Origin of the sequence: Pseudomonas hamedanensis, from assembly GCF_014268595.2 — a bacterium.
Taxonomy (GTDB): Bacteria; Pseudomonadota; Gammaproteobacteria; order Pseudomonadales; family Pseudomonadaceae; genus Aquipseudomonas; species Aquipseudomonas hamedanensis.
Genome location: NZ_CP077091.1, coordinates 1,404,305 through 1,634,990, shown reverse-complemented (window position 1 = coordinate 1,634,990; position 230,686 = coordinate 1,404,305). Strand labels below are relative to the sequence as shown.

201 protein-coding genes (2 of these 201 cut by a window edge) are annotated in these 230,686 nt (G+C 61.0%); 92 read left to right on the top strand and 109 right to left on the bottom strand.

All coding sequences use genetic code 11. The annotated features are described in order from the left end of the window. The 4 genes from HU739_RS06975 to HU739_RS06960 all read right to left on the bottom strand — a co-directional run. Window positions 1–525, bottom strand: partial view of an ABC transporter permease subunit gene (locus HU739_RS06975; protein WP_186551614.1) — the 5' portion only. Its footprint begins 348 nt before the window's first position; the window shows 525 of its 873 coding nt (coding positions 1–525); its start codon is at window positions 523–525; its stop codon lies off the left edge, out of view. Further along, complete coding sequence (locus HU739_RS06970; protein ID WP_186551613.1) at window positions 522–1,436, bottom strand: ABC transporter permease subunit; 915 nt, start codon at window positions 1,434–1,436, stop codon at window positions 522–524. The genes HU739_RS06975 and HU739_RS06970 overlap by 4 nt, the downstream gene beginning before the upstream one ends. Next, window positions 1,433–2,575, bottom strand: coding sequence for an ABC transporter ATP-binding protein (locus HU739_RS06965; protein ID WP_186551612.1), 1,143 nt, complete (start codon window positions 2,573–2,575; stop codon window positions 1,433–1,435). Before HU739_RS06965 ends, HU739_RS06970 begins: the two co-directional genes overlap by 4 nt. 364 nt (window positions 2,576–2,939) lie before the next feature. Beyond that, a complete protein-coding gene (locus HU739_RS06960; protein WP_186551611.1) occupies window positions 2,940–3,701 on the bottom strand; it encodes a gamma-glutamyl-gamma-aminobutyrate hydrolase family protein in 762 nt (253 codons plus the stop codon). 282 nt (window positions 3,702–3,983) lie between these two features. On the opposite strand from HU739_RS06960, the gene HU739_RS06955 reads away from it, so the two are divergent. The 4 genes from HU739_RS06955 to HU739_RS06940 all read left to right on the top strand — a co-directional run bounded on the left by HU739_RS06955 (window position 3,984) and on the right by HU739_RS06940 (window position 9,332). Then, entirely contained in the window at window positions 3,984–5,360 is a 1,377-nt protein-coding gene (locus tag HU739_RS06955) for a glutamine synthetase family protein (protein WP_007918694.1), read from the top strand. A gap of 181 nt (window positions 5,361–5,541) precedes the next feature. Further along, complete coding sequence (locus HU739_RS06950) at window positions 5,542–7,032, top strand: aldehyde dehydrogenase (RefSeq protein WP_186551610.1); 1,491 nt, start codon at window positions 5,542–5,544, stop codon at window positions 7,030–7,032. A 49-nt stretch (window positions 7,033–7,081) separates the two neighbouring features. Continuing rightward, window positions 7,082–8,365, top strand: coding sequence for an NAD(P)/FAD-dependent oxidoreductase (locus HU739_RS06945; protein ID WP_186551609.1), 1,284 nt, complete (start codon window positions 7,082–7,084; stop codon window positions 8,363–8,365). A 418-nt stretch (window positions 8,366–8,783) separates the two neighbouring features. Continuing rightward, the gene (locus HU739_RS06940) at window positions 8,784–9,332 is read left to right on the top strand and encodes a cupin domain-containing protein (protein ID WP_003226097.1); all 549 of its coding nucleotides are present in this window, start codon (window positions 8,784–8,786) and stop codon (window positions 9,330–9,332) included. 87 nt (window positions 9,333–9,419) lie between these two features. Here the strand turns inward: HU739_RS06940 and HU739_RS06935 are convergent, their stop codons facing one another. After that, the gene (locus HU739_RS06935; RefSeq protein WP_186552616.1) at window positions 9,420–9,701 is read right to left on the bottom strand and encodes a fructose-bisphosphate aldolase; all 282 of its coding nucleotides are present in this window, start codon (window positions 9,699–9,701) and stop codon (window positions 9,420–9,422) included. Window positions 9,702–10,046: 345 nt separating this feature from the next. After that, entirely contained in the window at window positions 10,047–10,478 is a 432-nt protein-coding gene (locus HU739_RS06930) for a hypothetical protein (RefSeq protein WP_186552615.1), read from the bottom strand. Window positions 10,479–10,645: 167 nt separating this feature from the next. Between HU739_RS06930 and HU739_RS06925 the strand changes: the two genes are divergently transcribed. From HU739_RS06925 to HU739_RS06915, 3 genes are all read left to right on the top strand, one after another. Beyond that, the gene (locus HU739_RS06925) at window positions 10,646–11,035 is read left to right on the top strand and encodes a hypothetical protein (protein ID WP_186552614.1); all 390 of its coding nucleotides are present in this window, start codon (window positions 10,646–10,648) and stop codon (window positions 11,033–11,035) included. A gap of 16 nt (window positions 11,036–11,051) precedes the next feature. Further along, window positions 11,052–11,474: an HD domain-containing protein gene (locus HU739_RS06920; protein WP_186552613.1), complete on the top strand. Its 423-nt coding sequence runs from the start codon at window positions 11,052–11,054 to the stop codon at window positions 11,472–11,474. Between the two features lie 145 nt (window positions 11,475–11,619). After that, window positions 11,620–12,639 carry an AbrB family transcriptional regulator gene (locus HU739_RS06915; RefSeq protein ID WP_186552612.1) on the top strand — a complete coding sequence of 340 codons (1,020 nt, stop codon included), beginning with the start codon at window positions 11,620–11,622 and terminating at the stop codon, window positions 12,637–12,639. Window positions 12,640–12,817: 178 nt separating this feature from the next. Here HU739_RS06915 and HU739_RS06910 read toward each other — a convergent pair whose 3' ends face one another. Next, a complete protein-coding gene (locus HU739_RS06910; protein WP_186552611.1) occupies window positions 12,818–13,594 on the bottom strand; it encodes an NAD(P)H-dependent oxidoreductase in 777 nt (258 codons plus the stop codon). Between the two features lie 86 nt (window positions 13,595–13,680). Between HU739_RS06910 and HU739_RS06905 the strand changes: the two genes are divergently transcribed. Together HU739_RS06905 and HU739_RS06900 are read left to right on the top strand one after the other, a co-directional pair. Next, a complete protein-coding gene (locus tag HU739_RS06905; protein ID WP_202884252.1) occupies window positions 13,681–14,574 on the top strand; it encodes a LysR family transcriptional regulator in 894 nt (297 codons plus the stop codon). Window positions 14,575–14,829: 255 nt separating this feature from the next. After that, window positions 14,830–15,615, top strand: a complete 786-nt coding sequence (locus HU739_RS06900; protein ID WP_186552609.1) for a DeoR/GlpR family DNA-binding transcription regulator — start codon at window positions 14,830–14,832, stop codon at window positions 15,613–15,615. A 114-nt stretch (window positions 15,616–15,729) separates the two neighbouring features. On the opposite strand, the gene HU739_RS06895 is transcribed toward HU739_RS06900, so the two are convergent. From HU739_RS06895 to HU739_RS06875, 5 genes are all read right to left on the bottom strand, one after another. After that, entirely contained in the window at window positions 15,730–17,013 is a 1,284-nt protein-coding gene (locus HU739_RS06895) for an NAD(P)/FAD-dependent oxidoreductase (protein WP_186552608.1), read from the bottom strand. 141 nt (window positions 17,014–17,154) lie between these two features. Next, on the bottom strand, window positions 17,155–18,519 hold the full coding sequence (locus tag HU739_RS06890; protein WP_186552623.1) for a glutamine synthetase family protein: 1,365 nt from the start codon (window positions 18,517–18,519) through the stop codon (window positions 17,155–17,157). A gap of 716 nt (window positions 18,520–19,235) precedes the next feature. After that, entirely contained in the window at window positions 19,236–20,135 is a 900-nt protein-coding gene (locus tag HU739_RS06885) for a bestrophin family protein (protein ID WP_186552622.1), read from the bottom strand. Between the two features lie 25 nt (window positions 20,136–20,160). After that, window positions 20,161–21,159 (bottom strand): GTP 3',8-cyclase MoaA, encoded by a 999-nt coding sequence (gene moaA, locus HU739_RS06880; RefSeq protein WP_186552621.1) that lies wholly within the window; start codon window positions 21,157–21,159, stop codon window positions 20,161–20,163. Window positions 21,160–21,279: 120 nt separating this feature from the next. Next, on the bottom strand, window positions 21,280–22,131 hold the full coding sequence (locus HU739_RS06875; RefSeq protein ID WP_186552620.1) for a CAP domain-containing protein: 852 nt from the start codon (window positions 22,129–22,131) through the stop codon (window positions 21,280–21,282). 198 nt (window positions 22,132–22,329) lie between these two features. Here HU739_RS06875 and HU739_RS06870 point away from each other — a divergent pair, with 198 nt between their 5' ends. After that, window positions 22,330–22,947 (top strand): cell wall hydrolase, encoded by a 618-nt coding sequence (locus HU739_RS06870; protein ID WP_186552619.1) that lies wholly within the window; start codon window positions 22,330–22,332, stop codon window positions 22,945–22,947. Here HU739_RS06870 and HU739_RS06865 read toward each other — a convergent pair. Then, window positions 22,944–23,657, bottom strand: coding sequence for a murein L,D-transpeptidase catalytic domain family protein (locus HU739_RS06865; RefSeq protein WP_186552618.1), 714 nt, complete (start codon window positions 23,655–23,657; stop codon window positions 22,944–22,946). The two genes, HU739_RS06870 and HU739_RS06865, sit on opposite strands and share 4 nt — an antisense overlap. Window positions 23,658–23,809: 152 nt before the next feature. Here HU739_RS06865 and HU739_RS06860 point away from each other — a divergent pair, with 152 nt between their 5' ends. Next, window positions 23,810–25,423, top strand: coding sequence for a L,D-transpeptidase family protein (locus tag HU739_RS06860; protein ID WP_186552617.1), 1,614 nt, complete (start codon window positions 23,810–23,812; stop codon window positions 25,421–25,423). A 657-nt stretch (window positions 25,424–26,080) separates the two neighbouring features. On the opposite strand, the gene HU739_RS06855 is transcribed toward HU739_RS06860, so the two are convergent. From HU739_RS06855 to HU739_RS06845, 3 genes are all read right to left on the bottom strand, one after another. Further along, window positions 26,081–26,563: an REP-associated tyrosine transposase gene (locus tag HU739_RS06855; RefSeq protein ID WP_186548074.1), complete on the bottom strand. Its 483-nt coding sequence runs from the start codon at window positions 26,561–26,563 to the stop codon at window positions 26,081–26,083. 249 nt (window positions 26,564–26,812) lie between these two features. Further along, on the bottom strand, window positions 26,813–27,430 hold the full coding sequence (locus HU739_RS06850) for a DNA-3-methyladenine glycosylase family protein (RefSeq protein ID WP_186548072.1): 618 nt from the start codon (window positions 27,428–27,430) through the stop codon (window positions 26,813–26,815). A 92-nt stretch (window positions 27,431–27,522) separates the two neighbouring features. Further along, the gene (locus HU739_RS06845; protein WP_186548069.1) at window positions 27,523–28,605 is read right to left on the bottom strand and encodes a bifunctional transcriptional activator/DNA repair enzyme AdaA; all 1,083 of its coding nucleotides are present in this window, start codon (window positions 28,603–28,605) and stop codon (window positions 27,523–27,525) included. Between the two features lie 163 nt (window positions 28,606–28,768). Between HU739_RS06845 and HU739_RS06840 the strand changes: the two genes are divergently transcribed. From HU739_RS06840 to HU739_RS06815, 6 genes are all read left to right on the top strand, one after another. Continuing rightward, on the top strand, window positions 28,769–29,188 hold the full coding sequence (locus HU739_RS06840) for a VOC family protein (RefSeq protein ID WP_186548067.1): 420 nt from the start codon (window positions 28,769–28,771) through the stop codon (window positions 29,186–29,188). A gap of 105 nt (window positions 29,189–29,293) precedes the next feature. Beyond that, window positions 29,294–29,569: a hypothetical protein gene (locus HU739_RS06835; protein WP_186548065.1), complete on the top strand. Its 276-nt coding sequence runs from the start codon at window positions 29,294–29,296 to the stop codon at window positions 29,567–29,569. A gap of 49 nt (window positions 29,570–29,618) precedes the next feature. After that, on the top strand, window positions 29,619–31,256 hold the full coding sequence (gene mqo, locus HU739_RS06830; RefSeq protein WP_407681956.1) for a malate dehydrogenase (quinone): 1,638 nt from the start codon (window positions 29,619–29,621) through the stop codon (window positions 31,254–31,256). A gap of 173 nt (window positions 31,257–31,429) precedes the next feature. Then, window positions 31,430–32,035: a biliverdin-producing heme oxygenase gene (locus HU739_RS06825; RefSeq protein WP_186548061.1), complete on the top strand. Its 606-nt coding sequence runs from the start codon at window positions 31,430–31,432 to the stop codon at window positions 32,033–32,035. After that, complete coding sequence (locus tag HU739_RS06820) at window positions 32,032–34,269, top strand: ATP-binding protein (RefSeq protein ID WP_186548059.1); 2,238 nt, start codon at window positions 32,032–32,034, stop codon at window positions 34,267–34,269. Before HU739_RS06825 ends, HU739_RS06820 begins: the two co-directional genes overlap by 4 nt. A gap of 301 nt (window positions 34,270–34,570) precedes the next feature. Further along, on the top strand, window positions 34,571–35,158 hold the full coding sequence (locus tag HU739_RS06815; protein WP_186548057.1) for a LysE family translocator: 588 nt from the start codon (window positions 34,571–34,573) through the stop codon (window positions 35,156–35,158). Window positions 35,159–35,213: 55 nt separating this feature from the next. Here the strand turns inward: HU739_RS06815 and HU739_RS06810 are convergent, their stop codons facing one another. From HU739_RS06810 to HU739_RS06800, 3 genes are all read right to left on the bottom strand, one after another. Then, the gene (locus tag HU739_RS06810; protein ID WP_186548054.1) at window positions 35,214–36,047 is read right to left on the bottom strand and encodes a helix-turn-helix transcriptional regulator; all 834 of its coding nucleotides are present in this window, start codon (window positions 36,045–36,047) and stop codon (window positions 35,214–35,216) included. Window positions 36,048–36,081: 34 nt separating this feature from the next. Next, complete coding sequence (locus HU739_RS06805; protein WP_186548052.1) at window positions 36,082–36,585, bottom strand: VOC family protein; 504 nt, start codon at window positions 36,583–36,585, stop codon at window positions 36,082–36,084. Between the two features lie 127 nt (window positions 36,586–36,712). After that, window positions 36,713–37,066, bottom strand: a complete 354-nt coding sequence (locus HU739_RS06800; RefSeq protein WP_186548050.1) for a DUF6124 family protein — start codon at window positions 37,064–37,066, stop codon at window positions 36,713–36,715. Window positions 37,067–37,456: 390 nt separating this feature from the next. On the opposite strand from HU739_RS06800, the gene HU739_RS06795 reads away from it, so the two are divergent. Then, window positions 37,457–37,849: a GFA family protein gene (locus tag HU739_RS06795; RefSeq protein WP_186548048.1), complete on the top strand. Its 393-nt coding sequence runs from the start codon at window positions 37,457–37,459 to the stop codon at window positions 37,847–37,849. A gap of 5 nt (window positions 37,850–37,854) precedes the next feature. On the opposite strand, the gene HU739_RS06790 is transcribed toward HU739_RS06795, so the two are convergent. Next, on the bottom strand, window positions 37,855–41,289 hold the full coding sequence (locus tag HU739_RS06790; protein WP_186548046.1) for a hypothetical protein: 3,435 nt from the start codon (window positions 41,287–41,289) through the stop codon (window positions 37,855–37,857). A 190-nt stretch (window positions 41,290–41,479) separates the two neighbouring features. Here HU739_RS06790 and HU739_RS06785 point away from each other — a divergent pair, with 190 nt between their 5' ends. Continuing rightward, window positions 41,480–42,445, top strand: a complete 966-nt coding sequence (locus HU739_RS06785; RefSeq protein WP_186548044.1) for a GGDEF domain-containing protein — start codon at window positions 41,480–41,482, stop codon at window positions 42,443–42,445. 186 nt (window positions 42,446–42,631) lie between these two features. Here HU739_RS06785 and fabI read toward each other — a convergent pair whose 3' ends face one another. The 8 genes from fabI to gloB form a co-directional block, all read right to left on the bottom strand. Beyond that, on the bottom strand, window positions 42,632–43,426 hold the full coding sequence (gene fabI / locus HU739_RS06780) for an enoyl-ACP reductase FabI (RefSeq protein ID WP_007906751.1): 795 nt from the start codon (window positions 43,424–43,426) through the stop codon (window positions 42,632–42,634). Window positions 43,427–43,445: 19 nt separating this feature from the next. Then, on the bottom strand, window positions 43,446–45,056 hold the full coding sequence (locus tag HU739_RS06775) for an ABC transporter ATP-binding protein (RefSeq protein ID WP_186548042.1): 1,611 nt from the start codon (window positions 45,054–45,056) through the stop codon (window positions 43,446–43,448). Between the two features lies 1 nt (window position 45,057). Then, entirely contained in the window at window positions 45,058–46,077 is a 1,020-nt protein-coding gene (locus HU739_RS06770) for an ABC transporter permease (protein WP_007910587.1), read from the bottom strand. A 1-nt stretch (window position 46,078) separates the two neighbouring features. Then, the gene (locus HU739_RS06765) at window positions 46,079–47,152 is read right to left on the bottom strand and encodes a microcin C ABC transporter permease YejB (protein ID WP_186548040.1); all 1,074 of its coding nucleotides are present in this window, start codon (window positions 47,150–47,152) and stop codon (window positions 46,079–46,081) included. Between the two features lie 4 nt (window positions 47,153–47,156). Further along, on the bottom strand, window positions 47,157–48,998 hold the full coding sequence (locus tag HU739_RS06760) for an extracellular solute-binding protein (RefSeq protein ID WP_186548038.1): 1,842 nt from the start codon (window positions 48,996–48,998) through the stop codon (window positions 47,157–47,159). Beyond that, a complete protein-coding gene (locus HU739_RS06755) occupies window positions 48,995–50,827 on the bottom strand; it encodes an extracellular solute-binding protein (protein WP_186548035.1) in 1,833 nt (610 codons plus the stop codon). The genes HU739_RS06760 and HU739_RS06755 overlap by 4 nt, the downstream gene beginning before the upstream one ends. Window positions 50,828–51,135: 308 nt before the next feature. Then, window positions 51,136–52,599, bottom strand: coding sequence for a transglycosylase SLT domain-containing protein (locus tag HU739_RS06750; RefSeq protein WP_186548033.1), 1,464 nt, complete (start codon window positions 52,597–52,599; stop codon window positions 51,136–51,138). 99 nt (window positions 52,600–52,698) lie between these two features. Next, the gene (gloB, locus tag HU739_RS06745) at window positions 52,699–53,466 is read right to left on the bottom strand and encodes a hydroxyacylglutathione hydrolase (protein ID WP_186548031.1); all 768 of its coding nucleotides are present in this window, start codon (window positions 53,464–53,466) and stop codon (window positions 52,699–52,701) included. Window positions 53,467–53,532: 66 nt separating this feature from the next. On the opposite strand from gloB, the gene HU739_RS06740 reads away from it, so the two are divergent. The 4 genes from HU739_RS06740 to HU739_RS06725 all read left to right on the top strand — a co-directional run bounded on the left by HU739_RS06740 (window position 53,533) and on the right by HU739_RS06725 (window position 56,809). After that, entirely contained in the window at window positions 53,533–54,291 is a 759-nt protein-coding gene (locus HU739_RS06740) for a class I SAM-dependent methyltransferase (RefSeq protein ID WP_186548029.1), read from the top strand. A gap of 90 nt (window positions 54,292–54,381) precedes the next feature. Then, complete coding sequence (gene rnhA / locus HU739_RS06735) at window positions 54,382–54,852, top strand: ribonuclease HI (RefSeq protein ID WP_007910572.1); 471 nt, start codon at window positions 54,382–54,384, stop codon at window positions 54,850–54,852. 220 nt (window positions 54,853–55,072) lie between these two features. Continuing rightward, the gene (dnaQ, locus tag HU739_RS06730) at window positions 55,073–55,831 is read left to right on the top strand and encodes a DNA polymerase III subunit epsilon (RefSeq protein ID WP_186548027.1); all 759 of its coding nucleotides are present in this window, start codon (window positions 55,073–55,075) and stop codon (window positions 55,829–55,831) included. 363 nt (window positions 55,832–56,194) lie between these two features. After that, a complete protein-coding gene (locus tag HU739_RS06725) occupies window positions 56,195–56,809 on the top strand; it encodes a GNAT family N-acetyltransferase (RefSeq protein ID WP_186548025.1) in 615 nt (204 codons plus the stop codon). Here HU739_RS06725 and HU739_RS06720 read toward each other — a convergent pair. Continuing rightward, window positions 56,775–57,668 (bottom strand): LysR family transcriptional regulator, encoded by an 894-nt coding sequence (locus tag HU739_RS06720; RefSeq protein ID WP_186548022.1) that lies wholly within the window; start codon window positions 57,666–57,668, stop codon window positions 56,775–56,777. The genes HU739_RS06725 and HU739_RS06720 overlap by 35 nt on opposite strands. A gap of 85 nt (window positions 57,669–57,753) precedes the next feature. Continuing rightward, window positions 57,754–57,990, bottom strand: a complete 237-nt coding sequence (locus HU739_RS06715; RefSeq protein ID WP_186548020.1) for a hypothetical protein — start codon at window positions 57,988–57,990, stop codon at window positions 57,754–57,756. Window positions 57,991–58,173: 183 nt separating this feature from the next. Between HU739_RS06715 and HU739_RS06710 the strand changes: the two genes are divergently transcribed. Next, the gene (locus HU739_RS06710; RefSeq protein ID WP_186548018.1) at window positions 58,174–58,731 is read left to right on the top strand and encodes an NADPH-dependent FMN reductase; all 558 of its coding nucleotides are present in this window, start codon (window positions 58,174–58,176) and stop codon (window positions 58,729–58,731) included. A gap of 184 nt (window positions 58,732–58,915) precedes the next feature. Further along, window positions 58,916–60,199, top strand: a complete 1,284-nt coding sequence (locus tag HU739_RS06705) for an arsenic transporter (RefSeq protein WP_186548016.1) — start codon at window positions 58,916–58,918, stop codon at window positions 60,197–60,199. Window positions 60,200–60,303: 104 nt separating this feature from the next. On the opposite strand, the gene HU739_RS06700 is transcribed toward HU739_RS06705, so the two are convergent. Next, on the bottom strand, window positions 60,304–61,254 hold the full coding sequence (locus HU739_RS06700; RefSeq protein ID WP_186548014.1) for a DUF1853 family protein: 951 nt from the start codon (window positions 61,252–61,254) through the stop codon (window positions 60,304–60,306). A 115-nt stretch (window positions 61,255–61,369) separates the two neighbouring features. On the opposite strand from HU739_RS06700, the gene HU739_RS06695 reads away from it, so the two are divergent. From HU739_RS06695 to pepN, 6 genes are read left to right on the top strand one after another with little or no spacing between them, the layout of a single operon-like run. Beyond that, window positions 61,370–62,260, top strand: coding sequence for an NAD(+) kinase (locus HU739_RS06695; RefSeq protein ID WP_003224174.1), 891 nt, complete (start codon window positions 61,370–61,372; stop codon window positions 62,258–62,260). Further along, a complete protein-coding gene (locus HU739_RS06690; RefSeq protein ID WP_407681955.1) occupies window positions 62,257–63,231 on the top strand; it encodes a metallophosphoesterase in 975 nt (324 codons plus the stop codon). Before HU739_RS06695 ends, HU739_RS06690 begins: the two co-directional genes overlap by 4 nt. After that, entirely contained in the window at window positions 63,228–64,097 is an 870-nt protein-coding gene (locus HU739_RS06685; protein WP_186548010.1) for a rhomboid family intramembrane serine protease, read from the top strand. Before HU739_RS06690 ends, HU739_RS06685 begins: the two co-directional genes overlap by 4 nt. A 35-nt stretch (window positions 64,098–64,132) precedes the next feature. Continuing rightward, window positions 64,133–64,393 (top strand): YeaC family protein, encoded by a 261-nt coding sequence (locus HU739_RS06680; protein WP_016774215.1) that lies wholly within the window; start codon window positions 64,133–64,135, stop codon window positions 64,391–64,393. Next, window positions 64,390–65,220 (top strand): DUF2797 domain-containing protein, encoded by an 831-nt coding sequence (locus tag HU739_RS06675; protein ID WP_186548007.1) that lies wholly within the window; start codon window positions 64,390–64,392, stop codon window positions 65,218–65,220. Before HU739_RS06680 ends, HU739_RS06675 begins: the two co-directional genes overlap by 4 nt. A 10-nt stretch (window positions 65,221–65,230) precedes the next feature. Then, a complete protein-coding gene (gene pepN / locus HU739_RS06670; protein ID WP_186548005.1) occupies window positions 65,231–67,888 on the top strand; it encodes an aminopeptidase N in 2,658 nt (885 codons plus the stop codon). A gap of 278 nt (window positions 67,889–68,166) precedes the next feature. Here pepN and katG read toward each other — a convergent pair whose 3' ends face one another. Beyond that, window positions 68,167–70,440: a catalase/peroxidase HPI gene (katG, locus tag HU739_RS06665; protein WP_186548003.1), complete on the bottom strand. Its 2,274-nt coding sequence runs from the start codon at window positions 70,438–70,440 to the stop codon at window positions 68,167–68,169. A 307-nt stretch (window positions 70,441–70,747) separates the two neighbouring features. Here katG and HU739_RS06660 point away from each other — a divergent pair, with 307 nt between their 5' ends. Continuing rightward, window positions 70,748–71,131, top strand: coding sequence for a hypothetical protein (locus tag HU739_RS06660; RefSeq protein ID WP_186548001.1), 384 nt, complete (start codon window positions 70,748–70,750; stop codon window positions 71,129–71,131). A gap of 63 nt (window positions 71,132–71,194) precedes the next feature. On the opposite strand, the gene HU739_RS06655 is transcribed toward HU739_RS06660, so the two are convergent. Next, window positions 71,195–73,405: an LTA synthase family protein gene (locus tag HU739_RS06655; RefSeq protein WP_186547999.1), complete on the bottom strand. Its 2,211-nt coding sequence runs from the start codon at window positions 73,403–73,405 to the stop codon at window positions 71,195–71,197. A gap of 36 nt (window positions 73,406–73,441) precedes the next feature. On the opposite strand from HU739_RS06655, the gene HU739_RS06650 reads away from it, so the two are divergent. Together HU739_RS06650 and HU739_RS06645 are read left to right on the top strand one after the other, a co-directional pair. Then, on the top strand, window positions 73,442–73,636 hold the full coding sequence (locus HU739_RS06650) for a hypothetical protein (RefSeq protein ID WP_186547997.1): 195 nt from the start codon (window positions 73,442–73,444) through the stop codon (window positions 73,634–73,636). Window positions 73,637–73,733: 97 nt separating this feature from the next. Further along, window positions 73,734–74,750, top strand: a complete 1,017-nt coding sequence (locus tag HU739_RS06645; protein ID WP_186547994.1) for an ABC transporter substrate-binding protein — start codon at window positions 73,734–73,736, stop codon at window positions 74,748–74,750. 466 nt (window positions 74,751–75,216) lie between these two features. Here HU739_RS06645 and HU739_RS06640 read toward each other — a convergent pair whose 3' ends face one another. The 4 genes from HU739_RS06640 to HU739_RS06625 form a co-directional block, all read right to left on the bottom strand. Continuing rightward, the gene (locus HU739_RS06640) at window positions 75,217–75,696 is read right to left on the bottom strand and encodes a copper chaperone PCu(A)C (RefSeq protein ID WP_186547992.1); all 480 of its coding nucleotides are present in this window, start codon (window positions 75,694–75,696) and stop codon (window positions 75,217–75,219) included. Then, window positions 75,696–76,301, bottom strand: coding sequence for an SCO family protein (locus tag HU739_RS06635; protein WP_186547990.1), 606 nt, complete (start codon window positions 76,299–76,301; stop codon window positions 75,696–75,698). Before HU739_RS06635 ends, HU739_RS06640 begins: the two co-directional genes overlap by 1 nt. Window positions 76,302–76,457: 156 nt before the next feature. After that, on the bottom strand, window positions 76,458–77,810 hold the full coding sequence (locus HU739_RS06630) for an efflux transporter outer membrane subunit (protein WP_225922813.1): 1,353 nt from the start codon (window positions 77,808–77,810) through the stop codon (window positions 76,458–76,460). Window positions 77,811–77,884: 74 nt separating this feature from the next. Further along, window positions 77,885–78,679, bottom strand: a complete 795-nt coding sequence (locus HU739_RS06625; RefSeq protein WP_186547985.1) for a helix-turn-helix transcriptional regulator — start codon at window positions 78,677–78,679, stop codon at window positions 77,885–77,887. A gap of 480 nt (window positions 78,680–79,159) precedes the next feature. On the opposite strand from HU739_RS06625, the gene HU739_RS06620 reads away from it, so the two are divergent. From HU739_RS06620 to HU739_RS06600, 5 genes are all read left to right on the top strand, one after another. Beyond that, entirely contained in the window at window positions 79,160–85,570 is a 6,411-nt protein-coding gene (locus HU739_RS06620; protein WP_186547983.1) for a non-ribosomal peptide synthetase, read from the top strand. A 192-nt stretch (window positions 85,571–85,762) separates the two neighbouring features. Beyond that, window positions 85,763–98,725, top strand: coding sequence for a non-ribosomal peptide synthetase (locus HU739_RS06615; RefSeq protein ID WP_186547981.1), 12,963 nt, complete (start codon window positions 85,763–85,765; stop codon window positions 98,723–98,725). After that, window positions 98,722–107,028 (top strand): non-ribosomal peptide synthetase, encoded by an 8,307-nt coding sequence (locus HU739_RS06610; RefSeq protein ID WP_186547978.1) that lies wholly within the window; start codon window positions 98,722–98,724, stop codon window positions 107,026–107,028. The genes HU739_RS06615 and HU739_RS06610 overlap by 4 nt, the downstream gene beginning before the upstream one ends. 66 nt (window positions 107,029–107,094) lie before the next feature. Then, window positions 107,095–108,243, top strand: a complete 1,149-nt coding sequence (gene macA / locus HU739_RS06605; protein WP_186547976.1) for a macrolide transporter subunit MacA — start codon at window positions 107,095–107,097, stop codon at window positions 108,241–108,243. Between the two features lie 2 nt (window positions 108,244–108,245). Continuing rightward, on the top strand, window positions 108,246–110,204 hold the full coding sequence (locus HU739_RS06600; RefSeq protein ID WP_186547974.1) for a MacB family efflux pump subunit: 1,959 nt from the start codon (window positions 108,246–108,248) through the stop codon (window positions 110,202–110,204). A gap of 26 nt (window positions 110,205–110,230) precedes the next feature. Here HU739_RS06600 and HU739_RS06595 read toward each other — a convergent pair whose 3' ends face one another. After that, complete coding sequence (locus tag HU739_RS06595; RefSeq protein ID WP_186547972.1) at window positions 110,231–110,959, bottom strand: helix-turn-helix transcriptional regulator; 729 nt, start codon at window positions 110,957–110,959, stop codon at window positions 110,231–110,233. Between the two features lie 256 nt (window positions 110,960–111,215). Between HU739_RS06595 and HU739_RS06590 the strand changes: the two genes are divergently transcribed. Further along, window positions 111,216–111,443 (top strand): PLD nuclease N-terminal domain-containing protein, encoded by a 228-nt coding sequence (locus tag HU739_RS06590; RefSeq protein WP_186547970.1) that lies wholly within the window; start codon window positions 111,216–111,218, stop codon window positions 111,441–111,443. A 33-nt stretch (window positions 111,444–111,476) separates the two neighbouring features. Further along, window positions 111,477–112,406: a ZIP family metal transporter gene (locus HU739_RS06585; protein WP_186547968.1), complete on the top strand. Its 930-nt coding sequence runs from the start codon at window positions 111,477–111,479 to the stop codon at window positions 112,404–112,406. On the opposite strand, the gene HU739_RS06580 is transcribed toward HU739_RS06585, so the two are convergent. The 5 genes from HU739_RS06580 to HU739_RS06560 all read right to left on the bottom strand — a co-directional run bounded on the left by HU739_RS06580 (window position 112,403) and on the right by HU739_RS06560 (window position 115,597). Next, window positions 112,403–112,642 carry a hypothetical protein gene (locus HU739_RS06580; protein ID WP_186547966.1) on the bottom strand — a complete coding sequence of 80 codons (240 nt, stop codon included), beginning with the start codon at window positions 112,640–112,642 and terminating at the stop codon, window positions 112,403–112,405. The two genes, HU739_RS06585 and HU739_RS06580, sit on opposite strands and share 4 nt — an antisense overlap. Then, window positions 112,639–112,893, bottom strand: coding sequence for a DUF6555 family protein (locus HU739_RS06575; RefSeq protein ID WP_186547964.1), 255 nt, complete (start codon window positions 112,891–112,893; stop codon window positions 112,639–112,641). The genes HU739_RS06580 and HU739_RS06575 overlap by 4 nt, the downstream gene beginning before the upstream one ends. Before the next feature lie 182 nt (window positions 112,894–113,075). Further along, window positions 113,076–113,627: an ATP-dependent Clp protease proteolytic subunit gene (locus HU739_RS06570; protein ID WP_186547962.1), complete on the bottom strand. Its 552-nt coding sequence runs from the start codon at window positions 113,625–113,627 to the stop codon at window positions 113,076–113,078. A gap of 89 nt (window positions 113,628–113,716) precedes the next feature. Further along, a complete protein-coding gene (locus HU739_RS06565; RefSeq protein WP_186547959.1) occupies window positions 113,717–113,980 on the bottom strand; it encodes a hypothetical protein in 264 nt (87 codons plus the stop codon). Window positions 113,981–114,184: 204 nt separating this feature from the next. Beyond that, the gene (locus tag HU739_RS06560) at window positions 114,185–115,597 is read right to left on the bottom strand and encodes a homospermidine synthase (RefSeq protein ID WP_186547957.1); all 1,413 of its coding nucleotides are present in this window, start codon (window positions 115,595–115,597) and stop codon (window positions 114,185–114,187) included. Window positions 115,598–115,786: 189 nt separating this feature from the next. Between HU739_RS06560 and HU739_RS06555 the strand changes: the two genes are divergently transcribed. Further along, entirely contained in the window at window positions 115,787–116,017 is a 231-nt protein-coding gene (locus HU739_RS06555) for a hypothetical protein (RefSeq protein ID WP_186547955.1), read from the top strand. Window positions 116,018–116,072: 55 nt separating this feature from the next. On the opposite strand, the gene HU739_RS06550 is transcribed toward HU739_RS06555, so the two are convergent. Next, entirely contained in the window at window positions 116,073–116,603 is a 531-nt protein-coding gene (locus HU739_RS06550; protein WP_186547953.1) for a DUF4142 domain-containing protein, read from the bottom strand. Window positions 116,604–116,804: 201 nt separating this feature from the next. Between HU739_RS06550 and HU739_RS06545 the strand changes: the two genes are divergently transcribed. Further along, window positions 116,805–118,175: an iron-containing redox enzyme family protein gene (locus HU739_RS06545; RefSeq protein ID WP_186547951.1), complete on the top strand. Its 1,371-nt coding sequence runs from the start codon at window positions 116,805–116,807 to the stop codon at window positions 118,173–118,175. 13 nt (window positions 118,176–118,188) lie between these two features. Beyond that, window positions 118,189–119,133 carry a methyltransferase gene (locus HU739_RS06540; RefSeq protein WP_186547949.1) on the top strand — a complete coding sequence of 315 codons (945 nt, stop codon included), beginning with the start codon at window positions 118,189–118,191 and terminating at the stop codon, window positions 119,131–119,133. 464 nt (window positions 119,134–119,597) lie between these two features. On the opposite strand, the gene HU739_RS06535 is transcribed toward HU739_RS06540, so the two are convergent. The 4 genes from HU739_RS06535 to HU739_RS06520 all read right to left on the bottom strand — a co-directional run bounded on the left by HU739_RS06535 (window position 119,598) and on the right by HU739_RS06520 (window position 122,209). After that, the gene (locus tag HU739_RS06535; protein WP_186547947.1) at window positions 119,598–120,917 is read right to left on the bottom strand and encodes an SDR family oxidoreductase; all 1,320 of its coding nucleotides are present in this window, start codon (window positions 120,915–120,917) and stop codon (window positions 119,598–119,600) included. 102 nt (window positions 120,918–121,019) lie between these two features. Beyond that, the gene (locus HU739_RS06530; RefSeq protein ID WP_186547945.1) at window positions 121,020–121,280 is read right to left on the bottom strand and encodes a metallothionein; all 261 of its coding nucleotides are present in this window, start codon (window positions 121,278–121,280) and stop codon (window positions 121,020–121,022) included. 75 nt (window positions 121,281–121,355) lie between these two features. Continuing rightward, the gene (locus HU739_RS06525) at window positions 121,356–121,709 is read right to left on the bottom strand and encodes a con-10 family general stress protein (protein WP_186547943.1); all 354 of its coding nucleotides are present in this window, start codon (window positions 121,707–121,709) and stop codon (window positions 121,356–121,358) included. A 323-nt stretch (window positions 121,710–122,032) separates the two neighbouring features. After that, window positions 122,033–122,209: a con-10 family general stress protein gene (locus tag HU739_RS06520; RefSeq protein WP_039764047.1), complete on the bottom strand. Its 177-nt coding sequence runs from the start codon at window positions 122,207–122,209 to the stop codon at window positions 122,033–122,035. 349 nt (window positions 122,210–122,558) lie between these two features. On the opposite strand from HU739_RS06520, the gene HU739_RS06515 reads away from it, so the two are divergent. Then, on the top strand, window positions 122,559–122,729 hold the full coding sequence (locus HU739_RS06515; protein ID WP_186547941.1) for a general stress protein: 171 nt from the start codon (window positions 122,559–122,561) through the stop codon (window positions 122,727–122,729). 21 nt (window positions 122,730–122,750) lie between these two features. Here the strand turns inward: HU739_RS06515 and HU739_RS06510 are convergent, their stop codons facing one another. Beyond that, window positions 122,751–123,869, bottom strand: a complete 1,119-nt coding sequence (locus tag HU739_RS06510; RefSeq protein ID WP_186547939.1) for a carboxylate-amine ligase — start codon at window positions 123,867–123,869, stop codon at window positions 122,751–122,753. Window positions 123,870–123,907: 38 nt separating this feature from the next. After that, entirely contained in the window at window positions 123,908–124,156 is a 249-nt protein-coding gene (locus HU739_RS06505) for a hypothetical protein (RefSeq protein ID WP_186547937.1), read from the bottom strand. A gap of 231 nt (window positions 124,157–124,387) precedes the next feature. Between HU739_RS06505 and HU739_RS06500 the strand changes: the two genes are divergently transcribed. Beyond that, entirely contained in the window at window positions 124,388–125,272 is an 885-nt protein-coding gene (locus HU739_RS06500; protein WP_186547935.1) for a manganese catalase family protein, read from the top strand. A gap of 101 nt (window positions 125,273–125,373) precedes the next feature. After that, window positions 125,374–125,883, top strand: a complete 510-nt coding sequence (locus tag HU739_RS06495) for a ferritin-like domain-containing protein (protein ID WP_186547933.1) — start codon at window positions 125,374–125,376, stop codon at window positions 125,881–125,883. A 49-nt stretch (window positions 125,884–125,932) separates the two neighbouring features. Here HU739_RS06495 and HU739_RS06490 read toward each other — a convergent pair whose 3' ends face one another. Beyond that, window positions 125,933–126,919: a ribonuclease Z gene (locus HU739_RS06490; protein ID WP_186547931.1), complete on the bottom strand. Its 987-nt coding sequence runs from the start codon at window positions 126,917–126,919 to the stop codon at window positions 125,933–125,935. Window positions 126,920–127,161: 242 nt separating this feature from the next. Here HU739_RS06490 and HU739_RS06485 point away from each other — a divergent pair, with 242 nt between their 5' ends. The 4 genes from HU739_RS06485 (at window position 127,162) to HU739_RS26860 (ending at window position 131,374) form a co-directional block, all read left to right on the top strand. Then, window positions 127,162–128,760 (top strand): histidine kinase famiy protein, encoded by a 1,599-nt coding sequence (locus tag HU739_RS06485; RefSeq protein ID WP_186547929.1) that lies wholly within the window; start codon window positions 127,162–127,164, stop codon window positions 128,758–128,760. A gap of 74 nt (window positions 128,761–128,834) precedes the next feature. Further along, window positions 128,835–129,956 carry a M20/M25/M40 family metallo-hydrolase gene (locus HU739_RS06480; protein ID WP_186547926.1) on the top strand — a complete coding sequence of 374 codons (1,122 nt, stop codon included), beginning with the start codon at window positions 128,835–128,837 and terminating at the stop codon, window positions 129,954–129,956. A gap of 172 nt (window positions 129,957–130,128) precedes the next feature. Beyond that, window positions 130,129–131,055: a Gfo/Idh/MocA family protein gene (locus HU739_RS06475; RefSeq protein ID WP_186547924.1), complete on the top strand. Its 927-nt coding sequence runs from the start codon at window positions 130,129–130,131 to the stop codon at window positions 131,053–131,055. A 190-nt stretch (window positions 131,056–131,245) separates the two neighbouring features. Beyond that, window positions 131,246–131,374: a hypothetical protein gene (locus tag HU739_RS26860; protein WP_264082156.1), complete on the top strand. Its 129-nt coding sequence runs from the start codon at window positions 131,246–131,248 to the stop codon at window positions 131,372–131,374. A 160-nt stretch (window positions 131,375–131,534) separates the two neighbouring features. Here the strand turns inward: HU739_RS26860 and HU739_RS06470 are convergent, their stop codons facing one another. Further along, entirely contained in the window at window positions 131,535–132,161 is a 627-nt protein-coding gene (locus HU739_RS06470; RefSeq protein ID WP_186547922.1) for a helix-turn-helix domain-containing protein, read from the bottom strand. A gap of 46 nt (window positions 132,162–132,207) precedes the next feature. Between HU739_RS06470 and HU739_RS06465 the strand changes: the two genes are divergently transcribed. Beyond that, entirely contained in the window at window positions 132,208–132,903 is a 696-nt protein-coding gene (locus tag HU739_RS06465; protein WP_186547921.1) for a B3/B4 domain-containing protein, read from the top strand. Window positions 132,904–133,579: 676 nt separating this feature from the next. Here the strand turns inward: HU739_RS06465 and HU739_RS06460 are convergent. Together HU739_RS06460 and HU739_RS06455 are read right to left on the bottom strand one after the other, a co-directional pair. After that, the gene (locus tag HU739_RS06460; RefSeq protein WP_186547918.1) at window positions 133,580–134,317 is read right to left on the bottom strand and encodes an SDR family oxidoreductase; all 738 of its coding nucleotides are present in this window, start codon (window positions 134,315–134,317) and stop codon (window positions 133,580–133,582) included. Window positions 134,318–134,432: 115 nt separating this feature from the next. Continuing rightward, window positions 134,433–135,314 (bottom strand): helix-turn-helix domain-containing protein, encoded by an 882-nt coding sequence (locus HU739_RS06455; RefSeq protein ID WP_186548080.1) that lies wholly within the window; start codon window positions 135,312–135,314, stop codon window positions 134,433–134,435. A 259-nt stretch (window positions 135,315–135,573) separates the two neighbouring features. Between HU739_RS06455 and HU739_RS06450 the strand changes: the two genes are divergently transcribed. Continuing rightward, the gene (locus HU739_RS06450) at window positions 135,574–136,338 is read left to right on the top strand and encodes an SDR family NAD(P)-dependent oxidoreductase (protein ID WP_186547916.1); all 765 of its coding nucleotides are present in this window, start codon (window positions 135,574–135,576) and stop codon (window positions 136,336–136,338) included. A 162-nt stretch (window positions 136,339–136,500) separates the two neighbouring features. Further along, complete coding sequence (locus HU739_RS06445; protein WP_186547914.1) at window positions 136,501–137,418, top strand: AraC family transcriptional regulator; 918 nt, start codon at window positions 136,501–136,503, stop codon at window positions 137,416–137,418. Between the two features lie 24 nt (window positions 137,419–137,442). Here the strand turns inward: HU739_RS06445 and HU739_RS06440 are convergent, their stop codons facing one another. From HU739_RS06440 to HU739_RS06415, 6 genes are all read right to left on the bottom strand, one after another. Beyond that, entirely contained in the window at window positions 137,443–139,878 is a 2,436-nt protein-coding gene (locus HU739_RS06440; protein ID WP_186547912.1) for a TonB-dependent siderophore receptor, read from the bottom strand. Window positions 139,879–139,978: 100 nt separating this feature from the next. Next, window positions 139,979–140,947 (bottom strand): FecR domain-containing protein, encoded by a 969-nt coding sequence (locus tag HU739_RS06435; RefSeq protein ID WP_186547910.1) that lies wholly within the window; start codon window positions 140,945–140,947, stop codon window positions 139,979–139,981. After that, the gene (locus tag HU739_RS06430) at window positions 140,944–141,450 is read right to left on the bottom strand and encodes a sigma-70 family RNA polymerase sigma factor (protein ID WP_186547908.1); all 507 of its coding nucleotides are present in this window, start codon (window positions 141,448–141,450) and stop codon (window positions 140,944–140,946) included. Before HU739_RS06430 ends, HU739_RS06435 begins: the two co-directional genes overlap by 4 nt. A gap of 90 nt (window positions 141,451–141,540) precedes the next feature. Continuing rightward, on the bottom strand, window positions 141,541–142,470 hold the full coding sequence (locus HU739_RS06425; RefSeq protein ID WP_186547906.1) for a LysR family transcriptional regulator: 930 nt from the start codon (window positions 142,468–142,470) through the stop codon (window positions 141,541–141,543). 94 nt (window positions 142,471–142,564) lie between these two features. After that, on the bottom strand, window positions 142,565–143,275 hold the full coding sequence (locus tag HU739_RS06420) for an SDR family NAD(P)-dependent oxidoreductase (RefSeq protein WP_186547904.1): 711 nt from the start codon (window positions 143,273–143,275) through the stop codon (window positions 142,565–142,567). A 26-nt stretch (window positions 143,276–143,301) separates the two neighbouring features. Next, the gene (locus HU739_RS06415; protein ID WP_186547901.1) at window positions 143,302–143,511 is read right to left on the bottom strand and encodes a tautomerase family protein; all 210 of its coding nucleotides are present in this window, start codon (window positions 143,509–143,511) and stop codon (window positions 143,302–143,304) included. A 779-nt stretch (window positions 143,512–144,290) separates the two neighbouring features. On the opposite strand from HU739_RS06415, the gene ycaC reads away from it, so the two are divergent. Next, a complete protein-coding gene (gene ycaC, locus HU739_RS06410) occupies window positions 144,291–144,920 on the top strand; it encodes an isochorismate family cysteine hydrolase YcaC (RefSeq protein WP_016774235.1) in 630 nt (209 codons plus the stop codon). Between the two features lie 50 nt (window positions 144,921–144,970). Here ycaC and HU739_RS06405 read toward each other — a convergent pair whose 3' ends face one another. The 9 genes from HU739_RS06405 to HU739_RS06365 all read right to left on the bottom strand — a co-directional run bounded on the left by HU739_RS06405 (window position 144,971) and on the right by HU739_RS06365 (window position 154,759). Then, a complete protein-coding gene (locus HU739_RS06405) occupies window positions 144,971–145,708 on the bottom strand; it encodes a Fic/DOC family protein (RefSeq protein WP_186547899.1) in 738 nt (245 codons plus the stop codon). Then, a complete protein-coding gene (locus HU739_RS06400) occupies window positions 145,705–145,968 on the bottom strand; it encodes a hypothetical protein (RefSeq protein WP_186547897.1) in 264 nt (87 codons plus the stop codon). Before HU739_RS06400 ends, HU739_RS06405 begins: the two co-directional genes overlap by 4 nt. A gap of 327 nt (window positions 145,969–146,295) precedes the next feature. Continuing rightward, window positions 146,296–146,994 (bottom strand): tRNA (adenine(22)-N(1))-methyltransferase, encoded by a 699-nt coding sequence (locus HU739_RS06395; RefSeq protein ID WP_302467756.1) that lies wholly within the window; start codon window positions 146,992–146,994, stop codon window positions 146,296–146,298. A gap of 126 nt (window positions 146,995–147,120) precedes the next feature. After that, window positions 147,121–148,170: an NAD(P)-dependent alcohol dehydrogenase gene (locus tag HU739_RS06390; RefSeq protein ID WP_186547893.1), complete on the bottom strand. Its 1,050-nt coding sequence runs from the start codon at window positions 148,168–148,170 to the stop codon at window positions 147,121–147,123. Window positions 148,171–148,275: 105 nt separating this feature from the next. Then, window positions 148,276–149,541, bottom strand: a complete 1,266-nt coding sequence (locus tag HU739_RS06385) for an NAD(P)/FAD-dependent oxidoreductase (protein WP_186547891.1) — start codon at window positions 149,539–149,541, stop codon at window positions 148,276–148,278. Next, window positions 149,531–151,123, bottom strand: a complete 1,593-nt coding sequence (locus HU739_RS06380) for an aldehyde dehydrogenase (NADP(+)) (RefSeq protein ID WP_186547889.1) — start codon at window positions 151,121–151,123, stop codon at window positions 149,531–149,533. Before HU739_RS06380 ends, HU739_RS06385 begins: the two co-directional genes overlap by 11 nt. Before the next feature lie 62 nt (window positions 151,124–151,185). Further along, on the bottom strand, window positions 151,186–152,133 hold the full coding sequence (locus tag HU739_RS06375; protein ID WP_186547887.1) for a dihydrodipicolinate synthase family protein: 948 nt from the start codon (window positions 152,131–152,133) through the stop codon (window positions 151,186–151,188). Between the two features lie 54 nt (window positions 152,134–152,187). Continuing rightward, a complete protein-coding gene (locus HU739_RS06370) occupies window positions 152,188–153,114 on the bottom strand; it encodes a 4-hydroxyproline epimerase (RefSeq protein ID WP_186547885.1) in 927 nt (308 codons plus the stop codon). Window positions 153,115–153,136: 22 nt separating this feature from the next. Beyond that, the gene (locus HU739_RS06365) at window positions 153,137–154,759 is read right to left on the bottom strand and encodes an APC family permease (RefSeq protein ID WP_186547883.1); all 1,623 of its coding nucleotides are present in this window, start codon (window positions 154,757–154,759) and stop codon (window positions 153,137–153,139) included. Between the two features lie 220 nt (window positions 154,760–154,979). Here HU739_RS06365 and HU739_RS06360 point away from each other — a divergent pair, with 220 nt between their 5' ends. Continuing rightward, window positions 154,980–155,750, top strand: coding sequence for an AraC family transcriptional regulator (locus tag HU739_RS06360; RefSeq protein WP_186547881.1), 771 nt, complete (start codon window positions 154,980–154,982; stop codon window positions 155,748–155,750). Here HU739_RS06360 and HU739_RS06355 read toward each other — a convergent pair. Beyond that, window positions 155,747–156,343: a LysE family translocator gene (locus HU739_RS06355; protein ID WP_186547879.1), complete on the bottom strand. Its 597-nt coding sequence runs from the start codon at window positions 156,341–156,343 to the stop codon at window positions 155,747–155,749. The two genes, HU739_RS06360 and HU739_RS06355, sit on opposite strands and share 4 nt — an antisense overlap. A gap of 54 nt (window positions 156,344–156,397) precedes the next feature. Next, on the bottom strand, window positions 156,398–157,234 hold the full coding sequence (locus HU739_RS06350) for an AraC family transcriptional regulator (RefSeq protein WP_186547877.1): 837 nt from the start codon (window positions 157,232–157,234) through the stop codon (window positions 156,398–156,400). Between the two features lie 1,029 nt (window positions 157,235–158,263). Between HU739_RS06350 and HU739_RS06345 the strand changes: the two genes are divergently transcribed. Further along, a complete protein-coding gene (locus tag HU739_RS06345; RefSeq protein ID WP_186547875.1) occupies window positions 158,264–158,560 on the top strand; it encodes a hypothetical protein in 297 nt (98 codons plus the stop codon). A gap of 79 nt (window positions 158,561–158,639) precedes the next feature. Here HU739_RS06345 and HU739_RS06340 read toward each other — a convergent pair whose 3' ends face one another. From HU739_RS06340 to HU739_RS06330, 3 genes are read right to left on the bottom strand one after another with little or no spacing between them, the layout of a single operon-like run. Beyond that, window positions 158,640–159,878: a nucleoside permease gene (locus HU739_RS06340; RefSeq protein WP_186547873.1), complete on the bottom strand. Its 1,239-nt coding sequence runs from the start codon at window positions 159,876–159,878 to the stop codon at window positions 158,640–158,642. A 42-nt stretch (window positions 159,879–159,920) separates the two neighbouring features. Continuing rightward, on the bottom strand, window positions 159,921–161,003 hold the full coding sequence (locus tag HU739_RS06335; RefSeq protein ID WP_186547872.1) for a sugar phosphate isomerase/epimerase family protein: 1,083 nt from the start codon (window positions 161,001–161,003) through the stop codon (window positions 159,921–159,923). Further along, window positions 160,990–162,183 carry a Gfo/Idh/MocA family protein gene (locus HU739_RS06330; protein ID WP_186547870.1) on the bottom strand — a complete coding sequence of 398 codons (1,194 nt, stop codon included), beginning with the start codon at window positions 162,181–162,183 and terminating at the stop codon, window positions 160,990–160,992. Before HU739_RS06330 ends, HU739_RS06335 begins: the two co-directional genes overlap by 14 nt. 179 nt (window positions 162,184–162,362) lie before the next feature. Here HU739_RS06330 and HU739_RS06325 point away from each other — a divergent pair, with 179 nt between their 5' ends. Further along, a complete protein-coding gene (locus HU739_RS06325; RefSeq protein ID WP_186547868.1) occupies window positions 162,363–163,373 on the top strand; it encodes a LacI family DNA-binding transcriptional regulator in 1,011 nt (336 codons plus the stop codon). A gap of 54 nt (window positions 163,374–163,427) precedes the next feature. Here HU739_RS06325 and HU739_RS06320 read toward each other — a convergent pair whose 3' ends face one another. From HU739_RS06320 to HU739_RS06305, 4 genes are all read right to left on the bottom strand, one after another. Continuing rightward, window positions 163,428–165,812, bottom strand: a complete 2,385-nt coding sequence (locus tag HU739_RS06320) for a DUF3772 domain-containing protein (RefSeq protein WP_186547866.1) — start codon at window positions 165,810–165,812, stop codon at window positions 163,428–163,430. Window positions 165,813–166,484: 672 nt separating this feature from the next. Then, the gene (gene msrA, locus HU739_RS06315) at window positions 166,485–166,991 is read right to left on the bottom strand and encodes a peptide-methionine (S)-S-oxide reductase MsrA (RefSeq protein WP_186547864.1); all 507 of its coding nucleotides are present in this window, start codon (window positions 166,989–166,991) and stop codon (window positions 166,485–166,487) included. Between the two features lie 90 nt (window positions 166,992–167,081). Next, window positions 167,082–168,134 carry an alpha/beta hydrolase family protein gene (locus tag HU739_RS06310; protein ID WP_186547862.1) on the bottom strand — a complete coding sequence of 351 codons (1,053 nt, stop codon included), beginning with the start codon at window positions 168,132–168,134 and terminating at the stop codon, window positions 167,082–167,084. A 69-nt stretch (window positions 168,135–168,203) separates the two neighbouring features. Then, entirely contained in the window at window positions 168,204–170,330 is a 2,127-nt protein-coding gene (locus HU739_RS06305) for a TonB-dependent receptor family protein (RefSeq protein WP_186547860.1), read from the bottom strand. Window positions 170,331–170,518: 188 nt separating this feature from the next. On the opposite strand from HU739_RS06305, the gene ppk2 reads away from it, so the two are divergent. From ppk2 to HU739_RS06290, 3 genes are all read left to right on the top strand, one after another. Continuing rightward, window positions 170,519–171,334, top strand: a complete 816-nt coding sequence (gene ppk2, locus HU739_RS06300) for a polyphosphate kinase 2 (protein WP_186547858.1) — start codon at window positions 170,519–170,521, stop codon at window positions 171,332–171,334. A gap of 159 nt (window positions 171,335–171,493) precedes the next feature. Then, a complete protein-coding gene (gene glsB / locus HU739_RS06295; RefSeq protein ID WP_186547856.1) occupies window positions 171,494–172,402 on the top strand; it encodes a glutaminase B in 909 nt (302 codons plus the stop codon). 177 nt (window positions 172,403–172,579) lie between these two features. Continuing rightward, entirely contained in the window at window positions 172,580–174,082 is a 1,503-nt protein-coding gene (locus HU739_RS06290) for an aldehyde dehydrogenase family protein (protein WP_186547854.1), read from the top strand. 127 nt (window positions 174,083–174,209) lie between these two features. On the opposite strand, the gene HU739_RS06285 is transcribed toward HU739_RS06290, so the two are convergent. After that, entirely contained in the window at window positions 174,210–174,869 is a 660-nt protein-coding gene (locus HU739_RS06285; protein WP_186547852.1) for a carbonic anhydrase, read from the bottom strand. 64 nt (window positions 174,870–174,933) lie between these two features. Further along, window positions 174,934–175,401, bottom strand: a complete 468-nt coding sequence (gene cynS, locus HU739_RS06280; RefSeq protein ID WP_186547849.1) for a cyanase — start codon at window positions 175,399–175,401, stop codon at window positions 174,934–174,936. Window positions 175,402–175,521: 120 nt separating this feature from the next. Between cynS and cynR the strand changes: the two genes are divergently transcribed. After that, on the top strand, window positions 175,522–176,394 hold the full coding sequence (gene cynR, locus HU739_RS06275; RefSeq protein WP_186547847.1) for a transcriptional regulator CynR: 873 nt from the start codon (window positions 175,522–175,524) through the stop codon (window positions 176,392–176,394). Window positions 176,395–176,585: 191 nt separating this feature from the next. Here cynR and HU739_RS06270 read toward each other — a convergent pair whose 3' ends face one another. Together HU739_RS06270 and HU739_RS06265 are read right to left on the bottom strand one after the other, a co-directional pair. Then, window positions 176,586–176,915, bottom strand: coding sequence for a hypothetical protein (locus HU739_RS06270; RefSeq protein WP_186547845.1), 330 nt, complete (start codon window positions 176,913–176,915; stop codon window positions 176,586–176,588). Between the two features lie 542 nt (window positions 176,916–177,457). Further along, the gene (locus HU739_RS06265; RefSeq protein WP_186547843.1) at window positions 177,458–179,401 is read right to left on the bottom strand and encodes a DNA topoisomerase III; all 1,944 of its coding nucleotides are present in this window, start codon (window positions 179,399–179,401) and stop codon (window positions 177,458–177,460) included. A gap of 186 nt (window positions 179,402–179,587) precedes the next feature. On the opposite strand from HU739_RS06265, the gene HU739_RS06260 reads away from it, so the two are divergent. Further along, a complete protein-coding gene (locus HU739_RS06260) occupies window positions 179,588–179,956 on the top strand; it encodes a DUF427 domain-containing protein (protein ID WP_186547841.1) in 369 nt (122 codons plus the stop codon). A gap of 61 nt (window positions 179,957–180,017) precedes the next feature. On the opposite strand, the gene HU739_RS06255 is transcribed toward HU739_RS06260, so the two are convergent. The 4 genes from HU739_RS06255 to HU739_RS06240 form a co-directional block, all read right to left on the bottom strand. Next, window positions 180,018–181,001 (bottom strand): hypothetical protein, encoded by a 984-nt coding sequence (locus HU739_RS06255; RefSeq protein ID WP_186547839.1) that lies wholly within the window; start codon window positions 180,999–181,001, stop codon window positions 180,018–180,020. A gap of 109 nt (window positions 181,002–181,110) precedes the next feature. Further along, complete coding sequence (locus HU739_RS06250; protein WP_186547837.1) at window positions 181,111–181,794, bottom strand: hypothetical protein; 684 nt, start codon at window positions 181,792–181,794, stop codon at window positions 181,111–181,113. Window positions 181,795–181,941: 147 nt separating this feature from the next. Continuing rightward, window positions 181,942–183,564: an MFS transporter gene (locus HU739_RS06245; RefSeq protein ID WP_186547835.1), complete on the bottom strand. Its 1,623-nt coding sequence runs from the start codon at window positions 183,562–183,564 to the stop codon at window positions 181,942–181,944. A 132-nt stretch (window positions 183,565–183,696) separates the two neighbouring features. Further along, complete coding sequence (locus tag HU739_RS06240) at window positions 183,697–185,361, bottom strand: GMC family oxidoreductase (RefSeq protein WP_186547832.1); 1,665 nt, start codon at window positions 185,359–185,361, stop codon at window positions 183,697–183,699. Window positions 185,362–185,494: 133 nt separating this feature from the next. On the opposite strand from HU739_RS06240, the gene HU739_RS06235 reads away from it, so the two are divergent. The 7 genes from HU739_RS06235 (at window position 185,495) to HU739_RS06205 (ending at window position 191,294) form a co-directional block, all read left to right on the top strand. Beyond that, window positions 185,495–186,379 carry a LysR family transcriptional regulator gene (locus HU739_RS06235; protein ID WP_186547830.1) on the top strand — a complete coding sequence of 295 codons (885 nt, stop codon included), beginning with the start codon at window positions 185,495–185,497 and terminating at the stop codon, window positions 186,377–186,379. Window positions 186,380–186,563: 184 nt separating this feature from the next. After that, window positions 186,564–186,911, top strand: a complete 348-nt coding sequence (locus HU739_RS06230) for a metalloregulator ArsR/SmtB family transcription factor (RefSeq protein WP_186547828.1) — start codon at window positions 186,564–186,566, stop codon at window positions 186,909–186,911. A gap of 26 nt (window positions 186,912–186,937) precedes the next feature. Beyond that, window positions 186,938–187,408 carry an arsenate reductase ArsC gene (locus tag HU739_RS06225; protein WP_186547826.1) on the top strand — a complete coding sequence of 157 codons (471 nt, stop codon included), beginning with the start codon at window positions 186,938–186,940 and terminating at the stop codon, window positions 187,406–187,408. Between the two features lie 9 nt (window positions 187,409–187,417). Further along, window positions 187,418–188,116: an arsenical resistance protein ArsH gene (arsH, locus tag HU739_RS06220; RefSeq protein ID WP_186547824.1), complete on the top strand. Its 699-nt coding sequence runs from the start codon at window positions 187,418–187,420 to the stop codon at window positions 188,114–188,116. A 485-nt stretch (window positions 188,117–188,601) separates the two neighbouring features. Further along, window positions 188,602–188,961, top strand: coding sequence for a DUF6124 family protein (locus tag HU739_RS06215; RefSeq protein WP_186547822.1), 360 nt, complete (start codon window positions 188,602–188,604; stop codon window positions 188,959–188,961). Between the two features lie 138 nt (window positions 188,962–189,099). Beyond that, window positions 189,100–190,641, top strand: a complete 1,542-nt coding sequence (locus HU739_RS06210) for a T6SS phospholipase effector Tle1-like catalytic domain-containing protein (protein ID WP_186547820.1) — start codon at window positions 189,100–189,102, stop codon at window positions 190,639–190,641. Next, entirely contained in the window at window positions 190,641–191,294 is a 654-nt protein-coding gene (locus tag HU739_RS06205; RefSeq protein ID WP_186547817.1) for a DUF2931 family protein, read from the top strand. Before HU739_RS06210 ends, HU739_RS06205 begins: the two co-directional genes overlap by 1 nt. 65 nt (window positions 191,295–191,359) lie before the next feature. Here HU739_RS06205 and HU739_RS06200 read toward each other — a convergent pair whose 3' ends face one another. Then, the gene (locus HU739_RS06200) at window positions 191,360–191,773 is read right to left on the bottom strand and encodes a PaaI family thioesterase (RefSeq protein ID WP_186547815.1); all 414 of its coding nucleotides are present in this window, start codon (window positions 191,771–191,773) and stop codon (window positions 191,360–191,362) included. Window positions 191,774–191,939: 166 nt separating this feature from the next. Between HU739_RS06200 and HU739_RS06195 the strand changes: the two genes are divergently transcribed. Continuing rightward, a complete protein-coding gene (locus HU739_RS06195; protein ID WP_186547813.1) occupies window positions 191,940–192,407 on the top strand; it encodes a GNAT family N-acetyltransferase in 468 nt (155 codons plus the stop codon). Between the two features lie 53 nt (window positions 192,408–192,460). Here the strand turns inward: HU739_RS06195 and HU739_RS06190 are convergent, their stop codons facing one another. Continuing rightward, window positions 192,461–193,354 (bottom strand): LysR family transcriptional regulator, encoded by an 894-nt coding sequence (locus tag HU739_RS06190; protein WP_186547811.1) that lies wholly within the window; start codon window positions 193,352–193,354, stop codon window positions 192,461–192,463. A 94-nt stretch (window positions 193,355–193,448) separates the two neighbouring features. Between HU739_RS06190 and HU739_RS06185 the strand changes: the two genes are divergently transcribed. Further along, window positions 193,449–194,615 (top strand): MFS transporter, encoded by a 1,167-nt coding sequence (locus HU739_RS06185; protein ID WP_186547809.1) that lies wholly within the window; start codon window positions 193,449–193,451, stop codon window positions 194,613–194,615. Between the two features lie 44 nt (window positions 194,616–194,659). Here HU739_RS06185 and HU739_RS06180 read toward each other — a convergent pair whose 3' ends face one another. Genes HU739_RS06180 through HU739_RS06170 form a run of 3 tightly spaced genes read right to left on the bottom strand, consistent with a single transcriptional unit; the run spans window position 194,660 to window position 197,340 of the window. Next, window positions 194,660–195,763, bottom strand: a complete 1,104-nt coding sequence (locus HU739_RS06180; protein WP_186547807.1) for a DNA alkylation repair protein — start codon at window positions 195,761–195,763, stop codon at window positions 194,660–194,662. A 2-nt stretch (window positions 195,764–195,765) separates the two neighbouring features. Further along, window positions 195,766–196,371 (bottom strand): glutathione S-transferase, encoded by a 606-nt coding sequence (locus tag HU739_RS06175; protein ID WP_186547805.1) that lies wholly within the window; start codon window positions 196,369–196,371, stop codon window positions 195,766–195,768. Window positions 196,372–196,431: 60 nt separating this feature from the next. Beyond that, on the bottom strand, window positions 196,432–197,340 hold the full coding sequence (locus HU739_RS06170; protein WP_186547803.1) for a MurR/RpiR family transcriptional regulator: 909 nt from the start codon (window positions 197,338–197,340) through the stop codon (window positions 196,432–196,434). Window positions 197,341–197,743: 403 nt separating this feature from the next. On the opposite strand from HU739_RS06170, the gene HU739_RS06165 reads away from it, so the two are divergent. The 3 genes from HU739_RS06165 to HU739_RS06155 all read left to right on the top strand — a co-directional run bounded on the left by HU739_RS06165 (window position 197,744) and on the right by HU739_RS06155 (window position 200,296). Next, window positions 197,744–198,148, top strand: coding sequence for a TraR/DksA family transcriptional regulator (locus HU739_RS06165; protein ID WP_016775095.1), 405 nt, complete (start codon window positions 197,744–197,746; stop codon window positions 198,146–198,148). A gap of 219 nt (window positions 198,149–198,367) precedes the next feature. Next, a complete protein-coding gene (locus HU739_RS06160; protein WP_407681946.1) occupies window positions 198,368–199,978 on the top strand; it encodes a methyl-accepting chemotaxis protein in 1,611 nt (536 codons plus the stop codon). A 114-nt stretch (window positions 199,979–200,092) separates the two neighbouring features. Beyond that, entirely contained in the window at window positions 200,093–200,296 is a 204-nt protein-coding gene (locus HU739_RS06155) for a hypothetical protein (protein ID WP_186547799.1), read from the top strand. Between the two features lie 5 nt (window positions 200,297–200,301). Here HU739_RS06155 and HU739_RS06150 read toward each other — a convergent pair whose 3' ends face one another. Then, the gene (locus HU739_RS06150) at window positions 200,302–200,541 is read right to left on the bottom strand and encodes a DUF2789 family protein (RefSeq protein WP_186547797.1); all 240 of its coding nucleotides are present in this window, start codon (window positions 200,539–200,541) and stop codon (window positions 200,302–200,304) included. Between the two features lie 44 nt (window positions 200,542–200,585). Beyond that, window positions 200,586–200,807, bottom strand: coding sequence for a hypothetical protein (locus HU739_RS06145; protein WP_225922839.1), 222 nt, complete (start codon window positions 200,805–200,807; stop codon window positions 200,586–200,588). A 475-nt stretch (window positions 200,808–201,282) separates the two neighbouring features. Between HU739_RS06145 and HU739_RS06140 the strand changes: the two genes are divergently transcribed. The 4 genes from HU739_RS06140 to HU739_RS06125 all read left to right on the top strand — a co-directional run bounded on the left by HU739_RS06140 (window position 201,283) and on the right by HU739_RS06125 (window position 203,652). Next, window positions 201,283–201,732 carry a hypothetical protein gene (locus HU739_RS06140; protein WP_186548078.1) on the top strand — a complete coding sequence of 150 codons (450 nt, stop codon included), beginning with the start codon at window positions 201,283–201,285 and terminating at the stop codon, window positions 201,730–201,732. Then, the gene (locus HU739_RS06135; protein ID WP_186547793.1) at window positions 201,729–201,926 is read left to right on the top strand and encodes a hypothetical protein; all 198 of its coding nucleotides are present in this window, start codon (window positions 201,729–201,731) and stop codon (window positions 201,924–201,926) included. Before HU739_RS06140 ends, HU739_RS06135 begins: the two co-directional genes overlap by 4 nt. A 124-nt stretch (window positions 201,927–202,050) precedes the next feature. Further along, the gene (locus tag HU739_RS06130) at window positions 202,051–203,067 is read left to right on the top strand and encodes an ABC transporter substrate-binding protein (RefSeq protein ID WP_186547791.1); all 1,017 of its coding nucleotides are present in this window, start codon (window positions 202,051–202,053) and stop codon (window positions 203,065–203,067) included. A 144-nt stretch (window positions 203,068–203,211) separates the two neighbouring features. Beyond that, window positions 203,212–203,652, top strand: coding sequence for a DUF3995 domain-containing protein (locus tag HU739_RS06125; RefSeq protein WP_186547788.1), 441 nt, complete (start codon window positions 203,212–203,214; stop codon window positions 203,650–203,652). A 159-nt stretch (window positions 203,653–203,811) separates the two neighbouring features. On the opposite strand, the gene HU739_RS06120 is transcribed toward HU739_RS06125, so the two are convergent. The 7 genes from HU739_RS06120 to HU739_RS06090 form a co-directional block, all read right to left on the bottom strand. After that, complete coding sequence (locus HU739_RS06120) at window positions 203,812–204,174, bottom strand: Na+/H+ antiporter subunit G (protein WP_186547785.1); 363 nt, start codon at window positions 204,172–204,174, stop codon at window positions 203,812–203,814. Then, a complete protein-coding gene (locus tag HU739_RS06115) occupies window positions 204,171–204,449 on the bottom strand; it encodes a K+/H+ antiporter subunit F (RefSeq protein WP_003225959.1) in 279 nt (92 codons plus the stop codon). Before HU739_RS06115 ends, HU739_RS06120 begins: the two co-directional genes overlap by 4 nt. Continuing rightward, window positions 204,446–204,934, bottom strand: a complete 489-nt coding sequence (locus HU739_RS06110) for a Na+/H+ antiporter subunit E (RefSeq protein ID WP_186547783.1) — start codon at window positions 204,932–204,934, stop codon at window positions 204,446–204,448. The genes HU739_RS06115 and HU739_RS06110 overlap by 4 nt, the downstream gene beginning before the upstream one ends. Further along, window positions 204,931–206,610, bottom strand: coding sequence for a monovalent cation/H+ antiporter subunit D (locus HU739_RS06105; protein ID WP_186547781.1), 1,680 nt, complete (start codon window positions 206,608–206,610; stop codon window positions 204,931–204,933). Before HU739_RS06105 ends, HU739_RS06110 begins: the two co-directional genes overlap by 4 nt. Further along, a complete protein-coding gene (locus HU739_RS06100; protein ID WP_150647313.1) occupies window positions 206,607–206,951 on the bottom strand; it encodes a Na+/H+ antiporter subunit C in 345 nt (114 codons plus the stop codon). Before HU739_RS06100 ends, HU739_RS06105 begins: the two co-directional genes overlap by 4 nt. Further along, window positions 206,951–209,869, bottom strand: coding sequence for a monovalent cation/H+ antiporter subunit A (locus HU739_RS06095; RefSeq protein WP_186547779.1), 2,919 nt, complete (start codon window positions 209,867–209,869; stop codon window positions 206,951–206,953). Before HU739_RS06095 ends, HU739_RS06100 begins: the two co-directional genes overlap by 1 nt. Before the next feature lie 236 nt (window positions 209,870–210,105). Beyond that, a complete protein-coding gene (locus HU739_RS06090) occupies window positions 210,106–211,041 on the bottom strand; it encodes a DMT family transporter (protein WP_186547777.1) in 936 nt (311 codons plus the stop codon). Window positions 211,042–211,126: 85 nt separating this feature from the next. Between HU739_RS06090 and HU739_RS06085 the strand changes: the two genes are divergently transcribed. Together HU739_RS06085 and HU739_RS06080 are read left to right on the top strand one after the other, a co-directional pair. Further along, window positions 211,127–211,690, top strand: a complete 564-nt coding sequence (locus HU739_RS06085) for a helix-turn-helix domain-containing protein (protein ID WP_186547775.1) — start codon at window positions 211,127–211,129, stop codon at window positions 211,688–211,690. After that, entirely contained in the window at window positions 211,691–213,091 is a 1,401-nt protein-coding gene (locus HU739_RS06080; protein WP_186547774.1) for an FAD/NAD(P)-binding protein, read from the top strand. A gap of 198 nt (window positions 213,092–213,289) precedes the next feature. Here the strand turns inward: HU739_RS06080 and ppnN are convergent, their stop codons facing one another. Next, entirely contained in the window at window positions 213,290–214,663 is a 1,374-nt protein-coding gene (gene ppnN / locus HU739_RS06075; protein ID WP_186547772.1) for a nucleotide 5'-monophosphate nucleosidase PpnN, read from the bottom strand. A gap of 223 nt (window positions 214,664–214,886) precedes the next feature. On the opposite strand from ppnN, the gene HU739_RS06070 reads away from it, so the two are divergent. After that, window positions 214,887–215,414 carry a DUF3087 family protein gene (locus tag HU739_RS06070; protein ID WP_186547770.1) on the top strand — a complete coding sequence of 176 codons (528 nt, stop codon included), beginning with the start codon at window positions 214,887–214,889 and terminating at the stop codon, window positions 215,412–215,414. Here HU739_RS06070 and HU739_RS06065 read toward each other — a convergent pair. Then, on the bottom strand, window positions 215,411–215,797 hold the full coding sequence (locus HU739_RS06065) for a DUF2784 domain-containing protein (RefSeq protein ID WP_186547768.1): 387 nt from the start codon (window positions 215,795–215,797) through the stop codon (window positions 215,411–215,413). The genes HU739_RS06070 and HU739_RS06065 overlap by 4 nt on opposite strands. Window positions 215,798–215,906: 109 nt before the next feature. Between HU739_RS06065 and HU739_RS06060 the strand changes: the two genes are divergently transcribed. Further along, window positions 215,907–216,053 carry a hypothetical protein gene (locus HU739_RS06060; RefSeq protein ID WP_186547766.1) on the top strand — a complete coding sequence of 49 codons (147 nt, stop codon included), beginning with the start codon at window positions 215,907–215,909 and terminating at the stop codon, window positions 216,051–216,053. Between the two features lie 44 nt (window positions 216,054–216,097). Here the strand turns inward: HU739_RS06060 and HU739_RS06055 are convergent, their stop codons facing one another. Continuing rightward, window positions 216,098–216,370, bottom strand: a complete 273-nt coding sequence (locus HU739_RS06055; protein ID WP_186547764.1) for a hypothetical protein — start codon at window positions 216,368–216,370, stop codon at window positions 216,098–216,100. A gap of 381 nt (window positions 216,371–216,751) precedes the next feature. On the opposite strand from HU739_RS06055, the gene HU739_RS06050 reads away from it, so the two are divergent. The 3 genes from HU739_RS06050 (at window position 216,752) to HU739_RS06040 (ending at window position 219,076) form a co-directional block, all read left to right on the top strand. Then, window positions 216,752–217,699 carry an ABC transporter substrate-binding protein gene (locus tag HU739_RS06050; RefSeq protein ID WP_186547762.1) on the top strand — a complete coding sequence of 316 codons (948 nt, stop codon included), beginning with the start codon at window positions 216,752–216,754 and terminating at the stop codon, window positions 217,697–217,699. Window positions 217,700–217,829: 130 nt separating this feature from the next. Then, window positions 217,830–218,729 carry a polysaccharide deacetylase family protein gene (locus tag HU739_RS06045; RefSeq protein ID WP_186547760.1) on the top strand — a complete coding sequence of 300 codons (900 nt, stop codon included), beginning with the start codon at window positions 217,830–217,832 and terminating at the stop codon, window positions 218,727–218,729. A 104-nt stretch (window positions 218,730–218,833) separates the two neighbouring features. Continuing rightward, window positions 218,834–219,076 carry a DUF1652 domain-containing protein gene (locus HU739_RS06040; protein ID WP_186547758.1) on the top strand — a complete coding sequence of 81 codons (243 nt, stop codon included), beginning with the start codon at window positions 218,834–218,836 and terminating at the stop codon, window positions 219,074–219,076. A 4-nt stretch (window positions 219,077–219,080) separates the two neighbouring features. On the opposite strand, the gene HU739_RS06035 is transcribed toward HU739_RS06040, so the two are convergent. Further along, window positions 219,081–219,443, bottom strand: coding sequence for an NUDIX hydrolase (locus HU739_RS06035; RefSeq protein WP_186547756.1), 363 nt, complete (start codon window positions 219,441–219,443; stop codon window positions 219,081–219,083). A gap of 222 nt (window positions 219,444–219,665) precedes the next feature. On the opposite strand from HU739_RS06035, the gene HU739_RS06030 reads away from it, so the two are divergent. Next, the gene (locus tag HU739_RS06030; RefSeq protein WP_186547754.1) at window positions 219,666–219,863 is read left to right on the top strand and encodes a DUF2188 domain-containing protein; all 198 of its coding nucleotides are present in this window, start codon (window positions 219,666–219,668) and stop codon (window positions 219,861–219,863) included. Window positions 219,864–219,925: 62 nt separating this feature from the next. Here HU739_RS06030 and HU739_RS06025 read toward each other — a convergent pair whose 3' ends face one another. Next, window positions 219,926–220,165: a hypothetical protein gene (locus HU739_RS06025; protein WP_186547752.1), complete on the bottom strand. Its 240-nt coding sequence runs from the start codon at window positions 220,163–220,165 to the stop codon at window positions 219,926–219,928. 184 nt (window positions 220,166–220,349) lie between these two features. On the opposite strand from HU739_RS06025, the gene HU739_RS06020 reads away from it, so the two are divergent. Further along, entirely contained in the window at window positions 220,350–220,685 is a 336-nt protein-coding gene (locus HU739_RS06020) for a hypothetical protein (RefSeq protein WP_186547750.1), read from the top strand. A 327-nt stretch (window positions 220,686–221,012) separates the two neighbouring features. Then, window positions 221,013–221,618 carry a DUF6338 family protein gene (locus HU739_RS06015; RefSeq protein ID WP_186547748.1) on the top strand — a complete coding sequence of 202 codons (606 nt, stop codon included), beginning with the start codon at window positions 221,013–221,015 and terminating at the stop codon, window positions 221,616–221,618. A 124-nt stretch (window positions 221,619–221,742) separates the two neighbouring features. Here HU739_RS06015 and HU739_RS06010 read toward each other — a convergent pair whose 3' ends face one another. Then, the gene (locus tag HU739_RS06010; protein WP_186547746.1) at window positions 221,743–222,642 is read right to left on the bottom strand and encodes a LysR family transcriptional regulator; all 900 of its coding nucleotides are present in this window, start codon (window positions 222,640–222,642) and stop codon (window positions 221,743–221,745) included. A 119-nt stretch (window positions 222,643–222,761) separates the two neighbouring features. Between HU739_RS06010 and HU739_RS06005 the strand changes: the two genes are divergently transcribed. Beyond that, window positions 222,762–224,129 carry an MFS transporter gene (locus tag HU739_RS06005; RefSeq protein ID WP_186547744.1) on the top strand — a complete coding sequence of 456 codons (1,368 nt, stop codon included), beginning with the start codon at window positions 222,762–222,764 and terminating at the stop codon, window positions 224,127–224,129. A gap of 30 nt (window positions 224,130–224,159) precedes the next feature. Then, on the top strand, window positions 224,160–225,434 hold the full coding sequence (locus HU739_RS06000) for a glucarate dehydratase family protein (RefSeq protein WP_186547742.1): 1,275 nt from the start codon (window positions 224,160–224,162) through the stop codon (window positions 225,432–225,434). A gap of 97 nt (window positions 225,435–225,531) precedes the next feature. Here the strand turns inward: HU739_RS06000 and HU739_RS05995 are convergent, their stop codons facing one another. Further along, window positions 225,532–226,416: a LysR substrate-binding domain-containing protein gene (locus HU739_RS05995; RefSeq protein ID WP_186547740.1), complete on the bottom strand. Its 885-nt coding sequence runs from the start codon at window positions 226,414–226,416 to the stop codon at window positions 225,532–225,534. 157 nt (window positions 226,417–226,573) lie between these two features. Between HU739_RS05995 and ydiJ the strand changes: the two genes are divergently transcribed. Continuing rightward, window positions 226,574–229,600, top strand: coding sequence for a D-2-hydroxyglutarate dehydrogenase YdiJ (gene ydiJ, locus HU739_RS05990; protein WP_186547737.1), 3,027 nt, complete (start codon window positions 226,574–226,576; stop codon window positions 229,598–229,600). On the opposite strand, the gene HU739_RS05985 is transcribed toward ydiJ, so the two are convergent. Both HU739_RS05985 and HU739_RS05980 read right to left on the bottom strand, forming a co-directional pair. After that, complete coding sequence (locus HU739_RS05985; protein ID WP_186547735.1) at window positions 229,533–230,219, bottom strand: paraquat-inducible protein A; 687 nt, start codon at window positions 230,217–230,219, stop codon at window positions 229,533–229,535. The two genes, ydiJ and HU739_RS05985, sit on opposite strands and share 68 nt — an antisense overlap. Then, window positions 230,216–230,686, bottom strand: the 3' portion of a protein-coding gene (locus HU739_RS05980) for a paraquat-inducible protein A (RefSeq protein WP_186547733.1). It continues 126 nt past the right edge of the window; only the last 471 of its 597 coding nucleotides appear in the window; its start codon lies beyond the right edge, outside the window — the gene reads right to left on this strand; its stop codon occupies window positions 230,216–230,218. The genes HU739_RS05985 and HU739_RS05980 overlap by 4 nt, the downstream gene beginning before the upstream one ends.

The window sequence follows — 230,686 nt, the reverse complement described above, 5'->3', positions numbered from 1 at the left end:
TTTGGCGCCGAGATCCATCGCCGCTTCTTCGATCGACAGGTCCAGCTCCCGCAGACGGGCGGAGACCACCACTGCTACATAAGCGGCACAAAACGTGGTGTGTGCGATCCAGATCGTCACGATGCCACGTTCCTGCGGCCAGCCGATCAACTGCGCCATCGCCACGAACAGCAGCAACAACGACAGACCGGTAATCACCTCAGGCATCACCAACGGCGCCGTCACCAGCCCCCCGAACAGCGTGCGGCCCTTGAAGCGCGTCACGCGGGTCAGCACGAACGCCGCCAGCGTACCCAGCGCCACCGCCGCAATCGCGGTGTAGCAGGCGATCTCCAGTGAGCGCACCACCGAACCCATCAGTTGCGTGTTGTCGAGCAGGCCGACATACCACTTCACCGACCAGCCGCCCCAGACCGTCACCAGCTTTGAGGCGTTGAACGAGTAAATGACCAGGATCAGCATCGGCAGATAGATGAACATCAAGCCGAAGATCAGCATGAATTTCGAAAAATTGAAGCGTTTCATCCCCGTGCCTCCATCTCTTTGGCCTGGCTGCGGTTGAACAGCAGAATCGGCACAATCAGGATCAACAGCATCACCACCGCCAGGGCGGATGCCACCGGCCAGTCGCGGTTATTGAAGAACTCCTGCCACAGCACGCGACCGATCATCAGGGTCTCCGGGCCGCCGAGCAATTCCGGAATCACGAACTCACCGACCACCGGAATGAACACCAGCATTGCGCCTGCAATGATGCCGTTTTTGGCCAACGGCACGGTGATTTTCCAGAAGTTGTTGAAGTTGCTCGACCCCAGATCCTGCGCGGCTTCCAGCAGGCTGTTGTCGTGCTTGACCAGATTGGCGTAGAGCGGCAGAACCATGAACGGCAGATACGCGTACACGACCCCTATATAGACGGCGGTGTTGGTGTTGAGGATCTCGATCGGGTGATCGGTCAGCCCGGTCCACATCAGAAAACCGTTGAGCAGGCCATTGTTGCTGAGGATGCCCATCCACGCATACACGCGGATCAGAATCGCCGTCCACGTCGGCATCATGATCAACAGCAGCAGGACGTTTTGCGTTTCCTTGCCGGTCCTGGTGATCGCATAGGCCATCGGGAAACCGATCACCAGACACATCAGCGTGCTCAGCGCCGCGACCTTCAGCGAACCGAGGTACGCCGAGAGGTACAGCTCGTCTTCACCCAGCAGGGTGTAATTGCCGATGTTCAGCAGCAGCTGGAATTTCTGCTCGGCGAAGGTGTAGATCTCCGAGTACGGCGGGATCGACAGTGCCGCTTCCGAGAAGCTGATCTTCATCACCAGAAAAAACGGCAGCATGAAGAACAGGAACAGCCAGATGAACGGAATGCCGATCACCAGTTTTCGTCCGCTGGGCACCAGGCGCAGGAATTGCTGATTGAAGGTTCTCATGAGCGCAGTACCACGCCGCTGTCGTCTTCCCACCAGACGTAGACCTTGTCGTCCCAGGTCGGCCGCGCGCCACGGCGTTCGGCGTTGGCCATGAACGACTGAACGACCTTGCCGCCGGGCAGCTCGACGTAGAACACCGAGTGGCCACCGAGGTAGGCGATGTCATGCACCTTGCCTTCGGACCAGTTGTAGCGGCCCTGGGGCTGGGTGGTGCTGACAAGCATTTTTTCCGGGCGGATCGCGTAGGTGACCGACTTGTCCTGCACCGAGGTGCTGACGCCGTGGCCGACGTAGATCTTCTGCTGCAAATCCGGGCTGTGAATGATCGCGTGGCCTTCGAGGTCTTCCACCACGGTGCCGTCAAAGGCGTTCACGTTGCCGATGAACTCGCAGACCATGCGGCTGACCGGCGCTTCATAAATGTCGACCGGGCTGCCGATCTGCGCGATCCAGCCCAGGTGCATGATCGCGATGCGCTCGGCCATGGTCATGGCTTCTTCCTGGTCATGGGTGACCATCACGCAAGTCACGCCGACGCGCTCGATGATCTCGACCAGCTCCAGCTGCATCTGCGAACGCAGCTTTTTATCCAGCGCCCCCATCGGCTCGTCGAGCAGCAGCAGTTTCGGCCGTTTGGCCAGTGAACGGGCGAGGGCGACGCGCTGGCGCTGACCGCCGGACAACTGATGCGGGCGGCGTTTGGCGTACTGGGTCATGTGCACCAGGCGCAGCATTTCTTCGACGCGGGCATCGATTTCGCTGGCGGGCAAACGGTCCTGCTTGAGGCCGAAGGCGATGTTCTGCGCCACCGTCATATGCGGGAACAGCGCGTAGGACTGGAACATCATGTTGATCGGCCGTTCGTACGGCGGCATGTCGGTGATGTCGACGCCATCAAGCAGAATCCGCCCCTCGGTCGGCCGCTCGAAACCGGCGAGCATGCGCAGCAGGGTCGATTTGCCTGAACCGGAGCCGCCGAGCAAGGCGAAAATCTCGCCCTGATGGATCTCCAGGGACACATCGTCCACGGCGACGGTTTCGTCGAACTTCTTGGTGACACGATCGACCTTCACCAGCACCTTTTTCGGTTGCTGATGACCTTCAAGTGCCTTCCTGTAAGTGCTGGAGGCGTTTGCCATTTGAAACTCCCAACAGGTTTCAGTTGCCTGGCCAATGTGGCCGGGCTTAAGTGGATTGCAAGCCTGTAAGTGCAATTTCAGTCTTTACGCATCCCCTGTAGGAGTGAGCCTGCTCGCGATGAGGCCATGTCAGTCGACATCTCTGTTGACTGGTCTATTGCTATCGCGAGCAGGCTCACTCCTACAGGGGGATTGCGCATGCCTGACTGAACGTGCGCTGCGAGGGCTTGTTCGGCGCCGCCGTCCTGGCTGCCTGGGTCGTACTTGTTGTTATTACAGGTGTTGTTGCTCACAACTGACGGGTGCGCGCAGGCACGCCCGACCGCTGTGGGGGCAGTCAATCGTTACGTATTCGTTGCTGGTGTCAGCGCTGACTGCGCCGCGCCGCCCGTTGCCGGCACGCGGCGCCGAACGCCTGGAAAATCTTCAGGTAGTTGGGGTTGTCCAGCACCTGCCATTCCGGGTGCCATTGCACGCCGAGGGCGAAGGTCGGGCTGTGCTCGACCGAGATCGCCTCGATCAAACCGTCCGGCGCCACGGCTTCGGCGCGCAGGCCGGGCGCGAGGCGGTCGATGCCCTGGCTGTGAATCGAGTTGACCTGAAACTCATCCGGCAACTGCAGTGCTTCAAACACACCGCCGGCGAGCACGCTGACCACATGGGCCGGTGCGTATTGCACGGCGACGTCGGGGCTGTCGGCTTCGCGGTGATCGAGCATGCCCGGCAACTCGTGCACCTTCTGGTGCAGGCTGCCGCCGAAGGCGACGTTCATTTCCTGGAAGCCCCGGCAGATGCCAAGCACCGGAACGCCCGCCGCGATGGCTGCACGCAATAAAGGAAGGGTGGTGGCGTCGCGCGCCGGATCGTGATCCGTGCCCGGGGCGCTGGCGGCGCCTTGATAGTGGAACGGTTCCACGTTGGAGGGCGAGCCGGTCAGCAACAGGCCGTCGAGCTGGCCGAGCAGGTCGTCGATTTCCGTCAGGTTGCCAAGGGATGGAATGACCACTGGCAACCCATCAGCGCCAACGCTGACAGCGCGAACGTACTTGTCGCCGCTGATGTGATAGGGGTGCAGGCCAATCTGTTTGACGCACGCAGTAACGCCGATCAATGGCTTGAATGCCATTTTTATTCACCTCGAAGTCTGTCACTTGAACGAGCTTTTCCGGAGCTTATCCGCGTTTATTTTAATTAACAACTGTCCTGTAAAAAATTCTAAACGCCGCCAGTCAAATCGCTCAGGCTTTACGGCGTTTGGCGGTCGATAAGGCACGCAAGTGTTAATAAAAGCCCGAAAAATAAAGGCTGAAGGCCCAGCTGTTCGCTATTGACTTCACTTTGCCTTTCGGATTGACTGGCTGCGCAACACGGCAGTGAACATAATAATTAACAGCTAAATAGGTGCATCATGTCGGTCCCTCTGCGTACCGTTCAACTCAACGAAGCCAACGCATTCCTTAAGAAATATCCTGAGGTTTTGTACGTCGACCTTCTGATTGCGGACATGAACGGTGTGGTGCGCGGCAAGCGCATCGAACGCACCAGTCTTCATAAGGTGTACGAGAAAGGCATCAACCTGCCGGCCTCGCTTTTCGCGCTCGACATCAACGGCTCGACGGTGGAAAGCACCGGCCTGGGCCTGGACATCGGCGACGCGGACCGCATCTGCTACCCGATCCCCGGCACCCTGAGCATCGAGCCGTGGCAAAAGCGCCCGACGGCACAGTTGCTGATGACCATGCACGAGATCGAAGGTCAGCCGTTCTTTGCCGATCCGCGTGAAGTGCTGGCCAACGTCGTGCGCAAATTCGACGACCTCGGCCTGACTATCTGCGCCGCGTTCGAACTCGAGTTCTATCTGATCGACCAGGACAACGTGAACGGCCGTCCGCAATCGCCACGCTCGCCCGTATCGGGCAAGCGCCCGGTGTCGACGCAGGTCTACTTGATCGACGACCTCGACGAGTACGTCGATTGCCTGCAGGACATCCTCGAAGGCGCGAAAGAGCAGGGCATCCCGGCTGACGCCATCGTCAAGGAAAGCGCCCCGGCGCAGTTCGAAGTCAACCTGCATCACGTTTCCGACCCGATCAAGGCCTGCGATTACGCCGTCCTGCTCAAGCGTCTGGTGAAGAACATCGCCTACGACCACGAGATGGACACGACCTTTATGGCCAAGCCGTATCCGGGTCAGGCGGGCAACGGTTTGCATGTGCACATTTCGATTCTGGACAAAGAAGGCAACAACATCTTTGCCAGCGAGGATCCCGAGCAGAACGCCGCGCTGCGACACGCCATCGGCGGTGTGCTGGAGACCCTGCCGGCGCAAATGGCCTTCCTCTGCCCGAACGTCAACTCGTACCGCCGCTTCGGCGCGCAATTCTACGTGCCGAATTCGCCGAGCTGGGGCATCGACAACCGCACCGTTGCCGTGCGCGTGCCGACCGGTTCGGCGGACGCCGTGCGCATCGAACACCGCGTCGCCGGTGCCGACGCCAACCCGTATTTGCTGATGGCCTCAGTGTTGGCCGGTATTCACCACGGCCTGACCAATCAGATTGAACCGGGCGCCCCGGTCGAAGGCAACAGCTACGAGCAGAACGAACAGAGTCTGCCGAACAACCTGCGTGACGCCCTGCGTGAACTCGACGACAGCGAAGTCATGGCGCGCTACATCGACCCGATGTACATCGACGTGTTTGTTGCGTGCAAGGAGAGCGAGCTGGCCGAGTTCGAGAACTCGATCTCTGACCTTGAGTACAACTGGTATCTGCATACCGTCTGATTACAGGCTCACATAGATCCAATGTGGGAGCGGGCTTGCTCGCGAATGCGGTGTGTCATTCACCAGTGTGTTGTCTGCCACGACGCTTTCGCGAGCAAGCCCGCTCCCACATGGATCGGGTTACCAGATTTCGTTAGGCGTGCGTTCGCCCCTCCCCAATCCTTTTGTCGAGCCCAAAACAATGACCAAAACCCGCAACGACTGGGAACAACGCTTCCAGTCTCTGTCCATCGAATCCCGCGCCTTCATCAACGGCGAATACCGCCCCGCAATCAGCGGTGAGACCTTCGAATGCCTGAGCCCGGTCGACGGCCGTTTCCTCGCCGCCGTGGCCAGCACCGATGAAGCCGACGCCAACCTCGCCGTCGAAGCCGCACGCCAATCCTTCAACTCCGGCATCTGGGCGAAAAAAGCCCCGGCCGAGCGCAAGCGTATCCTGATCCGCTTCGCCGATCTGATCCTGCAACACCAGGAAGAGCTGGCGCTGCTGGAAACCCTCGACATGGGCAAACCGATCAGCGATTCGATGAGCATCGACATCCCGGCGACCGCCAATGCGATCCGCTGGAGCGCCGAAGCCATCGACAAGATCTACGACGAAGTTGCCGCCACGCCGCACGATCAACTCGGCCTCGTTACCCGCGAGCCATCCGGGGTGGTCGCGGCGATTGTGCCGTGGAATTTCCCGCTGATCATGGCCAGTTGGAAATTCGCTCCGGCATTGGCGGCGGGCAACTCGTTCATTTTGAAACCTTCGGAAAAGTCGCCGCTGACGGCCATCCGCATCGCGCAGTTGGCGCTGGATGCTGGCATCCCGAAAGGCGTGTTCAACGTGCTGCCGGGCTTCGGCCACACCGTGGGCAAGGCGCTGGCGCTGCACATGGATGTCGATGTACTGGCTTTTACCGGCTCCACGGCGATTGCCAAGCAACTGATGATTTATGCCGGCCAGAGCAATATGAAACGCGTCTGGCTCGAAGCCGGCGGCAAGAGCCCCAATGTGGTGTTTGCCGACGCGCCGGACCTGCGCGCCGCAGCCCAGGCGGCGGCCAGTGCCATCGCTTTCAACCAGGGCGAAGTCTGCACCGCCGGTTCGCGATTGCTGGTCGAGCGTTCGATTCGTGAGCAGTTCATTCCGTTGCTGGTCGAGGCGATGCAAGCGTGGCAACCGGGGCATGCCCTCGATCCGGCGACCACCGTCGGCGCCGTGGTCGATCAGCGTCAGCTCGACAACGTCCTGCGCTATATCAGCATCGGGCGTGAGCAGGGCGCCGAGCTGATTGCCGGCGGCCAGCGCAGCCTCGAAGAAACCGGCGGGCTCTACGTGCAGCCGGCGATTTTCGATAGCGTGACCAACGCGATGACCATCGCTCAGGAAGAGATTTTCGGCCCGGTGCTGTCGCTGATCACCTTCGACACCGCCGAAGAAGCGCTGCAGATTGCCAACGACAGCATTTTCGGCCTCGCCGCCGGCGTCTGGACCAGCAACCTCAGCAAGGCGCACACCTTTGCCCGCGGCCTGCGTGCCGGCAGCGTCTGGGTCAACCAGTACGACGGCGGCGACATGACCGCGCCGTTCGGTGGTTTCAAACAGTCGGGCAACGGTCGCGACAAATCGCTGCACGCGTTCGACAAGTACACCGAGCTGAAAGCGACCTGGATCAAGCTCTAATTCTTTAACAGCGGCGGTCGCCAGCGTCTGGCGGCCATCGGAGAATCGTATGAAACAACAACACGTCAACAGCTACTACGCCGCCACCCGCAACGAAGTCATCGACTTCCCGGTGCTTGAAGAGGCGGTGGACTGCGATGTCTGCATCATCGGCGCGGGCTATACCGGTCTGTCCTCGGCGCTGTTCCTCAGCGAGGCCGGCTACAAAGTCACGGTGCTCGAAGCGGCGAAAGTCGGCTACGGCGCCAGCGGTCGCAACGGCGGCCAACTGGTCAACTCCTACAGCCGTGACGTCGATGTGATTGAAGAGCGTTACGGTGACAAGACCGCAGAAATCCTCGGCAGCATGATTTTCGAAGGCGCCGACATCATCCGTTCGCGTATCAAGGATTACGACATCAAGTGCGACTACCGCCCGGGCGGTATTTTCGCGGCGATGAACAAGAAACAGCTCAACGGCCTCGCTGAGCAGAAGCGCAACTGGGAGCGCTACGGCAACCGCAATCTGAAGATGCTCGACGCAGCCGACATTCGTCGCGAAGTCGGCTCCGATGCTTACGTGGGTGGGCTGCTGGATATGCAGGGCGGCCATATTCATCCACTGAACCTGGCGCTCGGTGAAGCGGCTGCGATCGTGCGCCTGGGCGGCAAGATCTACGAGCAATCGGCGGCGGTGGAAATCACCTACGGCGAGCCGATCACCGTGCGCACCGGCAAAGGTCTGGTGCGCGCCAAATACCTGCTGATCGCCGGCAATGCGTATCTGCCGCAAGGTCTGGATAACCGTGTCACCGCGAAAAGCATGCCGTGCGGCTCGCAGATTGTCGTCACCGAACCGCTGACCGAGCAGCAGGCGCGCGGCCTGATCACCAACAATTATTGCGTGGAAGACTGCAATTATCTGCTCGATTACTACCGCCTCACCGCCGATAACCGCTTGCTCTACGGCGGCGGCGTGGTCTACGGCGCACGGGAACCGGACGACATCGAGCAACTGATTCGCCCGAAGATCCTCAAGACCTTCCCGCAACTCAAGGACGTGAAAATCGACTACCGCTGGACCGGCAACTTCCTGCTGACCATGTCACGCATGCCGCAATTTGGCCGCATCGAGAAAAACGCCTATTACATGCAGGGCTACAGCGGTCACGGCGTCACCTGCTCGCACCTGGCCGGCAAACTGATCTCGGAAATGATTCGCGGCGACGCCGAACGCTTCAACGCCTTCGCCTCCCTGCCGCACATGCCGATGCTCGGCGGCCGCACCTTCTCCGCACCGCTGACCGCCCTTGGCGCCGTCTATTACTCCCTGCGCGACCGTTTCGGCGTCTAAGTTACCTCCCCGGCGGCGGCCCAAAAGCCCCGCCGGTTTTTCACTTTGGCAAGCGCACTGATATCCATAGTGGGAGCGAGCCTGCTCGCGAAGAGGCCAGTCCAGCCACCGAAATACTTCCTGCCACACCAAAATCCCACTGTAGGAGTGAGCCTGCTCGCGATAGCGGTATGTCTGTGACATCTTCTCGTCTGACACACCGCCATCGCGAGCAGGCTCACTCCTACAGGTCCGGATTACCAAGGCAAAAATGACTTTTGCCCAACCATCCATCGAACCTGCTGAGCAACACCTGCAAACGTGATTTAATAGCCGCCTTTCACGGTTCCGGGACACGGGAGCAACGTGATCCGCGCGACCTGCGCGGCACCCGCCACCCACCCCCATCGCCCTTAAGTCGTTCTTACATAAGGCTGTCATGGATACGGGTTCTCGACTCAAACTAGTACGCGAAAGCTACAAACTCTCCCAGCGCGAGCTCGCCCGGCGTAGCGGCGTGACCAACGCCACCATCTCGCTGATCGAACAGAACCGCGTCAGCCCCTCGGTCAGCTCGCTGAAAAAGCTGCTCGAAGGCATACCGATGTCCCTGGCCGACTTTTTCACCTTCGACCAGCCCCCGCGCGAGCACCAATACGTCTTCCGCGCCAACGAACAACCCGACCTCGGCCGCCACGGCCTGCGCCTGCTGCTGATCGGCGCCTCCGTCCCCAGCCGGCAGATGCGCCTGCTGCGCGAGCAATACGCACCGGGCGCAAGCTCCGGCGAAGAGCCGATCGTGCATGCTGAAGGCGAAGAGTGCGGACTGGTCACCCGTGGCACCGTGGAGCTGACAGTAGACGGGCAGGTGAGTGTGTTGAATGCCGGGGATGGCTATTACTTCCCGACGACGCTGCCGCACAAGTTTCGCAATATTGGCGCGGATGAGGCTGAGATTATCAGCGCGAATACGCCGGCGAACTTTTAAAGCGAAGCTGTTGGATTCCTTCCGCCGTTTTCGCAAATTGGCGAACCCTAAGAAACCGCGTAATCGCGGTTTCTTCGTTTTGACTCACTAATCGGCAAGCCCCCGCCGCTCAATCACCCGAAACACATCACTGACGTCCTGCACCATGATCCGGGCGATATTGGTCACGGTATTAATGTCGTTTTCGGCATAGTCTGGCAGGCTGGTGCAGGCGATCAGGTCGAGGTATTTGAGGACGGCGTTGAGGCGCTCGGCAAGGCAGGCGTGGAGATCGCGCAACGGGGCGTCGGCGTCGATGAGCAGCACGGGGCGTTCGGTGGCGGGGTGGGACATGTGGGCGTAATGGTGAAGCGGTTTATGTACGGCCATTAGCGGGTCCTTTCATCGGTAAGCAACACCTTCCGTTTGCTGCGATCCATAGGGTGACAGCGGTCAGCGGCGGCTCACTGTAGGTCGCGTTTTCGCTTGTCGCAACCGGCCTGTAGGACGTAAAACCCGCCGCGCAGACGAAAAATACCGCCCCGTTTGGCGACGCAGGCGGCGTAATCCGACAATCGCACGCTCGCTGATGAAAGGGATTAGCCCACTCCGGGACTGCTTCGTAGCCCAGTGGGAGCAAGCTCCCTCGACACTCAGTGTGTTTTCCTACGAATCTTTCAGAATCCCAACGCGGTCAGCCGGGGTTTCAGTCCTGCGCAAACATCCACTCGGCGATCACTTCGCCTTCCACTGTCCGCCACCGTTTTCACAATCAATCCTGGCCTGAGCCAAATGTTCGGCGTCGTAGTAGTACGTGGTCACATGCGCGTTGTCAGGCAGGTTCAGCGGTTTGGCGCTTTTGTCTTTGCTGGTCGAGTGCGGGTTGGCCAGGGATTCCTGGGTGAGGCGGGCAGTGCAGGTGGCCTGGTAGTGATCGTCGCAGCGTTCGACTTTTTTCTTGGTCGCATTGAGGGTGTCTTTGGTTTCGTTGCTGCACGACCAGTTGATCGAGTCTACGGGCACGCCTTCGTACTCGTAGCAACTGTGGGTTTCCACAGCCGGCACCGAGGCGCTGGAGGAGCGGGTCTGGACGTCGCAGCCTTCGGCCATGACGCAGGTGGGAATAACGCAAAACGCGGCGATCAGGAGCAGCAGTCGGGTGTTCATCGGCAGTTTCCTCTCCAATGGCGCCGCGTCTGATCGGTGACTGGGCGCTTGTCTGCTTTCGAGATCGCGGTGGCGCGCCAGGTTCAATCGGGTTTCCAGGCGGCGCCGTTCGCGTACACTGCAAAACAATCGGACACCTTCAGCGCCCCACGGATTGGAACATCGTCATGATCGAAATCGGCCGCCGCAACAATGCGCCCAGCTCACAACAGCCCTTCCACGATATCTACCTGTTCCATATCGATCCAGGCCAGCCGGACACGCCGTTTTGCTTTGAGCAGTCCATGGGCGGCGGGCACATGGAGCACGGCGGTGCGCGGTTTTTGGCGCGCGATGAACTCGACGCCTGGCCCGGCGAATGGCGCGAACACTTGAAGAAGGCCGATTGCGCCTGGGTGGCCGAGTTGATCGATGCCCATCCGCAGGCCGATCAGGCCACGCTGGTGGCTTTGATCCTCCAGCGCCATCAGCAACCAAACAAGCCCGTTGGACGCCTGAAAGCCATCGGCCACTGGTTCAAGCGCAACATCCGCGTCGGCGGCCGCTACGGCATCTAAACCCCGGAGAATTCCCATGGTTCAAACCCTCGAACGCGCCATCGCCATTGCCGCCACGGCCCATGCCGGGCAAGTGGACAAGGGCGGCGCGCCGTACATTCTGCATCCGCTGAAAGTCATGATGCGCATGGCCACGCTGGAAGAACGCATCGTCGCCGTGCTGCACGATGTGGTCGAGGATTGCGGCGTCAATCTCGATGACTTGCGCCGGGAAGGTTTCAGCGAAGAGGTGCTGACGGCCATCGCATCGGTGACCAAGGCGCCCGGCGAGTCTTACGACGATTTTGTCGACCGCGCCGCGCAGAACGCGATCGGGCGGGTGGTGAAGCTGGCGGATCTGGAAGAGAACAGCGATCTCTCGCGGATCGCCTCGCCGAGCTGGGAGGATCTGGAGCGGGTCGAGAAATATCGGCGGGCGATGGCGCGGTTGCGTATGTAAGGCGTGCGGGGTTCCCTGTGGGAGCGAGCCTGCTCGCGAATGCGGCAGATCAGTTATTCATCAGTGACTGGTGAGACGCTTTCGCGAGCAGGCTCGCTCCCACAATGGATAGGGGTGTGTCAGTTGAATAGCTAGGAAGGCGACTATGAAATCCGTTTTGTGTTTGTTGATTGCTGCCGCTTTCGGCGCGTTGTTGCAGTTCGAAGGCGTACCCCACGGCCTGCTGTTGGGCTCGATTGTCGTTACCGCGTTGTTCGCCAGTAAGACCGGCATCGCCCCGGCAACCCCTTATGGGCTGGGCTACATTCAGGTCACACTGGGCATCGCCACCGGGCTGATGTTCGGCGCCTGGCACAGCGAAACGGCCTCAACGATGTTGCCCAGCCTTGGCGTGCTGCTGATCTGCCTGACTGTACAGATCGCGTTGGCCGGATGGTGGCTCACACGTGGCGCCGGCTGGAATCGCACCGACGCACTGCTGGCGGTTTATCCCGGCGCATTGGCCGCAGTGTTCGATTTGCTTGAGTCGGAAAAGGCCTCAAGCAAAGTCATCATCGTGCACCTGATGCGGCTGCTGTTGATCACCGTGCTGGTGAGTTTGCTGATCCCCGGACACACAGCGGCGGCCGAGGTCGCCAACGACCCACTGACCACAGGCATGGCGCTGACCGCGTTCTCGGTCATTGCTTTGAGCGTATTGCTCGGACGCCTGCTGCTGGCAATCGGCGTCCCGGCGCCGTTCATGCTCACCGCAATTCTCGTCACCGCTGTGTTTGTGAAGTCGGGATGGCTGCATGGCTTTCACATGCCGGAGTGGAGCCTGAATCTGGCCGCACTGATTCTCGGCGTGCGCATAGGCGCACGGTTTCAGGGACTCGGCATCGCGGAACTGGCGCGACATGGCCGCACAGCTTTCGTCTCGGTAGGTTTGATGATTGTCGTCGCAGCGGTATTTGCCGAAGTCGCAGCGCGCTGGCTGGGCAGTGATCCGCTGTCGCTGTGGCTGGCGTACATGCCGGGCGCGATCGAGACGATTGCGATTGTCGCGTTTGGGGGTGGGCTGAACGTGGTGTTTATCCTGACGCATCATCTGAGCCGGATGGTGTTGCTGCATTTTGCCCCGGCGTTGTGGGTACAGATGCGGCGGGTGCGCGAAGAAGTCTGATTTGTGGCGAGGGAGCTTGCTCCCGCTGGGCTGCGAAGCGGCCCCAAATCCTGATACGTCGATACTCGGTGGCAGGATTTGCGACGACTGCGTCGCCGAGCGGGAGCAAGCTCCCTCGCCACAGAAGCGGTGTTCGCTTCAGCGGGAGCAAGCTCCCTTGCCACAGAAGTGGTGTTCTTCAGCGGATGTGCGCTGAAAAGCCTTCCAGGTCCGGTGCTATGTCATCCTTCAACGTCAACGCCGGAATCTCATACTCCCCGCCATTCTGTTGCCGAAACCCGATCGGCCGGGCACTCCACAATTCGTCCAGGCGCAGCCCCAGTTCAGCGGTGGTCTCGGCATAGCGTGCTTCGTCCATGCGACTGGTGCGATACACCACGAACGGCGGCACCACTTCAAACCCCGGGTAATACAGAATCCCGTGCTGGATCGGAAACAGCAGATCATCCATCGGCCCGTTAATCCCGCGTGGGCTGTAATGCGATTCCCAGCCGCCGGTCGTGACGAGCAGCATCGCCCGTTTGCCCTTCATTTTGCCTTCGCCGTAACGCTCGCCCCAGCGGCTGTCGGAGTGTTCGCCGACGCCGTAGGCAAAGCCGTAAGCGTAGACGCGGTCAAACCAGCCTTTGAGAATCGCCGGCATGCTGAACCACCACATCGGGAATTGCAGAATCAGCGCGTCTGCCCACAGCAGTTTGTCTTGCTCGCGGGCGATGTCGGCGGCCTGGGTGCCGTCGGCGTAGGCGCGTTTGGAATCGAGCGAGGCGTGGAAGGGTTGCGATGGGTCGCGCTGCGGTGCGTCGTCGGCGTCGAGCACCGGTTTCCACTTCATCGCGTAGAGGTCGGAGACCTGCACGGTGTGGCCGGCGGCTTGCAGGCGCTGGACGGTGAAGTCGCGCAGTGAGCCGTTGAGCGAAGTCGATTCAGGGTGGGCGTAGACCAGTAATACGTTCATGTCGCGTGCTCCTTGAGTTGGATGACTGCAGGATCGGCGCTCGCCCGGTATATTTGAAATGAATGTCTGATATGTCTGGTATAGCCATGAATAATTTGAGACGCCTGGATATCAATCTGCTGCTGACGCTCGATGTGCTGCTGGTCGAGCACAACGTCACACGCGCGGCGCAGCGCCTGCACTTGTCGCAGCCGTCGGTGAGCGTGCATTTGGCGCGGTTGCGCGAGATCTTCAATGATCCGCTGTTATTGCCCGGCCCCAGAGGCATGCGCCCGACAGCCCGCGCCGATGAATTGCGCGAGCCGCTGCGTGAAGCGTTGGAGGCGTTGGAGAGGGCGGTGGCGCCGGCCAGTGCGTTTGACCCAGCGCAGGCGACGCACAGTTGGAAAATCGCCGCGACCGACTACGGCGAGTCCACCGTCGTGCTGCCGGCGCTCAGCCATTTGCGCGAACAGGCGCCGGGCACACGGCTGGCGATCATAGATCTGACGCCGGCGCAGATGGTCAAGCAGGCCGAGCAGGGCGTGTTCGATCTGGCCCTGCACATCAGCGAAGATGCGCCGCCGGAGCTGCATCGGCGGCCGCTGTTCACCGAACACTATGTGCTGGCCGGGCGCATCGGCCATCCGGGATTGACCCAAGCGCCCAGCCGCGAGCAGTTCTGCGCGCTGGAACATGTGCTGGTGTCGCGCGAGGGCGGGGGCTTTTTCGGCGTGACCGACAAGGCGCTGGCCGAGGTCGGACTGGCGCGCAAAGTGGTGCTGTCGGTACCGCACTTTCTGATGGCGATGTCGGTGCTGGCCAGCACCGATCTGGTGGCGATGCTGCCGTCACGCCTGGTGCGCGGCAATCCGGCGCTGCAAGTAGTCGATGCGCCGTTGTCAGTACCAGGCTATGAAATGGCGATGTTTTGGGCTGAACGTGTGCACCGCGATCCGGCGCACAAATGGTTGCGTGAGCAATTGCTGGCCTCGGTCTGACGCGCTGTCAGGCGTGGCCGAGGGCAATCGCGAACGACACGACGATCATGCACGCGAAGGCGAAATTGAGATTCATCAGTTGTTCATCCTGAGGCTTTAAGAGTGAGGCCATTGTGAACAGGCGAAGCGCAAAGAAAAAATTCGCCTTGTCGATTCCAATGATCAAAATCATTGATAGCCGCTGCGTTTGTATTTACCTGAGGCTTTCGCTAGTCTCAGCGAAACCTGCAACTACAAGCACAAACAGGCATAACCATGCACGATCATTCCATCGCCGAATTGCCTTCCCTGCGTCGGCAGAAAATCCTTTTGCTGCTTGAGCGCGACGGCAAGGTCATGGCCTCCGAGCTGAGCCAGCATTTTGCGGTGTCCGAAGACACCATCCGCCGCGACCTTGCCGAACTGGACAACGCCGGACTGGTGCAGCGCGTGCATGGCGGGGCGTTGCCGCGACCCAAGGACTCCGGCAAGGATTACTTCACCCGCCTGGATGAGACCGACGAGGTCAAAGTGCGCCTGGCGCAACTGGCGGCGCAGCACATCAAGGACGGGCAGATTGTGCTGTTCGATTCCGGTTCGACCACCTTGCAGGTGGCGCGCTCGTTACCCGCTGAAATCCGCATCACGGCCGTGACCGCTTCACCGTTGACGGCGATTGCGCTGTCCGAATACAAAGGCGTGAAAGTGATTCTGGCCGGCGGGGAATTGAATCCACACTCGATGTCGGCGAGCGGTCAGGAGGCGCTGCGATTGCTGGCGGGCATCAAGGCTGATCTGGCTATTACCGGGGTTTGTGCGATCCATCCTGAAGTGGGGATCACCTCGCTGCATTTCGATGAAGTGCCGATAAAACAGGCGATGCTCAACGGCGCGACGCAGGTGATTGCAGTGACCACGGCGGACAAGCTGGGCGCAGTGGAACCGTTTGTGGTGGCGCCGTGTACGCGTCTGCACAGGCTGATTACAGAGCTGCATCTGGGGTCGGGGAGTGTGGAGGATTATCGGCGGTTGGGGATTGTGGTGGAGCAGTTGCCGGATTGAGATTTCGTGTTGAGTTTGAGGGCCTCTTCGCGAGCAAGCCCGCTCCCACAGGGGGGTTGTGTCGTTCACAAACCCAATGTAGGAGTGAGCCTGCTCGCGATGAGGCCAGTGAATTCAGCGTAACCGCTCAAGCATCTGGTAATACCACATCCCCGCCGCCAGCAACGGGTTGCCAAGCAGATCGCCCATCGGCACGCGAATATGCTGGCACGCGGCGAACGTGTCGAACTGCTCCATCTGCCCGGTAATCGCCCGGCTCATGATTTCACCCATGATGTGCGTCGTGGCGATGCCGTGCCCCGAGTAGCCCTGGCAATACCAGACGTTATCCGACAGCTTGCCCAGTTGCGCAATACGGTTGATCACAATGCCCATGGCGCAGCTCCATTGATAATCGATCTGCACGCCCTTGAGCGCCGGGAAGGTGCGCTCGATGCACGGGCGCAATTCGGCAGCGATGTCCCGTGAATCCTTGCCGCTGTAGTTGGCGCCGCCACCGAACAGCAGACGACCATCGGCGGTGAGCCGGTAATAGTCGAGGACGAAGCGGCAGTCGTACACCGCGAGGTCTTCGGGGTTGATCTGCCGGGCCAGCTCGCCGAGCGGCGCGGTGGTGACGATGCCACCCATGGCCGGGAAAATCTTGCCCTTGAGCTGGGCGGGTTCGAGCTTGTGATAGACGTCGCCGGCGAGCATCACCTGATTGGCGTCGATCCGGCCGTGGGCCGTTCTCACCCCGGGTTTATCGCCGTGAATGATCTCCAGCACTTCGCTGTTTTCAAAGATCAGCGCGCCGAGACTGTGCGCCGCCCGGGCTTCACCGATGCACAGGTTAAGCGGGTGCAGATGCAGGTTGCGGGTGTTCTTGATTGCGCCGTGATACAGGTCGCTTTGCAGCAGGTCGCGGACCTGACTGCGGTCAAGCAGGCTGACTTCGTCACCCAGACCGCGACGCACTGCTTCTGCGTAATCCTTGCGCAGGTCGCTCATGTGGCTCGGCTTGTACGCCGCGTGCAGATGGCCGTGTTTGAGGTCGCACTGGATCGCGTATTTTTCCACGCGCTGACGAATGATTTCATGCCCGCGCCAGCGCAGGTGCCAAATGAAATCATCGACGTCATCACCGAGTGTCGCGCGCATCTGTTTGCGCATCGCGCCGTCGCCGGACAGGCTGCCGGTGACTTGCCCGCCATTGCGCCCGGTGGCGCCCCAGCCGATTTTATGGCTTTCGACGATGGCGACTTTCAGGCCTTTTTCGGCCAGTTCCACGGCCGTGGCGACACCGGTGAAACCGCCGCCGATGATCACCACATCAACTTTGTGCCGACCTTGCAGGGTCGGGTAGTCGGTGTCCTGGTTGAGGGTGGCGGTGTAGTAGGAATTGCAGCGAATAGTCATGTTGGGTCCACATAAATTCAGGGTGTACACGGTCCCTTGTAGGAGTGAGCCTGCTCGCGATGGCGGTGTCAGTCAAAAAATCAGCTATCTGACACACCGCCATCGCGAGCAGGCTCACTCCTACAGGGGGCTGGTGAATACTCAGGCCTCGGTCAGATACCAGCGCCAATCCTGCTCACCCACCTCAGCCATGAACTGCCGATACTCGGCACGCTTCACCGCCAGATACACCCCAAGAAATTCCTGCCCCAACGCCTCCCGCGCCCACGCGGAATTTTCCAGCGCCTGCAACGACGTCAGCCAATCGGTCGGCAGCAGCTCTTTCGCCTGCGCATATCCATTGCCCTCGACCGGTGCACCCGGATCCAGCTCCTCACGAATGCCCCGATGAATGCCGGCAAGAATCGCCGCTGCCGCCAGATACGGGTTGGCATCGGCGCCGCAGATGCGGTGTTCGATGTGTCGCGTGGGGGCCGGGCCACCCGGCACGCGCAGGCTCACGGTGCGGTTGTCGACGCCCCAGGTCGGTGCCAGTGGTGCGTAGCTGTTGGCTTGAAAACGCCGGTAGGAATTGGCGTTCGGACAGAACAGCAGCAGCGAATCAAGCAGTGAGGCGAGCATGCCGCCAATTGCTGTGCGCAGCAGCGGGGTGCCGGCCGGGTCTTCGGACGCAAACAGATTTCGGCCCTCGCCGTCGGCAAGGCTGACGTGCATGTGCATGCCGGTGCCGGCCAGATCATCGAACGGCTTGGCCATGAACGTCGCTTGCATGCCGTGCTTGTGCGCCACGGCTTTGACCAGACGTTTGTAGCGCACCGCCTGATCCATTGCTGCCAGTGCCTCGCCATGTTCGAGGGTGATTTCCACTTGGCCCGGTGCGTATTCGGAAATCGCCGTGCGCGCCGGAATGCCGTGCAGTTTGCAGGCGCTGTAGAGGTCGGCGAGGAACGGCTCGATCTGCTCCAGTTCGCGCAGACCGTAGACTTGCGTGTGTCGCGGGCGGCCACCGTCAGCATCGAGCGCCGGTTGCGGTCGGCCGTTGTGATCGCGTTTCGCATCGAGCAGATAAAACTCCAGTTCGCAGGCCATCACCGGGTGATAGCCCTCGGCCCTGAGCGCGTCGATCACTTTGATCAGCAGATGGCGAGGGTCGGCGATGCTCGCTGGCAGGCCCTCGGTCGGGTGCATGCTGACCTGCACCGCCGCGGTCGGAATCCGCCGCCATGGCAGGCGCACCAGACTGCCTTCCAGCGGATAGGCGCGGCAGTCGATATCGCCAACGTCCCAGACCAGCCCGGAGTTTTCCACGTCTTCACCCTGAACGGTCAGGCCAAGGATGGTGCTCGGCAACGGCCGACCGCTTTCATAGACCGCGAGCAGTTCTTCGCGGTGCAACAGCTTGCCGCGCGGCACGCCGTTGGCATCGAGGATAAACAGCTCGATCATGTCGATGTCGGGGTTCTGCTCAAGAAACTGACGTGCGTCTTCAATGGCTGCGAATTTCATAATGTTCACTCACGATGGCGCCGCACAGGCGCGCAGATTCGGGCCGGACTCATTGGAAGGCGTCCCGGCAGGTATTTCGAGTGGATATCAGTCAGGGGTGACACAGAACCTGTGGCGAGGGCGCTTGTTTGCGCTGAGGCGCGAAGCGGCTCTCGCTTTATGATTCAAGGGCTGGGGACTGCTGTGCAGTCCGGCGGGAGCAAGCTCCCTCGCCACAATGGATCTTTACTGACTGACAGAAATCAGCAGGCGATATCCGGCGGGCGTGCGGAGTGACGCAGTTTGGAGCGGCGCAGGGCCATGGGCAGATTGACGATGCGGTTCATACGCGGCCCCTGTTGCAGTGGGCGCGTATGGCAGAGACGTTCAACCTTTGGGGTTGTTGTGGTGACGTACTCATAACGCGTATTTCCGTTGGCGGAAAGCGTCGGCAGCAGGGCGAACCCGGCGACCGGTGTGCCCGGATAGTAAGGGGGAATTTGCCGGCGTGTAAACGGGAGATTTGCCGATGGCGCTTGCTGCATTTGGTCTGATTGACCGAGTTGCCTTTTTCGCGAGCAGGCTCGCTCCCACATTGAATGCATTTGAACTGTGGGAGCAGGCTAGCTCCCATATTGGAATGCATTTCTACTGTGGGAGCGAGCCTGCTCGCGAATGGCCGCACCTCGGCCCAGAGTGAACACGCCGGGCCCTATCGTTTCTTGCCGCTGTGTCATTCAACGCAGCACGTAGTCGTCCGGTTGCGGCGCGGGCGGCAGCGGCGACACGCCAAGTTCGTACAGCACGTCGCGCTCCAGCGTCCGCACCAATGCGTCGGTCGGCAGGTCGTTTTCATCGCGGCCGAACGGGTCTTCCAGTTCGTCGGCAATTGCGTCGAAGCCGAAGAAGGTGTAGCTGACAATCGCCGTGAACAGCGGCGTCAGCCAACCGAGGGATTCTGCCATGGCGAAGGGCAGCAGAAGGCAGAACAGGTAAATCGTGCGGTGCAGCAGCAGGGTGTAAGGGAAGGGCAGTGGCGTGCTCTTGATCCGGTCGCACACGGCCTGGGCCTGGGTCAGGCTGGTGAGGTGATTGGCCAGCAACTGATAGCGCCATGGCGACAGTACGCCAGCCGATTCCAGCGCTGAACACTGGCGCCCGACCTGATGGATGATCTGCCCGCAGTGATCCGGCGCAGCCCCATCGATTGGCGGACTGACCCAGTCGGCACTGGCCCGCGCCTCGCTTTCGCCGCGCAGTCGTGCGTTCAGCGCATGGGCGAAACCGCACAGGTTGCGCAACAGCGGCGCGCGCAGGCTGGCGTCTTCGATGCCTTGGGTCTCGCGCATCACCGAGCGCACGCGCAACAGCACCTCGCCCCAGGCTTTGCGCCCCTCGTACCAACGGTCATAACAGGCGTTGTTGCGAAAACTCAGGAAAATCGACAGCGACAGGCCGAGCAGAGTGAACGGTGTCGCGTTGATCTTGGCGAAATAGCTCGGCACAAGAAGTTCGATCAGCACGATCGCCGCCGCCAGCAGCGTCAGCATCAGGGTGCGCATGGCGATGCGTTTGGCGATCGAGCCTTTGAGGGTGAACAGTACGGCGAACTGATTGGGTCTCGGTCTTACGATCATCTCGCGGTCCCGGTTACGTGGCGGGTCAGCCGCCGGTCATGTTCATGAACCGCACCACCTGCACGTCGTCGTTGACTTCGAAGTTGTGCCGATACGGCTTGAGTTTCATCGCCTCGATGATCGCGTTTTCCAGGCGCTCCGGATGGCCGGGATGGGCGCGTAACACTGCTTTGAGGTCCATCGAATGCTCGTTGCCCAGGCACAGCAGCAGGCGACCTTCGACGGTCAGGCGCACGCGGTTGCAGGTGCCGCAGAAGTTGTGGCTGTGTGGCGAGATAAAGCCCAGGCGAATGTTCGGTGCTTCGGCAACTCGCCAATAGCGCGAAGGCCCTTGGGTCGATTCGGCCGAATCGATCAGGGTAAACCGCTCGGCGATACGCTCGCGAACCTGCGCGCTGGAATAGAACGACTCGGCACGGCTGTGCTCGGCAATCGCCCCGAGCGGCATCTCTTCGATAAAGGAGATATCCAGGTCGCGGTCGATGGCAAAACTCACCAGATCGTTGATCTCATGGTCGTTGCGTCCCTGCATCACCACGCAGTTGAGCTTGGTGCGGGTGAAGCCGGCAGCGCGCGCGGCATCAATGCCTTCGATGACCTGCGCCAGGTCGCCGGTGCGGGTCAGTTCCTTGAAACGCTGCGGGTCGAGGCTGTCGAGACTGATGTTGAGGCGCTTGACCCCGGCTTCGAACAACGGCTTGGCCAGCCGACCCAACTGCGAACCGTTGGTGGTCAGGCACAATTCACGCAGGCCGGGCAGGGCGGCGATCTGTTCACACAGTTGCACGACGCCGGGTCGAATCAGCGGTTCGCCGCCGGTCAGGCGGATTTTGCGCGTGCCCAAGGCGACGAAGCTTTGCGCGACCTGGAACAGCTCTTCCAGCGTGAGGATTTGCTGGCGCGGCAGAAATTGCATGTCCTCGGCCATGCAATAGACGCAGCGAAAATCACAGCGGTCGGTGACCGACAGGCGCAAATAGTCGACGCGGCGGTTGTAACCATCGATCAATGCACGCTCTGTCATAGGCCGCCTCGTGGGTGTTGGACGCCGGTATCGGGCGCAGACTGCGCAGGGTAAGGGGCGCTCGTCGTGCCGTCCAATCACTCTGGCTGACCGAGTGATTGACGGCGTCGATGAGGGTGGTCACTGCGCGCCGAACATTGCCGTCCAGTAAATGCCGGCATTGCTCTTCGGGTCGGTCGCATACGCCGCGCCGAGTTCTTTGTACTGCGGGTTCATCAGGTTCGCACAGTGGCCGGGGCTGGCGAGCCAGCCTTCGACGACCTTGTTGGCGCTGTCTTGCCCAGCGGCGATGTTCTCGCCGACCAGCTGCCCGCTGTAGCCGGCGAGTTCGGCGCGGTCGCCCGGAGTGCGGCCGTCGCCGTCCTTGTGGTCGAGGTAATTTTTATTGGCCATGTCGCGGCTGTGATCCTGGGCGACGGTGGCCAATGTCGCGTTCCAGGCCAGCGGGGCCGCCGCGGCAAACGCCTGAGCGCCGCATTGGCGCGGCTGGCTGCGGGCGGTGTTGAGTTGCGCCAGCAGTTTTTGCCCTTCACTTTGCGCATCGCCCAGCTGCGCCGAGAGCAACGGCCGCGCCAGCACGATGCGCCAGTCGCGATCGACGCGGCTGACGCCGACATCGACGAACTGCGGATCAAGCACGACCTGACAGAAGCTTTCCTTGATCGCCTGCATCGCCGACGCCGCATCGCGCGGGCCGTTGAGGGTGATCGCCTGGACGTTGACCATCGGGTAACGGGCGCTGGCCATGGCTTGCTGGAGGTCGACCGCACCGCTCGCCGGCAGGCGCAGGCGTGGGTCGGCCGCCAGCGGTGGCAGTTCGTTCGACGCCTGGCTGCCGCAACGCTGCGGCTGGCTGCGATAGCTGTTGATCGACTCAATCAATTGCAGTTCATCGGCAGCCAGCGCCGAGGCGGCAAAGACCACGCCCAGCGACAACGCGGCACAACGCAAAACCGATGGCATGAAACGCATGGAAATCCCCCTTGAGCGCAATGCGCCCATGATGCGCGAAAGGCCCCCGGTGAGCGCAATGTCTTTTTCTTTTCCAATGGTTTTTTTCTACGCCACGATGCCCGCCAATTGTCCGGCTACAATCTGCGCAGGCCCCCGAAATCCGGGCGTCTCACCGACGTAACACTTGGCCCGCTGCGGGCGTTGAGGGAATCCACAATGCGATTAAAAAGCCTGACCGGCTGTTTCGTATTAACCCTGTTGATCCACACAAGCTCGGCGAACGCGCAGGCGCCGATCGAGGCCAAGGCTGAACAAAAAGCCGAGGTGCTGGAGGAGAAAGCGGCGGACAACGTCAGTGCTCCTGCGCCGAAGTCCGAAGCGATCACGCCGACCGAGGCGCAAGCGGTAGACCCGGCCGGCGCCGCGCCGCTGGACGATCCGCTGACCTGTCTGGCGCGCAGCATCTATTGGGAAGCCAAGGGCAAGGACACCCCGGAAATGGAAGCTGTGGCCAGCGTGGTGATGAATCGCCTCGGCCACGAAGGCTTTCCCGACACGGTGTGCGCGGTGGTCAAGCAAGGCTCGGAGAGCGGCAACTGCCAGTTTTCCTGGTGGTGCGATGGCAAGCCTGATCAGGTCAAGGAAGATGCCGAATACGCGCTGGCCAAGGAAATCGCCGGCAAGGCGTTGAACCGCCAGCTCAAGGACCGCACCCGCGGTGCCCTGTATTTTCATGATCGCGGCGTGCACCCGAGCTGGGCGAAGGCGTACCGCAACACGGCGCAGACCGGCAGGTTTCTGTTCTACAAACCTGCCGGCGGCGACGCGCGCTAACTGGCGTGGGTGCTGAGAATGCTCGCCACTTGCTGCGGCTGGCAGTTCAGGTAGGGCGACTTTTGCAGCCAGCGCTGGTCGGGATACCACGAAAACATGAACTGGCCATTCTTCAGGCGGTCGATCACTTGTCTGGCAATCTGCGGCCGCACGGCCGGGCAGCCCTGGCTACGGCCGATGCGCCCTTGGCGCTTGCTCCATAACGGGTTCACGTAACTGGCGGCGTGGATGACGATGGCGCGGTCCCGGGCCAGGTCATTGAAGCCCGGCTCAAGGCCGTCCATGCGCAGCGAATAGCCGTGGGTGCCTTCGTAGCTTTCCTGGGTGCGGAACAGGCCAAGGCTGGACTGATAACTGCCTTCACGATTGGAAAATTGCGTGGCGAAGTTTTCCCCGGAGTTGGAGCCGTGGGCAACCAGGTCGCGCAGCACCAGCTTCTTTTTGCTCAGGTCGAAAATCCACAGGCGGCGCTCGGTGGACGGTCGCGAGTAGTCGATGATCGCCAGATGACGCGAGGGCCGGGCGCCGTTGTTGACTGCGCATTGCATGGCGCTCAATGCACCTTTGAGCGCATGGGGATTGAGTTCCGGCGCGGCTTGGGCGAGGCTGGTGTAGAGAACCGGCGATGGCTTGCCGGCGGCAAATACTGGACTGGTCACGGCGACAAGGGTCGCGGTGGTCAGCAGGAGTCGGCGCAAAAACGTCAACATTTTATAAAGTGTCCTCACTGGCGACATAAACGGCACTTTTGGTTCCTGACTCCCAGTCGTTACCCGCAGGCCCGAAGATCGAGCCTGACTGTTCAGCGCAGCTAATGTAAGGTTGACCGTCATCGAGACGGCCATGGATTGGAGTAAAGCAGTTGTTCAAAAAGTACGCATGCTACTTGAGCATTTGTTTGCTCGCTGCGCCGTTTGTCGCTTGCGCTGAGGAGCCGCTGCCACCCTTGCCGACGCTGGCGACGCCGCCTGCGCCAATTCCGGTCGAGCCACGCAGCCCGTTACACGCGGTCATGATCAGCTTGCCGCAGTCGTGTCCGGCCATCGCCGCGCAGCTCAACGGCCCGGCACTGGCACAATTGCAGGCGTTCTATGAACAACAGGACTGGATGCCGGTCTGGGCGCAGGACTCTGCACGATTGCCGACGTTGCGCACGCAATTGCAACTGTTGGTTGACGATGGCCTGAATCCGAACCGCTATGCCGTCGCGACCACCGCACCGCAGGATGGCGAGTTATGCGCCGACATCGATATCAGCCGCCAGTACCTTCAGGCGTTGCAGGACCTGCATTACGGGCGCCTGCTGCAAGCGCATTTCGAGCCGCTGTGGCGCGTCGACGGCCCGCCGCACGATCGTCAGGCGCAACTGCTGAGTATTGCCGTGCCCGGACTGCAGGACATTGCGGCGGCGTTCGAGCTGGCCCGTCCGCATCTGGTTCAGTACCGCAACCTGCGCCACCTTTATGCGGCGCAACGACTCCAGGCCTTGCCGCAGTGGCAGTCCATCGGCAGCGGGCCACTGCTGCGCCCGGCAATGGAAGACCAACGCGTGCCGGAACTGGCCAGGCGTCTGCACAGCGAAGGCTATCTGCCTGAGCCGGTCGCGTCCGGCAACGCCTACGAAGGCGAACTGGTGGACGCGGTGAAAAGTTTTCAGGCCAACCACTCGCTGCAGGCTGACGGCGTGGTCGGCCCGGGGACAATTGCCGAACTGAATATCAGCCCGCTGACCCGCCGCGATCAGTTGCGCATCAATCTTGAGCGGTTCCGCTGGCTGGCGCAGGACATGGAAGCCGACGGCCTGCTGGTCAACGTCGCCGCCGCAGAACTCACGCTTTATCACGGCGGCCAGCCGGTCTGGCAAACCCGCACTCAGGTGGGCCGGGCGGAGCGCCAGACGCCGCTGCTCAAATCCCGCGTCACGCGGCTGACCCTCAATCCGACATGGACGGTGCCACCGACCATTTGGAAAGAGGACAAACTGCCGGAAATCCGCAAGGACCAGACCTTTCTCAGCCGCCATAACCTGCAAGTGCTCGATGCCAACGGCCAACCGTTGGCGGCGGCGGACATCGATTGGGACAATCCCGGCAATGTCCTTTTGCGACAGGACGCCGGCCCGCGCAATCCGCTGGGGCAAATGGTCATTCGCTTCCCCAACCCGTTCTCGGTCTACCTGCACGACACACCGAGCAAGGCGCTGTTCGACAAGGGACCGCGGGCGTTCAGTTCCGGATGCGTACGGGTCGAACACCCGATGCAATTGCGCGATCTGCTACTTACCCCGGCGGAAAAGGCCCGTACCGAAACCCTGCTCGCCAGCGGCAGCACCCACGAGTTCCGCCTGTCGACCCCGGTGCCCATCCTGATGACCTACTGGACCGCACAGGTCGATAGCGCAGGCCAGGTGCGTTATGCGCCGGACATCTACAGCCACGACAGCGCGCTGTTGGTAGGGCTTGATCGGGCACATTGAGGGTGGGATCGGTGGCGTTCAGAAATTGTGTGGCTGGCCCCGGACCCTTGTGGGAGTGAGCTTGCTTACGAAGAGGCCGGAACATTCAGCATCGAGGTTGCCTGACCTGACGCTTTCGTCGGAACGCCGCCCGGAGCAAGCTCGCTCCCACAAGGAATTGGGGGGCGCGGCGGGGTTGTGGCTGGCATCGGGCCAGTGTGGGAGTGAGCTTGCTCACGAAGAGGCCGGAACATTCAGCATCGAGGTTGCCTGACCTGACGCTTTCGTCGGAACGCCGCCCGGAGCAAGCTCGCTCCCACAAGGGATTGGGGGGCGCGGCGGGGTTGTGGCTGGCATCGGGCCAGTGTGGGAGTGAGCTTGCTCACGAAGAGGCCGGAACATTCAGCATCGAGGTTGCCTGACCTGACGCTTTCGTCGGAACGCCGCCCGGAGCAAGCTCGCTCCCACAAGGGATTGGGGGGCGCGGCGGGGTTGTGGCTGGCATCGGGCCAGTGTGGGAGTGAGCTTGCTCACGAAGAGGCCGGAACATTCAGCATCGAGGTTGCCTGACCTGACGCTTTCGTCGGAACGCCGCCCGGAGCAAGCTCGCTCCCACAAGGGATTGTGGGGCGCGGCGGGGTTGTGGTTGGCATCGGGCCAGTGTGGGAGTGAGCTTGCTCACGAAGAGGGGCATGAGGTTCTGGTGGCCCAAATCGCATCCCACAGTGGATAGTCGTCAAGCTTTTGCACCAAGCCTGCCCGCAGGGGGTTGGCCACCACATATCGAGCCATTTGTACCAGATCGTCGTCCCGCCTCAGTGCACGATCATGAAAGCCCGGTTGCCAGAGACTTCCCTCTCGACCCGCAGCCATATTCACCACCCGCGCGCTCAGGGATTTTGTTCTCTGCATCAATTCACTCAGTGACCCACGCTTCAAATCGATTAACCAGTGAAAGTGGTCCGGCATGACAACCCAGGCCAGCGAATCAGCGAAGCCCAGCTCCTGAGCTTTGCGGAATTGCTCTGCGACCAATCTACCCAATGCAACTTGTCTGAAAACAGGCGCGCGGAATAGCGTATTTGCGGTTAATAAATATATACGGTTGGGTTCGTCATAACGGCCGAGACGCAAACGATGTGAGGCTGATAGTTTTGGCATTCCCTTGCCCTTTCAAGAAGAACTGAAAGGTTAGATCTGTAGATAGAGAGGTACGGGAAGGATTGTTGGCAGGATGTGTCTGTTGAAAACCTTTCAGACTGATCGAAGAGACCGTCTGATCAGATGCCTTCGTCGGAACGCCGCCCGGAGCAAGCTCGCTCCCACATGAGATCGGCGGTATCGAGATATTTTGTGTCAGGCCGAAAAACCTGCGGGAGTGGGCTTGCTCACGAAGAACGATGACACGGTCTACCCCTTCGCCACCCGCCACAAATACCAAGCCGCGACCGTGCGGTACGGCCGCCACGCCTGGCCGATGTCGATCATTTGCTTGCGCGTCGGCTGCACCTCCAGGCCTTTCAAGCGCCGATAGCCTTCGCGCACGCCGAAGTCATCTGCCGGCAGGATATCCAGGCGTTCCAGGCTGTAGATCAGCAGCATTTCCACGGTCCAGCGGCCGACGCCGCGCAGGCTGATCAGGCGCTCGATCAGCGCTTCGTCGGCCATCGCCAGGGCGGTGGCGTAATCCGGGACCACGCCGTCCAGTGTCGCCTGGGCTATTCCCTGGATCGTCGCGATCTTGCTCGCGGAAAATCCGCAACTGCGCAGCCGCGCGACATCGCAGGCGAGGATTTGCTCCGGACGCGGAAAGGGTTGTTCGGGGAACAACCCCACCAGTCGCCCGATAATCGCATCACCGGCCTTGGCATGCAGTTGCTGATAGGCAATCGCCCGCACCAGCGACTCATAAGGATCGCGCGCCGGATGGGGCTGATGCCGGCACGGGCCGACGGCGCTGATGTGGCGCTGCCAGTCGGCATCCAGCGCGGCGAGAAAGGCGCTGGCGGCTTGGTAGGCCTCAGGCATGCTCGTTCAGCAAGCCGTCGGCTGTACCGCTGAGGTGATGAATGTCGAGCGTACTCATCGAAAATCCCTTTTTATTGACTGAAAGGAGTGCATCAGAAAGCCAGTTGTTGCGTCAGTTGCAGCGCCGCGTTTTCCAGCCTGAGCAGAAAGGCCTTGCGCGGCTGTCCTCCACCATAGCCGGTCAGGGAGCCATCCGCGCCGATCACCCGATGACACGGCACCACGATCGACAGCCGATTATGTCCGTTGGCCAGACCCACCGCACGGCTGGCACCGGGTTTGCCGAGTTGCGCGGCAATGGCGCCGTAGGTGCTGGTCTGTCCATAGGGAATTTGCAGTAACGCTGCCCAGACCTCGCGGGCGAACGCGCTGCCTGGCAAGTGCAGCGGCACGCTGAACTCGCTGAGTTTGCCCGCAAAATAATCCGCCAGTTGCGCCTCGATCTGCTGTAAATGCGCGTTATGCCCCGGTGCCACGGCGTAGCCATAACGGTTTTGCAGGGCTTCAACTTCGCGGGTCAATGCCGGCCGGTCAAGAAACTCCAGCAGCACCAGGCCACGCCGTTCGGCCATGGCAATCATTGGCCCCAGCGGCGTGGTCAGCCGCGTGAACAGCAACGGCTCGCTGTTGGCGGCGCGTCCTGGGGTGATGTGAAAGGATTTCTGAAAGGCGTCGCGAAAACCGCTGAGCGACTCGTAGCCAGAGTCGAACGCGGCGTGGTCAATCGAGGTGCCTTGTTTGATGCCACCCAGAGCCATGCCCAGTCGGCGCGTGCGCAGCCAGGCGTGGAAGGTCATGCTGAAATGCTGTTTGAACCAGCGCCTCAAGTTCAGCGGTTCGATGCCTTCGGCCAGCAACTGCGCGTCGCTCCAGCGGCGCTCGGGGTCGGCATCCACGGCGCTGAGCAGGCGCTGCACCCAGTCCGGGGCGACGGCCGCCGCGTCCAGCGGTTTGCAGCGCAGACAGGCGCGATACCCGGCGCACAGGCACTCGTCGGCGTGGGCGAAGAATTCGACGTTTTCCGGTTTCGGCTTGCGCGCCGTGCAACTGGGGCGGCAGAAGATACCGGTGGTTTTCACCGCCGTGAAGAACACGCCTTCATAGGCAGTGTCGCGTTCAAGCATGGCGCGAACCATTTCGGCGTGGGGCGGCAGGACAGCGGTCTGTATGTTCATGGCTTGAGAGTAAATCCGCTTTGTCGATGGCTCCACCGGAAAATCGACAGTGAATTCCCGCAAGCCCTGAACTACTGTAGAGGCGGGTGCAGGCTGCGATCTTTTCAGGTGTAAAGCAACCGATTGCAACCTGCGCCAACCCCATCGGAGTGAGGCATCGACTATGCACCCGTTTACCCTGCGCCACATCGACCATATCGTGCTGCGCGTCGCCGACTTGCAGCGCAGCATCGACTTTTACTGCCAGGTCTTGGGCGCCGAGGTGGTCAGGCACAACGAGCCGCTGGGGCTGGTGCATCTGCGCGCCGGGACTTCGATGATCGATCTGGTCGACCTTGAGGGCGAACTCGGCCGCAAGGGCGGCGGTGCGGCGCAGGCGCAGCGGCGCAACGTCGACCACTTCTGCTTGCGCATCGAGCCATTCGACGAAGCAGCGCTCACTGCGCACCTGCAATCGTTCGGGCTGGTCGTGGAGAAAGCGGCCAGGCGTTTCGGCGCCGAGGGTTACGGGTTGTCGCTGTACTGTTTCGATCCGGATGGCAATCAGGTCGAACTCAAAGGCGCCAGCGAAGCGCCGGATTGATGCCGGCGCGCTTCAGGAGGCATGCACCGTTGGTCTCTTGCATTGCACTCGACGCTTGCGCGGCATTCCAAACAAGTCCGATCCACACTTTTTTGGAGGCAGCCAATGAGCAACCCATCCAGCAGCGACAAACCGCTCGATGACACGGTCAATCCGAATGACGACGGTTTCGTTCTCGGTACCGCCGGGCGCGATGAAGACCCGAACGCCACCACCGACTGGGACGACGCCGGTGCCGGCGGCGATGTGATGACCCCGGCCGATAGTCGCGGTCTGCCCGGTTACCCCGGGGCTGAAAAAAACGACCCGACGCGGCCCGCGCCTGACACCCGTGTGCCGGCCAACGGCGATCCATCTGTGCAGAACGACACTGCCGATTGAGCCGGTTCGCGGACCGGTACACCCCAGGAGGCTTCCCATGAAAAATTCGATGCGCCCCTGTGCGCTGCTCGCGTTGACCCTCGCAATCGGCAGCGCCCAGACGTACGCCGCAGAAACCAAACGAGTCGATGTCATGCTGGTGGGCGGCGGCATCATGAGTTCGACACTGGCGGTCTGGCTCAGCGAACTGGAGCCGGGTTGGTCGATGGAAATGGTCGAGCGCCTGGACAAGGTCGCCGAGGAAAGCTCTAACGGCTGGAATAACGCGGGCACCGGCCATTCGGCGCTGGCCGAGTTGAACTACACCCCGGAAAAAGACGGCAAGATCGACATCACCAAGGCCGTGGAAATCAACGAGGCGTTTCAGATCACCCGGCAGTTCCTGGCCTGGCAGGTCAAAACCGGGGTGTTGAAAAACCCGCGCTCCTTCATCAATTCGACGCCGCATATGAGCTTTGTCTGGGGCGACGACAACATTCGCTTCCTGAAAAAACGCTATGAGGCCTTGCAAGCCAGCCCGTTGTTCCGCCCGATGCAGTATTCCGAAGACCCGCAACAGATCCGGCAGTGGGTGCCGCTGATGATGGAAGGGCGCGATCCGGCGCAGAAAATCGCGGCGACCTGGACGCCGATCGGCACGGACGTCAATTTTGGCGAGATCACCCGGCAGTTCGTTGGGCACCTGCAAAGCCGCGACAATTTCTCGCTCAAACTATCGACGGAAGTGCGCGACATCACCCGCAACGACGACGGTTCATGGCACGTCGAGTACAAGAACCTCAAGGACGGCACGACAGCGGCCACCGACGCTAAATTCCTGTTCATCGGCGCCGGCGGTGCGGCATTGCCGCTGCTGCAGAAATCCGGCATCGAGGAAGCGAAAGACTACGCGGGGTTTCCGGTCGGTGGCTCGTTCCTCGTAACCGACAACCCGCAAGTGGCGCAGCAACACATGGCCAAGGCCTATGGCATTGCCTCGACCGGGGCGCCGCCGATGTCGGTGCCGCATCTGGACACGCGGGTGCTCGATGGCAAACGGGTGATTCTGTTCGGCCCGTTCGCGACGTTCTCCACCAAGTTTCTCAAGGAGGGCTCGTATTTCGATCTACCGGCCAGTACCACCCTGCATAACCTCTGGCCGATGGTGCGCGTCGGCGTGCGCGAATTCGATCTGGTGCAATACCTTGCCGGCCAGTTGATGCAATCGGACGATGACCGTTTCGCCGCGCTGCAAGCCTATTTCCCTCAGGCGAAGAAAGAAGACTGGCGGTTGTGGCAGGCGGGTCAGCGCGTGCAGATCATCAAGAAAGATGAGCAGCAGGGCGGGGTGCTCAAGCTGGGCACCGAGGTGGTGGCCTCGAAGGACGGCAGCATCGCCGCACTGCTCGGCGCCTCGCCGGGGGCCTCGACTGCGGCGCCGATCATGCTCGATTTGATGGGCAAAGTGTTCAAGGACAAACTGGCGTCTGCGCCCTGGCAGGACAAGTTGCGTCAGATTGTCCCCAGCTACGGCACGCGGCTGAACGAACATCCCGAGCAGGTCATGCAGGAATGGCGTTACACCAGCGAAGTGCTGCAACTCACGCCACCACCAGCCATTGACCCGGCGCAGCCGGTGAACCCGCCGACCCACATCGACGCGGTGCAGCAGAAACACCTGGACAGCGATCCGGATCTCAAGCCTTGACCTCGACGGGGCTGGCGCCGGGCGAACTTTTGTCCACCGGCGCCACTCTGACCTGGGTGACATGACGGTAGAAAAAACGGGCCATGTGGTCAGTTTGGGCGTTCGCCGTGATAAATTTGCCCGCGTTGCGCGAACCCCCAATGGCCCAGGCGGCCCCACCTAGAGCGACCTACATGCAAGTAAAGGCCCGTGAGGTTTATGTGCCACCGGTACTGCAGGATTTGCGCGCCGGTACTGCCGAACTGCATATCGCACTGGAAAAACGCCTCCCTTTTTTTTCCGATACCCTTGATATCAACGCTTTCAAGCGGTTGATGCAGGCCTATTACGGCTTTTATCAGCCGCTGGAGCAGGCGCTGCTCGACAGTGGCGTGATCCCGGACGATTTTGACCTGACGCCGCGCTTGAAGGCTGCAACCTTGTACGCTGACCTGCAGACGCTGGGCGCTGCGTCCACAATGCTGTCGCTGTGCCGCGAGCTGCCGCTGATCAACGCCAGTGCCGCCAGCCTCGGCGTGTTGTACGTGCTTGAAGGCGCGACACTGGGCGGGCAGATCCTGCGCCGGGAAATCGCTGCGCGGCTGAATCTGGACGCCGACAACGGTGCCGCTTTTCTCGACATTTACGGCGCAGCCACCGGCCGGCGCTGGCGCGATTTCATCGAATACCTGGGCAGCCGCCCCCTGGACGCCGCCGAACGCGCGGCTGTCGTCGCTGCGGCACAAACCACATTCAGCTGTTTCGAGCGCTGGCTCGAAAGCCAGGAGGTACTGGCATGACCCCGCAAGACCAGGACGCTTTTGAAGAACTGCTGGCCAACTGCGCCGACGAACCGATCCGCTTTCCCGGCGCGATCCAGCCCCACGGTCTGCTGTTGACGTTGAGCGAACCAGCGCTGCAGATCATTCAGGTCAGCGCCAACGTCGAAACCCTGCTGGCGCGCACGCCGCCGTCGCTGATTGGTCAGCCGCTGCACAGCCTGATCGGCACTGAATACACCGCGCAAGTGCTGGATGCTCTGGCGCAGTCGGCGTTTTCCGAGGCGGCGCCGTTGCACTTCGAACTCAATGGCACCGCGTTCGAGGGCCTGTTGCACCGCCATCAGGGTGTGCTGATTCTGGAACTGGAAATCCACGTCAAAAACTTCCAGCCGCGCAATGTCGCCGGGATCAACATCCATCTGGGTCGCATGCTTCAGCGCCTGCAAGCCGCGACCACGTTGCAGGCGTTGTACGACATCAGCGTCAAGGAAATCCAGGCGATGACCGGTTACGACCGGGTGCTGATCTACCGTTTCGAGGAAGAGGGCCACGGCCAGGTCATCGCCGAAGCGTCCGACCCGTCAATGGAAGTGTTCAACGGCCTGTTCTTCCCGGCCTCGGACATTCCCGAGCAAGCGCGCGAGTTGTACCGCACCAACTGGCTGCGAATCATCCCCAACGCCGATTACCAACCGGTGCCGCTGGTGCCGAAGCTGCGCCCCGACACCCAGACGCCGCTGGACCTGAGTTTCGCCACCCTGCGTAGCGTCTCGCCGATTCACTGCCAGTACATGAAGAACATGGGCGTGCTGTCATCCATGAGTATCTCCTTGCTCAAGGGCGACCGCCTCTGGGGCCTGATCAGTTGCGGCAATCGCCAGCCATTGCACGTGCCCCACGAACTGCGCATGGCCTGCCAGACCATTGGCCAGGTGCTGTCGCTGCAGATCAGCGCCATGGAGACGCTGGAACTGACTCGCCAGCGCGAAGCAAAGATCGAGACGCTGGCGTTGCTTAATCAGGCAATGATCGACTCGTCGCAGAGCGTCTTCGATGGCCTCGCGCAGCATCCCGCGACGCTGATGGCGCTGGTCGAAGCTGACGGCATTGCAATGATCGAAGACAAGCAGTTGCACCGTTACGGCAACTGCCCGGAGCCGGAAGAAATTCGTGCCTTGCACAAATGGCTACAGGCGCGCGACGAACCGGTCTTCGCCAGTCATCACCTGTCCAGCGTCTATCCGCCAGCGGCGCAGTATCAGTCAGTGACCAGCGGTGTGCTTGCCATGAGCCTGCCCAAACCGGTCGATAACGGCGTGTTGTGGTTTCGCGCGGAAGTGAAGGAAAACATCAACTGGAGCGGCGACCCGCGCAAGCCGCTGGACCTGGAAAATTCCGACGCTGGCTTGCGTCTGCGCCCGCGTACCTCGTTCGAGATCTGGAAGGTCGAGATGGCCGGGATCTCGAGGAAATGGAGCCATGGCGACGTCTTCGCCGCCAACGACCTGCGCCGATCGGCCCTTGAAAACGACTTGGCCCGTCAGGTGCGGCGCGAGCAGGAAGCCGTGCGCGCCCGGGATGAACTGGTGGCGGTGGTGTCCCATGACCTGCGCAACCCGATGACGGTGATTTCCATGCTCTGCGGCATGATGCAGAAGGCGTTCAGTTCCGATGGCGCGCACACCTCGCGGCGTATCTCCACGGCCATCGACACCATGCAGCAGGCCACGGCGCGGATGAACACACTGCTGGAAGATCTGCTCGACACCTCGAAAATCGATGCCGGGCGCTACACCATTTCGCCGCAGCCGCTGGACGTCGGGCACATCTTCGAAGAAGCGCAGTCGCTGCTCACGCCGCTGGCGCAGGACAAGGACATCAGCATTTCCTTCGAGGCCGATCCCGACCTGCGTGTTCATGCCGACCCCGAGCGGTTGTTCCAGGTGCTGTCGAACCTGATCGGCAACGCCATCAAGTTCACCCCGCGCCTGGGCACGGTGGGCGTGTGCGCCAAATCGGTTGGCAATGAAATCGTCTTCTCGGTGCGTGACAGCGGCGAGGGAATTCCCAAGGAACACTTGCCCCACGTGTTCGATCGCTACTGGACGATCAAGGAAGGCAACCCGACCGGCACCGGCCTCGGTTTGTACATCACCCAAGGCATCGTCGAAGCCCACGGCGGACATATTGTTGCCGAGAGCGAGCCGGGGCAGGGCAGTGAATTTCGCTTTACCGTGCCGCGTCTGGACTGAGTCGCCCTGTAGGGGGGCTGCTCGCGATGGCGTCAGTCCTGACAAATCTGTTGTGACTGACCGAACGCTTTCGCGAGCAGGCTCGCTCCCACAGGTCTTGTGGGGTGTGCGAGACTTGAGTCTCACGCAAAACCCTGTGGGAGCGAGCCCGCTCGCGAAGACGTCAGCCCAGCCAACACTGGGCTGACTGACCCACCGCTCCCTCAGAAGATTCGCATCCTCAGGGTCATTTTCTTCAATACCGCAAATCCCCCGCTGGCTACCGTAGCCACCTCGTTCCTCGTTTTGAAGCAGGTGTGCAATGAGTCTGATTCTTTCCATGGCGGCGTTTGCTCTGGCCGCGTCCATCACTCCCGGACCGGTCAACATCGTCGCGCTGAGCAGTGGCGCGCAATACGGATTTCGCGCCAGTCAGCGGCATGTGGCCGGGGCGACGCTGGGGTTTGTGCTGTTGCTGGTGTTGATGGGGTTGGGGCTGCATCAGGCGCTGGAACTGTGGCCGTTCATGACCCGGGTGGTGCAGTGGGCCGGGGTGGCGTTCTTGCTGTTCATGGCCTGGAAACTCGCCACGGATGAAGGTCAGCTGAACGCCAGCGAGGCAGGCCGGGCGCCATCGATGCTCTATGGCGCTGTCATGCAATGGCTCAACCCCAAGGCCTGGCTGGCCTGCGTCGCAGGCATGGGTGCGTTTGTCGCCGACGGCGAGACGCGGCTGGTCTGGCAGTTTGCGGCGGTGTATCTGGTGATTTGTTATCTGTCGGTGGGCTGCTGGGCCTATGCCGGGACGTTTCTGCGCGGGTACCTGAGCAATGCCGCGGGGATGCGCTGGTTTAATCGGCTGATGGCCTTGTTACTGGCACTCAGCGCGATGTATCTGCTGTTCACCTGATTGAAAGGCCAGTCACAAGCTACTGTGGGAGCGGTGTTTGGCTTCAGATAGGGTATCAGCCGCGATACTGCCCCGGCGTTGCCGCCAGATGTTGCTTGAACGCCCGTTGGAAATGCGCCTGATCGGCAAACCCGGCCTGCAGCGCCACGTCGGCAATCAACTGGCCGCTGCGCAAGCGTTCGCGGGCAAACTGGATGCGCTGGTTGACCACAAACGCATGGGGCGTCATGCCGTAACGCTGCTTGAACGCGCGAATCAGGTAGGACGGCGACAGCTGCGCCGCGGCGCAAATAGCCTCAAGGCTCAGCACCTCGGTGCAGTGTTCTCGGATGAAATCGGCGGCGCGTTCAAGCTTGAAATTCGGCTCAGGGACCGGCTGCTCAACCGGGTTCAGGCGCAACTGCAGATCGCTGAAAAACTCGACCGCCGCACTCTGTTTGTGCAGCACCTCTTGCTGATCGTCGATCAGCGTCTCATACAGGGCCATCAGCCTGCCGAACAGCTCGGCGTCGGCCAGATGCGTATCGGAAAATCGCCGAAACTCCAGCTCAGCCGCAAAGCCCAATTGATGCTGCAGATCCGTCAGCCACGGCGTCTCGACGTACAACATCACATACGACCACGCCTGATCATCGATCGGATTGCAGGCGTGCACATCGCCCGGATTCATCAACACCACGGTGCCCGCCGCCACTTCAAACTGCGCGTGTTCATGCACATACGTGCTGCGCCCGGCGGTGATCGCACCCATCGAAAAGTGCGCATGGGAATGCCGCGCGTAGCAGACGTCGCGGCCATCGGCGATGGCGCGCGCCTCGATGAAGGGCAGGGCGTCGTCGCGCCAGAAGCGCGGGGCTTTTTCGGGATTTCTCGCGGCGGCGTGTTTCATTGTTATCTTCCCGGCAGGTCAGCGTCCGAGTGTATTAGCTCTGGCCATCGAACGCTCGCTGCAGTTCGGCGAGGTCGAGCTTTTTCATCTGGAACATGGCCTGCATCGCCCGTTGCGACTTGCCTGTGTCCGGGTCTTGCAGCATGTGCAGGAACGCCACCGGCAGGATCTGCCACGACACGCCGAACTTGTCTTTGAGCCAGCCACATTGCTGAGCCTCCAGCGGTCCGCCGGCAGACAGGTTGCCCCAGAAATGGTCGATTTCTTCTTGATCCCTGCAATTGACCTGAAACGAGATCGCCTCGTTGAAGGTGAACACCGGTCCGCCGTTGAGCGCGGTAAACGTCTGGCCGTCGAGCTCGAAACTGACGGTCATCACCGCGCCGTCCGGTTGTCCGTGAAATTCCTCGCCGACCTTGCTGTAACGGGTCAGGCCAGTGATTTTCGAATGATCGAAAATCGAGCAGTAAAACGCCGCGGCGGCTTCGGCCTTATCGTCGAACCACAGGCACGGCGTGAGTTTTTGAAGGCGTTGCATGGTGATCATCCCCGGCAGATGAGAGGCTGGACTATCAGCGTAGTCATTTGCGCGCTGGCCGGTGATGCCGTAGATCGGCCCGTCGTGCAAGCGGATATCGCCTGCACGGCGGCGGCATCATTGGCGATTACTGCGGCAAGCGCAGCTTGTCCAGCAAGCGGTTGACCAACAGCTCGTTCAGCATGATCAACTGTTGCAGCGCAAGCAGCGGTCCGCGCGTCGGGCCGCCTAGCGAATTGGCGATATTGCCGGCCATGGCATTGGCCGAAGACAGCGATTCACAGGCCTCGACGAGCAAGGTTTCGTTATCCAGCGACGGATCGACGATGTAGAGCGGGCGAGCCTTGGGCGGTGGCGGCGGGACTTCCAGGGCTTCGGGGGTGAGGTAATAATCGAGGGCGCGGTCGGTGGCTTCCTTGACTTTTTGCGGATCGAGCGCGGGGTCGTGGGGGATTGGCGGGTTGGGGGTGACTTTGAACATGATGAAACTCCTATTGCAGATTCAAGGAGCCATCACCTTCGCTACCAAACGAGGGTGGCGGCCATACGCGGGTTGGTAGACCGGCTGCAATAGGAACCCGGCGCTCGCGAACGAGCCCCACGCATGACCACCATATAAACCGAGCCGAAAAAATGCTCGGCATAAAGGCGTTGCCATACGGCCATTACAGACGGGCTACCAAACCCGATCACTGCTTTTTGTCAGTGACGGACAAACGATATAGCCAACCTCATAGCCGCGTAAGCCGGCGGATTCTGGCGTACGCGTAGGTAACGACGCAAGGTGTTGTAGGCTGGGCGTCGTAACACTGAGTGTCTTTTAAACACCATCAAGAAATTGTGTTTATACAAGGTGCGAAGAAGATCAACCATGAACCCATACACCGGCGGCTGTCTGTGCGGCGATGTCCGTTTTCAAGCCAGCGGCCAGCCTTACCGCGTCGGGCTGTGCCATTGTCTCGATTGCCGCAAATTCCACGGCGCGCTGTTTCATGCCTCGGCGATTTTTCCCGAAGGCGCAGTGACCATCCGCGGCGCAACCGGTGAATACGCCGGGCGACATTTCTGCCCGCGCTGCGGCTCTTCGGTGTTCAATCGAACCGCCGATGAAATCGAAATCAACCTGGGCGCCCTCGACGCGCCGGATCAACTGCAACCCACCTACGAAAGCTGGACCGTACGGCGCGAATCGTGGCTGCCGGCATTTGCGCTGGCCCGGCATTACACCGGCGATCGCGAGGGCACTGGACGCTCTGAGGGCTAAGTTGCCTACGGGTTCAACGCGACCAGCGTCTGATAAAACGTCAGCCAGCGTTCATGGCTCTGGGCTGCTTCTTCCAGGCTGGGGCTTTTTTTCAGTCGCAGCAGGGCCTTGGGTTCGTAGACATCGAACAGTTGCTTGACGGCTGTGCGGGCGATGGCCTCGATGCGCGGCGAGGTGAATGTTGCCGGTATGGCTTTGACGGTCGCGTCGGCCAGCGGCGCCCCTTGCAGGGGCAGTGACTTGAGCAGGCCGCGACAGGTGCTCTGGCTTCTGGGCGGCCAACCCTTTAAATAGGCCCGAGCGTCAAAGGGCAGCGTGCGCGGAACACTGTCGCTGTCGATCGGTAGCAGCGACGGCTGGATGTCGCGGCGTAAGACAATGCATGTGTCGCGCAGGCTCACTTCATACACTCGGTGCGGCGTGCCAGTGCAGGAGACGATGATTGCGAAGGGGCCGACGGGTACATTCCACTCTGCACCGGCGGCGGGCTCGACGAAATCATCTGGCACTGGGTGCACGCTGAAAAGCTTCAGTTCGCCAAGTTCCAGATCGAGTCGTTGTGCAAGCGGCCGCTGGCAGAACAGCTCCTTGATCATCGCAATGAGCGCCGCTTCCATGCGCCTCAACCGGGTTGCCAGCAATGGCCGAAATTGCTCGGTAACGGCGCTTAGTCGCGGCAACCCGGATTTCAGCTGCGCCAGATCCAGTTGAGGCTGAATGCACTGCCAGTCTTGCAAACCGGGCTGCAACTGATTGGCGATGTGCAGCTCGACCAGCGAGTACAAAGGGCCTGTCTCTACGGCAGGTGTCGGCAGGCTCGGGTCGGGATTTTCGGTGATCCGCTGATGCAGGCATTTGTTTTCCAGATAGGGATTATCACTGAACACCTTGCGCAGGTCGGCCAAGGCAACGGTATACGGCGTCGGCAAGGGTCGATCAAAGGCCAGATGCCGCTTATTGAAAAGCTCCTGGCTGTGTTTGACGAACGCAACGCCGCCCCGGCTCAGGGTGGCTGCGTCGTCCGGCCGGGTTCGCGGATAGCCGTCCATCAGGCCGCGGGCAACGGCCCAATCGACCTGTACGCCATGTTCCGAGCTTTGCACCCGGGTATCCCCGACGGCGGGGAGCACCGGGTGCATGGTCAGGGTCATCAGTTCGGTGTAAGTCATCAATCGGCTGATGGCGGGCGCGTATTTTTCCAGATAGGTGACTATTTGCGTCAGCTTGACCGACGGGTAGCCACTCAGGTAGGCAATCGATTCGGGGATGTCTCGCACCAGAAACACGGGTGCTATGCCTGATAGCAGCAAGTGGGTCGCCAGGGTTTTTTGCTTGATCCGAGTCAAGGCAAACTGCTGGGTAAGGAAGCGGCGCACTTCGGTAAACGACTCGCCCCAGAAAAAACTGTCGTCCAGCGACTGATCCAGCACCTTGTTCGGTTGTCGACCGGCTTGCGGATCGAGGCTGAGGATCAGCGCGGTTATCACCAGACGCTCACGGTTGATGGGCCGTAGCTCCCTGCGGCCGGTGAGTTCCGGCGGCATCGAGTCAAGTAAATAGTTACCCAGCTTGCGCGCGCGTGGGGTGGTGAGGATCTGGTTGAGCATTGCGTCGATTTTCGCCGGGGTGACGCTTGCCTCGAGTTCACCCGCGACGCTGTCGCACAGGTAGTCGATGAGCGGTTCGCTGATGTTGGTCATGAACGCCTGGGTGAGGCCGACGATCAATTGGCGTTGGCTCGTGGAAAGCTTTTTCGCCTGACTGCCGGGGCGCCCCAGCAGGTACCAGTGATGCATCGAGGCGGGGGTCATCAATTGCGAAGGTTTTACCCATAGCGCAGTGGCCCGCGCCTCCCCTGCATTGGCCGGCAGCGGAATCTCATAGAACGTCAGCATTTGCGCAAGGCTTGCGCGGCCATCGGTGCGCAGGGTGCCTCCCGCCGCCAGCGCCAGGGGCTTGAGTGCGTTGATCAGTGGCTGCAACTTGGGCTGGTCTGCCACCGGTAGCGTCAGGCGGGTGCCGTTGTGATCCGACGCAATGGCATAAAGCTCGCCTGTGGCATCCAACGCCAGGCGGCTGTGCGGCGATAATCGCTTGCGTTTGAGCAGGCGCTGGATTTTCGCGTTGCCGCGTAATTGCAACAGCTGTGGCTGGCCCTCGGCGATGGCCCGACTCAGCGCGGACCCGGTCTCGGGACGGCTGGCCTGCTCAAGCGAAATGTTTTCCTGGTCATCGCGCCGGGCACTGAGTTCCAGAAGGCTGCGGGTCATGTGCCGACAGTCTTCGGTATCGGCGAATGCTTGCTGCCAGCCCTGAATCGATTGGCGGGCCCGGAGGAAGTCACTGACGCTGGGCAATGCTTTCCAGGTTTTCTGCCGCAGTTGGCTGACCCGTTCCCAGGCAGCGGCGAGGCTATCGGGCATGTCAAAGCCGTAGCCTTCGAGTAGCTGATCCAGGCTGAAGAAATAGTCACTGCAAACGTCTGCACCGAGGGCTTCTGCTGCCGCGCCGAGAGCGTCCAGCAGGGATGGTGGCACGGTGCTGGTCAGTGACGCGCTGAGGCGTTCGGTCAGTGTGCCGTCGCTGGCGATCAGGAAGAACTTCTGTTGCCGTGCCGAATAGCGATAACGGGTAAACGACGCGGTCTCACCAGCGGCGGCAGTGAACGATGGATGCCGGGTAACTGCGAGGAGGGCTTGTGTGGCGCGCTGCATCGCCGCCGCGAAGAAAGAGCCGTCGCTCAGGCGCACGCGGGTTTCGCCGAGTTTCAGGCGATCATAGGGCAGGCTTTGCTGCTCACGGGTATTGATCGATATCTCCAGTGCGTCAGCGATGGCGCAAAGGTCCCGAGACTGGGCGTTGCGCTCGGCCACCAGCGCAGAAGTCGTATGTCCATCGCTGTCCGTGCCGGCAAGACCACTGGCTTTCAACTCGTTGATGATGACCTGGGCCTGCAAGCGATTTTCCGGTTCGGGGTAGCCGTAGAACTCCAGCACAATGCGCCGGGCAATCTCGTACCGCGGGTTGGCGGATTTACCCCCTACGTAAGGCAGGCCCAACCCTGCGGGATCGATGATGCGGGCGATCGCAAGAATAGGCGCTGCCACTTGCCACCAGCCCGAGTTGTCATCCAGGTCGAATGTTCGGGTTTCCCTCGGCCCGTCGCCCAGGGTGCAGGCATGCAGTGTGTTGCCTTTGAGGATGAAGGTGTCCAGGTCGATGTCAAAGGCACTGGCCCATTCGAGAAAGTCCGAGCGCTCCAGGGATTGCCAGTACAACTCGATCCATTCATGCAGCAGGCTCTGCCGGGGAATGCTGATCGCGCGCGGCGTTGTGTCGCCGGGCTTTACAGTGGGGCAGGAGGACAGCTCATCGATGATCGTCTGGATGATCGGGGCGTCGGCTGGGGGCGTGTCGATGGATGATGCGGTTGCGGTCATATGCGCTCCAATAGATGGCAAAGAATGGGCGATCGATTGTCGGAGGCAGTGCCGTCGCGCGTGCGGTAGCTATGTATCGCGTCAAACCCGCCGTGTGCGTTCTGATGTGAGTGGCGTGAACAGTCGGGAACTGTGAACCACGCGCCAATTCGCGCTACGCTGAATGAACGACTGCTGATGGAGTGTGCGAATGCTGGTGCCCGGAAAACCCGCCAATGAAGTTGAAAGAGTTGAAGTGCTGCACCGGCTCAAGCTGCTCGACTCGGCGCCTGAGGAGCGTTTCGACCGCCTGACGCGGCTGGCCAAACGTTTGTTCAATGTGCCGATTGCCTTGGTCACACTGGTTGACAAGGATCGCCAGTGGTTCAAGTCCTGTGTGGGCCTTGATGCCACGCAAACGCCGCGCGATATTTCGTTTTGCGGTCACGCGATCCTGAAAGATGAGTTGATGCTGGTGCCCGACGCCAGCAAGGACGAGCGCTTTCACGATAATCCGCTGGTCACGGGCGCACCGAACATTCGCTTTTATGCCGGCTATCCGTTGACCGTGCCCCACGGCAACAAGCTGGGCACCTTGTGCCTGATCGACACCAGGCCGCGTGAGCTTGACGAGGAAGAACGCGCGCTGCTGCGTGACCTGGCGCAGATGGCCGAGCAGGAACTGACGGCCGTGCAGATCGCGAGCATGGACGAGCTGACCCTGCTGTCCAATCGCCGGGGTTTCAAACAGCTCGCCCAGCATGCGCTGGACGCCTGTGCGCGATTGAAGCGGCCGGTAACGCTGCTGTTTTTTGATCTCAACGACTTCAAGCAGATCAACGACCTCTATGGCCACGCCGAGGGCGACCACGCGCTGAAAACCTTTGCCGATGTGTTACGCATCGCTTTTCGCGAAAGTGATGTGGTCGGGCGGCTGGGCGGCGATGAATTCGTCGCGCTGCTGACCGGCACCAGCCATGTCGAAACCGCGGCGATCATGGCGCGGCTCGAGGAAATTCTTGCTGAGCGCAATGCCACCCTGGACCGCGGTTATGCGATTCGCTTCAGTGTCGGCCAGATTGAATATGATCCGGCGCGCCATGAGTCGGTGGATCGGCTGCTGGCGGATGCGGATGGCGCGATGTATGCGCACAAACAAGCCCTGAAGCGGCGCTAGCGAAGGCACCGCAGCGCCTTTGTAGGAGTGAGCCTGCTCGCGATTGCGGTGTGTCGGTCAACAACAGTGTTGAATGGACGACCCCTATCGCGAGCAGGCTCGCTCCTACAGGGGATTTGTGTCGTGGCGGGAATGCGGGCAATAAAAAACCGCCGGAAGAGGCGGTTTTTTATGGCTACACGAAGATCACTCTTCGATGTTGCCCATCGCAGTGGTGTTGAAACCGCCGTCGACGTACATGATTTCACCGCTGATGCCCGACGCCAGGTCGGAGCACAGGAAGGCGCCGGCGTTGCCGACTTCGTCGATGGTGACGTTGCGGCGCAGCGGAGTTTGCGCTTCGTTGGCGGCCAGCATCTTGCGGAAGTTCTTGATGCCGGAGGCGGCCAGGGTGCGGATCGGACCAGCCGAGACGCAGTTGACGCGGGTGCCGTCCGGGCCCAGGGAGCCGGCCAGGTAACGCACGCCGGCTTCCAGCGAAGCTTTGGCCATGCCCATTACGTTGTAGTTCGGCATGGTGCGCTCGGCGCCCAGGTACGACAGGGTCAGCAGGCTGCCGTTGCGGCCTTTCATCATTTCGCGACCGGCCTTGGCCAGGGCGACGAAGCTGTAGGCGCTGATGTCGTGAGCGATGCGGAAACCTTCACGGGTGGTGGCTTCAGTGAAGTCGCCGTCCAGTTGGTCGCCCGGGGCGAAGCCGACGGAGTGCACGATGCAGTCCAGGCCGTCCCACTTCTTGCTCAGCGCTTCAAAGACCTTGGCGATTTCTTCATCGCTGGCCACGTCGCACGGGAAGCACAGCTCAGGGCTCGAGCCCCAGCCTTGTGCGAACTCTTCGACACGACCCTTGAGTTTGTCGTTCTGATAAGTGAAGGCAAGCTCAGCGCCCTCGCGATGCATGGCGGCAGCGATGCCGGATGCGATGGACAGCTTGCTGGCGACACCGACGATCAGTACGCGCTTACCGGCGAGAAAACCCATGTGTTGCTCCTCTTTCAGGTTATTGCGCAGTGGCTGGTGCCAGAAAAGCGGCTTCCAGCAACTGCTGTGTATACGGATGTTGGGGGGCGGCAAAGATACTTTGCGCGTCTCCCTGTTCGACCACTTGGCCATGCTTGACCACCATCAACTGGTGGCTCAGCGCTTTGACGACAGCCAGGTCATGGCTGATGAACAAATACGTCAGGTTGTACTTGGCTTGCAGTGAACGCAACAGCTCCACCACTTGCCGCTGTACCGTGCGGTCGAGGGCCGACGTCGGCTCGTCCAGCAGGATCAGCGCCGGTTTCAGCACCAGGGCCCGGGCAATGGCAATTCGCTGCCGCTGCCCACCGGAAAATTCGTGGGGGTAGCGATGCCGGGTTTCCGGATCCAGACCTACCTCCTTCAATGCCGCAATAATTGCCGCTTCCTGTTCGGCGGCGGTGCCCATCTTGTGAATCCGCAGGCCTTCGCCAACGATGTCATTGACGCACATCCGTGGGCTCAGGCTGCCAAACGGGTCCTGAAACACCACCTGCATCTCCCGGCGCAACGGCCGGACCTCGTTCTGCGTCAGGCAGTCTAGCTGCTTGCCTTCAAAGCGGATCGCGCCTTTGCTGCCAATCAGCCGCAAAATCGCCAAACCCAGGGTGGACTTGCCGGAACCGCTTTCACCCACAATCCCCAGGGTCTGACCCTGAGGCAGGCTGAAATTGATGCCGTCCACTGCCTTGACGTAATCCACCGTGCGCTTGAGCAGGCCTTTCTTGATCGGGAACCAGACTTTCAGGTCCTCGACTTCGAGCAGCGGCGCGCCGATTTCATTGCTCGCCGGGCCGCCGCTGGGCTCCGCGCCGAGCAATTCCCGAGTGTACGGATGCTGTGGCGAACGGAACAGCTCTGCGCACGATGCCTGTTCGACGATGCAACCGCGCTGCATGACACATACGCGATGCGCAATTCTTCGCACCAGGTTCAAATCGTGACTGATCAGTAGCAGCGACATGCCCAGGCGAGCCTGAAGTTCCTTGAGCAAATCGAGGATTTTCAGCTGAACGGTCACGTCCAGCGCGGTGGTCGGCTCGTCGGCAATCAACAATTCCGGCTCGTTGGCCAGCGCCATGGCGATCATCACTCGCTGACGCTGACCGCCGGACAATTCGTGGGGCAGGGCCTTGAGGCGTTTGTGCGGCTCGGGGATGCCGACCATCTCCAGCAGCTCCAGCGTGCGCCTGGTCGCGACTTTGCCGCTGAGGCCCTTGTGGATACCGAGCACTTCGTTGATTTGCTTTTCGATCGAGTGCAGCGGATTGAGCGAGGTCATCGGCTCCTGGAAAATCATCGCGATGCGGTTGCCGCGAATATGGCGCAGGGTCTTTTCGCTCAAATCCAGCAGGTTTTGCCCGGCGTAATTGATGCTGCCGGCTGGATGGCGGGCGATCGGGTAGGGCAGTAAACGCAGGATCGAATGTGCCGTCACCGATTTGCCCGAGCCGGATTCGCCGACCAGCGCCAGGGTTTCACCGCGCTTGATGTCGAAGCTCACACCCTCGACCACGCGGTGCACGCGCTCGCCGAAACCGAACTCGACGGCGAGGTCGCGCACTTCGATCAGATTGTCCTGATTCATTTCACTTCCTCGGGTCGAAGGCATCGCGAGCAGACTCGCCGATAAACACCAGCAAACTCAACATCAGCGCCAGCACGGCAAACGCGCTCATGCCCAGCCACGGCGCTTGCAGGTTGGATTTGCCTTGGGCGACCAGTTCGCCCAGCGACGGGCTGCCGGCCGGCAAGCCGAAGCCGAGGAAGTCCAGCGCAGTGAGCGTGCCTATGGCGCCGGTGAGGATGAACGGCATGAACGTCATGGTCGAGACCATGGCGTTGGGCAGGATGTGGCGGAACATGATCGCGCCGTTTTGCATGCCCAGCGCCCGGGCGGCGCGCACGTATTCAAGGTTACGACCGCGCAGAAACTCGGCGCGGACCACGTCGACCAGACTCATCCACGAGAACAGCAGCATGATCCCCAGCAGCCACCAGAAGTTCGGCTGGACGAAACTGGCAAGGATGATCAGCAGGTACAGCACCGGCAGCCCTGACCAGATTTCCAGAAAGCGCTGCCCGGCCAGATCGACCCAGCCGCCGTAGAAACCCTGAAGCGCACCGGCAATCACGCCGATGATCGAACTGAGCACGGTCAGGGTCAGGGCGAACAGCACCGAAATGCGGAAACCGTAAATCACCCGCGCCAACACATCGCGGCCCTGATCGTCGGTGCCCAGCAGGTTGTCCGCCGAGGGCGGTGCCGGCGCGGGGACTTTCAGGTCGTAGTTGATGCTCTGGTAGCTGTAGGGAATCGGCGCCCACAACACCCACGCATCCTTGGCCTTGAGCAGTTCGCGGATGTACGGGCTCTTGTAATTGGCTTCCAGCGGGAATTCGCCGCCGAAGGCGGTTTCCGGGTAGCGCTTGATCGCCGGGAAGTACCAGTTGTTGTCGTAGTGCACGACGAGCGGTTTGTCATTGGCGATCAGCTCGGCGCCCAGACTCAGGCCGAACAGGATCAGAAACAGCCACAGCGACCACCAGCCACGCTTGTTGGCCTTGAACAGTTCGAAGCGCCGGCGGTTGAGAGGGGACAGGTTCATCTCAATGCTCCCGGCTTGCGAAGTCGATGCGCGGATCGACCAGGGTGTAGGTGAGGTCGCCGATCAGTTTCACCACCAGCCCGAGCAGGGTGAAGATGAACAGGGTGCCGAACACCACCGGGTAGTCGCGGTTGATCGCCGCTTCAAAACTCATCAGGCCGAGGCCGTCGAGCGAGAAAATCACTTCCACCAGCAACGAGCCGGTAAAGAAAATGCCGATGAATGCCGAAGGGAAACCGGCAATCACCAGCAGCATGGCGTTGCGGAACACGTGGCCGTACAGCACGCGATGGCGGGTCAGGCCTTTGGCTTTGGCGGTGACCACGTACTGTTTGTTGATTTCATCGAGGAAGCTGTTTTTGGTCAGCAGCGTCATGGTCGCGAAGTTGCCGATCACCAGCGCGGTCACCGGCAGCGCCAAGTGCCAGAAGTAGTCGAGAATCTTGCCGCCCAGGCTCAACTCGTCGAAGTTGTTCGACGTCAGGCCGCGCAGCGGAAACCAGTCCAGATAGCTGCCGCCGGCAAATACCACGATCAGCAGGATGGCAAACAGAAACGCCGGGATCGCGTAGCCGATGATGATCGCCGAGCTGGTCCAGACGTCGAAGTGGCTGCCGTGCCGCGTCGCCTTGGCGATCCCCAGCGGGATCGACACCAGGTACATGATCAGCGTGCTCCACAGCCCCAGCGAGATCGATACCGGCATCTTTTCCTTGATCAGGTCGATGACCTTGGCGTCGCGGAAGAAGCTGTCGCCAAAATCCAGCTGCGCGTAGTTCTTGACCATGATCCACAGGCGTTCCGGGGCCGATTTGTCGAACCCGTACATGTGCTCGATTTCCTTGATCAGCGCCGGGTCCAGCCCCTGCGCGCCGCGATAGGAGGAACCTGCTACCGCCACCTCGGCACCGCCGCCGGCAATGCGACTGGTGGCGCCTTCGAAGCCTTCAAGCTTGGCGATCATCTGCTCGACCGGCCCGCCGGGCGCGGCCTGGATGATCACGAAGTTGATCAGCAGAATGCCGAACAGGGTCGGGATGATCAGCAGCAGTCGCCGAAAAATATACGCCAGCATCTGATTACTCCGTGCCCGCAGGGTCGGCTTGCAGTTGGGTTTCGACTTCTACGGCAGGCTTGGCGTCAGGCTTGACCCACCAGGTGTTGATGCCAATGTCGTATTTGGGCGAGGTTTTCGGGTGGCCGATGTGGTTCCAGTACGCCACGCGCCAACTCTTGATGTGCCAGTTCGGCACGACGTAATAGCCCCATTGCAGCACGCGGTCCAGCGCGCGGGCATGGGCTACGAGACTTTTGCGCGAGTCGGCGTTGATCAGGTCTTCCACCAGTTGATCGACGATCGGATCCTTCAGGCCCATGCTGTTGCGGCTGCTGGATTTGTCGGCGGCGGCGCTCATCCAGTATTCGCGCTGCTCGTTACCCGGCGAGTTGGACTGCGGAAAGCTGCCGACCATCATGTCGAAGTCTCGCGAGCGCACGCGGTTGATGTACTGCGAAACGTCAACGCGGCGGATCACCAAATCGATACCGAGGTCGCTGAGGTTGCGCTTGAACGGCAGCAGCACGCGTTCGAATTCGGTCTGGGCGAGGAGAAACTCAATGACCACCGGTTTGCCGGTGGCGTCGACCATTTTGTCGTCGACGATCTTCCAGCCGGCCTCTTGCAGCAGTTGGTAGGCCTCGCGTTGCTGGGCGCGGATCATGCCGCTGGCGTCGGTTTTCGGATTCTCAAAGGCTTCGCTGAACACCTGCGCCGGCAGTTTGCTGCGGAACGGCTCAAGTATCGCCCGTTGCTCGGCGTCGGGCAGGCCGGTGGCGGCCATTTCCGAATTCTCGAAATAACTGCGGGTGCGCACGTAGGCGCCATTGAACAGTTGCTTGTTGGTCCATTCGAAATCGAACAGCAGACCGAGCGCCTGGCGCACGCGCACATCCTGAAACACCGGGCGGCGCAGGTTGAAGACGAAACCCTGCATGCCGGTCGGGTTGCTGTTGGGGATCAGTTCCTTGATCAAGCGGCCCTCGGTAACGGCGGGAACGTTATAGGCGTTGGCCCAGTTTTTTGCAGCCATTTCCAGCCAGTAATCGAACTGCCCGGCCTTCAACGCTTCGAGGGCGACGGTATTGTCGCGGTAGTAGTCGGTGGTCATCGTGTCGAAGTTGTAGAAGCCACGGTTGACCGGAAGGTCCTTGCCCCAATAATCCTTGACCCGCTCGTACCGCACCGAACGTCCGGCCTTGACCTCGGTGACCTTGTACGGGCCGCTGCCCAGCGGGATTTCCAGATTGCCCTTGTTGAAGTCGCGACTGGCCCACCAGTGTTTCGGCAGGACCGGCAACTGACCGAGGATGAGCGGCAGTTCGCGGTTGTTGCTGTGCTTGAACTTGAACAGGACTTTGAGCGGGTCTTCGGCGACGGCTTCGGCGACATCGCTGTAATAGCCGCGAAACATCGGCGAACCTTCTTTGGTCAGCGTCTGGAAGCTGAACACCACGTCCTCGGCGCGCACCGGGTGGCCGTCATGGAAACGCGCTTCGGGGCGCAGATAGAAACGCACCCAACTGTTGTCCGGGGCTTTCTCGATCTTGCTGGCGATCAGGCCGTATTCGGTAAACGGTTCGTCGAGGCTGTGCCTGGTCAGGGTGTCGTAGATTTGCCCGATGTCATCGGCGGGCACGCCTTTGCTGATGAACGGATTGAGGCTGTCGAAGCCGCCGAACCCGGCCTGACGGAACACGCCGCCCTTGGGCGCATCGGGGTTCACGTAATCGAAATGCTTGAAATCGGCGGGGTATTTCGGTGGCTCGTTGTACAGGGTCACGGCGTGTTGCGGGGCGGCACAGGCCAGCCCGGCGAACAGCAAGCCGCTGGCCTGCACGAGCAGGGCGCGGATAGGGCTCATCGATCTTTCTCCGAAGACTTCAGCCACCACGCGCTCAGGCCCAGGGTATAGGGCGGCGTGGTGACAAAGGCCAACCGGTTACGGTAGGCCAGACGGTGATAATTGAGGTACCAGTTGGGAATGCTGTAATGCTGCCAGAGCAGCACACGGTCGAGCGCCTTGCCGGCGGCGACCTGCTCGTCGCGGGTGCGCGCGGCGAGCAACTGTTCGAGCAGGTGATCGACCACCGGATTGGCGATACCCGCGTAATTCTTGCTGCCCTTGACCCCGACCTGGCTGGAGTGAAAGTACTGCCATTGCTCCAGACCGGGGCTTAAGGTCTGGCCGAGGGTCATCGAGACCATGTCGAAATCGAATTGATCGAGGCGCTGTTTGTATTGCGCGCGATCGACGGTGCGCAGGCGCGCGTCGATGCCGATGCTGTTGAGGTTCTCGATGTACGGCTGGTAGAGGCGCTCCAGGTTCGGGTTGACCAGCAACAGCTCAAAGCGCAGTGGTTGGCCGTGCGCGTTTTGCAGGCGTTGACCGTTGAGCTTCCAGCCGGCTTCGGCGAGCAGTGCCAACGCCTTGCGCATGCTTTCGCGCGGGATGCCACGGCCGTCGGTCTGCGGCAGCGTAAACGGCTCGGTGAACAGCTTGGCCGGGAGCTGATCTTTGTACGGCTTGAGCATCAGCCATTCATGCCCGACCGGCAGGCCGCTGGCGCTGAATTCGCTGTTGGGGTAGTAACTGGTGCTGCGTTTATAGGCATCGCTGAACAACGCGCGGTTGGTCCACTCGAAATCGAACATCAGACCCAGCGCTTCGCGAGTCTTGACGTCGGCAAAGGTCGCGCGGCGAGTGTTCATGAACAGGCCCTGACTCTGGGTCGGGATCCGATGAGGAATCTGCGCCTTGATCACCTCGCCGCGGCGGATGGCCGGAAAGTTGTAACCATTGACCCAGTTCTTGGCCTGATGCTCGATGTAAATGTCGAACTCACCGGCCTTGAAGGCTTCGAAGGCCACGTCGCTGTCGCGGTAGAACTCGACGTCCATGCGATCGAAATTGTACTTGCCGCGATTGACCGGCAAGTCCTTGCCCCAGTAATCCTTGACCCGTTCGAAAATCAACTGGCGTCCCGGTGTGACCGAGGTGATGCGATACGGCCCGCTGCCCAGCGGCGGCTCGAAGGTGGTGGCCTTGAAGTCGCGATCCTTCCAGTAATGCTGAGGCAGCACCGGCAACTCGCCCAGGCGCAGGATCAATAGCGGATTACCCGAGCGCTTGAACACGAAACGAATGCGCTGCTGGTTGAGAATGTCGACCCGCAGCACTTCCTGCAGGGCGGTGCGGTACAGCGGATGGCCGTCCTTGAGCAGCAGGCGATAGGAAAATGCCACGTCGTAGGCGGTAATCGGCGTGCCGTCGTGAAAACGCGCCTCGGGACGCAGGTTGAACACCACCCAGCTGCGATCTTCGCTGTACTCCACCGATTGCGCGATCAAGCCATAGCTGGACGCCGGCTCATCGCCGGAGGGCGAATACTGCCCGGTGCCAACCATCAGCGGCTCGTTCAGCTCGTTGATGCCGTACTGGAGGAAATTCGCCGTGGTGACCGGGCTGGTGCCCTTGAACGTGTAGGGGTTGACCGTATCGAAGGTGCCGAACGCCATTACCCGCAAGGTGCCGCCCTTGGGCGCTTGCGGGTTGACCCAGTCGAAGTGGGTAAATCTGGCCGGGTACTTGAGCGTGCCGAATTGCGCATAACCGTGGCTCTCGGTAATCGTCGCGCTTGCGGGTGAGCTCAAGGCCAGGCTGATCAGCAGCAGGAGGAGGGGACGCTTCAAGTCAGATCTGATCCAGGCGGCTCGGGCTTTGTGGGCCGTACAGTAACAGCTTGTCTGGACAGGAAAAAGATGTGGGTTAATGCCGGGTTAATCGCTACACGACGTTGAGCCGATTTTGTTCCTGTGGTGAGAGGATTTATCTGTGGCGAGGGGATTTATCCCCGCTGGACTGCGCAGCAGTCCCTTTTTCAAGATGCAGAAACGGGCCGCTGCGCGCCCCAGCGGGGATAAATCCCCTCGCCACAGTGTTCCGCCTGGCACAAAGCAATCGGCAATAAAAAAGCCCCTGAATTCAGAGGCTCTCTCAATCAATGCGGCTGATAAACCGTGAGCATCTGCCCAGGCTTCAACGCCTTGCCCGCACCCGGGTTCCAGCGCTTGAGGTGTTGCATCTCGACGTTGAACCGCTTGGCCACCACGTACAGAGTGTCGCCGCGCTTGACCTTGTATTGGGTCTGCTGCTTGCTCTCGGCCTTGCCTTTGGTCTTGCTGTTGGCCGCGATCACGGTGTTGACCCGGCCGGACTTGCGCGCCGGCGCACGCTGGGTGTTGTCCTGCATGACCAGGGTCTGGCCGACCTTGAGGTTCTTGCCGGTCAGCTTGTTCCAGCGTTGCAGGTCTTTCACCTCAACCTTGTTGGCCTTGGCGATGGAACCCAGGTTATCGCCACGCTTGACCCGATAAGCGCGCTTGAGCTGGGCAACCTCGGACGGATCGGCACCTTCGAACACCGGCTTCAGCGAGCGCGGGCTGATCAGCTCGTCCGGACGCATGGTCTGCAGGCTGGCGGTGAGCAATTGCGCCTTCGACGTCGGCACCAGCAAATGCTGCGGGCCGTCGATGGTGGTGCGCTGCTTGAACGCCGGGTTGAGCTGGAACAGTTCGTCTTCGTCGATGTTGGCCACGGCAGCGACCTTGGACAGGTCCATGCGCTGATTGATTTCGACGACCTGGAAATACGGCTCGTTGGCGATCGGGTTTAGGTTCACGCCATAGGCTTCCGGCGCCAGCACCACTTGCGACAGCGCCAGCAGTTTCGGCACGTACGCCTGGGTTTCCGCCGGCAACGGCAGGTTCCAGTAGTCGGTCGGCAGGCCGAGCTTCTCGTTGCGCTCGATGGCGCGGCTGACAGTGCCTTCACCGGCGTTGTAGGCCGCCAGGGCCAGCAGCCAGTCGCCGTTGAACATATCGTGCAGGCGGGTCAGGTAATCCATTGCCGCGGTGGTCGAGGCGGTGATATCGCGACGGCCATCGTAGAAACGCGTCTGGCGCAGGTTGAAGTAACGCCCGGTGGACGGAATGAACTGCCACAGGCCCACCGCATTGGCCCGGGAATAGGCCATCGGGTTGTAGGCGCTCTCGATCACTGGCAGCAAGGCCAGCTCCAGCGGCATGTTGCGCTCTTCGAGGCGTTCGACGATGTAATGAATATAGAGACTGCCGCGTTCGCCGGCATTCTCGAGGAAAGAGGGGTTACTGGCGAACCACAGGCGCTGCTGCTCGATGCGCGGGTTCACGCCAAGGCCTTCCTGCAACTGGAAGCCCTGGCGCATGCGTTCCCAGATGTCCTGGGGAATCTGTGGGCTGGGCTTTTCAGTCAGCCAGATGGGCTTCTGCTTGGCTCGCGCAGCAATGTTCGGCGTATGCGTCGCTTCAGTCTGCGGAGCATGGCTGGAACAGCCCGCCAGCGTGGCGGACACAGCCACCGCGATGGCTTGCGCCAGGCGGGTCAATGCATCTGATTGGGCGGACTTACGTATGGATGACGACATTGGCTGGAAGTAAGTTCCGGGCAAAAATGTCGGGCGATTCTAGAAAGCGCACCCCCTGCGGTCAACCATTGAGAATTTTCGCGGTAGCCGGTGCGCTCCTCAGAACGTGTCTTTCCATGCTCGCAATGCCGCAAATACCTCACTCGGCGCCCGGTTTTGAGCGCCTTCCCGTTCGTCCACTTTTTGTGTAACCAATGTTTCAGAAGTGCGTAAAAACGGATTGGTGAGCTTTTCCAGGGCCAGGGTCGAGGGCAGGGTCATGACGCCGTTCTGCCGTTGCTGGCTGACTTTTTCCAGACGGGCGGCAATGTGCCGATTGCCCGGTTCCACCGCCGCAGCAAACTTCAGGTTGCTCAAGGTGTATTCATGGGTGCAGTAAACCAGCGTATCTTCAGGCAAGGCGGCGAGGCGGTCGAGCGAGTGGTGCATTTGCGCAGGCGTGCCCTCGAACAACCGACCGCAACCGGCGGCGAACAGGGTGTCACCGCAGAACAGCAGGCCGTGGTGGTAATAGGCAATGTGTCCCAGGGTGTGACCGGGTACCGCGTACACGGCGAAGTCCCAGCCGAGCACATTGACCGTATCGTTGTCGTTGAGCGCCACGTCGCGCCCGGGTATGCGCTCGCTGGCCGGCCCGTAGACGGTCGCGCCGCTGGCCGCTTTCAGACGTTCGACGCCGCCGACGTGATCATGATGATGGTGGGTGATCAGGATATCGCTCAACGCCCAGCCCGGATGGGCCTCGAGCCATGCCTGCACCGGGGCGGCATCGCCCGGATCGACCACTGCGCAGCGCTGGGTCTGATGATCCTGTAACAACCAGATGTAGTTATCGGTGAACGCGGGCAGGGCACTGATCTGTATCATCGTCGGAATTCGCCAAGCGGAAAACATTGGCGCATCTTAGAGGTTCCTGGCGCGTTGGAGAATGACATGACCGATAAAGCGTTCGCTCAGGCCGATCCCGACTGGCTGGCATTGATCAGCGCCGCCCGTGAATGGCTGGCGGGTCCGCTCGGGCAGTTTCTGCTGGATGAAGAGCGGCGCATGCTCGACGACGAGCTGGGCAGGTTCTTTGGCGGCTATCTGGTGCATTACGGCCCGTCCGCCGAAACCCCGCCGGCCGCGCCGCAGGTGCAGCGCAACGTACGCCTGGGTGCGCCGTTGCCGGGGGTCGAGATTGTCTGCGAGGAGCAGGCCTGGCCGTTGAGCGAACACGCCGCCGACGTGGTGGTGATGCAGCATGGTCTGGATTTCTGCCTGTCGCCCCACGGTTTGTTGCGTGAAGCGGCGAGCAGCGTACGGCCCGGCGGGCATTTGCTGATCATCGGCATCAATCCGTGGAGCACCTGGGGGCTGCGTCATGTCTTCGCCCACGACGCCCTGCGCAAGGCGCGCTGCATCTCGCCGTCACGGGTTGCCGACTGGCTGAATCTGCTGGGCTTCGCGCTGGAGAAACGCCGCTTCGGATGCTATCGTCCGCCGCTTGCGTCGCCCAAGTGGCAGAACCGTCTGGCCGGCTGGGAACGCAAGGCCGGTGGCTGGCAGTTGTCGGGCGGCGGTTTCTATTTATTGGTCGCGCGCAAGATTGTGGTCGGACTCAGGCCATTGCGCCAGGAGCGCCGCGAGCCGATGGGCAAGCTGATTCCGCTGCCAATGGCCAAGGTCAATCGTCGCCACATCGAACCGTAAACCCTCTTTTATTTGTGGCCGGGCCTGTCCCGGCCTCGGTCATTGTCGATCCGTGATTGGCAAGACAGGCATTTTTCTGGAAAGGCTGGCATGAGCGAAAGCGTTGAAAGCGTCGACACCGTAGAACTGTTCACCGACGGCGCCTGCAAGGGCAACCCTGGCCCCGGCGGCTGGGGCGCTTTGCTGGTGTGCAAGGGCGTCGAGAAGGAGTTGTGGGGCGGCGAAGCCAACACCACCAACAACCGCATGGAACTGCTCGGCGCCATCCGTGGCCTCGAAGCCTTGAAGCGGCCGTGCGAAGTGCTGCTGGTGACCGACTCGCAATACGTGATGAAGGGCATCAACGAGTGGATGGCGAACTGGAAAAAGCGCGGCTGGAAAACCGCCGCAAAAGAGCCAGTGAAGAACGCCGATTTGTGGAAAGAGCTGGACGAGCAGGTCAACCGCCACAAAGTCACCTGGAAGTGGGTGCGCGGGCACATTGGCCATCACGGCAATGAGCGGGCCGACCAGTTGGCCAACCGTGGCGTGGATGAGGTTCGTGGCTACAAGCAGAGCTGATTCCCTCTGCGATACCGAGGCGCGCCCTTCGCGAGCAGGCTCGCTCCCACAGGGAAATGCATTCCAGATCCGATTCTGCTTCTTCCTTGAATTGGAATTCATTCCAATGTGGGAGCGAGCCTGCTCGCGAAGGGCGCGCCTCGGTCTGACTGAAACACCCCGCCGAGCGTGTTAACATCCGCGTTTTTGCCCGATAGACCCGTTGAGAGCTGAGCACCTGATGGCCACCAGATCCGTTGTACTCGATACCGAAACCACCGGCATGCCGGTGACCGATGGTCACCGGATCATTGAAATCGGTTGCGTCGAACTGATCGGTCGGCGCCTGACGGGCCGGCATTTTCACGTTTACCTGCAACCGGATCGCGAGAGTGACGAAGGCGCCATCGGCGTTCACGGCATCACCAACGAGTTTCTCGTCGGCAAGCCGCGTTTTGCTGAGGTCGCGGATGAATTCTTCGAGTTCATCAAAGGCGCGCAGCTGATCATCCATAACGCGGCGTTCGACGTTGGCTTCATCAACAACGAATTCGCCTTGATGGGCCAGCACGACCGCGCTGACATCACCCAGCATTGCACCATCCTCGATACCTTGATGATGGCCCGGGAACGCCACCCGGGGCAGCGCAACAGCCTTGATGCGTTGTGCAAACGCTATGGCGTCGATAACTCCGGTCGGGAACTGCACGGCGCCTTGCTCGACTCGGAGATTCTTGCCGACGTCTACCTGACCATGACCGGCGGCCAGACCAGCCTGTCACTGGCCGGCAACGCCTCCGACGGCAATGGCACGGGTGAGGGCGCAGATAACTCGGCCACTGAAATCCGCCGCTTGCCGGCCGATCGCCAGCCCGCGCGAATCATTCGTGCCACCGAGGAAGAACTGGCCGCGCACCTGGCGCGGCTGGAGATCATCGCCAAGTCTGCCGGCGGGCCGGCGCTGTGGACGCAGATTGCCGAGGCTGACGCTCAGGCGTAAGACGGTGCTGTGGCAAGGAAGCTTGCTCCCGCTCGGCTGCGAAGCAGTCGCAAACACGCTGAATCCGGTTCGTCTGAAAGTAAGCGAAGGGCTGCTCCGCATCCCTGCGGGAGCAAGCTCCCTCACCACGAAAACTGAGCGGTACTTGCCAGCGCGCCGCGGTTTCCATCGATGAAGCCAACTGGCCACCCTCGCCACATCCGCTGCAACCCACTACCCTGAGTGCACGGGTCGGGTGCAAACCTGCCGCTTCAGGACACTGAGCTTCATGTACAGAGATTTGAAATTTACGCTGGCGATCATCCATCGCGACATCAAGGTCGACACTGTCGGCTGCGTCAAGGAATGAGGACTTTTCCCAGTATGCAACCGGTCATGAATCCGAAATACCCTGGGCTGTCGGTGCGTGTCGCCGACGAAGGCTTTGCGCCGTATATCTGGGGCAGTGACTTCAGTTTCGAGGTCGCGGCGTATGGCGCGGCGCAGATCGGCAAGCCGGTCGAGCAGTGGCCGGTGACGCCCATCGTGCCGTACCGCAAATGCTACGGGATCGACCCGGAGGAATTCAGCGCCTTTCACAACGCGCCCGACAGTGCGATTTTCATGGCCTGGCTGGACGATGAGCCGGTCGGGCACCTGGTGATCAGCACCAACTGGAACGGCTTTGCGCACATCGACGAACTGGCGGTTCACGCCCCGGCGCGGCGTCACGGCGTGGCCAAGGCGTTGCTGGATGTCGCGCAGTTCTGGAGCCGCAAGAAGAAGCTCCCAGGCATCATGCTCGAAACCCAGAACAACAACCTCGGCGCCTGTCGGTTGTACGAGCGGTGCGGTTACGTGATGGGTGGCATCGACCAGTTGCGCTATCGCGGCATCGATCCGCACACCGCCGAAGTGGCCTTGTTCTGGTATCGCCTGTTCGACAATCCGCTGGAAAACCCGCTCAGCCCGACAGCATCGCCTCGGCTTGTTCCGTGACGATGCCCAGCAGCGTCTGAATCGCTGCCGACGGCACGGCGTGCTTGAAGGTCAGGGCGTATAGGCTGATCGGCACGGCGGGCGACAACGGGCAGACGTCCAGCCCGCCGGCGCGCGCGCCTAACGCGGTGAACGGGTCGACGATGGCCAGCCCTTCGCCAGCCTCGACCATGCTGCGCATCATTTGGTGGGTTTGCACACGGATCTGGACGCTGGGTGCCGGGCGCAAGGCCTGGAGCTTGTGTTCCAGCGCCGGGCTCAACGGATCCTGACCTTCGAGGCCGACCATGGACTGTCCGGCCAGATCCTGCACAGAGACATATTTCTGCTTCGGCTGCAGCCAGCCGTGCGGCGCGAGCAATTGCAGCTTGCCCTGCGCCAGGGGTTGGCAGTCGATATCGGGATGCTCGGGGTCGTGCAGGCTCAGGCCCAGATCGCTTTCGCGCAACAACAGGCTGCGAACGATGTCGCGGGTCGGCGCGCTGAGCAGGCTGCAAGGTGCGTCGGGCAGACGTCGGCGCAGGGCGGCGAGGCATTGTGGCAAGAGTTGTTGGGTCAGCGGCGGGGTGCCGATGATGCGCAAGGGCGGGGCGAGGTATTGTTTCAGGCTGTTGGCCAGACGCTGCACCGGTTCCAGCGCTTCATAAATGTGCGCGATTTCCACCTGCAAGGCCCGCGCTTCCGGGGTCGATTGCAGGCGCCCGCGAACGCTGGCGAACAGCATGAACCCCAACTGGCTCTCGGCTTCGCGCAAGCGCTCTTCGATTTCGGTCACTGGCAATTGCAGCCATTCGGCGGCGGTGCCCAGATGACCGGTCTGCAAGAGCGCATGAATCACTTCGATATGGCGTAAACGCATGCGTGAAGTCCATGTTCAGCAGGTGGGGTCAGAGGCTGAATCCTACCCCAAGTCTGCGCATATGACTTCTGCTCATAACGGCCAGTTATGAAGCGACGGTGTGCTCGGGTTCGCGAATCAGGGTCGTGCCTGACTGAACGAGCAAAAACTCGGTTTCACTGACTTTACTGACCCGATCGCCAATAGCCAGTTTGTACGTTACGACGGGCTCCGAGCCGGTGAATCCGTCTGCAGACGGAATCGATTCCTGAAATTCATGCACGGAATAAACGCGGCCTTCCGCATCTCTTGCATGAAACTGACCGACGAGTACTGCTGCCATCTGCTTAGAACCTCTGGAGATAAAACGCTTGATTTGCGGCTTGGTAGACCGCCGTCAAGCTTGGTAAGTTTTCCTACAAGAAAAAAATATTTCACGCGCAGGAAAATCCAATGACTGCTGGTGGAATCGTCACCGGATCATCTATAACTACCGGCTCCTCCCACGGACCTTCGAGAGTCTTCCATGAGCAATGTCTACAACGTCGCTGTAGTGGTCGGTAGCCTGCGCAAAGCATCGATCAATCGCAAAGTCGCCCTGGCCCTGGCGGAACTGGCCCCGGCCAATCTCAAACTGGAGATTGTCGAAATCGGTGATCTGCCGCTGTACAACGAAGACATCGACGGCGATTCCCCGCCCGCAGCCTACAGCACTTTCCGTCAGAAAGTGGCGTCATCCGACGCGGTGCTCTTTGTTACCCCCGAGTACAACCGCTCGATCCCGGCGCCGTTGAAGAACGCCATCGACGTCGGTTCCCGCCCATATGGCAAGAGCGCCTGGAGCGGCAAGCCCGGCGCGGTGATCAGCGTCTCGCCAGGCGCCATCGGCGGTTTCGGCGCCAACCAGCACCTGCGCCAGACGTTCGTCTTTCTCGATATTCACTGCCTGCAACAGCCGGAAGCCTATCTGGGCGGGGCCGGCACTGCGTTTGACGAGGCGGGCCAACTGAGCGAATCGGTCAAGCCGTTTCTGCAGAAATTCATCGACGCGTACGGCCAGTTCGTAGAACAACACAAAAAATAGCCTCACCAAGACATCAGTTACACAAAGAACCTGTGGGAGCGAGCTTGCTCGCGAAGGCGTCGTCAGCCGTTGCAAAATTGCTGAGTGAACCACCGCTTTCGCGAGCAAGCTCGCTCCCACAGGGGCCTTTATTCCACCTTGGCATTTGTCATTGTTCTAAATCATCTTTTTAAGGCTTCTGCGAATGCTCGCTGCGTCACTGATTTTCCTGCTGACCATTACCCTTGTGATCTGGCAGCCCAAAGGCCTCGGCGTTGGCTGGAGTGCGACTTTGGGCGCTGTGCTGGCATTGATCTTTGGCGTCGTCCACCTGACGGATATCCCGCTGGTCTGGCAAATCATCTGGAATGCCACCGGCACGTTCGTGGCGCTGATCATCATCAGCCTGCTGCTCGACGAGGCCGGTTTTTTCGCGTGGGCGGCGCTGCATGTAGCACGGTGGGGGCGGGGCAGCGGGCGCAAGCTGTTTGCCTTCATGGTGCTGCTGGGTGCACTGGTGTCGGCATTGTTCGCCAATGACGGCGCGGCGCTGATCCTCACGCCCATCGTGATTTCGATGCTGCTGGCGCTGCGCTTTTCCCCGGCGGCGACACTGGCCTTTGTCATGGGCGCCGGGTTTATTGCCGATACCGCGAGCCTGCCGTTGGTGGTGTCGAACCTGGTCAACATCGTTTCGGCGGACTTCTTTCACATTGGTTTCAATCGCTATGCCGCGGTGATGGTGCCGGTGAACTTCGTCAGCGTGGCGGCGACGTTGGGCATGTTGTTGTGGTTTTTTCGCCGCGATATTCCAGCGGCCTACGACCCTGAGCAACTGGAAAACCCGCACACCGCGATTCACGACAAGGCGACGTTCTATGCCGGTTGGGCGGTGCTGGCGATCCTGCTGATCGGCTGCTTCGCCCTCGAACCGCTGGGCATTCCGATCAGCGCCATTTCTGCGGTGTGCGCCGCGCTGCTGCTGGGCATCGCCGCACGGGGTCACAAGATCTCCACGCGCAAAGTGATGAAAGAAGCGCCCTGGCAGATCGTGATTTTCTCGTTGGGCATGTATCTGGTGGTCTACGGCCTGCGCAATGCCGGGCTCACCGGTTATCTCGCCGGATGGCTGGATGTCTTCGCCAGCCACGGCGTGTGGGGCGCGGCCATGGGCACCGGCGTGCTGACGGCGCTGCTGTCGTCGATCATGAACAATTTGCCGACGGTGCTGATCGGCTTGCTGTCGATCGATGCCAGCCAGGCCAGCGGGGTGACCAAGGAAGCGATGATTTACGCCAACGTGATCGGCAGCGATCTGGGGCCGAAGATTACGCCGATTGGCAGTCTGGCAACGTTGTTGTGGCTGCATGTGCTGGAACGCAAGGGCATTCATATTGGCTGGGGTTATTACTTCAAGGTCGGGATCGTGTTGACGGTGCCGGTGTTGTTGGTGACCTTGGCGGCGTTGGCGCTGCGGCTCTCGCTTTAGACCGAGGTGACTCCATCGCGAGCAGGCTCACTCCTACAATTGAAATACGATCCCCTGTAGGAGTGAGCCTGCTCGCGATGGCAGTGGTCCAGGCACTACAAATCTCAGGCTTGACCAGGCACATTCGGCCAAAGATCCGACACCAGAAACAACCGCTCTGCCTCTTCCCAGTCGCCCTGCGCATTTTCGCTCAGGCGCACCAGCAATTGCGCCGGAGCCAGCGGCGACAAATCCGCCAGCCACAGACGCAACTGTTCCGCTGTCCAGACCTGATCCGCCGGATAATGCGCCGGCGCCAGCCAGGCATGACGCGGCAGCGGTTGCCAGCGCCCGGCCGGACGCTGCGCGACAAACGCCGGCCAATCCTTCTGATGCAACCAGTTGCCACGCAGATGCTGCGGGTGCGCACCGTGCGGGGGCGCAGACTGTCCCGGCCATGGATACAGCAGATAACCGCCGAGCCACAAATGCGCGCTGAACGTCTCGATATCCAGTGTCGCCAGCACCTCGCGGCTTTCCGGACGCGCCGAAATCGGCAGTTGGTGCGCGGCCAGATGCGCCAGTTTGCGATCCAGCCGGTCATGGCAGCCCGGCCCCAGCCATTGCGCCGGATCACGGCCGTCGCCGTTTTGCGGGCCGAGGTAGAGCTTGATCGCCAGTTCCAGATGATGCACGCCGTCGCGGTCACGCAGCAGCATGTCCAGCTCGCCGAGGGTGTGGCCGGCGCGCCGAATCGGCAGGTTGGCGGCGATCAGCTCGATGCCGGGCGCATGCCCCACGGCAAACTGCCACAAGCGTTCGTAATACAGGCCCAAGCGCCTTGTCCGGGCCTGCGACAACCAGTGCAGCAAGCCGTAACTGTCACGGTCGAGTTGGCGCAGCCAGTGTTCCAGGCGTGGCGGGTCCTGCACCCAGTCACTGCCGGCCAGCGGGTGGCGCTGCGGCCAGGGCGTAGCGGCGAGCATCGGCGGGGCGAGGATCACCCACGCCAGGTCGCGCACCTCCGGATGGCGCAGTTGATGAGGGAGCTGAAGCAAATCGGGAAACAGGATCATCTTGCGAGCATAGCCTTAAACCTGAGCACACCCTTGAGGCTGAAAGGATTTTGTCTATCTGGCGCTTTCGCCCATAATCGTGCTTTTCGCGTTTTCGATTGTCCGCAGAGGTCCCATGGAGCAATTTCGTAATATCGGCATCATCGGTCGCCTGGGCAGTTCCCAGGTGCTGGATACCGTCCGCCGACTGAAACGGTTTCTGCTCGACCGGCATCTGCACGTGATTCTCGAAGACACCATCGCTGAAGTCCTGCCGGGCCATGGCCTGCAAACGTCGTCACGCAAGATGCTCGGCGAGGTCTGCGACATGGTCATCGTTGTCGGCGGTGACGGCAGCCTGCTTGGCGCCGCCCGCGCCCTGGCCAAGCATAATATTCCGGTGCTGGGGATCAACCGTGGCAGCCTCGGTTTTCTCACCGACATTCGCCCGGACGAGCTGGAAGTCGAAGTCGCCAAGGTGCTCGACGGTCATTATCTGGTGGAAAACCGCTTTCTGTTGCAAGCCGAAGTCCGTCGCCACGCCGAGGCCATCGGCCAGGGCGATGCGCTGAACGATGTCGTGCTGCATCCCGGCAAATCGACGCGGATGATCGAATTCGAGCTGTACATCGACGGTCAGTTCGTCTGCAGCCAGAAGGCCGACGGCCTGATCGTCGCCACGCCAACCGGCTCCACCGCTTACGCGCTGTCGGCGGGTGGCCCGATCATGCACCCCAAGCTCGACGCCATTGTGATTGTGCCGATGTACCCCCATATGTTGTCGAGCAGGCCGATTGTGGTCGATGGCAACAGTGAGCTGAAAATCGTCGTGTCGAAAAACATGCAGATTTACCCGCAAGTCTCCTGCGACGGGCAGAACCATTTCACCTGTGCGCCGGGCGACACCATCACCGTCAGCAAAAAAGCGCAGAAGCTGCGCCTGATTCATCCGCTCGATCACAATTACTACGAGGTGTGCCGGACCAAGCTCGGCTGGGGCAGCAAGTTGGGGGGCGGAGGCGACTGATGCTCGATCCCGCGCGCAGTTACGACCTGATCGGTGATGTGCACGGATGCGCCCTGACCCTGGAACACTTGCTTGACCGTCTCGGTTATCACAAGCAGGGCGGGGTCTGGCGGCATCCATCGCGCATGGCCGTGTTCGTTGGCGACATCATCGACCGTGGCCCGCGAATCCGCGAGGCGCTGCACATCGTTCATGACATGGTCCAGGCCGGTCAGGCCTTGTGCATCATGGGCAACCACGAATTCAACGCCCTGGGCTGGAGCACCCCGGCGCCACCGGGCAGTGGCAAGCAATTCGTCCGTGAACACACGCCGCGCCATGCCCGCCTGCTACACGAAACGCTGAGTCAATTCGAAAACCATCCGGGTGACTGGCATGACTTCCAACAATGGTTCTATGAGCTGCCATTGTTCATCGATGCCGGACGTTTCCGGGTCGTGCATGCGTGCTGGGATGCCGGTCTGATCGAACCATTGCGGGCGTTGTTTCCCGACGGCTGCGTCGATGAGCATTTCCTGCAGGCCTCGGCGGTTCCCGGCAGCTTTGCCTGCACCGTGTTCGACCGTCTGCTGCGCGGCACCGACATGCGCCTGCCGGGCGGCCTGACCATGACCAGTGGCGACGGTCTGGTGCGCGCGTTCTTCCGCACCAAGTTCTGGGAGGACGACCCGAAAACCTACGGCGACATCGTCTTTCAGCCTGATGCCCTGCCGGAACCGGTGGCACAGACGCCGCTGTCCTCAACGGAAAAGAATGCCCTGCTGCGTTATGGCGTCGACGAGCCATTGCTGTTCGTCGGCCACTACTGGCGCAGCGGTCAACCGGCGCCGATCCGTCCGAACCTCGCCTGCCTGGATTACAGCGCGGTGCTCTACGGCAAACTGGTCGCTTATCGTCTGGATCAGGAAACTCGCCTCGATCCAGATAAATTTGTCTGGGTCGATGTCGAGCGGCCGGAGGTGCTGCAATGAGTGCGGTAGCGGTATTGCGCCTGCCCCTGGCGGTGGACCTGAGCGGCTTCGTCAAACTCCTGCAGCGTATGCAGGTCCCGCATCGGGTCAGCGAGGAGGCGGGCGAGCAGGTGCTGTGGGCGCCGGCTGAAATCAGCGAAGACGTGCGTTCGCTGTACGAACGCTTCCCGGCCGGCGATCCCGATCAGCAACTGGACATTCCGCTGGGCCAGACCTTCAAGCGTCCGGGCTTCGCCGAACAACTGAAACACGCCCGGGCCACCGGTTTCATTCTGCTATTGAGCCTGATTGTCGGCGGTCTGACCTTTCTTGGCGAGAACCTCGAAACGCTGCGCTGGTTGACCTTCCTCGACTTTCGCGTGATCGGTGAGTACATCCAGTTCACCCCATTGGCTGACAGTCTGGCGGCGGGGCAGTGGTGGCGGCTGATCACGCCGATGCTGATCCATTTCGGCATCCTCCATCTGGCCATGAACGGCATGTGGTACTGGGAACTGGGGCGGCGTATCGAGTCGCGCCAGGGCAGCATCAACCTGATCGGCCTGACGTTGCTGTTCAGCCTGGTGTCCAACTATGCGCAGTTCGTCTGGAGCGGCCCGACCCTGTTTGGCGGTCTGTCCGGCGTGCTCTACGGCTTGCTCGGGCATTGCTGGATTTTCCAGCTGCTGGCGCCGAACCCGGCCTATCGCCTGCCGCGCGGCGTGCTGGTGATGATGCTGGTGTGGCTGCTGGTGTGCATGTCCGGGCTGATCTCGCTGATCGGTTTCGGCCAGATTGCCAACGCCGCACACCTGAGCGGGTTACTCATCGGATGCTTCACCGGTTTGTTGGGCGGTTTGTATAACCGCCGTAAACTGGCCGTCTAAATTTTTTGTTTCAGTAAAGAGCACGGAGACCCCTGATGTCCTCTTTCAACGACATGATCAACAACATCACCCCGGACATCTACGAAAGCCTGAAACTGGCCGTGGAAATCGGCAAATGGTCCGACGGCAACAAACTCACCGCCGAGCAGCGCGAGCTGTCGTTGCAGGCGATGATCGCCTGGGAAATCCAGAACCTGCCTGAAGATCAGCGCACCGGTTACATGGGCCCGCAGGAATGTGCGTCGAAGTCGATCGAAGTGCCGAACATTCTGTTCAAGTCGGATGCCATCCATTGATCGAGATTGGCCGCGGTGCAATCAGCAAAATGTCGGCGCGCCTGGATGGGCCGAACGTGCAGTACGCGTTTCGTCTGGACGACGTCGAGGTGCCGGTCAATCCGTTGATCGGCAGCACGCTGCGTCTGGAGTATCTGGGGGCAATCCATTGCACCCATTGCGGGCGCAAGACCAAAACCAGCTTCAGTCAGGGCTATTGCTACCCGTGCATGACCAAACTGGCGCAGTGCGACCTGTGCATCATGAGCCCGGAGCGCTGCCACTTTGACGCTGGCACCTGTCGCGATCCGGCGTGGGGCGAGCAGTTCTGCATGACCGATCACGTGGTCTATCTGGCCAACTCGTCGGGGATCAAGGTTGGCATCACCCGTGCAACGCAGTTGCCGACGCGCTGGCTCGATCAAGGGGCGAGTCAGGCCTTGCCGATCATGCGCGTGTCGACACGGCAGCAATCGGGTTTTGTAGAAGACCTGTTCCGCAGTCAGGTGGCGGACAAGACCAACTGGCGCGCCTTGCTCAAGGGCGATGCAGCGGCGGTGGATCTGGCGCAGGTGCGCGATCAGTTGTTCGAAAGCTGCGCCGAAGGCCTGCAAGGTTTGCAGGAGCGATTCGGCCTTCAGGCGATTCAGACGATTGCCGATGTCGAACCGCTGGAAATCCGCTATCCCGTCGAGCAATACCCGGCGAAAATCGTCAGCTTCAACCTGGACAAGAACCCGATTGCCGAAGGCACGCTGCTGGGGATCAAGGGCCAGTACCTGATCTTTGACACCGGCGTGATCAACATTCGTAAATACACGGCTTACCAGCTCGCCGTGCATCAATAAGGACTCCAGCATGCGCACCGACCAACCGAAGATGATTTACCTCAAGGACTATCAGGCGCCCGAGTACCTGATCGACGAAACGCACCTGACCTTCGAGTTGTTCGAGGACCACAGCCTGGTCCACGCGCAACTGGTGATGCGCCGCAACCCCGAGCGCGGTGCGGGCCTGCCGCCGCTGGTGCTCGACGGCCAGCAACTGGAGCTGCTCTCGGTAACGCTCGCAGACCAGGAGCTGAGCGCCGCTGACTACCAGGTGTCCGACAGCCACCTGACTTTGCAGCCGACCAGCGAAACCTTCACGCTTGACACCAGCGTGCGCATCCACCCGGAAACCAATACTGCGCTGGAAGGCCTGTACAAGTCCGGCACGATGTTCTGCACCCAATGCGAGGCCGAAGGTTTCCGCAAGATCACCTATTACCTCGACCGTCCGGACGTGATGAGCAAGTTCACCACCACGGTGGTCGCCGAACAGCACAGCTACCCGGTGCTGCTTTCCAACGGCAACCCGATCGCTTCCGGCCCCGGTGAAGACGGCCGGCACTGGGCGACCTGGGAAGACCCGTTCAAGAAACCGGCGTACCTGTTCGCGCTGGTTGCCGGTGATTTGTGGTGTGTCGAAGATACCTTCACCACCATGAGTCAGCGCAACGTCGCGCTGCGTATTTACGTCGAGCCGGAAAACATCGACAAGTGCCAGCACGCGATGAACAGCCTGAAGAAATCCATGCGCTGGGACGAAGAGGTTTATGGCCGCGAGTACGATCTGGACATTTTCATGATCGTGGCCGTGAACGATTTCAACATGGGCGCAATGGAGAACAAGGGCCTCAATATCTTTAACTCCAGCGCCGTGCTGGCTCGCGCCGAAACCGCCACCGACGCCGCGCACCAGCGGGTCGAAGCGATCGTCGCTCACGAATACTTCCACAACTGGTCGGGCAATCGCGTGACCTGCCGCGACTGGTTCCAGCTGTCGCTCAAGGAAGGCTTCACGGTGTTCCGCGACGCCGGTTTCTCCTCGGACATGAACTCGGCCACGGTCAAGCGCATTCAAGACGTGGCGTACCTGCGCACCCACCAGTTCGCCGAAGATGCCGGCCCCATGGCCCACGCCGTGCGCCCGGACAGCTTCATCGAGATTTCCAACTTCTACACCCTGACCGTGTACGAAAAAGGCTCGGAAGTGGTTGGCATGATCCACACCTTGCTCGGCGCCGAAGGCTTCCGCAAAGGCAGCGATCTGTACTTTGAACGCCACGACGGTCAGGCCGTGACCTGCGATGACTTCGTCAAGGCCATGGAAGATGCCAACGGTGTCGACCTGACCCAGTTCAAGCGCTGGTACAGCCAGGCCGGTACGCCACGTCTGGCGGTGAGCGAGTCCTATGACGCCGCTGCCAAGACTTATAGCCTGACCTTCCGCCAGAGCTGCCCGGCAACCCCGGACAAAGTCGAGAAGCTGCCGTTTGTGATTCCGGTGGAGCTCGGTCTGCTGGACAGCCAGGGCAACGAGATGGCCCTGCGTCTGAGCGGTGAAGCCGCCGCCCAAGGCACCAGTCGGGTTATCTCCGTGACCGAAGCTAACCAGACTTTCACCTTCGTCGACATCAACGAGCAACCGCTGCCATCGCTGCTGCGCGGGTTCTCGGCGCCGGTGAAACTGAGCTTCCCGTACAACCGCGATCAGTTGATGTTCCTCATGCAGCACGACAGCGATGGCTTCAATCGCTGGGATGCCGGCCAGCAACTGGCGGTGCAGGTGCTACAAGAGCTGATCGGCCAACAGCAGAAGGGCGAGACCCTGACGCTTGACCCGCGTCTGGTCTCGGCACTGCGCACGGTGCTGTCCGACGAGTCGCTGGATCAGGCGATGGTCGCGGAAATGCTCTCGCTGCCGGGTGAGGCGTATCTCACCGAAATCAGCGAAGTGGCCGACGTCGAGGCGATCCATATCGCTCGCGAATTTGCGCGCAAGCAATTGGCTGAAGGTCTGTTCGAGGCGTTGTGGCTGCGTTATCAGGCCAACCGCGACCTGTCGAAGAAAACCCCATACGTCGCCGAGGCCGAGCACTTCGCCCGACGTGCGTTGCAGAACATCACCCTGTCGTACCTGATGCTCAGCGGCAAGCCGGAAGTCCTTGCGGCTGCGCTGGAACAGTTCGAAAACGCCGACAACATGACCGAGCGCCTGACTGCGCTGGCGGTGCTGGTCAACTCGCCGTTCGAAGAACAGAAAGCTTTGGCGCTGGCGAGTTTCGCCGAGCACTTCAAGGACAACCCGCTGGTCATGGACCAATGGTTCAGCGTGCAGGCCGGCAGCACCTTGCCGGGCGGTCTGGAGCGGGTGAAGGCGTTGATGCAGCACCCGGCGTTCAACATCAAGAACCCGAACAAGGTGCGTGCACTGATCGGCGCGTTTGCCGGGCAGAACCTGATCAACTTCCATGCGGCGGACGGCTCTGGCTATCGCTTCCTGGCGGATCTGGTCATCGAGCTGAACGGCTTCAACCCGCAGATCGCCTCGCGCCAACTGGCCCCGCTGACCCGCTGGCGCAAATACGACAGCGCCCGTCAGGCATTGATGAAAGCCGAGCTGGAGCGGATTCTGGCATCGGGTCAGCTGTCGAGTGACGTCTATGAAGTAGTGAGCAAAAGCCTGGCGTAACGCCTAGGCCAATATGTGGGCTGGTGGTATTCAGATTCGCGACAGCCCACAAATCCTATGGTGGGAGCGGTGTACTCGGAATCGCGACAACACGCAAAACCTATTGTGGGAGCAAGCCCACTCCCACAGTTTTTAGCGGTGTACTCAGAATCGTGTTAACACACCGATCCAATGTGGGAGTGAGCTTGCTCGCGATGGCGTTGTATCAGTCATATTTCAGTGTCTGACACACCGCGATCGCGAGCAGGCTCACTCCTACAGAGGTTGCGTTTCGTCAGTTATCTCAGGTCAAACCGATCCAGATTCATCACCTTCGTCCATGCCTTGACGAAATCGTTGACGAACTGCTGCTTGGCATCCGCACTGGCGTACACCTCGGCCAATGCACGCAACTGTGCATTGGAGCCGAACACCAGATCCACTCGCGTCGCCGTCCATTTCGCGGCACCGGTCTTGCGATCACGCCCTTCGAACTGATCGGCTTCCGGTGACGTCGGCGTCCACTCCACGCCCATGTCCAGCAAGTTGCTGAAAAAGTCCTGGGTCAGCGCTTCGGTTTTATCAGTGAACACACCATGGCGACTCTGCCCGACATTGGTGTTCAACACCCGCAAGCCACCCAGCAGCACCGTCATTTCCGGCGCGGTGAGCGTCAGCAGTTGTGCTTTGTCGATCAGTAAAGCCTCGGCCGAAACGCTGTATTTGCCCTTGCTGTAGTTACGGAAGCCATCGGCAATCGGCTCAAGAAACCCAAACGATTCGACATCGGTTTGCTCTTGCGAGGCGTCGGCGCGGCCCGGTGAAAACGGCACCGAAATCGAATGTCCGGCGTTTCTCGCGGCTTGTTCGACCCCGGCATTGCCCGCCAGCACGATCAGGTCTGCCAGGGAAATCTGCTTGCCGCCGATTGCCGTGCCGTTGAAGTCTTTCTGAATGCCTTCAAGCGTCGTCAGTACCTTGTCCAGTTGCTCCGGCTGGTTGGCCTGCCAGAACTTCTGCGGCGCCAGACGCAAGCGTCCACCATTCGCGCCGCCGCGTTTGTCCGAACCACGAAAGGTCGAAGCGGCCGCCCAGGCGGTCGACACCAGTTGTGATACCGACAGTCCTGACGCCAGCACGCTGTTTTTCAGGGCAGTGGCATCACTGTCATCGATCAGCGCGTGCGTTACCTGGGGAATCGGGTCTTGCCAGAGCAATTCCTCTTGCGGCAACTCCGGACCGAGGTAGCGCGACAGCGGGCCCATGTCGCGGTGGATCAGTTTGTACCATGCGCGAGCGAAGGCGTCGGCCAACTGTTCTGGATGGGCCAGAAATCGCCGGGAAATCTGTTCGTAAGCGGGATCGAAACGCAGCGCCAGGTCAGACGTGAGCATGGTCGGCGACAGGCGTTTGTTCGGGTCGTGAGCATGGGGCACGGTGCCTGCGCCGGCGCCGTTTTTCGGTCGCCACTGGTGCGCGCCGGCCGGGCTCTTGGTCAGTTCCCATTCGAAGCCGAACAGGTTTTCCAGATAGTTGTTGCTCCATTGGGTGGGGGTTGTCGTCCAGGTGACTTCCAGGCCACTGGTGATCGTGTCCGCGCCTTTACCGCTGCCAAAGGCGTTTTTCCAGCCCAGGCCTTGCTGTTCCAGACCGGCCGCTTCCGGCTCGGGACCGACGTTGTCGGCAGGCCCAGCGCCGTGGGTCTTGCCAAAGGCGTGGCCGCCAGCAATCAGCGCCACGGTTTCTTCGTCATTCATGGCCATGCGGCCGAAGGTCTCGCGAATGTCTTTGGCCGAGGCCACCGGATCCGGATTGCCTTCAGGGCCTTCCGGGTTCACATAAATCAGGCCCATCTGCACCGCGGCAAGGGGATTTTCCAGGTTGCGTTCGCCCTGATCGGTGCGGCTTTCTTCCTTGCCATGTAAATCCGGCTCAGCTACCAGCGTGCCATCGCCGGGTTCTTGCACCGGGCCATTGCTCTTGCCGTAACGGTTATCGCCGCCCAGCCACTCGGTTTCCGAACCCCAGTAGACGTCTTCGTCCGGCTCCCAGACATCGGCGCGGCCGCCGGAGAAACCGAAGGTCTTGAAGCCCATGGATTCCAGCGCAACGTTGCCGGTCAGCACAATCAGGTCGGCCCAGGAAATATTGCGCCCGTATTTCTGTTTGACCGGCCACAGCAGACGCCTGGCCTTGTCGAGGCTGACGTTGTCCGGCCAGCTGTTGAGCGGGGCAAACCGTTGCTGACCGGAACCGGCACCACCGCGTCCATCGGCGGTGCGATAAGTCCCGGCGCTGTGCCAGGCCATGCGCACGAACAGCGGGCCGTAATGGCCGAAGTCCGCTGGCCACCAGTCCTGGGAGTCGGTCATTAGCGCTTTGATGTCTTGTTTCAGGGCCTGGAAGTCGAGGCTTTTGAACGCTTTGGCGTAGTCGAATTCCGGGCCTAGCGGATCTGACTTGGGCGAATGCTGACTGAGGATCTTGAGGTTGAGTTGGTTCGGCCACCAGTCACGGTTCGTTGTACCTCCACCGGCAGCGTGGTTGAACGGGCATTTCGATTCGTTTGCCATTTTCGTGTCCCTATCAGGTCTGCGGCCGGCTCGTGCCGACTTCGGACTGGTAAGGCTAGACGCGAGTTGGGGAGTCGGCTAATAGCGCGACTATTGCATAGTGATAGACGCAGACTTTTAGAGATGACGGGACAGCGAGTTAAAGATGGGGAATTATTTCAAATACGTCTAAAAAACTGTCATTCCTGACAGTTGAGCGTGTGCTGAGAAGCACTTAGTTTAGTCACCACTGCGGCAACTTTGGCCGTGGCTTTCTTCAAATCAATGCAGCTGAACGCTGGCGCTAATATCCTTCAGGAGTAACAAAATGTCACGACCAGACAGTTCAATCGGAACTTTTGACGCAGAGGTTGATGGCGTCCCATTTCTTCGTAGTATTTATCGCAGACTCCATAACGCCGGTGAGAATTATCTGCTGACTGCGGAGGACGGAGAAGGAAATGCAGTGAATTTCAGTGTTCCTGCGAAGCTGGTAGAAGGTATAAAACACATAATCTACCCCTATACAGGCGCGCTTGAGTGGCACGTCCAATTCAAAAACGAACCCGGAAGTCATCTGGTTAAATCCGGCTCTGCAGGCATTACCTTTGATTACGACTACAGACGTGCAGTAGGGGAGATCAGTTTCAATCTCAAAGATGAGAGGAAAGTGACCGGGACCTTTAATCTGCAAAATCCCGGTCCAGCGTAACAGTACGTTCGGGCTCCCAGTTGTTTAACAACCGGGAAGCGCTTTGCTGAATGGGGGGTAGCGTCAACTTGACTGTGCAGTGTCGTCTTCAGGCACTTCGTCAAGTATATCCTCCTGCCCCGGCAGTTCAGTAATTACACTGAAGTCCGTCACCTCGACCGCGCCATTGCCATAGCCCAACAAATGAAACGAGAAGGCCTTGCGCGGCTGCGGGTTTTCAAAGCTGAAGTCCATCTCCAGCGGCTGATCCGCCGTGGCGATCATTTCCGCCGGCAGGCCCAGTTGCACGTCCTGTTCGAACTCCTTGGCCTTGAGCTGGATATACGCCGCCTGCTGCGGGTCGACCGAGCGCACGGTCAGACGTACGTGGGTGTGTGAGCCTTTGGGCATTTCCAGGTATTGCGCGCCGATCAGGTTGTCGGCCCAGTCATCCTTGATCTGCGCTTGCAGCGGGATAACGTTGTTGCTGCCGAACTGGTAGCGATGGTTAAGCGACGTGCGCAGCAAGGACAAATCCAGCGCGTTTGCGCGCGCGGCAATCTGCCTGGCCAGGTGACCGCTATAGATGCCTTTGTAGGTGGCGCTGTCGGCGATGAACCCGGCGCTTTCGTAATAGCGGCAGCGGCGCGGCAGGTCGCATTCGGAGAAGATCCCCTGGCCGTTGTGGTAACGCAGCTTGCCGTTGGTGAACGACATGATTTCGCGCCCGGACTCGTAGTCACGGAACAGCGAACGGCCGCTCAGCGCACTCGGCACCGGTAGGTCGAAGTAGTCGAGAATCGAGGTGCTCAGGTCGACATGGCCATAAACGCCGACGTTCAGGCGCGGCAGTTGCGCCTGTTCCGGTGCCAGGGTCAGGTTGAAGCCCCACGAAGAGGCCAGCCGGACCCCATCGATGCCGTGGGATTCGTCTGAGGTAACCACCACCAGAGTGTCCTTGAGAATGCCTTGACGCTCCAGTCCCAACAGAAACTGGTCCAGCGCGTCGTCGAGATAACCGACAGCGGCCTGCTTCGGCGTTTCATAGCGCTCGAGATAATCCTCCGGCGCGGAGTAGGGCTGGTGGGTGCCCACGGTCAGCAGCGTCAGCATCCAAGGCTGCTTGTGCTTTTTCAGTTGCCCGACGTAATCCAGCGCGCCCTCGAAAAAGGCCTTGTCGTCCTTGCCCCACGGGAATTCCAGATAATTGCTGTTGCTGAACCATTCCAGGCCATGGGTCGCATCGAAACCAATGTGCGGCATGATCTTGTCTTTGGCCATGAAGCGCAGGCCGGCGCCCTGCAAGTAGTGCGTACTGAAACCGTGTTCGCGCAGTTGCGCCGGCAGGCAGGCCTGATTGCGCTCGGTCAGGGTGAGCATTTCAACGCCCTTGGGCGTGCCGTTGTTGAGCTTGTCGTAATCACCGCAGAGCATGGCGTACAGGCCGCGAATGGTCTGATGGGTGTGCAGCACGTAATCCGGGGTATTCATGCCGCGCTCGGCCCAGCGGCTGAGGTTGGGCATCAGGTCTTCCTGATAATGACTGCCGATGGCCTCGCGGTTGGCGCGAATGTAGGCGCCGGGAATGCCTTCCAGGGCGATGATCAGCACGTTGCGCGCCTGACCCGGCGCGGCCAGCAGTTTCTGTCCGTTGAGATCGACATCGGTGAGGCCGGCCATGGCCGGCGCCGGTTCTTCGACGTCGCCGTCCAGCCATTCCTCGGCCTGAATCTGCCAATCGGCGACTTCGCTGGCAAGCAACTGATGCGGCAGGTTGTACAGGCGCCAGGCATCGCCGTCGTCAGGCCACAGGTTTTGTGCGCCCCAATGGGCGGCGAACAAGACGATTGGCGCAGCCCAGACAGAACGCGGCAAACCCGGACGAGCCAGGCCGCGCCCGACAAATTGAGTCAGCAGCCAGAAAACCAGTGCCACCAACAAAGCGATGGCCAGGGCAGGGTGCGCAAGTCCGCCGCCCGTGGAGTTTTCAACGAACTGCGGGTCGATCAGATAATGAACATCGGAAGGCGTCGGCAGCCGGCCGACTGCGCTGACCAGTTCCGCCGTGGCGATCGCCAGCAGCGCCCAGAACAACAGCACCGGCAAGGCCAGCCACCACGCACAACGATGCAGCGCTACTACCAGCAGACTGCCAACGGCCAGATCTGACAAATAGCCCAGCGGCGTCGACCAGCCCAGCGCCGTGCGCAGGCAAACCGGTACGATCAGCACCAGGACGATGAGGGAAAGAAGGCGGACATTCGGCCGCCGCAGCCGGTTAAAAAGAGCGCTCACAAAAAAGCCTGCATGTCATGAAAGGGTCAAAAAAGTGTGGGTGATGATACCAAGGGCAGGCGCGCTGATCGGCTTTTTAAATGGCTGGGCTACGATTCGCAAATCGCCGGACGCTCAGTGTTTGCGGGCGTTCTGGACGAAGAGCCGCTGTTCGCTGAGTTGAGTTTTTTGTTTCAGGCTGTTGTTGGCCATCGCCTGCTCGCGATAGCGGTGCAATGGATAGCAAAATGACTCAGTGCTATCGTTATGCAATAAAGGTATTTAATTTATACTTTTTATATCGATAAAGTCAGGCCTTTCAGCTCACTCCCTTAGCTGCGAGGTTGTCATGGCCCCATCGTTCAAACGTTCCGCGCTGGCTCTATTGGCCGCGACCCTGACGGCGGGCGCGCTGTTCAGCAGCGCGGCCCAGGCTGAAGGCAAAATCAGCATTGCCCAGCAGTTCGGCATTGGCTACCTGATTCTTGACGTGGTACGGGATCAGCAACTGATCGAGAAGCACGGCAAGGCGCAGGGCCTGGATATAAAGGTCGACTGGAACAGCATTTCCGGTGCGACGGCGATGAACGAAGCACTGCTGACCGGCGCTCTGGACGTGGTGTCTGCCGGCGTACCGCCAATGCTCACCGTCTGGGATCGCACCCGAGGCAAGCAGAACGTCAAGGCCATCGCCGCGTTGGGCTCGATGCCCAACTACCTGCTGACCAACAACCCGAACATCAAGACCCTCAAGGACTTCAGTGACAAGGATCGCATCGCCGTGCCGGCTGCCGGCGTAGGTTTTCAGTCGCGCACCTTGCAGATCGAAACCGCCAAACAGTTTGGTGATGACCAGTTCAAGAAATTCGACAATATCTCGGTCAGCCTGCCGCACCCGGACGCGACCGCCGCGCTGATTGCCGGCGGCTCGGAAATCAATTCGCACTTTTCCAGTCCGCCGTTCCAGTACCAGGCCCTGCAAAATCCCAACGTGCACAAAGTGCTGAGCTCCTACGACGTTCTTGGCGGTCCGGGGACATTCAATGTGTTGTACACGACGGAAAAATTCCACGACCAAAACCCGAAAACCTACAAGGCGTTCTACGACGCGCTCGCCGAGGCCGAGAAAATCATCAAGGCCGACAGACCTGCCGCCGCGCAGGCCTATATTCGCGTAGAGCAATCGAAGTTGCCGCTGACCCTGGTCGAACAAATCGTCCAGGACCCGGAGATCGACTTCACCGTGGTGCCGCAGCGCACCTTTATCTATGCGCAGAAATTGCAGGAATTGGGTGTGCTGAAAAACAAGGCGGCGAGTTGGAAGGATTACTTTTTTGAAGAGGCGCATGGTGGTGAGGGGAGTTGAGGGTTCCGTCAGCTCCCAAAGGTTTTGTGCCGAACCCGAAAAACGGCGTCACCCGGAATTACTGTAGGAGTGAGCCTGCTCGCGATAGCGTCAGATCATTCAGCACTTTGGTGACTGACACACCGCTTTCGCGAGCAGGCTCACTCCTACAAAGGGATCTGTGGCAAGCGTGAAATAGAGCATCATCCAGAACCACTGTGGGAGCGAGCTTGCTCGCGAAAGCGTCAGATCATTCAGTACTTGATGACTGACACTCCGCTTCCGCGAGCAGGCTCACTCCCGCGGCTTTAGCGCTATTCCACGCCAGGTCAATTCTGCCCATTCACCGACCTGATCAGGTTATTGACGCTGTCTTTTAATGCCACGACCAGCGCCAAATTTACCTGAACGCAACAAAAACGGGGCGGTCCGATCATCGATCGAGCCGCCCCGCTTTTTTTCGGGCGAACAGTATTTCAGTCAGCGATCAATGCATTTTGCTGTGATCGTGGCCGCCCATGTTGGTCAGCGCACGAACCGCTGCTTTCACTTCGATGGTTTCTTTCTCGCCCTTGGCGTTTTCCACGGTCAGGGTCAGCGGCACGCTGTCGCCTTCTTTCAACTGGCCGGTCAGGCCCATCAGCATGACGTGGTAGCCGTTCGGGTCGAAGCTCACGGCTTTGCCGGCAGGCAGGTCAACCGACTTCACCGGGCCCATGCTCATGACGTCGTTTTTCATGCTCATTTCGTGGATCTGCACGTCTTTGGCCGCTGGCGAGGCGACGCTGAGCAACTTGCTGTCGCTGTCGGCGGTGAGGGTCATGAACGCACCACTGGCAGACTGCGTCGGCACGGTGGCCCGCACCCAGGCGTCGTCGACTCGGGTCTGCGCCGACACTTGGAATGCCAGGCCGAGCAGGGACAGTGCACACACGGTGCGTTTGAGATGATTCAGAACAGGACGCATCAGCAGACCTCCATAACAGTGAGCAAATCTTCCGTGCATTCTTCTGCCGAAAGCGATGTAGACAGACCCAGGCGCAATTCGCCACGCGAGTCGTAGACGTAGCTGGTGGCCGTGTGGGAAATGGTGTAAGTGTCGCCAGCCGGGACTTTCTCGTAGAACACGTCGAATTCCTTGGCCGTGGCCTTGGTTTCCTCAACCGTGCCGTACAGCGCGACGAAGCTGGGATCGAAGGCTTTAACGTAGGCGTCGAGGATTTGCGGCGTGTCGCGCTCCGGGTCCAGGGTGATGAAGATCACCTGCAGGCGATCGCCATCGCGGCCCATCAGTTTCTTGATCTTCGCCGCGCGGGCGAGGGTGGTAGGGCAGACTGCCGGGCATTGGGTGAAGCCGAAGAAAATCATCGGCATCATTCCGCGAAAGCTCGACAGCGACATGGTTTCGCCCTCGGTGTTCTTCAGCTTGAAGGTGCGTCCGAGGATCTTGTCGCTCAGATCCTTGCCGTACTTGTACGACAGTTGGCCACGGGTGTCGCAGCCGGCGAGCAGGCCAAGCCCGAGTACGCCCATTCCCGCAAGCACCTTGCGGCGAGTCAACAAAGCCGTCATTTGATACCGCCTTTTGCAGCCCGTCAGTCGACAGGACTGGCGGGGGGTTAACCGTAAAAGCGGCGCATGATAGCAAACTGAGCGCGACCGCCGGCCGCGGATCGCCGGTCCGCGCAGGATCGGGCGACAAAAGGTGTAAGAAGAAATGACCGGCGTTTACCGCGCGGGCCGATCATCATTCCGCCAGCCACCACCCAACGCGGCGTATAGATTGACCTCGGCTACCAGTTGCGCCAGGCGGTCGGTGATCAACCCTTGTTGCGACGCAAATAGCGAGCGCTGCGCGTCGAGAAACGTCAGGCTGCTGTCGACACCGTTGCGATAGCGGTGCTGCGCCAGGTTGTAGTAATCCTGGGTGGCCTGGACCAAATCGCGCTGGGCCTGCAATTGCTGCCCGTAGGTGCTGCGCGCCGCCAGTCCGTCGGCGACTTCCTGAAACGCTGTCTGAATCGATTTTTCGTATTCGGCGACGGCCACGTCTTTTTGCAACCTGGCGTAATCCAGGCTGGCGCGCAGGCTGCCGGCGTTGAAAAGCGGCAGGCTGATTTGCGGCTGGAAAGTCCACGCGCCGGAGCCTGCGCTGAACAAACCGGAGAGTTCACGGCTGGCCGTGCCGCCATTGGCAGTCAGGCTCACGCTGGGGAAAAAGGCTGCACGTGCCGCGCCGATATTGGCGTTGGCGGCTTTAAGTCGGTATTCGGCCTGGAGAATATCCGGACGCCGTTGCAGCAGGTCCGACGGCAGCCCGGCCGGCAGCGGAGAAACCAGCTCGCCAGCCAACGGCAGCGCCGGCAGTTGCGCCGGCACCGGCGCACCCACCAGCAGCGTCAGGCTGTTGAGGTCCTGCGCGACCAGACGCTGATAGCGCGCCAGATTGACCCGCGAGCTGTCGACGCTGGTCCGCGCCTGTGCCTGTTCCAGCGCCGAAGATTTGCCGGCTTCGCGGTTGCGTGTGGTCAGGTGCAGGCTTTGCTCATCGGCGGCGAGGGTGTCACGGCTGAGTTCGAGCAGTTGCTGATCGGCGCGCCAGGTCAGGTAGGCATTGGCAACATTGCTTACCAGGCTCAGTTCGGCACTGCGCCGGGCCTGCTCGGTGGCGAGCCATGTCTGCAGGGCTTGCTCGCTGAGGCTGCGCACCCGACCGAAGAAATCCAGTTCATAGGCGCTGATACCCAGATTGACCGCATAGGCCGAGGTGATCTGCGCCTGGCCACCGGTGACGCTGGATGGCAGGCGCTGGCGCAGTTCGTTGGCATTGGCCGAGACCGCCGGCAGCAGGTCAGCGCGTTGAATGCGGTATTGCGCCTGGAACGCCTGAACATTCAGCGCGGCCACGCGCAGGTCGCGGTTGTTGACCAAAGCGCTTTCGATCAGTTGCTTGAGTGCCGGATCGTTGAACAAGGTTCGCCAGTCATCGCCGGTTGTAGCCGGCCGCGTTGCCATGGGGTACTGCGCGGCACTGGGCGATGGCGGTCGCTGGTATTCCGGGATCAACGAGCAACCCGTCATCAGCAGGATCGTGCAGAACAGGGGAAGCCGTAAGGCGCGTTTGCGCCTCAGACGCTGGAAAGACTGAGATGAGTTCAAGCCCCGGCCATCCATTTCGCCAAGCCATGCCGCCCACTGACGCCCAGCTTGGCGGCGGCACGCTTGAGATAGGTTTCGATGGAGCTGTTCTTGACCCGCAGCTTTTCCGCCATCTGCGGCACGGTGCCGCCGGTCAGCAGGCCCAGGCAGACTTCCTTCTCGCGGGCCGAGAGGACGATGTTACTCAATGCCAGGCGTTCATCGAAGACTTGCGCCAGCGGTGCCTGATCCCGCTCGGCCAGCGGCGGGCGTGGCTGGCGGGCGAGGTTTTGCCGGGTCATCTGCGCATGGCGCTCGATCAGCGGCAGCAGGGTGTCGGACAAGCTTTTCAGAAACGCCAGCTCCGGCAGGGAGAACACCCGCTGCGTATGCGGGCGATAAACCGAGATGACGCAGCGGCGATTGGAGGTGCGCGACACCAGATTGCATTGATGCACGCAGTGCTGCGGATGACGCGGCAACAGTGAAGCTTTCAATTGAATCAGCAATGAATCGTTCATCTCGATCATCTTCTGCAACAGCGGATGATCGTCGGGCCGCTCCAGCGTGGCATGGCTGGCGCCGGCTTGCGGCAGACCTGCGCTGCCCAGCGGTTTGATCTCCACTACGCTCGCCTGGCGCTCATCCAGCGTCCACTCGCTGAGATCGAGGCGGTTGACCGGCACCAAAGTGTCGACCAACTGGAACATGTTGCTGGCGAAGTGATCGTCGCCGGTGCTGGCTATCAGCTCTCCAAGTTGCCAATAAAAATGCGGGTTTTCCATGTTGCGAATACTGCCGGTCAGATTCATATCCTTCTCATCCCTGGTTCAGAGCCATTACTGCTTCGTCTGCCGTTTCTGCCAAAAGCCACCGCGTGATCACTTCTCCTTGAACTGATCTGGAGCGGATTTAAGCCTATGCATTTGTCCTGCGTCTGTAGGGGAAAACAGGGACACAAAGTGCCACTATTTTGGAATGTTGGCGCTGGGATCCTGACGGTTCTCACTGGCGCTCAAACGAACTCTGTGACTGTCCGGTCACGGCGGGAGCCCGGTAGATAGGTCCGGAAGGATTTTCCAGCGGTCAGAGCTGGGCGAAAGGCAGCATCGGCGCATGGTGTTTTTCCTACAGATTTTTCAGCAATGCTCCGGCAGAAAACGCTAGGTCGCTGGCTGTGGAGGGGCTGTCCAGAGCCATGCGGGGTCGGTTGCGCTTGTCCGGGTTTCAGGTGTCATGCGCTCATCAGGGCCGATGCTTGAATACGCGGCAAATCACATGAGATGGATCTTATGCAGTCAACTTCTGCTTACGCGGCGGACGATCTGTCCGTGCCTTGCGAAACTTTTCCGCTGACCGCCGCCCAACGGGACATCTGGCTGGACCAGTTGAGCCGTGGCGACTCGCCGCTGTACAACATTGGCGGTTATGTCGAACTGTGCGGCCCGCTGGATAAGACCGTGATGCACGCGGCGCTCGAGTGTCTGGTTGCCAACCACGACGCGTTACGCACTGTCCTGCTGCCGGGGGCTGATACGCAAGGCATGCCCCGCCAGCGATTCGCCCCGACAATGCCGGTGGCGATGCCGCTGTTTGATTTTTCCGTGCACGCCGATGCGCGAACAGCCGCGCAAGCGCTGGTGCAACAGCAGATGGCGCAGGCTTATCCGCTGGAAGGCCAGCCGCTGTTCCGCTTCTGTCTGATTCGTCTGGACAGCCACCGCCATTGGCTGGCGACTCAGGCCCATCATTTGATTCTGGACGGCTGGGGTTTCGGGCAAATGCTCAAGTCCCTGGGCGACATCTACAGCGCGCTGAGTCAGGGGCAATCACCGCTGATTTCGCCGCCATCCTACGTCGAATTCATTCACGACGATGCGCGTTATCAGGCCTCGGAGCGATACACCCGTGATCGCGCCTACTGGCTCGACAAGTACCGTTCGCAGCCGGAGCCGCTGTTGTTACCGCGTCATCGTGAGCGTTCCAGTCAAGGGGCGCGACCGTCACAGGCTTATGTGCAAGCGTTGCCTGCATTGCTGCACCAGCGCATGCGACAGTCGGCGCGACAGTTTGGCGCTTCGGCGTTCCACGTGTTGCTGGCGGCGTTGCATGTGTATTTCAGCCGCACCGCGCAGCGTGACGAATGGGTGGTGGGCTTGCCGTTGCTCAATCGCTCGGGTGCGCGCTTTAAAACCACCCTCGGCTTGTTCGCTCAAGTCAGCGCCGTGCGCTTGTGCTTCGCTCGCGAGTTGCCGTTTGCAGACCTTGTGCGGTCCATCGCGGCTGAGCTGAAACAGGATCTGCGCCATCAGCGTTTTTCCCTGAGTGAGATGAATCGTGCGCTGGGTCTGCTGCGCGAAGACCGCGCCCAACTGTTCGAAGTCTCGGTGTCCTACGAGCAGGACGACCACGATTACCGTTATGGCGCGGCCTCGGCACACACCGTCAAAGTCTCCAATGGTCATGAAGCGACACCGCTGGCGGTTCACCTTCGCAGCAATCGCTTCAACGATCAGGCCTGGCTGCATCTAGTTTACGATCAAGCATACTTTGACGCCGCCGAAGTCGAAGCGCTGGGCGCCCGCTTGCTGCCGATTCTCGAGCAGGGGCTGGAGCAGCCCGCGCTGACGACGGCGGAGTTCTGCCTGAACACCGCGGATGAATCGAGTCAGTTACAGCAGTGGAACGCCACGCAGGCGGACTTCCCGCAAGACCAGACGATTGCCCAGCGCTTTACCGCGCAAGCAGCGCAGCGGCCCGACGCCATTGCTGCCCTTTATCAAGGGCAGCAACTGACCTATGGCCAACTCAACAGCCAAGCCAATTTTCTCGCCCGGCATCTGATTGCGCTCGGAGTTCAGCCCGATGATCGCGTTGCCGTCGTCGCCCGGCGTGGCCTCGATACCCTGACCGGACTGCTCGCGGTACTCAAGGCTGGCGCGGCTTATGTGCCGGTCGACCCGGCTCACCCGAGCGAGCGCTTGAGCTATCTCCTCACAGACTGCGCACCGCTGGCTGTGCTGACGCAAAGCGATTTGCGCGCCCGCTTGCCGTTGCTGCAAGTACCGGTGATTGAGCTGGATCGTCGCGACTGGCCGACCGACACCGACGCCGATCCTGTGGTGGCGGGGTTGACCGTGGCGAACCTCGCCTATGTGATTTACACGTCCGGTTCCACGGGCGTGCCCAAAGGCGTGATGGTCGAACACCGAGCGTTGGGTAATCTGCTCGACTGGCATTGTCAGGCCTTCAGCGTCGGCCCAGGCCAGCACACCTCAAGCCTGGCCGGATTCGGCTTTGACGCGATGGCCTGGGAGGTCTGGCCGGCCCTGTGCGCGGGCGCGACCCTGCACCTGGCCCCGGCCCAGGACGGCGGCGAAGACATCGACGCACTGCTGGCGTGGTGGCGGGCGCAACCGCTGGACGTGAGTTTTCTGCCGACACCCATCGCCGAATATGCGTTCAGCCGCCAGCTCGACCATCCGACCCTGCGCACGCTGTTGATCGGCGGCGATCGCCTGCGCCAGTTCAACCGCGCGCAATCGTTCGAGGTGATCAACAACTACGGTCCGACCGAGGCCAGCGTGGTCGCGACCTCCGGCAAATTAGAGGTCGGCCGTACGCTGCATATCGGCAAACCGGTGAGCAACGCAACGGTGCACGTCCTCGACGAACAGCAGCGACCGCTGCCCATCGGTATCGCCGGTGAGCTGTACATTGGCGGCGCCGGTATCGCCCGCGGTTACCTGAACCGCGCAGACCTCAGCGCCGAACGCTTCCTGCGCGACCCGTTCAGCGAGGTGCCCGAGGCGCGTCTGTATCGCACTGGTGATCGGGTACGCTGGCAGCACGACGGCACGCTGGAATATCTGGGGCGCAGTGATGATCAAGTAAAAATCCGTGGCGTGCGTGTCGAGCCGGGCGAAGTCGAGGCTGTACTGAGCAGCCACGACGCCGTCCGGGAGGCGGTGGTGCTGGCGCGTGATGGGCAGTTGTTGGCGTGGTTCAGCGAACGCCGGCCCGTGGACATCGTCGAGTTGCACGCTTATCTGCAAGTACGCCTGGCCAGTGCCATGTTGCCGCAGGCCTACGTGCGGTTGACGACGCTGCCGCTGACTGCCAACGGCAAACTCGACCGCAAGGCCTTGCCGGCGCCGGGCCCGGACGCCTTGATTCGCCGTGACTATGCGCCGCCGCAGGGCGACGTCGAAACGGCGTTGGCACAGATCTGGGCCGAGGTGTTGCAGGTAACGCGGATCGGCCGCCACGACCATTTCTTTGAACTCGGTGGGCACTCGCTGCTGGCGGTCAATTTGATCGAGCGTATGCGCCAGCTCGGCATGAGTTGTGACGTGCGGGTGTTGTTCGGCCAGCCGACCCTGGCCGCACTGGCGGCGGCCGTTGGCAGCGGGCGCGAAGTCGACGTGCCGGCCAATCGCATTCCGGACGGTTGCACCGCGATCAGCCCCGACATGCTGTCGCTGGTCGAGCTGGATCAGGCCACTCTCGACCGCGTGGTTGCCAGCGTGCCCGGTGGTGCCGCCAACGTGCAGGATATCTATCCGCTGGCACCGTTGCAGGACGGCATTCTGTACCACCACATCACCGCCACGCAGGGCGATCCGTACTTGCTGCAATCGCACCTCGCCTTCGACAGTCTGGAGCGTGTCGAAGCCTTTGCCGATGCATTGCGTCAGGCCATGGCCCGACACGATATCCTGCGCACTGCCGTGGTCTGGGAGGGGCTGGTCACGCCGGTGCAGGTGGTTCTGCGCCAAGTCGAACTGCCGGTACAGGAGGTCAGGATTGACCCCGCCCAGGGTGACGTTCTCGATCAATTGCATCGACGGTTTGACGCGCGCCGCTATCGCCTCGACGTCAGCCAGGCACCGCTGCTGCGCTTGCTGTTTGCCCGCGATCCGGGCAAGGGGCGGATGGTCGGTGTGTTGCTGTTCCATCACTTGGCGATGGATCACATTGCGCTTGAAGTACTGCGCGCCGAACTGTCCGCCAGCCTTGCCGGGCAGTGCGAGCCGTTGCCGCCAGCGGTGCCGTACCGCAACTATGTGGCGCAAGCGCGGCTTGGCGTCAGCGAGACGGAGCATGAAGGCTTTTTTCGCGAGATGCTCGGCGATATCGATGAGCCGACGCTGCCGTTCGGTCTGCACGATGTACAAGGCGATGGCCGCGGTATCGAGGAGTCGCAGCAACCACTGGCTGCCGAACTGGACGGTCGTCTGCGCCAGCAGGCGCGTCGGCTCGGCGTCAGCGTGGCGAGCCTGATTCACCTGGCCTGGGCGCGGGTGCTGGCGGCCACGTCGGGGCGTGAGCGGGTGGTGTTTGGCACGGTGTTAATGGGGCGCATGCAGGGCGGCGAGGGCGCCGACCGCGCACTGGGCGTGTTCATCAACTCCTTGCCCTTGCGGGTCGATGTCGCTGCGACTGCGCTAATCGCCGTGCAGGCCACCCACCAGCGCCTGACCGGATTGCTCGGGCACGAACACGCCTCGCTGGCTCTGGCCCAGCGCTGTAGTGACGTGGCGGCGCCGACTCCGCTGTTCAGCGTGCTGCTCAACTATCGGCACAGCGACCGTCAAAACGGCAATGCCGAAGGGCCGGACTGGCAAGGCATCGAAACCCTGGCCAACGAAGAACGCACCAATTACCCGCTGACCTTGAGCGTCGACGATTTCGGTGATGGCTTGCAACTGACTGCCAGGGCGCTGCCCCACATCGGCGCGCAACGGATTGGCGGGTACATGCAGATGGCCGTGAGCGGGCTGGTTGACGCCCTGGAACAGGACTCGGATCTGCCGGTGAACCGACTACCGATTCTGTCGCCGACAGAACGAGAGCAGTTGCTGACCCACTTCAACGCAACCGAAGTCGAATGTCCGCTCGAGCAGCCGCTCCACGTGTTGTTCGAACGGCAGGTGCAACGTCAGCCGGATGCGATTGCGTTGCAGGCCGGCGACGCGCAACTGACCTGGCGACAACTCAATGAACAGGCGAACCGCCTGGCCCATCACCTGCGCGAACAAGGCGTGCAACCGGATGACCGGGTGGCGATCTGTGTCGAGCGCAGTCTTGAGCTGGTAATCGGCTTGCTGGCGATTCTCAAGGCCGGTGGCGCCTATGTGCCGCTGGACCCGGACTATCCGCTGGCGCGTCTGCAATTCATGTTGCGCGACAGCGCTCCGGTGGCGGTGCTGCTGCACGCGGCGACTCGCAATTTGCTAGGTGACACGGATGCTACCGTGGTCGACTTCAACCGCAGCACCTGGGACGACGCGCCGAGCGGCAACCTGCAAGTGCCGGGCCTGAATGCGTCGAACCTGGCTTACATGATCTACACGTCAGGCTCCACGGGGACGCCCAAGGGCGTGATGATTGAACACCGCAGTGTTTGCAACCTCATGCACTGGGGCTCGCAGATTCGACCGCCGACCGCAGACGGCGCGCTGTTGCAAAAGGCGCCGTTCAGCTTCGACAGCTCGGTGTGGGAGATTTTCTGGCCGTTGAGCGCTGGCTTGCGGCTGGTGCTGGCGCGTCCTGATGGCAACCGCGATTCGGCTTACGTCACGCAAGTGATACGCGAACAGCGCATCAGCGTGGTCAAGTTCGTCCCGGCGCTATTGCAGCAATTCCTCGAGCAGGACGATGTCAGTGCCTGCATCAGCCTCACCGACGTGTTCTGTGGTGGTGGCGACCTGACCGTCGCGCTGGCCCGTGCGGTGCGCGAACGCTTACCGTGGGTGCGCCTGCACAACGTTTACGGCCCGACCGAAACCACGGTCGACAGCAGTGCCTGGACGTTGGAGCCTCATGAGCCGGTGCCCGAACGCGTCGTACCGATCGGCAAGGCACTGGGCAATACGCGGCTGTATATCCTTGACGGCAACGATCAGCCAGTGCCGTTGGGTGTCAGCGGCGAGCTGCACATCGGCGGCGCAGGCGTCGCGCGTGGCTATCACCGATTGCCGCAGATACAGGCTGAACGCTTCATTGACAGCCCGTTCGTGGCTGGTGATCGCTTGTATCGCAGCGGTGATCGGGTGCGCTACCAGGCGGACGGCAATCTCGAATTTCTCGGTCGCAGCGATTTCCAGTTGAAGCTGCGCGGCCTGCGCCTGGAACCGGGGGAAATCGAAGCCCGGCTGATTGAACATGGCGCCGTGCGCGAAGCGCTGGTGCTGGTGCGCGACGAGCGCCTGGTGGCGTACTTCACCGTGCGCGACGGTCACGCTGCGCCGCGCATCGAAGACCTGCGTGAGCAGGTCTTGCAGCAATTGCCGGAGTACATGGTCCCGGCCGCATTCGTGCGGCTTGCAGCGATGCCACTGACGCCCAACGACAAAATCGACCGCAAGGCGTTGCCGGCGCCCGGCGCCGAGCACTTGCTCAGCCGCGCTTACGTGCCGCCCGAGGGCGACATCGAACAGGCCGTGGCGCGGGTCTGGGCCGAGACGCTGGGCATTGATCAGGTCGGGCGCAACGACAACTTCTTCGAGTTGGGCGGGCATTCGTTGCTCGCCGTGAGCCTGGTGGCGCGCATGCGTCAGGCCGGCCTGCATGTCGATGCGCGCACGCTGTTCAGTCAGCCGACGCTGGCGGCACTGGCGGCGCAGACCTCGCGGCAAACGCACACGGTCGACATCGCGCCGACCACGATTCCGCAGCTCAACCGCAAGCGTCGGCTCTGACCCTCCAAACGCATCTGCGGGGGCCGGTGCGCGCCCGCAGAAGCGTCTGCGCTGCTGTCCAGAGCAGGGCTTGTCCCGGCTTCCCATGTCAGCCAGCACCGCGCCGATGTTTTAGCTTTTCCGGGCTGCGCGCCGCGTGCACGGACTCGCTGCAGCGTGTGCCTTTTTCTCGTCTTTACAGCAGGTTACCCCATGCATTTCAGCGAACTGATGGCAGTTATTTCCACCCATGCGATCCGCCTTCAACAGGAAGATGAAGACCTGGTCATTCTGGGCAGTGACGACGCGCTGGACGATGCGTTGTGGGACAGCCTCGCCACCCACAAGGCGCAACTGCTTGAGCTGGTCGCCCGGCACAACGGTGACTGGCTGAGTCCGGCCTTTCGCATCACCCCGGACATGCTGCCGCTGGTGACGCTGGATCAACCCACCCTCGACCGCATCGTCGCCGGCGTGCCGGGCGGTGCGGCGAACCTGCAGGACATCTACCCCTTGGCGCCGCTGCAGGAGGGCATGCTCTACCTGCATTTGTCGGCACCAGCGGGCGATCCGTACGTGTCGCAAGCACGCTTCGCCTTTGACAGCCGCGAGCGTCTGCAAGCCTTCGCCGACGCGTTGCAATGGATGATTGGCCGCCACGACATTCTGCGCACTTCGTTTATCTGGAAGCGCCTGGACGAGCCGCTGCAAGTGGTCCAGCGCAAGGCTTCGTTGCACTGCGAAGAACTCGATCCGAGCGGCACGGGTGACGTGCTCGAGCAACTGTTGCACCGCCATGATCCGCAACATTTCCGTCTCGATGTCCAGCAAGCGCCGCTGTTGCGTCTGGTGTTCGCCAACGATCCAGACAACGGCCGTGTGGTCGCGTTGTTGCTGTTTCATCACCTGATCATGGATCACCTCGCCCTGGACGTGGTGCGCCGCGAGACGCAGGCGTTTTTGCTCGGGCAGACCGTGCAGGTGGCTCCAGCGGTGCCGTATCGCGATCACCTGGCGCGGGCGCGGCTGGGGGCGAACGAGCCGGCCCACGAGGCGTTCTTTCGCGAAATGCTTGCCGATATCGACGAGCCGACACTGCCTTGCGGGTTACGGGACGTGCAGGGCGACGGGCACTCGATCGAAGAAGCCTCATTGATGCTCGACGGCGCCCTGAGCCAGGCACTGCGCGAGCAGGCGCGGCAATTGGGCGTAAGCGTGGCGAGTGTCATGCACCTGGCGTTGGCGCGGGTGCTCGGCCAGTTATCCGGGCGTACGGCGGTGGTGTTCGGCACGGTTCTGCTCGGGCGGATGGCGGCCGGCGAGGGCGGTGAGGATGCGTTGGGGATGTTCATCAACACCTTGCCGCTACGGGTGGATGTCGGCGCGGACGATGTGCGCGCCGGCGTGCTGCTGACCCATCGCCGCCTGACCGCGTTGCTCGGCCATGAACAAGCCTCGCTGGCGCTGGCCCAACGCTGCAGCGCCGTGGCTGTACCGACGCCGCTGTTCAGCGCAATCCTCAATTACCGTCACAGCAGCGTCGATGAAGTCGCCGAGATTATTGATATCGCCCCGGGCGTGCAGGTATTGGGCGCTCGCGAACGCACTAACTATCCGCTGACCGTCAACATTGATGATCTGGGCGAAGATCTGCGTATCACCGCTCTGGCGGACATCCGTCTTGGTGCGCAACGGATCGCCGATTATTTGCAGACCACCCTGCGAGGTCTGGTCGAAGCACTGCAGACGGGCGCGCCAACGCCGCTGCACAGTATTGGTATCCTGCCGGCGAGCGAGCGCGAGCATCTGCTGTATGGCGTCAACGCACCGCTCGCACACTTTGCCGATACCCCTTTGATCCATCGACAGTTCGAAGCCCATGCGCAGGCGCGGCCCGACGCCACTGCGCTGATCTTCGATGAGCAGACCCTCAGTTACGGCGAACTCAATCGCCGCGCCAATCAGCTCGCCCATCACTTGCTGGCGCTGGGTATCCGTCCGGATCAACGCGTGGCGATCTGTGTCGAGCGGGGCCCGCAAATGATTGTCGGCTTGCTCGGTGTGCTCAAGGCCGGCGCTGCTTATGTGCCGATCGACCCGGCGTATCCGCAGGAGCGAATCGCCTTCACGTTGCAGGACAGCGCCCCGGTGGCAGTGCTGATACAAGCTGCCACAGGCACATGCGTTGGCGCGTCCGAGGTGCCGCAGATCGACCTCGACAGCCCTCAACTGCGCGCCGAATCCGAAGGCAACCCGCACGTTGCCGGGCTGACGTCGGCGCACCTGGCTTACGTGATTTACACCTCTGGCTCGACGGGTTTGCCCAAGGGGGTCATGGTTGAACATCGCAACGTGGCGCGGCTGTTCTCGGCGACCGCCGACTGGTTTCAGTTCAATGAGCAGGACGTCGGGGCGTTGTTCCACTCGTTCGCTTTCGATTTTTCGGTGTGGGAAATCTGGGCGGCGCTGGCCTTCGGTGGGCAATTGCTGCTGGTTCCGCAAACCGTCAGCCGTTCCCCGGACGAATGCTATGCGTTGCTCTGTCGCAGCGGTGTCACGGTACTCAATCAGACGCCCAGCGCGTTCCGCCAGTTAGTCGCCGCGCAGGGCCGCAGCGCGCTGCAACATTCACTGCGCGAGGTGATTTTCGGCGGCGAAGCGCTGGAGCCTGGGTTGCTCAAACCGTGGTTTGCCCGGGTCGGCAACGCCGGTACGCGGCTGGTCAACATGTACGGCATCACCGAAACCACGGTGCACGTGACGTATCGACCGCTGCAGGCAGCTGACGCGCAGTTGGTCGGCGTCAGCCCGATTGGCGGGCGCATCCCCGATTTGCAGCTTTACGTGCTGGACGCTCAATGCGAACCGGTGCCGGTCGGTGTGACCGGCGAGTTGTATGTCGGTGGCGCGGGCGTGGCGCGCGGTTATCTCAATCGTCCAGAGCTGAGCGCCGAGCGGTTTATTCGCAACCCTTTCAGCACGACTGCCGATGCGCGCCTGTACAAGACCGGCGACCTGGCGCGCTGGGCGGCCGACGGCAGCCTCGACTATCTGGGGCGCAACGATGATCAGGTGAAGATTCGTGGCTTTCGCATCGAACTGGGCGAGATTCAGGCGCGCCTGTCGGCTTGTAACGGTGTGCGCGAAGCTGTGGTGATCGCCCGTGAAGACAGCCCCGGCGACCCGCGACTGGTGGCGTACTGGATCGCTGATGACGAAGAACCGAGCGTGGCGCAATTGCGCGACACGCTGCTCGGCTCGCTGGCGGACTACATGGTGCCGAGTGCATTCGTGCGGCTCGACGCCTTGCCGCTGACCGCCAACGGCAAGCTCGACCGCAAAGCATTGCCGCCGCCCGACAGCGATGCGTTCGCACGGCGCGGGTTCGAGGCGCCGCAGGGCGCGATAGAACATCTCATTGCGGACATTTGGCAGCGCTTGCTCGGCGTCGAACAAGTAGGCCGGCATGACAACTTTTTCGAACTGGGCGGACATTCGCTGCTGGCGGTCAAGCTGATCGAACGCATGCGCCAGCATGACTTGCAGTGCGATGTGCGCGTGCTGTTCGGGCAACCGAGCGTGGCGGCGTTGGCGGCGACCCTTGGGGCGACACCGAGTTATGTCGTACCGGCCAATCGCATCGAACCCGGCTGCACGTCGATCACCCCGGATAAACTGCCATTGGCCGATCTGGATCAGGCCGGCATCGACACGGTGCTTGCCAGCGTCCCCGGCGGTGTCGCCAACGTCCAGGACATCTATGCCCTGGCGCCGTTGCAGGCCGGCATTCTCTATCACCACCTCGCCACCCACGCTGGCGATCCCTACGTGTTGCAGGCGCAGTTTGCGTTCGCCGGGCTGGCGCAGATCAAAACCTTTGTCCGCGCCTTGAACAGCGTGATCGCCCGGCACGATATCCTGCGCACCAGCGTGGTCTGGGAGGGGCTGGAGGAGCCGGTGCAAGTGGTCTGGCGTGAGGCGCCACTGACCCTTGAGCGGGTCGATGCCGACGGGCTCGCCGGCGATGTGCTGGAGCAAATGCAGGCGCGTTTCGATCCGCGTCACTATCGCCTCGACCTCAAGTCTGCCCCGCTGATGCGTTTTGCCTACACCGAAGACCGCGCCAACCAACGCTGGGTCGGCATCCTGCTGATGCATCACATCGTCCTGGATCACACCGCACTCGAAGTGCTGGTGACGGAAATGAGCGACCTGATGCACGGGCAAACAAAGGATTTGCTGCCAGCGGTGCAGTATCGCAACTACGTGGCCCAGGCCCGTGCTGGCGCCGATGACGCGGCGCACGCGGCGTTTTTCCGCGACATGCTCGGCGATATCAGCGAACCCACACTGGCCTTCGGTGTGCAGGACGTGCTCGGCGACGGCAGTGCCGTTGTCGACAGCGAATTGACTGTCGATGAGGGCCTCGGCCAACGTTTGCGCGCGTTGTCGCGGCGTCTCGGTCTCAGCATCGCCAGCCTGGTTCATCAAGCCTGGGCACAAGTACTGGCGCAGGTGTCGGGCCAGCAAGAGGTGGTTTTCGGTACCGTGCTGCTCGGGCGCCTGCAGGGCGGTGAGGGCGCGGATCGCGCGTTGGGCATGTTCATCAATACCCTGCCGCTGCGCGTCAGCGTCGCTGCCGAATCGGTGCAGGACAGCGTGCGCGCCACCCATGACCGCCTGGCCCAACTGCTTGGACACGAGCAGGCTTCACTGTCGCTGGCCCAACGTTGCAGTGGCGTCGCCGCGACGCTGCCGCTGTTCAGCACGCTGCTCAATTACCGCCACAGTCAGCCGGACGCGGCCAGCGTGAAATGGGACGGCATCGAGATTCTTTGCTCGCGTGAGCGCAGCAATTACCCACTGGTGGTCAGCGTTGACGACATGGGCGACGGTTTCCTGTTGAACGTACAGGCCGTGCCGCAGGTGGATGGCATGCGCGTCTGCGATTACCTGCAAACCGCGTTGCACAGTCTGGTGACCGCACTCGAGCACACGCCGACGCTGCCGGTTGAACAGTTGTCGATTGTCTCGCCGGGCGAACGTCATAAGGTGTTGTTTGCCTTCAACGACACCGCCCAGCCGTTCCCGCCGGCGCAGACTGTGCAGCGTCTGGTCGAAGCGCAGGCGCTGGCCAATCCCCAGGCGTGGGCGGCGGTGCAGGGCGAGCAGCGTTTGAGTTACGCCGAACTGAATCAGCGCGCCAATCGCCTGGCCCACCACCTGATCGCCCTTGGCGTACAGCCGGATGACCGCGTCGCCGTGTGCTTGCGCCGCAGTCCGCAGATGCTCGTCGCGCTGCTGGCGATTCTCAAGGCAGGCGCCGCTTACGTGCCGGTCGATCCGGCCTATCCGCGCGAGCGCATCGCCTATCTGTTGCAGGACAGCGATCCCGTAGCGGTGCTGGCCGAGGCGTCGACACGCACCCTGCTGGGCACGGTGCCGTTGATTGATCTGGACAGCGACCGCTGGGCGCAGTTGTCCGCGCGCAACCCCCAACTGCCGGCGCTGACCCCGGCGCATCTGGCTTACGTAATCTACACCTCAGGCTCCACCGGCCAGCCGAAAGGGGTGATGGTCGAACACCGCACGCTGGAAAACCTTGTGCACTGGCACGCCGCCGCGTTCGACCTGCGCGCCGGCAGCCATACCGCCAGCATTGCCGGGTTCGGTTTTGATGCCATGGCCTGGGAGGTCTGGCCGGCGCTGTGTGTAGGCGCCACTGTGCACTTGCCACCGGCAGCGATCGCCAATGAACACCTCGATGAATTGCTCGAATGGTGGCGCGCGCAACCGTTGCAGGTGAGTTTTCTACCGACGCCGGTGGCTGAATATGCGTTCAGTCGCGAACTGGGCCACCCGACCTTGCGCACGCTGCTGATCGGTGGCGACAAGCTCAGGCAGTTCCCGGGTAACCCGACCTTCGACGTGATCAACAACTACGGCCCGACCGAAGCCACGGTGGTGTCAACATCGGGTCGCATCGAGGCTGGGCAGGTCTTGCACATCGGCCGGCCGATTGCCAATGGCACAGTTTATCTGCTGGACAGCCGGCAACAACCGGTGCCGGTCGGTGTGCCGGGGGAGTTGTATGTCGGCGGCGCTGGGGTTGCGCGGGGCTACTTGAATCGCCCGGCATTGACCGCCGAAATGTTTCTGCAAGACCCATTCAGCGATGAACCGCACGGGCGTCTGTACCGCACCGGCGACGTCGCGCGTTGGCGCGCGGACGGCACGCTCGAGTACCTGGGGCGCAATGACGATCAAGTCAAACTGCGTGGCGTGCGCATCGAGCCCGGCGAAATCGAAGCCGCACTGAGGACCCACAGCGGCGTGCAAGACGTCGTGGTGCTGGTGCGTGACGGGCGGCTGCTGGCGTGGTTCAGCGAGCGCCGCGCGGTAGATATCGCCGACTTGCGCGACCATTTGCAGAGTCGCCTGCCCGAGGCGCTGATCCCGGCCGCCTATGTCCGCGTCGACGCCATGCCGCTGACCGCTAACGGTAAACTCGACCGAAAAGCCTTGCCGGAGCCGGATCAGAGCGCGTGGCTCAGCCATGAATATGCTGCGCCGCAAGGTCCGCTGGAAACCGCCCTGGCGCAGATCTGGAGCGATCTGCTCAAGGTCGGGCAGGTCGGGCGCCATGACAATTTCTTCGAACTCGGCGGGCATTCACTGCTCGCCGTGAGCTTGATCGAGCGCCTGCGCCAGCTCGGCCTGAGTGCTGATGTGCGGGTGCTGTTCAGCCAGCCGACCCTGGCCGCACTGGCCGCAGCGATGGGCAGCGGGCGCGAGATTGCGGTGCCGGCCAATCGCATACCTCGCGATTGCCGTTACATCAGCGCGGACATGTTGAGCCTCAGCGAACTGGATCAGGCCAGTGTCGATTGCATCGTCGCCACGGTGCCGGGCGGCGCGGCCAACGTGCAGGAAATCTATCCGCTGGCGCCCTTGCAGGAGGGCATTCTTTACCACCACATCAGCGCAGGCGCCGGCGACCCGTATCTGCTGCAATCGAGTCTGGCGTTTGCCGACATCCATCGGCTGCACGCGTTCGCCAATGCGCTGCAAATGGTAATCGCGCGACACGATATTTTGCGCACCAGTGTGGTCTGGGAGGGGCTGCCGAGCCCGCAGCAAGTAGTTTGGCGGCACGCGCCGTTGGCGTTGGAAGCCGTTGCGCTGGCGTCGGCGGACGGTGACGTACTCGCACAACTGCAAGCACGCTTCGTCGCCCGCCAATGGCGTCTGGACCTCGGGCAGGCACCGCTGATGCGTCTGGTGTATGCCGACGATCCCGTGAACAAGCGGGTCGTGGCGTTGCTGATGTTCCACCACATTGCTCTCGATCACACTGCGCTGGAGGTAGTGCGGGAGGAAATGCACGCCACTCTGCTCGGCCATACCGAGCCACTGCCGGCAGCGGCACCGTACCGCAACTACGTGGCGCAGGCCCGCCACGGCGCCAGCGAGCAGGAACACGAGACGTTCTTTCGCGAAATGCTTGGCGATATCGACGAGCCGACCTTGCCGTTCGGTTTGCGTGAGGTCGCGGGAGATGGGCGCGATATCGAATCCCATGTCAGCACACTGCCGCTGGAGTTGAGCCAGCGCTTGCGGGCGCAGGCGCGCAGCTTCGGGGTGAGCGCGGCCAGCCTGTTCCACTTGGCTTGGGCGCAGGTGCTGGCGGTTACCGCCGGCCAGCCGCGCGTGGTGTTCGGCAGCGTGCTGCTTGGGCGGATGCAGGGCGGTGAGGGCGCTGACCGGGCACTGGGCATGTTCATCAATACCTTGCCGTTGCGTGTGGAGGTGGCCGAACACGGCGTCGGCGCCGCACTGCGCGATGTGCATCAGCGCCTGGCCGCGCTGCTCGGCCATGAACATGCCTCGCTGGCCCTTGCTCAGCGATGCAGTGCTGTCGCGGCGCCGTCGCCACTGTTCAGTTCGGTGCTCAACTATCGTCACAGCGCCGCGCGCCAGACGGCTGAGGCGGCTTGGCAAGGGATCGAATTTCTCGCCCACGACGGGCGCAGCCATTATCCGCTGACGCTGAGCATCAACGATCTGGGCGAAGGCTTCGATCTGGCGGTGCTGACACCTGGCGAGGTGGGGGCACAACGGGTCTGCGAACTGATGCAGTGCGCACTGACGGCGCTGGTGTCGGCGCTGGAGGAAAACCCCGGGCAGGCGCTGAATCGCCTGGCGATCCTGCCGCCGCTCGAGCGTCAACGCGTGCTGACGCAGTTCAACGCCAGCGCTACGGCTTTCCCGCCCGCGCAAACCGTGCACCGATTGTTCGAGGCGCAGGTCTTGCTCAATCCAGAGGCTGTGGCGGTGCAAGCCGGCGAGCAACAGCTGACCTATGCGCAGCTGGATCAACAGGCCAATCGTCTCGCGCATTATCTGCTCGAACTGGGCGTCAGGCCGGACGCGCGGGTGGCGATTTCCACCCGGCGTGGCCAGCACATGTTGCTGGCGATGCTGGCGGTACTCAAGGCCGGCGCTGCCTATGTGCCGATCGATCCGGCGCATCCGGCCGAGCGCATCGCCTATTTGCTGGCCGACAGTGCGCCGCTGGCGCTGCTGGTGTCGGGCGTGGATCCGGGCACTGTGGAGGTGCCGGTGATTGATCTTGGCGATGAGCGGTGGCATGACCTGCCTGAACACAGCCCAGAGGTCGAGGGTTTGACTGCGGACAATCTCGCCTATGTGATCTACACCTCAGGCTCCACCGGCCAGCCGAAAGGGGTGATGGTCGAACACCGCACGCTGGAAAATCTTGTGCGCTGGCACGCCGCCGCGTTCGACCTGCGCTCCGGCAGCCATACCGCCAGCATTGCCGGGTTCGGTTTTGATGCCATGGCCTGGGAGGTCTGGCCGGCGTTGTGTGTGGGCGCCACTGTGCACTTGCCACCGGCAGCGATCGGCAATGAACACCTCGATGAATTGCTCGAATGGTGGCGCGCGCAGCCGTTGCAGGTGAGTTTTCTGCCGACGCCAGTGGCTGAATACGCGTTCAGCCGTGAGCTGAGCCACCCGACCTTGCGCACGCTGCTGATCGGTGGCGACAAGCTCAGGCAGTTCCCGCGTAACCAGACCTTCGACGTGATCAACAACTACGGCCCGACCGAAGCCACGGTGGTGGCGACGTCGGGTCGCATCGAGTGCGGGCAGCCACTGCACATCGGCCGGCCAATCGCCAATGCCAAGGTGTATGTCCTCGATGCGCAACAGAACCCACTGCCGGTGGGTGTCAAAGGTGAGTTGTACGTAGCCGGTGCAGGCGTGGCCAGGGGCTATCTGAACCGCGATGAACTGACCGCCGAACGGTTTCTTGCCGATCCGTTCAGCCAGGAACCGGGCGCGCGCATGTACCGCACTGGCGACCTTGCGCGCTGGCGTACCGACGGCACGCTGGAGTATCTGGGGCGCAACGACGATCAGGTGAAACTGCGTGGCGTGCGTGTGGAGCTGGGCGAAATCGAAGCGGCACTCGCCAGTCATCCGGCCTTGCAAGAGGCCGTCGCCCAGGTGCGTGATGGTCAGTTGCTGGCCTGGTTCACCGCCCGCGCGCCACTGGACCTCGACGACCTGCGCGAGCATCTGCAGATGCGCCTGCCGCAAGCCTTGCTGCCGGCGGCTTATGTTCGGCTGGACAGTTTGCCGCTGACCGCCAATGGCAAACTCGACCGCCAGGCTTTGCCGGAGCCTGAGCAAAACGCCTGGCTGAGCCGCCAGTACGAAGCGCCGCGAGGCTCGGTGGAAACCGCGCTGGCGCAAATCTGGAGCGAAGTGCTCAAGGTCGAACAGGTCGGCCGGCACGACAACTTCTTTGAACTGGGCGGGCATTCGCTGCTGGCGGTCAGCGTCATCGAGCGCATGCGCCAGATCGACCTGAGCACCGACGTGCGCGTGCTGTTCGACCAGCCGACACTGGCAGCGCTGGCAGCAGCCGTCGGCAGCGGACGGGAAATCGTGGTACCGGCCAATGGCATCGCAGCGGACTGCGATCACATCACGCCGGACATGCTCAGTCTGCTTGAACTGGACCAGGCGACGCTCGACCGCATCGTTGCCACGGTGCCGGGCGGTGCGGCCAATGTGCAGGACATTTACCCGTTGGCGCCGTTGCAGGAAGGCATTCTTTATCACCACATCACGGCTGCGCAAAACGATCCGTACGTACTGCACTCGCGCCTGATGTTCGCCAGTGTCGAGCGTGTCGAGGCGTTCGCCCGTGCGCTGCGGCAAGTCATGGCGCGCCACGATATCTTGCGCACGGCGATTGTCTGGCAGGGCCTGACAGTCCCCGTGCAGGTGGTGTGGCGCGAAGCTCAATTGCCGGTAGAAGAAGTTGCCTTCGAGCAGTTGACGGTGGACAACCTGGACCTCACTGAGGCACCACTGATTCGGCTGTTGTACGCCCGCGACCCGGCCACTGGGCAAGTGGCCGGCCTGTTGCTGTTCCATCACATCGCCCTTGACCACACGGCGCTGGAAGTCGTGCGCGAAGAAATGCAGATCAGCCTGGGCGGCGAGCAGCGTTCGCTGCCGGTGCCAGTGCCGTATCGCAACTACGTGGCACAGGCGCGGCTTGGCGCCAGTGAGGCGGAGCACGAGGCGTTTTTCCGCGACATGCTTGGCGATGTCGATGAGCCGACCTTGCCGTTCGGCTTGCGTGAGGTCAACGCGGGGTCCGGTACTTGTGAAGAGGCCTCGCTGGCGCTGCCCGACGCGCTGACGCAGCGTTTGCGCGCTCAGGCACGGCACATGGGCATCAGCGTCGCGAGCGTGTTTCATCTGGCCTGGGCACAAGTGCTGGGCGCTACCTCCGGACAGGATCGGGTGGTGTTCGGCACCGTACTGATGGGGCGCATGCAGGGCGGGGCGGGTGCCGATCGCGGGCTGGGCATGTTCATCAATACTTTGCCGTTGCGTGTGGACCTTGGCGCGCAACCGGTGCGTGCGGCACTCCGGGCTACCCATGGGCAACTCACCGGCCTGTTGGCGCATGAGCATGCTTCGTTGGCACTGGCCCAGCGTTGCAGCCGGATTGCGGCGCCGGCGCCGCTGTTCAGCGCGATGCTCAACTACCGGCATGGCAGCGCCACGCCTACCCAGGCACACCCGGCGTGGCAAGGCATCGAGACCTTAAGCAGTGAGGAACGCACCAACTACCCGCTGACGCTCAACGTCGATGACCTGGGCACAGGCTTCAGGCTCACCGCGATGACCTTGGCGCAGGTCGGTGCGTTGCGTATCTGTACTTATATGGAAGCCGCGTTGCAAGCGCTGGTCGGTGCCTTGGAGCAAGCGCCGCAGCAACCTGTCAATCAGTTGTCGGTCCTGCCGGACGCCGAGCGTCAGCGCCTGCTGTTCGACTTCAACGCGACGGCGGTCGATTACAACCTGCAGCAGACTTTGCACGGTCTGTTCGAAGCCCAGGTGTTGCGCACCCCGCACGCACCGGCATTGCAAATGGCTGACCAGCGCCTCGACTTCCAGCAACTCAACGAGCGCGCCAACCGCCTGGCCCATCATCTGATCGGGCTTGGGGTTCAGGCCGATGCGCGGGTGGCGATCTGTGTCGAACGCAGTGTGGCGATGGTTGTCGGCCTGTTGGCTATCCTCAAGGCCGGCGGCGCTTATGTCCCGCTGGACCCGGACTACCCGGCCGAGCGCATTGCTTACATGCTCGCCGACAGCGCGCCGGTGGCGGTGCTGGTGCAAGGCAGCACGGCCGCGCGGGCGAGTGCGCTGGCGGTGCCAGTGATCAATCTGGAACACGACAGTTGGCACGACTTGCCGGCGGACAATCCGCAGGTCCCCGGCCTGACCTCGGCGCATCTGGCTTACGTGATCTACACCTCAGGCTCCACCGGCCAGCCCAAGGGTGTCGCCAACGAACACCGCGCGGTGGTCAACCGCTTGCTGTGGATGCAGGACGCCTATGCACTGAGCGCTGTAGATACCGTATTGCAGAAAACCCCATTCAGCTTCGACGTGTCGGTCTGGGAGTTTTTCTGGCCGCTGATGACCGGCGCGCGTTTGCTCCTGGCCCGTCCTGGCGGGCACAAGGAGCCGGCCTACCTGAGCGAGCTGATCGAGCGCGAACACATCACCACCGTGCATTTCGTGCCGTCGATGCTCGACGTGTTTCTTGCTCACGGTCAGACCGAACGCTGCGCCGCACTGCGCCAGGTGATGTGCAGTGGCGAGGCGTTGCCCGGCAGCCTGGTACGGCGGTTCAAACAGCAGTTACCGGCCAGCCAGTTGCACAACCTGTACGGCCCGACCGAAGCGGCGGTGGATGTCACCGCGTGGAGTTGCGCCGGGCCGCTGCAGGACACGCCGGATAACACGCCGATTGGCAAACCGATTGCCAACACCCGGATGTACATCCTCGACGCGCAGCAACAACCGGTGCCGCAAGGTGTGGTTGGCGAGTTGTACATCGGTGGCGTGCAGGTCGCGCGTGGTTATCTGAACCGCGCCGAACTGAGTGCCGAACGCTTCCTCAGCGACCCGTTCAGCCAGCAGGCGCAAGCGCGCCTGTACCGCACCGGCGATATCGCCCGTTATCGCGCCGACGGCCACATCGAGTATCTGGGGCGCAATGACGACCAGGTGAAGATTCGCGGCCTGCGCATCGAACTCGGTGAAATCCAGGCCGGCCTGACGGGGATCGATGGCGTGCACGAAGCGGCGGTGCTGGCCCGTGAAGACGTGCCGGGGGACAAGCGGCTGGTGGCGTACTACACCGGTTTGCGGCTGGACATCGACATCCTGCGCGCCGCATTGCTGCACGCCTTGCCGGACTACATGGTCCCGGCAACGTTCGTCCATCTCGAGCGCCTGCCGCTCAGCCCCAACGGCAAACTCGACCGCAAGGCGTTGCCGGCACCCAATCAGGATTCGCTCAACAAGCGCCCCTACGAGGCACCGGTCGGCGAGGTGGAAATCACGCTGGCGCGGCTGTGGGGCGAATTGCTCAATGTCGAACGAGTCGGGCGGCATGACCACTTTTTCGAATTGGGCGGGCATTCGTTGCTGGCGGTGAGTCTGGTCGGCCGTCTGCAACAGGAAGGCTTGGAGGCGGATGTCCGGGCGTTGTTCGAACAACCGACCCTGGCCGGCTATGCAGCAATCACGGAAAGAATGGAGATCGTCCTGTGAACCTGAACCCTTTGTTGGCGACACTCAAGGCCCGAGACATCCAGTTGACGGTCACGGACGAGCAGTTGCGCGTCAATGGCAACAAGCAGGCCTTGAGCGATCCGGCGCTACTGGCGTCGTTGCGCGAGCACAAGGCGGCGTTGATCGAGTTGATCAAGGCCGGCGAGTATTCGGCGGCGCGTGTCGGGCAGGTCGAAGTGCCGGCCAATGGCATCGGCCCTGGTTGCACGCACATCACCCCGGCGATGCTGACCCTGACGCAACTGAGTCAGGACGCCCTCGATCACCTGATCGAAGGCATCCCCGGCGGGGCTGCGAACGTGCAAGACATCTATCCGTTAACGCCATTGCAGGAAGGCATTCTTTATCACCACGTCAGCGCCCAACACGGCGATCCGTATGTCATGCAGGCTCAATTCGCTTTCAGCGGGGCAGAGCGTTTGCAGGCATTTGTCGATGCGTTACAAACGGTGATCGATCGTCACGACATCCTGCGCACGGCGGTGGTCTGGGAAGGTCTCGACACACCGCTGCAAGTGGTCATGCGCGGTGCGCGCCTGCCGCTGGAAGAAGTGACTCTGGAAGCCGATGGCGGTGATGCCCTGGCACAGTTGCACGCCCGTTTCGACGCCAGGCAGTTCCGTCTCGACGTGACCCGTGCGCCGCTGTTGCGCCTGGCGCATGCCCGGGATGTGAGCGGGCAACGCATCGTCGCGATGCTGTTGTTCCATCACCTGGCGATGGACCACTCGGCCCTGGCGGTGGTCAGCGAGGAATTGCAGGCCTGCCTGTGCGGACACGCCGCGCGGTTGGGCCCGCCCGTGCCGTTTCGCAATTATGTGGCGCAAGCCCGATTGGGCATCAGCGAGGCGGAACACGAAGCGTTTTTCCGCGACATGCTCGCTGACATCGACGAGCCGACCTTGCCCTACGGATTGCAAGGCGTGCACGGTGACGGCAGCGACGTCGTCGAATTCAGCCAGGCGCTCGACCCGCAACTCAATCGCCGCCTGCGGGCCCTGGCGCGGCGGCTGGGCGTGAGCGTGGCGAGCCTGTTTCACCTCGGTTGGGGGCAAGTGCTCAATGCCCTGACCGGGCAAGTGAGCGTGGTCTTCGGCACCGTGTTGATGGGGCGCATGCAGAATGCCGAAGGCACCGAACGCGCGCTGGGCATCTTCATCAACACGTTGCCGTTGCGTGTGGACATCGCAGCGCTCGCCGTCGTTGAGGCGGTCAAGGCCACCCACGCGCGGCTGACTACCTTGATGCGTCATGAACATGCGCCGCTGGCGCTGGCGCAACGCTGCAGCGGTGTGGTCGCTTCTTCGCCGTTGTTCAGCACGCTGCTCAATTATCGACACAGCGCCTCCAGTGCCGCTGCCAGCGACGAAGCACTCGCCGCGTGGGAAGGCATCAGTGTGTTGCGCTCGGAAGAACGCACCAATTACCCGCTGACCCTGAGCATCGACGACTTCGGCGACCGGTTCAGCCTGACGTTGCTGGCCAGTAGCGCCGTCGATGGTGGACGTCTCTGCGACTACCTGTTGTGTGCGGTGGAGCAATTGTTATCGGCGCTCGAACAGGCGCCCGATACGCCGCTGAATCAGTTGTCAGTGCTGCCGGCCGCAGAGCGTGAGCAAGTGTTGCGCGAATTCAACGCCAGCCAGGTCGATTACCCGGCGGCGCTGCCCGTTCATCAGCGTTTCGAAGCGCAGGTGCTGGCTCGTCCGGAGGCGCTGGCGGCCGTTCATGGGGGCGAGGCGCTGACCTTTGCCGAGTTGAACCACAAGGCCAACGCCCTGGCGCATCAGTTGATCGGTCTGGGCGTGCAGCCGGATGACCGCGTCGCCATCGTTGCCCGACGCGGGCTGGAGGCTCTGGTCGGGCTGCTGGCGATTCTCAAGGCCGGCGCCGGTTACGTGCCGGTCGATACGGCGCACCCGGCCGAACGCCTGCTGCATCTGCTGCGCGACAGTGCACCCGTGGCCGTGTTGACCAGCACCGAGCTGCGCGAACGCCTGCCGATGCTGGCCGTGCCAGTGCTCAATCTGGACCCGCGGACCTGGCCGGTGGGCATCACCGGTAATCCGCAATTGCCGAGTCTCAATGCCGCGCATCTCGCTTACGTGATCTATACCTCTGGCTCCACCGGGTTGCCCAAGGGCGTCATGGTCGAACACCGCACCTTGTCGAACCTGATCGATTGGCACTGCTCAGCCTTTGATTTGTGTGCTGGCCGCCACACCTCAAGCCTCGCCGGATTTGGCTTCGATGCCATGGCCTGGGAAGTCTGGCCGGCGTTGTGCGTGGGCGCGACCCTGCACATCGCGCCGGCGCACGACGGCAGTGAAGACATCGACGCCTTGCTTGACTGGTGGCGCGCGCAACCGCTGGACGTGAGCTTCCTGCCCACGCCAGTGGCCGAATACGCGTTCAGCCAACAGCTGGAACATCCGACCTTGCGCACGCTGCTGATCGGCGGCGACCGCTTGCGGCAGTACTCGCGCAACCAGCGTTTCGACGTGATCAACAATTACGGCCCGACCGAAACCACCGTGGTCGCCACCTCCGGGCGTATCGACAGCGGCGACGCCTTGCACATTGGCAAACCGGTGAGCAATGCCACGGTGTACCTGCTCGATGCGCAACAGCGGCCGGTGCCGATTGGCGTCGCCGGCGAGTTGTACATTGGCGGCAGCGGCGTGGCCCGTGGGTATCTGAACCAGCCGCAGCTCACTGCCGAACGCTTCCTCTGCGATCCGTTCAGCCACGCCGCACAGGCGCGCATGTACCGCTCCGGCGATCTGGCGCGCTGGCGCAGCGACGGCACGCTCGAATATCTGGGGCGCAATGACGACCAGGTGAAGATTCGCGGCGTACGCATCGAGCCGGGCGAAATCGAGCAGCGCCTCAACCAGTTGCCCGGGATTCAGGAAGCGGTAGTGCTGGCCCGCGAGGATCAGCCGGGGCAGTCGCGGCTGGTGGCGTATTTCACCGAGCAGGCGCAAGTGCAGGCGCTGGACGTGGCGCAGCTGCGCGCGCTGCTGCTGACCCAGTTGCCGGAATACATGGTGCCGTCCGCTTTCGTCAAACTCGACGGATTGCCGCTCACGGCCAACGGCAAGCTCGACCGCAAAGCCCTGCCGAAACCCGAGCGCTCGGCGCTGTTCGTCCGCGACTATGTGGCGCCGGAGGGCGAAGTGGAAACGGCGCTGGCCGACATCTGGGCCGACGTGCTGCAGGTCGAGCGGGTAGGGCGCGAGGATCATTTCTTTGAACTGGGCGGGCATTCGCTGCTGGCCATGCGCATGGTCGCGCACGTCAGGCAGCGCCTGGGCGTCGAGCTGGTGCTCAGCGATCTGTTTGCCAACGCCGAGCTGGCAGCAGTGGCGCAGGTGTTGACCGAAGCCGGGCGCTGCACGCAACCACCGATTCTGCCGGTGCCCCGTGACACCGCGCTGCCGCTGTCGTTTTCCCAGCAGCGCTTCTGGTTTCTGGCGCAGATGGAGGGTGCCAACACCGCCTATAACATCCCGATTGCCCTGCGCTTGCGCGGCGCCCTGGACGACGTTGCCCTGCAACGCGCACTGGCCCGCATCGTCGCGCGCCACGAAACGCTGCGCAGCCGCTTCGCGCCGCTCGATGGCGACGCGCAGGTGCTGATTGCTCCGGTCGACAGTGGTCTTGTGCTTCGTCTCGAAGATCTGCGCCACCATCCGCAGGCGCAGGAGGCGTTGCAGGCATTGATTCAGGGCGAGGCCTCAGGACCATTCGACCTGCTTGACGATCCGTTGATCCGCGGACGGCTGGTACGCCTGGCCGACGATCACCATGTGCTGCTGCTGACCTTGCACCACATCATCTCTGACGGCTGGTCGATGGGCGTGCTGACCCGCGAACTGATGGCGCTGTATCAGGCGTTCAGTCAGGGTGAAGACGACCCGTTACCGCCGTTGACCCTGCAATACAGCGACTATGCGGTGTGGCAGCGGCGCTGGTTGAGCGGCGAGGTGTTGCAGCGCCAGAGCGAATACTGGCAGCGCACCCTGCGTGATGTGCCGGCCTTGCTGACCTTGCCGACGGATCGCCCGCGCCCGGCGCAGCAGGATTACGCCGGCAGCAGCATTGCGCTGCAACTGGATGCGCGTTTGGGCGCCGGACTCAAGGCCTTGAGCCAGCGCCACGGCGTGACGTTGTACATGACGCTGCTCGGCGCGTGGGCGCTGCTGTTGGGGCGCTTGTCCGGGCAAACCGATGTGGTCATCGGATCGCCGGTCGCCAACCGTAACCGCGCCGAAGTCGAGGGGATGATCGGCCTGTTCGTCAACACCCTGGCATTGCGCATCGACACCGCTGGCGAGTTGAATGGCCAAGCGCTGCTGACGCGGGTCAAGGCGATTACCCTGCAAGCGCAGGCGCATCAGGACCTGCCCTTCGAACAAGTGGTGGAAATTACCCGTCCGGTGCGCAGCCTGGCGCACAGCCCGCTGTTCCAGAGCATGTTCAACTGGCGCAACAGCGACGGACCGGCGCTGGCCTTGGGCGAGCTGACGCTGGAAGCCGTGGCCGAGCCCAGTCATTTTGCCAAGTTCGACCTGACCCTGACCCTCGGCGAGACCCCGGAAGGCATTGGCGGCTGGCTGGAATACGCCACCGCGCTGTTCGATGAAGCCACCGTGCAGCGTTTTGCCGGCTATCTGCAGCAGCTGTTACAAGCGATGGTCAGCAACGATCAGGCGCTGCTCGCCCACGTGCCGCTGGTGCAGGACGAGGAGCGTCAGCGCTTGCTGGTGGATTTCAATGCGACCGATCGCGAATACCCACACACCGACACGGTACAGCGGTTGTTCGAACAATACGCCGCGCGACAGCCCGACGCCGTCGCAGCGGTACATGGCGAACAGACCTTGAGCTATGCCGAGCTGAACCGCCGGGCCAATCAACTGGCTCATTTTCTGCTGAGTGAAGGCGTGAAGCCCGGCGATGCGGTGGCGATCCTGTTACCGCGCTCGCTGGACCTGCTGATCGCGCAGCTGGCGATCGGCAAATGCGCGGCGGCCTGGGTGCCGCTGGATATTCACGCGCCGGCCGATCGCCAGTCGTTCATGGTCGACGATTGCCGGGCCGCTGCGCTGCTGACCCGCAGCACAGCCACGGTGGCTTTTGCGGTGCGGCGGATCGACCTCGACTCGCTGCAGCTCGACGCCCAGCCCGGTCATAACCCGGATCTGCCGCAATCGGCGCAGTCGCTGGCATACATCATGTACACCTCCGGCTCCACCGGCATGCCAAAAGGCGTGATGGTGCCGCACCGGGCGATCACGCGGCTTGTGATCAACAACGGCTACGCCGATTTCAACCGCCAGGATTGTATAGCGTTCGCCTCCAACCCGGCCTTCGATGCGAGCACCATGGACGTCTGGGGCGCACTGCTCAATGGCGCACGTGTGGCGATCATTGACCATGCCACCTTGCTCGATCCGCAAGCGTTCGGCGACGAACTCAAGCGCAGCGGCGCGAGCATCCTGTTCGTCACCACAGCGCTGTTCAACCAGTATGTGCAGCTGATTCCCGACGCCTTGAAGGGTTTGCGCATCCTGCTTTGTGGCGGTGAGCGCGGCGATCCGGCGGCGTTTCGCAAGTTGCGCAGCGAGGCACCGAACGTGCGTCTGGTGCACTGTTATGGCCCGACGGAAACCACCACTTACGCCACCACGTTTGCCGTGCAGACTGTCGCCGAAGAGGCCGACAGCGTGTCGATCGGCGGGCCGATTTCCAATACGCAGGTGTATGTGCTCGACGCCTGTCAGCAACCGGTGCCGTTCGGCGTCACGGGTGAGTTGTACATTGGCGGGCAGGGCGTGGCCCTGGGGTATCTGAACCGGCCTGAACTGACGGCGCAGAAGTTCCTGCGCGACCCGTTCAGCACACAGCCCGACGCGCTGATGTATCGCACCGGTGACCTGGTGCGCTGGCTGGCCCCCGGGCAGCTTGAGTGCATCGGTCGCAACGATGATCAGGTGAAAATTCGCGGATTCCGTATTGAGCTGGGCGAGATCGAAAACCGTCTGCTCGGTTGCCCCGGCGTCAAGGAGGCCATTGTGCTGGCGCGGCGTGACGGTACGGAGCCGACGCGGCTGGTGGCCTATTTCACTGCCGACGATGCCGACCTGCAAAGCGCCACGCTGCGCGCCTTGTTGCAGGCACGGCTGCCGGAATACATGGTGCCCTCGGCGTGGGTGCGTCTGGAGATGTTGCCGCTGAACAACAATGGCAAGGTCGATCGCAAGGCCTTGCCGGCACCGACGCAGGCGGCGTTGCTCAGCCGTGTGTACGAGGCGCCGGGCAATGCACTTGAAACCCGTCTCGCCGGGTTGTGGGGCGAAATCCTCCAGGTCGAGCAGGTCGGTCGCCACGACAACTTTTTCGAGCTGGGCGGGCATTCGTTGCTGGCGGTGCGTCTGGTCAACCAGATGCAGCAGGCCGATCTCCCCATGACCCTGGCCGAGCTGTTCCAGCATCCCAGCGTTGAAGCGGCCGCTGCGCTGCTCGCTGAACGTGATGGCGGGGGTGCGCCGGAGCCTGAGCCGGGGCTGACGCTGGTGCGCGCGGGTGATCAGGGCACGCCATTGTTTCTAGTCCACGAATTCAGTGGCCGCGACGTGTATTTTCCGGCGCTGGGCCGGCACATCGGCGGCGCTTTTCCTATCTACGGGCTGCCGGGCATCGACTACGGCCAAACACAGTTGCGCACGCTCGAATGCCTGGCGAGGCGCATGGTCGGGATCATTCGCACCCGACAACCGCATGGGCCTTACCGACTGGCCGGTTGGTCGTTTGGTGGTGTACTGGCTTATGAGGTCGCTCAGCAGTTGCTCGGACTGGACGAAATTGTCGAGTTTATCGGGCTGATTGACAGCTATGTGCCGCGTCTGGCCGATCCGCACAAGGCACGCTGGAACGATGCGCACGTGCACAAGCGTCAATTGCTCTTGCATTGCAGCGCGCACTGGGCCGGTCTTGGCGAAGACGGGCAGGGCAGGCTCGCCGCGCTTGCAGCGTTGCAGTCCGAACTGGAATCGCTGGCGTTCGCCGAGCTGCTCGAACGTTGCCAGCGCCAGCAATTGCTGCACCCTGAGTTGGCGGCAGCTTCGGCGGCAGAGGCCTGGCATTACCTGGATCGCGAGGTGGCGCATGGGCATGCGCTGGCACATTACCGGGTCAGTCCGTTGCCTCTGCCGCTGCATGTGTTCCGTGCGAAACAACGCTCGGCGGCGATGGCGCAGCTCAGCCCGACCCTGGGGTGGGCCGAAGAGCTGCCGGATAGCGAGCTGCGCTGCATCGACGTGCCGGGCGACCACCAGAGCATGATGAAGGCCCCGCATATCCAAGCGCTGGGTCAGGCGATCAGCCAGGCACTGGAAGCGGCGCAGGCGCCGGCATTGCCTGGCTACCAACCGCTGGTGACCATTCAGACGGGCGACAGCTCACGGGCGCCGATTTTCTGCGTGCCGGGGGCCGGCGACAGCGTCACCGGGTTCATTCATTTGACCGAGGCCCTCGGCCCTCAATGGCCGATTCACGGCCTGCAACCGCGCGGGCTGGAAGGTGGGGCGGTGCCGCACAGTCAAGTCGAGGCGGCAGCGCTTTTTTACCGGCGGGCAATCGAGCAACTCTACCCGCAGGGTCCGCTGCACCTGATCGGGCACTCGTTCGGCGGTTGGGTAGCGCATGCCATGGCTGCGCAGTTTGAGGCCGACGGACGTGAGGTGGCAACGTTGACCCTGATTGACAGCGAGTCGCCCGGCGGCAACGGCGTGATCGGCAGAGCCTACACCGCGACCGCGGCGCTGCAACGGCTGATCGAGGCGCTGCAACTGTCGGCCGGTACTTCGCTGGGCATCGATGCCGAGGCGTTCGCCGACGCCGATGACGCCACGCAACTGGGTTTGCTGCACGCGGGCATGGTGCGTGCGGGCGTGCTGTCGGCACGGTCTACGCCACAGTCGCTAATCGGTTCGACTCGCACTTTTGCCAGCGCCTTGCGCACGGTCTATCAGCCGCACCAGCGCTACAGCGGCCCGGTGCGCCTGGCGCTGGTCGACGACCCGACGCTGGATGCGGCCGGTAATCAGCGAGAGCAAGCGGCGATGGTCGAGGGCTGGCGAAGGGAGGTGACGGATCTGACGGTGTGGTACGGGCCGGGCAATCATTTCACCCTGCTCAAGGCGCCCAACGTATTCAGTTTCGCCGCGTGGTGGCACGAAGGGCTCACCGAGCCTGCCAGTGAAGTGCTCTCCTGATTGATGTGTACGTCTTGCAGCCCGGTCGCTGACCGGGTTCAACCCTGAACGGATTTGTAGTCATTTATGGAAAAGTCGAAGTTGCGCAAAGTCGCTATGGGTGTGGCGCTGGCGGCAGTGGCCGGCTTGCTGTTGTACGCGGTGCAGGCGCCGGCGGAGGCGCCGCAGTACCTGACCGCCACGGTAGAACGCGGTGACATCGAGAACGCGGTGCTTGCCACCGGGTTGCTGGAGGGCATCAAGCAGGTCGATGTCGGTGCGCAGGTGTCGGGGCAATTGAAGTCGCTCAAGGTCAAGGTCGGCGACAAGGTGAAAAAGGGCCAGTGGCTCGCGGAAATCGATCCGCTGGTATTGCAGAACACTCTGCGCCAGGCCCAGGTCGATGAAGAAAACCTGCAAGCCCAAAAGCGCGCGACTCAGGCCCAGTTGCGGCAGACCAAGGCGTTGTACGAGCGGTATCGGAATTTGCAGGAGGACGCGTCCATTTCTCGTCAGGACTTCGAAACCGCGCAATCGAATTACGAAGTGCAGCAGGCCAACCTGCTGTCGCTGGAGGCACAGATCAAAAGTGCGCATATCCAGATCGACACCGCCAAGGTCAATCTCGCATATACACGAATTATTGCGCCGATTGATGGCGATGTGGTCGGCATCGTCACCCAAGAAGGCCAGACGGTGATCGCTAATCAGTTGGCGCCGATTCTGCTGAAGCTCGCCGACCTGGACACCATGACCGTCAAGGCGCAAGTCTCGGAAGCAGATGTGATTCACATCGCGCCGGGGCAGGCGGTGTATTTCACCATTCTGGGCGAAGACAAGCGTTATTACGGCAAGCTGCGCGGCACTGAACCGGCGCCGCAGAACTTCCTCGAAACGCCGCCTGCCGGCACGCCAAAGCAAAACACGGCGGTGTTTTACAACGCCCTGTTCGAAGTGCCGAACCCGGACCATCGCTTGCGTATCTCGATGACCGCGCAGGTGCGCGTAGTGCTCGACACGGCCCGGTCAGTGTTGACCATCCCGGTGGCGGCGCTCGGGGCGCGCAACAGCGACGGCAGTTTTCCGGTGCGCGTACTCGACGCCAAGGGCCAAGCCCAGCCGCGCAATGTGCAGGTGGGGATCAACAACAACGTCAAGGTGCAGATCAATGACGGTCTGGCTGAAGGCGATCGGGTGGTGATCGGTGATCCGGTGTCCGCCATGGCGGGGTCCTGATCATGGCCGAAGCCCTGCTGCAACTGAGCGGCATCACCCGCAGCTTTACCGCTGGCGACCGCGAATTTCTCGCGCTGAAAGACATCGACCTGAGCATCCATGCCGGGGAAATGGTGGCGATCATCGGTGCGTCCGGCTCCGGCAAATCAACCCTGATGAATATTCTTGGCTGCCTCGATTACGCCACCGCCGGCAGCTACAAGATCAACGGCCGGGAAACCCGTGACCTCGACAGCGAGGCGCTGGCCGAACTGCGCCGCGATTACTTCGGATTTATCTTTCAGCGTTATCACTTGCTGCCGCACCTGAGCGCCATGCACAACGTCGAGATTCCGGCGATTTATGCCGGGACCCCGGAGCCGCAGCGCCATGCGCGCGCCCGCGAGCTGTTGGCGCGCCTGGGCCTGGAGCGGCACCTGACGCATCGACCGAGCCAACTCTCGGGCGGCCAACAACAGCGCGTGAGTATCGCCCGCGCCTTGATGAACGGCGGCGAAGTGATCCTCGCCGATGAGCCGACCGGCGCCCTCGACACCACCAGCGGCAAGGAGGTGATGCACATTCTGCAAGAGCTGCACGCCGCCGGGCACACGGTGATTCTGGTGACCCACGACCCGAAAGTCGCGGCCAATGCCGAGCGCATCATCGAGGTCAGCGATGGCGAGATCCTCAGCGACCGGCGCAACGTGCGCGACAGCGCAGCGTCTTCCCCTGACGAGCCGGCCGCGCGGCCAGCCACCGCGGCGCGGCGTCTGGTCGCCAGCCTCGGGCTGTTCAAGGAAGCCTTCAACATGGCCTGGGTCGCGCTGATTTCGCACCGCATGCGCACCTTGCTGACCATGCTCGGCATCGTCATCGGCATCACCTCGGTGGTGTCGATCTCGGCCATCGGCGAGGGGGCCAAGCGTTATGTACTCAAGGATATTCAGGCGATCGGCAGCAATACTATCGATATCTATTCCGGCACCAGTTTCGGCGACAGCCGTTCCGCCGCCATCGAAACCCTGGTGCCCGCCGATGTCGCGGCGCTCAATCAGCTGTATTACGTCGACAGCGCGACGCCGGTGGTCGGGCGCAATCTGCTGTTGCGCTACCGTAACATCGACGTCGATGCCCAGGTCAACGGCGTCAGCGACCTGTATTTCCAGGTACGCGGAATCAAGATGGCGGCGGGCATTCACTTCAGTGAAAGCGATGCGCGGCGCCAGGCCCAGGTGGTGGTCATCGATCACAAGACCCGTCAGCGTCTGTTCGGCGAGCAGGTCGATCCGCTCGGACAAGTGATTCTGATCGGCAATCTGCCGTGCACCGTGATCGGTGTGGCAGCGGAAAACAAAAACCTGTTTGCCGCGAGCAAATCACTCAACGTCTGGGTGCCCTACGAAACCGCTGCCGGACGCCTGCTGGGCCAGCGCTATCTGGACAGCATCAGCGTGCGCATCAAGGACGGCCAGCCAAGCAAAGTGGTGGAAGACAACGTCAACAAGTTGATGCTGCAGCGTCATGGCACCAAGGATTTCTTCACCAACAACCTCGACAGCATCATGCAGACCGTGCAGAAGACCAGCCGCTCATTGGCGTTGCTGCTGTCGCTGATCGCGGTGATTTCGCTGGTGGTCGGCGGCATCGGCGTGATGAATATCATGCTGGTGTCGGTGACCGAACGCACCCGCGAGATCGGCATCCGCATGGCCGTCGGCGCGCGGCAGTCGGACATTCGGCAGCAGTTTCTGGTGGAGGCGGTGATGGTCTGTCTGCTCGGCGGCGCGATCGGCATTTCCCTGTCATATGCCATCGGCCATTTGTTTTCGGTGTTCATCAAAGAGTGGGAAATGGTGTTTTCGCTGGGCTCGGTGCTGACGGCGGTGTTCTGTTCGACGCTGATTGGCATCGTTTTCGGCTTCGTGCCGGCACGCAACGCCTCGCGGCTCGACCCGATCGAGGCGCTGGCACGGGACTGAGGCTCAAGCTCGTGCCAGCGCGGTCATCAGGCGACGCCGGTGGCCGAGCTGTGCTGCGGCGAATACATCCACTTCATGAGTGAATGCCGGCCACTGATGCCCAGTTTGATTGCCGCGCGCTTGAGGTAGCTTTCCACAGTGTTGACCTTCAGCTGCAACTGCGCGGCCAGTTCCGGCGCCGTCTGCCCGGCGAGCAGGCCGATGCACACTTCGCTTTCCCGGCTGGACAGTTTCAGCCCCAGTTGCTGCAAACGTTCGTTGAAGCGCAGGCGCAAAGTCTCCAGCCCGCTGCTCTCTGGCGTGGTCGCCGGGCTTTGCGGGTCATTATCCAGCGGTTGCAGGGCGTTAATGTGTTTTTCCACCATCGGCAGCAGAACCGGGGAAATGTCCTGCAACAGGCTGCGCTCGCGGGCGGAAAACCGCTCCGACTGATCGTTGCGGTACACCGAAATCACGTAGCGGTAACCGTCCTTGCGCCGGGTCAGGTGCAGTTGCGAGGCGTCGGTGGCGGTCGTGGCGGGGACGGGCGGTAACGCGTCGCTGTGCTCGCAGAACAGCGTTTCGGCCAATAACGCCGCTTCTGTTGCGGGGTCGGGCTCGCTGCGCGCAACCACCGATTCGACGCGCATCTGCCGGATATGCGTGGCGTCGACCGCCAGTTGCGTACGGATCAGGTCATGCAACATCCGCGGAAAATGGCGGCTGCCGGTGCTGGCGATGACTTTGCCGATGTGCGGAAACAGGTGTGAATTCATGTCTTCATCCATGAGTGGCAATGAGTGGCGCGTGTGCCTGAAACACCGGCGTGAAGCTCCTTGACCGGTGAAACGCTGCAGGTTTGGATCCTATCCTAGTACAACGTTTCAGCTTGCGTTCAATCAAGCGCCGTTCGGCCGACGAGAAACTTTTCAATGCGCGCACAGGTATGGCGGTCCAGTCTCCCCGGCATTTTTTTGAACGCTGGCGTAAGCACGAGGCCCAAATCTGTACCAACCTGTGGAGGACTGCGTCATGAACGAAGCCGTCAGTTATTTTTCGATAGGTATCGCTGTGATTATTCTGCTGGTCGATCTGTGGGCCATTGTCAGTGTGTTTCGCAGTGAAAAAACCGTGGGTGTGAAAGCGGCCTGGGCCATCGGCCTGATCGTGTTTCCGGTGCTGGGCCTGATTGTCTGGGGCATTGCCGGCCCGCGCGGGGTCAAGGAAGGGCCGTCGTCGCCGGAACACAGCAAGGGCTGATCATCGATTCACTTTTTGCCAACAGGGGGCTTCATGTCGCAACCTGCATCGTCTTTCGCCGCACCGTTGCGCGCCTGGTTGAGCCAGTTGTCGCGCAGCGGCTGGGGCGCGCTGTCGTTCTGGCTGACGCTGGTCATCGTCACGGTATTGTTGCTGGTCAGCGGTTACACCGGCCTGGTCAGTGCCAACCGGGATAACCTGCACTTTGCTGCGCTGGGCGGGCTGTCCGGGTTTGCCGCGACGGCGGTGGGCGCCATGGTGGCGCTGGTGCTGCGCGATGTGGCAGCGCGGACACAAGACACCATGCTCGGTTTTGCCGCCGGCATGATGCTCGCGGCCAGTTCGTTTTCCCTGATCCTGCCGGGCATCGAGGCGGCGCAGACGCTGACCCACAGTCCGCTGCTCGCCGCCTGCGTGGTCGTGGTCGGCTTGGGGCTGGGCGTCGCGTTGATGGTCGGGCTCGACCGCTTCGTCCCCCACGAACACGAAAAGAGCGGCCGGCGCGGCCCTCAAGCCGAGAGGATCAATCGGGTCTGGTTGTTCGTGCTGGCCATTACTCTGCATAACCTGCCTGAGGGCATGGCGATCGGCGTGAGCTTCGCCGAGGGCGACATGAGCGTCGGCCTGCCGCTGACCACGGCCATCGCCATTCAGGACATCCCCGAGGGGCTGGCGGTGGCCTTGGCGTTACGTGTGACGGGAATCTCGGCGATTCGCGCCGCTCTGGTCGCTGTGGGGTCCGGGCTGATGGAGCCTTTAGGCGCGATCATCGGCCTGGGCCTGTCCAACAGCTTCGCCCTCGGATACCCGGTTGCCCTTGGCCTGGCCGCGGGGGCGATGATTTTTGTAGTGTCCCACGAGGTCATTCCGGAAACCCATCGCAACGGCCATGAAACCCCGGCCACCCTGGGCCTGATGCTCGGGTTTGGCGTGATGATGTTCCTCGACACGGCGCTGGGTTAGCGCCGGGGCTGCCGGCGCAACTGCATCCACGCTTGATACGCCTCGGTCCGCTTGGCATCGGCCATCGCTTTGGCTTCGTTGAAGCGTTGCCAGGTCTGCGCATCGCGGCGGCTGTCATTGAACAGCCGGTAGGCGCTTTCTTCGAGCCGGTCCGCTTCATAGAACAACGCGTTGATACGCGCCGGTTCGTCCTCTTCCACGTGGGCGAGTGAGTCGTTTGACGTTGTCGAAATCATGATGACGCCTCCGTCCAGTCCAGTGCCGCCGTCTCGCGCCATTTCACCTCGGTGATCCCGAACCGTTCGGCCTGGGGCTTGGAGACGACCTTGAGCGGTGGTTTCCCGGGTTTGGGTATGGGCGCAATACCGGCGTCACAACTTGCCCAGTGCCACGCCGCCGCGTTGCACATGGTTTTGCTGCGGATGACGAACGACTTCGCTTGGCCGTGCAGCTTGTATTCGATGGTGAAAATATCGGTGTGCCCCATGCGCTACTCCTTACGCTCATAGGCAAGTGAGTGAAGGCGCAAAGAAAAAATTCCAACGATTTCATGAACGGCATTGCCGGGCAAAAAAACCTCACGGCGAACCCCCGACAGCCAGCGTCGCGCGCTGCCGTGAGGCGTATGCAATCGGGTGTTGGAGGTTGCCGCGTGCGCTGAAGCGAGGGCTAGCTGTGGATGATCGAAGTCACCGATTCGGCGCTGATCATCGGCGGTTCGATGGCGTGGATCAGGCCACAGAGCAGCGCTTGTGACGGATCGATGATGCGCGGGGCGGCGGTCAGGTACTTTTCCGTTTCCAGCCGTTCCCGTGCCTCGGTGGTGCGCTCGGCGACGATCCGCGCATACAGGTACAAGTCGTAATCCAGGCTCATGGCGTATTCCGACATGCGCGAGTGGTCGACCGCGCCCTGCAGATGCCAATGGAACGGATGGAAGAGGAATTTGCTGTGGGTACAGGCCGACCGATGACGGCCGGCGAGAAAAACGATGTTGCCCATCGATTCCACCGTGCCCAGGTTATGGGTGTGTACCGGAATCGGCAGCGACAAGAGGAAGTTGTACATGGTGAAGCCATAACTGCATTCGCCGCCCATCGTCGCAATGTTGACGATCAGCTTCGAAGCGTTTTGCTGGACCGCGGCCGAGGCTTTTTCGATCAGGTGCCCGCAGGTGGAAGCATTGATCGGGCCGGTGAAATGAATGACGTGGACTGGCATAAATCACCTCGCAATTGAAGGGGCTGGCGCTTGCGCAACTGGGTGGTGTTTAGCGAATGCTGGCTGCCGGTCAGGCAACGGCGCGGCGCTCATGAGCCGCGTTCGCAGACCGGCCGGGTGTGCGTTGCGCTTGAATGGCGTTCTGCTTGAGCGATGCCCTGGCTGCGTTCGTAACAGCAGCGCCGCGTGATCGGTGTGGCAACGGAAACGGCCAGTGCCGGGGTTTCGGCGGTGTCCGGCGGGGTATCGCTGAGCACGTGAGCCGGTAGTGAACACACTTCCATTTCATGGGCCGGTTCTTCGGCTTTTTCCAGTTGCGGGGCGCATGGCCGGGATTCGATCGAAGCTTTCATGGCGGACCTCGAAGGGAAGGGGCCACGCGCCCGATCCCTGTGTGGCTGTTGATGGGTGTCCGCCGCGGGTCAGATGGCCTACCGTGACCTGATCGCAACAGACACTACTTCCGATAGCCGTCAGCGCGAAAATGTTTTGAAAGTTTTGCCTTGGCCCGATAGGCGGTCAGCGAGTCCCAAGAATTGCCCGTTATAGGGCGTCGTTCACGTGAAACGCAGGTTGCGAAATTGCCACGGATCCTCCTCATCACTTGGCGGATCAATGCCGACATGGCGCTGCGCAAGCGGCGTCCAGTCGCTGTAAAAACCTTGCAGAGGGCCGAGATAAGGACGGCACAGTTCGAGGATTTCCCGGTGCGGCAACTCATCCGGTTCGAGGATGCCGCGCCGAGGGTTGCGTATCGTCCAGACCACTCCGGCCATGACCGCCGCGGTGACCTGTAGTGACGTCGCGCTGTTGTGCGGGCACAGCGTGCGGGCCTGATCGATGCTCAAGGTCGAGCCATACCAATAGGCGGTTTTCCCATGACCGAGCAGCAACACGCCGAGTTCGTCGCGCCCGCCTGCGATGTCATCGTCGAGCAAGCGTTGCCGCGGTTGCGGTTGCCATTGGCGAGCGGCAAGTTCATGCAGCGACAACAGCGCATCGTCACAGGGTCGGTAGGCGTAATGCACGGTCGGCCGGTAATCGGGATGCGCGCCTTCGCCGACGGTCAGGTATTCGGCGATGGAAATGGCCTCGCTGTGGGTGACCAGAAAACCGAGGGTCGGCCCGACGCCCGGGGTCCAGGTGCGCACTTGCGTCGCGGCGCCCGGCCGTTGCAGGTAAATGGCGGCCTGGCTGCCGTAGGGGTGTCGTCGGGCATCGGCCGGCAATGCGCGCTCGTGACTGCCCCAACCGAGTTCCGCCGGCTGGCACGCTTCGGCGATAAAGCCTTCAACCGACCAGGTGTTGACGAACTCGCCGGGCTCCTTGCGCCGGGCGGCATATTGCGAATCGTATTCAGCGATGTGAATGACCTTGACCTGCAACGCTTGGGCGAGCCGCGCCCAATCCTCCCGTGAAGTACAGACCGGATGCTGCTGGCCGATGTCCGCCGCCAGATTTTCCAGTGCCTGCTTGACCAAATGCGAGACCAGGCCGGGGTTGGCGCCGTGGGTGAGAATCGCCGTGGCGCTGTCCTGAGCGCCACGCAACGCCAGAATGCCGTGACGCAAGGCGTAATTGGTGCAGGCCTGGGGTGGCTGTTCGGCACTGTCATACCCGCCGGCCCACGGTTCGGTGCAGGTATCGAGATACAGCACGTCGCGCGTCTGGCAAAAAGCGAGCAACGCCTGACTGGACACTTCGACGGACAGGTTCAAGAGAAAATCGCCGGCGCGCAGTTTCGGCTCCAGGCACGCGTGGAAGTTATTTGCGGTCAACGCCTGTTGCTCGACCTGCACGCCATAGTCACGGGCCGCTTGCTCGGCGGCCCCGGACGGGCAAATCACCCAGACCTGCGCTGGATCGAGTTCGATGTGACGCAGCAGCAGCGGCAACACGCCACGGCCGATGCTGCCATAGCCAATGATGATCAGACGTGCACAAAACGGTTGGCGTTGGACGGCTGGCATGCGCTTCTCCCGATAGGCGGCGGGGCAGAAAAACCTAAGTCTTTTTATTGCGACCGCATCGGCGCATGACCGTGCCGTTGCATTGCGCCAAGGGCAGCCGTGGCAAAAAAAACGAACTGCGGCAGTAGCGCCGGCGTCCATGGTTAGGACGATCCACGAACACGTATTCATCGGTTGAGGAGGCTGCACATGAACGATTACCCCATGGACGAAACCGATTCCGATCACCGCAACCGTCAGTTTGGCCACGCTCTGGGGCTGGACGCCGACGAAGTCGAACTGTGGGTCAGTGCAATAGAGGAGGACGGCAGCGGCATGGGTTATGTGGTGCACTTTTCCAGCGAGACGCCGGTCGACGTGTTGGCCAAGGTGCCGGGGCTGGGCGCTGACCTGACCATCAATATCGGCCCGATCGATTGAGACGGCGGGCGAGGTGGCGCGGGCGTTGCCTTCGATAGCGGCGACCGCGCCAGCCTCACGGCCTCGTTGACTTCAGGGCGCCCGCCGAGGGTTTGAGCTGTTCCTGCAAATCCTTGGCCTTTTGCGCCTGCTTCTCGATGCCTGGCAGCTCGGCGCTGGCGAAGGCCTTGAGCTGCGGGTTCTCCGAGGACATCGCTTCCTTCTTGAACAGCATCAGTTTGCGTTCGAGGGTCTGCGCCTGGCTGTCGATGTAGACGCGGTCGAACGATTCGTCGCGGGATTCAAGCCGCAGGCGCTTGGCTTTCGAGGCGACCGAGGGTTGCGCCGGCACGTCCATGCGCAACGCTTGGCCCAGTTTCTGGAGCTGCGGATAGACGCGGTCGTGGTCAGCGATCATTTGCCGGGCAAAGTCCCTGACGTCGGGCAGTGCACTTTTTTCCAGGGCGATGCGCGCGCTGTCGTTCTGGAACAGGCTCTGTTCAGCGGCTTCTTCAACGAAGGCATTAAGCGTGACCGCGTAGCACAGCGTGACGGTCTGAAGGCTCAGGAGCAGTGCGGCGAGGCATGTGGTGGCAAGCGTTTTCATGGGCGCATCCCTTTGCGGTTCAGCTTTGGGCAGGGGTCATGAGGTTCGATTGAGCGGCTGGGCGAGGATTCAGAAAAATCGGCGCATGAGCGACAAGCGGCGCAAAGCGCATGTTCAAGGCAAAAAAAAGGAATTATTTTTTCCGGGTTCGACTCTTTTGTTCATGAACAAACTGCTCGCACAAGGCGAAGGTGAACGGCCATGACGATGATCGAAACCGCGATCAAGACCTCTTCCACGACGCGTACTTTTCAGGCGGCCTCGTATCGTCAGGAATATGAGCGGCTGCTGGCCCGGGACTCACAGGCCAGTCGGCAAGCCCGGACGCTGCTGCAAGGACAACTGCGCCGCGCGGCTGAGCTGTCAAGCGATCTGCCTGCGACCCCTGAAGAGCTTGAACAATGGGCCCAGCATCGTTGCGCGGCGGTGGCCGCGCAATACGCTGAATATTTGCAGACGCGCCAGCAGGGCGGCGAGCGGCGCTACTTCCGCAACCGCTCCCACGCGCTGTATTTCATTCAGCATGTGGCACCGACCAAAGTAGTGGACGGCGCTTGGCTGGCCGGGATTGCCGCGCACTGGCAGGACCCGCGTTTCGACCATTTGCTCGACACTTACCTGGAAGAACTGGGCGATGGCCTGCCTCGGCAGAACCATGTGCTGATCTACCGCAAGCTGCTCGCCGAGCACGATTGCGACGACCTGCGTGGCCTGAGTGACGACCTCTATTTGCAGGGCGCGTTGCAACTCGCGCTGGGCCAGTGCAGCGATGAGTTTCTGCCGGAAGTGATCGGCTACAACCTGGGTTACGAACAATTGCCGCTGCACTTGTTGATCAGCACCTATGAGCTGCGCGAGCTGGGTATCGATCCGCAGTATTTCCGCTTGCACGTGACCATCGACAACGCCAGTACCGGTCATGCCCACAAAGCGGTGCAGGCGCTGTTGCAGTTGCTGCCGCTGGGCGCCGAGCGGGAGGCGTTTTATCGGCGCGTCAGCCTCGGGTATCGACTCAATGATCTGGGCAAAGGCTCGACCGATGTCATCCAGGCGTTTGATCTGGAGCGGGAAGTGATTGCCATGCTGGAACGCAAATGCGTGTTCGGTCAGCACATGCACTCCGATTATTGCCGCCTCGAAAATCGCACGATCAATCAGTGGCTGGCGGTGCCGGGGCAGATGGGCGAGTTCCTCGCGGCGTTGCAGCGCAAAGGCTGGATCAAGCGCGGCGAGCCGGTGGAGCAGAGTCGTTTCTGGCAACTGATCGATGGCAGCGAGGCTGTGATGTTCGGGGTGTTCAGCGGCTATGAAAAACAACTGCTGCGTGACTGGATCACTGACACGCAATACGCCCCGCGGACCCGGCCGCACGTCGCGGCTCAGGCCCCGGGCGCGGCTCAGGACGAAATTGAGGATGCAGAGCTGCTCGCGCTGCGCGAACAGCTCGAACCGCTGACGCCTGGCGAACAGATGCAAGCCTTGTTGCCGTGGCTATCGGCCCGGCGTCACTGGCGGCCGGCGGGGCTGTTTGCGACCCGGCGTTTTGTCGAGTTGCGCGGGCAACTGCGCTGATTCAGGAGGAAACATGTCAGTACAACAAACGGCGGATCGGGCGTTGCTCGATCTGGGCAAGCGCTTGCTCGACAGTGGTTATCAGTTCATCACCCCGTCACCCTTGACCCATGAGCGCTACTACCAGCGCGTCCCGGTGCCTCAGGCGCGGGATTGGCGTGATGTGTTCGGTTGGTCGATGCCGTTCGACCCTGAGCTGTTCAGTGACGAGGATCGGGCGCTGCTCGATCGCGCCGGGGTAATCGAGCGCCAAGACACGTTGTGGCGCAGCAGCGTGCGCTGGTCGCGGCTCGGCGAGCTGTTGTTTGTGCATTCGGCCTGGCCGACCAGCGACACCGACGCGGTGTTTTTCGGCCCGGACAGTTATCGCTTCGCCCAAGCGATTGACGCGCAGTTGCAAACACGCTTTGCACCGGTCAGACGCGCCGTCGACATCGGCTGCGGCAGCGGCATCGGTGCGGTCGTGGTGGGCCGTTCGCGGCGTGATGCCGAGGTGCTCGCGGTGGACATCAATCCGCGGGCGCTGCGCCTGGCGGCGGTCAATGCCGAACTGGCCGGGGCGAGCAACGTAAGCGTCTATCGCAGCGATGTCCTGGCCAGCGTAGAAGGGCTGTTTGATCTGATCGTTGCCAACCCGCCTTACATGAACGATCAGCAGCAGCGCGCCTATCGCCACGGCGGCGGCACGCTGGGCGAAGGCCTGTCGGTGCGTATCGTGCGCGAGTCGCTGCCGCGCCTGGAAGTGGGCGGCACTTTGCTGGTGTACACCGGAGTGGCGATCGTCGCGGGGCAGGATCCGTTTCGTCAGGCGATCGAGCCGATGGTGTCAGGCGAACAATACGCCTGGACCTATCGCGAACTCGACCCGGATGTGTTCAGCGAAGAACTGCTCAAGCCCGGCTACGAACGCGTCGAACGCATCGCCGTGGTTGCCCTGACCGTGACCCGCGAACGCTGAGCGCGGACAATCTGGCTTTTTTAGCGTGGGAGCGAGCCTGCTCGCGAAAGCGGCATCCCAGGCGACATGGACGTTGAATGTGGCCTCTTCGCGAGCAGGCTCACTCCCACAGGGACCTTCGGGTGTCAGTCAGGTCTGGGTCATGTCCCCGGTTTAATGTAGGAGCGAGCCTGCTCGCGAAAGCGGCATCCCAGGCGACATGGATGTTGAATGTTATGGCCTCTTCGCGAGCAGGCTCACTCCTACAGGGGCCTTCGGGTGTCAGTCAGATCTGGGTTATGTCCCCGGTTTTAATGTAGGAGTGAGCCTGCTCGCGAAAGCGGCGTCCCGGGCGACATGGATGTTGAATGTTATGGCCTCTTCGCGAGCAGGCTCGCTCCTACAGGGGCTTGGGGTGGCGGCTAGATCTGCGCCTTGTCCCCGGTTCTAATGTGGGAGCGAGCCTGCTCGCGAAGGCGTTTCGGTTATCGTGTGCGGGAGCGGGTGAGTGCCAGCAGGCATCCGCCCACGAGCAACGCCGCGCCAGCGACCCACAGCGGTGATGCCTGGGCTTTGGCCGAGCGCCAGCCGCCTTCGACGCGACGCTCGCCGCCGGGTGGATTGAACAGGTTGCCGGACGAAGTTGCCGTCGCCGGACTGCGGTTGAATCCCCATCGCGTGAGCCAGCCCGATAGCTGCGGGAAGCCCGGCAGTACGAAGTGCGCAGCCCGCGCCAGTGTGGCTGCGGCGCCGACGGTGGTGCTGGGTTTCGGATGGAGTGCGCAGTGGACCATCGCTCGGGCGACCCGGTGCGGGTCGTAAACGGGAGGCGGGGGCTTGAGCGCGTGGCCGGTAAAATTGGCGCCATCGCGAAAGCCCGGGGTGTCGATCACCGCTGGATAAATATCGCATACGTGAATGTCCGGGCAGCCGCTCAGTTCACCGCGCAGCGCTTCGGTCAAACCGCGCAAGCCGTACTTGCTCGCCGAGTACGCGGCCGCGTACGGCTGCGCCACCCAACTGCCCAGCGACAAGGTGTTGATCAAAACGCCTTGCTTCTGCGCCTTGAAATACGGCCACACCACATAAGCGCCGCGCAGATAACCGAGCAAGTCGGTCTGCAGCACTTGCTCATGCACGTCGAGCGGCGTCTGCTCGAAGCTGCCCACTGCGCCGACCCCGGCGTTGTTGATCCAGATGTCAATCCGGCCATCGCCAAACTCAGCTGCCTGGCTTGCCAGCGCCTGCATTTGCGCGCTGTCGGTGACATCGGTGCGGACCGCCAGCGCCGCCGCGCCGCGCGCGACACATTCGTCCACCACCTCGGCGAGGGCGACCTCGTCGCGCGCTGCGAGTACCAGCCTGGCCTGTTCGTCGGCGAACGCTTGAGCAGCGGCGCGACCGATGCCGCTGGAGGCTCCGGTGATTACCACGAGTTTGCCGGACAGTCGCGTTTTACGCTGTTGATTCGGTGGCAAATCATCGCGGCTGTGCGGCGCCGCAGCCTCGGGTTCGGCTGTGGTCGGGTAGGGAATTTCATTGAGCGCAAGACGCTGACCGTCACCGAGCGTCAGTGCCAGGTTCTGGATCTGGCCGACGCGTCGGTCGGGGTAGATCGGTTCGCCGGTCGGGTCGAGCTGGTCGTAAATGAAATCCTGGCCTTCGAGCCAGCCCACGGCCGTCTGCAATTCCGGGCCGAGGTAATATTTGCCATCGAGAAAAAAACCGGGGAACTGCGGCGCACGTTCAACGCTTTCAATGGCGTAGCACGTCCCCGGCTTCATACCGGTTGCTGGGGCGATCATGGGGCATTCCTCCACGGTTGGTTGGGCGCCGCACACCGGGCGCACAGCGTTGTTCCATCGGCATGAGGCGCGGCTGTGCGCCCTCACGATGCGCACCGAACGTCAGGGTGAGATCGGATCGCTGGCGGGAAAGGTTTCCTCGACCGCTTCGTCGAGTTTCGAATCGCTGACGCTACGCTCGCCCAGCTTCACGCTTCGTTCGCAGTGGCAATCGGCGGCCGGGCAGGGCTGCCCATCCGGGTGCAGATCGGCGCAGGCCTGGCTGCAAAAGCGCTTGCCGTCACGCTCGAATGTGCTGTCGCGGGGACAGTCGCACGTGCATTCCGGACACGCACAGCCAAGGTTTGGCGGGTCGGTTGACATGAGGACCTCCTGATAAGCGGGTTCGGCGGTTAACTCAAAACGGCAGGGGAGCGAGGCTCCCCTGCAACCGGCGCATCAGCTATTGCTGTTGCGCCCACCCCCATGGCTGTTTTCGCCGCCCTTGCGCCCGGCCTCGGATGCTTTTTCACGGTCATTGGCGAAGTTGCCGCCGCTGTTCTGGCCGCCTTTGCTGCCGGCTTCGGCTGCGCGTTGCGGATCATTTTTGAAGTTGCCGCCACTGTTCTGGCCGCCCTTGCTGCCGGCTTCGGCTGCACGTTCGGGATCGTTCTTGAAGTTGCCACCACTGTTTTGGCCACCTTTGCTGCCAATCTCTTGGTAGAACTCTTTGTCATGGGAAGCCGAAGTGGCTTCGCCACCTTTTTTACCCGCTTCGTTAACCGACATGCCGCCTTGTTTATCTTGTGCCATTTCAACTTACCTCATGTTTGTATGGGCAAAAAGTCGAACTTTGAGTGCTATAAAGATAGCGCCCTTGTTGTCCGTCAAATGCCATGAAGTTGCGTGTTGCTGTTTTGCTTATAACGGTTGTCGCCAAGTTGTTTATTGCTGCATAACTGTCTTGCCGTTTGTCTGAGCAGGAAGGTCATGGTTGGCGACGGGCTGGTTACGTTGCCACCAGTGGCGGCGCAACTCACCGCGTTGCATCCGCTACCACCCCATGACCGGGTTCTGCTTATGACCTGTCAGCCATTGACCGCAAAGGGCAGCCAGGCTGCCCCGGGTTCCCTTGCTCAGGATTTGCGACCACCGCCGTGGCTGTTCTGGCCTCCTTTACGACCGGCCTCGGATGCTTTCTCCCGGTCGTTGGCGAAGTTGCCGCCGGAGGCCTGACCGCCTTTTTTACCCGCCTCGGATGCTTTCTCGCGATCGTTGGCGAAGTTACCCGGATTTTTATTACCAGTAGTCATGATAGTTCTCCAGTATCGATTGACGTTTCGCTAGTTGTCCGTTTGTTGCTGCGGACAATTATTCCGATAACGCGACGGTGAGAAACGTTTGAAGATTTTTTATCAGAGCCGATGAACGGTATCGGTTGCAGAGAAACTTATACAGTGCACCGAATTCGCTGCCGCTTCGTATAATTTTTTATGATATTAAAATGCTGCTGTCAGTGTTATCGCCGCTTCGCTTAATTAACCTTTTGTCGGCACAGGTGACGCTCGGGTGGGGGCGGCAGAGTTGCAGTGCTAGTGTTTTGTCAATGCCCAATGGCCGGGCGTTATAAGCAACTATGAAAGATGAACGGGAGCAACAGCCATGACTGAGAAACATCGAAGCGAGCACTCTTTCGCCGATGATCCGCAAAAGATCAAAGGCGCAGGCAAAAAAGGTGACCCCACGGCCAACGTCAAGCTGGATCGAGCGGAGAAGGCGCGCGTTGGCGGGCAACATAGCCACGGCGGTAGCCGAGCGGGCAAGGGTGATTGACGCGGCGTGCCCTTTGGCGCCTCAACCCGCCGCGGTTTCCTCAAGCAGCAGCGCGGTCACCCGTGACAAGGCCGAGCGGGCACCGTGCTGCTTGAGGGCCTGATTGAACACAGCCAGTTGCCGGTCGGCGCTGGTGCCCTCGGCGATGATGTTGCTGGCGTGTTCGAACAGCAAAGGCATACGCAACTGCCTGGCCGTTTCGGCAAATTGCAGTTGAGCCATCCCTAGCCATTGTTCAGCGGTGCACTCGGTGCCGCTGCCCGGCACGATGAACCTGCCATGGATACCAAAGCGTTTGGCGCGCCAGTGGTTCTCTTCAAGTATCGCCCGAGCGCGCAGGTCATAAGTCGCGCCGGGTTGCGCTTGTTCCATGGCGTGGGTGACCAGTACGCGGAACAACCCGGCGAGCGTCAGCGCATCCTCAACCCGCGGGCAGGCGTCGGTCATGCGTAACTCAAGCGTCGGGTAACGCACGGCGGGACGGATGCCCCACCAGCATTCGCTCGGTTGATGAATCGTGCCGATCTCGCTGAGAAACGCGATGTGCCCGTCGTAGTCGCGCTGATCGACAAACATCGGCGGCACGCCCATGCGCGGCCACTCGCCGCAGGCCACTTGTCGATAACTCATGAAACCGCTGTCGGCGCCGTCCCACAGCGCAGAGGAACAACTCAACGCCAGCAGCAGCGGCGTCCACGGCAACACTTGGTTCATTACCTGGATGCGATCGAACGGCGGCGGCACTTCGACGTGCACGTGCAGGCCCGACAGCACGCTGCGCCGCGCAACGTGGCCGTAGTCCTGGAACAGCTGGATAAAGTGCGCTTCGGCGGTGGGCACCTGATCGCGCCAATCGGCCAGCGGATGACTGCCCGCGCAAAGCAGCCCGAGCCCGAAAGGCTCAAGTGCTGCGCTCAGGGTCTGGCGTGCGCCGCGCAGATAGTCGCTGGCCTGACTGAAATCGGTGAACACTGGTGAGGCCACTTCAATCTGGCCCTGAAACATCTCGCTGGCGAATGCGTCTCCCATGGCCGCCTTGCACGCCTCAATCGCCTCGGCTGGAGGACGACCGACCATCTCGCGGCTGTGCAGGTCGGTGATGAAATATTCTTCTTCGATACCGAATCGTGGATCGCTCATGGGAGGGCTCGCAAGGCTGGAGGGCTGGGCAATGGCGGTCAGTGATAGTCATTACCGGCAATGGCGCGCAGGTAGGCCTGATCCGCCTCGATGCGCAAATCGCGCCACTCGCTCCAGGTGACGATGCCGCGCCGATCCATTTCATCGCACTGACGCAGCAACTCTTCGTGATAGCGGTCCGGGCACTCCATGCGCAGGGCCTGATCGTCCAGGGTCTGGTGCCAGGTGTCGAGCGCCCGCAAGCGCGTAACCTGGGCCGCCGTGAGCAGATGTTTGAAGGCATTCATGGTGTCGGCTCCTGGGGTGTTTTCACTGGGAGCCGCGCGCCTCGTCAGTGGTTCAAAGCAAGTGACCAGGCGCAGCGGAGCGGGCCGTTTCGCTTGTTCGGCAGTTCCAACCATTTGTCTTGAAGCGTGATTTTTTTTGAAATTTCCTCAGCGCCCGTGCTTCACAACAGGGTAGGCCGTTGTTTAACCGTGGACAGCGCCGCGCTCAACTCAAGACTGAGGAGATTTGTCATGTTTCTACATAACAAGCGACTTCAATACACCGTTCGTGTTGCCGAGCCCAACCCGGGCCTGGCCAACCTGCTGCTTGAACAGTTCGGCGGTGCGCAAGGCGAACTGGCGGCGGCATCGCGCTATTTCACCCAGGCCCTGTCCGAAGACGATCCGGGACGCAAGGATTTGCTGATGGACATCGCCACCGAAGAACTCAGCCATCTGGAGGTCATCGGTTCGATCATCGTCATGCTCAACAAGGGCGCCAAAGGCCGGATGGCCGAGGGTGTGGAGGAGGAGGGTGAGTTGTATCGCTCGCTCAACGGCGCGGGCAACGATTCGCACATTACCAGCCTGCTCTATGGCGCCGGCTCGCCACTGACCAACTCGGCTGGCGTGCCCTGGACGGCGGCCTATATCGACACGATTGGCGAGCCTACCGCGGACATGCGTTCCAACATTGCCGCTGAAGCACGGGCGAAGATTGTTTATGAGCGCTTGATGAACGTGACGGATGACCCGGGCGTGAAAGAAGCCTTGGGTTTTCTCATGACCCGGGAAATCGCTCACCAGTTGTCGTTCGAAAAAGCCCTGCATGCGATCCAGCCCAACTTCCCTCAAGGCAAGCTGCCCGGCATGCCTGAATTCACTAACGTTTACTTCAACATGTCGCAAGGCACCGAAAGCATGCGCGGCCCATGGAACCAGGGCGATGATTGGGAATTCGTCGAAAACCCAACACCGGCCGTCGATGGCGGAGACGGGCTGGCCACGGTGCAACTGGACAGCGCTGACGAGGCGCTCCTGGAAAACATGAAAATGCGGACCATGTCCGACCCCAACAGCGAGCCGGTCACCGGTGCGGATCTGGGTTCCGGCACACAGGCCAAACCCGCCCTGTGACCACGCTGAAACCGCAGGCATCGCTGCGGTGTGCCGGGCGCGTCGGCACAAGCGGGCGCCCTGGCCGATCACTGTGAACTCATCAAGAAGAGGATTCGATAATGGCTACTCCACAGGAAAATCTGCTCGACTGGTTGCGTGACGCCCACGCCATGGAGCAACAGGCTGAGCAGATGCTCAAGGCGCAATCCAAGCGTCTGGAACATTATCCGCAGCTCAAGGCGCGCATTGACCAGCACATCGAGGAAACCCTGGGCCAGCAGAAACTGATCGACGAATGCCTGCAACGTCTGGGCGGTGAGGCGTCGACCATGAAGGACCTGGGCGGCAAACTCATGGCCTTCGGTCAGGCAGTCGGCGGCACCTTGATGAGCGATGAAGTGATCAAGGGTGCCATGGCCGGATACGTTTTCGAGAACATGGAAATCGCCAGCTACACGGTGCTGATCGCCGCGGCGCAAGCGGCGGGCGATACCCAGACGCAAAAAGCCTGCGAGACGATTCTGCCGCAGGAAGTCGCCATGGCGCAGTGGTTGCTTGATCATCTGCCGCAACTCACCGAAGCGTTCCTGCAACGCTCGGCCGATCCCGACAAGGAAGCCAAGAAGTAACGTTGTACCCTGGCGTCCGTTCCTCCCGGGACGGACGCCGCCCCCTTTCTCAACGGCTGTCGCGCGGTTGCCGCTCGATAACCTCCGGTTGTAAATCGCCACAACGGTCCAGGTGATAGCGCTGCAAATCACGGGCGAGAATCAAGCGGCCGTGATAGTGGGCCGCCGCTTCCTGACGAACGTCTTCAATCGACGGACTCAACGCCGGATTGGCCTGGTAGCGCGCACTGAAATGCGTCAACACCAGATTACGCACGCCCACGGTTTCGGCGAAGCCGGCAATCGCGGCGGCGCTGCTGTGCCCGTAGCTGGCGCGGGTGCGGTCGATGGCCGCTTGCACGAACGTCGCTTCGTGCACCAGCACATCGGCGCCCACGGCCACTTCGGCAAGGCGTTCCGGCTGGTCGTTATCACCGCAGACAATGATCCGTCGCGCCGGCCGCGCGCTGAGCAAATAGTCTTGCGCACGCAACCAGCGCCCGGCGTATTCGACATCCTGACCATGGGCCAGTTGGCCCCAGAGCGGCCCGCGCTCGATCCCGTCGGCGGCCAGCCGCTGTACATCCAGACGCGGCTCGGGATCAGTCTCGGTGAAGACATACCCGTGGCACGGCACACGATGGGACAGCTCGACGGTGGTCACCTGCACGTTGCGATGGCGCCAGTCGCCAAGGGTCTCGACGGCGTGCAGGTGGATTTCGAACGGCAGGTGCGAGTGGGTGACGGCGAGGCTGAGCCGCAGCCATGGGTGCAGCGCGGCCGGCAGGATCACGTCCAGCGGCCGGGTACGCCCGGACATGCCGGCGCTGGCCAGCAAGCCCGGTAAACCGAGGCAGTGATCAGCATGCACATGGGTAATGAAAACGGCGCGCAACTCGCTCAGCGATAACGGCGTGCGCAGCACTTGATGCTGGGTGCCTTCCCCGCAATCGATCAGGTACCAGCCCCTGCCCGCGGCTTCGAGCAGGGCGGTGGCGCTGACGTTGCGCTGGCGTGTCGGAACGCCGGCAGAGGTGCCAAGAAACAACAAGTCCACGTGGGTTCTCCATGAAGGGATGCGGGTGATGCTTGCGCCAACAGCGGCGTGGCGGTGTTTCTGCAAGCGTCTGTCTGCCGTTCGACAACCCGGGCGCCTGTTCGGATCAACACAACATCCATTATCCGACGACGATGCAGGTCGCGGGGCGACCAACGGTTTCGCCTGTAACGCCCGCAAGCGGCACTCCGGCCGCCGCTTGCGGTCACAACGACACGTGAGCGATATACAAGGAGATTGCCTTGCGCAAACAGCCAAAGCCGGTTCTGAACAGTGCCGATGTGGCCAGTCTTTCGCACAACAGAAAAGGCCTGTTCTTCGCGGCAGTGCAAGTCAGCCGCACGGCCATGATTGTCACCGATCCCGGGCAACCGGATAACCCCATCGTGTTTGCCAACGAGGCGTTCGCCGAGCTGACGGGCTTCGCCCAGGACGAGGTGGTGGGGCGCAACTGTCGCTTTCTGCAGGGTGAGCAAACCGACAGGGCGGTGTTGCAGCGGGTCCGGGAAGCCCTGGAAAACCAGCATGAAATCTGCGTCGAAGTGCTCAACTACCGCAAGGATGGCTCGACGTTCTGGAGCGAATTGTTCATAACGCCGATATTCAACGAACACGGCAAACTGGTGTATTTCTTCGCGTCGCAACTGGACGTCAGCCGCCGCCGCGATGCCGAGAACGGCTTGCGCTACGTGCAGAGCATGGAAGCGCTGGGGCAGCTGACGGGCGGCATCGCCCACGACTTCAACAACTTGCTGCAGGTCATGATCGGCTACATCGACTTGATCCAGCACACCGCCAAACGCCCGAGCGCCGACCCGCAACGCATCGTCATGGGCGCCGGCCACGCACGCGCCGCCGCTGAAAAGGCCCGGCTGCTGACGCAACACCTGCTGGCGTTTTCGCGCCGGCAACGGCTCGAAGGCCGGGTGATCAACCTCAACGCCTTGCTCGAACGAGCAACCGTCGCCGGCCTGGACGCGCCTGAGCTGGAGCCGTGTTTCGACTTTGCCGGCGATCTGTGGAACTGCCGTCTCGACCCGGCCCAGACCGAGATGGCGTTGAACCATTTGCTGTCGAATGCGCAGGACTCGTTGCACGGCCACAGCCAGCCATTGATCACGGTGCAGACCCGCAACGTCACGGTGTCGACGCCGCTGTACGACGAGCAAAACCCGGGCCTCGCCCCGGGGCGCTACGTCAGCATCGCGGTGATTGATAACGGCGTCGGGATCCCGCACGAGGATCTCGACAAGGTGATGACGCCGTTCTTTACCACCAAGGAAGAAGGCAGCGGTCGTGGCCTCGGCCTGTCGATGGTCTATGGTTTCGCCAAGCAATCCGGCGGGGTCGCGCGCATTGAGTCGACGCCGGGCGTGGGCACGGCGGTGCGGTTGTATTTCCCTGCCGATGACAGTCAGGTCTGGGTCGAAGATCAGATGCTCGACGGCGCAAGGCTGAGCGGCACCGAGCGCATCCTGATTGTCGAGGACCGTGAAGAGGTCGCGGAGCTGGCCGAAGTGATGCTTGCCGACTACGGCTATCGCAGCGTCATTGTCCACGACGCCGCCGAGGCGCTGGCACTGCTGCAAACCACGCGCTTCGATCTGGTGTTCAGCGATCTGGTCATGCCCGGGTCGATGAATGGCGCGGCCCTGGCCCGTGAAATCGATCGCTTGTACCCCGCGACGCGCATCCTGCTTACCTCAGGCTATTCGCAGGACTCGCTGGAGCGCAGCGAAGTTGGCGGCGAGGAGTTCGAGCTGATCGCCAAACCCTACCGTCCCGGTGAACTGGCGCGAAAAATTCGCGCGGTGCTCGACGCTCCGAACAAGCCCGGCTGAATTTTTGCCGTTGATCCGGCCCTAACTTCTGAGCGCTCGGGACAGGCCCGAGGCATCACGCAAGGAGTCAAGGCATGTCGCAGACCCCGACGGACCCGGCACGGGCCGCGCACCGTGCAGAAGAACACGAAGATACCCAGGCGTTGTTGCAGCGCTTGCTGATGGCGCGCGGCCCCGGGGGCCAGGAAGACGAGGTGCGGGCGATCTGCCAGGCGCACCTGATGCGCTATTGCGACCAGACCTGGACCGATCCGGCCGGCAACGTCATCGGCCTGCTCAAGGGCCATCAGCCCGACCCGGAGTCCCGGCAGGCGGTGCGCATCATGGGGCACATGGACGAGATCGCCATGGTGGTCAAACGTGTCGAGCCTGATGGCACGTTGCGCGTGGTTGCGCTCGGCGGTGCGAACCCGGTGAATTTCGGTGTCTGTCCTGTCGATATCCTTGGTGACAACCAGACGCTTGCGGGTGTGCTGTCGTTTGGCTCGATGCACGCGACCACGGGTTCGCCGCAAGGCCAGGATGTCATGAGCGGCGCGGTGCAATGGAAGGACGTGCATGTCATCACCCGCAGCGATCCGCAGGCCTTGCACCGAATGGGCGTGCGCCCCGGCACCCGCGTGGTTCTGAGCCAGCATTGGCGCGTGCCGTTTCGTGTCGGTGATGCGCTTGCCGCGCACTTTCTCGACGACCGGGCGCCGGTGCTCGCCATGCTGCAAGCCGTCGCGCAATTGAGCCAGCGCCGTGAGCAGTTGCCGTTCGATGCGTTTTTTGTGTTCACCACCCTGGAAGAAGAGAGCAACGCCGGCGCGATGTACGCCGCCGCGCATTTACCGGGAGACACGACGATCGCCGTCGAAGTGGGCCCGGTCATGAGCGAGTACGGCACGCAGCTGAGCGTCGATCCGATCATTGATACCGGCGATCAGAAGGGCTATTACTCACGAGAGGTGGTGATGGCGCTGGCGGATGCCGCCAGACGTTGCGGCTACGTGCCACAGTTCGCGTTACTGGTGGATTTCGCCTCCGACGCCAGTGCAGTCATGAGCGCCGGGATCAGCGCGCATGCCGGGTGCCTGGCGATACCGACGGAAAACACCCACGGTTTCGAGCTGGTGGTGGACGGCGCAATCGAGGCCTGCGCGGCGACGTTGGTGGCGTATCTGACTTCGGTGCAAAGCGACGCGGCAGGTTAGGGCGGCGTGGTGCCTGATTCTGCGCTTTTGGTTGCCCGTGTATCACTGATAACCGATTTGCAGTCCGGCGAGAGCAAAGTGGCAGAGCGTGCAGTGGAACGAGTATTGACCCGCGTTTGCAGGTAATCTTTCGCGTCATCGACAAAAACAAAACATACAACAGGAGTCACTGATGCAACCGATTCGTCTCGGTCTGGTCGGCTACGGCAAGATTGCCCAGGATCAACACGTCCCCGCCATTCTCGCCAACCCGGCGTTCCGCTTGGTGTCCGTCGCCACTCAAGGCCAGCCTTGCCCCGGGGTGGAGAACTTCCAGTCACTGGGCGAATTGCTCGACAACGGCCCGGCAGTCGATGCGATTGCATTCTGCACGCCACCGCAAGGGCGCTTCGCGCTGGTCCGGCAAGCGCTGGCGGCGGGCAAGCACGTGCTGGTGGAAAAACCACCTTGCGCCACTTTGGGGGAGGCCATGGCTTTGGTCGATCAGGTTGCGCAGCAAGGTGTCAGCGGCCTGTTTGCCTGGCATTCGCGTTACGCGCCGGGCATCGCTGCTGCCCGTGACTGGCTCGCGACGCGCACATTGCAAAGCGTGCAGATTGACTGGAAGGAAGACGTGCGCAAATGGCACCCGGGCCAGGCCTGGATCTGGCAGCCCGGTGGGCTGGGCGTATTCGATCCGGGGATCAATGCCTTGTCGATTGCCACGCACCTGCTGGCGCTGCCGCTGTTCGTCGCTGCTGCCGAACTGCGCGTGCCGAGCAACTGCCAGTCGCCGATTGCCGCGTCGATCAAAATGTCCGACGCGCAACAACTGGACGTTCGTGCCGAGTTCGACTTTGACCACGGCCACGACGAACTCTGGAGCATCGAGATTCGCTGCCTTGAAGGCGTCCTGCGCCTGGACAACGGTGGTGCGCTGTTGAGCATCGACGGGGTGCGTCAGACCGTCTCGGAAGAAGGCGAGTACGCGGCGGTGTACCGTCATTTCCAGCAACTGATCGGCGACAAGGCCAGCGATCTGGATCTGCAGCCGTTGCGCCTGGTGGCGGACAGTTTCTTTGTCGGCAGCCGCGAACCGGTTGCGCCGTTTTACGACTGACAGGGTTGGGTAGAGGGCGGCGAGGGCGTAAACGCTTTCGCCGGCCATACCTCTTCGCTGGCCCTGCAAGCTTGAGCGCATTCGTCGCCGGGCACTGATTGAATTCGAACTCCGGCGCGGCAGGCGCCTCCATTCAAGTGAGGCGTTCGCGCTCCTCGCGCGAGACCGTAATCAGATCGGAGATTTCGACATGGACACTGATGAAAATGAAAACAGCGACGTGCCACTGCCGCCTGACGATGAGGCACCCGTCGACGAAGACATGGCGGATGTAGACGCGACCAATTCGGTGGCAACCGAGCATCCCAAGCCTGAATGATCGCTCGCTGCGGGCACTGGGCTTACCACTGCGGTGAATGAGCCGGTCTCTTCGTGAGCAGGCTCACTCCCACAGGGATTTTGGCGGGTGATCAGGATGTGCGCCGCGCCGACGGACCTGTGGGAGCGGGCGGTCAGTTCCTTCTCCCCGCCGGCCGCGGCTAGGGTGAAGGGTTTTCCCTGGCATTCTGATGCAGTTCTGTCACCGACATCGTGAAGACCAGTTTCGACCGCCCGAGGTTGGCATACCCATGCGCCACGTCCGTCCGCGCTACCGCCGAACATCCAGGTCCGACAATCAGTTCAGCATCGCCCACCTTCAAATGCAGCGTGCCTTTCTCGACATGAAAAAGCTCTGTGGTGCCATGCGGATGCCCGGCTGAAGAGAACGACTCGCCGGGAAACAGCTCCCAGCGCCACAGCTCGAGCATGTTCGGGCCGCTGGTGCCCGCGAGCAGTCGCGCCGATCCGCCCAGCTCACCGGTCCACAGCGTCGGAATGTCCTGACTGTCGATCAGGTGCGCTGCCGGCGTATCGGCGACGTTGACGAAGTCCGCCACGGACAGCCCCAGCGCCGCCGCGATTTTGCACAGGGTCGCGATGCTCGGATTGGCCGAGCCTTTCTCGATCTCGACCACCATGCCTTTGCTCACGCCGGAGCGCCGCGACAGTTCGTCGAGCGTGATGCTCTGTTGTTTGCGCGCCTGTTTGAGCGTGCGGGAAACCGCGGCGCTGACGGTCTGGACATCGGCGCCGGCCTCGGTCGATATATTGACTTTATTGGTCATTGATCGCTAGCATCTTTGCAAATTCAGGTATGAGGGGGATTCTGGGATGCTGTCTGTCGTGCCGTCAATCGATCCGGCTGTTGCGCAACTGGCGCCGGGGTTCAGAGCGCTGAGTATTGTCGTGCAGGCCGCGCCGATTACTCAGGCTTATGTGGCGGGTGAAGCCCTGGCCCAGGCCTGCCAGAGTGTCGCCGCCGGTGGTCCGGCGTGGGCGCCTGCGCACTTGCAGGCCTGGGCCGATGTGTTCCGCCAGTTCGGCGCCAAGCCGCAGCGTACGCCCTGTTCGGCCGAAGCGCTGCGCAAGCGTGTGCTACGTGACGGCAACTTGCCGAGCATCGATCCGGTGGTCGATTTGTACAACGCCATCAGCCTCGAGTACGCGATTCCCGTGGGCGGCGAGAACGCTGAAGCTTACGTCGGCTCGCCGCGCCTGGTCGTCGCCGATGGCAGCGAGCCGTTCGATACGATGAAAGAAGGCCAGCCCGCGCATGAATTCCCGGACGCTGGCGAAGTGGTCTGGCGCGACGATCAGGGCGTGACCTGCCGGCGCTGGAACTGGCGCCAGGGCGTGCGAACCCGCCTCGATGCGCAGGCGCAGCAGATGTGGTTCATCCTCGAAAGCCTGCCGGCCATGCCGCTGGAAGCGCTGACCGAAGCCGGCGACAAGCTCATCGAAGGGTTGCAGCAGATGATGCCCGGCGCTGAAATCGAAAGCATGCTGATCGGGCCGGGGGCACGTTAGGTCAAACGGCGTGCGAGCCTGTTTCGTCAGCAGCAACGCGATTCCCTGTGGGAGTGGGCTTGCCCGCGAAGGCGGCGGCATATTCAACATCTTTGCTGACTGACCCACCGCTTTCGCGAGCAAGCCCGCTCCTACAATGGTTTCGTGTTGACCATTGATTTGGTGGTGCCACAAAACCCTGTGGGAGTGGGCTTGCTCGCGAAGGTGGCGGCACTTCCAACATCCTTGCTGACTGACCCACCGCTTTCGCGAGCAGGCTCACTCCTACAATGGTCCGTGTTGACCATTGATTTGGTGGTGCCACAAAACCCTTGGGAGCGGGCTTGCCCGCGAAGGCGGCGGCACATCCAACATCTTTATTGACTGACCCACCGCTTTCGCGAGCAGGCTCACTCCCACAATGTTGCGTGTTGACCATTGATTTGGTGCCACAAACCCCTGTGGGAGCGGGCTTGCCCGCGAAGGCGGCGGCACATCCAACATCTTTGCTGACTGATCCACCGCTTTCGCGAGCAAGCCCGCTCCCACAATGGTCCGTGTTGACCATGATTTGGTGGTGCCACAAAACCCCTGTGGGAGCGGGCTTGCCCGCGAAGGCGGCGGCATATTCAACATCTTTATTGACTGACCCACCGCTTTCGCGAGCAAGCCCGCTCCCACAAATTTACGCTTGGCCTCAGTAAGGGCTAGCCGTCGGGCGCACGATCAGTTCGCTGACGTCGACGTCCGCTGGTTGTTCGACGGCGTAGGCAATCGCGCGGGCGATGGCTTCGGCGGGGATGGCGATCTTGCGGAAGGATTTCATTTCAGCGCGGCCGCTTTCGTCGGAAATGCTGTCGGCCAGTTCCGATTCGGTCACGCCCGGTGCGATGACGGTCACACGGATATCGCCGCCGACTTCCTGGCGCAAGCCTTCGGAAATGGCCCGGACCGCGTACTTGGTCGCGCAGTACACCGCAGCGGTGGGGCTGACGGCATAGGCGCCGATCGAGGCGATGTTGATGATCTGCCCGGCGCGCTGGCGCTGCATCAACGGCAGGGTGGCGGCGATGCCATGGAGCACGCCACGGATGTTGACGTCGATCATGCGGTTCCACTCATCGACCTTCAGCGCGTCCAGCCGCGACAAGGGCATCACGCCAGCGTTGTTGACCAGCACATCGACGCGGCCGTAGTGCTCGACGGCATAATCGACAAAGCGCTGCACATCCTGCTGATCGGTGACATCCAGCGCCCGGAACTGCGCGTGGCCACCGGCGCTGTTGATCTCTTCAGCAATCACTGCCAGACGCTCTGTGCGCCGCGCCCCCAGCACGACTTTAGCGCCACGGCTGGCGAGCAGGCGCGCGGTGGCTTCGCCGATGCCGCTGCTGGCGCCGGTAATCACGATCACTTTGTCTTGAATGTTCAGCATGATGTCGTCCTCTTCAGTGTGCCCGGGAGTGGGCTTGAAAGAAGATTAAGCGGCCTGATTCATGCCTTATTAATCGATTCCTCCACGGCATTTGCCCAATTCTGCTGCATCGCTTTCAGACACTGCGCGGGGCGTCGCGGTAGGCGCTGGGGGTGACGCCGACTTCGCGGCGGAACACTTGAGAGAAGTGGCTGGGGCTGGAATAGCCGACCTCCAGGCCAATGTCGATCACGCTGCGCGCAGTCTCTACCAATAGGCGCCGAGCGCGGCCCATGCGCAGGCGGATGAAGTACTGCGAGGGCGATAGACCCGTGGCGCGTTTGAAGGTGCGGCTGAAATGGTAGTCGCTCAGCTCAGCGATGCCGGCTAAATGACTGAGGCTGAAATTTTCAGCCAGATTCACGTTCATGGCTTCGATCACCCGGCGCAGTTTGTAGGCGGGCAGGGCGTTGTCGCGACGGGGGTTGCTGTCCGGGTCTAGATAATGACGCAGCAGATGGATCGCCAACGCCTGGGCCAGACTGTGCACCAACAGTGCGCTGGGCTGGCGCTGCTCGGTCAGTTCGATGCGCAGTTGGTTGAGAATAAAACTGACCTGCTCGTCACGCGCGCCGGACACATCGACAAACGTCACCGCGCCGGCCTGCTCGCCGAACGCTTCGCGGGCCGCTTGTTCGATCAGGCCCAGGCCGAGATAAAGGTGCATCACTTCGAAGACCTCGCAGCCTTCGGTCTGCCAACGCATTTCATAGGGTTCGCGGGTATTGGTCAGGAAAAAATCGCCAGCCGTGACCCGGCTCGCCTGCCATTCGCCGCCCAATGAACGTTCCTCGACCCGCGCGGTGCCGGCCAATACCAAAACCAGCAGCGGTTCGGCCACGCATGGCACGCGGATCGGCTCAAGCAAAGTCTGATGGCGGAACAACTGCACCACCGCATCCTTGATCTGCGGCCGGGGCGTCGTCGTTTCCGCGACACCGGGCAGGTGCGCCGGCATGGCTTCGGCAGCGATGCGTGCGGGTTGGCTGACTGTCGGCGTTGCAGGACTGGCAGAGGACACAGGACGCTCCATGAAAAGCTTCGGCCGCGGATGATTTTTGAAGGTTAGGGCGGTTGAAAAACAAACGCCAGCGCAAAACTCCGACAGTCCCGGCAAGCACCCAAAAGCCCGGCACCGGGCATTGCGCGACAGTGAAGCCGTGTTGACGACAGCGCCGTATCGGCGCCACACCGATTCGCTATCGAGGAAAAAAACCATGACTGATATCAACCACACCCTGCCACAAGAAGTCGCCGGCAAAATTGCACTGGTCACTGGCGCGGCCAGTGGCATCGGCAAGGCGATTGCGCTGATGCTGCACACCCGCGGCGCCAAGGTGATCGCCGAAGACCGCAACCCGGCCGTCGAAGCACTGGCCCGTCCCGGTCTGGTGCCGCTGGTGGCGGACATTACCGAAGATGGCGCCGCCGAACGCGCGGTGGGCTTGGCCGTCGAGCAGTTTGGGCGGCTGGATATTCTGGTCAACAATGCCGGGATCATTATCAACAAAGCAGTGATCGACATGAGCCGCGAGGACTGGGAAAAAATCCAGGCGGTCAACGCCACGGCAGCTTTCCTGCACTGCCGCGAAGCGGTCAAGGCGATGATCCCGAACAAGTCCGGTGCCATCGTCAATATCGCCTCCTATGCCTCGTACTTCGCGTTCCCGACCATTGCCGCCTACACCGCCTCGAAAGGTGCGCTGGCGCAATTGACCCGCACGCTGGCGCTGGAAGTCATCGAACACGGCATTCGTGTGAATGCCATCGGCGTCGGCGATGTGGTGACCAATATCCTCAATGATGTGGTCGAGGACGGCCCGGGATTCCTTGCGCAGCACGGCGAGGCGGCGCCCATCGGTCGTGCCGCACAACCGGAGGAAATCGCCGAGATCGTGACTTTTCTCGCCTCCGAGCGTGCCAGTTTCATGGTCGGCTCGGTGGTCATGGCCGATGGCGGCATGACGGTGACGGCGGGCTGATCGCAGCACCAAAAAGCCTTGGGAGCGCGAAGTCGCGCTTCCGAGGCTTTTACGCAGAATCAGGCAAATCTGCAGCATCTTTGATCTAGCCGGCGCTTGGTAAAACTGGCTAATCTTCATCCGCAGTTGACCCACCATCGTCTGCTTTCGAGGCCCTTTTGCATGGATAACCACGACGCTTCCATCCTCCACGACACGGCGGTGTATCGCGCCGAGCTGGTGCGCCTGCTGACCCAGCGTTTCGACGCGCCGGGCACCTACGAAACCGCGATTGCGCCGCTGCACGTGATCCGTCTCGATGGACCGTCCGAGTTGATCCATGTCGTGCATCGTCCGGCGCTGTGCCTGATCGTGCAAGGGCGCAAGGAAGTCGGGCTGGGTGACGAACGCTTTCTGTACGACCCGCTGAATTATCTGGTGGTGTCGGTGACGTTACCGGTGTCGGGCCGGGTGATCGAAGCCTCGCCCGAGGCGCCGTACTTTTGCGTACGGCTGGATTTCGATCCGGCGCAACTGACGCAACTGATTGCCGAATCGCCGCTGACTGGCATCCCGCAGGAAACCGGACGCGGGATGTTTCTCGACAAGATCGATGTAACCCTGCTCGACACCATGCTGCGTCTGGTGCGTCTGCTGGATAACCCGCGCGACATCGGCATGCTCGCGCCGATGGCGTTGCGCGAGCTGTATTACCGCCTGCTGCGCGGTCAGCACGGCCATTTGCTCTATGAAATCGCCGTCAGCGATTCGCAGACCCATCGGGTCACGCGGGCTATCGACTGGCTGAATAAACATTTCACCGAGCCGCTGCGCATCGACGCCCTGGCGCAGGTGGCCAGCCTGAGCAACTCGGCGCTGCACCATCGCTTCAAAGCCGTGACGGCCATGAGTCCGCTGCAGTATCAAAAACAGCTGCGCCTGCAGGAGGCGCGGCGGCTGATCATCAACGAAGGGCTGGACGTGTCCAGCGCCTGCTACCGCGTCGGCTACGAAAGTGCGTCGCAGTTCAGCCGCGAGTACAACCGCCAGTTCGGTTGCCCGCCGTCGAAGGAACTCAGCCGCCTGCGCCAGACCGGTTGATCGCCGCTACGTTGAGGTGCGGATTCAGAACGTCGGTGTGTACTTCACGCTAAACATCACATTGCGCGGATCGCCGAAGTTGTTGTTGCCGTTAAGCTGGTTGTAAGCGGCGGTGTAGTAGCGCTTGTCAAACAGGTTGTTGGCGTTCAGTGCCAGGCCGATTTCTTCGCTCAACTGGTAGCCCAGACGAGCACTCCATACTGTGTAGCCGGCAACGTCATAGGTGTGTTCATAACCGAGCGTATGGCTCTGGGTGGTAAAACCCAGCCCTGTGCTGACACGGTTCCAGTCACCGCTCCATTGGTAATCGCCCCATACCCGCAACATATGCTTGGGCGTCCAGGTGCTGAAGACTTTGCCTTCGTTGGCCGGGTCGTCAAGGTACTGGGTGGTGTTGTAGGTGTAGCCGGCGAACAGTTGCAGGCCCGTCAACACTTCGCCACTTATTTCCGCTTCGATGCCCTGGCTGCGCACCTTGCCGGCGGCGGTGGAGCAATACCAGCCGTCGCAGGCCATACCCGAGGCCAGGTCGTTGACCGCACGGTTTTCCTGGTCGTAACGGAACAACGCCAGCGAGGTGTTAACGCGGCCATCAAGCAATTCGCCCTTGAGGCCCACTTCGTAGTTGCTGCCGACCACCGGTTTCAGTGTCTGGCCACCTGCATCGCGATTGGTCTGCGGTTCGAACACATCGGTGTAACTGGCATATACCGCCCATTCGCGACTCAAGTCGTAGACGATGCCGGCGTAGGGCGTAACCACGCCGGTTTCCTTGGCGGTACTGTCAGGGGCGGGGGTGACGACATCGCTGAATGCCATCCGCGTTGCCGACTGATAGCTGAAGTCATATCCGCTGACCCGTGACCCGAGGACCAGCGTCAATGGCTCGATCGGTTTGACTCGCCAGCTGCCATACAGGCCTTTCTGCCTGATCTCGTACTGGCTCGGCGTGGCGCGGCCGCCCGGGGTATTGAGCAAGCCTTCATAGCTGATGGACGGGCGGTCGTGGTTAATGTCGAAGATCGTGTCAGTGGCGCTGTTATTGAAGGTACGGGCGAATTTATCGTCGGAGGTGTACTTGGCGTAGTTGCCGCCAATCATGACTTCATGAGCCATGGACAGCGCTTCGAAGTGGCCGATGAGGTTCATGTCCAGACCGAGCTTGCTCGCGTCGAAATCCGTGACGAAGTCGGCGTATTGAATGCCGCTGCCGTCGGCCTTGAGGCCATTGCCGCTGGTTTGCAGCCGCTGGTTTCTACCCTGGTTGGTTTCGCTCATGTGCACCGCGCCGGTCTTGAAGGTCCAGTCGTCGTTGAATCGGTGCTCCAGATCGGCATACAGCGTTGTCACCTCGATGTCTTGATGGTTCCAGCGTGCGCCGGTATAGGTCGAGCGTGGCACGTTCACAGGCTTGCCGTCGCTGTAGCGGGGCAGGCCGCGGATCATCGGGCGGGACTCATTATCGGAATGGCTGACGGCCAGGCCAAGGGTCGTATCGTCGCGCAGGTCCATATCGAGCGCGCCGTAGAGCGAATGGGTTTTGCTCCATTCGTAATCGATGAACGACTGGCTCTGGTCTTCGTCGGCGACGAAACGCCCGCGCACCGTGCCGCTCTGGTTCAGCGGCCCGCCCGCATCCAGTTGCAGGCCGTAATGGTCCCACGATCCGGCCTTGGCGGTGACGGTCACGGTCGGTGCGTTTTGCCCGCGCTTGCGCACCAGATTGATTGCGCCGCCCGGGCTGCCGGCGCCCTGCAACAGGCCTGAGGCGCCGCGCAGCACTTCCATGCGGTCGAAAAAAATCAGGTCCTGGGTCGCCCAATTGCCCAAGGCGTAAGTGTTGCGCGGGATCGGCACGCCGTCGTATTGCCAGTCATCGATCTGAAAGCCGCGCGAGGTGAGGATCATGCCTTGGCCGACACCCTGAACGCCGACCAGGCCGGTGGTCTTGTTGGCCGCGTCTTTGAGATCGGTGAGGTCCTGATCGTCCATTTGCTTGCGGGTCATCACCGTGACCGATTGCGGAATTTCCTTGAGCGTGTGTGTGCCTTTGCCGAGGGTCACGGCCCGTGCGGCGTACGAGCCGGAGTGTTCGGTGGTGGCGTCGTAGCTGCGTTCGACGATAGTCGTCGCACCCAATTGCAGCACATCGCTGGCGGCCACCGGTTCGACGCTGAAGTTACCTTGCCCGGTGATGCGCAGTTGCAGGCCGCTACCTGCCAGCGCCTGTTCCAGCGCCTGCTGCGCCGGCATCCGGCCGATCACCGCGGGCGCTTGCTTGCCTTGTACCAGCGCAGGCTCCAGCGAAATGATCCGACCGCTCTGGGCGGCAATCGCATTGAGCGTGCGCGCGAGCGGGCCGGCCGGCAGGTTGAAACTCAGCTCCTGGGCCTGTACAGGGCTCACCAGAGCAGCGAGGGCGACGGATACGCAGAGGGAACGGGGCCACGTGTTGAGCACAACAATCTCCTGATTATGTGGAAGTGTCAGGAGATAGGTGCGATGAGAAATGAAAACCGGACACGAACAGGAATGATTTTCATCAAAACGTTATTTCCGGTCACTTTTTGCTGATCAACGTCAGCCAGGGCCCGTAGTGATCGACACGAATCGGCAGGGTTTCGGTCAAGGCGACAAACGACCGGTCGGCGTCGTCCAGCGGGAACACACCTTGTACGCGTAACCCGCGAATCTCCGGTGCCACACGCACGAGACCGCGACGGTAGGGGCGCAAGGCATCGACCACCTGCTCGAGGGATTCGTCCAGCACACTCAATCGCCCGTTCAACCATTCGACACGGTTGCGCTGATCGTCGCCCGCCAGTTTGAGACTGCCGGGGTAGAGCAGCGCTGCCTGGCCCTCTTTGACTACCTGCGTGGTGCCGTCGAAGAGCCGCGCCTGGACCGAATGCTGCAAGACCACCAGGCGACTGGCGTCGGGCTCCTGCGCGACCAGAAAGCGCGTGCCCAGTGCGCGCATTTCGCCTTGGGCGGTGCGCACGATCAGCGGCCTTTGCGGATCGGGTGCGACATCGATCACCAGTTCGCCATGGCGCAAAATGACCAGTCGCTGTCTGTCGTCGAAACGCAGGTCCACAGCACTTTGAGCGTTCAGGCTCAGGTGACTACCGTCTGCCAGATCGAACGTCTGACGCTGGCCGCGTCCGGTGTGCAAGTCAGCCAGCAGCGACTCGCCGAATCGACTGCGGGCACCGAGCCACAGACCGCCGCCGACCAAACCCAGCCCGGCGAACACGCGCAAGACGTCGCGCCGCGAAGTGTGCGGTTGCAATAAGACGTGTCGGGCTTCGCTGGCCTGTCCAGGCAAGCGCCGATCCAGCGCGCGCACGGTGCTTAATGACGGGCCAAGCCGCTCCTGCAGGTTTTTCCAGGCCTGGCCGTGAGCGTCGTTCAGTGCCAGCCAGGCGTCGAAGCGTGCCTGTAGCGCGGCATCCGGTGTGCCGGCGTTGAGCTTGACCATCCAGTCCAGGGCTTGCTCAATCACCGGGTCCAGGCGCGGCTTGCTCATGGTTGCACGTCGCTCAGGTAGCACTGGCGCAGGGCCTGTTTCATATAGCGGCTGACGGTACGCTCCGACAGTCCGAGTTTCTGCGCAATCGCGACGTAACTCATACCGTCCAGCTGGCTATAGAGGAACGTTGCTTTGACCAACCTCGGCAATCCGTCGAGCGCACGGTCGATGGCGACCAGTGCTTCCATCAGTTGCAGTTGTTCTTCCGGGGAGGGCGCGAGTGCCTCGGGCAGGGCGGACAGGCGCTCGAGGTAAGCCAGTTGCAGTTTGCGCCGCCGATGACGATCGAAGATCAACCGGCGCGCGATGGTCGACAGGTAAGCGCGCGGTTGCGCAATGGTGTCGGGATCGACCCGCGCGGCCAGCAATTGGCAAAAGGTATCGGCGGCGGTGTCCTCGGCGTCGGCACGATTGCCCAGATGCCGGTTGATGTGCTGAAGCAGCCAGCGATGATGATCGCTGAAGAAGAAACCCAGCTTGCTGGACGGAGAAGATGGCACTGGCGGGCTTTCCAGATGTTAGTGAGAATCCGTCTCAATACTACCGGGGAGCCACGCAACGGCGCAATCAGTCTGTCGCCGGACGGGTCGTTATCCTCGGCGTCCCGCCCATTCATCGCGAAATCCCAACAGAAAATCGACAAACGCCCGCACCCGCTGCGGCACATAGCGGCCGTGCGGGTAGAGCAAGGTATACGGCCGCGAACGCCCGGCGTACGGCTGCAGCACTTCAACCAGCCGACCATCGGCCAGTTCCTGCTCAACGATGAACCGGTAAGTTTGAAAAAGCCCAGCGCCGTGTTTGGCCAGGGTGACGCCGCCGAGCACATCGTCGGAGCAGGAATAACCACCGTCCGAAACCACTTCACGATCCCGACCGTTTTCCTGAAACAGCCAGGAAATCCGCCGGCCACTGCTGGGCAATTCGAACTGGATGCACTCATGCGCGGTGAGTTCGTCGAGGGTCTGCGGGGTGCCGGCCTTTTGCAAATACCCGGGGGAGGCGACCACCACCAGGCTGGCGTCTTCCAGTAGCCGCGCGATCAGGCTCGAGTCTGGTTGTGCGCGCACGCGGATCGCCAGGTCATAGCCTTCTTCGACGAAGTCGATATTGCGATTGCCCAAGTGCACGTCGACCGTGACCTCTGGGTACAACGCACGAAATGTCGGCAGCAGCGGCAGGATGCGGTGATGACCGTAAGTGGTCGGCAGGCTGATGCGCAATCGCCCTGACGGCGAGGTTTGCGCGCCCATGACTTCCTGCTGGGCTTCGACCAGTTGGGTCAGGGCCTGGCTGCATTGCTCGAAGAAGGTGCGGCCGGCGTCGGTCAAGCGAATGCTGCGGGTGGTTCGGGCAAACAATCGCGAACCCAGGCGTTGCTCCAGACGCAGGATCGACCGACTCACCGCCGCAGGCGTGACCCCGGCCAGTTGCGCGGCGGCGGTGAAGCTGCCGGCTTCGGCGGCCAGGCAAAACAGTTCGATACTGCCTAACTGCAAGTCTTCAAAATGGCGTTTCATTGTGGCTCGCACCAAGGATCGACGGACGTTCATCCTCTGTGTACCACAACGAACGATACCGCCGGTACACACCGGCGGTATGGCAGGGTTTCGATCAATGACCGGCGCTCTGACCGCCATCGACGTGGAGGATCTCGCCAGTGACGAAATTCGCGCTGTCCAGGTAGAGAATCGCTTGCACGATATCGTCAATCTCGCCCATGTGCCCGACCGGGTGCAGGCTGCCCAGCGCCTGGTGGGTTTCTTCGGCATGCATCGGCGTTTTGATGATGCCCGGCGACACAGCGTTGACCCGAATACCGCGCTTGGCGTACTCGATGGCCAGGGATTTGGTCGCCGCGTTGATGCCGCCCTTGGTCAGCGAGGCGAGTACCGACGGCACGCCATCAATTGCATGGTCGACCAGGCTGGTGGTCACGCTGACGATGTGGCCGCTGCCGTGCTTTTCCATCTCGCCGACGGCCAATTGCGAGATGTAAAAAAAGCCGCTCATGTTGATTGCCACGACCTGTGCATAGTCCGCTTGGCTGTAGGCGGTAAATGGCTTGGCCAGAAAAATCCCGGCATTGTTGATCAGCGTATCGACGCGACCGAAGCGGGCCACGGCGGCGCGAATCACCCGCTCGGCGGTTTGGGGATCGGCGATGTCACCGGCGACGGTCAGAACGTCCGGGTCACTCGATTCTTTGATCGAACGCGAGGTTGCGACCACTTGATGGCCGAGAGCGCGAAATGCTGCAACCAGACCTGCACCAATGCCTTGCGAGGCGCCGGTGATGACAACAACTTTTTTGGATGTGCTCATGATGGTTTCCTCAAGGATATAAAGGGTTAAAGGCCGGCCAAGTCTTTGCGGTATTGCGTGGTGGTCATGCCGGCATAACCCCAGTTATCGGTGTCCACTTCGTCGATGACGATGTGCGTGAGCTTCGGGTCCTTGTTGAGCACGCGCTCCAGGGTCTCGGTGAATTCCTTGATCACCTGGGCTTTCTGTTCGGCGGTGACGCCGTCGCGGGTGATGCGTACGTTGATGAAAGGCATGGGAAGTCGCTCCAATCGCTGACCCGTCGGGATGGCGGGTGGCTGTTGGAGTGGACTTTAGGAAGTTGCGGCGAGTTGATAAATGGGGGCTTGGGTACTTCATTTGTACTGTGGTGTATCTAATGGGCTGCACCCCAAGCGTGCCTTTGTAGGAGTGAGCCTGCTCGCGATAGCGTTAACCCAGTCAATGAAGATACCGAATGTGTAGACGCCATCGCGAGCAGGCTCACTCCTACAGGTTTTGCATTCATTCACACATCTGCCATTCAGCGCAGATCCACTGTGGGAGAGGGCTTGCTCGCGAAAGGGCCGGCACATCCAACATCGATGTCGCCTGACACTCCGTCTTCGCGGGCAAGCCCGCTCCCACAGGGTTTTGCATTCATTCACACATCTGCCATTCAGTGCAGATCCACTGTGGGAGCGAGCCTGCTCGCGAAAGGGCTGGCACATCCAGCATCAGTGTCGTCTGACACTCCGCCTTCGCGAGCAAGCCCGCTCCCACAGGGTTTTGCAGTCATTCACACATCTGCCATTCAGTGCAGATCCACTGTGGGAGCGAGCTTGCTCGCGAAAGGGCCGGCACATCCAGCATCAGTGTCGTCTGACACTCCGCCTTCGCGAGCAGGCTCACTCCTACAAGAGGCAATTTTCGATTGTCCCGTTTGAGTGGACGGTGTAACGCTTTTCAGCCGATTTATCCCTTTGCTGTGCGTCAGTAATCTGTACCCAACTTGAACGCAACAACAACTTCAGACAATCAAAAAGGGATGCACACCATGACCACTCCAACCTACAACCGCCTGAACAAAGACGACGCAATCGTGCTGCTGGTTGACCACCAGACCGGTCTGATCTCGCTGGTGCAGGACTTCTCGCCGAACGAGTTCAAGAACAACGTGCTGGCGCTGGCCGACCTGGCGAAGTTCTTCGACCTGCCGACCATCCTCACCACCAGCTTCGAACAAGGCCCGAATGGCCCGCTGGTGCCAGAGTTGAAAGAGATGTTCCCGGACGCGCCGTACATCGCTCGCCCAGGTCAGATCAACGCTTGGGACAACGAAGATTTCGTCAAGGCGATCAAGGCTACCGGTCGCAAGCAAATCATCATTGCCGGTGTCGTGACGGATGTGTGTGTGGCGTTCCCGACCCTGTCGGCGCTGGCGGAAGGCTTTGATGTGTTCGTGGTCACCGATGCCTCCGGCACCTTCAACACCACTGTGCAGCAAGCCGCGTGGAGCCGCATGACCCAGGCCGGTGCACAGATGATGAATTGGTTCTCGGTGGCCTGTGAGCTGCACCGCGACTGGCGCAACGACATCGAAGGGCTGGGCAACCTGCTGTCGCAGCGGATCCCCAACTATCGCAACCTGATGAACAGCTACTCGGCGCTGACGCAGCAGAAGTAACTTCACCAGCAACGCAAAAGCCTGCTTTTAACAGCAGGCTTTTTGCGTTTTCACTCGATTGGCTGCGTTCTGTAGGTTTTATACAACCGCTGGATTTCGGGATTGTCGAGGTTGGCGTAAATGATCCCTTCCTTATCCAAGCCGTCCAGCCCCTTAATACCGCCAATGACTTCAGGCCAATCCTCACGGCTGGAGATGTCTACGACATAAGGCTTCAAATAACTATCCAAATGGCCTCTGAAGGGATCGCGGATTTCGTCGCTGAGCGCCCGTAAATAAGCATCTTTGTTGGTCTTCGACCAATCGATGGCAAACTTGCCTCGATAGCACAGTTCCATGTAAACGAGCAGAATCGTCCGTCCGTTGCCATCCAGAAACGGATGAGCAGAAGCCAATTGGCCCATTACCTCGCCAGGTCGGTCTCGAAAGCGTTTTTTGTTCGCGGCGAGCTCAAGCGCATACTCGATAGACCTTTTAATCAGTTCAGGTCGTTCGAAGGGCGTGTGATGCGGATCGTCTTGCGATCCTTTGAAAACCGCCAAATGGGGAACCAGTACATTCCTGTCTTTGCCTGCCCAAGGGTAGAAGCCGGAAAAAAGGATCTCGTGGGTTTTAAGTACCGCTTTGTAGTCAATAGGTCTTTTTTTTGCCAGATACGCAAGGACTTCTTCGATACTGGCCTCGAAAGCCAGATGTTCCGATTCCTTGACTTCAACAGGGTCTTTCAACTGAAGCGAGTTGCGAAGGTAGCCCTCAGTTGCGAAATCGCCGAAGGGGTCGAACGTCATGCGCGAAGTTGCTCTTTCGAACGCCTCTTCTCTTGAAGGTAACGTCCCTGCAGGGTCATGATTTCTGCCTTGTTCAATACACCCTTTCTTTTCAGATTGACGAGCAGTTGCTCGACACTGTCGAGTTCTACCGCATCGCCGGCTAGCCGCGTAATGGTCAATGCCATACGACTCAGGCCGTCACGCTCGGCGCCGACCTTGTGCTTTTTTGCAAGCTTGCGAACTTCGCTCGCGACGCTGTCAGTGGCTGATTCGGCCATTTTTAACCCCTCTTTTTCTCCATCGGAGCATAGCATGGCGTCGTTCCGGCGGAGAAACCGTCGAGCATGTCAATGGGTCGCCGCTGGTGCGAGAATTGAAAGAGATGTCCCCGGCCGCGCCGTACATCGGTTTTTTGTTTTTCCGGATGGCTAAACACGGTCACCTGTAGGAGTGAGCCTGCTCGCGATAGCTCTGGACCAGCCAATGAAGATGTTGCGCGTGCTGACGCCATCGCGAGCAGGCTCGCTCCCACAGGAAATTGCGTTTCTCCTGACGAAACACGGTCAACTGTGGGAGCGAGCCTGCTCGCGAAGACGTCGGCACGGTCACCCGAGCAACTCGCTGATCCATTGCACCTCTTGGCTGATCGCCTGCACTTTCGCCTGCGGCAATGCCTGTTGCGCGTGGGTAAATTGGCTCAAGGTCTTTTGTCGCTGAAGCAGCCTGCGTCGCCATTTTTGCAGAAACGCCGGGCTGCGCTCCTGCAGTTGTACAGGGCCGAAGTACAGTTCTTCGGCGCTGTACGTCAGCGGCTCGGCAGCACGCTCGGCAACAATGATTTCATAGTCGAAGCGGTCCTCATGCAGCACCTCTTCACATACGATTCGGTAGCCGTTATCCATCAGCCACTGACGCAGTGGTTGCTCGCCGCCGTTAGGTTGCAGAATCAGCCGTTCGTGGCCGCTGAGTCGGGCTTTGCCGCTGTTGAAAATGTCGCGGATGGTCTCGCCACCCATGCCGCAGAGGGTGATGGCGCTGATGGCGTCTTCAGGTCTGATCGCCGCCAGGCCATCGGCCAGGCGCACGCTGATGTGGCTGCGCAGATCGTTGTCGTTCACGTTGCGTTGCGCCGCTTGGAAGGGCGTCGGAGCGACCTCGCCAGCCACTGCCGCGGCAATCATCCCGCGGCGCATCAGGACCACCGGCAGGTAAGCGTGGTCCGAGCCGATATCGGCCAGCCGCGCGCCAAGCGGCACGTGGGCGGCGACGCGTTCAAGGCGCATGGACAATGTCTGTTGGTTCAACGGCAACCCCTTCACCGGCGGCGGAAAAAGGGGTGCGACTCTGGCGAGCAACGCCGGCGCTGTCAAATCGCGCCGATGGAATCGCTTGCCCATCGGCAGTACGGCGCTGCCGATGGGCGTTTGCGTTTAGCCCGCGAGCGTTGCGTTGTCGATGACGAAGCGGTATTTCACATCACCCTTGAGCATGCGCTCGTAGGACTCGTTGATTTGATCGGCGCGGATCAGCTCGATGTCGGAAACGATCCCGTGCTCGGCACAGAAATCGAGCATCTCCTGGGTCTCGGGAATGCCGCCAATCATCGAGCCGGCGATGGTGCGGCGCTTCATGATCAGGTTGAACACGTTCGGCGACGGGTGCGGCGAGGCGGGCGCACCGACCAGCGTCAGCGCGCCATCGCGCTTGAGCAGGACGAGGAAGGCGTCGAGATCGTGCGGTGCTGCAACCGTGTTGAGGATCATGTCGAAGCTCTTGGTGTGTGCCGCCATTTCCTCGGCATTGCGCGACACCACGATTTCGTCCGCCCCCAGCGCCTTGGCCGCTTCACGCTTGGACTCGGAGGTGGTGAACGCAACGACATGGGCGCCCATGGCGTGGGCCAGTTTGATGCCCATGTGGCCCAATCCACCGATGCCGACCACACCGACTTTCTTGCCGGGGCCGGCGTTCCACTGGCGCAGTGGCGAATAGGTGGTGATGCCTGCGCAGAGCAGCGGCGCGACGGCGGCCAGTTGCGCCTCGGGATGGCGGATGCGCAGGACATAACGCTCGTGCACGACGATGTTTTGCGAATAGCCGCCGAGCGTCCAGCCCGGTGCGTCCGGGGTCGGGAAGTTGTAGGTGCCGATCATGCCGTCGCAGTAATTTTCCAGCCCGGATTCGCAATCGTCACAGTGTTTGCAGCTATCGACGATGCAGCCGACACCGACCAGATCGCCAACCTTGTAGTCCTTGACGTGCGTGCCGACGGCTGAGACGCGACCGACGATTTCATGACCGGGAACGCAAGGAAACTGCGTGCCGGCCCATTCAGCGCGCACCTGATGCAAGTCCGAATGGCAGATGCCGCAAAAGGCAATGTCGATCTGCACATCGTGGGCGGCCGGTGCGCGGCGGTTGATCTGCATCGGCTCAAGGGGTTTGTCGCCAGCGTGGGCGCCGTAGGCTTGTACGAGCATCGGAGCATCCTCCATGGGTTTGTCGGATGTTAATTGTGGCCCTTATGTTCGAACGCGCCATTGTGCATTTCTGTGGAATGTTTGCCTGATTCTGTGAAACCGCTGTCAGAATCGATCCAGCGCGTAAGGCGCGATATCGGGCAAGTCGATGAGCTGGCTGGGCAGCGTCGGCGAAACCAGCCGCGCCACCATCTGCGCCGTCACCGCCGCCTGCGTCAGCCCCAGGTGCTGATGCCCAAACGCAAGCAACACTTTGCCATTGCAGACCTGGTCGATGACCGGAAGCGAATCCGGCAGCGACGGGCGAAAGCCCATCCACGGGGTAGCGCCATCTGCGTTCAGGTCGTTGTGAAACAAGCCTTGACTCAAGCGCTGCAACTGCCAGGCACGCGCCATGTTTGCGGGCCGTTCAAGCCCGGCGAACTCGACCGTGCCCGCGAGGCGCAGGCCTTCGCTCATCGGTGTCATGATGAACTTGCGTTCCAGCGAGGTGACGGGGAAGGGCAGCCGGTGATGTTCCTGGGGCAACATCAGGTGATAGCCGCGCTCGGTGTCCAGCGGCACGTTCTTGCCTGTTAATGCGGCGGTGAGTTTCGCCGAATGAGCGCCACAAGCGATCAACACGCGGCGCGCCTTCAACTCTCCGGATCCGGTAAGCAACGCCACACCGTGCTCCTGCACATGACCGCCCTGAACCTGCTGCTGAACGAATCCCACGCCACAGGCCCTGGCCGCTTCGACCAGTGCGACGACGACTTGGTATGGATCGAGGAAATGCCCGGTGCGCGGGAAAAACAAGCCGCCTTGAAGCCGCTCGCTGAGCTGCGGCGCGGTTTCGCGTATCGCCTCGGCCCGCCAGTAATCGATCGGTACCTGCTGCTGACGCAAACGTGTCTGAAGCGCTTCAATGGCCTGGCGCGACTCGGCACGTTCGAAGACCAGCAACGAGCCGTCGACCTTGAGCAGATCGGGACGCTGAATATCAGCAAGCAACTGCTGCCACGCGTCGAGGCTGCTTTCGTTGAGCGCACGCAAGCCTGCGACGGTTTTCCGGAAAGGCTCAGGACGCAGGTTCAGGAGCAACCGCGTGAACCACGGCAGCGCGCGCGGCAGGTATTTCCAGTCCAGGCGCAGCGGCCCCATCGGGTCCATGAGCATGGCCGGCAAGCGTTTGAGGATTGACACGTCGGCAATCGGAAACACCTGTTCGGTCGCCAGATGTCCGGCATTGCCGAAAGAGGCGCCATGGCCGGGCGCCTGCTGATCGATGACCACCACGCGCAGGCCCTGCTGCGCGAGACGCAGTGCGCAAGCCACGCCGATGATCCCGGCACCGACCACAGCGATGTCGTGCGAAGGGTTATTCGCCATGGCTTGCGTCTTCCCGTTGGCCGTCGAGCAAGCGATGCAGGTGCAGCGGATTGGTTTTTTGCAGCGCCGTGGGCAACAACTTGTCGGGGAAATCCTGATAGCACACCGGCCGCAGGAATCGCTGGATCGCGGCAGTGCCGACCGAAGTGGTCCGCGCGTCGGATGTCGCCGGATAAGGCCCGCCGTGAACCATGGCATCGCACACTTCGACACCGGTTGGCCAGCCGTTGACCAGCAGGCGCCCGGCCTTGCGTTCCAGGCTCGGCAGCAATGTGCGGGCCAGAGCAAGGTCAGCGTCATCCACGTGCAAAGTCGCGGTCAGTTGACCTTCCAAGTGTTCGCAGACCTGACGGATTTCTTCGTTATTGCTGCATTGCACCACCAGCGAGGCGGCGCCGAAGGTTTCGGCGTGCAGGCGATGATCGGCGAGAAAATCGACGGCGTCGGTGATGAAGACATGCGCCTGACACCGATTCGGGCCGGCGCCGGATTGACCCGCGGCGACCGTGCGTGCGCGGGGATTGTCCTGCAACGCCGTCACGCCCGCTGCATAGGCGCTGAAAATGCCCGGCGTCAGCATGGTTTGCGCCGTGCTGTGGGGAATCAGTTCGGTCACCGCACGGAGAAACGCATCCAGCGCCGGACCTTTTTGGGCGACTAGCAACCCTGGATTGGTACAGAACTGCCCGGCGCCCAGGGTCAGCGATGCGACAAACCCTTCGGCCAGCGCCTGCGCGCGATTGTGCAAGGCTGCCGGAAACAGCAGCACCGGGTTGATCGAACTCATTTCCGCGTACACCGGAATCGGCTCCAGCCGCGCTTGCGCCGCTTGCATCAAGGCCAGTCCGCCGGTGCGTGAGCCGGTGAAGCCTGCGGCTTTGATGCGCCAGTCGCTGACCAGCGCAATGCCCACCTGGTAACCGGAATCGAACAGCAACGAAAATACGCCCTCGGGCAACGCGCAGTCCTTGATCGCTCGGGCGACCGCGCGGCCCACCAGTTCGCTGGTACCGGGGTGCGCGCTGTGGGCCTTGACGATCACCGGGCAACCGGCGGCCAGTGCCGAGGCGGTATCACCGCCGGCCACGGAAAAGGCCAGCGGAAAGTTGCTCGCGCCAAACACCGCCACTGGCCCCAGTGCAATCTGCCGTTGACGCAGGTCCGAGCGCGGCAGCGGTTGGCGTTGTGGATGCGCGGTGTCGACGCGCACATCGAGCCACTCACCGGCGCGCACCGTTCGGGCGAACAGGCGCAGTTGCTGGCAAGTGCGGCCGCGCTCGCCCTGAAGACGTGCGTGCGGCAGACCGGTTTCGGCGTGGGCGCGCTCGATCAGTTCATCGCCAAGCTGCTCGATGTGCGAGGCAATGCATTCAAGAAATTCGGCACGGGCAGCAAGGCTGGTTTCGCGATAGGCGTCTTGCGCTGCCCAGGCCAGCGCGCAGGCCTGTTCAACCTGCTCGGTCGACGCGCCGGCATAGGCCGGTTCCAGTGTCTGGTTGGTCGCCGGGTTGATCCCGTGGACGGATTGGCGTTCGCCCGCCACCGATTGTTGGCCGATCAGCAAATTGCCCGTCAAAGTCATGGTGTCTTCCTGTGAAAAGAGGGGGCCTGCCGCGAATCGTGATGCTCCACGGCAGGTCGCGGTCAGGCGAAGTTCTGCTCGGCCGACCAGTTTTCGTACCAGTGACGGAACAGCGAATACTGCTTCTCGGCGTAGCGCCGTTGCGAATCGCTCAACGTGTCGGTCTCGTTGAAGTGCAGGGCGTATTCCTTGTCCCCGTTGAGCACCATCAGGTGCTTGTAATACAGCACCAGATCACAACCTTCATCGAACGATGACAGCACCGCCAGCGCCGATTCCAGTTCCCGCGCCTGACGTCGTGCCTTGGCATCGCCTTGCGCCGCTTGCTTGCTCAGGGCCACCAGTTGCAGCACTTCCCGGGGCAGGGCGTTGCCGATGCCAGTGATGGCGCCGGTGGCGTTGCAGTTGACGAAACCGTGCACCACTTGGGTGTCGACGCCGACCATCAGCGTCACGTCGTCATCCTTGGAGGTGATGTTTTCTGCCGCGTAACGCAAATCCGCAGCACCGCCGAATTCCTTGAAGCCGATCAGGTTCGGGTACTCGCGGCGCAGTTCGAAAAACAGATCGGCGCGGGTGGCGAAGCCGTAGTAAGGGCTGTTGTAGATCACTGCCGGCAAGTTCGGCGCGGCTTGCAGAATGGCGGCAAAGTGAGCCTTTTGCGCCGTCGCCGAAGCCCCACGGGACAGCACACGCGGGATGACCATCAAGCCTTGCGCGCCGACTTTCGCTGCATGGGCTGCGTGAGACACCGCCTCACGGGTGTTCACCGCGCCCGTGCCGACGATGGTCGGCACGCCGGCGGCTACCAGCCGCGCCACGCCTTCCTGGCGCTCGGCCTCGGTGAGCAACGGCCAGTCGCCCATGGAGCCGCAATAAACCACGGCGCTCATGCCGATATCGATCAGCTCGCGACCCTTGGCCACCAGCGCATCAAAGTCGGGTTTACGCTGGGCCGTGCACGGGGTCATCAGGGCCGGCATGCAACCGGTGAAAATGTTGTCGCTCATGTTCTAACTCCTTGGCATTTGATTTTATTCGAGGTGAAAGATCGGCGCGGCGGCTCAGATGCCCCACGCGAACGGGTCGTTTTCGTCGATCAACAGGGTGCTGTCGGCGGTCATGTAGGCGCGGCCGGTGATGAACGGGCGGATGCGCTCGCCTTCCCATTCAAAGCGGCCTTCGAACTGGCTACCGGTGATGCTCGCCTGTACCCACGGCGCGCCGGGTTGCAGTTTGTCGTCGGCGGCCAGGCACGCGAGTTTGGCGCTGGTGCCGGTGCCGCACGGTGAGCGGTCGTAGGCTTTGCCGGGGCACATGACGAAGTTGCGGCTGTCGGCGCTGGCGTCGTCGGCGAACAGTTCGATGTGGTCGATGACCGCGCCGTCTTCGCCATGAATGCCCTGGTCTTCCAGCGCTTTGAGCATCGCCCAGGTGTATGCCGTCAGGTGTTCGACATTGTCCATGTGCAAGGTCTGGCCATGCTCGGAGACCAGGTAAAACCAGTTGCCGCCATAGGCGATATCTCCGACCACGCGGCCAAATCCCGGAACGTCCACCGGGACTTGTTTGCGATAACGCCAGGCGGGCACGTTGCCCAGAGTGACCGAGCCATCGTCGTGCAAGGTGGCGCTGACCTGGCCGACCGGTGTGTCGATCTTGTGCACCCCCGGCGCGATCCGTCCCAGATAGTGCAATGAATTGATCAGGCCGATGGTGCCGTGGCCGCACATGCCCAGATAGCCGGCGTTGTTGAAGAAAATCACCCCGCACGTGGCGTCCGGCGACACTGGCGCGCGATACAGCGCGCCGACCAACACGTCGTTGCCGCGCGGCTCCAGCAGACAGGCGCGGCGCCACTGATCGTGCTGGTTGCGCAGAACATCGCGCTGCTCGGCCATGCTGTTGCCGGGCAGCTCGGGGAAGCCGCTCATCACCAGGCGCGTCGGTTCGCCGCCGGTGTGGGAATCAATCACGTGTACTCGTTTCATGAACATGTCCCGTTGGGTGAATTCAGTAGGCGCCGGCAGGGCGTGCATTGACAGTGGCGGAGGGCATGGCGGCTTCGCTTTCGTCGTCCTCGTCCAGACGCAAGAGGTGCGCTGGCACACCGGTCGCCGCGCCCCAGTAATAAATCCCGGTGGCGCAAGCGGCGACGACGATCGTGTCGAACGGATGAGCGAGGATGCCCAGTCCGCCGAAGGTGCCGAGTTTCGACAGCACGATGGTCACGGCGTAGAAGGCGATCAGCCACGCCGACGAACGCACTTGACGCGCCAGACTCAGGTGAGCGGTCGGCACGAAACGGCCGCAGAGCAGATACAAGACAAACATCAGGATTTGCAGGCCAAGCAGCCACGACACGGTGTTCCAGCCCGACCAATAGACGATCAGCGCGGCGATGATGAACGACACCGGTCCGAGCACGCCCATGCCCTTGACCCGGAACGGGCGTGGCATGTCCGGCGCATTGCGACGCAGCGCGGCGACCGACACGGGCGCCACGGCGTAGCTCAGCACCAGTGCAGCCGAAACCACATTGATCAGCGCTTCCCACGACGGAAACGGCAGGGTCCAGAACACCGACAGGGCGAAGGTCAGCCACAGCGCTGGGCGCGGAATGCCGGACTTTTCGTCGATGCGGGTGAAGACTTTGAAAAACGTCCCGGTCTGTGCCCAGCCGTAGATCACGCGCGGCGTAGCGTTCATGTAAATGTTGCCGCAGCCGCTCGGCGAGATCACCGCGTCGGCAACCACCAGCCACGCCAGCCAGCCCACACCGAGCGCCAGGGCGATGTCGCGATAAGGCAGGGCGAATTCCTTGCTGATGCCGGCCCAGCCGTTGGCGAGCATTTCGGTGGGGATGCTGCCGAGAAACGCCATTTGCAGCAGCACGTAAATCAAGGTCGACAACAGCACCGAAAGAATCAGCGCGATGGGAATGGTGCGCTGCGGATTTTTCACCTCGCTGGCCACCGAGATGATCGGCGTCAGGCCCAGGTAGGCAAAGATAATCCCACCGGCCGAGACCGCCATCTCGACGCCTGACAGACCGAACGGGGCGAAGCCTTGCACCTGGAAGTTCTCGGGTTTGAAGAAGGTGAACAGCACACCGATCACCAGCAACGGCACGATGAACTTGAAAACGCTCACCAGGTTGTTGGCTTTGGCGAAGGTCTTCACGCTGCGATAGTTGAGAAAGAAAAACACACAGAGCAGGCCGAACTGCACCAGCCAGCCAAGGATCGTCGGATCGTTGCTGCCGGCCTTGGTCAGGTCGGGAAACCACGCCGCCGCGTATTGGCGCGAGGCAACCACCTCGATCGCCACCAGACTGGAAAAGGCAATCAGGGTGATGAACCCCATCAGATAACCGAGCAACGGCCCATGGGAATACACCGGGTAGCGCACCACACCGCCGGCACGGGGCAATGCCGCGCCCAATTCGCAATACACGATGCCCAGCAGCAACACGGCGAAACCGCCCAGCAGCCAGGAGAAAATCCCCGCTGGCCCGGCGATGGCGGACACATGGCTGGCCGCGAACAGCCAGCCGGAACCGAAGATCGCTCCCAGTCCGATAAATGTGAGGTCGATCAGTGAAAGCTGTTTTTTGAACTTGCCTTGGCCTGACATGGCATCGCCTTCTTGTGAGTTATTGGATAGGCAGTTGTGTCACCGGGACAGCCAGACTTTGAACCGATCGACATGACGCCGATTGATGTTTTGCGCAGCGATCGATGACGAAATCAGCACAATCGCCGCGACGAATGCGCGGCCTCGACAGCGCGCCGACGTTGCTGCAATCTGCTCGCGGACGCTTTTCCGGCGGTTCATCGCAAGGGGGATGGTTTAGATGCAGCCTGGATTCTCGATCCTGTGCCAAGGTGCTGACGGCCTGCGGCCGCAGACCCTCGAAGAGATGATCATCAGCGTCGCGCCGCTGTTGCCGATACTCGATGTGATCCCCAACGCGGCGATTTTCATCAAGGATTTGCAAGCGCGCTATGTGCTGGCCAACCGCACGCTGGTGCAGCGCTGTGGCCTGAAGGACTTGCGTCCGTTGCTCGGCAAGACCAGCGCACAAGTGTTCCCGGCGCAGTTGGGGCCGGGCTATACCGAGCAGGATCGCAAAGTGCTGGAGGAAGGTTTTGTGCTGGAGGATCAGCTCGAACTGCATTTGTACGGCAGTCGCGAACCGGGTTGGTGTTTGACCCACAAACGACCGATCTATAACCGTGATGGAGTGATCATCGGCTTGGCGGGGATTTCGGTGGATCTGCAATCAGCCACTGAAACCCATCCGGCGTTCGAGCGACTGGCCGCTGTCGATGCGCACATCCGCGCTCACTTCAACCGGCGCGTGACCCTCGGTGAACTGACACGGATCGCCGGTATTTCCGTGGCGCAACTGGAGCGCTACTGCAAGCGGGTATTCCACCTGACGCCACGGCAAATGATCCAGAAGGTTCGTCTGGAACACGCGCATCGATTGCTGCACAGCGACTTGCCGATTACGGACGTTGCGCTGCAATGCGGTTACACCGATCACAGCGCTTTCACCCGTCAGTTCAAGGCGTCGACCGGCTTTACGCCGCGCGAGTATCGCCACGCCACCGGGCATTAGACCAACACGGCCAGCCAAGCGGAGAGCAGCAGGAGAACGGCCAAAACCGCGTTCATGCGCTTGAACGCCTGCGCTGAGCTGAGCAACCGCGCGCTGCCCACACCGAGCAACGCCCAAAGCGTCATGCACGGCAACGACACCAGCAGAAACGCCAGCGACAACACCAGCAGCCGCAGCGTTTTGTCGCCGCCGCCGACAAACACACTGACCACCGCCACCGCCATCATCCACACCTTGGGGTTGACCAATTGCAGCATGGCCGCGCTGAACACGCTGAGGCCTTGTTCTTGCGCGGCAGAAGGGTCCAGTGATGGCGGCGTACTGCGAAAGATCTGCCACGCCAGCCAGCTCAGCCAGAGCACGCCGCCCCAGGCCATCGCTTGCTGCACCCGCGGAAAACGCAACAGGGTTTCGCCAGCGCCCAGCCCGACCACCAGCACGATCAACGCCGCCGCCGCGCAGGCGCCGAAAATGATCGGTAACGTGGCGATCAGTCCGCGCCGCGCGCTGTGGCTCAAAACCAGAATATTGGTCGGCCCCGGCGTGATCGAAGCGACGAAAGCAAACAGCAGAAAGGGCAGTAACGAGGCCATGGTGCAGATTCCTGAAAGTCAAAACAGGACACCATGATCGTTAGCGGGCGGGCGTCAGTCTGGAAGATTTGAGCAGCGTTTGCGGTAGTCCGCGGGGGTCAGTTGATAGGCGCGGCGGAACCAGCGGCCCAGATGACTCTGGTCGGCAAAACCGAGCACGCTGGCGACCTGCGCCGGCGTTTCGCCGCGCGCCAGCAACTGCCGAGCCTTGGCCAGGCGCAGCTGGATCAAGTAGGCATGGGGCGCCAGGCCGAAAGCGGCCTTGAACGCACGGGTCAGGCGAAAACGGTCCACGCTACAGACCCGGGCGAGGTCGTCGAGGCCGATGTCTTCATAAGTGTGCGCGTGCAGATAATCGCGCGCGACTTGCGCAACCAGTGGCAGGCGCGGGTCGAAGTCCTGACGCTTGCGCCAGTCGAGGTGGCGGGTAAGGGACGCCAGCAGGGCATCGATGGCGGTCTGGCGGACGATGCGCAAATCGCCTTCGTGCAACGCGTGGAAGGCTTGCACAATCGCCGTCGACAGGCGCGGGTCGTGGCTCAGCGTGTCGGCAAAACCCGGCTGGCTGTCGGCGGGCGCATTTTCAAACAGCGCGTGCAGTTCCCGCTCCAGCCAGTGTGGATCGAGGTACAGCATCGAGTAAGTAAAGCCGTCCTCGGTCGGCGCATGGCCATCGTGGATTTCACCCGGTTCAAGCAGGAACACGTGGCCCGGCGTGCTGCGGTGGCGCACACGCCGGCAATTGAATTGCTGCACACCTTGCTCGGTGACCCCGACGAGAAAACTGTCATGCCAGTGCGGATCGTAGGCATGCCCACGGAAATGCGCACGAATCGACTCGATCCCGGTATCGACATCCTGGGAGAGGGAGATCCAGTTGCGTTTATCCATCAGGGCACTCCAAGGGCGGTTGAGCAGAGGCGCTCTTAAAATACCGCTTGGGGGAGGTGGGTGTTTAGAAGATTTGTGCAGGTGAGGAGGGGGCAAGTCAGAGAAGGTGTCTTGGTCGGGCGGGACGAGAAAACGCAGACGAAAAAAAACCGCCTTCGCGGGGCGGTTTTTTAGTAAGCCTCGATTTGCGGTCGAAGCCATGTGCTTCACCAGCCACCCTAACCAGGATTGCCATGGTATGGAGTTTTACCGTTCCTTGCAACGGTTGAACAGACGTTCGAAACAAGCGCGCCTTCAGCCCTGCGAAGTATTTACATGTTTATGTTTGTTAAACGTAGTTTGGCAGAAATAACATTTAACAAAGGTGTGGCGGCGTTTGATGAATAATGGCGTTAGCGGCGCTTTTGCCCTGTAGTTTTCAGGTTAATATGCCCGCGCTCAACTGATAGAGCGGCGGGGAGGTTTGGCTGGGGGCTCAAAAGGTTTTACGCCCTTCGACGCGGATTCGCACCCGCGCCGGAATGATGTCTCGAAGGGATTTCAACCGGCCGCCTCACCAGCCACTCTAACCAGTCGGCTGAAGGCACGCAGGGTCCGGTAAGTTTGCTGGAGGTTTGGCCGCCAGCCCTGGAGGCCAAAACGTATGAAGCTTTTGCTGCGTACGCTGAGCCTTGTATGGAGATTGTTGAAAGCCCTGCGCTTTTACGAGTTCCTGCGAGACCACTTTGACGACCTGAAGTAGAGGTCGTTTTGGTGGGGGAGACCCGTTTCGGTTTCGACCGATTCGGGTCTTTTTTTGTTTGAAAAAAACTGTCATAAATAGGATTTGTAAGTTTTGTGATCTCGACGTTGTAAGGCGTTTCGCTTGGACACGTAAGCATTAGTGTAGGTCGATCAAAGTTGCTTCTAATGCACGCAGCAATCATTGATTGCGTCAATAACAACCATTAAGTCAATGAAGTTCTCATATCCCTGGCGCGGCGTAAGATCGGCTCCATACCCAACCACTGCAACCCGGAGCACATCATCATGAAACGCCAGACTATCCTCGGTATTGCTTTCTCGGTTTTTGCACTGAACGCTTTTGCCGCCACCGAAACCGACCCACTGTTCAGCGACGCTGTCGCCGCCACCGAAACCGACCGCCTGTTCAGCGATGCCGTCGCCGCCACTGAAACCGATCGTCTGTTCAGCGACGCCGTCGCTGCGACCGAAACCGACCCGCTGTTCAGCGATGCCGTCGCCTCTGACGGTTCCGACCATCTGCAAGGCAATCGGGTCGCCGAAGGCGGTGCTGATCGTCTGCTCGAACGTCGCACCGCTTGAGCGTAACAATGAGCGTTGATCGCGAATGCCGCCTCAAACATCGGCGGCATTCGATTTACTCGCGCATCACGATCCTCGTTTAAACCGCCGTCGGCAGCACAGCCTTGTCGCGATCGCGGCCCTTGAATGTCGCCCAAAAACACAGCAGCACCGCCACGGAAAAACCGGCGGGGAATAGCCAGATGCTTCTCCAGTCGTGACCCGCGCCTGACGTGAAGTGATCGGTAATCCGTCCCGCAATCCAGAAACCAATCAACATCCCCAAACCGTAAGTGGCCAAGGTAATCAAACCTTGTGCGGAGCTGCGGAAGCGTTCCGGCGCCTTGGCATCGGTGTAGATCTGCCCGGAAACGAAGAAGAAGTCATAGCAGACGCCGTGCAGCGCGATGCCAACCAGCAGCATAAATGCCTGATCGTCGTTGTTGCCGAAGGCGAACAGCACGTAACGCAACGCCCAGGCGGCCATACCGACCAACAGGGCGATCTTGATGCCGAATCGATGGATAAACAGCGGCAGCAGTAGCATGAACAGCACTTCCGAGACCTGACCGATGGCCATCTTCGCCGTCGGATTGGTCACGCCGATCTCGGCCAGAAACGGATTGGCATTCTGGTAATAAAACGCCAGCGGAATGCAGATCAGGATCGAGGCGAGGAAAAACACCAGGTAGCTGCGGTCCTTGAGCAAACCCAGCGCATCGACCCCCAGCATCTGCTTGAGGCTTGATGCACCTGCTGCGCTTTTCAGCGGTGCCGTGTTCGGCAGGCTGAAGCTATAAATCCCCAACAGCAACGAAGCGACGGCTGACATCAGAAACGTATTGCGCAAGCCACCCGTTGCGATGCTTTGCTGGGAATCCCAGGCAAACCCGAAGCTGATCACCACGCCGGCAACAATCCAGCCCACCGTGCCCCATACGCGGATGCGCGAAAATTCCAGCGCCGGGTCTTTGATCTGGCGGAACGCCACGGCGTTGACCAGCGCCAGTGTCGGCATGTAGACCATCATGTAGCTCAGTACGTACGGGTAGAAGGTACTAAAATCAGCCGCGCGATAAAGCTGATAAAGCAACACCGCACCGAGCAGATGCAGCACCGCCAAAATGCGTTCGGCATTGAAAAATCGGTCGGCAATCAGGCCGATGACAAACGGCGCCAGGATCGCACCCCATGATTGCGTGGCGAACGCCATGCCGATCTGCCCGCCGCTGGCGGCGAGCGTGGTCGCCAGAAACGTGCCGAGGGTGACGAACCAGCCACCCCAGATAAAGAACTGCAAAAACATCATCACGCTGAGTCGCGCATTCATTACGTTCATTTCAGATCACCGTATTGTTTTTATGTCGGTAACGCGGATGAATCAGTCGTCGGCCAGCCCGAGCAAGCGCCGGTTGGAAGCCGCATCAGCGCTGACCCCGGCGAAATCGTCGAAGGCCTTGGCGGTCTTGCGGATCATGTGCTGCTGAATAAACGCCGCGCCTTCGGCCGCACCTTGCGCGGCGTCTTTCAGGCAGCATTCCCACTCCAGCACTGCCCAGCCGTTGAAGTCGTATTGGCACAGTTTGCTGAAGATCGACTTGAAATCGATCTGGCCGTCGCCCAAAGAGCGGAAGCGTCCGGGACGGTCGACCCAGCCCTGATAACCCCCGTAAACGCCGGAGCGCGCGTCGGGGCGGAACTCGGCGTCCTTGACATGAAACATGCGAATGCGCGCGTGGTAGCGATCAATGAACCCCAGGTAATCCATCTGCTGAAGCAATAGATGGCTCGGGTCGTAAAGGATTGCGGCACGCGGGTGATGATTCACCGCGTCGAGAAACTGTTCAAAAGACGCACCGTCATGCAGGTCTTCACCGGGGTGGATTTCGTAGCACAGATCGACGCCGGCTTCTTCGAAGCAGTCGAGAATCGGCAGCCAGCGCTTGCCGAGCTCGGCGAAACCCTGCTCGACCAAACCCGCCGGACGTTGCGGCCACGGATAGACGTAGGGCCAGAGCAGGGCGCCGGAAAAGGTGGCGTGGGCGGTGAGTCCGAGACGCTGGCTGGCGCGCGCGGCGAGTTTCAGCTGTTCGATGGCCCATTCGGTGCGCTCACCCGGTTTGCCGCGCAGTGCGGGCGGGGCGAAGTCGTCGAACAGGCTGTCGAAGGCCGGGTGCACCGCCACCAGTTGCCCTTGCAGGTGCGTCGACAACTCACTGATGACCACACCTGCGCGGGCGCAGACGGCGATCAGCTCGTCGCAGTAATCCTGACTGTCAGCGGCGCGCTGCAGATCGATGAAGCGAGTGCCGAGGGTCGGTAATTGAATGGCCTTGTAGCCTTGCGAAGCCGCCCACTCGGCAATGTTGCCGAGCGTGTCGAAGGGCGCCTCGTCAGCGATGAACTGCGCGAGGAAAATCCCCGGTCCTTTCATTCCTGTAGCGTTTTGCTTAACCGTGTTCATGGTTCGCAACTCCTGTCAGTTGGCCCGGGATCTCGCTCCACTTTTCGTTGCCGAGGTGATTGGCGATGGCGGTTTCGATGAAGGCCATGCCGCGCAGGCCGGTCTCGATTCCCGGGACGCCCGGCGCCTGATGGTCTTCGGTGCCACCAAGAATCGCCTCGGCGAGGTCGCCGTACAGGTTGGCCATGGCCTCGAGGTAGCCTTCAGGATGCCCGGCGGGCAGGCGCATGCGCCGGCTTGCATCAGCACACAGCCATGGCTGGCCGACGCCCGAACGCAGAATGCGCATCGGCTCGTTCAACGGACGGTGAATCAAACTCGCCGGCTGTTCCTGACGCCATTCCAGCCCGCCCTTATCGCCATAGACGCGAATCTTCAGCGGGTTTTCTTCGCCCGCGCACACCTGACTGGCGAGCAAGACGCCGCTCGCGCCCTCGGTCATTTTGAACAGCATTGCCACATCGTCGTCCAGTTGCCGGCCCGCGACATGCGAGCCGAGCATCGCGCTGATGAACTGAATCGACTGCCCGGCAACGAATTCCGCCAGAGAAAACGCATGGGTGCCGATGTCGCCGATGCAGCCGCCGATCCCGGATTGCGCCGGGTCGTCGCGCCAGCCGGCCTGCTTGTTGCCTTGCCCGGCGACGTCGGTGCTGAGCCAGCCCTGTGGGTATTCGACGAAGACTTTGCGCACGCGACCGATGACACCACTGGCGACCATCTCTCGTGCCTGCCAGACCATCGCATAGCCGAGATAGGTGTGTGCCAGCGCGTAGACTCGCTTGCTGCTGGCGACCACTGAATGCAGCCCTTGCACTTGCGCCAGATTCAGCGCGGCGGGCTTCTCGCTGAATACATGGAAACCGTCGCTCAATGCCTGGCTGGCAATCGGTGCGTGGAGATGATTGGGCGTGACGACGACCAGCAGCTGCATGCGTTGCTCAGCCGGAAGCGCAGCCTCGCGGGTGAGCAGGGCCCTCCAGTCGTCATAGCAGCGGTCGGCGGCCAGGCCCAGCGTGGCACCTGTGCGCTGATTATTCTGCCGGTCGCGGCTGAAGGCACCGCAGACCAGTTCAAAGCGTCCATCGAGGCCGGCGGCCTGACGGTGGGCGCGGGCGATGAATGAACCTTCACCGCCTCCGACAAACCCCATTCTTATTTTTTTCGCGGCACTGTGCATGGCGGTCGTCTCGTTCGCTGGATCTGAGTTTGATGGGTGATGTAACCGGTTACATCGTGGTCGAAATCTAGGCTCGAAATGGTCGGGTGTCAAATCGCGCTCAATCAGCAACTGCGTTTCGGTCAGGCGTCGCGTGCGGTAAGCTCCGCGCCTGATCGGCGTGAAACAACGAGGTGATTTTGTCCAATATTCGCGAAGTGGCTCGACTGGCTGGCGTTTCGGTAGCGACCGTGTCGAGGACATTGAAATCGCCCGAGCGCGTATTGGCGCCCACCCGTGAACGCGTTTTGGCTGCGGTGGAGCAGGCGGGTTATCGGCCGAACCTGATGGCGGTGCAGTTTCGCTCACGGCGCACCGGCAACCTGGTGATTCTGGTGCCGACCATCGCCAACACCTTTTTCGCCCGGGTGATCAGCGGCGCGCAGCAAGCGGCCCAGGCCGCCGGTTATCGATTGCTGCTCTGCGATACTCAGGGTCGCGAAGCGCTGGAACGACAATTTGCAGAGCTGGTGTATGCCTATCAGGCTGACGGCGTGATCCAGTTGCGCGCTTTTGATCCATTCGAAAACGTCGCAGCCGACGCCGATCTGCCACCCATCGTCAACGCCTGCGAAGTCATCCACGGCGGACGTCATCCAACGATCAGCCTGGACAACTTCGCCGCCGCCAAAGCCATGACCGAACACCTGCTTGCCCTTGGGCACCGGCGTATCGGCTTGATCAAGGGCTCGAAAAACAGTCCGCTGACTCGCGATCGACTGGCAGGGTACGCGGCGGCGCTGGCCGAAGCCGCTATCGCTTTCGACGAAACGCTGGTCTGCCATGGCAATTTCAGCCTCGACGCCGGATTTGCCGGGGCCGCGAAGATGCTCGCACTGGCCGATCGGCCCAGTGCGCTGTTTTGTGAAAACGACGAAATGGCCATCGGTGCACTGAAGCGCATCCGTCAGGCGGGGCTGCGCGTTCCTGAGGACATGTCGCTGGTCGGCTTCGATGACATTCCGATGGCGGCATACTGCGATCCGCCGTTGACCACCATTTCGCAACCGGCCGAGGCCTTCGGCGAGAAAGCCGTCGAGATGTTGATTGCGCTGATCGAGAAGCAAGCACTGGTGACGCGGCATGTGGTCTTGCCGTTTACCCTGACCCCGCGCAGCAGCACGGCGCCATTCGGCGGGGCGGCTCGGTAGCGGGGCAGCGACTCGGCCGGGCGGGGTTGCGAGTGAACGGTATGGGGAAGTCGATCAACTCGCCGCCGGCGGCGTTGCCAAGGCAATCCCGGCCACGCCCAGGCGCCTGAGTATCTCGAACAACAAATCGCTTTTGGTCACCCCGACAATTCGCGGGCTGCTGACGTAGCCGGTCACGGTCAAGGTAATGCCCTCCGCTGACAACTTGCTGAAACGCACGAACGGCGCCGGTTTGTCGAGGATGGTTTCGTTTTCGCGGTAGGTGTCCAGCAGCAGGTCCTTGACAGCCTCGGGATCGATGTCCAGCGGGAATACCAGTTCCAGCGACGCTACGCCTTGAGCACTGCCACCGAGAGTGACGTTGCGCAGGTTTTGCGAGATCAGTTGCGAGTTGGGCACGATGACGATCGAGCGGTCGCTGAGCTGGATTTCCGTGGCGCGCACGTTAATCCGGCGAATGTCGCCCTCGACGCCGCTGATGCTGATCAGATCGCCGACTTTCACTGGGCGTTCGGTCAGCAGAATCAGCCCTGAGACGAAGTTTTTGACGATTTCCTGCAGGCCAAACCCGATCCCCACTGACAGCGCGCTGACGATCCATGCCAGGTTGGTCCACTGCACCCCCAGTGATGACAGGGTCAGCAGAATCACGAAGGCATAGCCGATATTGGAAAACAGCGTGCTCAGTGATGCGCACATGCCCGGGTCCATGTCGGTCTTGGGCAGGAACTCATTGTCGAGCCAGCGGCGCAATGCGCGAATCAGCCAAATGCCGATCATCAGCGCCAGCAGGGCGTTGAGCAGATGACCCGGGACGATGTTCAGCTTGCGCAGTCCGGCGCCGCCGAGGATCGCCATGATGTTGGTTGCCAACTGCCCCAGCGTGGTGCCGATGCCGCCGACAAACAGCGCGATCACCGCCATCAGCAGCAGCCCCGCGCGGCTGACCCCGGAGAGCAGGATTGCAATCTGCTCCAGGCGCCGGTCGCCCATGCCGAGCAACTGCTTGAGCGCCTTGCCGCTGGCATGCCGGGGCGAAAACAGATGTTCGCAGGCGTCCTTGACCAACTGGATCAGTAAATAAAAACCTGACAGCACGATGTACGCCCACACCAGTTCATAACTGATGAAGCGTGCCAGCGACACGTAGCCGGCGAGCAGCGCAATGGCCGAGACAAACATCGAAACGCTGGCGACGGTGTAGATCACACCGGCGAACGTACTGTGTGCCGCCGACAGGTCGTTGGCCGCCAACAGCGCCTTGCGCACGCGGCCGACACGTAGCAGCAGCGTGGTGAAAATCACCAGCATCACCAGCGAGATCACCCCGCGCCCGGCGATCACGATCTGGCTGCTCATGCCCGTGGCGTTACTGACCTGCACCAGCGTCACCAGCACCAGCAGCGTGCAGGCGAGAATGCGCGGGTAGGGTTGCAGGGCCAGCGCCACCGGATCGGCGATCGCTGGCAGACGCCAGGACGGATGCTGGGTCGACAGCAGCGCGCGGCTGAGCCCGGTGATCAGTACGCAGGCATACACGACCTTTTCGAATTCCTCGGAAAACGTCTCAAGCATCGGCGGCAATGGCGCATGGCGGGTACACGCGTAAAACAGTAATTGCAGGGCAATCGCGGTGGTGACGATGGTCGCCATCGCCGAGGCAAACGCCAGCGCACTGCGGCGCAGACGTCCCTCCGGCACGCGATGGATACACACCCAGGTCAGCCAGCGATCAGCCAGGCTTCGGCCGGATGTCCAGACGAGCAACGCGAGCAGCACCAGCACGCAGGTGAAAAAACGTTGCCCCGGGGCCCAGACAGTAGCGCCCGTGGTGCGCACCTGATCGACAAAAAAACTCAGTCGCTGGCGGTCATCCAGCGTCGGATTTACCAGCGGCGACCAGAAGTGCGGACTCAGCACGCTGCGGGTGCTCAAGGTCAGCTCGCTTTCCAGCAGCGTGCGGCGAATCCCGGCAATCTGCGTAATCAGATCCGCCGCGCTCTGCTTCAGCGTCGCCAGGTTCTTCAGCGTCCCGTCGACCTTGCTCTTCTGCTCCGCCAGCGCTGCGCGCTGCGCGACGATATCGGCCTGCTCGGCCGCCACTTCCGTTCCCGGGGCTGCCCCCAGCACACCCAACTGCACCGCCAGTTGCGCCTGCTGCGGCAACAACGCCGCCGACAATCGATCGACGTCGAGAATGAAGGCCTGCACGCGATCCTGCGGGCCTTCGAGCTGGTTGTAATTATTCGCGGCGGAGATCTGCTGTTTAAGCCCGTCAAGGCGCTGTTGCAGGGCTTGCAGATCACTTTGCGAAATCACCGGCAGCGGCGCTGCGCTGCTGACGGACGGCGCCGGCAGATCGGCCGCCCACAGCGCAAAACCGCTCGGCAAGAACAGCAGCAAGGCGATGAAAAACAGCGGCTTCAATGGGTGGCGCATGGGCGGGGCGGCTCGAATGGATCACACAGCCTATGAGGTTAGGTGATCGGGCCGAATGAGGCGGAAAAGTTTCACTAACGCCTTCGCTGGCAAGCCAGCTCCCACAGGGTTTGGCGGTGCATGGGCAATTGCGGGCCAAACACAAATTCACTGTGGGAGCGAGCCTGCTCGCGAAAGCGGAGTATCAGCCACAGCTGCTCTGACTGGCCCGACGCCTTCGCTGGCAAGCCAGCTCCCACAGGGTTTGGCGGTGCATGTGAAATTCGGGCCAAACACAAACTCACTGTGGGAGCGAGCCTGCTCGCGAAAGCGGAGTATCAGCCACAGCTGCTCTGACTGACCCGGCGCCTTCGCTGGCAAGCCAGCTCCCACAGGGTTTGGCGGCGTATGTGAAATTCGGGCCAAACACAAATTCACTGTGGGAGCGAGCCTGCTTGCGAAAGCGGAATGTCAGCCACAGCTGCTTTGACTGACCCGACGCCTTCGCTGGCAAGCCAGCTCCCACAGGGTTTGGCGGTGCATGTGAAATTCGGGCCAAACACAAATTCACTGTGGGAGCGAGCCTGCTCGCGAAAGCGGAGTATCAGCCACAGCTGCTCTGACTGACCCGACGCCTTCGCTGGCAAGCCAGCTCCCACACGATCGTCAGGTTTGGCGCGCGAAACCGCGAGGTCACCCGCGCTTCGGCAGTTTCCAGTTCGGCCGGATGAAGTGGCAGGTATAGCCATTCGGTATCCGCTCCAGGTAATCCTGATGCTCCGGTTCTGCTTCCCAGAACGGTCCGGCCGCTTCGATTTCGGTCACCACCCGGCCGGGCCACAGTTTAGATGCGTCGACGTCGGCAGCGGTGTCTTCGGCAATAGCGCGTTGCTCGTCGTTGAGGTAATAAATAGCCGAGCGATAACTCGGGCCGAGGTCGTTGCCCTGTCGGTTGGGAGTGCTCGGATCGTGAATCTGGAAGAAGAACTCGAGAATCTGCCGGTAACTGATCACCGCCGGATCAAACTCGATCTCGATGGCTTCAGCATGATTGCCATGATTGCGGTACGTCGCATTTGGCACATCGCCGCCGGTGTAGCCGACACGGGTTTTGAGCACACCGGGGTAACGGCGCAACAGATCCTGCATGCCCCAGAAGCAGCCGCCGGCGAGAATGGCAGTTTCGGTTTGGGTGGTCATGGTGTGTCCTTCCTCTCGGAGACGATGGGGATACTAAGTGTTATGTGGGCGGGTCGGCCGATTCCAAGGTCATGGGCGAAGAGAATCTGATCAAGGGGTGTGCGGGTTGTTCACGTTCTGCGTCAGGAAGTCGGCGATCAGCGCGGTGACCTGCTGCTGAATCACTGCACGCGGTCGCGCATTTTCGCCATCGCGGCAAATGATGCCATCGCCCGGACTGTCCTCTTCGAGCAAGTCCACCGCGCCCGGTTTACAGAGCGACATGAAGCTGAAATGGCTGGCATCGCCAATCTCGACATAACGCGTGGATGCCTTGGGCAGGCGTTGGACCAGGTCGGCGGATTCCAGCGCCGCCGGCAGATCCTGTGACGGCGCCCCTGCGGCAATCACCAGCGCTGGTACTGGCAATGCGGCAAGGCTTTCGTCGGTCAGCCCGCGTGACAGGCCCAGGTCCAGCGATACCACCGCGGTGATGCGCTTGTCGCGCAAGTCACCCGCCAGTGCGGCCTCCGCGGCTGGCGTACTGGCCGGGTTGATCTGTTGATAGACGCGGCAACTGGAAAGCTGCGGATGAGCAGCGCAGTCCTGGGCAAACAGCTGCGGGTCGAAGCGGGCACCGGCTATTTCCATCGCGGTCCAGCCGCCGAGGGAATGGCCTGCGACAGCGATTCGGTGCGTGGCGACGATGCCAAATTTATCGGGTTGAGCCGTGACCGCATCAATCACCCGGCTCAGGTCGACAGTGCGCTGGGCCAACTGCGCCGCCGCCTGCGGATTGCGGTCATGGGTCGTGGTGCCGGGGTGGTTCACCGCAGCGACGATATAGCCCTGGTGCGCCAATTCGCTTGCCAGCCAGGCCTGATTGCTCCAGTTGCCGCGGTAACCGTGGGAGAGTACTACCAACGGGTGTTCGCCAGCAGTGGCGGGTGCATCGCGAACGGCTGACGTGCCGGCAAATACCACATCGTCGGCAATCAACTGCGCCGCGGCGGTCGTGGTGCCTGGGTACCAGACGACCATGGCCAGCGGGCGCTCGTTGTGCGGGTTGGGCAGGATGGAGGAGCGGAAGCCGATCGCACTGACGCCAGCGACAGCCTGGGTTGTCAGCAAGACGAGAAGCAGCGCGCCGCAAGTTTTTTTCATGGGGTTATCGTCCTTGATGAATAAAGCGCAACAGATTAGCACCGGCTCTAAGCCGCCCGCAGAGTAGCCTTACAACAGACTCCATGAAACCCCGACGTAAACGCCTATCCCTTCGCCCGGCGTCGAACGCGCGGCATCCATTCCCTTGTCGTCATAGCCCGGCGTCACCGTCGCGGCATAACGCTTGTTGGTCAGGTTGCGCATGTCCACCCAACCTTGCCAATCGCCCTTTGGCGCGTTGTAGCCCAACGTGGCGCCGAACAGGGCGTAGGGGTCGGCGTAATAGCTGTTCGCATAATCAACGGCGACCTTCGACACCCACTGGGTATTCACGGCGGCAAAGAAGCCCTGCGGCCAGTCGTAACGCAGCTCGCCCTGGTAGTAATGCATCGGCAGGCCCGGCAGCCGGTTGTCGCCGAAGCGATCGTCGTCGCGATAATGGAAGTCACTGAAGGTATAGGCCTGACGCAAGCTCAGTCGGCGGCCATCAGCGGCGCGCCAAAGCTGGCTGTTGAGGCTGGCTTCGATGCCTTGGTGCACGGTCGGGCTGGCATTGAGTTCGTAAGGCGTGACGGCATTGGCGTCTGGCAGGACCGAGAGCAGTTCGTGGCGGACCTGGGCGTAGTACCACGCCAGGCTCCATTCACCCAGTTTGCTGTCGCCACGACCGCCGAGTTCCAGGGTGGTCGCGGTCTGGTTTTGCAGCTCGATCGGGTCGCGCTGGGCGCCGGTCGCGGCGCCGTTACCCGCTGGGAAGCGCACGTTCGAACTGTAGATCAGCGACCACGGGTGCGGCGCTTCGACGGAGCGGCTGAGGTTGCCAAACACTTGCACCTGCGGGGTGATCTGGTAGCGCAGGCCGATACGCGGTGCGTAGTCCCAGTCGCCGAGGCTGGTTTTGCCGCCGCCCTGCGGGTAGGTCACGGCGCTTTCGCGGCGGGTATAGATGGCGGCGAGGCCGGTGGTCAGCCAGAGGTCGTCAGCGATTTCCAGGTCGTTGCCAACGTGCAGGACGGTGTCCGAACCTTGGTACGTGAAGTTGCGCATGCGTGTGCCCGGCACATAGGTGGCGGTATTGCCGGTGGGGATGCGCACGAATTCGCTGGCGCCGTCGTTGGGCAGGTGTTTGGTCACCCGCAGGCCGGCGTTGCTGCGGCTTTCCATGCCGAACACGGTGTCGCGACGCTTGTAGTCGAAGGTGCCGCTGACATCGGTGTAGGCCACCTTCAGCCGGTTCGGGCCTTCGCGCAAATCCATGGGGTAGTCGTGGTAGACGAGGCCGGTCTGAATGCTCGAATCGTCGTCGATGTAGAACGTGGTCTTGTTGCCGATGAAGGTGCTGCCCGGTTGCTTGCGGCTGTCGTCGCGCGCGACATAGGCCGGGTTGGCCGCCCGTGGGCTGTGTTCGATGGAATGCTTGGTCACGCGGCCGGCGAGGTCGTTGTCGGTTTCCCGGTAGCGGATATAGAAGCGCGTTTCCAGGTTCGGGTTGAAGCGATAGCCGAAGTTGGCGATCACACCCTTGCTGTCGCTGGCGGTGTGGTCCTGATAGCCGTCGGCGATGGCGTTGGTCAGCGACACGTAATAGTCGAAGTCGCCCAGCACTTGCCCGGAGCTGACCTGACGCTGCTGATAACCATGGCTGCCGGTGGCGTAGCGCACTTGCAACTTTGGCGCGGTGTAGCCGGTGTGGCTGACGTAATCGATGGCGCCGCCCAAGGCGAGTGAGCCGCGATCGAAACCGTTGGCCCCGCGCAGCACTTCGACGTGCTCGACCCACAGCGGCTCGAGCAATTCGTAAGGCGTGCCGCCGGGCCCGCTCAGCGGCAAACCGTCGAGCTGGGTGTACAGCCCCGATGCGTGGGCGCCCGGCGCACGGTTGATGCCGGAGCCTCGAATGGAAATCTTCACGCCTTCATTACCGGAAGACTGCGCATAGACGCCTGGCTGATAGGCCAGCACATCCTGATTGCTCGCCACGCGGCCCTGCAACGGCTGACGCATGTCGACCACATTGGTCGCGCCGGGCACCTGTTCCAATCGCCCCCTGGCCTCGTCGACGGAGGCCTCGGTGGCGTTGCGTTCATCCGCCGAAATCAGCACTTGCCCCAGCTCCAGACCTTGAGTCTCGGCCAATGCCGGGCAGGCCAGGGCCAGGCCGAGCAGGGCGGTGGGCAGGGATTTGAACGACGGCATCGAGAAACTCCAGCAGACAGGAACGGGCAATGAACAGTGCGACGTTGCAAAGTACGAAGGAAACACATGGCGAAGGGGCCTTTTCGCCCGGCAATGGCAAACGGCAAGGCTTGAACTAACCTCACGGATCAGACGGGTCTGGTCAATAAACAATTTCGTTGCGCTGTTGATTTCGTGAGGGCTGGTGCATGGTAAAAGATAAGCAAAAACCTGCGAAAGCAGCGGCGCGTCCCCGCTTGAAAAACAAGGACTACCTCGAACAGCTGCGCAAGCTGCACGTTGAACTGGTCAAGCTGCAAGAATGGGTCATCGCCGAAGGCGTCAAGGTGTGTATCGTCTTTGAAGGGCGCGACGGCGCCGGCAAGGGTGGGACGATCAAGGCGATTACCGAACGGGTGAGTCCGCGGGTGTTCCGGGTCGTGGCGCTGCCGGCACCGACCGATCGGGAAAAAAGCCAGATGCACGTGCAGCGTTACCTGCCACATTTGCCGGCGGGCGGGGAAGTGGTGATCTTCGACCGCAGCTGGTACAACCGCGCCGGTGTCGAGCGTGTCATGGGCTTTTGCACCGATGAACAGGCTGACAAGTTTCTCAAATCGATTCCCTGGGTGGAGAACGCCATCGTCGATTCGGGCGTGATCCTGCTCAAATATTGGCTGGAGGTCAGCCCCGAGGAGCAGACCCGCCGGCTCGAAGCGCGAATCAACGACGGCCGCAAGATCTGGAAGCTGACGCCAATGGATCTGAAATCCTACAGCCGCTGGTACGACTATTCTCGTGCGCGGGACGAGATGTTCAAGTACACCGATACCGACCGGGCGCCCTGGCTGGTGGCCGACTCCAACGACAAGCGCCGGGCGCGGCTGAACATCATCACCGACCTGCTTAGTCGCATACCTTATAAAGAGGTCAAGCGCGAGAAAGTCGAACTGCCGAAACGGCAGAAACCGGGCAAGTACCGTGAACCGGACTATCCGTATAATCGCGTTGCTCAACAGTTTTGAGGCGCGGCGTCAGCTAGCATGGCGCTGTCCCGGGGTGTCGGCGGTTCACTTCAGCCTGGAACAGGCCGCATAGCGCTTGCCGGTGTGATTCGACCGGCGGGCGCAGCGTCTAGCCCCAGTGTCCCCGCGATCCCATGGGGCGAGACTTCGGAACCCGGCATGCAAGCGCTGTTGAACGAGATTCTTGACGCTGTCCGGCCCCTCATCGGGCAGGGCAAGGTGGCTGACTATATTCCTGCCCTCGGCACTGTGCCGGCCAATCAACTGGGCATCGCCGTGTATGGCAATGACGGCGAAATGTACTGCGCCGGCGACGCGGATACGCCGTTCTCGGTGCAAAGCATTTCCAAGGTGTTCAGCCTGGTGCAGGCCATCGACCATTCTGGTGAAGCGATATGGGAGCGCCTCGGTCATGAGCCGTCCGGGCAGCCGTTCAACTCGCTGGTGCAGCTGGAGTTCGAGCGAGGTCGGCCGCGCAATCCGTTTATCAATGCCGGTGCGCTGGTGATCTGCGACATCAACCAGTCGCGCTTCGCTGCCCCGACGCTGTCGATGCGGGATTTCGTCAGACGTCTTTCCGGCAATCCGCAGATCATGATCGACGGCAAAGTGGCCGACTCCGAATACCAGCACCGTGCGCGCAATGCGGCGATGGCTTATCTGATGCAATCGTTCGGCAATTTCCATAACGACGTCGAGGCGGTGCTGCGCAGCTACTTCAGCCATTGCGCGCTGCGCATGAATTGCATCGATCTGGCCCGGGCGTTTTGTTTCCTGGCCAACGATGGTTTTTGCAAACACAGCGGCGAGCAGATCCTCACGCGCCGGCAGACCCAGCAGGTCAACTCGATCATGGCCACCAGCGGTTTGTACGACGAAGCGGGCAACTTCGCCTATCGCGTCGGCTTGCCGGGCAAGAGCGGTGTCGGCGGCGGGATTGTTGCGGTGGTGCCGGGGCAGTTCACGGTGTGCGTGTGGTCGCCGGAATTGAATGCGGCCGGCAATTCGCTCGCAGGCATGGCGGCGCTGGAACTGCTCAGCTCGCGGATTGGCTGGTCGGTGTTCTGATACACGCGATGCCCCCTGTAGGAGTGAGCCTGCTCGCGATAGCGCTGGACCAGTCGGCATCATCTCGTCTGACATACCGCTATCGCGAGCAGGCTCGCTCCCACAGGGTTCACTGTTGCTTTGGCGGATCGCGTTCTATACATTTTCCGGCCGCCCCCTGCATGGTGAATCCGTTTCATGTCTCTTGCGCTCGAACGTCTAGTCGCTGGCACGCCGATCCCTTTCGCCGGTAACCGCGTCACCGTGGTCAGCCCCGAACTGGCGGCGCGGTTTCAGCCCGGTGACCATTTGCTGGTCGAGCAGGTCAGTGGCGCGTTATTGCTGATCCCCGTGGCGGATCAACAGGCCGCGTCGGTGGCGATCGAGCGGGCGGCGGCAGCTTTCACCGCGTTGTCGGCGGTGTCCGATGAAGCCATCAGCCAGTTTTTCGACCGGTTCGCCGAGCGTCTCGAAAGCCCTGAATGCTGGGCGCAGATCGAAGCTGCCAATCTTGCCGACATCGAGCGCGCCAGGGGCCGTGGCCGCTCCACCACCCGCTTGCTCGCCGATGACCGCATGCGCCGCGACATGATCGCCGGCCTGCGCGCCTGGCGTGACGCGTCGCCGACGCGCGGCAAGGTCATCAGCAGCGTCGAGCACGACGGCTGGAAAGTCGAGCAAGTGGTCTCGCCGCTGGGCATCGTCGCGTTTGTTTTTGAGGGCCGGCCGAACGTGTTCGCCGATGCCGCCGGCGTGCTGCGCACGGGCAACACCGCCGTATTGCGTATCGGCAGCGATGCGCTGGGCACCGCGCAGGCTATTGTTACCCACGCACTGAACCCGGCGCTGGCCGATACCGGTCTGCCGGCCGGCGCGGTGTCGCTGGTGGAGAGCGTCAACCATGCGGCCGGTTGGGCGATGTTCGCCGACCGCCGTCTGTCACTGGCTGTGGCGCGCGGGTCGGGGCGTGCGGTCAGTCAATTGGGCAGCATCGCCCAGCAGGCCGGCACTGCGGTGAGCCTGCACGGCACCGGTGGCGCGTGGCTGATCGCCCACCGTGACGCCGACGCCACACGCTTTGCGGCGGTGGTGCGCAACTCGCTGGATCGCAAGGTTTGTAACACGCTGAACGTCTGCCTGATCCAGCGCGACCGCGCCGCCGAGTTGGTGCCGCTGTTCCTCGCTGCACTGAAGGACGCAGGGACCGCTCGCGGTCAGGGCTGCAAGTTGCACATCGTCGAAGGCAGCGAACATTGCCTGCCGGCCGAATGGCAAAACGCAACGGTCGAGGTTTATCGCGCCGAGGGCTATCAGACCGAAGCGTTGGCCGAACCTTTGGCAGAGGCACAACTGGGCCGTGAGTGGGAGTGGGAAGAAACCCCGGAAGTCAGCCTGATGATCGTCGACGATTTGAATCAGGCGATTGCCTTGTTCAACCGTTACAGCCCGCAATTTACGGTGTCGTTGATCAGTGAGGATGCGGCGGTTCAGGAGCGCTTCTATAACGCGGTGAATGCGCCGTTTGTAGGCAATGGCATCACGCGTTGGGTCGATGGGCAATACGCCCTGAACAAGCCGGAGCTGGGGCTTTCGAACTGGGAGAGCGGGCGCTTGTTTGCGCGCAGTGCGATTCTGTCGGGCGATGGCGTGTTTACCGTGCGCAGCCGCATGAGTCAGGTTGATCTCACGGTAAAACGCTGACCCCAGACTTGTACTTGATCGTTCCCACGCTCCGCGTGGTAACGCAGCCCGTGACGCTCCGCGTCACTGGACGCAGAGCGTCCCTAGAGGCATTCCCACGCGGAGCGTGGGAACGATCACCGCGGGGTCAGGCTGCGTTGGAAGTCTCGGCATGGATCGCACAAGTCTCGGGTTGCTCGGCCAGCGCTACAAATGTGCGGCGATCCGCAGACAGCGCGTCGATCGAGCCGGTCTCGATGTCATACACCCAGCCATGCAGGTTCAGTCGCCCTTGTTCCTGGGCCAGGCGCACGCTCGGGTGGGTCTGGATATTCGCCAGTTGGGCGATCACATTTTCGCGCACCATCGAACTCAGCTTCGCCGCATCGCTGCCATGCGCGCGCGCTTCATTCATGACCTTCGCCGACTCGGCGTGCTGCAGCCAGCCGCTGACGGCGGGCAGATGATCCATGCACTTGCACTGGGCAATCGCCGTCATCGCGCCGCAGTCCGAGTGGCCGCAAATCACAATGTCGGTCACCCCCAACACCGCTACCGCATATTCCACGGTGGCCGATACCCCACCCGGATGCGGGCTGTAGGACGGCACGATATTGCCAGCGTTGCGGATCACGAATAGCTCACCGGGTTCTTGCTGGGTCAGCAGTTCCGGCACCACGCGGCTGTCGGAACAGGTAATGAACAGCGTGCCGGGCTGCTGGGTGGTCGCCAGGTGTTTGAACAGTGCGCTGCGTTGCGGAAAGGCTTCTTTCTGAAATTTCAGGAAACCATCAATCAGGGCTTTCATGGGTGTGTCCTCTTCAATGCAGATCGGTAGGCCCGCATACCCCAGGCATGCGGGCCGGTGCGGATCAGAACGGACGCAGCGGCAGGAATTTGCCATCGAGGGTGACCACGGCGCGGGAACCGCCTTCCGGGTCTTCGACTTTTTTGATGTCGAGTTTGAAGTTGATGGCGCTGATGATGCCGTCGCCGAACTGCTCATGAACCAGCGCTTTGAGCGTGGTGCCGTAAATCTGGATCATCTCGTGGAAACGGTAGATGGTCGGATCGGTCGGCACACCGCTGAGGCTGCCACGCAGCGGAATGATTTGCAGGGCGGCGACATCGGCGGCGGTCAGCTCAAGCTTGTCACCGACTACCTGAGCGGCGTGGTCCGGCAGCGGGTGCTGGCCGAGGAGGGCGGCGGTGACGTAAGCGAGGCTCAGACCTGTGCCATCGGCCAAATCCTGCCACGACAGATCTTTCTTCGCTTTGGCGTCAAGAACGCGGGTGGTCAGGGCCAGGCTGTTGTCGTTGTAGGCGTGGGACTGTTGCATGGTGTCACTCCTTTCAGGGTTGGCTTGCTGTGTGGCAACCATGTTCGGCTGATTGATCCATAGCGTCCAAGACCGATATACAATACTTCGCATAAGCCTTGCCTATAGATGGTGTTTCCCATGCTGCTGCGACATTTGCGTTATCTGCTGGCCGTTGCCGATCACGGCGGCTTCACTCGCGCGGCCGAAGCGCTGCATGTGTCGCAGCCGACGCTGTCGCAGCAGATTCGGCAACTGGAAGAGACCTTGGGCGTGAGTCTGTTTGATCGCACATCACGCACAGTCAAACCGACGGATGCTGGCGCGGCCTACATCGAATGCGCGCGGCGAGTGCTGGTGGAATTGCAGGCGGGGCAGCGCGCACTGCACGATGTGAAAGACTTGTCTCGCGGCACGCTGCGTCTGGCGATGACGCCGACGTTCATGGCGTACCTGGTCGGGCCTCTGGTGCGCGACTATGCGGCGCGGTTTCCGGGGATTCACTTGCAGATCTTCGAATTGTCGATGGACGACATCGAGGCCGGGCTGGCGGATGACTCGCTGGATGTGGCGATTGCCTTTACGCCGGTGCGCAACGCCGACATTGAGTGCATCCCGGCGTTTACCGAGACGCTGGGAATCATGGTCGGGCGTGGGCATCCGATGTATGACTGCCGCTCTGTGCTGACGCCGAACGATATCGCACAGCTTGATTTTGCCTTGTTGGCGTCGGACTTCATCACGCGGTTATCGGTGGATGAATATTTCCGCCAGAACGGCATCACGCCGAAGGTGCGGATTGAGGTGAATTCGGTGAGTACGCTGCTTGAGGTGGTGCGTTGTTCGCCGATGGCGACGATGTTGCCGCAGGCGATTGCAACGCAAGATCGCGCCTTGCGCAGGCTCGCGGTTGAAGGCGAGGCGCCGCAGCGGGGGGCGGCGTTGTTGCGCCGGCGCAATAATTATCACAGTGCGGCGGCGCTGGCGTTTGTGGAGTTGGTGCTAGAGCTATAAAACTACCAGGCGACGCTGTCCCCTGTAGGAGTGAGCCTGCTCGCGATAGCGTTTATTCAGACATGACTATATAACTGACACACCGCTATCGCGAGCAGGCTCACTCCTACAGGGAGATGCGCTGAACTCTGGATGCAAAAAGGGCCTGCTCCTAATCGGAAGCAGGCCCTTTTCATTATCAAAGTTACAACTCAATAAAACCGATCAATCACCCGAACTTCATTGTTGTTCTGCATCGAGTCCCACGCCTGTTTCAGCGTTTGCAGCACATTACCGATGAAGTCCTTGTCGGCCGCGGCCTTCTTGCCGACATAACCGTGGCCGCGGCGGTACATCTTCAGGCGGGCCAGCAGGTTCTGGTTGTTGCGGTCGAATTCTTCTTCGCCAGCGTGGGGCGACAGGCAGTCGATATGTACCTGACCCGACTTGCTGATCCACAGAATGTGGCTGTCGTGGCTGTCTTTCTGCGCAGCGAACATACGAGCCAGTTCTTCGACGGTAGGTTGATTGTTCAGATTCATTGTTATGCCCCTTGACCAGTCTGGTGATCTTTCAAAGTTGATTCGCTAATACAGGTAGCCCATCGGTTAGTTGATCCCTGGCACCGAAACCAGGACGTCAGCGTTCGCCCGTTTGAAGAACGGGGTCGTGCATCTGTTGCATGTAGTCGTGTTGAATAACTGCTACGCAATAGCGTCACAACGAGGAGAAGCAGCGAAAACCGGGAGGCTCCTTGACGACATATCCAGTGTCGACCACAAGCGTCTTGAGAATTTTCGCCAGCGCTTCTCGTCCTTGTACTGGACGTTCAGGCCAGGTCAGCTTCTTCAATCTGCCTTGTGGGCAGCGTGTATCCGGAAAAAACAACTCGGCGGTCAGACGAGTTTGCTCAAGCGTGTTACCAGCGCTCCCGATCGGGGAACGTCTTCATCATGCAAAAGCAAAACGACGCCGTCAACGGTTTTGTAGTGATTATTTTCAAGCACTACATATTGTCCGACAAAGCTGTTTTGGAATGAGAAAAAATCTGTTTCGCCACCGGGAAGCGGGAACCGCGAGGGATTTATCGGGTCGCCGGCCGGGCCGCGCGTTTACGCGTGGTGGGGGTTTTACCTGCCGTCGCCTTGCGTTTTTTCTTCCATGGCGCTGCGGCCTTGCCGGCGGGAGGCGGGCCGCTGATGGTCAGGCTCAGGCCGGAGCAGCGGGTGACTTGCTTGCTCATCCACGCGGCCTGTTTGGTGACGAACTCTTCCAGACTCATTTCACCGCTCTGCACCATGTCCAGCGCCTGCTCCCAGATCGCCGTGGTGCCGGGATCGGCAATGGCGCGGGGCACCGCATCGATCAGACTGAAAGCGGCGGGCGTCGCCGCCAGTGCCTTGCCGTTCTTGACCAGATAACCACGGTCGAGCAAGCCCTGAATGATCGATGCGCGAGTGGCCTCGGTGCCGATGCCAGTGGTGTCCTTGAGTTTCTGTTTGAGCAGCGGATCTTCGACCAGTCTGGCGACGTTCTTCATCGCCTTGATCAGGTCGCCCTCGGTGTAGGGCTTGGGCGGTTGCGTCCATAGATCCTTGAGATTGACCTTTTCAACCGCGCATTCGACGCCTTGGCTCAAGGCTGGCAAGGTTTGCGGCGCCGGCGCTTCGCGGCCCTTGGCCGGTGCCAGGGCTTCGGGGAGTGCGCGCTTCCAGCCCGGTTCGATGATCTGCTTGCCCACAGCGCGCAGCGCCTGCCCGTTGCAATCGAAATCAGCCTGAGTGCGATCGAATTCGTGGTTGGGCAGGAACTGCGCCAGATAGCGCGCGCGAATCAATGTATAGACCGCACGGTGCTTGCCGGTCAGGCGCTCAAGGTTTTTCGCCGCGGCAGTGGGGATGATACCGTGGTGAGCGCTGACCTTGGCGTCGTTCCAGGCACGCGAGCGACGCTGCGGTTCAAGATACCCCTGCAAGGCTTCAAGGCCCGGATCAGCCTGACGCAGCGCCGCGAGAATTGCCGGAGCCTCGCTGTGCTGACTCAGCGGCAGAAAGCCGCAATCACTGCGCGGGTAGGTGATGACTTTGTAGGTTTCGTAGAGGGCCTGGGCGATGTCGAGGGTTTCCTGGGCGCCGAGGCCGAGTTTCTTCGAGCAGACTTCCTGCAACGTGCCGAGGTCGAAGGGCAGCGGCGCCACTTCGCGCAAGCGCTCGGTTTTCAGCTTGACCACCCGTGCGCTGTCAGCGCTTTTCATGGCCGCCGCGGCCTGTTGAGCCAACGCCTGATTCAGGCAGCGATCCTGATCATCACAAACATCCGCCGGCGCTTGCCACTGCGCGGTAAAGCGCGTGCCGTTGTGCGACAACTCCACATCGATCGCCCAGAACGGCACCGGTACGAAATCGGCGATGCTGCGATCGCGATCGACCACCAGCCGCAGGGTAGGCGTCTGCACCCGGCCCACTGGCAATACGCCCTGATAGCCGGACTGGCGGCCGAGCAAGGTGAACAACCGACTCATGTTCATGCCGATCAGCCAGTCCGCCCGCGAACGCCCCAGCGCCGAGTGATACAGGCTGAACGTTTCGGCGCCCGGCTTCAGCGCGGCCAGGGCCTTGCGAATCGACGCCTCATCCAGCGCCGACAGCCACAAGCGGCGGATCGGTCCGCGATAACGGCAGTGCTCGACCAGCTCCCGGGCGATCATCTCGCCCTCACGGTCGGCGTCGGTGGCGATGATCAGTTCGCTGGCCTCGCCGAGCAGGCGCTTGACCGCTTTGTACTGACTGGCGGTGCGCGGCTTGACGGTCATTTTCCACTTGTCCGGAATGATCGGCAGGTCCGCCAGCACCCAGCGTTTGTAGCGTGCGTCATAGGCATCCGGCGGCGCGGTTTCGAGCAAGTGGCCGATGCACCAGGTTACTGTGACGTCCGTTCCCAGCCAGCAGCCATCGCCCCGGCGTCTCGCGCCGAGCACGGCCGCAATGTCTTTGGCCTGGGAGGGTTTTTCACAGAGGTACAGCCGCATAGCCACCATCGTCAATCGTTGTCCGGGGAGGGCACAGAATGGCCGGACTTCGCGCTGGGGGCAACTTTTATCTGTATGGATATACAGCGGCGGCCACGGTGAGCCGTTCGGCTGTAAACCCAGCCAGACGCCGACGCATCAGCTATACCTGAATCGGTCTCTTCGCCGTATCCAGGAGAACCCCCGATGAAAAGCGCCGGACTCAACCCTGTCATCAGCCTCGAACAACTCACTGGTTGCCTGCTGGTAAAATTCCATGGCATCCAGATTGCCGCATCCGCCCACGTGCTGATCCTCAACGAAGCCAATTATCCACCGGTTTATTACGTCCCCCGCGAAGACATCGAGGAAAAGTACTTCGCCCGCACGGATCACACCAGCTATTGCCCGTACAAGGGCGACGCCAATTATTTCACGCTACAAGTGCCGGGACATGAAGCCGCGAATGCGGTGTGGACGTATGAACATCCGAAAGTGTCAGTCGCGCCGATCCGCGACTACGTGGCGTTTTATCCGGATCAGGTCGAGTTTAAGGTGATCGTGCCTGAAGACTGAGTCCACGTCTGGCGAATTAACACTCGCGTGGGGCTGTGTCTGCTAGGGCAACAGCCCACATTCAGTCAAGCCGAAGAAGGTGATGCTGATAGATGGAATATTTCTTTTTCAGCAATGCACCAAAAAATACAGAAACGTCCCGGCCGTCCAGTTTCTGCAGGTACTTCAGTGCATGGGAGGTGTTCTGAAAGTTCGTGGATCGGGACAGAAATGCCGAGCTGAGCGATTCCGAAACATCGGAGGCCTTTATGTTGAGGCCTTGCGTAGCAGGATCGAATGCCTCTTCTATCCAGCTCAATTGCGTCTCTTTGAGTCTTTCAAACGAGACAGGGCGGGAGATCCTGCTGAATACCTTGTCGGGCATCTGGCTTTGACTGCTCAGTGTTTCCACAAAAGAAGTGAACGAGCGTGCTTCACCAACGTTTTCCGGGTCCGAATGAAAAACAATGCTCGGCGTAGCACTGTTGTCGTAGCTGTAGCGGTGACGGTAAGTGGCCACGAGGCGATGAGGAATAATCGTTAACAACCCATGAAAGTGTAAAGCTTGGAAACGCTGCGATTGGCTGTTGCCGGCCTCCGTATACACGTCATCACGGTAGTGCCATATTTCATGTCGCTTCAAATCCAGGGCTTTTTCGAGTCGGTTTTCCAGTTCGTAGTCGGACAGGAAAGTCGGGCATACGTAGGCGGCCGTGGATCGCAGCGAAAGCCAATACAAGGCATTGTGTTGCAGAGGTTCATCAGTACCCCTGTGTTTGCGAAGATCAAAGGCGAAGGCGCCTGGGTTGCTATTCACCGGGATAGCGTTGCGCGAAGAAATGATTTTGCTGGTGGAACTGCCGGGGTGAAAGCTTGAGGTTTTAGCCTGTATGTAAAAGGGCTGAACGCTGGTTGCGACGGCATCGTAGCCACCGAGGTTACGTTCTTGTCTTTGCGTAACCTGCCGAATCTTGGCCCTGCCTCCATTCCCGTCCGGAAGATCACGCAGCATTCGATCTATCAGGGTCAACAATTCGGCTTCAGCGAATTTGGCTTTTGAAATCACGGATTCTTCCCTGGATATTGAAACAGTTCTATGGATTGAAATGGCAAACGCGGGCTGCCTGCCTGGCTAGTCGGATTCACTGTTCCTTTGATGAGCCCAAAGCTTTCAATCACGAACTCAACAAGAGCAACGCCACCATCGGGTAGTACCTGCCGTCGTGGCTATGCGTCTTCTGCGCATGGCTCGGAGCGACCCAGGCAATCGCAGCACAGGAGATATCCAGAAGCATTTTCCGGAACATCCGGATCTGCGCTACATCTGCTGGCTTGCCTGCTGAGTACGGAGCGATGAATACGGCGCCCAGCCTCGGCTCGTCGTAATGGACCCGATTGGCATCCCGGATGGCCCACGCGCATTTTTCGTTGATTTGCGCCCTGGCACGCTCCGGGTTATCGATGGGGACGTAGGAGACCTTTGCCTCGATGCTCCAACCGTGAGTTTCGTTGGCAATATACAGATCGTTGCGTCCGATGGAGGAGTACGACTCTGTCCCCTCGTTTGCAATTTTGCGAACCTGATATTCCTCGATGGCTGTCCAGTCAGCCTTCCAGGCAGCACCCGCAAGAATGCTGACGTTAGCCTGCTCGTTGTACCAGTAAGGCAAATCATCGGCGTCCCATACATCGATGTAGCGCTGGACGCAATTAATCCAGCTGAGGAGAACTGGCCTTAGACCTTCTAGCGGTGCGGAAGGAATCCCGACATGTCGGTCTGTTGCCGAGAGGTGATTTTCTGACAAAAATTGTTCGTTTTCTTGGGTAGGGCTGACAGTGGATCGTGGCGCATCGGTCATGTCCTGTTCCTTAGGATTAGAGGCTAGCCACCCGGTGGACGCTTGCCCGGGATGCGATGGTATTGAAGTGCCACTAATCTGTCGATGGTAATAATGCAGGCAGCAGAAAGCCGCTCGGGTGCCCCCGAGACGGCTCGGTTAATGTACTCAGTTCTTGTCCAGATCGATATTCTTCGTCTCCCGCAAACAGATCATCCCCACCACCAGGCTCACCCCCGTAATCAGCACCGGGTACCACAGCCCATAGAAGATATCGCCGGTGTAGACCACCAAGGCAAACGACACGGTCGGCAGGAACCCGCCGAACCAGCCATTGCCGATGTGATACGGCAGCGACATCGAGGTGTAGCGGATGCGGGTCGGGAACAGTTCGACCATCAGTGCCGCGAGCGGGCCGTAGCACATGGCCGAAATGATGATCAGCGCGACGATGAGGGCGACGATCATCGGTTTGTTGATCTGCTGCATGTCTGCTTGTTGTGGATAGCCGGCGAGGGTGATCGCGCCGCGCAGTGCCGCCTCATCGAAACCGTCCAGTTTCACGTCGCCAACGCTCACTTGCACGCCGCTACCCGCAGGCGCAGCGACGCTGGAGTAGGGCAGGCCTTGCTTGACCAGGAAGGTTTTGACCTTGTCGCACGGACTGTCGAATTTGGCTTTGCCCACCGGGTCGAACTGGAAGGTGCAGGTGGCCGGGTCCGCCAGCACGGTGATGGGTGCCTGGCGGCTGGCCAGGTCGATCGCCGGGTTGGCGTAGTGGGCCAGGGATTTGAAGATTGGAAAGTACAGCACGGTTGCCAGCAGCAGGCCGAGCATCAGCACCGGCTTGCGCCCGACCTTGTCCGACAGCCAGCCGAAGAAGATGAAGAACGGCGCACCGATCACCACGCTGACGATCAACAGACTGTTGGCCACCGCCGGGTCCATTTTCAGGAATTGAGTGAGGAAGAACAGCACGTAGAATTGCGCCGCGTAAAAGGTCACCGCTTGCCCGGCGTTGATACTGAACAGGGCGATCAGCACAACCTTGAGATTCTCCCATTTGCCGAAGGATTCACGGATCGGCGCCTTCGAGGTTTTGCCTTCTTCCTTCATTTTCAGGTAGGCCGGCGACTCGTGCAGGCTCAGGCGAATCCAGGTGGAAATGCCCAGCAGCACAATCGACAGCAGGAACGGAATGCGCCAGCCCCAGACTTCAAACTGATCGCCGGTGAAGTAGCGGCAACCGAGCACCACCAGCAGCGACAGCAATAGGCCGAGGGTGGCGGTGGATTGAATCCAGCTGGTGTGGAAACCGCGTTTGCCGATCGGCGCGTGCTCGGCCACGTAGGTCGCCGCGCCGCCGTATTCGCCGCCGAGGGCCAGGCCCTGGAGCATGCGCAGCACCACCAGAATGATGGGCGCGGCGATGCCGATGCTGGCGTAAGTCGGTAGCAGGCCGACGCAGAACGTCGCCACGCCCATCAGAATGATCGTCGCGAGAAACGTGTATTTGCGCCCGATCATGTCGCCCAGCCGGCCGAACACCAGCGCGCCGAATGGCCGCACGATAAAACCTGCGGCGAAGGCCATCAGCGCAAAGATGAACGCCGTGGTGTCGTTGACCCCGGCGAAGAACTGCTTGCTGATCACCGCCGCGAGGGCGCCATAGAGGAAGAAGTCATACCACTCGAACACCGTCCCGAGTGATGAAGCGAAGATGACTTTCTGTGTCGCGTTGCTGGTCTCGGCGCTGCCTGCAGCGTCCAGCGGCTGAGCGTGTTCTGACATGTCGGTATCCCTCACAGTGATTGTTTTTGTTGTTCCACTGGTGTTGCGTGTCCGGGTGATGCGATGCCTTGAACGGGATGCAAATCTTTGTGGGAGCGAGCTTGCTCGCGAAGGCGTCCTGTCAGTCAATGTCTATGTTGAATGATCTACCGCTTTCGCGAGCAAGCTCGCTCCCACAGGTACAGTGTTTACAGCATTCGGTTTGAAGATCAGTTGTGCCGCCTTCTCGGCAATCATCAGCGTAGGCGAACACGTGTTGCCCGAGGTGATGGTGGGCATGATCGAGGCATCGGCAATGCGCAAACCGGGCACGCCATGAACGCGTAGCTGTGCGTCAACCACTGCGTCGCCATCGTTACCCATGCGACAAGTGCCGACCGGATGGAAAATCGTCGTGCCGATTTTTGCCGCCGCTTCCTGCAATTGTGCGTCGCTTTGCAGGCTGTCACCCGGCAGATACTCGACCGGTTTGAACGGTTGCAGGGCTGGGGCGCTGACGATGCGTCGGGTCAGGCGAATCGCATCGGCTGCCACGCGCAAGTCTTCCGGATGGCTGAGGTAGTTGGGCTGAATCAACGGCGCCGCTTGCGGGTCCGTCGAACGAATCTCGATACGGCCCCGGCTCTTCGGCCGCAGGTCGCACACTGACGCGGTGAACGCCGGAAAGCTGTGCAGCGGCTCGCCAAAACGCTCCAGTGACAGCGGCTGCACGTGATATTGCAGGTTCGCGGATGACTGCTCCGGCCCGGAGCGGGCGAACGCACCCAACTGACTCGGCGCCATCGACAGCGGCCCGCTGCGGTCGTACAGATAACGCAGGCCCATGCCCATTTTGCCCCACACGCTGCCGGCAATCTGGTTCAACGTACGCGCGTTTTCCAGCTTGTAGATCAGGCGCAGTTGCAAGTGATCCTGCAGGTTGCTGCCCACCCCCGGTAACTCATGGATTACGCCGATGCCGAGGCGTTCGAGCAGCGGCCGGGGGCCAATCCCCGAGCGTTGCAAAATGCTCGGCGAGCCGACGGAACCGGCACACAGGACAATCTCCTTGCGCGCCTTGAACTGCTTGATCTGGCCATCGTGACGAGCGCTGACTTTCGAAGCACGGCCGTTCTCCAACAGGACACGATCAACCTCAACCCCCGTCAGCACGGTCAGGTTCGACCGGCCACGCACGGGTTTCAAAAATGCCTTCGCCGCGTTCCAGCGCACCCCGGCCTTCTGATTGACCTGAAAGTAGCCGCAGCCTTCGTTGTCGCCCTGATTGAAGTCATCGATGCTGGAAATGCCGCTTTGTTCGGCAGCGCTGCGAAACGCATCGAGAATCGGCCAGGACAGGCGCTGTTGTTCCACGCGCCACTCGCCGTTGGCGCCGTGAAACTCAGCGGCGCCGGCAAAGTGATTTTCGCTCTGTTTGAACAGCGGCAGCACGTCCTTCCAGGCCCAGCCCGGATTGCCCGCAGCGGCCCAACCGTCGTAGTCGCTGGCCTGGCCGCGCATGTAGATCATGCCGTTGATCGATGAGCAGCCGCCGAGCACCTTGCCGCGTGGATAGCTCAAGGCGCGACCATTGAGGCCCGGTTGTTCTTCGGTTTTGAAGCACCAGTCGGTGCGTGGATTACCGATGCAGAACAGGTAACCCACCGGGATGTGGATCCACGCATAGTTGTCGCGCCCGCCGGCTTCGAGCAGCAACACGCGCTGCTGTGCATCTGCGGACAGCCGATTGGCCAGCAAACAGCCGGCGGGGCCGGCGCCGACTACGATGTAGTCGTAATCATCGAGGGACGTCTGCATGCCCTGACCTCGTTTTTTGTTTTTATTGTCGGACACTCTAGTTGTTAGCTTTCGTCAAAAGAATGTTAGTTTTTGCGCAGCCGCTGTGCGTTTTCAAACAGCGCTCCCAGACGATAGCCGACAAGGACACGCCATGTTCGACTGGAACGACCTGAGGTTTTTTCTCGAACTGCAACGCAGCGGTCGCTTGCTGACGGCAGCGCGTCGCCTCAACACCACGCACGCCACCGTCGCCCGGCATATCGAGGCCATCGAAAAAAGCCTTGGCACCGCACTGTTCGTCCAGCATGCGCAAGGCTATGAAATGACCCCGGCGGGGGAGGCGCTGCTCAAACATGCCGAAGCGATGGAAAACGTCGCGTTGCTGGCGCAGGAAGAGATCACCCAGTCGACGGCGCCACTGGGCAAGATTCGCGTCGGGGTGACTGAAGGGCTGGGCATCAAGTTCCTTGCCAGCCGCATGATCGGCCTGTTCGAGCGCTACCCTGGGCTTGAGGTGGAACTGGTCGCCGTGCCGCGGTTTGTCAGCATCCTCAACCGCGAAGCCGAGATCAGCATTCACCTTGAGCGTCCTGCCGCCGACATGCTGGTCACGCGCAAACTCACCGACTATCGCCTGGCGCTGTACGCCAGTCGGGCCTATCTCGATCAGGCGCCGCCGCTGCAAAGCCGCGAAGATCTCGCGCGGCATGCGTGGATCGGTTACGTGGATGATCTGCTGTTCAGTCAGGAACTGATGTTCCTCAACAGTTTCTGCCGCAGCCCGCGCGTGGTGTTTCACAGCACCAGCGTCATCGCCCAGCAGGAAGCGGCGCGCTCGGGATTGGGGATCGCGGTATTGCCGTGCTACATGGCCGCGTCTGACCCGGATCTGGTGCCTTTGCTGCCGGACGAGAGCATCGAGCGCAGTTACTGGATCAGCACGCGGCGCGAACTGCACAAGTCGGTGCGGCTGCGGGTGGTCTGGGATTATGTGGTGGGACTGTGCGAAGCGGAGCAGGGCCTGTTACGCGGTTGACCGGATACACCGAAATCCCCTGTAGGAGTGAGCCTGCTCGCGATAGCGTTGTATCTGTCACGTAAATATTGACTGATACACCGCTATCGCGAGCAGGCTCACTCCTACAGGGGATCGCATTTCAGGTTGATTAATATATGGATATCCGTATATTCGATTTCCCGCATATTGCGAGCCGCACCCTATGATCACCCCCACCGAAGTCTTCAAAAGCCTCGCCGACGAAACCCGAGTCCGCGCGATTCTGCTGATCGCCGAGCAAGGCGAACTGTGCGTCTGCGAGCTGATGTGTGCACTCGACGACAGCCAGCCGAAAATCAGCCGCCACCTCGCGCTATTGCGCAGCAACGGTTTGCTGCTCGACCGCCGTCAGGGCCAGTGGGTCTATTACCGGCTCAACCCGCAGCTGCCGGCGTGGATTGGCGAGATCCTGCGGGTGACATCAAAGGCCAACGGTGATTGGCTCAAGGACAATGCCGCGCGCCTGCAACACATGGATGGCCGTCCCGTGCGCGAACGCGCCTGTTGCTGAATCTTTAACTTTTACGGAGCGCATCGATGCGAGTTCTGTTCATGTGCACGGCCAACAGCTGCCGCAGCATTCTTTCCGAAGCCATGTTCAATCACCTGGCGCCCGCCGGGTTCACCGCGGTGAGTGCTGGCAGTTATCCAAAAGGCCAAGTCCTGCCGCGCAGTCTGTTGACGCTGCAAAAGAACGGCATCGCCATCGACGGTCTGCACAGCAAAGGCAACGACGCCTTCGAAAACAATCCGCCGGATATCCTCATCACCGTCTGCGATAAAGCGGCTGGCGAGACTTGCCCGGTGTACTTCGGCCCGGCCCTGAAAGCGCACTGGGGCCTGGAAGATCCGTCTGATGTCATCGGTGACGAGGCCGCAATCGAGGCGGCCTTCCACGCCACCCTGATGCGCATCGGCCAGCGCTGCCAGGCCTTCCTCGATCTGCCTTTTCACTCGCTCAGTCGCGAACAACTGAAGGTCGAACTCGACCGCATCGGCACGCTTTAAGGAGGCCCCATGTCAGACGCTTTGCCCAACCTCGACGCAACCCTGTTCGACGCGACCAAGCCATCGGCACCGGACGAACACAAACCGCGCATTCTGCTGCTGTACGGCTCGACCCGCGAACGCTCGTTCAGCCGTTTGCTGGTCGAGGAGAGCGCCCGCCTGCTTGAGCACTTCGGCGCCGAAACCCGTATCTTCAACCCGTCCGGTCTGCCCCTGCCCGATGACGCTCCCGTCGACCACCCGAAAGTCCAGGAACTGCGCAATCTGGTGCTGTGGTCAGAGGGGCAGGTGTGGTGCTCGCCGGAACGCCACGGCGCCATGTCGGCGGTGTTCAAGGCGCAGATCGACTGGGTCCCGCTGGAACTCGGCGCCGTGCGCCCGACCCAGGGCAAAACCCTCGCGGTGATGCAAGTCTGCGGAGGCTCGCAGTCGTTCAATGTGGTCAACCAGCTGCGCGTGCTGGGCCGCTGGATGCGCATGTTCACCATCCCCAACCAGTCCTCGGTGCCCAAGGCCTACATGGAATTCGACGAAGCGGGGCGGATGAAGCCGTCGCCGTTCTATGACCGTGTGGTGGATGTGATGGAGGAACTGGTGAAGTTCACCGTTTTGCTGCGCGGGCAGCAGGCACATCTGGTAGATCGCTATTCCGAGCGCAAGGAAAGTGCCGAGCAGTTGATGGCGCGGGTCAATCAGCGGTCGATTTGACTGCCAGACCTGTGGGAGCGAGCCTGCTCGCGAAGATGCCAGTCCTGACACCTGCAATCCCAGACCAGCCCGCGATCCCCTGTGGGAGCGGGCTTGCTCGCGAATGCGTCAGCCCATTCACTGCCAGATAAACAGAAAACACCCATCATGTTTAAACAGCGCGCCAGTAATCAGCAACGGGCTACAACGCCTTGCGCCGTTACCTACGACTAAGCCAGAATCCGCCGGCTTGTGCGTCTGGCACGCCCTCCGTAACTTGGTTCCCGTCACTGCCATCAGTGATCGGGTCTGCAAGCCCGCCGGAAAATCAGACGCATAGCCCTGCCATAGGACGCTCGTTCGTGTCCGCTTAATGGCGGCTCTGTGCGGGAGACCTTCGGGTCTGCCGGGTTCCTGATTTCCCGGTCTTGCAGACCCGCACATAGCTGCCACCCATTATCTGCGAGTGATGGGGGTCGCTTCATATGAAGAATCAGGAGCTCACCATGTTCAAAGTCACGCCCAACCCGCCAGAAACAGATCCGGCATCCCCCTACGAATCCCTCGATTCAAAAAAACTTCACGAAGCCGCCGAGCGCGCCCTCGACCACCACCTCGGCCCCGCCGACGTCCTCGCCAGCACCAGCGCCCCGGAACCGATGTTCCTCGCCAACCCGCAATACGACACCGAATCACTGCTCGCCAACGCCAGTGAATCACTCGGCTCGGCCACCACCATGCTCTACGACTTCGCCGCGCTCCTCGACAACCCGCGCCGCAAGACCCTGCTGGGCATCGCCCAGGTGGTGATGCTTGGCGAAATCGCGGTGAATCAGGCATTGGATAACGTCGAAATCGCCAAATAACCGCCAGCGCGACGAGGGCCAACCCTCGTTGCAACCCACAATGCTGCCACGGCTGGCACACAGCCACGGCTTGCACCGCCCGGCTCCGGCTGTCACCCTTTGGGCCGTTCTTCAAGGATCAGAACAAGGAATCAAGGATTGAGTGGTTACGTTCCAAACCCGCCGAAAAACTACCGCTACGAACAAGCCAAACCCGTCGATATTCATGCCCAGCGTTGGGCTGAGTATGAGAAGCATGGGAAAGAGCCCGCGCGCGCGCCTGAGAAAATTGGCATCGCGCTGAGGATTGGGGTGTTCTTTGATGGGACGGGCAATAATGCGAATAACTCGGGTGCGGGGTTGTTGTGTGGTGCGCAGCATCCGATTACACCGCAGGATATTCCTGCGAGTTGCCAGCCTTATATGAGTGACCCGGACAGTAGCTATGGAGCGGGCCCGACGAATATTAGAAAACTGAGTGAGCTCTATGATGCCCCGGAGAGGGCCGAAGGTGAGGGCCTCCGAAAGCAAGCTGCCCGTATGATTTATGTGGATGGTATTGGCACTCGCGCGGGGGAGAAAGATAGTCCCTTCGGAGGTGGCACGGGACGAGGTGATACCGGAGTTGCAAGTCGGGTCCAGTCTTCGTTTGAATCGATTGGATTACGTATTAAAGAGCTCTTGGAGGATAACCCGGGTAGCGAAGTGACTTCGCTGACCTTTGACAGCTTTGGATTCAGCCGGGGTGCAGCCGCCGCTCGCCACTTTGCCAATCAGGTAGTGCGTGGCAAACAAGGCCCCTTGGGTGAAGTGCTACGGAGTCATTCTGAAGCGTTTAGCAGGGCTTTCAACGATCAATACGATGGCGACATCAGAATGGGGTTTATCGGGTTATTCGATACAGTTCCGTCAATCGCTGGTTGGTCCAATCTCGGCAATGTGAAAAGTCCAATTGCAACGGGCATCAAACTCTATCTGGATCGTCGTTTTTTTACCGACGTCGTCCATTTGGTTGCTCGCGATGAGTGCCGAGGCATTTTTGCCCTAAACCGCGTGAAGCCAGCTCATCTAGAGATTACTCTGCCCGGCGTTCACTCCGATATAGGCGGTAGTTACCTCGACGAAGCTCAGGAATGTGTGCTTGTCAGTCCTATGCAAGCATTGGAAGTCTCACTGCATACTGATGTTCTCTCCACGTCTATTTACCGCGATGCGGTGTTAGTAAGAAATCGATGGCTAGCAAACGGCTGGCCTGCTGAAATGCTGGAAATCGTAACGCCTCCTGCACTGGTGATGCCGAGAAGCCCGCAAGACCGGATGAGCCCAAGTGTCAAACATGTGTATGCCGCTGTACAGCTCAAACGCCCGGTTAGCGGCATGCTGTCCCGAATCTATCTGCGCGTGATGCATAAAATGGCAAAAGATAAAGGCGTTCGTTTTAATGACATTTCAGACACGCCTGATCTGGCACTTCCGGCAGAGCTTCAGGCTTTGTGTGATCGATTTGTTGCCGGTGACTACAGCACCACGCCAGAAGAGGAGCACATGCTCAAACTCAAATACATTCATGTTTCTGCAAACTGGAACCATCCGCTAGGCAGGAAAGATGGAGGCGGTGTGAAAGCGGTGTACATCAATGCGCCCACACCTGACGGCATACGCGTGCAACATCCACACGTACCCGATTGGACACTTTTCTGATGAGACTACTTCCAAGTCTGCTCTGTGCGATCTTCATGACTGGCTGTCACGCCGATCCACTTTCCACAAGAAATGATCCTAGATCTCCATGGTGGGAGCTGGCGTTCACCGAACCTGATTACATGAAGGTTTGGGTAGAAGATACCGCCGTAGAAGACGTCAAGGGCGACACGTTCTTACGCACCGGCGGTGGATCCGCTTCAGGGGGCCAACCCGAAGACGGCACAGACTCCGCCCGCGGTTGGCACGGTGTTGGAAGCACCGGAAAGGCAGTTGTTGGCGCGGATCTTCCCAAACGGATCTATGTCCGGTGGCAGTCCATTGTTGAACCGCAGACGTATAAGGTCTGGGTGGATATTCCCGAAGAAGCCAGGCAACTCATGCTTGAGTCTGTAAACCAGCGCTGCGTGAAAACACCCGAACAAAAGGGGCGTTATAACGCGTCTATTTACTTGGGTTTGGCGCCAGGTGGTGTCGTCCAAGTCTGGGTCAGAGACTCGTGCCACCATCCCGTCAAAGTCGCGAGAGCACAGGCAGAGATCGAACCGCTAGGGCCTAGCCAAGGTAAGAATCAAGGGCGCTACGCGTATCCCGTAAGCGAAAAGTCCAAACGCTATATCGAAAAATTCGGCATCCCGTATGGGAGTTGGTAATCCTCTGAAGCAGTGAAATGATTCTGAAGCTTCATCAATCACAAGCACCTTGATGAACAAGCCTTTCAACTCACGGGCACAGCAAACACCGCACTGGCGCGCGCAACTGTTCGCTCACCGACATGCAAACTGACGGCGGCAAACGCCAGTTGACGTCCTTTTTTGGAAAGCTCAAGACGTACCACCAGCCACTCATTGATTTGTACTGCGCCAAGATAATCAAGCGTCATGCTCGCCGTGATCAATGGCTGCGGAGGGTCGCTGGAAAAGGCCATGGCGTAGCCCATGCCGACATCCGCTAACGTCGCCAGTACACCGCCATGCAAGGTGCCCCGGCCATTGGCATGTCGTGAGTCGGTGAGCAATCCCAGCTCCAATTGCAACCCATGGCCCTTCGCGTAAATCGGGCCAAGCAAATCAAGCAACGGACTGGAGCGGGTAAACGGAGCGAAACCCTCAGGAATTGTCGTGGTGTTCATGATCGTCCCCTCTGCTGGCGATTAGCTGGTTTCATTGACTGGAATACGTCGATTCAACATGGGTTTATGGGTAGTCGCGCACTGACGCAAGCGCTATACGTATGGGGAATTGGTAGCGATAAGTCATGTGCTCTGAATGGGCGGCGCGCAAGCAGGGAGCTACGTGATGGAAGTTCAGATTCGAAACGCGACGAATGCGGATGCGCCGGCTATCAGTAGAACGATCGTTGACGCGCTGCGTGAATCAAATGCCCAGGACTATTCATCCGACATCATCGATCAACTGGTTCAAGATTTTTCACCAGCAGCGGTCCTCCATCGGATGACCGGGCGTCACGTGCTGGTGGCTGTTATCGACAGTCGTATCGTTGCCACGGCCAGTCTCGATGACAACGTTGTTCGAAGCGTGTTTGTCGACCCGCTCTATCAAGGAAGGGGGATTGGAAGGCGTTTGATGCAGAGGATTCAATCAATCGCCTTGGGCAGGGGTCTAAAACACGTTTGCGTTCCCTCTTCAATCACGGCAGAAGGCTTCTACGCTTCGCTTGGTTTTAAAAAGATCCGCGACGAATTTCATCAATCGGAGCGCACGATCATCATGGCGAAGACATTGAAACGGTGTGGCGACGCTTGAATGATGATTGCTATAAGCGCCTACCCGTGACGTCGGCTCGTGGCCATCACCGCTTACATCCGGTGATGTTCCAGCAAGAAATCCACGAACAACCGCACCCGCGCCGGCATTGCCAAGCCACCCACGAACACCGCGTGAATCGGCTCCTGGTCGCCGGGGTTCCAGTCTTCGACCAGCGGTATCAAGTCGCCGCGCTGCAAATCCTCTCTCACGCTGAACTCGCCAATGCGCGCAATGCCGGCACCGACTCTGGCAAATTGGGCCAGTGCTTCACCACTGGAGCATTCGATGTTGCCATTGACCTTCAGCGAGAATTCTTTTCCGTCGCGGACAAACGGCCAGTCGGGTTCGGCACGTCGGAAATTGAAGCGCAGGCAGTTGTGCTGGAGCAGGTCCTCCGGTTCGTTTGGGGTGCCGTGCCGCCGCAGATAGTCGGGCGACGCCACCACGACTTGGCCGGTATGGCCGATCCGGCGTGCCGTCAGCGGACTGTCGGGCAGGTGACCAAAGCGCACCGCCACGTCCGCCTGGCCTGCGAGAATGTCGACCACTTCGTCACCGAGGCTGAGGTCAACGACGATGTTCGGGTGGCGCGCGCTGAAGTCGGCGACCAGCGGAACGATCGCCAGCCGCCCATGGCCAAGTGCGGCGCTGACCCGCAACCGGCCCTTGGGCACGCCCTGATCGGCGATGGCTTCTTCGACCTCGTCCATGTCGGCCAGAATGCGCCGCGCGCCACGCAGGAACGCCTCGCCCTCGGCGGTGAACGTGAGCGCGCGGGTGGTGCGCAACAACAAGCGCGTGCCGAGACGTTGTTCGGCGCGGGCAATGATCCGGCTGACCGCCGAGGGTGTCAGCCCCAATGCACGCGCAGCAGCCGACAGGCTGCCTTCCCGGGCCACGGTGACGAATACGCTCATTTCACCTGACCTGCCGTTGAAGTCCATTCGTGCCTCTTACGCAAAGGTGATTGCCAAAATCGCTATCTACCGCCTGAAAACGATGGATCGTAGCATTGGCGGCATAGATGAGGAGATTTCCATGCGTATCAATCCACCCCTTGTTGCACTCGCCATCGGTGCCTTTGGCATCGGCGTGACCGAGTTTGCGCCCATGGGCATGTTGCCCGGCATCGCTGCCGATCTCGGCGTTTCCATTCCTGCTGCGGGTCTTTTGGTCAGTGCTTACGCCTTGGGCGTACTGCTCGGTGCGCCGCTGATGACGCTGACCACCGGCAGGATTCCCCGGCGCTACCTGCTGATCGGACTCATGGCGATTTTCACCTTGGGCAATCTGATGTCAGCCCTGGCGACCGATTACTACAGCCTCATGATCGCCAGGGTGGTGACTTCACTGAACCACGGTGCGTTCTTTGGCGTTGGCTCCATTGTCGCCGCCAGTGTGGTCGCGCCAGAGAAACGTGCCGGCGCCGTCGCGGCGATGTTCATGGGTCTGACCCTGGCGACCATTGGCGGTGTGCCGCTGGCCGCCTGGTTTGGCGAGCTGTTCGGTTGGCGCACGGCATTTTGGGGGATTACCGGCCTCGGCGTGTTGACCATGGCTGCGTTGTGGTTCGCCCTGCCCAACCTCAAGGCACCACAAAGTGTGGGTGCGCTGGCGGAAATTCTCGCACTGGGCCGAGGGCCGGTGCTGGCAGCCCTGGCCCTGACCGTCGTCGGATCAAGTGCCATGTTTACCGTCTTCACTTACATCGCACCGATTCTCAGCAGCGAGACCCACGCCTCAACCGCTTACATCACCGCCATGCTGGTGCTATTCGGTGTGGGGTTGACGCTGGGCAACATGTGGGGCGGCAAGGCTGCCGACCGCTCGATCGATCGCACCCTGATCGTCTCGCTGAGCGCGCTGATTGTGGTCTTGCTGGCGTTTACGCTCCTGATGCGCTGGCCGCTGCCAGCCGCTGTTGCCATCCTGATCTGGGGTATCGCCAGCTTCGCCCTGGTGCCGCCGCTGCAGATGCGAGTGATGGAAGCTGCCAAGGACGCGCCCAATCTCGCCTCTGCGGTGAATATCGGTGCCTTCAACTTTGGCAACGCGATCGGTGCGGCGCTGGGCGGAGCGGTGATCAACGCCGGGTTGGGTTATCCGTCAATTTCCCTGGCCGGCGCGGCGATGGCCGCTCTGGGCCTGCTGATGGTCCTGGCTTTTGCCTGGCGCTCCAGAACACGCACTGCGGCAGTGGCGTGACGACGAGGGGGAGTGGGGGCAACCTTCACTCCTCCTGATAGGCCTCAGGTCAGAACGCTGAATGCGGCGTTAGCCAATACCTCGCCATTCACCATCACCTGCACAGCATGTCGCCCGGCAAAATGCTTGCGCGTCGTAAAGTCCTTGATCTGCTGACTGCGCTTCACACGTTCCTCGCCATACCCCAGCAACGCCAACGTCTTCAATTTGAACACCTTCCTCGAAACACTGCCATTCGCCTTTACATAGTCAATCGCATAATCAATCACCAACTTCTGCTCATGCGCCACCATCGACTTGACCGTGAACGATAAAGTAATTGTCTCGCCCAACCGAACTGCCGTCGGCGTAACCGTAAAATCCAGCAACTGAACTTCGGCCTTCGCCCCCGCGCCAATGACCGTCAGCGCCCGCAGGTCGCCCTGCTTGATCAAACTGCGCAACGCATGCCTGGCGATCCAGGCCGTGTGCCTGTTCTCCAGCGACCACCCTTCAACCGCATTCAGCACCCACGCCGGATGCACCTTGGTTACGTCATTCAAATGATTCGCCACGGACTTGCGCACATACAAACTCTCATCTGCTTTCAGTCGATCCAGTATCCCGGCGGCCAATTGCGGATTCGCCTGCACCGTCTCCAGTCGAAACGACCAGGGCAGGCGAGGGCGGCTGCCTTCGCTGGCGAGGCGGCGGACGTGGTGGTTTTCGTCTCGGGTCCAGTCGTGCATCAATTCCAGCGAGCGTTCAAGGTCCGTGCGCAGAAAGTGGCGGATGGCGAATTCAGAGGAGCCGAAGGTGGTGAAGTACTTCAGGGCTTGCATGGACGTTTCGAACGCATGCCCGCCGTAGCTGGCAACGTAGTGCGGCAGGCACATGCTGACGAATCCGCTGTTCAGCCGTGGCGCGAGGGCGCGTAATACATCGAGGGAATCTTCGTAATTCAGCGGCAGCACGGCGTGCAGGCTTTCGGCGACGCGGGCCATGCGTTGCATTACCGATAGCTCGGCCAGGCCGTGACTGGCATGCTTGAGGAACGCCTCGGTTTTAAACGCCGGGTAAACGGCGGCCGTCTCGGTAGCGATGTGCTGCAGACGTTCGGCGTTGAAAATCTCTTTTAACGCCGGGGCGGCGGTGTCGGTGGTGCTCATGCTCAGTTCATCGGCGTGCTGATGAACGCGCCGGTGCCTTCAGCGTAAGCGGTGTAATGGGCGATACGCGGATAGCGCGTGGCATCGATCTGATCTGGCACGACCAGTGCGGTGAAGCTCCACGCGACCGCCAGGCTGATGCCGTCCTGGGCGAGCGAGCCATCCTCGGGCAAGGCACTGTGCTCAAGTTCTTTTTCCAGTGCAGTCAATGCGGCGGCGAGTTGGCCTTCAACGCGCTCAACCCAAGGTTGATATTGAATGTCGGCCGGACGCAGGTTGCGTTCGTAGTAGAGCTGCACGGATTTTTCGCACGCGGCGAGGCTCAGGCCGATCAGGCGCAAGGCTTGCGCGCGCCGCGTCAATTCAGCCGGCAACAGGCTCTTGCCGCAAGCGCTTTCGAGGTAGTCGAGGATGAGGGTCGAGTCCATCAACACGAGGCCGTCGTCGAGGATCAGCGTTGGCGCTTTGACCACCGGGTTGATCTGCTGGAATTGCTCAAAATGCCGGAACACCGAGACCGACTCGTGTTCCAGGTCGATGCCCAGGCATTTGGCTGAGATGGCCACGCGGCGCACGTAAGGGGAGTCGAGCAGGCCGATCAGTTTCATGACGCGTTCCTTCAAGTCGAATCGGTGGGACACATAACCTAGCCGAGCCGGCGGCAATTGTCAGTCATCGAATCCAGCCTGTTCGTGAATCTCATCGACATTCAGTCCCAACCGATACGCCACCGCGACAAACAATGCCTGACACAGGCACAGCGTCGCGCTCAGTGAACGAAAGGCGAGGGCGCTGCCTTCGTTGACCAGCAGCACGCTGTCGGCCAGTTTTGCCAGCGGCGAGAGCGCGCTGTCGGTGAGTATCAGCGTGTTGGCCTGTTGCTGACGGGCGAAGCGCAGGCAGTGCCGGGTTTCCTTGGCATAAGGTACGAAACTGATGGCGATGACCAGGTCATTGGCGCGTACGCTGCGCATTTGCTCCCGATAGCTGCCGCCGAGGCCCGAAACCAGGTGGATGCGTTTCTCGGTGTGTTGCAGGTTGTAAACGAGGTAGTCGGCCACGGCGAAGGAGCGGCGCACGCCAATCACATAAATGTTCTCGGCGTGGGCGATGAGGTTGACGGCTTTTTCGAAGGCGCTGTCGTCGAGTTCGCGGCCCAGGCGCTCGATGCCTGAGCGGGTGGCATCGATGCATTCGCGGGCGAGGTCGCCGTCGCTGGCCTTTTGTGTCTGGTTGGTGATCATGCTGCGAATGCGCTGCTGGTAGTTTTGCACCGGCGAGGCTTTGTTGGTGTAGGCACTACGAAACAGCGACTGCATTTCGCTGAAGCCGCTGAAACCGAAGCGTTGCGAGAATCGCACGATGGCGGACGGATGGACTTCGCATTCGCGCGCGATGTCGCTGATGCGGTCGACCATGATCCGGTCGCTCTGTTGGCTCATATAGCTGGCGACGCGTTTGAGTTGACGCGGAAGGGTTTCATATTCGTCGCTGATCCGTTGCAGCAAGCGCTCGGCATTGATCGGGGGGCTGGCGAGCGAAACCTCGTCGGTGGCCGACAGATCGGGGCGGGGCATAAGGCATCCTTCAGGCTGATTGATCGCACGTTGGGCCTGATAGTAGTGGGGCTGTGCGGGGTCTGCTGTGCTGAAACGATGCACCGACCGCGGAAAATTTCGTGCTCAGGCGCGGCGCAGTTAGCCGTTTGTCTTCTATATAACGCCGCTGGACTGAATTTCTTGCTATAAACGCACTCCGATGACCGCTGCGACGCTAGTGTCAGAGCAGTTTCCGGGCTGTGTCGGACAAATTCCCGTATTTAGAGTTGCTGAGGCCTCAATCGGGCCTTAGACTGCCGCCCCTTCGTAAATTGAGTGCCGGGTGGCGTTTGCAATAAACGATGCCTTTTCGTCGACCGGACACGGATCGCCGAAACGCTCCCTAATTCGCCTTAATGCACGTTTTTTTATAGAGATATCAATGACAAAGGACAAGTTGCTGGCTATGCCGGCAGATGACTACATGAATGCAGAGCAACACGCTTTCTTCACTGAGCTGTTGCAGAACATGAAAGTCGAAACCCACGAGCGCATTGAGCAAAATCGTATCGCCATCGAAAGCCTGGACACCCCGGCTGACCCGGCGGACGCGGCTTCGGTTGAAGAAGAGCGCACCTGGCTGGTCAACGCGATCGACCGCGACCAGCGCATGCTGCCGCAACTGGAACAAGCCCTTGAGCGCATCAAGGACGACAGCTTTGGCTGGTGTGACGACAGCGGCGAGGCCATTGGCCTGAAGCGCCTGCTGATCAGCCCGACCACCAAATACTGCATCGAAGCTCAAGAGCGTCACGAGCAGATCGACAAGCACCAGCGTCAGGCCTGATTCTGTGCGGTAGTCCCTGAATAGGGACTACCCCGAAAAGATCGCAGCCGTCGGCAGCCCCACATGGGTTGCCGGCGGCTGCGATCTTTGCTTTTGCTCGTCTGCAGCAATCCTGCGCCGTTCCATTGACCTGCCACAGCCCCACGACTAACGGACCATGGATAATGGCGTTGTAGTGGCGTTTAATGCAGTCACAACAATGAGAACAAGCGTGGGGTGATGAAGATGACGAGAGACGGATCTCTGGTTGCGGCTCTGCCTGCACCAGTGCTTTTGCCGAAAAACCGCTGGATCGCTCCGACCTTGCAAAGCATCGCCCTGATGCTGTTGCTGGCCGCCACGACGCTGGCTGATTGGTCGTTGTACGTCGGCATGCCGTTGGCGATGCTGATTGTCTGGCTGCCGCGCTTGCGTTCCCGCGCCACCCCCGAGGCCGCGCCTGTCGATACCGGCAGTGCCATCGCCGAGCTGACCCGAGACCTTTCCTGCACCACCAGCCATAACGCGCTGTCCGCGGCCGGTGTCGCATTTTCGGTCAAGGCGCTGGCGAGCAAGCTGCAATCGCAACTCGACGCGGCAGCACGGATCGTCAGCAACGCCGAGGTGATGATTGCCACTGAGCACGCGACGTCGCAGCTCAGCCGCGAAGCCCTGGAGGCGGCCGCCGAGGCGCATCAGAGCAGCGCGGCGGGGCGCAACGAACTGATTGATTCGATTTCGCGCATGCATCAGCTCAGCCAGCGTGCCAATGCCAGCCGCGAACTGATCGAGGCGTTGAGCGTGCGCAGTGACGATATCCAGCGAGTGACCCTGGTGATTCAATCGATCGCCAGCCAGACCAATCTGCTGGCCTTGAACGCGGCGATAGAAGCGGCGCGGGCCGGCGAGCATGGTCGTGGTTTCGCGGTGGTGGCGGATGAAGTGCGCGGGTTGGCGGCGCGCACGGCGTCGGCGACGGGTGAGGTGGGTGAAATGGTCGCCGACATCCAGCAGCGCACTGCGCAGGTGGTCGAGCAGATTCGCCAGTTGTCGAGCGATTTGCACACCGGCGTCGAACAGGTCGAGCGCACCGGCCAGCACTTGGAGAATATCGCTCGCCTGGCGGCCGGGGTGGAAGGGCAAGTCGGCGAGATCGCCCGTGGCGCACAAACCAATCGCGAGCAGCTCGACAGTTTATTCAAGGCCGTCGAGCAGATGCGCAGTGATCTGGCAATCAGCGATCAACAGACCCGACGCCTGGCCGAGGCGGCGGTGCAAATGGAAGGCCAGGCCGAAACCATCAGCGAGCGCCTCGCCGAAGTGGGGCTGGACGACTATCACCAGCGCGTCTACGACCTGGCCCGCGAAGGTGCGAGTCAGATTGCGGCGCGGTTCGAAGCGGATGTCGAGCAGGGCCGAATCAGCCTGGACGATCTTTTCGATCGCAACTACCAGCTGATTCCCGGTACGGAGCCGGCCAAGTATCAGACCCGTTTCGACCGTTACACCGATCAGGTCTTGCCTGCGATTCAGGAGCCATTGCTGCGGCGCCATGAGGGGCTGGTGTTTGCGATTGCCTGTACGCAGCAAGGGTATGTGCCTACGCATAACCAGGTTTTCAGCCAGCCATTGACCGGGGATGCGTCCGTCGACACGGTGAACAATCGCACCAAGCGCAAGTTTGCCGATCGCACCGGGATCCGCTGCGGCAGTCACCAGCAACCGGTGCTGTTGCAGACGTACACCCGCGATACCGGCGAGCTGATGCACGACCTGTCGGTACCGATCATGATCAAGGGCAGGCATTGGGGTGGTTTGCGTCTGGGCTACAGGCCGGAGAGTCCGCGCTAAGTGATTGTTACGGTTGACGCAATGAAGCTGTGCACGGCGGTTGCTGTTTCCGTCCGGGGGAAACCATTAATCTGCCCGCTTAGTTAGGCAGCTAATTATCTCTCGGAGGCCGGCGTGCAGTGCAGGGTTGATGTTGCAGTGATGATTGGCAGCGGCGTGCCCGCTGGCTTGCGTGCGAGGGGGCAAAGCGTCTGCTGGGTGGTGTTGCTCAACGGCGAGCGTCGCGGGACCGCATTCGCCAGCCGGGGTGAAGCAGAAGAATGCAGGGCCGCCTGGCTCGAGCAACTGAACATCGAGTCGGGCGACCGCTTGCACTGAGCGTACTATTTGCCGCGGTGCAGACGTACGTTCAGTTCATCGACAAAGGGCGCTTCCTCGCCGTCGGCGCGTAACCATTCCTTTAGTAACTGTGCCTGTTGCGGTGTCCAGAAGTCCGCATCGATGAGTTTAGTGTCCGGGTCCAGCGGATGTGCTTCGACAAAATCATTAATGGACGCCTCATCCGAAGGCAGGCCCAGTTGTTCGAAAACGGTGGTCAGATTCAGTTCTGTAGGCAGTTCCATCATGTACTCCTCGGTGGGCGCCGGTACGGCTTGTCGATACTTCTTTATCTGAGGCGAGCATCGCCATGGAGTTCGATTTTTGATTCAAGCCAGCGCGCGAGGGCACAGGCCTCGTTGTGGTTTTCGCGGAAACCTCTTACAAGCCCGGTAGACGTTTCCTTGATGTGAAAAAAAGCGTTGCCGGCGGGTACGACCCGAAAGCGCGGCGTTCGGTGGCTCCAGGTCGGTGTTGGCGGGTTGTCCATGTCGGCCGCCTGCATGATCATCGAGGCAGTGACACGTTCGTCGGGCAACATGGCAAAGTGAGTCAATGTGCACATATGAAGTCCTTTTCGTCAGTCGGCCGGCATTTACCGGTCGGTTCGGGTAGTCGTAATGAGGAACGCTGCTCTAAAATCGCCAATACTTGTTGACGACCGGGCTTATCTAAAGCAATTTTTCGCGAGGGATATGTCGGAAAAGTGCTTTTTTTCGTGAGAAATTTCCCTAAAGTTCGTAGTCAGCTTTGCTCTGGTCGCTCTTGAGGCTTTTTCCTTCAAGGTTTGTCGAACTACAGGGCGGGTTTCATGACTGACAATCCAGTAGTCTACGAACCTCGCGATCAATGAGCGCTCTGTTCACTTCGGGTATTTTTGAGTTATCTGGCAGTTCCATCGGCCTGGCCGTTTCTTTGCCGTGCGCGTTTTCCGTACGCGCTTTTTCAGATGTGGGGATGTTTCTTTGGCAGTCAGTAACCTCGATATGCATGCTTTGTTCGTGCTGGGTGATTTACGCGCAAAGCTGGTCAAGCAGTTTCAATCACGTTTTGTTTACATCACCGAGCAAAACGCCGAAGGCATTTACGTCGCCGAAATCGATACCGAGAGTGCCCTGGTGGTCGATGACAAACCCGGACTCAAGCTTAAAGTCGGCGATCATTTCAGCGCCTCGGTCCTGCCCAGTCGTGAAGGCGGCAAGCTGGACATTCGTTTCCGCGATATCAAACTGACGGTTTACGGCCTGGGCGACTACGCCTTCGTCACGACTGCCGAAGGCCAAGCGATCCTGTTCAAGGAAGGCCACAGTGTGGTGACCGTATTCGCCGCAAACGACCAGTTGCAGGAAGGCCTGACCAAAACCTTGAAGGCTGTCACCGCCAAAGCAGCCAAGTGGCGCAAGGGCGAGCTGATTACGTTCAAGGCCAGCGAGTGAACAGGGCGCAGTTTCATTCGCACAATCTCGACACGGCACGCCAGGAAGCCCGGCGTTTGCTGGCGGCCAAGGCTGAGCTGCAAGGGGCGTGGCTGAACTGGGTGGCTGCGCAGATCTATACATTGCGCCCGGCGGAGTACGCGAGCATGGTCAGACGCGAGCTGCAAATCCTGCAGGAAAATTCTGAATCGTAGCGTCACGCAGTGCATGTCCCTGAAAATGCAGGAACCTCGGCTACAGTGAGTTGACTGAGTACTCAGAGGCTTGCGGTCTGGCAGGCCATCCTGTCATTGCTGTGGACAGCACGAGGTGCAATGCATGAACGGAATTCGACGGTTATTGGCCGCCAGTGTGGCTGCATGGACATTGCTGGCTTCAACGCCAACGCTGATGGCCGCTCAGGCACCGATCCATTTTGCCGATCTGAATTGGGAAAGCGGCAGCCTGATCACCGATGTACTGCGCATCATCGTCGAAAAGGGCTACGGGTTGCCCACCGACACTTTGCCGGGCACCACCATCACCCTGGAAACCGCGCTGGCCAACAATGACATTCAGGTCATCGGCGAAGAGTGGGCCGGACGCAGCCCGGTGTGGATCAAGGCCGAGGCCGAGGGCAAGGTTGTCAGCCTGGGCGATATCGTGAAGGGCGCCACCGAGGGCTGGTGGGTGCCGGAGTACGTAATCAAGGGTGACCCGGCCAAGGGCATCAAGCCGCTGGCGCCGGAGCTGCGCAGTGTCAGTGATCTGAAACAATACAAGGACGTGTTCAGGGACCCGGAGAATCCAGGCAAGGGGCGCTTTCTCAACAGCCCGATCGGGTGGACCTCGGAGGTGGTCAACAAGCAGAAGCTGACGGCTTACGGCTTGCAAAACGACTTCACCAACTTCCGCAGCGGCTCGGGTGCCGCGCTCGATGCCGAGATCAGTTCATCGATTCGTCGGGGTAAACCGGTGTTGTTCTATTACTGGTCGCCGACGCCGTTGCTGGGCAAGTTCAAACTGGTGCAACTGCAAGAGCCGCCGTTTGATGCCGAGGCGTGGAAGACCCTGACGGATGCCGACAATCGCGATCCGAAACCGACGCGGTCGCTGGCGTCGAAGCTGTCGATCGGTGTTTCAACACCTTTTCAGAAGCAATACCCGCAAATAGCCGAATTCTTCAGCAAGGTCGATTTCCCGATCGAGCCGCTGAACAAGGCGCTGGCGCAGATGAGTGAGAAGCACACCGCGCCTCGGGATGCCGCGCTGGCGTTCATGAAGGAACATCCGCAGGTGTGGCAGGCATGGTTGCCCAAGGATGTGGCTGACAAGGTCGCGGCTGGTCTGAACTGACAGTGGTTCCGGCTGCATGATTAACGTAGATCGTGCACCCGCCCGGCGATACGAGGTGCAGGGCAGCGTACCGCCGACCGGTCGTGCAGGCGCAAAAAATCCGACTACGATGGTTTGTTCAAATCCCTTTCAAGGATTTCAACCATGACCTTTGTGTTGGCTCAATGGCTGGTGAGTATTTTCGCGGCGATCAGTCTGATGCACGTGTATTGGGCGCTGGGTGGGCAATGGGCGGCAGCGGCGGTGGTGCCACAAGTGCCGGTGAAGGGCTTTGTGGAAACCGTGCGACCGGCCTTCAATCCATCTGGCTGGCTCACGCTGATAGTCGCGGCTGCATTGCTGGTGATTGCTGTATTGGTATGTATGCGGGTTGGCTGGGGAATACCGGCGGTGAGCCACAAAGCGCTGCAATGGGTCATCAGCGCGATTGCGCTGTTGATGTTTGCCCGGGCGATTGGCGATTCCAATCTGGTGGGTTTCTTCAAGGAAGTGAAGGATTCACGGTTCGCCCGGCTGGATACCTGGGTGTACTCGCCTCTGTGTGCGGCACTGGGAGCGGGGTTGTTGGCGGTTGCCTGGGTTTGAGATCAGATCGGATTTTTGTGGTTGCTGAACTGGCCTCTTCGCGGGCAAGCCCGCTCCCACAGGGACTTGGGTTGCCCCCGGAATTTGTGTAAACCCACAATCACTGTGGGAGCGGGCTTGCCCGCGAAGAGGCCAGCACCGACACCACAAAAATCTGACTTAGCCGCCACTTTCGGTACGCCGGCTACTGACCTCCGCTGGCACATCATCCCCCGCCATACGCTTGCGAAACAGCGCCGCTCGCGCCAGCAGCAGTGTGGTTACCGGTACGGTGATTGCCAGCAGAATCGGAATCAGCCAGGCATGCAGCACTGGCCCGGACTTCAGCGCGGAAAAGCAGATAATGGAGGCCAGCGCCACGCACCAGGCACCCAGCGTCGACGCCAGGGCGGGCGGGTGCATGCGCTGGAAGAAGTCTTTCATCCGCAACAGCCCGGTGGCGCCGATCAGCGCGAAAACGCCGCTGAGCACCAGCAGAATCGCCACGGGAATCTCGACCCACAAAGACAATGGCGCACTCATTCGATCACCTCGCCACGCAACAGGAATTTTGCCAGAGCAAACGAGCCGACGAAGCCGAACAGCGCGATCAGCAACGCTGCTTCGAAATAGGTGTCGCTGGAGTAGCGAATGCCCAGGGTCAGCATCATCAACATGGCGACGATATACAGGTAATCCAGGGCCAGTACCCGATCCTGGGCGGAAGGGCCTTTGAACAGGCGGATCAGGGTCAGCACCATCGCCAGCGAAAACAGGAACAGTGTCAGCAGGATTGCGTTCGACAGTAATGGGCTCATTCGAAAATCTCCATCAGCGGCCGCTCGTAGGTGGTCTTGAAGTGATCGATGAATTGCGCCTCGTCATCCAGATCCCAGACGTGCAGCAACAGGATGCTGCGATCCAGTGCCAGCTCTGACCAGACCGTACCGGGCACCACCGTGCAGATCATCGCCAGCGTCGCCAGACCGTGGGCATCGCGCAGGTCCAGCGGGACTTTGACGAAGCCCGGGCGCAGCGGTTGGCGACCGGCCTTGAGTACGCCCCAGGCAACGATCAGGTTGGACATCACCACATCACGACCAACCAGACAGAACAAACGCAGAACCGTCTCCGGGCGACGGATGCGTGCGCGTTTCGGACGCAATTTGCGCATCATCAACGGGGCCGCGAAACCCAGCGCGGCGCCGAGCAGCAAATTGCCCGGGCTGACTGACAGGTTCAATGTCAGCCACAGAACCCAAAGCGCCAGCGACAGCCAGGGCGCGGGAAACAGACGCCTCATGGTCGCACCTCCAGCGTGGCGGCTGCGGCATCCGGGCCGGGTACAGCGCGGGTGCCGAGGACTGCCATGACGTATTGCTGTGGATTGTTCAGGGCATCAGCGGTGGCCTGGGTATAGCGCAGCAGCGGCTCAGCCCTGAAAGTCAGGGCAATGCTCAGCCCCAGCAACAGGAAGATCGGCGCGCATTCGAATTTGCGCAGCAGCGGCGACGGGCGCTCCTCCGGTGTCCAGAAACGCTGGATGCCCAGGCGCGAGAAGGCCATCAAGGAGGCCAGACCCGACAGGATCAACAGTGCCAACAGCGCCCATGCCGCGCTGGAGATCGGTGCGTCGATGCCCAGTCCCTGCGGGTTGAGCAGGGCACCGATCAGGCTGAGCTTGCCAATGAAACCCGACAAGGGGGGCATGCCGATGATCAACAGCGCGCAAGCAATGAAGCTGAGGCCGAGAAACGCCATGGTCCATGGGATCACCTGGCCGACCACGGCTTTTTGCTCGTCGTCGAGGTTGATGCCCTTGGGCGGTTGCAGCGACTCCTGCGGGCGCGGTAGCAGCTCGCTTTCGTCTTCCAGCGGGATTTCGTTGGCCGAACGCGAGCGTTCGATCAATTCGGCCAGCAGGAACAGCGCGCTCAACGCCAGGGTCGAGCTGACCAGATAGAACAGCGCGGCGCCGATCAGGTTCGGTTGGGCGAAACCGACCGCTGACAATAGAATACCTGCCGATACCAGAATGCTCAGGCTGGCCATGCGCTCCAGCCGTTGTGCGGCGAGAATCGCCAACGCTGCGCAAGCGATGGTCGCCATGCCGCCGTAGATCAACCAGTCGCCACCGAAGAATGCCGAAGCGCCGGCCTGTCCCGAGAACAGCAGCGTCCACAGGCGCAGCAGGGTGTAGACGCCGACCTTGGTCATGATTGCGAACATCGCCGCGACCGGGGCGCTGGCGGACGAATAGGCCGGGACCAGCCAGAAGTTGAGTGGCCACATACCGGCCTTGGCCAGGAACGCGACGGCCAGAATCCCTGCACCCGCGTGCAGCAAGCCCCGATCGGCTTCCGGCACCAGAGGAATCTTCAGCGCCAGATCCGCCATGTTCAGGGTGCCGGTGACGCCATAGATGAGCGCCGCACCGATCAGAAACAGCGACGACGCCAGCAGGTTGATCGAGATGTAATGCAGCCCCGACGACACCCGTGCCCGGCCCGATCCATGCAGCAACAGACCGTAGGACGCCGCGAGCAGTACCTCGAAGAACACGAACAGGTTGAACAGATCAGCCGTCAGAAACGCGCCATACAGACCCATCAACTGAATCTGGAACAGGGCGTGGAAGCTCGAACCCGCGCCGTCCCAGCGCGCCATGGCAAACAGCAGGGCGCTGACACCGATAATCCCGGTCAGCACCAGCATCAGTGCTGACAACCGGTCGACCACCAGCACGATGCCGAAGGGCGCTTGCCAGTTGCCCGGCAGGTACACGCCGATGCTCCCGGGCACGCCAGTGGTTTGCGTCCATTGCAGCAGCATCACCGAAATGAACAGGCCGACGAGGCTGGAGAACAGGTTGATTTTCGCTTTCAGCGGCCGGTGTCGCTCGCCGAGCATCAGCATGATCGCCGCCGTCAGCAGCGGCAGCAAAATCGGCGCAGCGATCAGGTGAGTCATCGCCATCATTCCTTAGGCTCCCGGCCGTCGACGTGGTCGGTGCCGGTCAGCCCGCGTGAGGCGAGCAGCACGACGAGGAACAGGGCAGTCATGGCGAAGCTGATAACGATCGCAGTCAAAACCAGTGCCTGGGGCAGGGGGTCGGTGTAATGCAGCAGGTCCTGGGTCACACCCTCCTTGATCACCGGTTCTTTTCCGATGAACAGGCTGCCCATGCTGAAGATGAACAGATTGACCGCGTACGACAGCAGGCACAGGCCCATGACCACCTGGAAGGTCCGTGGCCGCAGGATCAGCCAGACGCCGGACGCAGCCAGAATGCCGATGGCGATTGCGATGACTTCTTCCATCAGACGGCTCCTTTGCTGGCGACGGATTTGGGCAGCGATGCGGTTTTATGGCCACGCACCGACTGGTGGGCGAGGGCGGTAAGGATCAACAGCGTTGAACCCACCACCACGCCGTACACGCCGATGTCGAAGAACAGCGCACTGGCGATGTGAATGTCACCCAGCAGCGGTAATGCGAAATGCCAGGTATGGGTGGTCAGGAACGGATAACCGACCAGCATCGCCCCCAGCCCGGTGGCGGTAGCAAACAGCAGCCCGGTGCCCATCCACCGCAACGGACGCAGGCTCATTTGCGCCTCGACCCACTGCGTACCGGCGACCATGTATTGCAGGATGAATGCTACCGACATCACCAGCCCGGCGACAAAACCGCCACCTGGCTGGTTGTGCCCGCGCATGAACAGATAGCACGACACCACCAGCGCAATCGGCAGCAACAGGCGCACCAGCACCGCCGGCACCATCATGAAACCCAGCGCCGTATCGCTTGCCGACCGTGGGTTGACCAGGTCGGTGACCACATCGGGCGCGAGCAGGCGTTGCTGGGCCGGCAACTGCAGGCTTTCTTTCGGTGGGCGGAAGCGGCGCAGCAGGGCGAATACGGTCAGCGCCACGGCAACCAGCACGGTGATTTCGCCGAGGGTGTCGAAACCACGGAAGTCCACCAGCATCACGTTGACCACGTTGCTGCCGCCGCCTTCGGGCAAGGCGCGGCTGAGGTAGAACGAGGAAATGTCGTTGGGCGTCTGCCGGGTGAGCATGGCGTAGGACAGCAGCGCCATGCCAGCGCCCACGGCAATCGACAGCAGCAAGTCGCGCAGACGACGAATGCGTGCCTTGCGCAAGCTGCTCGGCAGTGGCGAGACTTCTTCAATCCGCCGCGGCAGCCAGCGCAGGCCGAGCAGGATCAGCACGGTGGTGACCACTTCGACCGCCAGTTGCGTCAGGGCCAGATCCGGCGCGGAGAACCAGACGAAGGTTACGCAGGTCATCAGCCCGCAGACGCTGACCATGGTCAGCGCGGCGAGACGGTGATACTTGGCCTGCCAAGCGGCGCCCAGGGCGCAGGCAATCGCCAGTAGCCAGAGCGTCACGAAGACGATGGAACCGGGAATCTTCGGTCGGTCGCCCCAGCTCAGGCTGCTGTGCAACATCGGGATCAGGCCGGCAAGCACGGCTGCCGAGACCATCAGGAACAACTGCATCTGCAGGCGTCGAGTGCCGAGTCGCCGCTCGCCCCGTCGGGCCAGGCGCATCATGATCACCAGACTGCGCTCGAACAGGCGCTTGCCGTTGAAGCGGCCCACCAGTGGCGGGTACTTGAAACGGCCGAGTTTGAACTGGTTGCGCAACAACAGATAAAGCACGATGCCGCCAGACATGGCGATCAGGCTCATGATCATCGGCGCGTTCAGACCGTGCCAGATAGCGAGGCTGTATTCCGGCAATTCGCCACCGACCACAGGCAGCGCCGCAGCGGCGAGCAACGGCCCGACAATCTGTGCCGGAAAAATACCCACCAACAGGCAGGTGAACACCAGCAGTTCGACCGGTGCGCGCATCCAGCGCGGCGGTTCGTGCGGCGTGTGCGGCAGGTCGGTAGCGGTTGGGCCGAAGAACACATCGACGGTGAACCGCAAGGAATAGGCGACGCTGAACATGCCGGCGATGGTCGCCACGATCGGCAGACTGGTTTCGACCCAGGCCGTGGCGTTGATGAACACGGTCTCGGCGAAGAACATCTCTTTCGACAGAAATCCGTTGAGCAACGGTACGCCGGCCATCGAGGCGCTGGCGACCATGGCCAGGGTCGCGGTGAATGGAATCAGTTTGACCAGGCCGCTGAGCTTACGGATGTCACGGGTGCCGCTTTCGTGGTCGATGATGCCGGCGGCCATGAACAGCGATGCCTTGAACGTGGCATGGTTAAGAATGTGAAACACCGCCGCGACGGCGGCCAGCGGACTGTTCAAACCCAGCAGCAAAGTAATCAGGCCGAGGTGGCTGATGGTCGAGTACGCCAGCAGTCCTTTGAGGTCGTTCTGGAACATCGCGCAGTACGCGCCAAGCAACAGCGTACAGGCGCCGGCCCCGCTGACGATGTAGAACCATTCTTCACTGCCGGACAGCGATGGCCACAGACGTGCCAGCAGAAAGACCCCGGCCTTGACCATGGTCGCCGAATGCAGATACGCCGAAACGGGGGTGGGCGCCGCCATTGCGTGGGGCAGCCAGAAGTGGAAGGGAAATTGCGCGCTTTTGCTCAGTGCGCCGATCAGGATCAGGGGTAGCAGGATAGGGTAGAGGGCATGTGCGCGAATCAACTCGCCGGCGGCCAGGACCTTGTCCAGGTCATAGCTGCCGACGACATGGCCGAGGATCATGACCCCCGCCAGCAGGCACAATCCACCCGCACCGGTGACCATCAACGCCATGTAGGCGCCACGCCGGGCGTCGGCGCGGTGGTGCCAGTAGCCGATCAGCAGAAATGAGAACAGGCTGGTCAGCTCCCAGAAAAACACGATCTGGATCAGGTTGCCAGAGATGACCAGACCGAGCATGGCGCCCATGAAGGCCAGAAAAAACGCGAAGAAACGCGGCACCGGATCGTCCGGCGACATGTAGTAACGGGCATATAAAGACACGAGTGTGCCGATGCCGAGCACCAGCATCGAGAATAGCCAGGCGAAGCCGTCCATGCGCAAGATGAAATTCAGGCTCAGGCTGGGCAACCACATGAACTCTTCGCGAATGACGCCACCGTGGGCGATCTGCGGGTATAGCAGCGCGACCTGAACGGTGCCGATCAGAGCGACCAGGCCTGCCAGCAGGGATTCGGCATTACGCGCGTTGTGTGGCAGCACCGCTGCCAGACAGCTGCCAATGAATGGCAGAAGCAGTAGAACTATCAGGGACATAGGCTTCTAATCTGCGGAAGTTTGTGAAGCATCATACGTGCCAGCTCCCCGATCACCAAACGCGAGGATGTCTCAGAATCCTACAAAGTAGTCCGGGATTTTATGTTTGGCCTTATTTCAGGTAGATCGATGTTGCGTGCAATGGCCTCATCGCGAGCAGGCTCACTCCTACAATTTGAAACGCATCCACCTGTAGGAGTGAGCCTGCTCGCGATAGCCATATGTCAAGCATGGCCTTAACCAAGCGTCTCCCGTTCCAGCTCAGTCTCCGCCCCGGCAGCCTTCCCCTTGGTCTTCAACTCGCTGACAATCACCGCCGCAACAATCAACCCCGCGCCGACCAGCGCAATCGCCGGCAGTCGCTCCCCGGCGATCCGCCCGACGATCCCTGCCCAGACCGGCTCACCGGCGTAGATCAACGTGGCCCGAGTCGGCGAAACGCTCTTCTGCGCCCAGTTCATTGCCACCTGGATCGCCGCGCTCGCCGCGCCCAGCCCCAGAGCGCTCGAAAGCAGCAGCCAGGAAAAATCTGGAATCACTTCACCGGTCGGCACTACCAGCAGGAACGACAACACCGCCGTTACCGCCAGTTGCACCACTGTCACTCGCCGCACATCCACCTGGCCGGCGAACGTGCTGATCAGGATGATTTCGGCCGCGATCGCAACGGCGCTGATCAGCGTAGCAATCTCACCGGGGCTGAAATTCAATGCGGCACCCGACGGGCCTGACAACAGCATCAGTCCGGTAAACGCCAGCATGATCCCGATACTCGGCATCAATCCGGGGCGGCGGCCCAGCACCAGCCACTGCAACAGCGGCACGAACGGCACGTACAGCGCGGTAATAAAAGCCGACTGACTGCTCGGAATAGTCTGTAGCCCGACGGTCTGCAGCCCGTATCCAAGCATGATTGCTACGCCGATAAACGACCCGGCCTTGACTTCGAACAAAGTCAACTCGCGCAGGTGACGCCAGGAAAACATTGCGACAATCACCGCCGCAGCGGCAAAGCGCAGGCCGACAAAAAACATCGGCCCACTGACAGTCATGGCGTGTTGCACCAGCAAAAAGGTGCCGCCCCAGACCATGGTGATCAGCACCAGCACGCACTCGGCTTTGCTGAATCTGGAGAAACGGAGGGAAGTGGGGGAGTTGTTTGCCGACGTCATGACCTTGCGCACTATAAAAGGCAGGACGCACAATGCATCCAACGTTGGGCAGTATACTGCCCAATCCCACCAAGTGAGCAATATAGTGCCCAAAGATTCCAGCCAAAGAACTTCCGTGCTTCAGCATGTCAGCCAGAACGTGCGGCGCCTGCGTCACGCGGCGGACATGAGCCAGACCGCGCTGGCGGAAAAGTCCGGGGTCAGTCGGCGTATGCTGGTCGCCATTGAGGCCGGCGAGAAAAATGTCAGCCTGACCACCCTCGACCGCGTTGCCGAGGCGCTGGATGTGGCGTTCAGCGACCTGATCCAGGCCGCAGATTCCCGCGATCCCAGCCGCATCAACGAAGTCGCGTGGGCGGGAGCGATCCCCGGCAGCAAAGCGGTCTTGCTGTCCAAAGCCACCGCCACTCGCGAGGTCGAACAATGGGAATGGTGCCTGCAACCGGGCGAGGTGTATCCCTCGCAACCGGACGCCGCAGGCTGGAGCGAGCAAATTTACGTGTTTGAAGGGCGTCTGACGCTGATGCTCGGGGATCAGCCGCAACACATCGGCAAAGGCGAGTTCTTTATGTTTGCCAGTGATCAGCCGCACTCCTATCGCAACGATGGTGATGTCGCGGCGTGGTTTGTGCGCAATGTGGTGATCTGAATGGAGCAGTACGCGGACATTCTGATTATCGGTGGCGGTCTCAGCGGCACAACGCTGGCGGTGCAGTTGCTGCGTTTGCCAGGACAGCGCAGCATTTTGATCATCGAGCCGCGTGCCGAACTGGGGCGTGGCGAGGCTTACAGCGCCGTCGAGTTGGGGCATACGCTGAATGGCAACGCGGCACGAATGAGCGTCGACCCGGATAACCCCAATGATCTGACGCAATGGCTGACCAAACACATCGCCGCAGGCGGCTGGCCGCAATCCCGGGAGCAGCAGGTCCCGGTCAGTGAGCTGTTTCCGCCCCGTGGTTTGTTCGGTGTGTATGTGCAGCAGCGTCTCGCTGAGGCTCGGGTTGTCGGCGCGCAGCACGGTTCGACGCTCGAGCATGTCTGCGCCGAAGCCATCGATTTGCAAGACGACGCCGATTCAGTGCTGCTGACATTGCGCAATGGCCAACGGTTACGCGGCAAACGCGCAGTGCTTGCCACCGGCATGTTTCCCGCTGCTCGTACGCCGCAAACGCAATCCAGTGGTCTCAACGCCGCCGCGCTCGATCCTTGGGATGTCGCTGCGATGCGCGAGCTTGATCCACAATCCACCGTACTGATCATCGGTTCCGGCCTGACCATGGTCGATGCCGTGGTGTCGCTGGAGCAGGCCGGGCATCGCGGTCCGATCGAGGTGTTCTCGCGCCACGGTTTGCTGCCGCATGTACGCCGTCAACCGCCGGCCTGGGTGGATTTTCTGGCAGAGAATCACAACATCCGCACGCCACGCCAGTTATTGCACGAATTGCGTCGGCACTGTCGCGACGCCATCGCCCAGGGGATCGACTGGCAGGCGCCGCTGGACACGGTTCGCGTGCATATCGCGCGGTTATGGAGCCAGGCGACTGACGTGCAGCGTCGACAATTCGTACGGCATGTGCGGCCGTGGTGGGAGAGCCATCACCATCGTTCTCCGCCGTTGAGCGCGGCGCTGGTCGAGCGCCTGCACGGCGAAGGGCGCTTGCGCATCCATGCGGCGTCGTTCAAGGGGCTTGAAGCCAGCTGTAATGACGGTGTGAACATTCGCGTCCGTCCCCGTGGCGAAACCGACAGCCGGGTCGTTAAGGGCGCGGCATTGATCAACTCCAGCGGTATCGAATACGACTGGCGGCGCGTCGCCAGACCTTTGCCGCAGCAGTTGCTCGCGCGCGGTCTGGTGCAGCCGGGGCCGTTGGCGTTGGGGATTGCGGCAGCGGCGGAGGGTGCGGTACTGAATGCCGAAGGACAGGCCAGCAATCGTTTGTTTGCCATGGGGCCACCGTTGCGAGGGATGTGGTGGGAGAGTACGGCGGTGACGGACGTGGCGTTGCAGGCCAAGGCATTGGCGGGGCGGTTGGCGAGCCGAGGTTGATGGTGGTCTTTCAGGCCTCTTCGCGAGCAGGCTCGCTCCCACAGGGGCTTGGGTTGCGAACAAAATATGCGTCACACCCTGGATCCTGTAGGCGTGAGCCTGCTCGCGATAGCGGTTGTTCAGTCGATATAAAAAGTGACTGATAGACCGCTATCGCGAGCAGACGAAGGCCTGCATTTGTTGCGTGGTGGCTGAAAGTTACGCGACGACCTGGTAACACGGCACATACGCCGCGCCACCCGGCAATTTCATCCGGTGCTGAGCGACGAAGGCTTTGAGCAGTGCATCAAGCGGCTGCATGATCGCCGCATCGCCACGGATCTGGTACGGCCCGTGCTCTTCGATCAGGCGGATGCCTTTGTCCTTGACGTTGCCGGCGACGATCCCGGAGAACGCCCGGCGCAGGTTGGCCGCCAGTTCGTGCGGTGGCTGGTCGCGGTGCAGTTTGAGGTTGGCCATGTTTTCGTGGGTCGGATCGAACGGGCGCTGGAAGCCTTCGTCGATTTTCAGCAACCAGTTGAAGTGGAACGCGTCGTTGCGCTCGCGGCGGAACTGCTTCACCGCCTTCAGGCCCTGGGTCATCTGCCGTGCCACTTCGGCCGGATCGTCGATGATGATCTCGTAATGCTGCTTCGCTGCTTCGCCGAGGGTTGCGGTGACGAACGCGTCGAGCTGCTCCAGATACGGCGCGGCATGTTTCGGCCCCGTCAGTACCACCGGGAACGGCAGGCCTTCGTTGTCCGGGTGCATGAGGATGCCCAGCAAATAGAGGAACTCCTCCGCCGTACCGGCGCCGCCCGGGAAGATGATGATGCCGTGGCCGACACGGACGAAGGCTTCCAGACGTTTTTCGATGTCAGGCAGGATCACCAGTTCGTTGACGATCGGGTTCGGCGCTTCGGCGGCAATGATGCCCGGCTCGGTCAAGCCAAGGTAGCGGCCGCCGTGAATACGCTGCTTGGCATGGGCGATGGTTGCGCCTTTCATCGGGCCTTTCATCACGCCGGGGCCGCAACCGGTGCAGATGTCGAGGCTGCGCAGGCCCAGTTCGTGACCGACTTTCTTGGTGTATTTGTATTCTTCGGTGTTGATCGAGTGGCCGCCCCAGCACACCACGATCTTCGGCTCGACGCCCGGGCGCAGGGTGCGGGCGTTGCGCAGCAAGTGGAAAACGTAGTCGCTGATGCCTTGGGAATTGCTCAGGTCGATACGTTGGCTGTCGAGTTCGTTTTCGGTGTAGACGATGTCGCGCAGGGCGCTGAAGAGCATCTCTCGGGTGCTGGCGATCATTTCGCCGTCAACGAAAGCATCGGCCGGAGCGTTCAGCAGCTCCAGGCGTACGCCGCGATCTTGCTGGTGAATGCGGATTTCAAAATCCTTGTAGGCTTCAAGGATGGTCTTGGCGTTGTCGACATGCGCGCCGGTGTTGAGGATGGCCAGGGCGCACTGGCGGAACAGGTTGTAGATGCTGCCGGAACCGGCTTCGCTCAGTTGCTGGACTTCACGTTGAGAAAGCGTTTCCAGGCTGCCTTTCGGGCTGACCGAAGCATTGATTACGTGTCGTTGGGTCATGCAATGATCCTTAAAACGATGTCATCCAGTACCGGGCGGATGGCATCCGAATAGTGTGTATCCATGAATGAAGATGGCACGATCTGCGCTGTACCGCCATGTCCCCGTTGGACGCTGAAAAGATGAAAAGGAGCCCCAGCATAGCTAAATCCCTCTTCGATGCGATAATGCGCCGGCGAGTTTTTTCCGTTGCCCCTTTTGTCGTTCAAGGAAGTCACAGCAGATGTTTGAGATTCAGCCGATGGACGCCACAAGCTTTCGCCAGCAGACCCGCCGCAGCACGGTGATCATTGCCGTGTTGTTCCTGGTGCTGGCAATGTTGTTTTCCAGTGCGGCGGTGGCGCTGTTCGGTGAACCGGGCGGGGATAATCTGCGCTTCAATGTCGGCGGGGTGTTCCTGGCGTTTCTGCTGACTGCGGCGTTGCTGCGCGGTCGTTTCTGGCACCAGAGCTGGATGGCGCCAGCGGTGTATGGCTGGCGGCTCAAACGCAATCTCATGAGCGTCACCAATGTGATGCACCACGTCACGGCGGCGGTGGAGAATAACGATCCGACGGCGATGAAGGTGCTGCGTTTCTACCACTTGGGGTTGATGCAGATGCATGAGCTGGACGGCAACTCCAGTGACCACGGGCAACTGTTTCGTGAAGTCGAAGCCCATAAGGAGCGGATGCAGGCGCTGGGTCTGGAGCTTGACCAGCCGCGCCTCGATCCGCAATGGCTCGAGGCGCTGAAACCGGCGTCGCGTTAAAACGGGATACGTCGGGCGCGGCGCAGTTTCCATAAGCGAAACAGGCGCCCATACACCAGCAGGTTCACTGCCAGCACTACGCTGCCCAGTGCCAGTTGAATTTGCGGGGTCAGCCCCGCCGGATAGATGATCGGCCAGATGTAGTGTTCGATGAAACCGCCGGCGTATTCGGTTTGCCCGGCAGCGTGGCGCATCAGGTTTTCCCAATAGGTCAGCGGGCAGGTCAGGTGCAACACTTCGACCGCGACCCCCCAGGCAGCGGCCGGCACATGCAGCCACAGCAACCGTGGCCACTTCAGCACCAGCAGCCCGCCGAGCAGTACGAAGACAATAAAACCCAGATGGAACAGCACCAGCCCGTCGGCTGCGATTCGGTACAGCATGTCGTTTCCCTGACGTAAGATTAGATAGCGCCATGGTACGCCGGTCTGGGGGAAATTCGGCGCCAGTGCGCAAGTTTGTCCAAGCGAGCAACGTGAAAGCGAGGTGCATATGAGGACCGACCAAACGCAACCGGACGATGATGAACCTACGGAAGAAGAGATCGAGCAGCAAAAGAAACGGGACGAGAAAACCTGGAAGCGCGACGACAGCAGAGAACTGTCGGACCGCGACCAGGAACGCCCTCTGAAGCCGTGAATCATGGATACGAAAAGCCCCGCCTGAGCGGGGCTTTTCGCATTTCAGAGGTCTTCGTGCTGTGTGAAGTCCGGGTGTGTTGCCCGATATCCCAGCGTCTTGTCGATCCACGCATTGAGTTCGTTGACCATCACCGGCGGATGGCCAGGATAGCTTTCGAGGGTGTTGCGCAGGGTGCGTTCGATGTCGGCAACACTGTGCAGGTTTCGGGTCTTGATGTAATGGCCGATAAAACAGTCGAGTTCCAGGCGCTCTGTCTTGGACAGATGGATCCACTCCAGGCCGTTGACCTGTTTGATTGCAAAATCGTCGCTCACTTATTTCTCTGCAAGGCTTGAAAGTTGTTGGGGGATTCCTGATTTGTTGACGCTTTGGTCAACTGGTATACCAATCGGAAAGGCGGCGCGCATGCTATCCGTAGCGCAGGAAAATGTATGTATGACGATCCAAATGTCAGACAAGCGGTTGGTTCGCTCAAACGACTGTTTTGTGGGAAGTTGTTACGCCATTGATACACCGACTGTAACGCGAAGGATTCAGTAGAACGCATGTCTGGATAACGCGCTGGTGCTCGCGTTATTTAGCCGGCCTGCGTGATGCCGCCATTGACGACTCGGTGCTTAGGTTATGCACAAATAGAATTTAAAAATAAAAATCAAGAACGTTATGGTCTATGGAAATCTCGTTTCGGAGTCGCCATGAAGCTCTCTCGTTTTCTGTGCAGCGTGCTGACCGCTGCCGTGCTGACCTCTCCATTTGCCTACGCGGCCGAGCCTTTGGTCCTGCACGTTGGAGATCAGAATTACTACAACATCCGCGCCTCGATAGAAGCGTCCGGCGTGTTGAAGGGCGCGCCTTATACGGTCGACTGGAAGCATTTCCAGGCCGCAGCGCCGCTGGCCGAGGCGTTGCAGACCGGTGCCCTGGACCTTGGCTTTCTCGGCGACTCAGGCTTCCTGTTCCTCGCGGCGAAACAGGCGCCGGTCAAATTGATCGGCGTATCGCGGCAGAATCCGGACACCATCGCCTTGTTGGTCCCAAAGGATTCTCCGGTGCAAACCATTGCCGATCTTAAAGGCAAGAAAGTTGCGTATTGGCCCGGCGCCTGGAGTCAGCAGTTGACGTTGCGTGCGTTGGAGCAGGGCGGGCTGGCGGAGGATTACGTTGAGTTCGTCAAGCTGATGCCAATCGATGCGGCCGCAGCGCTGCCGCAAGGCAGCATTGACGCGTTTCCGGTCTGGGAACCGTACATTTCGCAACAGATCGTTTTCTCTGGCGCCCGGCCGATTCTGACCGCTAAAAACCTGATGCCGGGGCTCAGCGCCATCGCCGCGTCTTCGCCGGCCATCGACAGCAAGCGTGAAGCAATTGCCGATTTTCTCGGGCGCTTGAAACAGGCACGGGCCTGGGTTGACAGCCACACCGATGAATACGCCGATCTCTGGGCGAAGAAGGCCAATCTCGATCAGCAAGTCTCGCGGCATTGGCTGCGCCAGGCGCACATGACCGTCGGGCCGGTAGACCAGCAGGCGGCAGCGGACCTGCAAAGCACCGCGGACTTTTTGTTTAAAGTCAAAGCGCTGCCGGCACCCTTGGCCACGGCAGGCATCATCGACACGTCATTTCAACAAGCCTTGACGCACTGAAACGAGCGCCGGAACCAAACCCTGTGTACCTTATCCAACCTGCGCGCGCATCGCCGCGCAGGGATGGACGAGGGCGAGGGAGTTTTGCCAATCGACAACACAACGGCTAGCGCCGGACCCAAGGCAAAACATGATCCCCGGATACAAAGTTTTTTGTGCAGCGCTCATCGCCCTCGGTCTGGCTGGCTGCATCGCGGCGCCCATCGAAATGACCGCGCAAACCGAAAACCGCCTGCAAACGCAGGCGCCTGTGCGTTTTCTGCTGACATTTGACGATGGCCCGAGTGCGTCCGGGTGGTGGAATCCCACGGCGACCGTGCTTGACAGCCTCAAGACCAATCCGGTGCAACCGGGCATCAAAGCGGTGTTTTTCGTGCAGACCCGTGCGCCCAGGGCCGGCAACAGCGAGATTGGCCGCAGCCTCATGCGTCGCGAACACGACGAGGGGCATATTCTGGCTTTCCACACGGCGACCCACTGGCACACCAACCATCGCTTGCTTGATCCGCAGGAACTCGAACAATCGCTGACTGATGGCACAGCAGACATCGCCGCCATTACCGGCGCGTCGCCGACGCTGCTGCGCCCGCCATTCTGGAACTACGACAAACGCACCTTCGCGGCGTATCAACAGCATGGCTTGCACGTTTTGCTGACCGACTTGAGTGCCAATGACGGCAAGATCTGGGGCTTCAACGCCAGTCCGCGGCGCCGAGCGAACATGCTGCGCCAGCTCTCCGAGGTGCGTGAGCGTATTGCACTTGGCCAGTTCCCGACGGTGGAGGGGGTGATTCCGGTCGTGGTGACGTTTCATGATCTCAATCGCTATACCGCACGGCACACCCGTGAGTATTTGCAGATTCTGCTGGACAGTGCGGCGGCCACCGGGGTGAGGCTGGACGCAAAGCCGTTCTATGACGAAAGGGCTACGCTGGAAAGGGCGGCGCTGGCGCGCACGGTTCAGCAAAGCAGCGAACCGGTCAATTTGCCGGGCCTGTGGAACTGGATCTGGGACCAGGATGCCCACTGAGTGCTTGCGCAGTTTGTGAGCCAGTTGGCGTTTTCGGGGCAGGCAAGTGCAGTAGGCTCGCCTATGCTTGCTGGGATAGCTCATCGCCTGCGAGGCGGCCGTCCATGCTTGCCATTGCCGACATTTGCCGCATCGTCGAATCGGGGTTTCCCGCTTATAAGTGCGATTGCATGCCAACCGGGCAAGGGCTGTTGTCCATCAAGATCTATGACCCGAAGACAGGGCGCGTCAAACTGCTGCTCGATGGCGTCTCCCCCGAGCACCTCGTCACGATACGTGATATCTCCAATTTCATCGCAGAGCTGCGCACCGAGATCAGCGCGGGTCGCAGGGCGTTCGCCGGCTAAAATTTTATAAACGTCGCTGGAAAGCCTGAACGATGCGCCGCGTCGCTTCGTTGGTGTTGAGGTTCTGCACGGCATCCAGCGGATACCAGATGCAATCGGCTATTTCGTTCTGTGGTCGAACCTCATCGATATTCACCACTGACGCTTCGTAGACGTGATGCCGCGTGCTGCCGGCCTCAAGCTCCATCAAGTACAGCAACGCCTCGGCATCCAGCCCGGTTTCTTCTTGCAGTTCGCGTACGGCGGCATCTGCCCGGGTTTCTCCAGGCTCGACCTTGCCGCCGGGCAGCGACCAGTGATGGCGAGGTTTGCGCACCAGGAGAATATGTCGATCCTGTTCGCAAATGACGGTTGCGCGTACTTTCATCTATTACTCATTGAATGCCTGTCACAAAACTGTAATTAAACTGCAATATTCGAGCCGGACGGTGATTTAAAGGTTCCCTCAGAGTTGGGAGCTGTGGCCTGAGCGAAAAGTGCCAGTGAATTGACGGACAGGTGCCGCGACAGCTGGTCCACACCCGCGCCGGAACCGGGTGTAAGGTAATCGCGCAAGATTGAAACTACCGTTGGCAAAAGGGAGGTGCTCATGAGCATTCCAATGCTGAACAAGCTGCACATGAACGGTTACGACGTGCTCAGTGTGAACAATGGCCCGTGGCGGGTCTGCACCCAGGGCGATCGATTGGCTTCGTTCTCGAGCCGGGAGGAGGCGATGGCGTATGCGGCGGCGCTTCCCGGCTATAAAAAACGCGCCAAGCGTGTGCAGGATCACAGCGCCGGTTGACCGGCTGTCAAAAAGAAGCCCCGGTTTTTCCGGGGCTTTTGTTTGGCAAAAATCGATAGATGTCAGTGGACTTTGGTTCGGCTGATGGCTCGGGCTTTTACCTCCTTGGCATAGACCTGCAGTCGTTCCTCGTCGGTTTGCAGGATCTCGCAAGACCTGAGCACGGCCTGGGCGTCCGCTTCGTTGCCTGATTTGCGCAACTGCTCGGCGATTCGCTTGAGGTCGACGGCCGACCAGCGCAAGTCCGATGCAACACTTTGCAGGTCGCGTTGAAGTTCGTGTTCGTATTCATTAAGCCGCATGATCACCTCCGAAACATTGTCGGTAGAAAAGAGTAGCCGCATTTACGGCGGTTGTGCGCGATCCTCTGACGCCCGGCTGAACGGATGTAAAAAAACCTCCAATCACCCGTAACAGCGGGGTGCCACGATGGATGTGCAGACGGTTTAACGGTACATTCGCGGTTTTTACGAACAGGTAAATAACATGCGGATATGGATCGGCAGTCTGGCATTGGCCCTGTTGACGGGTTGCTCTTTACCGGCCTCGCTGGTACCGGGTGAACCCAACGTCAGCAAGACCAGTGACAAGACCCCCAGGGACTATGCCGCGTGCGTATTGCCGTTGTGGCAGCGGGATGTCGCGAAGACTTCGCAGACATCGATTTCCAATGGCTATCGCATCACCGCGCCGAGCATCATCACCGCGGATGAAATTCTTGATATCGTCAAATACAAAAACGGCAGCAAAGTGTCGTTGTATCAGGGGCCGCCGTGGGCCAAATCAGGGTCGCTGCGCCAGTCGGTGCGTGATTGCTTGTAACGAAGGCGCCTTGATCGGCAAAAAAAGCAGAGACCGCAGCGACGGTTTCTGCGTTTTCAGATCGAGCAACTTTGCGCGTTCCTAACAATGCGCAGACTCGCAGTGTGAAGGTGAGATGTTGTTTTTGCTGACGGCGGCGAACGTGTGATCGAGCGGTTTACTCTGCCGAAGTGGGGTTGACTCTGAAAGGATTAGCACACCCATAGACCCTGTTAAACGCTCGCAATGAGCGGTGACAGTTACCCGCCAAGGGTTTTCCCTGAGTGCACTAGGCTTTTGATTGCCGGTCGATAATTGCCCGGCACTTCGTTCAAGGAGCCTCGGATCATGGATGATCTGGTCAAAGATATTATTCCGTTGTTGCAGTACCTCGTCCCCGGGTTTTTATCGACCTGGATCTTTTATTCCCTCACGGCGTTCAAGCGACCGGATACGTTCGGACAGATTGTGCAGGCGTTGATTTTTACCTTTGTGATTCAGGGCGCCGTGTTGGCGATTGGCACCTTGTGCCTGTGGATTGGCTCGAAGGGATTTTCTGTAGGCGTTTGGGATGGTCGAGCGCAAACGCTGTGGGCGTTTGTGTTCTCATTGATGCTGGGATTGCTTGCCTGTTATCTGGCGACCAATGACAAAATGCATGGCTGGCTGCGCCGGCGAAACGTCACGAAACAATCTTCTTACCCGAGTGAGTGGTTCAGCATTTTTGCTCAACACCATCGTCTGGTCACCCTGCATCTAAACGATGAAAGGCGTGTTTTTGGCTGGCCCGTGGAGTGGCCGCCAGAGGCCGACAATGGTCAGTTCGTAATGCAAAATCCTTGTTGGCTAGATGCCGAGGGGGCAGAAGTGCCTTTTGGCGCTGAGTATTTGCTGATAGATTCCCGCAAGGTCAAGTGGGTCGAGTTCGGCCCGAAATTGGAGGTTCCGTTATGACAGCCAGAGCACCGCAACCAATGCCAGACTGGGTGGCGCGTCGTTACACGAAGGATGGCAAGCCAGTGGCGAATGCGCAGCCCAAGGCACCCAGTGCTCCACCGCCGCTGAAGATTTGACTCTCTCAGCCCCAACCCTGCGCTACAGCCCGGCGAATCGCCTCCAGCAGCATCGCAAACGCCGGGTTGTCGTTGTTCTCCCGCCAGATCAGGTGCAGTTCGCTTTGCACCCCTTCGCCGAGGTCGACCTCGCGAAACACCACATCCTTGAACACCACACTGGTCGCGCAACGTGGCACCAGTGCCAGGCCCATGCCGGCGTTGACCAGCGCCAGAATCGTCAGTGACGACCCCAGCCATTGCACGTAATCGGGGGCGACCCGCGCCGAGCGCAGCATGCCGGTCAACAGTTCGTTGAACGGCGGATACGCGGCGTGGGAGTACATCAGGAAGGGCTGCTTGTCGAGGTCGGCGACCGAAACGTCGACCGCGTTCGCCAGCGCGTGTTCACGTGGCACCGCCAACACAAACGGTTCACGCACCAGGCACTCGGTGGCGTAGCCCGGCTCCAGTAACGGCGCGCGGGCGATCCCCAGATCGATGCGGCGCGCACGCAACGCCTCGTGCTGCTGATAAGTGTTCATCTCCGATAGATCGATTTTCACCTGCGGCTGTTTCAGGCGTGCTTCGGCGATCACCTTCGGCAAAAACTCATACACCGCACTCCCGACAAAAGCGATGTTCACCGTGCCGATGTCGCCCTCGGCAAACCGGCGAGCGGTGACCGCTGCCTGCTGGGCGCGCTCGAGCAGATTCTGCGCTTCAACGAAAAACGCCCGCCCAGCCGCGGTCAGCGCAACGCTGCGGGTACTGCGGGTGAACAACTCCACACCCAGATGATGTTCCAGCAATTGTATCTGCCGGCTCAGCGGTGGCTGGGTCATGTTCAGGCGCTCGGCGGCGCGGCGGAAGTTCAGTTCGGTGGCCACCGTGGTGAAGCAGCGCAGTTGGGTCAATTCAAACATTGATCTAATCCAGGTATCAATCGAGTGCGAGTTTAGATTAGACGGGATCAATGCCCGGCGTCCATGATCGATCCATCGCCTCAAGTCATCCCTAAAAAAACAAGATCGGGAGTCGCCCCTTGAAAACCCTCCAGAGTCCCTCGGACGTCACGGTGCTGGCCCGCGCTGCCGCCAAGGTCAAGCGCCACGTATTGCCGCTGTTTGTGGTGATGTTCATCGTCAACTACATCGATCGGGTCAACATTGGTTTCGTGCGCAGTCACCTAGAGACCGATCTTGGTATCGGTGCGGCGGCGTACGGTCTGGGTGCCGGCTTGTTTTTCATTGGCTACGCGCTGTTCGAAGTGCCGTCCAACCTGCTTCTGCAGCGCTACGGTGCGCGGGTCTGGCTGACGCGGATCATGTTCACCTGGGGCGCTGCTGCAATGGCGATGGCGTTTGTTCAGGGTGAAACCAGTTTCTATGTGCTGCGCTTTATTCTCGGTGCCGCCGAGGCCGGGTTCTTTCCGGGGATCATTTATTACTTCACCCAGTGGTTGCCGGCCTCCGAGCGCGGCAAAACCATGGCGGTGTTTCTCAGTGGTTCGGCGATTGCTTCGGTGATCTCCGGGCCGGTGTCCGGCGCGCTGTTGCACATCAGCGGTCTGGGCCTGCACGGCTGGCAGTGGATGTTCCTCATCGAGGGCGCGGCGTCGGTGGTGCTGTGCGCGTTTGTCTGGTTCTGGTTGCAGTCGCATCCGCGGCAAGCCAAGTGGTTGAGCGAGGAGGAGCGTGAGGCGCTGGTGGCCGCGATTGCCGAGGAACAGCGCGCCCGCGAAGCGGTGCAGGCCGCCAAGCCATCGATGTTCAAACTGTTGGCCGACCGGCAGATTGCGCTGTTCTGCTTTATCTATTTTTCCATCGCCCTGACCATTTACGGCGCGACCTTTTGGTTGCCGAGCATGATCAAGAAGATGGGCAATCTCGGCGACTTTGAAGTCGGTCTGCTCAACTCCATCCCGTGGATCATTTCGATTGTCGCCATGTACGGTTTTGCGGCGATGGCCGGCAAGTGGAAATTCCAGCAGGCCTGGGTCGCGCTGACCCTGGTGATCGCGGCCATCGGCATGTTCATGTCGACCACCGGCGGGCCGGTGTTTGCCTTTGTCGCCATCTGCTTCGCGGCGATCGGTTTCAAAGCGGCATCCGCGCTGTTCTGGCCGATTCCGCAGAGCTATCTGGATGCGCGAATCGCGGCGGCGGTGATCGCGCTGATCAATTCCATCGGCAACCTCGGCGGCTTCGTTGCGCCGACCGCGTTCGGCATTCTTGAGCAGACCACTGGCTCCATTGAGGGCGGCTTGTATGGCTTGGCGGCGACATCGCTGATCGCTGCCGTGGTGATCTTCTTCGCCCGCACCGCGCCGGGGGCCAAAGGCAACACCGGGGCAAAGTCCGCTGACGTGGCCGCCGTCGTCGCGACGGCCCGTCCGGCGGCGAACCATTGAATTGATTGTTGATCTGTCAGGAGCGTTATCTTGAAAATCACCCGTGTCAGCGTCACTCCAATCGCCTTTCGTGATCCACCGCTGCTCAATGCCAGCGGCATCCACGAACCCTTCGCCCTGCGCTCGATCATCGAGATCGAGAGTGACAACGGCTACATCGGCCTTGGCGAAAGCTACGGTGATGCCCCGGCGCTGGCGATCCAGCAGCAGTTACAGGCGCAATTGATCGGACTTGATCCGTTCGACCTCAACCAGTTGCGCGCGATCGTCCAGGCAACAGTTGCGGCAAATAAACCCGCCAGTATCGCTGGCGCCGAACTGGCCCCCGGCTCCCATGCCAGCAAGGCGGTGAGCAATGCTTATTCGGCGTTCGAGGTGGCTTTCCTCGATTTGCAGGCGCATTACCTGAATGTGCCGCTGGTGGATCTGCTCGGCGGTGCGATACGCGATGAAGTGCCGTTCAGCGCCTACCTGTTTTTCAAATATGCCGAACATATCGATTCACCCTACAAGCCAGATAACTGGGGCGAGGCGCTGAGCGAGCAGCAAATCGTCGCGCAAGCGGCGCGGATGATCGAGGCGTACGGTTTCAAGAGCATCAAGCTCAAGGCCGGTACCCTGCCGCCAGAGCATGAGGTGGCTTGCGTCAAGGCGCTGAAAAAAGCCTTTCCCGGATATCCGCTGCGCATCGATCCGAACGGCAACTGGTCGCTGGAGACAGCGATTCGCATGGCCGAACTGCTCGGCGATGACTTGCAGTATTACGAAGACCCGACTCCGGGCCTCGGCGGCATGGCCGAACTGCACAAGCGCACCGGGTTGCCGCTGGCGACCAATATGGTGGTCACCGATTTCGATGAACTACGCCGCAGCATCGCGCAGGACAGCGTGCAGATCGTCCTCGCCGACCACCATTACTGGGGCGGCCTGCGCGACACCCAGACGCTGGCGAAAATGTGCGATGTGTTTGGTCTCGGTGTGTCGATGCATTCCAATTCACACTTGGGCATCAGCCTGATGGCGATGGCTCACGTCGCGGCGGCAGTGCCGAATCTCGATTACGCCTGCGACACCCATTACCCGTGGCAAGAGCCGGACGAGGAAGTGATCAGGGGCGGCAAATTGCCGATTGTCGATGGCTGCGTGAAGATCTCCCGTGCGCCAGGGCTGGGGCTGGAACTGGACCGTGATCAATTGGGCAAACTGCATGACCAGTACCTGAGCTGCGGGATTCGTCAGCGTGATGACGTGCGGCAGATGCAGCGTTACAAGGCGGATTGGAAAGCGGTCAAGCCGCGGTTTTGAGGTTCCGGGTCGGGCCCCATCGCGAGCAGGCTCACTCCTACATTTTGAAATGCGTTCCCCTGTAGGAGTGAGCCTGCTCGCGATGGGGCCCGACCTGTCAAAGCGTTTCTATCAACCAGTCCCGAAACGCTTTCAACGACGGCAGATTCTCGTTACGCGGCGGATACACCAGATAGTAGCGGCGGCGGCTGGTAATCGCCTCGCCCAGTTGCAGCAACTCGCCCTTGAGCAACTCCTCCTCGACCAGAATCCGCGGCACCAGGCCTACGCCGATATTGGCCCGTACGGCTTGAATCAAATGGGCCGTCATCTCGAAACTGGGGCCGATGCGCATGCTGCGATGGGGCAGTGCGTGCTGGCTGAACCACTCGGCCCAGGCCTGCGTGTTACTGCTGACGTTGAGCAGCAACTGTCCAGCGATATGCTGCTCGGCGTCATCGCGCTCGGCAGCCGATAACTGCGCGCTGGCGATCGCCACCAGTTCCTCGGTGTGCAGGGGCAGGGCGCTCAGCCCCGGCCACTCGCCGCCACCGACGCAGATCGCAGCATCGATTTCGCTGGTGTCGAAATCGATGCTCTCGATGCGTGAATGCAAATGCACGGTCATGCCCGGGTGCGCCGTGTAGAAATCCTTCAGGCGCGGCAGCAACCATTTCGAACCGAAGGTCGGTAACGTCGCCAGGCGCAGGCTATGAATGCCTGAGCCAAATGCCATGGCCTGCAAGGTTGCACTTCGAATCTGTCCCAGTGCCTCGGCGAGTTCGCGTTGGTACATGCGGCCGACATCGGTCAGCACGACCTTGCGGCCCTCGCGGTTGAACAGGCGCATGCCAAGCATTTTTTCCAGAATCTGCACCTGACGGCTGACCGCGCTTTGCGTCAGCGAAAGCTCATGGGCGGCGCGGGTGTAGCTTTCGTGGCGGGCGGCGGCTTCGAAAGCCAGCAGCAGCGACATGGACGGCGTGAGGGTGCGCGGATTCATTCGTAATTATCATGATTAGCGGGTGGAATTTACGGTTGTCCCCACAGCGCCAGGCAATGAACATGGACGGCATGAGATGGCGGAGCCTGACGCAATCATTCGTTGCGTACAACTGTTCACTGCCACACGGCCCGATTTTGACCGAGATGCCTGACCGATGATTGCCCAGCTGTCGCCCGCCAAAGCCCTGACCACGGATTACCAGCAATTTCTCAAAGCCCTGAAAACCAGCGGATTCCGCGGTGAAATCAGCGCCGATTACGCCAGCCGCGTGGTACTGGCCACTGACAACTCGATCTACCAGCGCCTGCCGCAAGCGGCGGTGTTTCCGATGGATGCAGACGACGTCGCGCGGGTGGCGCGGCTGATTGCCGAGCCGGCCTTTGAGCAGGTGGTGATCACCCCGCGTGGCGGCGGCACTGGCACTAACGGCCAGTCGCTGACTGACGGCATCGTCGTCGACCTGTCGCGGCACATGAACCGAATTCTCGAAATCAACGTGCAAGAGCGCTGGGTGCGGGTACAGGCCGGCGTCGTCAAGGATCAGTTGAACGCGGCGCTGAAGTCCGCAGGGCTGTTTTTCGCCCCGGAACTGTCGACCTCCAACCGCGCCACCGTCGGTGGCATGATCAACACTGATGCCAGCGGCCAGGGCAGTTGCACCTACGGCAAGACCCGCGACCACGTGCTCGCGTTGGACATGGTCCTGCGCGGCGGCGAGCGCCTGCACAGCGTGCCGCTGGAGGAAGGTGAACTGCAAGCGCACTGCGCCCGTCAGGATCGTGTCGGTGAGGTCTATCGTTGCGCACGCAAGATCATCGATGAGCAAGGCGCGTTGATCAAAGAGCGTTTTCCCGATCTCAATCGCTGCCTGACCGGCTATGACCTGGCGCACCTGCGCGAGGCCGACAACCGCTTCAACCTCAACAGCGTGCTCTGCGGAGCTGAAGGTTCGCTGGGGTTTGTGGTCGAGGCGCGGCTGAACGTGTTGCCGATTCCCAAACACACGATGCTGGTCAATATCCGCTATGCCGGGTTCATGGATGCTTTGCGCGATGCGCGGGCGTTGATGGCGCTCAAACCGCTGTCGATTGAAACCGTCGATTCGAAGGTTTTGCTGCTGGCGATGCAGGACATCGTCTGGCACGGCGTCGCCGAGTATTTTCCAGACAGCGGCGGACGACCAACCTTGGGCATCAACCTCGTCGAGTTTTGCGGCGATGATCCCGAGGATGTGCAACGCCGCGTCGAAGCATTCATCGAACACCTCAAAAATGACCAGACGGTTGAGCGCCTGGGGCACACGCTCGCTATCGGGCAAGCGGCGGTGAGCAAAGTCTACGGCATGCGCAAACGGGCGGTGGGCCTGCTCGGCAATGTCGCCGGTGAAGCGCGGCCGCAGCCGTTTGTCGAAGACACCGCGGTGCCGCCGCAACACCTGGCCGAGTACATTGCCGAACTGCGCGAGCTGCTCGACAGCCATGGCTTGCAGTACGGCATGTTTGGCCACGTTGACGCGGGCGTCTTGCACGTACGGCCGATTCTTGACATGAAAGACCCGCAACAAGCGGCGCTGGTGCGTCCCGTTTCCGACGGCGTCGCGGCGCTGACCCAGCGTTACGGCGGCCTGTTGTGGGGCGAGCATGGCAAGGGGTTGCGCTCGGAATATGCCCCAAAGTTTTTCGGCGAACTGTATCCGGCGCTGCAAGCGCTGAAAGCGGCGTTCGACCCATTCAATCAGTTCAACCCGGGCAAGATCGCCACGCCGGCCAACAGCGAGGCGGCGTTGCTGAAAATCGATGGCGTCACGCTGCGTGGCGAACTCGACCGGCAGATCGACGAAAAAGTCTGGCAGGACTACGGCGCGGCGATGCATTGCAACGGCAACGGTGCCTGCTACAACTTCGATCCTGACGATGCGATGTGCCCGTCGTGGAAGGCTACCCGCGAGCGCGCGCAGTCGCCCAAGGGCCGCGCCTCGCTGATTCGCGAGTGGCTGCGTTTGCAGGGCGAGGCGGGCGTCGACGTGTTGTCCGATGCCGTGCGCACCCCGGCTTTTTTCAGCACGCTGTGGCAGCGTTGGCGCAACAGCCGCGCTAAGGCCGAGGACTTTTCCCATGAGGTTTACGACGCCATGGCCGGTTGCCTGGCGTGCAAATCGTGCGCAGGGCAGTGCCCGGTGAAGGTCAATGTGCCGGAGTTCCGTTCGCGGTTTCTGGAGCTGTACCACAGCCGTTACCTGCGTCCGGCGCGGGATTATCTGATCGCTTCGCTGGAATACAGCATCCCGTACATGGCGCGGATTCCGGCGTTGTACAACGGATTGATGGGCGCTGCGTTCGTTCGCCGCCTGTTGCAGCGCTTGGGGGGCATGGTCGATGTGCCGCTGCTCAGCCGCTTCGATTTCCACGCAGCGATGCGCCGTTGGCAGGTGCAATCGGCAACGGTCGCGGCCTTGTCGGCGCTGACGCCAGCGCAACGTGAGCGCAGCGTGGTGATCGTTCAGGACGCCTTTACCCGCTACTTCGAGGCGCCGTTGCTGGCTGATCTGGTCGAGCTGATTTCGTGTCTGGGTTATCAGGTCTATCTGGCCCCGTTCAGTGCCAATGGCAAGCCGTTGCACGTGCAGGGATTTCTGTCGGCGTTCAATCGCGCGGCGCTGCGCAACGCCCGGCAGTTGCGCGAACTGGCCGAGGTCGGTGTGCCGCTGTTGGGGCTCGATCCGGCGATGACTTTGGTTTATCGCCAGGAGTACCTCAAGGTTCCAGGCATGCAGCATTGCCCGGAAGTGGCGCTGGTGCAGGAGTGGCTGCTCAAAGTCATGCCGCAGCAGGCGCGTCTGGACACACCTGCAAAGTACCGACTGCTCGCCCACTGCACCGAGAAAACCAACGTTGGTGCCGCGACCCGGCAATGGGAGCTGGTGTTTGAGCGCGCTGGCCTGAACCTCGCCACCCAGGCCACCGGTTGCTGTGGCATGTCAGGGACTTACGGCCACGAGGCGCGCAACCGCGAGACGTCGGCGCTGATTTACGAGCAATCGTGGGCGCGTCAGGTGCAGGCGCCGGCGGAGCAGGGCGAGGCCTTGGCCACCGGTTATTCCTGCCGCAGTCAGGTCAAGCGCCAGTCGGATCAGGCGCTACGCCATCCATTGCAGGTGGTGCTTGAGGTGCTGCGTCGCTGAGGCGCTCGTCGGCGTCGCTGTCCCAGATCAGGCGCGGGTCGAAACTCATCGCCGCGAGCATGGTAAACACCACGACCAGGCCAAAAAACAGGATGCCCGGTCGTGGCTCGATATCCCCCAGGGCCTGAAACTTCACCAGGGCCGCGACCAGCGCGACGACCAGCACGTCGAGCATCGACCAGTAGCCGATCAGCTCGACGAACCGGTACAGCTTCGAACGCTCCTTGCGCGCCCAGTCGCTGTCGCGCTGCACGGTCAACAGCAGCAAGGTGAGGGCGACAAACTTGATCCCCGGCACCGCGATGCTGGCGATGAAGATGATCAGGGCAATGTCCCACGCTCCGGCCTCCCAGAATTCCAGCACGCCGCTCATGATCGTGCTGTCGGCGCCGCTGCCGAGCATGGTGGTGTTCATCACCGGCAGCAGATTGGCCGGCACGTAAAATGCCAGCGCCGCCAACATGTAGGCCCAGGTGCGGGTCAGCGAATTGGTTTTGCGTCGATGCAGTGGCGCGTCGCAGCGCGGGCATTGGTGCGGCTCGTCCGTCATGTCGCAGGCCAGGCCGCAGCTGTGGCACAGGCACAGGTTCAGCTCGCTGGCGGTGGGTGGTCGCTTCATAGAATGTCCCAGAGTTCACGGATGTCGCGGCCGGCAATGCGGATCATCATCAGGCTCAGCACCGCCAGCGCGAACAGGCCGATGCCGGGCAAGACATCGAGTAGCCCGGCGAGTTTGAACACCGCCACCATGGCGCCCAGCAGACACACTTCAAGCATGCTCCACGGCCGCAGGGTTTCCAGCCAGCGCATGCACAACTTGAACCCCGGCGCGCGGCGTCCGCCGAGGGCGAAGCTCAGCACCCAGGTCAGCAGCACCAGTTGAAACGCCGGGGCAATGATGATCGAGATTGCTGCGACCAGCGCGATAAACGTGATCGGCCCCTGACTCAAGGCCAGCACCGAGTCCCACAGCGTCGCACTGTTTTTCAGGCCTTTGAGGCTGATGCTCATCACCGGATAGAAATTGGCGAACAGCCACAGCATTGTCGCCGTGAACGTCAGCGCCAGGCGCTGTTCGATGGTCAG

Bases quoted from the DNA above. Each gene is read 5' to 3' on its own strand.
- HU739_RS06920 (WP_186552613.1), top strand. From the start codon at position 11,052: ATGGTTCAAACCCTCGAACGCGCCATCGCCATTGCCGCCACGGCCCAT.
- HU739_RS06855 (WP_186548074.1), bottom strand. From the start codon at position 26,563: ATGCCAAAACTATCAGCCTCACATCGTTTGCGTCTCGGCCGTTATGAC.
- HU739_RS06680 (WP_016774215.1), top strand. From the start codon at position 64,133: ATGTCCTCTTTCAACGACATGATCAACAACATCACCCCGGACATCTAC.
- HU739_RS06835 (WP_186548065.1), top strand. From the start codon at position 29,294: ATGAGCAACCCATCCAGCAGCGACAAACCGCTCGATGACACGGTCAAT.
- HU739_RS06505 (WP_186547937.1), bottom strand. From the start codon at position 124,156: ATGAATGCCTTCAAACATCTGCTCACGGCGGCCCAGGTTACGCGCTTG.
- rnhA (WP_007910572.1), top strand. From the start codon at position 54,382: ATGAGCGAAAGCGTTGAAAGCGTCGACACCGTAGAACTGTTCACCGAC.
- HU739_RS06290 (WP_186547854.1), top strand. From the start codon at position 172,580: ATGTCTCTTGCGCTCGAACGTCTAGTCGCTGGCACGCCGATCCCTTTC.
- HU739_RS06900 (WP_186552609.1), top strand. From the start codon at position 14,830: ATGCACGATCATTCCATCGCCGAATTGCCTTCCCTGCGTCGGCAGAAA.
- ppk2 (WP_186547858.1), top strand. From the start codon at position 170,519: ATGGTAAAAGATAAGCAAAAACCTGCGAAAGCAGCGGCGCGTCCCCGC.
- HU739_RS06380 (WP_186547889.1), bottom strand. From the start codon at position 151,123: ATGACTTTGACGGGCAATTTGCTGATCGGCCAACAATCGGTGGCGGGC.
- HU739_RS06570 (WP_186547962.1), bottom strand. From the start codon at position 113,627: ATGCCAGTCCACGTCATTCATTTCACCGGCCCGATCAATGCTTCCACC.
- HU739_RS06875 (WP_186552620.1), bottom strand. From the start codon at position 22,131: ATGCGTTTCATGCCATCGGTTTTGCGTTGTGCCGCGTTGTCGCTGGGC.
- HU739_RS06400 (WP_186547897.1), bottom strand. From the start codon at position 145,968: ATGGCCGAATCAGCCACTGACAGCGTCGCGAGCGAAGTTCGCAAGCTT.
- HU739_RS06945 (WP_186551609.1), top strand. From the start codon at position 7,082: ATGAAACAACAACACGTCAACAGCTACTACGCCGCCACCCGCAACGAA.
- HU739_RS06775 (WP_186548042.1), bottom strand. From the start codon at position 45,056: ATGAATCAGGACAATCTGATCGAAGTGCGCGACCTCGCCGTCGAGTTC.
- HU739_RS06425 (WP_186547906.1), bottom strand. From the start codon at position 142,470: ATGAAACGCCATTTTGAAGACTTGCAGTTAGGCAGTATCGAACTGTTT.
- HU739_RS06260 (WP_186547841.1), top strand. From the start codon at position 179,588: ATGAAAAGCGCCGGACTCAACCCTGTCATCAGCCTCGAACAACTCACT.
- HU739_RS06660 (WP_186548001.1), top strand. From the start codon at position 70,748: ATGTCACGACCAGACAGTTCAATCGGAACTTTTGACGCAGAGGTTGAT.
- HU739_RS06935 (WP_186552616.1), bottom strand. From the start codon at position 9,701: ATGGCCGTACATAAACCGCTTCACCATTACGCCCACATGTCCCACCCC.
- HU739_RS06450 (WP_186547916.1), top strand. From the start codon at position 135,574: ATGACTGATATCAACCACACCCTGCCACAAGAAGTCGCCGGCAAAATT.
- HU739_RS06070 (WP_186547770.1), top strand. From the start codon at position 214,887: ATGTTTGAGATTCAGCCGATGGACGCCACAAGCTTTCGCCAGCAGACC.
- HU739_RS06225 (WP_186547826.1), top strand. From the start codon at position 186,938: ATGCGAGTTCTGTTCATGTGCACGGCCAACAGCTGCCGCAGCATTCTT.
- HU739_RS06795 (WP_186548048.1), top strand. From the start codon at position 37,457: ATGAACCCATACACCGGCGGCTGTCTGTGCGGCGATGTCCGTTTTCAA.
- HU739_RS06265 (WP_186547843.1), bottom strand. From the start codon at position 179,401: ATGCGGCTGTACCTCTGTGAAAAACCCTCCCAGGCCAAAGACATTGCG.
- HU739_RS06940 (WP_003226097.1), top strand. From the start codon at position 8,784: ATGGATACGGGTTCTCGACTCAAACTAGTACGCGAAAGCTACAAACTC.
- HU739_RS06040 (WP_186547758.1), top strand. From the start codon at position 218,834: ATGCTTGCCATTGCCGACATTTGCCGCATCGTCGAATCGGGGTTTCCC.
- HU739_RS06345 (WP_186547875.1), top strand. From the start codon at position 158,264: ATGAAACGCCAGACTATCCTCGGTATTGCTTTCTCGGTTTTTGCACTG.
- HU739_RS06405 (WP_186547899.1), bottom strand. From the start codon at position 145,708: ATGACGTTCGACCCCTTCGGCGATTTCGCAACTGAGGGCTACCTTCGC.
- HU739_RS06965 (WP_186551612.1), bottom strand. From the start codon at position 2,575: ATGGCAAACGCCTCCAGCACTTACAGGAAGGCACTTGAAGGTCATCAG.
- HU739_RS06050 (WP_186547762.1), top strand. From the start codon at position 216,752: ATGAAGCTCTCTCGTTTTCTGTGCAGCGTGCTGACCGCTGCCGTGCTG.
- HU739_RS06095 (WP_186547779.1), bottom strand. From the start codon at position 209,869: ATGTCCCTGATAGTTCTACTGCTTCTGCCATTCATTGGCAGCTGTCTG.
- HU739_RS06205 (WP_186547817.1), top strand. From the start codon at position 190,641: ATGAGACTACTTCCAAGTCTGCTCTGTGCGATCTTCATGACTGGCTGT.
- HU739_RS06110 (WP_186547783.1), bottom strand. From the start codon at position 204,934: ATGAGGCGTCTGTTTCCCGCGCCCTGGCTGTCGCTGGCGCTTTGGGTT.
- HU739_RS06840 (WP_186548067.1), top strand. From the start codon at position 28,769: ATGCACCCGTTTACCCTGCGCCACATCGACCATATCGTGCTGCGCGTC.
- HU739_RS06080 (WP_186547774.1), top strand. From the start codon at position 211,691: ATGGAGCAGTACGCGGACATTCTGATTATCGGTGGCGGTCTCAGCGGC.
- HU739_RS06595 (WP_186547972.1), bottom strand. From the start codon at position 110,959: ATGAATTCACACCTGTTTCCGCACATCGGCAAAGTCATCGCCAGCACC.
- HU739_RS06385 (WP_186547891.1), bottom strand. From the start codon at position 149,541: ATGGCGAATAACCCTTCGCACGACATCGCTGTGGTCGGTGCCGGGATC.
- HU739_RS06145 (WP_225922839.1), bottom strand. From the start codon at position 200,807: ATGATCATGCAGGCGGCCGACATGGACAACCCGCCAACACCGACCTGG.
- HU739_RS06475 (WP_186547924.1), top strand. From the start codon at position 130,129: ATGCAACCGATTCGTCTCGGTCTGGTCGGCTACGGCAAGATTGCCCAG.
- HU739_RS06245 (WP_186547835.1), bottom strand. From the start codon at position 183,564: ATGTCAGAACACGCTCAGCCGCTGGACGCTGCAGGCAGCGCCGAGACC.
- HU739_RS06335 (WP_186547872.1), bottom strand. From the start codon at position 161,003: ATGAACACGGTTAAGCAAAACGCTACAGGAATGAAAGGACCGGGGATT.
- HU739_RS06390 (WP_186547893.1), bottom strand. From the start codon at position 148,170: ATGCTCGTACAAGCCTACGGCGCCCACGCTGGCGACAAACCCCTTGAG.
- HU739_RS06565 (WP_186547959.1), bottom strand. From the start codon at position 113,980: ATGAAAGCTTCGATCGAATCCCGGCCATGCGCCCCGCAACTGGAAAAA.
- HU739_RS06615 (WP_186547981.1), top strand. From the start codon at position 85,763: ATGCATTTCAGCGAACTGATGGCAGTTATTTCCACCCATGCGATCCGC.
- HU739_RS06885 (WP_186552622.1), bottom strand. From the start codon at position 20,135: ATGATCGTAAGACCGAGACCCAATCAGTTCGCCGTACTGTTCACCCTC.
- HU739_RS06240 (WP_186547832.1), bottom strand. From the start codon at position 185,361: ATGCAGACGTCCCTCGATGATTACGACTACATCGTAGTCGGCGCCGGC.
- HU739_RS06540 (WP_186547949.1), top strand. From the start codon at position 118,189: ATGTCAGTACAACAAACGGCGGATCGGGCGTTGCTCGATCTGGGCAAG.
- HU739_RS06530 (WP_186547945.1), bottom strand. From the start codon at position 121,280: ATGTCAACCGACCCGCCAAACCTTGGCTGTGCGTGTCCGGAATGCACG.
- pepN (WP_186548005.1), top strand. From the start codon at position 65,231: ATGCGCACCGACCAACCGAAGATGATTTACCTCAAGGACTATCAGGCG.
- HU739_RS06810 (WP_186548054.1), bottom strand. From the start codon at position 36,047: ATGAAACACGCCGCCGCGAGAAATCCCGAAAAAGCCCCGCGCTTCTGG.
- HU739_RS06725 (WP_186548025.1), top strand. From the start codon at position 56,195: ATGCAACCGGTCATGAATCCGAAATACCCTGGGCTGTCGGTGCGTGTC.
- HU739_RS06845 (WP_186548069.1), bottom strand. From the start codon at position 28,605: ATGAACATACAGACCGCTGTCCTGCCGCCCCACGCCGAAATGGTTCGC.
- HU739_RS06465 (WP_186547921.1), top strand. From the start codon at position 132,208: ATGCTGTCTGTCGTGCCGTCAATCGATCCGGCTGTTGCGCAACTGGCG.
- HU739_RS06495 (WP_186547933.1), top strand. From the start codon at position 125,374: ATGGCTACTCCACAGGAAAATCTGCTCGACTGGTTGCGTGACGCCCAC.
- HU739_RS06375 (WP_186547887.1), bottom strand. From the start codon at position 152,133: ATGAGCGACAACATTTTCACCGGTTGCATGCCGGCCCTGATGACCCCG.
- HU739_RS06850 (WP_186548072.1), bottom strand. From the start codon at position 27,430: ATGCCTGAGGCCTACCAAGCCGCCAGCGCCTTTCTCGCCGCGCTGGAT.
- HU739_RS06865 (WP_186552618.1), bottom strand. From the start codon at position 23,657: ATGTTGACGTTTTTGCGCCGACTCCTGCTGACCACCGCGACCCTTGTC.
- HU739_RS06420 (WP_186547904.1), bottom strand. From the start codon at position 143,275: ATGAGCACATCCAAAAAAGTTGTTGTCATCACCGGCGCCTCGCAAGGC.
- dnaQ (WP_186548027.1), top strand. From the start codon at position 55,073: ATGGCCACCAGATCCGTTGTACTCGATACCGAAACCACCGGCATGCCG.
- HU739_RS06140 (WP_186548078.1), top strand. From the start codon at position 201,283: ATGCATGCTTTGTTCGTGCTGGGTGATTTACGCGCAAAGCTGGTCAAG.
- HU739_RS06090 (WP_186547777.1), bottom strand. From the start codon at position 211,041: ATGACGTCGGCAAACAACTCCCCCACTTCCCTCCGTTTCTCCAGATTC.
- HU739_RS06950 (WP_186551610.1), top strand. From the start codon at position 5,542: ATGACCAAAACCCGCAACGACTGGGAACAACGCTTCCAGTCTCTGTCC.
- HU739_RS06710 (WP_186548018.1), top strand. From the start codon at position 58,174: ATGAGCAATGTCTACAACGTCGCTGTAGTGGTCGGTAGCCTGCGCAAA.
- HU739_RS05985 (WP_186547735.1), bottom strand. From the start codon at position 230,219: ATGAAGCGACCACCCACCGCCAGCGAGCTGAACCTGTGCCTGTGCCAC.
- HU739_RS06960 (WP_186551611.1), bottom strand. From the start codon at position 3,701: ATGGCATTCAAGCCATTGATCGGCGTTACTGCGTGCGTCAAACAGATT.
- HU739_RS06250 (WP_186547837.1), bottom strand. From the start codon at position 181,794: ATGACCGATGCGCCACGATCCACTGTCAGCCCTACCCAAGAAAACGAA.
- HU739_RS06715 (WP_186548020.1), bottom strand. From the start codon at position 57,990: ATGGCAGCAGTACTCGTCGGTCAGTTTCATGCAAGAGATGCGGAAGGC.
- glsB (WP_186547856.1), top strand. From the start codon at position 171,494: ATGCAAGCGCTGTTGAACGAGATTCTTGACGCTGTCCGGCCCCTCATC.
- HU739_RS06825 (WP_186548061.1), top strand. From the start codon at position 31,430: ATGCAAGTAAAGGCCCGTGAGGTTTATGTGCCACCGGTACTGCAGGAT.
- HU739_RS06270 (WP_186547845.1), bottom strand. From the start codon at position 176,915: ATGAATCTGAACAATCAACCTACCGTCGAAGAACTGGCTCGTATGTTC.
- gloB (WP_186548031.1), bottom strand. From the start codon at position 53,466: ATGATACAGATCAGTGCCCTGCCCGCGTTCACCGATAACTACATCTGG.
- HU739_RS06500 (WP_186547935.1), top strand. From the start codon at position 124,388: ATGTTTCTACATAACAAGCGACTTCAATACACCGTTCGTGTTGCCGAG.
- HU739_RS06470 (WP_186547922.1), bottom strand. From the start codon at position 132,161: ATGACCAATAAAGTCAATATATCGACCGAGGCCGGCGCCGATGTCCAG.
- HU739_RS06125 (WP_186547788.1), top strand. From the start codon at position 203,212: ATGACCTTTGTGTTGGCTCAATGGCTGGTGAGTATTTTCGCGGCGATC.
- HU739_RS06695 (WP_003224174.1), top strand. From the start codon at position 61,370: ATGGAGCAATTTCGTAATATCGGCATCATCGGTCGCCTGGGCAGTTCC.
- HU739_RS06330 (WP_186547870.1), bottom strand. From the start codon at position 162,183: ATGCACAGTGCCGCGAAAAAAATAAGAATGGGGTTTGTCGGAGGCGGT.
- HU739_RS06575 (WP_186547964.1), bottom strand. From the start codon at position 112,893: ATGGGGCACACCGATATTTTCACCATCGAATACAAGCTGCACGGCCAA.
- HU739_RS06285 (WP_186547852.1), bottom strand. From the start codon at position 174,869: ATGAAAGCCCTGATTGATGGTTTCCTGAAATTTCAGAAAGAAGCCTTT.
- HU739_RS06590 (WP_186547970.1), top strand. From the start codon at position 111,216: ATGAACGAAGCCGTCAGTTATTTTTCGATAGGTATCGCTGTGATTATT.
- cynS (WP_186547849.1), bottom strand. From the start codon at position 175,401: ATGCAACAGTCCCACGCCTACAACGACAACAGCCTGGCCCTGACCACC.
- HU739_RS06370 (WP_186547885.1), bottom strand. From the start codon at position 153,114: ATGAAACGAGTACACGTGATTGATTCCCACACCGGCGGCGAACCGACG.
- HU739_RS06545 (WP_186547951.1), top strand. From the start codon at position 116,805: ATGACGATGATCGAAACCGCGATCAAGACCTCTTCCACGACGCGTACT.
- HU739_RS06105 (WP_186547781.1), bottom strand. From the start codon at position 206,610: ATGATGGCGATGACTCACCTGATCGCTGCGCCGATTTTGCTGCCGCTG.
- HU739_RS06160 (WP_407681946.1), top strand. From the start codon at position 198,368: ATGAAGATGACGAGAGACGGATCTCTGGTTGCGGCTCTGCCTGCACCA.
- HU739_RS06620 (WP_186547983.1), top strand. From the start codon at position 79,160: ATGCAGTCAACTTCTGCTTACGCGGCGGACGATCTGTCCGTGCCTTGC.
- HU739_RS06195 (WP_186547813.1), top strand. From the start codon at position 191,940: ATGGAAGTTCAGATTCGAAACGCGACGAATGCGGATGCGCCGGCTATC.
- HU739_RS06360 (WP_186547881.1), top strand. From the start codon at position 154,980: ATGCAGCCTGGATTCTCGATCCTGTGCCAAGGTGCTGACGGCCTGCGG.
- ppnN (WP_186547772.1), bottom strand. From the start codon at position 214,663: ATGACCCAACGACACGTAATCAATGCTTCGGTCAGCCCGAAAGGCAGC.
- HU739_RS06010 (WP_186547746.1), bottom strand. From the start codon at position 222,642: ATGTTTGAATTGACCCAACTGCGCTGCTTCACCACGGTGGCCACCGAA.
- HU739_RS06800 (WP_186548050.1), bottom strand. From the start codon at position 37,066: ATGTTCAAAGTCACCCCCAACCCGCCAATCCCCCACGACCCCGCGCTC.
- HU739_RS06215 (WP_186547822.1), top strand. From the start codon at position 188,602: ATGTTCAAAGTCACGCCCAACCCGCCAGAAACAGATCCGGCATCCCCC.
- HU739_RS06705 (WP_186548016.1), top strand. From the start codon at position 58,916: ATGCTCGCTGCGTCACTGATTTTCCTGCTGACCATTACCCTTGTGATC.
- HU739_RS06455 (WP_186548080.1), bottom strand. From the start codon at position 135,314: ATGCCGGCGCACCTGCCCGGTGTCGCGGAAACGACGACGCCCCGGCCG.
- HU739_RS06100 (WP_150647313.1), bottom strand. From the start codon at position 206,951: ATGGAAGAAGTCATCGCAATCGCCATCGGCATTCTGGCTGCGTCCGGC.
- HU739_RS06180 (WP_186547807.1), bottom strand. From the start codon at position 195,763: ATGAGCACCACCGACACCGCCGCCCCGGCGTTAAAAGAGATTTTCAAC.
- HU739_RS06770 (WP_007910587.1), bottom strand. From the start codon at position 46,077: ATGAACCTGTCCCCTCTCAACCGCCGGCGCTTCGAACTGTTCAAGGCC.
- msrA (WP_186547864.1), bottom strand. From the start codon at position 166,991: ATGACCACCCAAACCGAAACTGCCATTCTCGCCGGCGGCTGCTTCTGG.
- HU739_RS06870 (WP_186552619.1), top strand. From the start codon at position 22,330: ATGCGATTAAAAAGCCTGACCGGCTGTTTCGTATTAACCCTGTTGATC.
- fabI (WP_007906751.1), bottom strand. From the start codon at position 43,426: ATGGGTTTTCTCGCCGGTAAGCGCGTACTGATCGTCGGTGTCGCCAGC.
- HU739_RS06815 (WP_186548057.1), top strand. From the start codon at position 34,571: ATGAGTCTGATTCTTTCCATGGCGGCGTTTGCTCTGGCCGCGTCCATC.
- HU739_RS06555 (WP_186547955.1), top strand. From the start codon at position 115,787: ATGAACGATTACCCCATGGACGAAACCGATTCCGATCACCGCAACCGT.
- HU739_RS06340 (WP_186547873.1), bottom strand. From the start codon at position 159,878: ATGAACGTAATGAATGCGCGACTCAGCGTGATGATGTTTTTGCAGTTC.
- HU739_RS06785 (WP_186548044.1), top strand. From the start codon at position 41,480: ATGCTGGTGCCCGGAAAACCCGCCAATGAAGTTGAAAGAGTTGAAGTG.
- HU739_RS06930 (WP_186552615.1), bottom strand. From the start codon at position 10,478: ATGAACACCCGACTGCTGCTCCTGATCGCCGCGTTTTGCGTTATTCCC.
- HU739_RS06310 (WP_186547862.1), bottom strand. From the start codon at position 168,134: ATGAAAAAAACTTGCGGCGCGCTGCTTCTCGTCTTGCTGACAACCCAG.
- HU739_RS06030 (WP_186547754.1), top strand. From the start codon at position 219,666: ATGAGCATTCCAATGCTGAACAAGCTGCACATGAACGGTTACGACGTG.
- HU739_RS26860 (WP_264082156.1), top strand. From the start codon at position 131,246: ATGGACACTGATGAAAATGAAAACAGCGACGTGCCACTGCCGCCTGAC.
- HU739_RS06460 (WP_186547918.1), bottom strand. From the start codon at position 134,317: ATGCTGAACATTCAAGACAAAGTGATCGTGATTACCGGCGCCAGCAGC.
- HU739_RS06765 (WP_186548040.1), bottom strand. From the start codon at position 47,152: ATGCTGGCGTATATTTTTCGGCGACTGCTGCTGATCATCCCGACCCTG.
- HU739_RS06700 (WP_186548014.1), bottom strand. From the start codon at position 61,254: ATGATCCTGTTTCCCGATTTGCTTCAGCTCCCTCATCAACTGCGCCAT.
- HU739_RS06115 (WP_003225959.1), bottom strand. From the start codon at position 204,449: ATGAGCCCATTACTGTCGAACGCAATCCTGCTGACACTGTTCCTGTTT.
- HU739_RS06640 (WP_186547992.1), bottom strand. From the start codon at position 75,696: ATGCGTCCTGTTCTGAATCATCTCAAACGCACCGTGTGTGCACTGTCC.
- HU739_RS06895 (WP_186552608.1), bottom strand. From the start codon at position 17,013: ATGACTATTCGCTGCAATTCCTACTACACCGCCACCCTCAACCAGGAC.
- HU739_RS06630 (WP_225922813.1), bottom strand. From the start codon at position 77,810: ATGACGGGTTGCTCGTTGATCCCGGAATACCAGCGACCGCCATCGCCC.
- HU739_RS06645 (WP_186547994.1), top strand. From the start codon at position 73,734: ATGGCCCCATCGTTCAAACGTTCCGCGCTGGCTCTATTGGCCGCGACC.
- HU739_RS06760 (WP_186548038.1), bottom strand. From the start codon at position 48,998: ATGAGCCCTATCCGCGCCCTGCTCGTGCAGGCCAGCGGCTTGCTGTTC.
- HU739_RS06305 (WP_186547860.1), bottom strand. From the start codon at position 170,330: ATGCCGTCGTTCAAATCCCTGCCCACCGCCCTGCTCGGCCTGGCCCTG.
- arsH (WP_186547824.1), top strand. From the start codon at position 187,418: ATGTCAGACGCTTTGCCCAACCTCGACGCAACCCTGTTCGACGCGACC.
- HU739_RS06415 (WP_186547901.1), bottom strand. From the start codon at position 143,511: ATGCCTTTCATCAACGTACGCATCACCCGCGACGGCGTCACCGCCGAA.
- HU739_RS06910 (WP_186552611.1), bottom strand. From the start codon at position 13,594: ATGAACGTATTACTGGTCTACGCCCACCCTGAATCGACTTCGCTCAAC.
- HU739_RS06535 (WP_186547947.1), bottom strand. From the start codon at position 120,917: ATGATCGCCCCAGCAACCGGTATGAAGCCGGGGACGTGCTACGCCATT.
- HU739_RS06970 (WP_186551613.1), bottom strand. From the start codon at position 1,436: ATGAGAACCTTCAATCAGCAATTCCTGCGCCTGGTGCCCAGCGGACGA.
- HU739_RS06625 (WP_186547985.1), bottom strand. From the start codon at position 78,679: ATGAATCTGACCGGCAGTATTCGCAACATGGAAAACCCGCATTTTTAT.
- HU739_RS06955 (WP_007918694.1), top strand. From the start codon at position 3,984: ATGTCGGTCCCTCTGCGTACCGTTCAACTCAACGAAGCCAACGCATTC.
- HU739_RS06230 (WP_186547828.1), top strand. From the start codon at position 186,564: ATGATCACCCCCACCGAAGTCTTCAAAAGCCTCGCCGACGAAACCCGA.
- HU739_RS06805 (WP_186548052.1), bottom strand. From the start codon at position 36,585: ATGCAACGCCTTCAAAAACTCACGCCGTGCCTGTGGTTCGACGATAAG.
- HU739_RS06190 (WP_186547811.1), bottom strand. From the start codon at position 193,354: ATGGACTTCAACGGCAGGTCAGGTGAAATGAGCGTATTCGTCACCGTG.
- HU739_RS06445 (WP_186547914.1), top strand. From the start codon at position 136,501: ATGGATAACCACGACGCTTCCATCCTCCACGACACGGCGGTGTATCGC.
- HU739_RS06520 (WP_039764047.1), bottom strand. From the start codon at position 122,209: ATGACTACTGGTAATAAAAATCCGGGTAACTTCGCCAACGATCGCGAG.
- HU739_RS06585 (WP_186547968.1), top strand. From the start codon at position 111,477: ATGTCGCAACCTGCATCGTCTTTCGCCGCACCGTTGCGCGCCTGGTTG.
- moaA (WP_186552621.1), bottom strand. From the start codon at position 21,159: ATGACAGAGCGTGCATTGATCGATGGTTACAACCGCCGCGTCGACTAT.
- HU739_RS06350 (WP_186547877.1), bottom strand. From the start codon at position 157,234: ATGGATAAACGCAACTGGATCTCCCTCTCCCAGGATGTCGATACCGGG.
- HU739_RS05995 (WP_186547740.1), bottom strand. From the start codon at position 226,416: ATGAATCCGCGCACCCTCACGCCGTCCATGTCGCTGCTGCTGGCTTTC.
- mqo (WP_407681956.1), top strand. From the start codon at position 29,619: ATGCGCCCCTGTGCGCTGCTCGCGTTGACCCTCGCAATCGGCAGCGCC.
- HU739_RS06200 (WP_186547815.1), bottom strand. From the start codon at position 191,773: ATGAACACCACGACAATTCCTGAGGGTTTCGCTCCGTTTACCCGCTCC.
- HU739_RS06820 (WP_186548059.1), top strand. From the start codon at position 32,032: ATGACCCCGCAAGACCAGGACGCTTTTGAAGAACTGCTGGCCAACTGC.
- HU739_RS06035 (WP_186547756.1), bottom strand. From the start codon at position 219,443: ATGAAAGTACGCGCAACCGTCATTTGCGAACAGGATCGACATATTCTC.
- ycaC (WP_016774235.1), top strand. From the start codon at position 144,291: ATGACCACTCCAACCTACAACCGCCTGAACAAAGACGACGCAATCGTG.
- katG (WP_186548003.1), bottom strand. From the start codon at position 70,440: ATGGCAAACGAATCGAAATGCCCGTTCAACCACGCTGCCGGTGGAGGT.
- HU739_RS06065 (WP_186547768.1), bottom strand. From the start codon at position 215,797: ATGCTGTACCGAATCGCAGCCGACGGGCTGGTGCTGTTCCATCTGGGT.
- HU739_RS06175 (WP_186547805.1), bottom strand. From the start codon at position 196,371: ATGAAACTGATCGGCCTGCTCGACTCCCCTTACGTGCGCCGCGTGGCC.
- HU739_RS06790 (WP_186548046.1), bottom strand. From the start codon at position 41,289: ATGACCGCAACCGCATCATCCATCGACACGCCCCCAGCCGACGCCCCG.
- HU739_RS06925 (WP_186552614.1), top strand. From the start codon at position 10,646: ATGATCGAAATCGGCCGCCGCAACAATGCGCCCAGCTCACAACAGCCC.
- HU739_RS06480 (WP_186547926.1), top strand. From the start codon at position 128,835: ATGTCGCAGACCCCGACGGACCCGGCACGGGCCGCGCACCGTGCAGAA.
- macA (WP_186547976.1), top strand. From the start codon at position 107,095: ATGGAAAAGTCGAAGTTGCGCAAAGTCGCTATGGGTGTGGCGCTGGCG.
- HU739_RS06355 (WP_186547879.1), bottom strand. From the start codon at position 156,343: ATGGCCTCGTTACTGCCCTTTCTGCTGTTTGCTTTCGTCGCTTCGATC.
- HU739_RS06890 (WP_186552623.1), bottom strand. From the start codon at position 18,519: ATGAAATTCGCAGCCATTGAAGACGCACGTCAGTTTCTTGAGCAGAAC.
- HU739_RS06525 (WP_186547943.1), bottom strand. From the start codon at position 121,709: ATGGCACAAGATAAACAAGGCGGCATGTCGGTTAACGAAGCGGGTAAA.
- HU739_RS06365 (WP_186547883.1), bottom strand. From the start codon at position 154,759: ATGTCAGGCCAAGGCAAGTTCAAAAAACAGCTTTCACTGATCGACCTC.
- cynR (WP_186547847.1), top strand. From the start codon at position 175,522: ATGCTGCTGCGACATTTGCGTTATCTGCTGGCCGTTGCCGATCACGGC.
- HU739_RS06025 (WP_186547752.1), bottom strand. From the start codon at position 220,165: ATGCGGCTTAATGAATACGAACACGAACTTCAACGCGACCTGCAAAGT.
- HU739_RS06045 (WP_186547760.1), top strand. From the start codon at position 217,830: ATGATCCCCGGATACAAAGTTTTTTGTGCAGCGCTCATCGCCCTCGGT.
- HU739_RS06170 (WP_186547803.1), bottom strand. From the start codon at position 197,340: ATGCCCCGCCCCGATCTGTCGGCCACCGACGAGGTTTCGCTCGCCAGC.
- HU739_RS06130 (WP_186547791.1), top strand. From the start codon at position 202,051: ATGAACGGAATTCGACGGTTATTGGCCGCCAGTGTGGCTGCATGGACA.
- HU739_RS06185 (WP_186547809.1), top strand. From the start codon at position 193,449: ATGCGTATCAATCCACCCCTTGTTGCACTCGCCATCGGTGCCTTTGGC.
- HU739_RS06060 (WP_186547766.1), top strand. From the start codon at position 215,907: ATGAGGACCGACCAAACGCAACCGGACGATGATGAACCTACGGAAGAA.
- HU739_RS06600 (WP_186547974.1), top strand. From the start codon at position 108,246: ATGGCCGAAGCCCTGCTGCAACTGAGCGGCATCACCCGCAGCTTTACC.
- HU739_RS06685 (WP_186548010.1), top strand. From the start codon at position 63,228: ATGAGTGCGGTAGCGGTATTGCGCCTGCCCCTGGCGGTGGACCTGAGC.
- HU739_RS06235 (WP_186547830.1), top strand. From the start codon at position 185,495: ATGTTCGACTGGAACGACCTGAGGTTTTTTCTCGAACTGCAACGCAGC.
- HU739_RS06750 (WP_186548033.1), bottom strand. From the start codon at position 52,599: ATGTCGTCATCCATACGTAAGTCCGCCCAATCAGATGCATTGACCCGC.
- HU739_RS06165 (WP_016775095.1), top strand. From the start codon at position 197,744: ATGACAAAGGACAAGTTGCTGGCTATGCCGGCAGATGACTACATGAAT.
- HU739_RS06510 (WP_186547939.1), bottom strand. From the start codon at position 123,869: ATGAGCGATCCACGATTCGGTATCGAAGAAGAATATTTCATCACCGAC.
- HU739_RS06635 (WP_186547990.1), bottom strand. From the start codon at position 76,301: ATGACGGCTTTGTTGACTCGCCGCAAGGTGCTTGCGGGAATGGGCGTA.
- HU739_RS06435 (WP_186547910.1), bottom strand. From the start codon at position 140,947: ATGAGCAAGCCGCGCCTGGACCCGGTGATTGAGCAAGCCCTGGACTGG.
- HU739_RS06905 (WP_202884252.1), top strand. From the start codon at position 13,681: ATGAATAATTTGAGACGCCTGGATATCAATCTGCTGCTGACGCTCGAT.
- HU739_RS06550 (WP_186547953.1), bottom strand. From the start codon at position 116,603: ATGAAAACGCTTGCCACCACATGCCTCGCCGCACTGCTCCTGAGCCTT.
- HU739_RS06560 (WP_186547957.1), bottom strand. From the start codon at position 115,597: ATGCCAGCCGTCCAACGCCAACCGTTTTGTGCACGTCTGATCATCATT.
- HU739_RS06020 (WP_186547750.1), top strand. From the start codon at position 220,350: ATGCGGATATGGATCGGCAGTCTGGCATTGGCCCTGTTGACGGGTTGC.
- HU739_RS06150 (WP_186547797.1), bottom strand. From the start codon at position 200,541: ATGGAACTGCCTACAGAACTGAATCTGACCACCGTTTTCGAACAACTG.
- HU739_RS06580 (WP_186547966.1), bottom strand. From the start codon at position 112,642: ATGATTTCGACAACGTCAAACGACTCACTCGCCCACGTGGAAGAGGAC.
- HU739_RS06320 (WP_186547866.1), bottom strand. From the start codon at position 165,812: ATGCGCCACCCATTGAAGCCGCTGTTTTTCATCGCCTTGCTGCTGTTC.
- HU739_RS06740 (WP_186548029.1), top strand. From the start codon at position 53,533: ATGACCGATAAAGCGTTCGCTCAGGCCGATCCCGACTGGCTGGCATTG.
- HU739_RS06720 (WP_186548022.1), bottom strand. From the start codon at position 57,668: ATGCGTTTACGCCATATCGAAGTGATTCATGCGCTCTTGCAGACCGGT.
- ydiJ (WP_186547737.1), top strand. From the start codon at position 226,574: ATGATTGCCCAGCTGTCGCCCGCCAAAGCCCTGACCACGGATTACCAG.
- HU739_RS06515 (WP_186547941.1), top strand. From the start codon at position 122,559: ATGACTGAGAAACATCGAAGCGAGCACTCTTTCGCCGATGATCCGCAA.
- HU739_RS06015 (WP_186547748.1), top strand. From the start codon at position 221,013: ATGGATGATCTGGTCAAAGATATTATTCCGTTGTTGCAGTACCTCGTC.
- HU739_RS06915 (WP_186552612.1), top strand. From the start codon at position 11,620: ATGAAATCCGTTTTGTGTTTGTTGATTGCTGCCGCTTTCGGCGCGTTG.
- HU739_RS06120 (WP_186547785.1), bottom strand. From the start codon at position 204,174: ATGAGTGCGCCATTGTCTTTGTGGGTCGAGATTCCCGTGGCGATTCTG.